Source organism: Nocardioides sp. JS614, assembly GCF_000015265.1.
GTDB lineage: Bacteria > Actinomycetota > Actinomycetes > Propionibacteriales > Nocardioidaceae > Nocardioides.
The window spans coordinates 227253-453705 of record NC_008699.1; the positions used below are offsets into that span (position 1 = coordinate 227253).

The window sequence follows — 226453 nt, forward strand, 5'->3', positions numbered from 1 at the left end:
GCTGTGCGATCGACGGCGAGACCGTCCAGGACGGGCGCACCAGCAAGCTGATCTTCTCGATCCCGCGCAGCATCGCCGCCCTGTCGCAGGTGCTCACCCTGCTGCCCGGCGACGTGGTCTTCACCGGCACCCCCGACGGCGTCGGGCTCGGCCGCTCCCCGCAGCGCTTCCTCCGCCCCGGCGAGACGCTGCGCACCTGGGTCGAGGGGATCGGCGAGATGGTGCACACCTTCCGCTGAGCGCTGCGCGGGCGCGAGGATCTCGACCAGCTCGAACACCAGTGCCTGCCGTCGGTCGAGCAGCGAGCGCAGCGAGCGTCGTCGAGACCCCGGCAGCCAAGGCAGGGCGCCGACCACCGACTCACGCCAGAATCAGCCGGCAACGAACAGCAGCGCTACGAATGCGGCCAGGGGGACGAGCATCAGCGCGAGGCCGAGACGCCCGCGGTTGCGCCCGGGCCCGGCGCGGGCGACCGCGTAGGTCAGCGGCGCGCCGAAGAACCCGAGCGGCAGCCAGACCAGGCCGAGGACCCGCACCCAGGTGGGCGGGTCGACGAGGTCGCTGAGGCTCAGCACGAAGATGAAGATCGTGGCGGCGAGGAAGAGCAGGCCGAGGCCGAGGGTCGCGGTCCCGGCGCGCGTGGAGACCGTGTCCAGGTCGGCTGATCGCGTGTCCATGGCGGGTCCCTCGTCTGTCCCGATCCCATCGTGACGCGCGCCGTCGTACGCGGGTAGAGGCGTTCGTCACCGGCGAGCCGGGGCGAACGGCGCGGCCGGGCCGCAGACGACCAGACCCCACGCGACCGGGCCACAGAAGACTGGGCCACAGAAGACTGGGCCACAGACGACGAAGGAAGGGAGCGCCGCTCCCTTCCACCATCAACGTATAACGCACCGAGGGGCTTGCGGCAAGGCCCCCGACCGGGCGCAGAATCTCCCGCCGTAGCCGAGCAGCCGACGGGGGAGCACGAGGCATGGAGCCAACGACCACCAGCGCGTTCGACCTTCCGGCGCACCTCGCCGCCAAGGCCGACCCGGGACTGATCGGCCGCGACGAACGGCACTTCGCGGCGATCGCGGAGAGCTTGAAGGTCACCATCGCCGAGCTGACGGACCGGCTCGACGCGGCCCGCCGGGCACCGGGCGGCAACGGCCAGGAGGCGTTGGAGCGCGACCAGGAGGTCCACCGGCTGACCGCCCGGCTCCGCGCCCTGCGCCGCTACGGCCTCGACCTCTGCCTCGGGCACGTCGTCGGCGCTGACGACGGCGAGCCGGCGTACGTCGGCCGGCTCGGCCTCACCGACACGGCGGGACGCCGGCTCCTGCTGGACTGGCGCTCGCCGGCGGCCGAGCCGTTCTTCGGCGCCACCCACGCCAACCCGATGGGCCTGGCGAGCCGGCGCCGGTACCGCTGGACCCGCGGCCGGGTCACCGACTACTGGGACGAGGTCTTCACCGCGGACGGCCTCGACGGCCACGCGGCGGCGCTGGACGACCAGTCGGCGTTCATCGCCAGCCTCGGCGCGACCCGCTCGCCGCGGATGCGCGACGTGCTCGGAACCATCCAGGCCGACCAGGACGCGATCATCCGCGCGAGCTCGCGCGGAGCGCTGGTCGTCGACGGTGGACCGGGCACGGGGAAGACCGTCGTCGCGCTGCACCGCACCGCCTACCTCCTGTACGCCGACCCGCGCCTGGGCCACCGCCGCGGCGGCGTGCTCTTCGTCGGGCCGCACCAGCCCTACCTCGCCTACGTCTCCGACGTGCTGCCCAGCCTCGGGGAGGAAGGGGTACAGACCGCGACCGTGGGCGACCTCGTGCCCGAGGGCGCCACCGCGCCGCCCGAGGCCGACCCGGCGGTCGCCCGGCTGAAGGCGTCGGCCCGGATGGTGGCGGCGATCGAGCCCGCCGTCCGGCTCTACGAGGAGCTGCCGACCGAGGGCATGGCGGTCGAGACGCCGTACGCCGACCTGTGGGTGAGCGTCGAGGACTGGGCCGAGGCGTTCGGTGCGGCGGACCCGGCGCTCCCGCACAACGAGGCCCGCGACGACGTGTGGCTGGCGCTGGTCGCGATCCTCCTCGACAAGGCCGACCCCGACGACGTGCCGGTCGACCGGCTCCGCCGTTCCCTGGCGCACCACGAGGGGCTGGTCAGCGCCTTCGACCGGGCGTGGACCGTGATCGACCCGTACGACCTGGTCGGTGACCTGTGGTCGGTGCCGGCGTACCTCCGCCGCTGCGCACCCTGGCTCGAGCCGGACGAGGTGCGGCTGCTGCAGCGCGCGGACGCCCAGGCATGGACGGTCTCCGACCTGCCCCTGCTCGACGCGGCCCGGCAGCAGCTCGGCGATCCCGGGGCGTCCCGGCGCCGACGCCGGCGGGAGGCGGCGCTCCAGGCGCAGGCGGAGGAGATGTCGCACGTGGTCGACCACCTGATCGCCACCGACGACTCCGAGATGCAGGTGATGTCCATGCTGCGCGTCGAGGACCTGCAGGGCGCGCTGGTCGACGAGGACGTCGTCCCGGCTGCGGACCCGGACCAGCTGGCCGGTCCGTTCGCGCACGTCGTCGTGGACGAGGCGCAGGAGCTGACCGATGCCGAGTGGCAGATGCTCCTGCTGCGCTGCCCCTCGCGCAGCCTCACCGTGGTCGGTGACCGGGCCCAGGCCCGGCACGGGTTCGCCGAGAGCTGGCAGGAGCGGCTCCAGCGGATCGGCCTCGACCGGGTCGAGGTCGCGGCGCTGAACCTCAACTACCGGACCCCCGCGGAGGTGATGGCCGAGGCCGAGCCGGTGATCCGGGCGGCGCTCCCTGACGCCAACGTGCCGACGTCGGTGCGCAGGTCCGGGATCCCGGTCCACCACGGGTCCGTGGCGGACCTGGAGGTGATCGTGGACGACTGGCTGGCCGAGCACGCCGAGGGGACCGTGTGCATCGTCGGCGACCACCCGCTCGCGCCCCGGCCCCGGGTCCGCTCGCTGGCCCCGGAGCTGGTGAAGGGCCTGGAGTTCGACCTCGTCGTCCTGGTCGACCCGGGCCGCTTCGGCGACGGCGTCGAGGGCGCGGTCGACCGCTACGTCGCGATGACCCGGGCGACCCAGCGGCTGGTGCTGCTCACGAGCCGGTGAGGCCGCCGGCCGTCGGTACGCCGCGGTCCCGGTGTCGGTGCCGGGGTCGGTCGGGTCCGGCCGCCGACGGCTCGGGCGGGTGCCGCTCGGCGCGCAGCAGCAGCACGAGGGCCACCAGCATCACGGCCGCCCACGCCCAGAGCATCCCGCCGAACGCGAGCTGGCCGACGTGGAACCCGATGAGACCGATCAGGCCGGCCTGCGTCCACCGGCCGCCGGACAGGACCAGCACCCCCGCGGCCGCCTCGAACCCGATCAGCAGGCCGATGAACACGCCCTGGTGGGGCAGCACCACCGACTCCCACGTGTCGCGCACGAACCCGAAGGGGGACGGGTCGGCGAAGTCGTCGTAGTAGCCGTTGTCCAGCGCCAGGTAGATCGCGTTCACGCCGAACGCGAGGAAGAGCAGGCCCAGGGCGCCCCGGGCCACGTACCGCGCTCGCCGGCTCGTGCGGGCGCGCAGGGCGGCGGCGAAGGTGGTCCCACCCAGCACCAGCCACATGATCTTCTCCATGGCAGCCTCCGCCGTCAGCGTGGCAGCGCACGCCGCGGCCCGGCAGAGGCGAAGGACACGGGACTCTTGCGTGGGCGGCGCGGGTCGTGTGCCCCAGCACGCGCCATGGCGCGTCCTCAGGCACACGACCCGGATCGGCGCCGAGGGATCAGAACAGGTCCCAGAAGTCCGGACGCCGCCGCATCTGGGCGGCGGGCTCCTCGAGGATCACCCGGCCCGAGCGCATCACGTAGGCGCGGTCCGCGATCTGCAGCGCCTGCTTGACGTTCTGCTCCAGCAGCAGGATGCCGAGTCCCGACGACGTGGCCAGCGCGCGCAGCCGGCCGAAGATCGCCTCCACGATCGACGGCGCGAGGCCGAGCGAGGGCTCGTCGAGCAGCAGCAGCCGGGGCTGGGCCATCAGCGCGATGCCGAGGCTGACCATCCGCTGCTGGCCGCCGGAGAGCTGGCCGGCCAGCTGCGAGCTGCGCTCGGACAGGAGCGGGAACGCCTCCTCGACCTCGCGCAGCCGCGCGGCGGAGTCGGCGTCCCGGGGTGCGTTGGCCGCACCGAGCAGCAGGTTGTCGCGGATCGAGAGGTCGGGGAACACGAAGCGCTCCGAGGGGACCAGCGCGACACCGGCGCGGACCAGACGGCGGACCGGCTGCCCGGTCAAGTCCTCCCCGGCGACCGAGACCTCGCCCGAGCGGGCCCGCAGCGCGCCGAGCACGGTGCGGATGGTCGTGGTCTTGCCCGCGCCGTTGTGGCCCATCAGCGCCACGATCTCGCCGGCACGGACCTCCAGGTCGACGCCGTACAGCACCTGCTTGGGGCCGTACGCCGCCGCCAGGTCGCGCACCCGCAGCAGCGGCGGCTCGGCGATCGTCCGCACGTCGCCGGCCTGGTGATCGGTCACGTCGCTGGTCACGTCGCTGGTCACGTCGCTGGTCACGTCATTGGTCACGTCATTGGGCACCGAAGTACGCCTCCGTGAGTCGGGCCGAGCTGGTCAGCTCGGCGATGGTCCCGGACGCGGTGATCTCACCGAGCTCCATGAAGTAGGTGTGGTCGGCGAGCTCGCGCACCACGTCCAGGTTGTGCTCCACCAGGCAGACCGTGCGGCCCTCGGCGCGCACGGCGTCGATCATCCGGAGCATCGTCTCGACCCAGGCCGAGTCGACCCCGGACGCCGGTTCGTCGAGCAGCAGCACCGGCGCCTCGGTCGCGAGCGCCCGGGCCAGCGAGACCAGCTTGGTCTGGCCGTAGGACAGCGCCTCGGTCGGCACGCCGGCCTGCTCGGCCATCCCCACGAACCCCAGCCACTCCAGGGCCCGCTCGGCGACGGCACGGTCGGCGCGGGAGACCGCGCGGCCGGGCACGAACAGCCGGCCCAGGTGCTCGCCGTGCTGGTCGGGCACCCCGAGCATCACGTTCTCCAGGCAGGTGAGCCGGCCCAGCAGCCGGACGTCCTGGTAGGTGCGCACCAGCCCGGCCCGCACGATCTCGTCGGGTCGCCGGCCCACCAGTTCCTGGCCGTCGAGCAGCACGCTGCCCCGGTCGGGGGCGATCGCCCCGGTCAGCAGGTTGAAGGCCGTGGTCTTGCCGGCGCCGTTGGGGCCGACCAGTGCGGTGATGGTCCCGCGGCGCAGCTCCAGGCTGAGGTTCCGGGCGGCCACGATGCCGCCGAAGCGCTTCTCGAGGCCCTCGGCGCGCAGCACGACCGGGTGCGCGTCCAGGCGCCGCACCACCGGCGCGCCGCGCTCCGCCACCAGCTCGACCGGGCCGCTCGCTGGTGGCGTGACGTGCCGGAACCGCTCGGCCAGCAGGCCCTGCGGCCGCAGGATCATCATCACGACGAGGAGGGCGCCGTACAGCACGATCTGCACGAGCGCGGCCTGGGAGCTCTGCATCGCCAGGGCCTCGCGCAGCGTCGGCTCGATGAGGGTGAGCACGCCCGCGGCGAGCACCGACCCGAACAGGTTGGCGCTGCCGCCGACGATCACCATCGCGAAGACCGACATGGCCAGCGGGAAGCCGAACGCCGAGGGGGTCGCGAGGCCGAGCCACCCGGAGTACAGGCCGCCCACCCAGCCGGCCATGCCCGCGGTGATCGCGAAGATGCCGACCTTGTAGGCGAAGGTGTTCTTGCCGAGCGACCGGGTCGCGTCGGAGTCCTCCCGGATGCCCTTGAGCACCCGGCCGTACGGCGACTCGCCGATCCGCCAGCAGACGGCGAAGGTGACCACGAGCGTGCCGAGCGCGGGCACCAGCCAGTCCCGCGGGCCGGTCATCTCGTGGCCGAGGATCGAGAGCCCGGTGACGTTGGTGATCCCCATGACGCCCCCGAGAGCGTCGAAGGTGGCGAAGATGCCGATCACCGCCAGCGAGAAGGCCAGCGTCATCAGGATGAGGAACTCCTCGGCCAGGCCGAGGGCGATCAGCCCGATGACGACGCCGACGGCGGCGGCGATCAGGGTCGCGGCGACCAGGGCGGTGACGAACGGCCAGTCCCGGGCGGTCGTCAGGTAGGCGATCGTGTAGCCACCGACGCCGGCGAACGCGGCGTGCGCGACCGACACCTGGCCGGCGTAGCCCACGAGCAGGTTCACCGACAGGGCGAGCGAGGCCAGGAGCACGGCCTGGACGAGGTAGTTGAGCCACATGGTCAGACCGCCTTCTCGAGCCGGGCGCGGGGCCGGGGGGACAGCAGCCGACCCCAACGGCCGCGACCGGACAGGGCCACCAGGTAGACGACGAGCACGGTGAACACCGCCGTCTGGGTCCACTGCACCGAGACCCACATCGACGACCACTGCTCGAGCAGCCCGAGGCCGAGTCCCACGGGGAGCGCGCGCAGCGGGCTGGTGCGGGTGCCGGCGAGGAAGGCGACCACGAAGCCGTAGATCACGACCTTGTCGCCCATCACCGGCTCGACGGTGTACAGCAGGCCGTACCAGAGCGCGCCGGCGCCGGAGAACAGCCCGGCGATCGCGAAGACGGTGAGGTTCACCCGGGTGACGCCGATGCCGAGGAGGCCGGCGAGCCCCGGGTTGCTCCGGACCGCGCGGATCGAGCGGCCGAGCGGGGTGAGCGCGAGGAACGCCGCGAGCGCGACGACCAGGCCGACGCAGGTGAGGACCTGGTAGAGCTCGAAGCTCGAGACCCGCACCGGGCCGTACTCCGAGATCGTCATCGCGGGGCCGTAGAACGGCACGCTGCTGGTGCCGGCGACCAGCTGCAGGGCGGCGATGCCGGCGGCGCTGACGCCGATCGAGGTGACCAGGACGGCGAGCATCGCGCGGTCCCCGGCACGCCGGGCGACCGGCTGGTAGACCAGCAGCTCGATCAGCACGCTGAGCACCACGGCGGCGGCGAGTCCGAGCAGCGCCGCCGGCCAGAACGACACGCCCTGGCGGTCCATCGCCAGGAACGCGGCGTACGGAGCGAACGTGTAGGTGAGCGTGTAGGCGAAGTGGAAGCGCGCCGTCACGCCCAGCACCAGCGCCAGCCCGGCGCCGAGGGCCGCGTAGAACGACCCGCGGACCAGGCCGTTCGCGGTGAGCTGCCAGAAGTCGGCGCTGATCAGGCTGTCCATCGGGTTCCTCGGTGGTCGGTACGACGGGAAGGGGGCGCGCCGCGGCCGGCGCGCCCCCGGGGCCGCTCAGTTCAGGGCGAAGCCGGCGGCGTTGACGTCGAAGGTCGCGAGCGTGGAGACCGCACCGTCCTGGTACTCGTAGACACCCATCGGCCGGCTGGCGACGCCGTGCGTCTTCAGGTCGATCGCGAGGGTTCCCGGGCCGTCGCCCTCGCCGGCTCCGTAGACGGACGCGAAGGTCGGGTCGGCCTCGAGCGCGGCCTTGAGCGCGGCGCTGTCGTTCGGGTCACCGCCGTCGGCGACCACGCGGCGCACCAGGTCCCAGAACATCAGGACCTCCTCGTAGGCGTTGGCCGCGTAGAAGTCCGGCTTCACGCCGTACGCCTTCTCGTAGGAGTCGACGAACAGCTCGGCGAGCGGGTTGGCCGGGTTCTCGGCGTCGAAGTAGTCCATGGCGAAGTGGAAGCCGTCGGAGTCCAGCACGCCCTTGGAGGCCTTGACCGCCTCCTCGGTGAACTCGATGCCCATCAGCAGTGAGTCGAGCCCGGCGGCCTTGGCCTGGGCGGCGAACGCACCCGGCGCTCCGCCACCGAAGGCGACGAGCAGCATGTCGGGCTGGTTCTCCTTGATCTTGCTGATCACGCTCGCGTAGTCCTGCGACGTCGGGGCGACGGTCTCCCACAACCCGTTGAACTGCAGGCCGGAGGCGTCGATCTTCGCGGTGATGTCGGCCTTGATCGGGTCGTTGAACGGGCCCAGGTCGACGCCCACCAGGCCGACGGTCGTCGCCTCGGGGTCGCTCTGCTTGAGCCACTCGAGCGCGCCGGGGACGGCGTCGGACGGGGCGACCTCGCGGGTGCCGAAGAAGTAGTCCACGCCCTGGGTGAAGACCTGGGCGCCGCCGACGCCGTCGAGGCTGAGGATCTGGTCCTTCGCGGTGTTCTCCAGCATCGCGCCGAGGCCGTCACCCATCGAGGTGATCTTGGCGGGCACGCCCGCGGCGGCGAGCTCCTCGGCGGCCTGCTTGGCGGCGACCGGGTCGGGACCCTTGATGTCCTTGGTGAGGACCTCGATGGTCGGGCCGCCGGCGGCCTTGACCTGCTCGACGGCCAGGTCGATCGCGTTCTTCATCGACTCGCCGTTGGCCGCCGAGGGGCCGGACAGGGTGAGCGCCGCGCCCATCTTCCAGGTGAGGTCGCCGCCGAGGTCGGTGCCCTCGGGGATGGCGAGCAGGTCGACCAGGTCGGCCGCCTGGGCCTGGGTCTCGGCGGCGCTGACCTCGGGCTTGTCCTCGCCGCAGGCCGACAGGCTCAGGGCCAGCGCGAGGGCCGCGCCGAGCGCGACGGACCGGCGTACGGACCTGCTGGTGGATCGGGCGCGGGGGCCGCGCCGGGTGCTGGGAAGGACCGACATCAGTTCTGCTCCATCTCACCGCGGTGCGGTGCTCGACAACGGGGTGCTCGACAACGGGTGACCCTCGTCCGTGTCCCGTATCGATCACTACGGAGAGATGGACTTTCCTGTAGTGATCACTACAGATAGGGTTGGCGCACGCTAACCCGGTTGTGGCCCTCGCCACAAGGGGTAGGAGCATTTGTTGTCATTGCGTTCCCCGGGCACGGGCCCGGTGGGAGAGGGTGGGTCCATGCCGAGGAAGACCACGCGCCGCCATCGCCAGGGTGACGAGTCGCGGCACCGGATCCTCGCGACCACCCTGGAGATCGCAGCCGAGCGCGGCTACGAGGGCACCACGGTCGGGCTGGTGACCGAGCGGACCGGCCTGCCGGCCAGCTCGGTCTACTGGCACTTCAAGAACAAGGACGAGCTGCTCGCCGAGACCCTCGAGTACTCCTACCGCCAGTGGCGCGAGGCGACCCCCACGTGGGAGGGCGTCGACGACGAGGGCGTGCCGGACCTGCGCGCGGAGGTGCGCCGGCGGCTGCGCGCGGCGAGCCGCGCGCTGCTGGAGTCCCCCGAGTTCTGGCGGCTCGGCCTGATGCTCGCCCTCGAGCGGCGGGCCAAGGAGCCGGCCGCTCGCGGCCGGTACGTCGAGGTGCGGCTCGAGACCGCCGCCGCGATCGCCCGCTGGTGGGCGTCGGTGCTGCCCGCCGAGCTGCGCGAGCGCGACGACGAGCTGCCCGACCGGCTCGCCCGCGTCCACCTCGCCCTGATGGACGGGTTCTTCGTGGGGCGGCGGGCCGACCCGCGCTGGGACGTCGGGGCGATGGTCGAGCTGATGGCCGAGGGCATGGCGGCGTACGTCGAGGGGGTCGCGCGATGACCGCGGCGGAGGGCCAGGACGGCTCCCGGCAGCGGATCGTCGCCGCGGCCGCGGAGATCGCGGCGGAGGCCGGCTACGAGGGCACCACGATCTCGAAGGTCGTCAAGCGCTCCGGCCTGCCGGTGAGCTCGGTCTACTGGTTCTTCAAGGACAAGGACGAGCTGATCGCCGAGGTCGTGCGCAGCAGCTTCGACACCTGGATCGGCGATCAGCCCACCTGGGACCCGCTGCCCAAGGGCGTCTCGGTGGGCGACGGGCTGCGGGCCGTGCTCGACAAGTCGGCGCTCAGCCTGGCCGCCGCGCCGGACTTCCTGCGGATCGGGCTGATGCTGACCCTCGAGCGGCGGGAGACCGAACCGGCCGCGCGCACACTGTTCCTGGACATCCGGATCGCCATCGAGGACGAGCTGACCCGGTGGTTCGCCGCCGCGATCGGCACCCGCAAGGTGCGGCGCGCCCCGGACCTGCCGCGCCGGCTGGCCCGGATGGTCATCGCCGGCACCGACGGCCTGTTCCTCGCCCACCAGATCCACGACGTCGCCGACACCCACGAGTACGTCGACATCCTCGTCACGATCGTCGAGTCGGCGATCGCCGCGGCCTGACCGGCCGCGCGCCGCGTCGGCCCGCGTGACGCCGAGGTGAGCCCTTGCACAGTCTGCAGTCGTGTGCGACAGTCGTCCCTGTAGTGATCGTTACAGAGAGGACGAGCCGATGAGCGACCCGAACCCGGCCCACTTCCGGCAGGTGCTGGGCCAGTACCCCACCGGTGTCGCGGTGGTGACCGCGCTCGACGAGTCCGGTGCCCCGCTCGGGATGACGGTCGGCTCCTTCACCTCGGTCTCGCTCGACCCGCCGCTCGTGGCGTTCCTGCCCGACCAGGGGTCCAGCTCGTGGCGCGCGCTGCGCGCCTCCGGCGACCGGTTCTGCGTCAACGTCCTCGGCGCCGACCAGGAGGACGTGTGCCGCGCGATCGCGGTCCGCAAGGTCGACAAGTTCGCGGGCATCCCGTGGCGGCCGTCGCCGGCCGGCAACCCGGTGATCGACGGCGCGGTCGCGTACCTCGACTGCACGACCGAGCAGGTCCACGACGCCGGCGACCACCACATCGTCGTCGGTCGGGTGCACCAGCTCGACCTGGTCGGCGGCGACCAGCCGTTGCTGTTCTTCCGCGGCGGTTATGGCTCGTTCACCCCGCTCTCGCTGGCCTCGGGCGACAGCGACCTGCTCGACCACCTGCGCCTCGTCGACCTGGCCCGGCCGCAGATGGACCGGCTCGCGGCCCGCTTCGACACCGAGGTCACCGCGATCGCGCTGGTGCGCGACGAGCTGGTGCTGGCGGCCGCGGCCGGCCGCACCCGGCTCGCCGTCGCGCCGACCCGGGTGGGGCAGCGGTTGCCGTTCATGCCGCCGCTGGGCAGCTGCTTCGCCGGTTGGGGCGACGACGCGGTCCGCGCCGCGTGGGTGGGCGGCCTCTCGGACCTGGTCGACCCCGACACCCGGGACGCCGTACGCGCGGTGCCCGGACTGGTGCGTCGCCGCGGCTACTCGATCGCACTCGGCCACGGCGACGGTGCCCGCCTCGAGACGCTGAGCACCCGCTTCCACGAGGGCGACGCCCAGGTCTCCAAGGCCGCCCTGCGCGAGGCGATCGCGCAGAGCGTCTCCGGCTACAACCCCGCGTCGTACGGCGCCGGGCCGGTCGAGCTCCGCTCGCTGAGCGCACCGGTGTTCGCCAACGACGGCCGGGTCGCGTTCACCCTCACGCTCTGGGGGCCGCCCGGCGCCATCGACGCCGCCGAGGTCGACCGCCACGTCGAGGAGCTGCTCGCCGCGACCGGCGCCGCGACGATCGCCATCGACGGCCGGGTCCCCCTCGACGCCGCCATCGCCTGACGTCTCGCCCCGGCAGCCGCGGGGGGTTTCCCCGGTTAACCGGGGAAACCGGAACCGTTGGGCCGAAACTTCGGGGCAGAAGTTCCAACTTCCCCGGTTAACCGGGGAAACCGTCACCGCCCGCCGCCGCGCACACCGACGGCCCGGGGGGACACCGATCGCCCCGGACGATTTCCCACCCGCGGGGGTCGCTCGCCGTACCATCGGCCGCGTGCAGGTACCGGCGCCGATCGAATACGAGCGGGCGACCAGTGTCGAGCACGCGATCGGGCTGCTGGCCCGGCTCGGGGACGAGGCGCGGCTGATCGCCGGCGGGCACAGCCTGCTGCCGATGATGAAGCTGCGGCTGGCCAACCCCGAGTACCTCGTCGACATCAACGACCTGCACGACGAGCTCAGCTACATCGACATCGGCCCGACCGGGGTGCGCATCGGTGCGCTGACCCGCCACCGCGAGCTGCTCGAGTCCGATGCCCTCGCCGAGGTGTGCCCGATCTTCCGGGACGCCGAGCGGGTGATCGCCGACCCGCCCGTCCGCAACCGCGGCACGCTCGGCGGTGCGCTGTGCCAGGCAGACCCGTCGGAGGACCTGTCCTCGGTGTGCACCACGCTCGACGCGAGCTGCGTGATCCGCGGCCGGGACGGCGAGCGGGTGGTGTCCATGGACGACTTCCACCTCGGGCCGTACGAGACCGTCGTCCGGCACGACGAGATGCTGATCGAGGTGCGCATCCCGGTCCGCCCGCACGGCAGCAGCGCCTATGCGAAGGTCGATCGCCGCGCCGGCGACTGGGCGGTCACCGCCGTCGGCGCGGCGCTCTGGCTCGACGAGCACGACTCGATCGCCGATGCCCGGGTCGGGCTGGCCGCGGTGGGGCCGAACACCACCGGCATCCCCGCGATCTCCGCGGCGCTGCGGGGCCGGGCGCCGAGCGAGGAGGCCTGGGCCGAGGCCGGGGCGATCGCGGCGGCCAGCTGCCGACCGGTCACCGACGGCCGCGGGAGCGCGGACTACAAGCGCCACCTGGCCGGGGAGCTCACCCGGCGTACGCTGCGCACGGCCTGGGAGCGGGTGGTCACGTGGAGGTGACCCTCACGGTGAACGGCGAGGTCGTCACCCGCGACGTGGAGGCGCGCCTGCTGCTCGTGCACTTCCTGCGCGACGACCTCGGCCTGACCGGTACGCACTGGGGCTGCGACACCAGTAACTGCGGCAGCTGCGTGGTCCTGTACGACGACGAGCCGGTCAAGTCGTGCACCGTGCTCACCGCGATGGCCGCCGGTCATGACGTCCGCACCGTCGAGGACCTCGAGCAGGACGGGGAGCTCGACCCGGTGCAGCAGGGCTTCATGGAGTGCCACGGCCTCCAGTGCGGCTTCTGCACCTCCGGGATGCTGATGTCCGCCCGGGCGCTGCTCGACCGCGACCCGGACCCGAGCGAGGAGGACATCCGGGAGGCGATCTCGGGACAGATCTGCCGGTGCACCGGCTACGCCTCGATCGTCCGCTCCGTGCGCTGGGCCGCCGACCACCCCGAGGGGAGGATCGAGGCATGACCGCGACCGTCCCGATCGGGCACGGCCGGATGCTCCGCAAGGAGGACCGGCGGTTCGTGCGCGGCCGCGGGAAGTACCTCGACGACATCGCGCTGCCGGGAATGCTGCACCTCGCCGTGCTGCGGTCGCCGGTCGCGCACGCGCGGATCCTCTCCATCGACACGCTCGCGGCCGAGGCGCACCCGAAGGTGAAGGCGGTCGTCACCGGCGCGCTGCTCGCCGAGCGCGGCCTCGCCTGGATGCCCACCCTCTCCGGCGACGTGCAGGCCGTGCTGGCCACCGACAAGGTCCGCTTCCAGGGCCAGGAGGTCGCGTTCGTCGTCGCCGAGGACCGCTACTCCGCGCGCGACGCCCTCGAGCTGATCGACGTCGAGTACGACGTGCTCCCGCCGGTCGTCGACGTGCGCCGCGCCCTCGACGCGGACGCCCCGCTCATCCGCGACGACGTGGCCGGCAAGACCGACAACCACTGCTTCGACTGGGAGACCGGTGACGCGGCGGCGACCGACGCGGTGTTCGACCGGGCCGAGGTCGTCGTCCGACAGGAGATCGTGTTCCCGCGGGTGCACCCGGCACCGCTGGAGACTTGCGGCGCGGTCGCCGACTACGACCGGGTCGAGCAGAAGCTCACCCTCTGGGCGACCACCCAGGCGCCGCACGCCCACCGGACGCTGTACTCCATGTTCGCGGGCCTCCCCGAGCACAAGATCCGGGTGATCTCGCCGGACATCGGCGGCGGCTTCGGCAACAAGGTGCCGATCTACCCCGGCTACGTCTGCGCGATCGTGGGCTCGATGGTCACCGGCCGGCCGGTGAAGTGGACCGAGGACCGCACCGAGAACCTCGTGGCGTCCGGGTTCGCCCGCGACTACGTGATGCAGGGCGAGATCGCCGCGACCCGCGACGGGCGGATCCTCGCGCTGCGCAGCCACGTGCTCGCCGACCACGGCGCCTTCAACGGGACCGCGGCGCCGCGGAAGTTCCCGGGCGGCTTCTTCGGCGTCTTCACCGGCAGCTACGACATCGAGGCGGCGTACTGCTCGATGACCGCGGTGCACACCAACAAGGCGCCCGGCGGGGTCGCCTATGCGTGCTCGTTCCGGATCGCCGAGGCCGTCTACCTGGTCGAGCGGATGGTCGACCTGCTCGCCGACGAGCTCGGCATCGACCCGGTCGAGCTGCGGCTGCGCAACTTCATCCGCAGCGACCAGTTCCCGTACACGTCGCGCACCGGCTGGGTCTACGACTCCGGCGACTACGCGACGACCATGCAGGAGGCGCTGCGGATCGCGGGGTACGACGAGCTCCGGGCCGAGCAGGCCGCGCGCCGCGCCGCCGGGGACGGGCAGAGCCTGATGGGGATCGGCGTCTCGTTCTTCACCGAGGCCGTCGGGGCCGGTCCGCGCAAGGACATGGACATGCTCGGCCTCGGCATGGCCGACGGGTGTGAGCTGCGGGTGCACCCGACCGGGTCGGCCGTGCTGCGGATCGCGGTGCAGACGCAGGGCCAGGGGCACGAGACGACCTTCGCCCAGCTGGTCGCCGAGGAGCTCGGCATCCACCCCGAGAACATCGACGTGGTGCACGGCGACACCGACAACACGCCTTACGGCCTGGGAACGTACGGGTCGCGGTCGACCCCGGTGTCCGGGGCGGCGGCGGTCATCGCGTCGCGGCGGGTACGCGAGAAGGCGCGGCTGATCGCGGCCGGGATGCTCGAGGTGGCCCCGGACGACCTCGAGTGGACCAAGGACGCGGCCGGGGGGCGGTTCGGCGTGCGGGGGGTCCCCGGCGCGAGCGTCACGATCGAGCAGGTCGCGATGCGCGCGCACGGCGCCGACGAGCTCCCCGAGGGTGTGGAGGGCGGGCTGGACGCGCAGGTGTCCTACAACCCCGACAACCTCACCTATCCCTACGGCGCCTACATCTGCGTCGTCGACATCGACCCCGGCACCGCCGTGGTCAAGGTGCGGCGGTTCGTCGCCGTCGACGACTGCGGGACCCGCATCAACGAGATGATCGTCGAGGGGCAGATCCACGGCGGTCTGACCGACGGGGTCGGCATGGCCCTGATGGAGTACATCGGGTACGACGAGCACGGCAACTGCCTCGGCGGCTCGCTCATGGACTACCTGATCCCCACGGCCAAGGAGGTGCCCGACTGGGAGACCGGCATGACCGTCACCCCCTCGCCGCACCACCCGATCGGCGCCAAGGGTGTCGGCGAGTCCGCCACCGTCGGCTCTCCGCCTGCGGTCGTCAACGCGGTGATCGACGCGCTCGCGCCGTACGGCGTGCGGCACGCCGACATGCCGCTCACCCCGTCCCGGGTCTGGGAGGCGATGCACGGCCGTGCCACGCCTCCTCAGTGACGCCACCGCGCTGGTGCTGGCGGCCGGCGGCTCGTCCCGCCTCGGCCGGCCCAAGCAGCTGCTGCCGCTCGGTGGCGCGACGCTGCTCGACGCGACCCTGTCCGCCGTCCGGCGGTGCGGGTTCGGCCAGGTGGTCCTCGCCCTCGGCGGCGCGGCCGACGAGGTCGCAGCCACCGTCGACCTCTCGGGCGTGGACGTCGTGCGGAACCCGGGGTTCGGCGCCGGCTGCTCCTCGTCGATCGCCGCCGCGCTCCCCGCCATCAGCGCGACGTCCGAGGGTCTCGTGCTGATGCTCGGCGACCAGCCCGAGGTCTCCCCGGCCGCGGTGGCCGCGGTGGCCGCGGTCGACGCGGACCTCGCGGTGTGCCGGTACGACAACGGGCTCGGCCATCCGTTCTGGCTGGGCCGCTCCCGCTTCGGCGAGCTGGCGAACCTGCACGGCGACAAGGCCGTGTGGAAGCTCGTGGACGCCGCGGGTGACGCGCTCGTGACCGTGCCGGTCGTCGGCGACGTACCGGCCGACGTCGACACCGAGGCGGACTACCGGGCGCTGCTGGCGAGGTGGGACCGGTGACCCCGACCCAGCTCCGGGCGTTCGCGACCGTCGTCCGCCTCGGGTCGGTCAAGGCCGCGGCCGCCGAGCTCGAGGTGTCGGAGGCGGCGGTGTCCCTGCACGTCGGGCAGCTGCGCAAGGAGCTCGGCGACCAGCTCTTCAACCGGACCGCGTCGGGCCTCGCGTTCACGCCCGGCGGGCTGCGGCTGGCCAGTCGCGCGGTGGAGCTGCTCGGCCTCCAGGACCGCACCGTGCTCGAGGTGCGGGAGGCCGGCGTCGGCCGCCGGATGCTGAGGCTCGGCACCACCTCGCTGTTCGCGGAGTACGCCGCCCCTGGGCTGATCGGCCTGTTCGCCGACCGCGCCCGCGACCTCGACGTCGAGCTCAGCGTCCATCGGGCGCGGGACTTCGAGCAGCTGCTGCTGACCCGCACGGTCGACGCGGTCGTCGGCCCGCGCCCGGCCACCGGCGACCCGGCGCTGATCAGCAAGCTCTTCCTCAACTACCAGGTCCTGGCCGTGGTCGGTCCCGAGCACCCCGTCACCCGCGGTCAGCCCGGCATCGCGATGCTCCGCGACCAGACCTGGCTGCTCGGACCCTCGGCCGCCGACGACGCCGGAGTGATCCCCGGACTGCTGCAGAGGATCGGCGTACCCGAGGAGCGGCAGCAGATCTTCCAGTCCCACGCCGCCGCGCTCGAGGAGGCCAAGCGCGGCCGCGGCATCACGCTCGCCGTGGCGTTCGCCGTCGCCCAGGACCTCGCCACCGGCGCCCTGGTCCGCGTCCCCGGTCGCCCGGTACAGGGCCAGGGCTCGTGGAACATCTCGATCCTCGGCGGCGAGCGGGCCACGCCGGCTGCGGAGGAGATGGCGCGCTTCGTCACGACCCCCCGGGCCACCCAGGCGATGCTCCGCGGCCGCGGTGTCACCCACGGCCGGTTCAAGCCCGCCGTGCACGTGACCCTCTGGAGCTGAGGAACGGGTCGTGTGCCTGAGCACGCGCCATGGCGCGTGCTCAGGCACACGACCCGACCTAAGCGAACCCTTGATCCGCGGTTGCCGCCCCCTGTGACGGGGAGCACAGTGACGCCACCACTCACCTCCAGGAGGCGGTCCGTGCCGGTCGAGTCCGATGGTCACAGCCGGGGCAACCCCCGGATGTACGAGCTCATCGAGAACGCACCACGGTCCACATCAGAGGGGCCGGGCAAGAGCCCCACCGTGTGGGCCTTCCCCGAGTTCGTCGAGTTCCTCAAGGTCGCCGGCCAGCCGGTGCAGGGGCCGTGGCCGCCGCACCAGCACCCGCGCCCGGATCCCACGGACGTCGAGTCGCTGCCGGTCGCGATCCCGGACCCGGCGGCGGAGCCGCGACACCGGACCGAAGGAGCCTGATGTACCCGTCCCGGTTCCGCTACGAGGCGCCGCGCTCGATCGACGAGGCGATCCAGCTCCTCCACGAGGGCGCCGGCGAGGCCAAGGTCCTCGCCGGAGGCCAGAGCCTGGTCCCGCTGATGAAGCTGCGGTTCGCCGCGCCCGAGCTCCTCGTCGACATCAACAACCTGCCCGGCCTCGACCACCTGGACGTCGCGGCCGACGGCGGCATCCGGGTCGGCGCGCTGTGCCGCCACCGTGACCTGGAGCGCTCGCTCGAGGTCGCGCGGGCGCAGCCGGTGATGGCCGCGGCCGCCCCGCTGATCGCCGACCCGATCGTCCGCACCCGCGGCACCCTGGTCGGCTCGCTGTGCCACGCGGATCCCCAGGGGGACTGGGCCGCCGTCGTCACGGCGCTCGGCGGCCACGTCGTCGCCCAGGGCCCGGGCGGCCGGCGGAGCATCCCGATCACCGACTTCGTGACCGGGCCGTTCCAGAACGTCCTCGAGTACGACGAGGTCGCGGTCGAGGCGGTCCTCCCGGCGCCACGTGCCCGGGTGGCCGGCGGCTTCCTCAAGCTCGAGCGCCGGGTCGGCGACTTCGCCACGGCGGGCACCGCGGTCGCGCTCGAGCTCGATGGCGACCGGGTCACCCGTGCCGGCATCGCCCTCACGGGCGTCGGCAGCCGCACCGTCGACGCCCGAGCGGCCGCGGAGGCGCTCGTCGGCCAGCCGCTCACGGCCGAGGCGATCGGCCGTGCGGCCGACCTCGCGGCCGAGGTGGCGCAGCCGACCTCCGACCACCGTGGCAGCGCGTCGTACAAGCGGCACGTGATCCACACCTTCGTCACCCGGATCCTGACCCGGGTCACCCAGACCAGCGAGGCTGCAGCATGACGAGCTTGTTCGAAGAAGTTCCCGCGGCCGCGGCCGAAGGCGTCCCGGTCCGTCGGATCACCGTCCGCGTCAACGGCACGCCGAGGACCGCCGACGTCGAGCCACGGCTGCTGCTCGCCCACCTGCTGCGCCAGGGCTTCAAGCTCACCGGCACCCACACCGGCTGCGACACCACGAACTGCGGCGCCTGCACCGTGCTGGTCGACGGGCTGCCGGTCAAGAGCTGCACGATGCTCGCCGTCCAGGCGGACGGCCACGAGGTGACCACGGTCGAGGGACTGGCCGGACCGAGCGAGCTGCACCCGCTGCAGGAGGGCTTCAAGGACGAGCACGGCCTGCAGTGCGGGTTCTGCACCCCGGGCATGATGCTCGCCGCCAAGGCGCTGCTCGCCGAGAACCCGGACCCGACCGAGGACGAGGTGCGGTTCGCGCTGTCCGGCAACCTGTGCCGCTGCACCGGCTACCAGAACATCGTGAAGTCGGTGCTGTGGGCGGCCAAGCAGATGAACGGCGCCTCGGCTGACGAGGGGAGCGCGGAGTGACCGCCACCGAGCCCGCACCGACCACCAGCCGGGCGCTGGACGAGATCAAGATCGGCGGGATGGGCGCGAGCCGCAGGCGCGTCGAGGACAACCGCTTCATCCGCGGCCGCGGCCACTACGTCGACGACGTGGTGCTGCCCGGGATGCTGCACATGGAGATCCTGCGCAGCCCGGTCGCGCACGCGAGGATCGTCTCGATCGACACCACCCGGGCGTGGAACATGCCCGGCGTACGCCTGGTGCTGACCGGCGAGATGATGGCGACCCGCAACCTGGCCTGGATGCCGACGCTGAGCTACGACACCCAGGCCGTGCTGGCCACCGACAAGGTGCGGTTCCAGGGCCAGGAGGTCGCCTGCGTCATCGCCGACGACCCCTACATCGCCAAGGACGCGTGCGAGGCCATCGAGGTCGAGTACGAGCAGCTGCCGGTGATCGTGAACCCGACCCAGGCGATGGCCCCCGACGCCCCGATCATCCGGGACGACAAGGAGGGCCAGGCCGACAACGTCATCTTCGACTGGGAGGTCGGCGACAAGGAGGGCACCGACCGCGCGTTCGCGGAGGCGGACCACGTCTCGACGATCCGGATGCACTACCCGCGCTCGCACCCCTCGCCGCTGGAGTGCTGCGGCTCGGTCGCGGACTTCGACCGCGCGACCGGCAAGCTCACGATCTACATGACCACGCAAGCGCCGCACATCGTGCGCGCCGCGGTCGCGCTGATCGCCGAGCTGCCCGAGCACATGATCCGGATCGTCTCGCCGGACCTCGGCGGCGGTTTCGGCAACAAGGTGCCGGTCTACCCGGGCTACGTGATGACGATCCTCGCGTCGATCCTGCTGGAGCGGCCGGTCAAGTGGATCGAGGACCGCAGCGGCAACCTGATCTCCACCGGGTTCGGCCGCGACGTCTACCTCGAGGGTGAGCTGGCGCTGCGCCGCGACGGCAAGATCCTGGCGGTGCGGATGCACACCGACTCCGACCACGGCGCGTTCTTCGGCGACGCCCAGCCGAGCAAGTTCAAGATCGGGCTGCTGCACTCGACGTTCTCCTGCTACGACATCCCGACCGCGCACCTGACCGCACGCGGCGTCTACACGAACAAGGCGCCGGGCGGCGTCGCGTACCGGTGCTCGTTCCGCGTCACCGAGGCGATGTTCTTCCAGGAGCGGATGATGCAGGCGGCTGCCGACGAGCTGGGCATCGACCAGGCGGAGTTCCGCCGGATGAACTTCGTCCGCGACGACGACTTCCCGCACCGCACGCCGTTCGGTTTCCTCACCGACTCCGGGCAGTACGCCAAGTGCCTCCAGGTCGGCCTCGACGCGATCGACTACGAGGGGTTCCGGCGCGAGCAGGCCGAGGCCGCGAAGCAGGGCCGGCTGCTCGGCATCGGCATCTCCTGCATGACCGAGCCGCTCGGCGCCGGCAACAGCCGCGAGTACGACATCCTCGGCATCAAGATGTTCGACTCCGCCGAGCTGCGGGTCCACATGACCGGCAAGGCGATCCTACGAACCGGCGCGAAGACCCAGGGCCAGGGACACGAGACCACGTGGGCGCAGATCGTCGCGCACGAGCTCGGCCTCCCCGCCGACGACGTCGTGGTCGAGGAGGGCGACACCGACACCGCGCCGTTCGGCATGGGCACCTACGCCTCGCGCAGCACCCCGGTCGCGGGCGCCGCGGTCGCGATGGTGGCGCGGAAGATCCGGGCCAAGGCCCGCAAGCTCGCCGCCCACCTGCTCGAGGTCTCCGAGGAGGACGTCGAGTGGGAGCTCGGCCGGTTCTACGTCCGGTCCGCGCCGGACCGCGGCGTGACGATCCAGGAGTGCGCGATGGCGGCGTACTCCAACATGCCCGACGGCCTCGAGCCCGGGCTGGAGGCCAACGCCTACTACGACCCGCCCAACCTGACCTGGCCGTTCGGCTGCTACATCGTCACCGTCGAGGTCGACCCGATGACCGGCGTGTGGGACGTGCTGCGCGTGGTGGCCGTCGACGACTGCGGCGTGCGCATCAACCCGATGATCGTCGAGGGCCAGATCATGGGCGGCCTGACCGAGGCCTACGCGATGTCGAGCATGCAGTTCATCACCTTCGACGCCGACGGCAACTGCATCGGGTCGAACTTCATGGACTACCTGCTCCCGACCGCGTGGGAGACCCCCGGCTACGAGCTGCACGAGGTCGTCACGCCCTGCCCGCACCACCCGATCGGTGCCAAGGGCATCGGCGAGTGCGCGACGGTCGGCGGCCCGGCGGCGTTCGTCAACGCCGTCATGGACGCACTCAAGCAGTACGGCGTGCGCAACGTCGACATGCCGCTGCTGCCCGACCGCGTCCACGAGGCGATCACCCAGCGCCACGACGTGTCCGGTGCCCCGCCGATCAGGACCGACGCATGAACGAGCCCGATCTCATCGCCGACCTGGGAGGCCAGGAGTACGCCGTCGCGACGGTGGTGTGGCGGCAGGCGCCGTCGTCCGGCCAGATCGGGTCGCGCGCGTACGTCACCGCCGACGGCCACGTCCACGGATGGATCGGCGGGGCCTGCGCCGAGCCGACCGTGATCCGCGAGGCGCAGCGGGTGATCCGCGATGGTGAGCCGAAGCTGCTCTACCTCGGCGCGAGCGAGGACCTGGTGCTGCCCGAGGGGATGACCGCGATCCCGATGTCCTGCCAGAGCGAGGGTGCCTTGCAGATCTACATCGAGCCCGTCCACCCGCCGGTGCACCTGGTCGTCGTGGGTCGCTCGCCGATGGCCCAGACCCTGGCGGCGCTGGCGCGCGCGCTCGGCTGGCGGACCGACCTCGTCGACGGTCCGGACTTCACCGGTGCCGACATCGACCAGCGCTCGGTGGTCGTGGTCGCGACCCAGGGGCACGGCGACGAGGACGTCGTGCGCCACGCCGCATCCGCGATGCCGGCGTACGTCGGCCTGGTCGCCTCGCGCAAGCGCGGCGACGCCGTGCTCGGCTACCTCGCGGAGCGCGGCGTCCCGCAACACCTGCTGGAGCGGGTGCGCACCCCGGTCGGCATCGACCTCGGCCGGACCAGCCACCAGGAGATCGCCGTGTCGATCCTGGCCGAGCTGGTGCAGGTCCGCGCGGCCGGCGGCATCTCCGCCGAGCCGGTGCGCCGGACGCTTCCGCTCCTGGAGACGCCCGAGGCGCTCGACCCGGTGTGTGGGATGACCGTGCCCGCGGACGACGCGCACTTCCCGGCCGAGGTCGACGGCACGACGTACCACTTCTGCTGCGTCGGCTGCCGCGACGCGTTCCTCGCGAAGGTGGAGGCCTGACATGCTGCTGAGCAACGACTTCGAGGTCGGTCAGCCGATCGACAAGGTGTGGGCGTTCTTCGGCGACGTGCCGCAGGTCGCCGCCTGCCTGCCCGGCGCCGAGCTCACCGAGGACCTCGGCGACGACACGTACGGCGGCGGCGTCGGCATCCGGATGGGGCCGGTCAAGCTCGAGTTCGACGGCAAGGCCAGGATCCTCGAGCGCGACGACGCCACCAAGCGGATGGTCATCGACGCCTCCGGCGCCGACACGAAGGGCCGCGGCCAGGCCTCGATGACGGTGACGGCCGCGCTGACGTCGGTGGGCCGGGGCACGAAGGTGCACCTCGAGCAGGACCTGCAGCTCTCCGGGGCCGCGGCGCAGTACGGCCGCGGCATGATCTCCGACGTCACGACCGTGCTCATGGGGCAGTTCGCGGCCAACGCCCAGCAGCGGATCGACGCGCTGGAGCGGGGGGAGACCGTGTCGGCGACGGCCAAGCCGGCGAGCGGCCTCGCGATCGGGCTCCAGGCCGCGCGGATGGCGCTGATGCGCGTGTTCCGGCGGTTCTTCCTGCCCTATCGACCGGCCGACCGACCCGAGCTGAGGAGCCGCTGATGCTGTGGTGGATCGGCAACATCGTCCTGCTGGTGGCCGTCGTACCGGTGCTCGTGGCGCTGCTCAACCGCGTGCTCGCGGCGCTCGAGCGGATCCGCGGCGCCGCCGACGACATCCTCGCCGGTGGTGGCGCGCTCGCCGCCGACCTCGAGGACGTCCCCGAGACGATGGCGACCACCGGCGCGACCGTCGAGGCGGTCTCGCAGGGCGCGGTCAGGTACGCCGGCTCCGTCGCCAAGCTGCTGGGTTGAGGGGTGGTCTGAGATGCCTGTCGTCGCTTGGGTGACCGTCGTGCTGGCGGTGCTGATCATCGCCGCCGCGGCGCTCGGCCTGATCCGCGTGATCGGACACCTGCGGGCGGTCGCGAAGACCCTCGACGGCGTGATCGCCGGCGTCGGCGTCGTCGCCGACCGGACCGCGACGGTCCCGGCCTCGGTCGAGGCCGTCAACGCCAGCCTCAAGCCGGTCCGCGACTTCTGCGAGGCGGTGTAGCCATGACGGTGATGGCCGAGACCGGATGGACGATCGGCTACACGGTCGGCATCGTCGTGGTGCTGGTGGTCGTGGCCCTGGTGGTGCCGATCCTGCTGCTCGCGCACAGGATCGGGAAGCAGGCCGCCGCGATCGACGCCTCGCTGCGGCAGTCGGTGACCAACACCGCCGGGCTGGCCGGGTTGAACACCACGATCGAGAGCGCGAACACGATCGTCGCGGGCCTGAACCGCGGCCGGAAGCGGCTGGGAGGCTGACGTGACAGTCCTGTTGACCGACACCCAGGAGAGCCTGTGGTGGGGCGCCGTGATCGGGGGCTTCGTCGTCGTCCTCGCGGTCGCGGCGCTGCTGACGATCCTGGTGCTCGAGGTGCGCACCATCGACACCCGGGTCGCGTCGGTGAAGGCGACGCTGCTCGAGGCCGAGACGAACACGAACGACACGGCGCTGATCGCCACGACCGCAGCCGGGGTCGACGCGGTGCTCGCCGAGGGGCTCGAGCACCACCTGTTCCTCGGCCGGGTCCTCGGAAAGGTGCGGATGTGACCACGCTCGTCGTTCTCTCCGTCGTCGACATCGCGCTGCTGATCGCCGGGCTGGCGTTCTACCTGTACGTCGTCGGCACCCAGCTGATGCGGATCGCGGTGAACCTCGAGGAGTGCGCGGAGATCGTGCACCGCATCGAGGCGAACGCCCAGCCGATCCTCGGCGGCCTCGAGCACATCAACCGCACCGGCGGCGTGGTCGCCGGCGCGCTGCCGCTGCTCTACGGGATGGCCGAGGGCATCGTCGCCGGCGCGACGTACCAGCCGCCGACGACCGCCCGCCCGCCCGCCGCACCCGCGTCGGGCCGCCGCCGTTCGCGGCTGCACGAGACCGTCGGCTACGAGCCGGTCGGGGGCTGACCGGGCACCCGCCCGCGGGCGGTGACCTGTCCACCTTCTGTCACGCGGATTCGGTGGAGGACTCACCGCCGGCCGGGGAGCGCCGGGTCGTGAGCGGACCGGTGGTCGGCGCCCGGTACGACCCGATCCACTCCTCGCGCCAGGTGGCGTCGAACTGGCGGTCGTTGCACTGCGGCCGGTAGACCGAGACCAGCTCCTCGGCGAGCTGGGTCCGGTGCCCGGCCTGCCCGCCCGGGATCTCGTAGGTCGCGACGTGCACGCCGAACCGCCCACCGGCGCGCTCCACCCAGCACGGCGCGGCCGGGTGGCGGAACGGGAACCCCTCGGCCGACAGGTCCTCGCTGTGGCCGACGTAGATGACGGCGTACTGCTCCCGGGCGGTGTCGGGGCGGTAGAGGATCGCGTACACCGCCGGGACCGCGGGCGGCGCCCAGCCGGCCAGCACCCGCGGGCCGTCGAACGGGTAGCCCGCGAGCGAGCCCAGCCTGATCACGACGGCATCACCCCAGGCTCCGGGCGAACGCCTCCAGGTCGGCCAGGCTACGGGCGGTCAGCACCTGGTCGACGTACGGCGTGGCGACGGCCATGCCGAGCGAGGCCGGCTCGGCGCCGTGCGGGTTGAGCCACACGACCCGGTGGCAGAGCCGGGACAGCCGCTGCATCGCCGACGCCAGCAGCGCCGGGTCGCCCCGGTCGAGGCCGTCGGAGCAGATCACCACGATGCCGCCGCGGCCGGTGCCGCGCCGGCCGAAGTCGCGCACGAACGCGTCGAGGGAGCCGCCGATGCGAGTGCCACCCTCCCAGTCGACGACGGCGCGGGCCGCGCGGTCGAGCGCCTGATCCGGCCGTCGGTGCTCGAGCTCGCGGGTGATCCGGGTGAGCCGGGTGCCGAAGCAGAACACCTCGACCTTGCTGGTCGCGCGCGAGGTGATGTGTGCGTACTGCAGCAGCGCCCGCGAGTAGTCGGCCATCGACCCGGACACGTCGAGCACCAGCACCAGCGGCCGCGGCCGCTTCCGTCGCTGCCGCCAGCGCAGCCTCGCGGGGTCACCGTGGGTGCGCATCGCCTCCCGGACGGTGCGGCGCAGGTCCGGTCGCGTCCCGGCCGATGCGGCAGCGGTCCGCCGCGAGCGGCGGCGGGGCGGGGTGAGCCGGACGGTGCGCATGATCCGGCGCAGCGCGGCCAGTTCCTCCGGTGTACAGGACGCGAACGCCTTGTGCTTGAGCGCGGACACGTCCGAGGCCATCAGCCCGAGGATCGCCTCCTCCTCCTGCCGCTCCTCGCCGTGCTGCTCGGTCTCCGGCACCTGTAGCGCGGTGCGCGCCTCCTCGCGCTGCTGGATCGTGAACGGCCGCGCCTCGTCGGGCTTCGGGGCGGGGTGGTCGAGGAAGTAGCGCAGGAACGTCTCGTGGTACGTCGGGATCTGCTCGCGCCGGGTCACCAGCGTCGCCCGACCGCCCCAGTAGAGGTCCATCAGGTCGGTCGGGTCGAGGGGCTCCATCGCCGCGCAGAACGTCACGCCGTCACCGGTTCCCACCGGCAGCCCGGCCGCCCGCAGCTCGCGAGCGAAGCCGACCAGCGTCTCGACGAACGCGTGCCCCGGGTCCGGTTCGGCCGACTCAGCCACCGGGAGCCAGCTCGTGCACGTGGGCCCGGACGACGTCGAGGTCGTCGTGCTCCTTCACGACCGCGCCGAGGGTGTCCTCGATAGTCTGCGGGTCCAGGTCGTCGGCGCCGACCACGTCGAGGGTGCGCACCCAGTCGATGGTCTCCGCGACGCCGGGCGGCTTGGCCAGGTCGAGCTGGCGCAGCCGCTGCACGGCGGTGACCACCTTGCGGGCCAGCGACTCGGCGACGCCGGGCACCCGCACCAGCACGATCTCGAGCTCCCGCTCGGCGTCGGGGTGGTCGACCCAGTGGTAGAGGCAGCGGCGCTTCAGCGCGTCGTGCAGCTCCCGGGTCCGGTTCGAGGTCAGTACGACGAGCGGTGGTCGCTCGGCCACGATCGTCCCGACCTCGGGGATGGTGATCTGGAAGTCGGACAGCAGCTCCAGCAGGAACGCCTCGAACTCGTCGTCCGCGCGGTCGACCTCGTCGACCAGGAGCACGGCCCGGTCGCCCGCACGCACGGCGTCCAGCAGCGGCCGCTCCAGCAGGAACTTCGGGCCGAACAGCGCGTCCACCGCGGCCTCGTCGTCGAGGCTGCGGTCGGACAGCGCCCGGATCTGCAGCAGCTGTCGTGCGTAGTCCCACTCGTAGAGCGCCTGGTTGGTGTCGATGCCCTCGTAGCACTGGAGCCGGATCAGACGCCGGCCGAGTACCCGGGACAGCGCCTTGGCGATCTCGGTCTTGCCGGTGCCGACCTCGCCCTCGAGCAGGAGGGGACGGTCGAGAGCGAGGGCGACGTAGGTCGCCGTGGAGAGCCCGCGGTCGGCGAGGTACCCATCGACGCGGAGTGCGTCGGTCAGCTCGGCGACGCCCCCCGGTCTACTCATGCACGTGATCGCTGCGCTCGCTCATGCGTCCCGGCCGAGCACCAGGTCGCGGATCGTCTCCCCGGTGCCGAGCTTGCCCTCGCGGGCGAGCAGGTCGCGCCAGGCCTCGTTCAGGTCGGTGCCGGGCTCGGCCATGCCGTCGAAGGTCATGCCGCGGGTGCGCTTGCAGACCTTCGCCGGGGCGGCGTGCTCGAGCTCGACGGCGGCCTCGGTCGCCTCGTCGGCGTCCCAGAGCGCCCGCAGGACCTCATTCGGCTCGGCCATGTCCTTCACTGTAGGTCGGCGCGCCGTCCTCGGCGAGGGCCGGTTAAGGGAAGGCTGAGGTGCGCGTCGACGCTGAGCGAGTGGTCAGGGGCGGGCGATCAGGCGCGGGCGGCCAGGCGCGGGCGGCCAGCGGCGGGTGGTCAGCGGCGGGCGGTCACGGTGCGACGGTGAGGGTGCCGGCGGTGCTGCGGTCCAGGGCGCGCGAGATCACCATCCGCTGGATCTGGTTGGTGCCCTCGAAGATCTGCATCACCTTCGCCTCGCGCATGTAGCGCTCGACCGGGAAGTCCCGGGTGTAGCCGTAGCCCCCGAGCACCTGGACGGCGTCGGTGGTCACCCGCATCGCGTTGTCGGTGGCGACCAGCTTGGCGACCGAGGCCTCGCGGCCGTACGGCAGCCCGGCGTCCTTGAGCCGCGCGGCGTGGAGGGTCGTGGCGCGGGCGGACTGCACGGCCGCCTCCATGTCGGCCAGCACGAACGCCAGGCCCTGGTGGTCGATGATCCGCCTGCCGAACGTCTCTCGCTCCTGGGCGTAGGCGACCGCGCGGTCGAGGGCACCTTGGGCGAGCCCGGTCGCGACGGCGGCGATGCCGAGCCGGCCCGCGTCCAGGCCGGCCAGCGCGATCTTGAGGCCGTCGCCCTCGCCGCCCAGGAGCCGCTCGGCCGGGATCCGCACGTCGTCGAAGCGCATCGTCGCGGTCGCCGACCCGGTCAGCCCCATCTTGTGCTCGGGCGGGTCGGCGGACAGGCCCGGGGTGTCGGCAGGCACCAGGAAGCAGGAGATGTCGCCGCGCTGGTCGCCGGTGCGCGCCATCACCTTGTAGAAGTCGGCGTGCCCTCCGTGGGTGGTCCAGGCCTTCGCGCCGTTGAGGACGTACTCATCGCCGTCGCGGCGGGCCCGGGTGCGCATCGCGGCCGGGTCGGATCCGGCGTGCGGCTCGGAGAGGCAATAGGCCCCGAGCAGCTCGCCGCCGAGCATCGCCGGCAGCCACTCGGCCTGCTGGGCCGCGGTGCCGGCGGTCGCGAGGCCGAAGCAGCTCAGGGCGTGCACGGAGATCCCGACGCCGATGCTCGCCCAGACCGCGCCGACCTCCTCGAGGACCTGCAGGTAGACCTCGTACGGCTGGCCGCCGCCACCGTGCTGCTCGGGGTAGGGGAGGCCGAGCAGGCCGGTCCGGCCCAGCATCGCGAAGACGTCGCGCGGGAAGGTCTCGGTGGCCTCGGCCTCGGCCGAGCGTGGTGCCAGCTCCTCGGCGGCGATCTGGCGGACGAGTGCGATCAGGTCGACGGCCTCGTCGGTGGGCAGCAGGCGCGATGCGGACATGAGTACCAAGGTACGCTGCCTGGTACTGATAGCGTCAACGCCGTGCCACCCCCGCGCCATCAGCTCCTCGACGAGCTGATCGAGCTGTTCCTCGCCGAGGGGTTCCTCGAGTTCGGCATCGGCGACCTGGCCGCGCGGCTGCGCTGCTCGCGCACGACGATCTACCGGGTCGCGGAGACCAAGGAGCAGGTCGTGCTCGCCGCCGTGCGCGGCTTCTTCCGCCGTGCCGCCGAGCGGATCGAGGCCCAGGTCGCCGCCGAGCCCGACCCGGGCGCGCGACTCGCCGTCTACCTGACCGCGGTCGCCGAGGAGCTGGCGCCGGCATCCGCGCGCTTCTACGCCGACCTCCAGGCCTATGCCCCGGCCGCGGAGATCTACGAGGCGAACACGCGGCTCGCCGCCGAGCGGGTCCAGGAGCTGGTCGGCGCCGGCGTCGCCGCCGGCGCGCTGCGCCGGGTCGACGCCTCCTTCGTCGGAGCCGCGGTCGCCCAGGTCATGAGCGCGATCCAGGGTGGCCGGATCGCGGCCGCGTCCGGCCTGCAGGACGCGGCGGCGTACCGCGCCCTCGCCGAGCTCGTCGTGCACGGTGTGGGCGGCTCCACTCCCTGATCCCACCCCCTGGGCACCTCCCTGAGCCGCGCGCCCGCCTGAGAGAGTGCGGCCATGAGTGATCTCCCCGAGTCCCTTGCCGGCACTACCGTGGCCGTCCTCGGCGGCACCGGCCCCCAGGGGCGCGGTCTCGCCCGGCGGTTCGCGGCGGCCGGGCTGCCCGTCGTGATCGGCAGCCGGAGCGCCGAGCGGGCCGCGGCCACCGCCGCGGACCTGGCCGCGGCCACCGGTGGCGACGTGACCGGCGCCGACAACGCGCACGCGGCCACGACCGGTGACCTCGTGGTGGTCGCCGTGCCGTGGGAGGGCCACGGCGAGCTGGTCGGCGGCCTGGCCACGGAGCTCGCGGGGAAGGTGGTCGTCGACTGCGTGAACCCCCTCGGCTTCGACAAGCAGGGTGCCTTCGCGCTGGCGGTCGAGGAGGGCTCCGCCGCGCAGCAGGCGCAGGCCCTGCTGCCCGAGAGCACCGTCGTCGGCGCGTTCCACAACGTGAGCGCGGTCAAGCTCGAGGACCCCGAGGTCGCCAGCGTCGACACGGACGTCCTGGTGCTCGGCGACGTGCGCGAGGCCACCGACCTGGTCCAGGACCTGTGCGCCACCATCCCGGGGGTGCGCGGGGTCTACGGCGGCCGGCTGCGCAACGCCCACCAGGTCGAGGCGCTGACCGCCAACCTGATCAGCGTGAATCGGCGGTACAAGTCCCACGCGGGGGTCCGGGTCACCGACCTCTGACTTCGATCTCAGTTGTGCGAAAGATCACCCGGTCCTGAACGATCCAGCCCGCAAGATTGTTCGACATAGTTTGGATCAACGGGTAATCTTGCTGTTACACGTTGCTTGGGAGCCGTTGACCGGACTCCCGGATCCACCTCACGTCGCGACCGCCGCACGTTCTCGTGCCGCGGTCGCGTCGTACGTCCGCGCGCGCTCGCGCTGAAAGCCAGAGAAAGCTGTGAACCTGACCCTCGCCACCCTCGTCGGCCTCGCCGGCACCCTCCTCGCCGCCGGCTACACCGTCCCGCAGTTCAGCAAGCTGCGTCGGATGGCCACCGCCGCCGGGGTGAGCGTCGCGGCGCTGGCGAGCTCGACGATCAGCGGGGTCGCCTGGACGGTCTTCGGCGTGCTCGAGCACGACATCTGGGTCGCGCTGCCCGCAGCCGTCGCCGTACCGGCGACCGTCGGCGCGCTGGTCCTCGCCTGGCTGCGCGGCGGGTCGCGCGAGCGGCTGTGGCTGCCCGCGGCGTGGCTGGCGACGGTCTCCCTGGCCGGTCTCGCGACGCTCTGGGTCGGGCCCACTCCTGCCACCGTCGTCCTCGGCTTCTCGGTGGCCCTGCTCGTCACGCCCGCCGCGCTGACCGCGTGGCGCAGTCGGGACGTCTCCGCGATCGCGGCCTCCGCGTGGGCGCTGATGATCCTGGACGCGCTGCTCGCCGGCGCGTACGGCCTCCTGGCCGGTGTCGACGCGAACCTGATCTACGCCGCCGTCGCCACGATCGGCTCGCTGGCGGTGCTGCTGCGCATCGCCGTCCCGGCGCACGTGCACGCCCGCCTGGTCCCGCTCCCCGCCCTGGCCGACGCCGAGGTCGAGGTCGTGCCCGAGGACCTCAGCCTGGTCGCCTGACCGCGATGACCGTTCGGTAGTCCCTGACGTTTGTGCGCCGTGAGAGCGTTCCCACGGCCCGCAAGCGTCAGGGACTACCGGCCTCAGTCCGAGCCGAAGAGGCCCTCGAGGACGGGGCGTACGTCGCCGCGGGAGTCGACCCAGCCGACGTCGGGCTCGAGCCGGCGCACCACGCGGGCCGGGTTGCCCGCGACCACCGCGAAGTCCTCGACCTCGCCGCGGACCACTGCGCCCGCGGCGACCACGGCGTTGCGACCGATCCGGGCGCCGGGCAGGATCACCGCGCCGTGGCCGATCCACGACCCCGAGCCGATCGAGACCGGTTGGTGCGCGCCGAACTGCTCACCGATCGGGCGGGTCGGGTCCTGGTAGCCGTGGCTGGCGTCGGTCACGAAGACGCTCTGCCCGAAGAACACCGACTCGCCGATCGTGATCGAGGAGTGCGCGGTGATGCTCACCCGGGCGCCGAGGCTCGATCGGTCCCCGATCACGAGGGCGCGGTCGGGAATGTTGGGATCGTCCGCGCCGTACCCGACCGAGAGCGTCGCCTGGCGGCCGACGAGCACGCCGGATCCGACGTGGATCGAGCGGCAGTTGAGCAGCGTGGCCGGTGGGAAGTCGATGCAGCTGCCGGCGCCGAAGCTGCCGAACGCGGCCGCGGCGTGGGTGCCGGGCACGATCTCGCCGGCTCGGTCCAGCCACCGCCAGACCGCGTGGACGCCGCGGTTGAGGACGCCGTGGCCGAGGGCGCGCGCGAGGGGGTTCACGGGCGAGACGCTAGTGGGTCCGCCCTCCGTTGGGCGGGCGTGTCAGAGTTCTGGCCATGAAGGCGGTCGTGCGCCGGGTCGCGCTGGAGGTCCTCGGCTGGGTGCTCGTCGTCGCGGGCATCGCGGCGCTGGTGCTCCCCGGCCCCGGCCTGTTGATGATCTTCGCCGGCCTGGTGATCCTCTCCCAGGAGTACGAGTGGGCCGAGCGGCGCGTGGAGCCGGTGAAGATCCGGGCGCTGCGCGGCGCCGCCGAGGGCGTGGAGAACTGGCGCCGGGTCACCTTCTCGACGGCGATCGCCGTCGGTCTGGTCGGGTGCGGGGCGGTCTGGATCTGGGGGCCGGAGGCGCCCGGGTGGTGGCCGGTGGCCGAGCGCTGGTGGCTGCCCGGCGGGGCGGCGACGGGCGTGACCCAGGTGGCTTCCGGGTTCATCGCGATCGGGCTGATCGTCTACAGCTACCGCAGGTTCAGGGTCCGGGGCGAGCCGGTGCCGGAACTGCCCGACGACGATGACGACGACAACGACGACAACGACAGCAGGGGCGCGGCCGAGCGGGACTGACTCTCGGCGGTGAGTCCCGGTCACGATCGTGCCGTCGGCGGCGGTGACCAGGTCGGCGGCCGCCAGGCCCGCGTCGGCCGCCGCGGTGCGGCGCTGCGCCAGGTCCGCCCCTGCGGCCGGGGCCGGTGCTGCGAGGGGAGCGTGGGGCCGGGGATCTGGGGTTCCATGACCTCGGCGGACGGCCGCGACCTGCGCCGCCGTCGGAACCGGCTGTGGGCTACCTGTGCGTCAGCCGGCCGGCGCCGCTGCGGGGAACGTGACCGTGAAGGTGGTCCCCACACCCAGGCGCGAGCGCACCCGCACCTCGCCTCCGTGCCGCTCGACGATGGTGGCCACGATCGCCAGGCCCAGCCCGGTGCCCGGCTCGCGCAGCGCGTCGGGGTTCGTCGTGCGGAAGAACGGGCGGAACAGCCCGACCTGGTCCTCCTCGGAGATCCCCAGCCCGTCGTCGGCGACCTCCAGCACCGCGGCGTCCCCACGGCGCTCCACCGTGACCGTGACGGTGCCGCCGGCGGGCGTGTACTTGACCGCGTTGCTGACCAGGTTCGTCAGCAACCGGTCGAGCTCGCCGGGATCGCCCGGCACCAGGTGCTCGCGGGGATTGTGCTGCAGGCGCAGGGACAGGCCCTTGGCCAGTGCCGGTGCGGTCAGCAGGTCGACGGTCGTGCGGGTCACCGCGTTCAGGTCGACCGGGACCTGTACCAGCGGGTGCTGCGGGTCGCTCACCCGCGCCAGGAGGAGCAGGTCGTCGACGACCTTCTGCATCCGGGTGGTGCCCCGGGTCATCGCCTCCTGGTAGTGCTGGGCGGTCTCGTCGAGGGAGAGGTCGCCAAGCAGCTCCAGGTTGCCGGAGATGACGGTGAGCGGGGTGCGCAGCTCGTGGGAGAGCGTGGCGATCAGCTGGCTCCGGTAGTCGTCGAGCTGCTGCAGCTCGCGCACCAGGCTGCGCTCGCGCTCGAGCGCGCGCACGGTCATCAGCGCGGCGCCGAGGTCGTACCCGATCTGCAGTGCCGACCCGATCTCGACGGTCGACCAGGGCGGGTCCTGGGCGCGCCGGGACAGCACGAGGAACCCGAGGCACTCGGTGCCGGCGCCGAGCGGGACGGCCATCGCGGAGGTCAGGCCGAGCTCGGCGATCTGGCGGCGCGCCTCCTCGAGAAGTGGCCCGGCGCCGGACTCCGCGGACAGCGACGGTTCGACACCCTCGGCGACGACCAGCACCTGCTGGGCCTCCCACAGCCGGGGTGCCAGCCCGTGCGCCAGGGCGATCATCCGGTCGGACAGGGAGACCACCTCACCCTCGCGGGTCCGGGCGTAGCCGACGCCGCCGCTGTCCGGGTCGAGGACCTGGAGCCACGAGCCAGCGGCGCCGAAGCCCTCCACGAGCGGCCGGTGGGTGTGGTCCAGCACCGCCTGCAGCGAGGCTTGGTCCGGCATCGAGGCGGACCGGATCAGCCGTCGCGCCGCCTCCGAGTGCGCGACCTGCTGCACCAGCTCCTCCCGCTCGAAGGCCGTCATCACCGCGCGCTCGGCCTGCGCGGCGTACCGCTCCAGGAGCCGCCGTTGGGCCGGGTCCGGTCGCCGGCCGGAGACCGGGCGGTCCACCGACATCGCGCCGACCAGCCGCCCGTCGTCGTCGGTGAGCAGCCCGACCAGGACGTCCATCGGGTGCCAGGCGTCCGGCACGTCGACCTGCCCGTCGGCGACCACCATCCAGTGACCCTCCAAGGTGGTGGCGTCGTAGTCCTCGGCGGCGAGGAAGTGGAAGCGGCCCCAGCTCTCCGCCCGGGCGAGCACCGGGTCGAGGACGGTGACCGGGTCCGGGGCCATCAGGTAGTCGCGGAACTCCTCGGGGCCGGTGTAGGCCATCGTGACCAGGTCGCCGTCGAGCACCACCGAGAGCGTCGCCACCTCGAAGCCGACCATCTCGGCGACCGACTCCACCATCAGCTGGAGCACCGCCCGGGCGGCGGAGTCCGACCACCCGGCCCGTGCGTCCTCGTGGTGCACCACCTCGGTGTCGACCACCGTCTCCGCCCTCCCGCCGAGCCGCGGGCCGGCCTCCCGCCGGGCCCGCTCCCCGAGTATGCCCTCCGCCGTCGGGCTGGTGGTCAATCGGCGATGGCCGCCGGCGCGCCGGTGCGCAGCAGGGTGGCGATGTAGATGACGATGGGGGTGGTTCCGGCGTTGCGGGCGTGGTGGACCTCGCCCTGCTCCTCGACCAGCCACCGGCCGGGGCGCACCTTGACGGTCTCGCCGGGGTCGATCGTGCGGACCAGGGTGGCGTCGTCGCCGGGGCCCTTCATCAGCCGGGCCTGGCCCGACTCGACCGTGTAGGTCAGCGTGCCCTCGGCGACGTAGCCGAGCTGGGCGCCGGGGTGGTGGTGCGCGGCGAGCCGGGCGCCCGGCATCACCACGACCTTGCTCAGCCCGAGCGTGCGGTGCGGCGCACCGGGCGGCGCGGTGACCTCGGCCAGGGGCTCACGGGTGACCACGACCGGGGCTGCGCGGTCTGCGTCGTCGGCGGCGGTGGCGGACACGGCGATGCCGGCCCCGAAGCCCGAGCAGACCAGCGCGAGGCCGCCGAGCGGGAGGAGGAGGCGCTTCATGTCCGGGAGCGTAGGGAGCGGACGCCGGCCGTCGCAGCCGATCCGTCGAACCCGGGGTCCCCTGATCAGGTCCCAGGGTCGGTCCCGGGGTGCTCCCCGATGTGCGGACCCGCGTGCTCGCCGCAGGGTGGACCCCATGATCCGTGCCCACGCACTCACCAAGCGCTTCGCCACCGAGAAGGGGCAGAGCCGGGTCGCCGTCGACGGGATCGACTTCGTCGTCGGGCCCGGCCGGGTGACCGGCTTCCTCGGCCCCAACGGCGCCGGCAAGTCCACGACGATGCGGATGATCCTCGGCCTCGACGCCCCGACCTCCGGGACGGTCAGCGTCAACGGGCACCGGTACGCCGCGGCCCCCGCCCCGCTTCGCGAGATCGGCGCCCTCCTCGACGCGCACGCCATCCACCCCGGGAGGTCGGCCCGCGACCACCTGAGGTGGATGGCGGCGTCCAACGGCATCCCCACCACCCGGGTCGGTGAGGTGCTCGAGCTGGTCGGCCTGGAGTCGGTCGCCGGCCAGCGGGCCGGGCGCTACTCGCTCGGCATGGGCCAACGACTCGGCATCGCCGCGGCCATGCTCGGCGACCCGCCCGTGGTCGTGCTCGACGAGCCCGTCAACGGCCTGGACCCCGAGGGCATCCGCTGGGTCCGCACGTTCGCCCGGCAGCTCGCCGACGAGGGCCGGACCGTGTTCATCTCCAGCCACCTGATGTCCGAGATGGCCCTGATGGCCGACCACCTGCTGGTGATCGGGCGCGGGTCGATCCTCGCCGACTGCTCGATGAGCGAGTTCATGACCGACCACGCCGCGTCGTACGTGCGGGTCAAGGCGCCCGCGCTCGGCGACGTCGCCGACCTGCTCGGTCGCCGCGGCCTCGAGGTCTCCCGGGTCGACGACGAGCTGCGCGTCGCCGGCCTGGACGCGCCGGCCGTCGGCGAGCTGGTGTTCGGGCACGGCCTGGTGCTGCACGAGCTGACCCTGGTGCGCTCCTCGCTCGAGGACGCCTTCATGGCCCTGACCGCCGACAGCGTGGAGTACCACGCCGCCCCCGAGCCCGCCCGGACCGGAGCCCTGCGATGACCGCGACCCTGACCGAGACCGGATCGCTCCTGGTGGCGGCGGATGCCCCGCGCCCGGGGTTCGTCGACGCGCTGCGCGCGGAGTGGGTCAAGCTGCGCACCGTCCGCTCGACCTGGTGGACGCTGGTGGCGACCTTCGTCCTGGGCGCCGGGCTGACGATCCTGATGTGCTGGGCCAACGCCGACTGGCTGGCCTCGGCCGAGGCCGACGAGTCGCCGGGCTCCTTCATCACCTGGGGGATGATGATCGCCCAGATCACGGCCGTCGTCCTAGGCGCCCTCGTCGTCACCACCGAGTACGGCACCGGCATGATCCGGTCTACCTTCGCCGCCGTACCGCATCGCGGGCGGGTGCTGGCCGCCAAGTCCCTCGTGCTCGTCGCCGTGCTGCTGGTCGTCGGGACCGGGACCGCGCTGGTCGGGTACCTCGGCGGCAACTACTTCCTCGACCGCGAGGGCATCGGGATGCCGCTCGAGGGCGACGTGCTCCGCTCGATGTACGGCTCCGGCCTCTACCTGGCCGGGATCGGCCTGTTCACCGTCGCCGTCGGCTTCCTGCTGCGGCACACCGCCGGCACCATCTCGGTGGTGCTGGCGCTGATGCTGATCCTCGGCAACATGGTCAACCTGGTGCCCGGCAGCTTCGGCGAGTGGCTGACCAAGCTGATGCCCGGCAACGCCGGCTCGGTGGTCGCCACCCCGGTCTCGTTCAACCCGAACCTGCTCGACGCCTGGACCGGCTTCGCGGTGTTCGGCCTGGAGATCGCGGTGCTCCTCGCCGCGGCGTACGTGGTGCTGCGCCGGCGCGACGCGTAGCTTCGCGAGCGGGTTCTCAGTTTCATCGGCCGGCCGATGAAACTCGACCCTGGACGATGAAGTTGCATCGTCCAGGCACGAGGTCTGTCGGCCGGCCGATGAAACTCGACACCGGCCCCGATCTGTCCCCGCCGCCGCATAGGGTCGCGGCGTGACCCTGCAGATCCACCGAGCCTCGCGCACCGACGTGCTCGCGGACGCGCTCGGGGACCTGCTGCGCACCCCGCTGGCCGACCCGTTCGCCGAGGAGGTCGTGGTCGTCCCGGCCAAGGGCGTGGAGCGGTGGCTGACCCAGCGGCTCAGCCACCGCCTCGGCGCCGGACCGCGCGGTGACGACGGGGTCTGCGCGGGGGTCCGGTTCCTCAATCCGCGGTCGCTGGTGTCGCTCCTGCTCGGGCGCGAGCGCGACGACCCGTGGGACCCCGAGCGGCTCGTCTGGCCGCTGCTCGCGACGATCGACGAGAGCCTCGGCGAGCGTGAGTTCGCGACGCTCGGGCGGCACCTCGGCCACGGCGTGGACGGCGCCGACGGCGAGCTGCGCCGCAACCGCCGCTACTCGGTGGCGTTGCGGCTGGCGCACCTGTTCGCGTCGTACGCACTGCAGCGGCCGTCGCTGGTGACCGCCTGGCGGGAGGGCCGCGACGGCGAGCACGGTGGCGAGCAGGGGCTGCCGCCCGACCTGGCCTGGCAGCCCGAGCTGTGGCGCCGGCTGATCGCCCAGGTCGACGCGCCCCCTCCCGATGTCCGGCACGCCCAGACGTGCGCGGCTCTGCAGGCGGGCGGCGACGGCCTGCCGCTGCCCGACCGGCTCTCGCTGTTCGGCCACACCCGGATCCCGGTGACCGAGGTCGCGCTGCTGAAGGCCCTGGGGGAGCACCGCGACGTGCACCTGTTCCTGCCCCAGCCCTCGCCGGTGCTCTGGGACGACCTGGCCGACCTCGGCGGACCCGGGGGCGTCGTGCCCCGGGCGGCCGACGACTCCGTCGAGCGGGTCGGACATCCGCTGCTCGCCTCCCTCGGCCGCGACGCGCGCGAGCTCCGGCGGCTGCTCGACGGCGTCTCGTCGGAAGAGGTGCGCCCACCTGCGGGGACCCCGACCGGATCGACCACCGACCCGGTGACCCTGCTCGGCTGGCTCCAGCACGACCTGCGCGCCAACCACGCCCCGTCGTACGACGAGCGCTCGACGCGCGAGCTCGACCCGGACGACCACAGCCTGCAGGTGCACGCCTGCCACGGCCCGGCTCGTCAGGTCGACGTGCTGCGCGAGGTGCTGGTCGGCCTGCTCGAGGACGACCCGACCCTCGAGCCGCGCGACGTCCTGGTGATGTGCCCCGACATCGAGACCTACGCGCCGCTGATCTCGGCCGGGTTCGGTCTCGCGACCACCGACGGGCACCCCGCCCACCGGCTGCGGGTGAAGCTCGCCGACCGCGCGCTCACCAGCACCAACCCCCTGCTCGCCGTCGCCGGGGACCTGCTCGACCTGGCCGGCGGCCGGGTCACCGCGTCCGACGTGCTCGACCTGGCGGGCACCGACCCGGTTCGCCGCCGGTTCGGGTTCACCGACGACGAGCTGGACCGGGTGTCGCGGTGGGTGGCCCGCGCCGGCGTCCGGTGGGGCCTCGACGAGGAGTCGCGCGCGGCGTTCCGGATGGAGCGGTTCCCCCACAACACCTGGCGCACCGGCCTCGACCGGATCCTGCTGGGCGTCGCCATGAGCGGCGACGACCACCACCACCTCGGCCGGGGGCTGCCGCTCGACGACGTCGCCAGCTCCGAGATCGACCTCGCGGGACGTCTCGCCGAGCTGGTCGCGCGGGTCGACCGCACCTTGACCGTGCTCGCCGGCGCGCGGACGGTCGCCGACTGGGCCACCGGCCTGCGCGACGGCGTCCGGTCGCTCGTCGACGTCGCGGCCGACGACGCCTGGCAGGTCCCGCAGTTCGAGCGCGAGCTCGGGCGCGCCGCCGCGTCGTCGCACGAGGGTGGGCTCGAGCTGCGGCTCGCCGACGTGCGCGCGATGCTCGAGTCGCGGCTGGCCGGGCGCCCGACCCGCGCCAACTTCCGCACCGGCAGCCTGACCGTCGCCACCATGGTGCCGATGCGCTCGGTGCCGCACCGCGTGGTCTGCCTGGTCGGCCTCGACGACGGGGTCTTCCCGCGCGCGGGTGCGGTCGACGGCGACGACGTGCTCGGGCGGCATCCGCTCACCGGCGAGCGCGACGTCCGCAGCGAGGACCGGCAGCTGCTCCTGGACGCTGTCCTCGCCGCGACCGAGCACCTCGTCATCACCTACTCCGGCGCCGACGAGCAGTCCGGGGCGAGCCTCCCGCCCGCCGTACCCCTCGGCGAGATCCTCGATGCCGCCGACCGCACCACCAACGCGCCGGTCCGCGACCGGGTCCTGACCCGCCACCCGCTCCAGCCCTACGACGCACGCAACTTCACCCGCGAGCGCCCGTTCAGCTTCGACACCGCCGCGCTGGCCGGCGCCCGGTCGGCCCGGGGCGTACGCCGCGAGCCGCCGCCGCTGCTCGACGGGCCGCTGCCACCACGGCTTGCCCTGGACGGGAGGGCCGCGGACGTGTCGCTGCAGGACCTGCGCGACTTCCTGGGTCACCCGGTCCGGGCCTTCCTGCGTGGGCGGCTGGACGTGGCGACGCCGTTCGAGCCCGACGACCTGGCCGATGCGATCCCGGTGTCGCTCGACAGCCTGGAGAAGTGGCAGATCGGTGACCGGCTGCTGCGGCAGCTGCTCGCCGGCCAGGACCCGGTCGCCGTGCTGACCGCCGAGCAGCTCGCCGGCACGCTGCCGCCGCGCGGGCTCGGCACCCTCGCGCTCCACGAGGTCGCGGAGGAGTGCCAGCGGCTGTGGTCGCGCACCGCCGACCTGCGCGACGGCGAGCGCCGGTCGGTCGACGTCGACGTCGACCTGCGTGACGGGCGGCGGCTCACCGGCACGGTGCCCGGCGTCTACGGAAGCCGGGTGGTCAGCCTCGGCTACTCCCGGCTCAACGCGCGGCAGCGGCTGCACGCGTGGGTCGACCTGCTCGCGCTGTCGGCGACCTACCCCGACCAGCACTGGACGGCCCACGCGGTCGGGAAGGACCGCGCGGGTCCGAAGCGCGCGCTGTGCGGACCGCTCGACCACCGCGCCGTCGGCTGGCTGCGCGACCTGGTCGACCTCCGCGACCGCGGCCTCTGCGCTCCGCTGCCGGTGCCGGTGAAGACCGGAGCCGCGTGGGCGGACGCCCACGCGCGCGAGCTGATGGGCCAGGACCACCCGCCGGTCGAGGCCGCGCGACGGGAGTGGGAGACCGACCCCCACAACCAGTTCGGCATCACCGGCGAGGACGCCGACCCCTACCACCAGCGCGTCTACGGCCCGGCTGCGCCCGTCGAGGCCCTGCTCGACGCCGGTCTCGGTGAGCACGCCTGGGCGATCTGGGAGCCGCTGCTGACCGGCGGCGAAAGGGTCGGCCCCCTGTGAACGCTGTGCGCCCCTTCGCCATCACCGACCCGCTGCCGGCCGGCACCGTGCTGCTCGAGGCGAGCGCCGGCACCGGCAAGACCTGGACCATCGGCGCCCTCCTCACGCGGTACGTCGCCGAAGGAGTCGCCCGGCTCGACCAGCTGCTCGTCGTGACGTTCGGCCGCGCGGCCAGCCAGGAACTGCGCGAGCGGGTGCGCGCGCAGCTGGTCGAGGCCGAGCGGGTGCTGGGCGACGACCCGGTGGCCGGCGACTCCGGTGACCCCGGTGACCCCGGTGACCCCGGTGACTCCGAACTCGTGACGCTGCTGCGCTCGTGGGGCGCCGACGAGCGGCGCCGCGGCCACCGCCGGGTCACCGAGGCGCTCGCCGGCTTCGACGCGGCAACCATCGCGACCACCCACCAGTTCTGCTCGATGGTGCTCGACTCCCTCGGCGTCGCAGGCGACACCGACTCCCGGGCGCGGCTGGTCGAGGACCTCGACGACCTGGTCAAGGAGACCGTCGACGACCTCTACCTCCGCGCGTTCGCCGACGCCGAGCCGGCGTTCACCCACGACGAGGCGATGGCCATCGCCCGGGCGGCGGTCGGCGACCCGCAGGCCCGCCTCGAACCCGCCGGCGCGGACCGCTCGACGATCGCGGGCCGCAAGGTGAGCTTCGCCGACGCCGTACGCACCGAGCTCGACCGCCGCAAGCGCCGGCTCGGCATCCTCTCCTACGACGACCTGCTCTCCCAGCTCGCCGACGCGCTCGCCCAGCCGGGGAGCGCCGCGGCCCAGCGGATGCGGGCGCGCTGGCGGATCGTGCTGGTCGACGAGTTCCAAGACACCGACCCGGTGCAGTGGGAGGTCCTCGACCGGGCCTTCAGCGGCCACGCCACGATGGTCCTGATCGGCGATCCGAAGCAGGCGATCTACGCGTTCCGCGGGGGCGACGTCACCACCTACCTGCGGGCCGCCGAGACCGCGCAGACCCGGCAGACGCTCGCGGTCAACCGACGCAGCGACGGCCCGCTGCTCGCCGCCGTCCAGACGCTCCTCGCCGGCGCGGAGCTCGGCGACGAGCGGATCGTCGTGCACGACGTGACCGCGCACCACGGCGAGTCCCGCCTCGCCGGTGCTCCGGTCCCGCATCCGTTCCGGCTGCGGGTGGTGCGCCGCGACACGTTCGGGCGCCGTGGGGGCAGCACGCTCACGGTCGGTCAGGTCCGCCCGCATGTCGCGAGAGACCTGGCGCTCGACGTACGCCGGCTGCTCGCGTCGGGCGCGACCTGGTGCGGGGAGCCGATCCGGCCGCGGGACGTCGCGGTGATCAGCTACCGCCACGCCGACCTCGCCACCGTCCGCGAGGCGCTGCTCGAGGTCGGGGTGCCGGCGGTGATCGCCGGCGGCGGCAGCGTGTTCGCGACCCCCGCGGCGATCGAGTGGCTCACGCTGCTGGAGGCGCTCGAGCAGCCGCACCGCAGCACCCGCGTGCGCTCGGCCGCGCTGACCTGCTTCTTCGGGCACACCGCCGTCGAGCTCGACGCCCGCGGGGACGACCTGACCGACGAGGTCGCCGACACGCTGCGCGGCTGGGTCGAGCTCTTCGCCGGCCGCGGCCTCGCCGCGGTGCTCGAGGCCGCGAACGTCGCGGGCCTGCCGGAGCGGGTGCTCGCGGAGATCGGCGGGGACCGGCGGCTGACCGACCTGCGCCACATCGGCGAGGCGCTGCACGAGGTCACCCTCGTCGCGCGGCACGGGCTGCCCTCGCTGCTCACCTGGCTGCGGGGGCAGGTCACCGAGGGCCGCGCGGGCCGCGGCGTCGAACGGACCCGCCGGCTCGACTCCGACGCGGCCGCCGTCCAGCTCGTCACCATCCACGCCAGCAAGGGGTTGGAGTACCCCGTCGTCTACGTTCCCGCCCTCGCCGACCGCTTCGTCCCGAAGCCGACCCGACCGCTGTTCCACGACGACGGCGGCACGCGCTGCCTCGACGTCGGCGGCGCGCGCTCGGACGACGGCTGGGCCGACCACTGCCGGCGCTGGGCCGACGAGGAAGCGGGCGAGTGGCTGCGGCTGCTCTACGTCGCGACCACCCGGGCCAAGTCGCAGGTGGTCGCCTGGTGGGCGCCGACCAAGAACGCCGTCGCCTCGCCGCTGCACCGGATGCTGATGCGCGACGGCGACGGGCCTGACGGTGAGATGTCGGCGAGCGTGCCCGCCGCGCCGGCCGTGCCGGACGACGACGCCGTGGTCACGCTGTTCTCGCGGTGGCGCGAACGTGGCGGGCCGAGCCCCGAAGCCGCGATCCACGCCGACCCGGGCGCGGACCCGCCACGGCCGGCGACCCCCGACCTCGCGGCGCGGACGTTCACCCGCACCATCGACACCGAGTGGCGGCGCGCGTCGTACTCCTCCCTCAGCAGGGTGGAGGTGGCCGCGCCGGCCGGCGCGGTGGTGAGCGAGCCGGAGATCACCGGCAAGGAGGACGAAGCGCTCGCTCCCGAGGCCGTCCCCGTGGCGCCGCTGCTCGCCAGCGACGTGCCGTCGCCGATGGCGGGGCTGCCGGTGGGCGCGACCTTCGGGTCGCTCGTGCACGCGGTGCTGGAGCACACCGACCCGGAGGCTGTCGACCTGCGTGCCGAGCTGCTCGGCCACATCGACGAGCAGCTCGGCTGGTGGCCGGTCGATCTCGACCGTGAGGAGCTGGCCGACGCGCTGGTGGCGGTCTGCGACTCCCCGCTGGGCCCGCTCGCCGCCGGCACCACGCTGCGGCAGGTCACTCTCGGCGACCGGCTGCGCGAGATGGAGTTCGAGCTCCCGCTCGGCGACGGCCTGCTCGGCGACCTCCGCCCGCTGCTGGAGCGGCACCTGCCGCCCGGTGACCCGGTCCGCGCGTACACCGCCCATCTCGACGGCCCGCTCGGCGAGCAGACCCTGCGCGGCTACCTCACCGGCTCCGTCGACGTCGTGCTCCGGCTGCGCTCGGAGGCGGGGCCGCGCTACCTGGTCGTCGACTACAAGACCAACTGGCTCGGACCCACCGACGAGCCGCTCACCGCGCACAGCTACGCGTCGGTCGCGCTCGACGCCGCGATGGGCCACTCCGACTACCCCCTGCAGGCGCTGCTGTACGTCGCCGTCCTGCACCGGTTCCTCCGCTGGCGCCAGCCCGGGTACGACCCCGAGCAGCACCTCGGCGGCGTCCTCTACCTCTACCTGCGCGGCATGTGCGGGCCGGACACGCCATCGGTCGACGGCGCGCCCTGCGGTGTGTTCGCGTGGCGGCCACCGGTCGCCCTGGTCGAGGAGCTCTCCGACCTGCTGGACGGCGGTGCCCGTGACTGAGCTGTTCGAGCCCGTCGACGAGCACGACTGGCGGATCGCCACCGGCGCCACCGGGCTGCTCGCCACCTTCAACGCGGCCGGGGTGCTGACCTCCAGCGACGTGCACGTCGCCACCCGGATCGGTGTCCTCGGCGGCGAGACCGACGAGCGGATGCTGCTGGCGGTCGCGCTGACCGTGCGGGCCGTCCGCCGCGGCTCGGTCTGCCTCGACCTCGCCGGCGTGGCCGCGACCGCCCCGGACCTGCCCTGGCCCGACGAGTGGCCGGTGGCCGGCTCGCCGCTCGTGCACGCCGGGGTGGTGCGCTGGGACCACGAGCTGCTCTACCTCGACCGCTACCACCGGCTCGAGCGGCAGGTCCACGACGACCTGGCCGCGCGCCTCGCGCTCGCACCGCCGGCGGTCGACGAGCAGCGGCTCGAAGCGGCGCTGGCGAGGCTCGGCGGCGGGCACTTCAGCGAGGAGCAGCGGGCGGCCGTGGTCGCGGCCGTGCGCCGGCGTACCACCATCCTGACCGGCGGCCCCGGCACCGGGAAGACCACGACGGTGGCGCGCCTGCTCGCGCTGCTCGCCGACCAGGCCGCCGGACGAGGGAGCAGGCTCTCGATCGCGCTGGCGGCGCCGACCGGCAAGGCCGCGACCCGGCTGCAGGAGGCCGTGGTCACCGAGCTCGCGGCGGTCGCGACGGCCTGGCCGGAGGCGCCGGCCCTGGTCGGACGACTCGACGGGCTGACCCTGCACCGGCTCCTCGGCTGGCGCCCGGACAACGCGACCCGGTTCCGCCACGATCGCGCCAACCGGCTCAAGTACGACGTGGTCGTGGTCGACGAGTCCTCGATGGTCGAGCTGACGATGATGGGCCGGTTGCTGGAGGCCCTGCGCCCGGACTCGCGACTGGTGCTGGTCGGCGACCCGCAGCAGCTCACCTCGGTCGGCGCGGGTGCGGTGCTGAGTGACCTGGTGGCCGGCTACGAGGGCCGGCCGGACTCGCCGGTCGCGGCGTTGAGCACCAACTTCCGCTCCGAGGAGGACATCAAGTCCCTGGCAGCGGCGCTGCGCTCCGGCGACGCCGACGAGGTGATCGCGGTGCTGCGCGCGCCGTCGGAGCAGGTCTCCTGGGTCGAGACCTCCGACGCGGCCGAGGTCGAGGCCGCGCTGCGCCCCGACTCGCTCGCGTCCGCCCGCGCGGTCTGGGCCGCGGCGCGCGACGAGGACGCCGAGCGCGCGCTGGCCGAGCTGGACCGCTACCGGCTCCTGTGCGCGCACCGCGAGGGGCTCTACGGCGTCCGCCGTTGGAACCACCTCGTCGAGCGCTGGCTCGCCGAGGACCCCGACGTGGAGATCTACGACGAGTGGTACGTCGGCCGTCCGCTGCTGGTCACCAGCAACGACTACGCCCTCGACGTCTACAACGGGGAGAGCGGGGTCGTCGTGCGGCAGGACCAGCGGCGGCGAGTGTTCGTGGCGGGGTCGGAACGGCTCAAGGAGTTCGCGCCCGGCCGTCTCGAGGCGGTCGAGACGATGCACGCGATGACGATCCACAAGAGCCAGGGCAGCCAGGCCGACCGGGTGAGCGTGCTGCTCCCTGACGAGGGGTCGCGGCTGCTCACCCTCGAGCTGTTCTACACGGCGATCACCCGGGCCCGGCACCACGTGCGCGTGGTCGGGTCGGAGGCCGCCGTGCGCGCCGCCGTCGACACCCGGGCGCAGCGGGCCACCGGTCTGCGGGCGCGTCTCGCGGACGGTTGACGTAACCCCCGCGCAACGTGAGCGGGTTAGTGTCGGGGCGGATTGGAGTTGTGATGCCCTACCTGCTGCGCGTGGAGCTGCCCGACGTCCCGGGATCGTTGGGTCGGCTCGCCACGGCCATCGGTGAGGCCGGTGGCGACATCGAGGCGATCGAGATCGTCGAGAAGCGGCACGGCGGCACGGCCGTCGACGACGTGTTCCTCGAGATGGATCCGGGCGCGATGCCGGACTCCGTGGTCTCGACCGTCAACGCCCTCGACGGCGTCCGGGTGCTGTGGGTCGGGCGGTATGCCGCGGGCGGCAACCTGTTCCTCGACCTCGAGGCCGTCGAGGAGCTGACGGAGGACCCCGAGCACGCCCTCGGGCGGCTGATCGACCGGCTCCCGGTGGTGTTCCGCGCCGACTGGGCCGCACGGGTCAGCAAGGCCGACGGCGTCGTCTACGCCACGGGCGCCGCGCCGAAGGAGCTCGCCTGGCAGCCGATCGAGCGCGCGGAGACGATCGGCTCCGCGGACGAGAACAACATCCACTGCGCCGCCCGGCTGAACAAGTCCGAGATCGTCGTCATCGGCCGACGCGGCGGCCCGGCCTTCCTCGACTCCGAGATCGCCCGCCTCGGCCACCTGACCGGCCTCGCCATGTCGATCGCCCGCGCCGCCCGCGCGGCCACCCCCTGAGCGACCCCATCGGCTGTAACGCCGTGTTACCCCTTCTTCCCGGGGTGCTGCAGCATGGTGGGAGGAAGGGGTAACACGGCGTTACAACGAGCCGCTGCGGACCAGCTACGGAACCGAGCGAATCTTGGTGACGAACACCGAGCCGAGGACGGCGACCAGGAACGCGACGGAGTACAGCACGCAATAGCCGACGGAGAAGCGGTCGCCGCCGGTCTCGGTCACCCCGCCTGCGGCCTCGACGACCAGCAGGATCACGGCGGCGATGAACGGCGCGAACACCTGGGGCAGCGCGTTGGCGATGTTGATGACGCCCAGGTCCTTGGCGCGGTCCTCGGCGCCGGGCAGCACCTGGGTGATCAGGGCGAAGTCGACCGAGGTGTAGATCCCGTAGCCGACGCCCATCAGCACCGCCGCCGCCACGGCGGCGGGCCAGGTCTGGCCGACCGCGAGCAGCAGCGAGGCGAGCGAGCCGACCACGCCGGACCAGATCACGAACACCTTGCGCTTGCCGGTCCGGTCGCTCCAGACGCCGAAGACGACCGTGGTCGCCATGATCACGGCCGCGTAGATCGCGGTCAGCAGGAACACCCGGTCGTCGGCCTCGTCCTTGTCGACGCCGATCACGTCCTGCAGGTAGTAGAGGAGGTAGAGCAGGCCGAGCGCGTTGCCGAGGTTGACCAGGAAGCGGGTGATCCAGGCCCACGCGAAGTCCGGGTGCCGGCGCGGCGAGACCCAGAAGGAACGCAGGAACCCGCCCCAGTCGAACGGCGGCGGCAGCTCGTCGGGGGCCAGCGGGACGTCGCGGGAGCCGACGCAGTACGGCAGCGTCAGCACGATCAGCACGCCGGCGGTGACGACGTACCCGGCCGCGATGCTGCCGGTCGCCGACGCGATGCCGGTTCCGCCCACCACGCCGACGGTCTGGGCGACCGCGAGGATTCCTCCGACCCGGCCGCGCTCGCCCACGGGGACCTGGTCGGGCACGGTCGCGGTGACCGCAGCCAGCATGGCATTGAGGGTCGCCTGCACGCCGCACCAGCCGATCGCCATCACGACGACGTTGTCGGCGACCGAGAGGAGCAGCAGCGACAGTGCCCCGCCGACGGCACCCCCCGCGATCCAGGGCAGCCGTCGGCCGGCCCTCAGGGTGGTGCGGTCGGAGAAGGCACCGAACACCGGGTTGCAGACCACCGAGACGAAGGCGCCGAGGCCGAGGACGACGGAGAGGACGACCTTCTTGTCGTCCGGGGCGATCGCCTCGGCCTGCTGGGCGAGCAGCACCTGGATCGGCCCGAAGAAGCCGGCCCAGAGCCCGATGCTGGCCAGCGTGATCGCGGCGATCCAACGGCCGGGCGGCTTCGTCGTCGGCTCAGCCAGCGCGGAACGCGGCGCCGGCGTGGTGGCGGTCACCTCCGCATGGTGCAGCACCCGCCCCGTCGCGGGACGGGAAATGGCTGGGAAACCCCGGCCGGGTCAGCCACCACGCATCACCCGATGGACGACGGGCAGCCGACCCCCGTGACGTCCCCGTCGGCGACCTCGCCGCGCGGTGTGTCCAGGCCGTACGCCGAGCAGTAGTAGAAGCTCAGCAGGTCGTCGCGGTGCAGCCGCACCGGCGACCAGACGCCGTCGCCGGCCGGCTCCAGGTAGCGGAAGGAGTCGGCCAGCAGCGCCGCGGTGTCGTCGCGGTGCTTGAGGTAGCGGTCCAGCCACCGTTGGACGTAGACGCTGGTGAGGTCCTGGCCGTAGCGGCTCGCCGGCAGCACCAGCGGGATGTCGGTGTACTCCAGGTGGGTGGAGGCGCGGGGTACGACGAGCATCGCGTCCACGCCGGCCGCGCGCCAGGCGTCGTACCCGGTCGCGCGCTCGCGCATCGGGTCCGGCCCGTCCGGGCTGGGTTGCGGGCTCAGCGAGCTGCCGCCGCTGAGGAACCACGGGGAGACCGTGAAGCCGTACTCCGACTGCACCGCCAGCGCCGGCACGACCGGCCGGTTGCCGGCCCCGTCCAACGCGCCGCTCGAGTCCGGCCCCGCGAGCTTGTCGAGCGCCACGACCGCGGCGACCCGGCGGTCGGTCCCCTGGACCTTCGAGACCGCCGCGGCACCCATCGAGTGACCGATGATCGCGATCCGCGTGGTCCGCCCGGGGGTCGCCGGGTGCGGGTCGGGGGAGCGGTCGAGGCTGCGCCGGAACGGGTTCGCGCGCGAGGTGATGAAGTCGAGCGCGGCCTCGGTGCCGACCACGAAGTTCGACAGCTGCTGGGAGGGCACGCCCGGGCAGCCGGACATCTCGCCGTCGTCGGGTGCCGCGAACGGGTTGCAGAAGGGCAGCCCGTCCACCGGAACCGGGGACTCCTGGTGGGGGAAGGTCTCGCTGGTGCCCTGGCCCTGGACGTCGTAGGTCAGCACGACGTAGCCGCGCTCGGCGAGGTCCTGCGCGAGCCACTCGTACATGCCCTCGGAGCCCTGCACCGAGCCCTCGGTGATGACCACGCCGGGGAACGGGCCGTGCAGGCGGCGGCCGGTGTAGGGGTCCCGCGCGCCGGGCAGCGGCTTCCAGACGTGGCCGCGCAGCTGGGCGCCGTACTCGTTGGTGAAGGTGACCGCCCGCGACACGCCGCGGGTGCCGTCCCAGCCGGCGCGCAGCGGGTTGCCGACGTTCCAGCCCGGGAACACGTTGCCGGGGGTGAGGGCCGGGCGCGTCGGCGATGCGACCTGCGTCAGCAGCTGGTCGACGCCGCGCTGGGTGGACGCGGCCACGAGGGCGGGAAGGTACGCCGGGTTCCGCAGCTGGCCGCCCTCGCCGTCGATCCGGCCGTAGGCGTCGGTGATGTTCTGCGCGTCGCGCTGGGTGTACGCCGGGTCGGTGGGCGCGGGGTCGGCCGCCGCCGGGGCGGCGAGCGCACCCGCGAGCAGCAGGGACAGGGTGGCGGTCAGCGCGCGCATGGCCGGTCAACGACCGACCCTGCGAGGGGGGTACGTCAGACGCGCTCGAGCAGGAAGACCGGGATCTCGCGGTCGGTCTTCTCCTGGTACTCGGCGTACGGCGCGTACTGCGCGACGGCGCGCTCCCACCACTCGGCGCGCTCGGCGCCCTCGGCGATCCGGGCGCGGTAGCTGTGCTTCTCGCTGCGGTCCTGCAGGTCGACCTCGGGGTGCGCGACGAAGTTGTGGTACCAGCTCGGGTGCTCGGGGGTGCCGCCCTTCGAGGCGATCGCGGCGTAGACGCCGTCCTTCTCCACCCGCATGACCGGGTTCTTGCGCAGCTTGCCTGACGTCGCGCCCCTCGAGGTGATGACCACGATCGGCCACTCGGGGTGGTCCATCAGGATGTTCGCGCGCTGCCCGTTGGAGGCCTCGAACTCCTCGACCTGGTCGCGGACCCATTGCTGGGGGTTGGGCTCGTACTCGCCGTCAAGTGTCATATCTGGTCAATGCCCAGTCGGCCTCGCGGCATTCCCCGGCGATAGCCTCGCCCGCATGAGCGCGATCGACGGGGTGTCGGAGATCTTCGACGCCGACGCCTGGGACGTCGTCCCCGGCTTCGAGGACCTGACCGACCTCACCTACCACCGGGCCCGGGAGCACGGCACCGTGCGGGTCGCCTTCGACCGACCCGACGTGCTGAACGCGTTCCGGCCGCACACGGTCGACGAGCTGCTGCGGGTGCTCGAGCACGCGCGCACGTCCAGCGACGTCGGCTGCGTCCTCCTGACCGGCAACGGACCGAGCGCGAAGAACGGGAAGTGGGCGTTCTGCACCGGCGGCGACCAGCGGATCCGCGGGCGCGCCGGCTATCAGTACGCGGAGGGCGAGACCGCCGAGACGGTCGACAAGGCCAAGCTGGGGAGGCTGCACATCCTCGAGGTGCAGCGGCTGATCCGATTCATGCCCAAGATCGTCATCTGCGTGGTGCCCGGCTGGACGGCGGGCGGTGGCCACAGCCTGCACGTGGTCTGCGACCTCACGCTCGCGAGTGCCGAGGAGGCCCGGTTCAAGCAGACCGACGCGGACGTCGGGTCGTTCGACGGCGGGTTCGGATCGGCGTACCTCGCCCGCCAGGTCGGCCAGAAGTTCGCCCGCGAGATCTTCTTCCTCGGCCAGGAGTACTCCGCCGAGGACGGCGTGCGGATGGGCACCGTCAACCGCGCGGTCCCGCACGCCGAGCTCGAGGCGACCGCGCTGGAGTGGGGCCGGATCGTCAACGGCAAGTCGCCGACGGCGCAGCGGATGCTCAAGTACTCCTTCAACGCCATCGACGACGGCCTGGTCGGTCAGCAGCTCTTCGCCGGCGAGACCACCCGCCTGGCGTACATGACCGACGAGGCCCAGGAGGGCCGCGACCAGTTCCTGGAGAAGCGCGACCCTGACTGGTCGCCGTTCCCCTGGTACTACTGATGCCGCGCGACCGGGGCAGGTCACCGACGCTGGTCGGACTCTGCGCGCCGAGCAGTTGCGGGCCGTGCCCGGTCGCATGCTCCGGGGTCAGGACGGACCACAGCCGGTGAGCAGGGCCGAGAGCCTCTACACGGCGCTCGTCCGACGGAACCCCGAGACCGAGCAGGAGATGCCTGCCCAGGTGCGGCGCAGCATCGCACCGAACGGGCTGCGCCAGGTGCTGGCCAACGCCCTGCAGTCCTCGGGCGACCAGCTGGTCAACGCCTCCACCGTGCTGCCCTGGCTGTTCGGAGCACTCGGCGTGCCGGCGGCGCTCACGGGTCTGCTGGTGCCGGTGCGGGAGTCCGGGTCGATGCTGCCGCAGGCTGCCCTCACGCCGCTGGTGCTGCGCGCGCGCTACCGCAAACGGATCTTCGTCGCCGGCGCGCTCGTCCAGGCCGTGGCCGTCGCCTCGATGGCCGCGATCGCCGCGCTCGGCAGCGGCCTCGCCGCGGGGCTGGTCATCGTCGCCAGCCTGGTGGTCTTCGCGCTCGGCCGCTGCCTGTGCTCGATCGCGTCGAAGGACGTGCAGGGCCGCACGATCCCGAAGGGTGAGCGCGGCCAGATCAACGGGCTGGCGACCACCGCCGCCGGACTGGTGGCGATCACCCTCGGCCTCGCCGTACGCCTCCTCGGTGGCGAGGACCTCTCCGCCGGTCAGCTCGCAGGCCTGCTCGCCGCGGGTGCCGGCCTCTGGGTCGCCGTCGCCGTCGTCTACACCGGCATCCGTGAGCCCGCGGACGATCCGGCCGGCGGCGCGCCCGCGCGGAGTCCCGCCGACGACGCCGACACCTGGTTCACCCGGTCCCTCCGGCTGCTGAAGGAGGACGAGCACTTCCGGGACTTCGTCGGGGTGCGCAGCCTGTTGCTGGTCTCCTCGCTCAGCCCGCCGTTCGTCGTGACCCTGTCCACCCAGGCCGGAGCCGGCGGCCTCGCCGGTCTCGGCGGGTTCATCGTCGCCTCCGGCGTTGCCGCGCTGATCGGTGGCCGCCTGTTCGGCCGCTTCGCCGACCGCTCGAGCAGGCGCTTGATGAGCACCGGCGCCGGCGTCGCCTCGGCCGTCGTCATCGCGACCGTCGTGGTGGTCGCGGTCCCCGGGTCCACCGGCGAGGGCCGGTCGGGCAACATCCTCTTCATCGGTGCGTACTTCCTGCTCACCCTGATGCACACCGGCGTGCGCGTCGGGCGGAAGACCTACGTCGTCGACATGGCCGAAGGGGACCGGCGCACCGAGTACGTCGCGGTCTCGAACTCGGCCATGGGCCTGATCCTGCTCGTCGTCGGCGGCGTCAGCTCCGCGCTGGCCATCGTCCACATCTCCTGGGCACTGCTGTTCCTCGCCGGCATGGGACTCGTCGGGGTGGTCGCCGGAGCGCGGCTTCCCGAGGTCGAACATCGCTGACCGACCGTTGGTCCAGACCGGCGGGCGATCCGCCGTGGGCGGCGTGCGTCCGGGCTACGGCCCCGAGCGATGCTGAGGGTGACGAGCGTGGGCCCTGCGCGGGAGGCGGGTCGCGGTCCGGGCGAGCCTGATCCAGGAGGCCTCCGCGTCGCCGTTCCGCCCCGCGGCGGACACCCCGCGGCGGATGCTCGGTGTGGTGATGTCGCGCAACGGGGTGATGGGCCGGTACGAGCGCACCCTTTTGACGGGTGGCCGCCGCGCGTCCCGGCCGGACGCGGTGGTGCTCGCGGCACGCGAACGACCTTCGGCCCTTCATGGGGGGACCTTCGTCGAGGTACCGTGCGTCGCGCCCGGGCGCGTCCGGACCATGGGACGCGCGCGTCGCACGTGACTGCGGTCACTGACAGGTTCGAGTCCGGCTGGTGAGGTGTCTCCGGCCGTCAGCGTCCTCAGGAGGTTTTGTGCGTATCGGTGTTCCGCGCGAGTCGCGAGCGGGTGAGACCCTCGTGGCCGCGACCGCCCAGACGGCGTCACGGCTGGTCAAGCTCGGCTACGACGTCGTCGTCGAGTCCGGCGCCGGGGGTCCGGCCAGCCAGCCCGACGAGGCGTATGCCGAGGCCGGCGTCACGGTGAGCAGCGCCGAGGAGGTGTGGTCCAGCGACGTCGTCGTCAAGATCAACGCTCCCACCGACGACGAGGTCGCGCGCCTGGGCCGCGGCGCCACGGTGGTGTCGCTGATGGCGCCGGCGCGCTCGCCCGAGCTCGTCGAGCGGCTCGCCGCCGCGGGCGTGACCGCGCTGGCGATGGACGCGGTGCCGCGGATCTCGCGGGCACAGTCGATGGACGTGCTCTCGTCGATGGCCAACGTCGCCGGCTACCGGGCGGTCGTCGAGGCCGCGCACGCCTTCGGCCGCCAGTTCACCGGCCAGGTCACCGCGGCCGGCAAGATCCCGCCGGCGCGGGTGTTCGTCGTCGGCGCCGGCGTCGCCGGGCTCGCGGCGATCGGCGCGGCTGGCTCGATGGGCGCGATCGTCCGCGCCTTCGACGTACGACCCGAGGTCGCCGAGCAGGTCGAGTCGATGGGGGCGGAGTTCGTCACCGTCGACATGCAGTCCGAGGTCAGCTCCGACGGCTACGCCAAGGAGATGACCGCGGAGCAGGAGAAGGCGACGGCCGTCATGTACGACGAGGAGGCGCGCGCGGCCGACATCGTCATCACCACCGCTCTGATCCCGGGGCGCCCGGCGCCGCGACTGATCGGCGAGGAGACGGTGGCCGGCATGCGCCCCGGCAGCGTGATCGTCGACATGGCCGCGGCCAACGGCGGCAACGTCGCGATGACGGTCGCGGACGAGGAGGTCGTCACCGACAACGGTGTCCGGATCCTCGGCTACACCGACCTCGCGGGCCGCCTGGCGGCGCAGACCTCCCAGCTCTACGGCACCAACGTCGTCAACCTGCTGACGCTGATGACGCCCGAGAAGGATGGTGCCCTCACCCTCGACCTCGACGACCCGGTCCAGCGCGGGCTGACGGTCGTGCGCGAGGGGGAGGTGCTCTGGCCGCCGCCGCCGGTGCAGGTGTCCGCCGCGCCCAAGGCTCCGGCGCCGACCGCACCGGCCGAGCCACCGCCGCCGAAGAAGAAGCGGCCGATGTGGCTGGTGTTCGCCGCGGCGTCCGTCCTGCTGTTCCTCGTGGCCACGACGGCCCCGGCCCCGCTGCCGGAGCACTTCTTCGTGCTCACGCTCGCGATCGTGATCGGCTACTACGTGATCGGCCACGTGCACCACGCGCTGCACACGCCCTTGATGAGCGTCACCAACGCGATCTCGGGGATCATCGTCGTCGGAGCGATGCTCCAGCTCGGGGTCGATGACGCCGCCGTACGCACCCTGTCCTTCGTCGCAGTGCTCCTGGCCAGCATCAACGTGTTCGGCGGCTTCGCCGTGACCCGCCGGATGCTCGGCATGTTCCGGAAGGCGGACCAGTGATGAGTGCCGTAAGCATCTCCGTCGGCGCCTACCTGGTCGCCTCGCTCCTGTTCATCCTCAGCCTCGCCGGCCTGTCGCGCCACGAGAGCGCCCGCAACGGCGTCAACTACGGCATCGCCGGGATGGCGTTGGCGCTGGCCGCCACCGTCGGCCTGCTCGTCCACGACACCGACGAGGCGCTTCCGCTGGTGCTCCTCGTCGTGGCCATGACGGTCGGGGCGGCCATCGGCCTGTGGCGGGCCCGGGTCGTCGCGATGACCGGCATGCCCGAGCTGATCGCGCTGCTGCACTCGTTCGTCGGTCTGGCCGCGGTCCTCGTGGGCTGGAACGGCTACCTGCACGATGAGGGGCTCACCGGCTCGTTGTTCCGGATCCACAGCGCCGAGGTCGTCATCGGCGTCTTCATCGGCGCCGTGACGTTCACCGGCTCGATCGTCGCGAACCTCAAGCTCTCGGCGCGCATGAAGTCGGCGCCGCTGATGCTGCCCGGGAAGAACGCGATCAACCTCGGCGCCCTGGCGGTCTTCGCGGCTCTCACCGTGTGGTTCACCGCCTCGCCGAACCTCGGCGTGCTGATCGCCGTGACCGCGGTCGCACTCGCCCTGGGCTGGCACCTGGTCGCCTCCATCGGCGGCGGCGACATGCCGGTCGTGGTGTCGATGCTGAACAGCTACTCGGGCTGGGCCGCGGCGGCGTCCGGGTTCCTGCTCGACAACAACCTGCTCATCGTGACCGGCGCGCTCGTCGGGTCGTCCGGTGCCTACCTGTCCTACATCATGTGCGAGGCGATGAACCGCTCGTTCATCTCGGTGATCGCGGGCGGCTTCGGCATCGAGGTCGCCGCGTCGGGGGACACCGACTACGGCGAGCACCACGAGATCTCGGCCGAGGAGGTCGCCGAGCTCCTTGCCGACGCCTCAAGCGTGATCATCACCCCCGGCTACGGCATGGCGGTCGCGCAGGCGCAGTACCCGGTCGCCGAGCTCACCAGCAAGCTGCGGGCCCGCGGCGTCGACGTCCGCTTCGGCATCCACCCCGTCGCCGGACGGCTCCCGGGGCACATGAACGTGCTGCTCGCCGAGGCCAAGGTGCCCTACGACGTCGTGCTGGAGATGGACGAGATCAACGACGACTTCCCGAGCACCGACGTCGTCCTGGTCATCGGCGCGAACGACACCGTCAACCCCGCCGCCCTGGAGGAGCCGGGCAGCCCGATCGCCGGCATGCCGGTGCTCCACGTGTGGGAGGCCAAGGACGTCATCGTCTTCAAGCGCTCGATGGCCGTGGGCTACGCCGGCGTGCAGAACCCGCTCTTCTTCCGCGACAACACCCACATGCTGTTCGGTGACGCCAAGGATCGGGTCGAGGACATCGTGCGGCAGCTCTCCGACATCCCCCAGCAGGTCTCGCGCTGACGCGGTCGGTGTGGCGGTCCCGGGATCGCCACACCGATCGGTGGGCGCGGAGTGTCAGTCCAGACCGGCGGCCGATCCGCGGTGGCGGGCGGGCTTCCCGGCTATGGTCCGGGCCATACTGAGGGTGACGATCGCGGCGGTGCTGGTGGCGACCTTCCCGGGCCTGGTCGGGGTGTCGTTGGCGGCGCAGGCGAGCGCGCCGCAGGCCGGCCGCGCGGCCCTGATCACCCTCGGGAGCGTGGCCGGTACGCCGAGCCTCGGGTGCGACACGGCGAGCTGCGCCGCCACCCAGGTGGCGGGCCCGACCGCGACGGTCGTCCCCGAGACCGGGACGCTGACCCGGCTCCAGGTGCGGCACGGCCCGATCGAGGGCGGTGGCCTGCTGACCACCACGGGCACCGTGCTGGTGCTGACGCGTTCCGGCTCGTCGTACACGCTGGTCCGCTCCACGGGCGTCACGTTCACCTCGACCGACAGCGGCGACACCACGAGCACCTTCGCGCTGAGCCTGCCGGTCACGGCAGGGGACCACGTCGCGCTGCAGGTCGACGGTGCCTTCGCCTGCTCGCGCCCAGCGTTCCTCGCCGTTGCCGGCACCGACGGATCCGGATGGCGGCGTACGGCGACCGCCTGCTGATCGGCGCCGGGTCCGACGGAGGCCGGCTCACCGTGTTCGAGAAGGTGGGGGACGGGCCGTTCCGGGTGTTGGCCCGCAGCAGGGCGGTCCACGACTTCGACGTCGCGTACAGCGGACGGGAGCCGGTCCTGGCCTGGTCCCGCGGCCGGCTGCGCCAGCTCAGCCTGGTCGTCGGCGGCCGGCTCGTGAACACCCGGACGCCGACCGAGGCGGTCGCGCTGGCGACCGACGGTCGGCTGGTGCACGTGGTGTTCTCGACGGTGGCACGGACGACGTGCGGCCCGGCCGGCTGCCTCCACAGCGGCGTCTACCACGTCGGCCTGCGCGGCCGGCGGGTCGCGATCAAGGCCAGCCTGGTCCAGGCCGGCTCCTCCTCGCCGTTCCGCCTCGCGGCCGACACCTCCGGCCGGACCTTGGGGGTGGTGGTCTCGCGCAACGGGGTGACCAGGCTGTACCAGCGCAGCTTCTGAGCCGCGGATCCGCTGGGCGTCCCCGGCGGACGCGGTTGGGTGATCCTGCGACGATGGGGCCATGGGGACCCCCGCTGACGACTGGTTCGGCCAGGCCTTCTCGAAGGCGTGGCGGGACAAGGCCGAGGAGATCGGGCGCTTCAACCTGGCCATCTTCGGCAAGACCGGTGTCGGGAAGAGCACCCTGGTCAACGCGATCTTCGGCAGCGAGATCGCGGCGACCGGGATCGGCGAGCCGGTCACCCGGGCCGAGCACCTGTACCTCCACCAGAGCGGCACCCTCGGCGTCCTCGACACCCGTGGGCTCGAGGTGGGACGCGACAACGACGCGCTGATCGCCGAGCTCAAGGACTACCTCCACGGCATGCGTCGCAGGCCCCTGGCCGACCAGCTGCACGTCGCCTGGTACTGCGTGCGCGCCGGCGACCGGCGCTTCGAGGCGACCGAGGCCGAGTTCGTCCGCGCCCTGCACGAGCTCGGGCTGCCGGTGATCCTGGTGCTCACCCAGGTCCCGCGCAGCATCGGGCCCGGCGGGGACGCGCGGGTGCACCCCGACGCCGAGGCGCTCGCGGCGAGCATCGCCGAGCTGCGGCTGCCGATCGTCGACGGGCTGATCCACTACACGATGGCCCTCGAGGACGACTTCACCGGCCAGGCGGCGTACGGCCTGCAGGAGCTCCTCGATGCCACCTTTCGCGGCGCGCCGGAAGGCGTCGCCCACGCCATCACCGCCGCCCAGCGGATCGACTTCGTCCGCAAGCGCGAGCGCGCCGAGAAGGCGATCAAGGCGGCGACCGGCGCCGCCACCACCGCCGGAGCCTCCCCCATCCCCTTCTCCGACGCGGCCATCCTGGTTCCGCTCCAGATCGGGATGATGGCCTCGATCGCCGTCACGTACGGCGTCCCCCTGGAGCGCTCCACCGCCGCGTCGCTGGCCGCCACCGCCGCCGCGACCACGGCCGGCCGGTCGCTGGTGACGAACCTGGTCAAGTTCGTGCCGGGTGCGGGCACCATGGTCGCCGCCCCGATCAGCGCGACCGTGGCCGGCACGTTCACCTACGCGATGGGCCAGGCCTGGCTCCGGGTGTGCGAGCGGCTCGCCCGCGGCGAGCTCGGGGTGGTCGGCGGCGCGCTGGACGGTGAGTCGGTGCGCAAGGTCTTCCTCGAGGAGTTCAAGACTCAGGCGGCCCGGCGCAGGGTCGGGCGCCGATGACGCGCAGGGACGCGACGGGGTGGTCGTGAGGATCGTCGTCCTGACCGGGGCCGGGATCTCCGCCGAGAGCGGGCTCCCGACGTTCCGTGACGCCGACGGACTCTGGCACGGCCACCGGGTCGAGGAGGTCGCGACGCCGGAGGCGTTCGAGCGCGTGCCCGCGCTCGTGCACCGGTTCTACGACGAGCGCCGCGCGGCCCTGGCCACCGTCCGGCCCAACGCCGCCCACGAGGCGCTCGCCCGGCTCGAGCAGGCGCTCGGGGACGACCTGCTCGTCGTCACCCAGAACATCGACGACCTCCACGAGCGGAGCGGCTCGCGCCAGGTCCTGCACATGCACGGCCGACTGCGCTCGGCGCTGTGCGGGTCCTGTGCCGGGCACTTCGACTGGGTCGGCGACCTGGGCGACGCGCCGCCGTGCCCGCGGTGCGGTCGGCGCGAGCTGCGTCCCGACGTCGTGTGGTTCGGCGAGGCCCCCTACGACATGGATCGGATCCTCGGCGCCGTCGGCCGGGCCGACCTGTTCGTGTCCGTCGGCACGTCCGGCGCGGTCTACCCGGCCGCGGGCTTCGTGCAGTACGCCGCCGGCCAGGGCGCCCGCACCCTCGAGCTCAACCTGGTCCCGAGCGAGGGCAGCCACCTCTTCGACGAGTCCCGCCACGGGCCGGCCTCCCGCCTCGTCCCCGAATGGGTGGCCGAGATCTTCGATACTCCCTGACGGTTGCGCGCCGTTCCGTGGGCCGGGACCGCGCAATCGTCAGGGACTACCACAGGCGGTCGGTGTGAGACGGCGCGGGTCGGAGTATCTCCGGGCCGTCACTTCTGCCACCGTGGTGCCACCAACACTCCAGGAGGAACGCGTGGCACGTATCGCAATGGCAGCCGTCGGGCTCGGGACGGCGGCCCTGCTCACCGCCTGCGGCGGCGGGGACGACTTCACCGACCAGTCGGCCGACGACATCGTCTCGGCGGCGAAGTCCGAGATGGGCGACCTGAAGGCCGTGAAGGTCTCCGGGTCCGTGACCAGTGACGGTCAGCAGATCGACATCGACCTGCAGTCCAGCTCCGAGGGCAGCTGCACCGGCACCATCGGTGTGGCCGGTGGCACGACCGAGCTGCTCGGCGTCGACGGCTCGACCTGGATGAAGCCCGACGAGGCGTTCTGGCGGGCCACCGCCGGCGACGCCGCCGACAGCGTGATCACCGCGGTGGGCGACAAGTGGGTGGTGATCCCGGCGGAGGACGACTCGTTCAACACCTTCTGCGACCTCGACGACCTGCTCGACCAGCTGCTCAAGGATGACGAGGAGGACGGCTCGACGTACTCGAAGAACGGCACCGAGGACGTCGACGGCGAGACGGCCGTGAAGGTCGACAACGAGGACCCGGAGGACGGCACGTCCACGGGCTACGTGCTCGTCGACGAGCCGCACTACCTGGTGAAGATCGAGAAGACCGACGGCGCCGACACCGGCAACATCACGTTCTCGGAGTTCGACGAGGAGTTCGACGTGGAGGCGCCCGGGGCCGACGAGGTCGTCGACCTCGACCAGCTCGGGGCCTGACGCTCGTCAGGGTCCGACCAGGGCTCCCGCGTGCGGGGGCAGCGACAGCCGGCCGGCGTCGAGCGTGAGGCCGGCGCCGGTCTGGAACAGCAGCGTCGCGGCGGCGGTCTCCACCGTCGCCGCGGCGTCGCCGAAGTTCACCGCGACCAGCAGGTCGCCGCGCCGCATCGTGAAGACCCGGGTGTGCTCGTCGGCCGTGCACCGCACCGAGCCGAACGACGGGTCCGTGAGCGCCTCGTGCTCGCGGCGCAGCCGCGCCAACCGGCGGTAGACGTCGAGCATCCGGGCGTGCCGGCCCCGGGTCGCCTCCGCCCAGTCGAGCTTCGAGCGCTCGAACGTTGCCGGGTCCTGGGGGTCGGGTACGACGGCGGGGTCCCAGCCCATCCGCTCGAACTCGGCGATCCGGCCCTCGGCGGTCGCCGTCCCGAGGTCGGGCTCGGGGTGGGAGGTGAAGAACTGGAACGGCGTCGAGGCCGCCCACTCCTCGCCCATGAACAGCATCGGCGTGAACGGTCCGCACAGGGTCAGCAGCGCGGCGCAGGCGAGCTGGTCGTCGTCGAGCACCTCGGTGATCCGGTCGCCCCGGGCGCGGTTGCCGATCTGGTCGTGGTTCTGGCTGCAGACCACCAGCCGCCAGGTCGGCATCGTGCGCAGGTCGACGGGGAAGCCGTGGTCGCGGCCGCGGAACGACGACCAGGTGCCGTCGTGGAAGAACCCGCGCTCGCAGACCTTCGCCAGCGCCGAGAGCGGCTCGAAGTCGGCGTAGTAGCCGGCGGTCTCGCCGGTCAGGGCGACGTGCACGGCGTGGTGGAAGTCGTCGCTCCACTGCGCGTCCAGGCCGTAGCCGCCGGCCTCGCGCGGGCGGACCAGCCGGGTGTCGTTGAGGTCGGACTCGGCGATCAGCGTCAACGGCCGCCGCTGGTGGGCGGACAGGGCCGCGACCTCGGCCGCCAGCTCCTCGAGCAGGTGCTGGTGGCCGGCGTCGTTGAGCGCGTGCACGGCATCGAGCCGCAGGCCGTCGACGTGGTAGTCCGCGAGCCACATCCGCACGTTGTCGAGGATGTAGCGCCGCACCTCGTCCGAGCCCGGGCCGTCGAGGTTCAAGAAGTCGCCCCAGGTGTTCGCCCCCTGCTTGAGGTACGGGCCGAGCTCCGGCAGGTAGTTCCCGGACGGACCGAGGTGGTTGTAGACCACGTCCTGGATGACGCCCAGCCCGGCCGCGTGGCAGCCGTCGACGAAGCGCTGGTAGCCCGCGGGCCCGCCGTACCCCTCGTGGACGGCGAACCAGCCGACGCCGTCATAGCCCCAGTTGTGGGTGCCGTTGAAGGCGTTGACCGGCATCAGCTCGACCAGGTCGACGCCGATCTCGCGCAGGTGAGGGAGCTTCTCGAGCGCGGCGTCGAAGGTGCCCTCGGGCGTGAACGTGCCGACGTGCAGCTCGTAGACCACCGAGCCGGCCAGCTGGCGGCCGGTCCAGGCCTGGTCCGTCCAGGGGTACGACGCGGGGTCGAAGGTCCGCGACAGCTGGTGGACCCCACCCGGCTGGCGGCGCGAGCGCGGATCGGGCCGCGGTGCCTCGCCGTCGTCCACGAGGTAGCCGTAGTCGAGCTCTGCGCCGGCAGGGACCGGCCCCGCGGGGGTCCACCAGTCGCCCTCGCCGCGGCGCATCGCGACGGTCTCGCCGGCGACGGCCAGGCGCAACCGGCGGGGCAGCGGCGCCCAGACGTCGAACGGTCCGTGGGTCATCGGATCAGTCCGCCCGCACCAGCATGGCCACCGGCAGCGCGGCGAGCAGATCGGCGAGGCGGCCCTCGGTGGACGACCCGGTGAGCACGTCGTGCCAGCGGCCGGCGGGCAGCTCCAGGACGGTGTCACCCCACCCGCCGCGCGCCGCGAGGCCCACCGGGAGGCGGGTGGCGACGCTGATCGCGCCGCCGCGGTCGAACGCCAGCACGTGGTCCGCCGCAGTCCCGGTCGCCGGCACGGCGGCGTACGTCGTGAACAGCTCCGGCCGGTCCCGGCGCAGCGTGAGTGCCGAGCAGGTGACGTGCAGCTTGTCGACGGCGTCGTCGGCGTCGGTCCCGGCCAGCACCGCCGCTCGGTGGTCGAAGTCGACGGGGCGGCGGTTGTCGGGGTCGACCAGCGAGGTCTCGAACAGCTCGCTGCCCTGGTAGACGTCGGGCACCCCGGGCATGGTGATCGCCACGAGCTTGGCGGCGAGGGAGTTCGACCGCCCCGGCGCGTCGATGCGCGCGGCGAGGTCGGCGAGCACCGCCCGCACGTCCGTGGAGTCGAAGGCGGCGTCGACGGCGGCGTGCACGGCCGCCTCGTACGTCGCGTCCGGCTCGGTCCACGTCGTGCGGTCACCGGCCTCGCGCATCGCCTTCTCCGCGTAGCCGTGCAGCCGGTCGCGCAGGTCCGGCAGGTGCTCGGGCGTCCAGGCGCCGAGGACGGCCTGCCACAGCAGCGACCCGAAGCCGGGGTCGGGCACCGGCGCGAGCGCGAGCAGCCGCTCCAGCGCAGCGGCCCAGGTGTCCGGCATCTCGGCGAGCGCCGTGATCCGGGCCCGGACGTCCTCGCCGCGCTTCGTGTCGTGCGTCGACAGCGTGTTCATCGTGTGCGGCCAGTCCCGCTGCCGCGCGGCCATCGCCTCGTGGAAGCCCGCGACCGTGACCGCGAAGACCGACGGGTCCCCGCCGACCTCGGTCAGCGACGTGAGCCGCGACCAGCGGTAGAACGCGCAGTCCTCGACGCCCTTGGCCATCACCATGCCGCTGGTCTGCTGGAAGCGCAGCGCGGGCGGGCTGGCGGCGTCGGTGAGCACGGGCTCGAGGGCGTCGTACGTCGCGGCCAGGTCGGGACGGGTGCGCCGCGCACGGGCGAACGCCTCGGCGAGATGGTCGCGCCCCTCGGGCAGGTAGGACCGGTAGACGGGGAAGCAGGTCAGCAGCTCGGCGACCGCGTCGCGGTACGGCGCGGGGTCCTCCGGCCCGATCTCGCGGACGATGCGGCGCACCTCCGACTGGAGGATCCCATCGGCGACGGCGCGCTTGGTGCCGTGGATCAGGTCGGGCCAGTCGACCGGCGCGCCACGCAGGCGGGCCTCGAGCCGGTCCAGCGGCGCCTGGCCCGTGGGGTCGGTGAGCACCCGGTCGACCAGCGCGAGCCCGTCGTACCCGGTGGTGCCCTGGGTCGCCCACGAGCGCGGCAGCTTCTCGCCGGGCTCGAGGATCTTCTCGACGAGCACGTACGCGCGGCCGGTGAGGTCGGCCAGGTCGTCGAGGTAGCCCTGGGGATCGCGCAGGCCGTCCGGGTGGTCGACCCGCAGGCCGTCGACGAGACCCTCGGCGAACCACCGGCGGATCTCGACGTGGGACTGCGCGAAGACCTCCGGCTCCTCGACGCGTACGCCCGCCAGCGTGTTGACCGCGAAGAACCGCCGGTAGTTCAGCTTGTCGTCGGCGTCGCGCCAAGACACCAGGCGGTAGTGCTGCTCCTCGTGCGCGGACGTGCCGGCCGCGAGCGGGAACCGGTGGTCGTGGTAGCGGACCTCTCCGTCCTCGACCCGGATCGAGCCCCCGTCGCCGTCGCCGACCACCGGGATCAGCACCTTGCCGTCCCCGGCGTCCCAGTCGACGTCGAAGGCGTCGGCGTGCTTCGAGGCGCGGCCGTGCTGGAGCAGGTCCCACCACCACGCGTTCTCGGCCGGGGTGGCGACGCCGACGTGGTTGGGCACGATGTCGACCAGGATCCCCATCCCGAGCCGGCGCGCCTCCGCGGAGAGTACGGCGAGCCCCTCGGCGCCGCCGCGCGCGGGGTCGACTCGGTCGAACGCGACGACGTCGTACCCGTGGTTGCTGCCCGGCTCGGAGGCGAGCAGCGGCGAGAGGTAGACCCAGTCGGCGCCCAGGGCGCGCAGGTACGGCAACCGGCGGGCCGCCTCGAACAGGTCGAACTCGGGCGTGATCTGCAGACGGTAGGTGCTGACCGGCGCGCGCATCGCCTCAGCCCCGGCGGGCCTGGGCGACCGACGCTGCCACCGAGTGGTCGACCTCGGCCTCCGGCTCGCGGTGCTCGCGGAGCACGATCAGGCTGCGCGACGCCATCGAGCAGGTCGACCCGGCGGCCAACGCGGTCTGGTCGTCCACCAGGCCGCCGGTGTCGACGACCACGTCCCAGGCGTCGGCGTACTCGTCCGGGGGGAGGGTCACCTCGGCCGGCCCGTCGGCGTTGAAGTAGAGCAGGAAGTGGTTGTCGACGATCGGCCCGCCGCGTTCGTCACGGCCGGCGATCCCGTGCCCGTTGAGGTACATGCCGAGGGCCTGTGCCCCTGCCCCGGAATCCGACTGGGTCCAGTCGTTGTCCTCCATCGGCCGGCCGTCGAGGTGCAGCCAGACGATGTCGTTGAGCCGGTCGCCGTCGCCCCCATCGGGGACCCGGACGGTGCCACCGGTGAAGAACCGCTTGCGCCGGAACGTGGGATGGGCGCGCCGCAGCCGGGACAGCGCCGCGGTGAACTCGACCAGCGGCTTGTCGGCCTCGTCCCAGTGCACCCAGCTCAGCTCGGAGTCCTGGGCGTAGGTGTTGTTGTTGCCCTGCTGGGTGCGGCCCATCTCGTCGCCGTGGAGCAGCATCGGCACGCCCTGGCTCAGCAGTAGCGTCGCGATGAAGTTGCGCTGCTCCCGGGCGCGGAACTCGAGGATCTCGGGGTCGTCGGTGGGGCCCTCGACACCGTGGTTCCACGAGCGGTTGTGGCTCTCGCCGTCGTTGTTGTCCTCGCCGTTCGCCTCGTTGTGCTTCTCGTCGTAGGAGACCAGGTCGCGCAGGGTGAAGCCGTCGTGGGCGGTGACGAAGTTGATGCTGGCCACCGGCCGGCGGCCGGAGTGCTCGTAGAGGTCGGCCGACCCGGCGAGCCGCGAGGCGAACTCGCCCAGCGACGGCTCGCCGCGCCAGAAGTCGCGGACGGTGTCGCGATACTTGCCGTTCCACTCCGTCCACTGCGGCGGGAAGCCGCCGACCTGGTAGCCGCCGGGGCCGATGTCCCACGGCTCGGCGATCAGCTTGACCTGGCTGACCACTGGGTCCTGCTGCACGAGCTCGAAGAACGTCGAGAGCCGGTCGACGTCGTAGAACTCGCGAGCCAACGTCGAGGCGAGGTCGAAGCGGAAGCCGTCGACGTGCATCTCGGTGACCCAGTACCGCAGCGAGTCCATCAGCAGCTGCAGCGAGTGCGGGTGCCGCACGTTGAGGCTGTTGCCGGTGCCGGTGTAGTCCATGTAGTAGCGCTGGTCGTCCTCGACCAGCCGGTAGTACGCCGCGTTGTCGATGCCCTTGAAGCTCAGCGTGGGGCCGAGGTGGTTGCCCTCCGCGGTGTGGTTGTAGACCACGTCGAGGATCACCTCGATGCCCGCGGCGTGCATCGCCTTGACCATCGACTTGAACTCCTGCACCTGCTGGCCGGGCTGCCCGGTGGCGGCATAGTCGGCGTGCGGAGCGAAGAAGCCCAGGGTGTTGTAGCCCCAGTAGTTGCGCAGGCCCTTGTCCAGCAGCGTGCTGTCCTGGATGAACTGGTGCACCGGCATCAGCTCGATCGCGGTCACGCCGAGCTTGGTCAGGTGCTCGGTGATCGCCGGGTGCCCGAGGGCGGCGTACGTCCCCCGCAGCTCCTCGGGGATGTCGGGGTGGAGCTGCGTGAGGCCCTTGACGTGTGCCTCGTAGATGATCGACTCGTTGTAGTCGTAGTCGAGCCGGCGGTCGCCCTCCCAGTCGAAGAAGGGGTTGATCACGACCCCGTGGGTCATGTGCGGGGCGGAGTCCTCGTCGTTGCGCGCGTCGCTGTCCTCGGGGTCGCCGAAGTTGTAGGAGAACAGGCTCTGGTCCCAGTCGATCTCACCGCTGGTGGCCTTGGCGTACGGGTCGAGCAGCAGCTTGTTCGGGTTGCAGCGCTGTCCGTTCTCCGGGTCCCAGGGCCCGTGTACCCGGTAGCCGTAGCGCTGGCCCGGCTGTACGGCGGGCAGGTAGCAGTGCCACACGTAGGCGTCGACCTCGGTGAGCTCGACGCGGGTCTCCCGGTATCCCTCCGAGCCCTCTGCGTCGAAGAGGCACAGCTCGACGCGGTCGGCGACCTCGCTGAAGAGGGCGAAGTTCGTCCCGCTCCCGTCGAACGTCGCCCCGAGCGGGTACGCCCGTCCCGGCCAGACCTGCACGGCACCCTCCACCTGCTCCTCCGGCTGTCCCACCCCAGCGGCGGTTGGAACGATCAAAGCACACCCCTCGGTCTGGTCCGTCAACCCGAGGAGCGCCGTACCCACTGTGCCGCGTGCCCAACCCGGCGACCAGCCCCGCGAGTGCCGGCGCCGGGAATGTCGGCGACCGGGTGGGCGTTGCTTTCCGACGTGGCCTTGTCGGACGTCTCCCGCGCGAGCGTGGGCCTGCGTTCGGAGCGCGGGCCGGTGCTGCTGGCGGTCATGCTCAGCAACGGGCTGGTCGCGATCGACTCGACCATCCTCGCGACCGCCGTGCCCGCGGTGGTCACCGACCTCGGTGGGTTCACCCAGTTCCCGTGGTTGTTCTCGGTCTACCTGCTCGCGCAGGCAGTGTCCGTGCCGATCTACGCCAAGCTGGCCGATCTCTACGGGCGCAAGCCGATGCTGCTGCTCGGCATCGGGCTGTTCGTCCTCGGCTCGCTGCTGTGCGGCCTGGCCTGGGGGATGGGCGCGCTGATCGCGTTCCGGGCCCTGCAGGGCCTGGGGGCGGGTGCCGTGCAGCCGATCGGCCTGACCGTGGTCGGCGACATCTACTCGATCCAGGAGCGCGCGAAGGTCCAGGGCTACCTGGCGAGCGTCTGGGCGATCTCCGCGATCGTCGGGCCGACCCTCGGCGGCGCCTTCTCCGACTACCTGTCGTGGCGCTGGATCTTCTTCGTGAACCTGCCGCTGGGCGTCGCGGCGGCCTGGATGTTCTGGCGCCGCTTCGACGAGCGCGTCGAGCGCCGCCGGCACCGGATCGACCACGCCGGCGCCGTGCTGCTGGCGGGTGGTGGGTTGTTGCTGATGCTCGCGCTGCTCGAGGGCGGAGTGCGCTGGCCGTGGTCGTCGGTCACCAGCGTGGCGCTCTTCTCGGGGGCTGCCGTCCTGCTGGTCGGCTTCGTCCTGGTCGAGCGGCGGGCCGCGGAGCCGATCCTGCCGCTGTGGGTGTTCCGGCACCGGGTGCTCGGCTCGGCGATGTCGGCCTCGCTGATTGTCGGCGTGCTCGTGATGGGCCTCGCGTCGTACGTCCCGCTCTACGCCCAGGCCGTGCTCGGCCACGGCGCCGTCGTCGCCGGGTTCGCGCTCGCCGGGATGACACTCGGGTGGCCGCTCGCCTCCTCGAGCGCCGGCCGGCTCTTCCTCACGATCGGTCCCCGCTCCACGATGATGCTCGGCGGTGCGACCACCGCCGCCGGCGCCGCGCTGCTTCTGACGGTGGGGGCGGACAGCTCGTTCCTCCACCTCGCGGTCCCCTGCTTCGTCATGGGCCTGGGTTTCGGCCTGGTGGCCAGCCCGGCCGTGATCGCCGCGCAGTCGGCGGTGACCTGGCAGGACCGCGGCGTCGCGACCGGCTCGACCATGTTCGCCCGTTCCATGGGCAGCGCGATCGGGGTCGCGGTCTTCGGTGCGGTCGCCAACGGCGTGGTCGCCTCCCGGCTCGGCAGCCGGGCCGGCAGCCTCGAGCTCGTCACGCCCCGGGTGCTGGAGCCGGCGATCGGCGCCGTGTTCCTGACCTCCGCGGTCGTCGCGCTCTCACTGGTCGCGATCTCGGCGGTGATGACGCGGCGGATCGCCGAGCCGGTTACCGACTAGTAGCAACCGTCGTAGGATGCCCGCCATGAAGCGCAGCATCTACGACGACGACCACGAGGCGTTCCGCGACTCGGTGCGCGAGTTCCTCGAGCGGTCGGTCATCCCCCAGGTCGAGCAGCACGCCGCCGACAAGGCGATCCCGCGGGACTTCTGGACCGAGGCCGGCAGGCAGGGCTTCCTGGGCCTGGAGATCCCGGAGGAGTACGGCGGGGCCGAGGCCGGCGACTACCGCTTCAACGCGGTGCTCCTCGAGGAGCTGAACAAGGTGAACGCCGCGCTCGGCTCGTGCGTCGGCATCCACGCCGACATCACCGCGCCCTACCTCGTCGAGCTCGGCACCGACGAGCAGAAGCAGCGCTGGCTGCCGGGCGTGGCTGCGGGTGAGGTCCTGCTGGCCATCGGGATGACCGAGCCGTCCGGCGGCTCCGACCTCGCCGCGCTGAAGACCACGGCCGTCAAGGACGGCGACTCCTGGGTGATCAACGGCTCCAAGACGTTCATCACCAACGGCTACTCCGCCGACCTCGTGCTCGTCGCGGCGCGCACGTCGCCGGAGAAGAAGGCCCGCGGCATCACCCTGTTCGCCGTCGAGTCCACGGCACCCGGCTACAGCCGAGGCCGCAAGCTCGACAAGATCGGCCAGGACGAGTCCGACACCGCCGAGCTGTTCTTCGAGAACGTCCGCGTCACCGACGCCGAGATCGTCGGCGAGCTCGACGGTGGCTTCATCCACATGATGCAGAAGCTGCCGCAGGAGCGGCTCGGCTGTGCGATCTCCAACGTCGCGCACGCCAAGCAGATCCTCCTCGAGACGCTGCAGTACGCCAAGGACCGCAAGGCGTTCGGCCAGGGCATCGGCTCCTTCCAGTACAACAAGTTCCTGCTCGCCGAGCTGTTCACCCGGATCGAGGTGACCGAGGCGTTCATCGACCAGTGCGTGGTGGCGCACGCGGCGGGCGAGCTCACCCCCATCGATGCAGCCAAGGCGAAGTGGTGGAGCTCGCAGGTGCAGAACGAGGTGCTCGACCACTGTGTGCAGCTGCACGGCGGCTACGGCTACATGAACGAATACCGCGTCGCGCGGGCCTGGCGGGACGCCCGGGTCTCGAAGATCTGGGCCGGCTCCAACGAGATCATGAAGGAGCTGATCGGCCGCGACCTGGGGCTGTGAGGGCCGTCCGACCGACGAGTGAGCCGAGGCAACCCTTGCTTGCGAGGGCCTCGGGCGCAGCGTTGGATTGACGCCATGACCACGAGCGAGATCGAGGTCCCGGCCGGGCCGCATGAGAGCGAGCCCCACATCCGGGGCTTCAACAACCGGCTGAACTGGCTGCGCGCCGCGGTCCTCGGTGCCAACGACGGCATCGTCTCGACGGCCGGCATCGTGATCGGTGCCATCGGCGCGACGAGCGACCGCAACGCGATCGTGATCGCGGGCGTCGCGGGGCTCGCCGCGGGCGCGATGAGCATGGCGGCCGGCGAGTACGTCTCGGTCAGCACCCAGCGTGACTCCGAGCTCGCTCTGCTCGAGAAGGAGCGGCGCGAGCTGCTCGAGGAGCCTGAGGAGGAGCTGGCCGAGCTCGCCGGGCTGTACGCCGCGAAGGGCCTCCCGGACGACCTGGCGCTCGAGGTCGCGACCGTGCTGACCGCCCAGGACGCGCTGGCCGCGCACGCGGAGGTCGAGCTCGGCATCGACCCGGACGACATCGCCAGCCCCCTGCACGCGGCCTGGGCCTCGATGCTCGCCTTCACGATCGGCGCGCTGCTGCCGCTGCTGTCGATCACCCTGGCGTCCGCCGAGACCCGCGTGCCGCTCACGGTCGGCGTCGTGGTGCTGGCCCTGGCGATCACCGGGTGGGCCAGCGCCCGCCTCGGGTACAGCAGCCCGGCGCGGGCCGTGGCCCGCAACGTCGCGGGCGGCCTGTTCGCGATGGCCGTCACCTTCGCCATCGGCTCGGCGCTCGGCACCCAGATCTGACCGCGTCCGGCGTCTCGCCTTCGGCGCCCACGGGGCTGACCGTCCGACGGCGTGGCCGCGTCTGGCGCGTCGCCTTCGGCGCCACGCCGGCCGCGGGATCGCCCACGGGGTTGACCGTCCGACAATGTGGTTGCGGTCGGCGCTTGGCTGCGGACCGATGCTTGCGGACCCGATGCCTGTAGAGGGGCCGACTAGGTTGAGCGGGTGCGGATGTTCGTGGCGCTGGTGCCGCCGGCCGAGGCGGTCGAGCACCTGGACGCGTTCCTCGAGCCGCGGCGCTCGGCTGCGGCGTTCCGGTGGGCCGGTGTCGAGCAGCTGCACGTGACTGTGGCGTTCCTGGCCGAGGTCGAGGAGCGCCGGCTCGAGGACCTGGTCGAGCGGCTCGGGCGCGCGGCGGCCCGCCGGTCCGCGTTCGACACCGCGATCACGGGTGGCGGCGCGTTCCCGAACGTGGGGCGGGCCCGGGTGCTCTGGGCGGGCCTCGCGCTCGATGAGCACGGCCGCACCCAGCTCGACCGACTCGCCACCGGCTGTCGGACCGCCGCCAACCGGGCCGGCGTCCCGGTCGACGGGCAGCGCTTCCGGCCGCACCTCACCGTCGCCAGGATCGCGCACCCCACGGAGGCGACCAGCTGGGTCCGGCTCCTCGACGGGTACGCCGGACCCGCATGGCGGGCCGACCGGGTCGAGCTGGTGGCGTCGTACCTCGGCGAGGGCCCGCGCGGGCGGCCGCGCTACGAGACGGTCGCCGAGCTGGAGCTCGCCGGGTAGCCGGCGTCAGGCCGTCTCGGGGGTGGCGCCCAGCTTGCGCAGCGCCTCCCGCAGGGCGGCGTCGGGCCGCTCTCCGCCGTCGCGGAGCTGAGCGAGCACGTCCGGTGGGAGCTCGTCGAGGCCGCGTACCTCCTCGTGCAGGCGCTCCATCGTCGCGTCGAGGGCGTACGCCGTCTCCGCGGCGTCGTGCAGCCGCTCGAGCAGCTCGGCGGGGACCTCGCGGCGGTACTTGTAGTAGATCTTGTGCTCGAGGCTGGCCCAGAAGTCCATCGCGATCGTGCGGAACTGCACCTCGACGAGCACGGGAACCGGCCCCTCCGAGAGGAAGACCGGCACCTCGACCAGCGCGTGCAGGCTGCGGTAGCCGTTGGGCTTGGGCGTGGCGATGTAGTCGCGCACCTCGACCGTCGAGACGTCCTCCTGCTCCACGAGCATGTCGAAGACCCGGTAGACGTCGGAGACGAAGCTGCAGACGACCCGGACCCCGGCGATGTCGGTGACCGTCGCTCGGATCTGGTCGAACGACGGCCGCTCGTCGAGGACCAGGCCCTTGCGGAGCATCTTCTCCACGAGGCTCTCGGGCGACTTCAGGCGCGAGGACACCGACTCGATCGGGTTGTAGTCGCGCAGGTGCGTGAACTCGTCGCGCAGGATGGTCAGCTTCGTGACGATCTCGTCCATGCCGAACCGGTGCTCGAGCATGAACCGCCGGAGGTCCTCGCCGCCCTGGCCGCTCCCCGCCTCGGTCACGTGTCCAGCGTACGGACGTGCGTCGGGCGCCGTTCAACGGCCCTGGCCGCCGGAACCGGTGCCGTCCTGGGCATCCCACGGACGTTCCTGGCGGCTCGGGTGGCCGCCGTCACCCGGGACGTCGGGACGCGCGGGTCGTTGGACGGGCATGACTGACGACGACGAGCGCCTCGGCCGCCCCGACGGGCACCGGTACGACGCCCCCGAGTCCGAGGAGACCCGCGCCGGCAAGGAGTGGGTCTACGCCGTGCTCGGGGTCCTGGTCCTCGTGCTGCTGATCCTGATCGCAACCGGCAAGGTGCAGATCTTCCCCAGCTAGCGCTGCGGGGCGGCGCGGGGTTGGTTTCCCCGGTTAACCGGGGATACCGGAACTGTTGGGCCGAAACTTCGGGCCAACAGTTCCAACTTCCCCGGTTAACCGGGGAAACCGCCCGGGCGTCAGCCGACGATGCCGTAGAGCCGGTCGCCGGCGTCTCCGAGACCGGGGACGATGTAGCCCTTCTCGTTGAGCCGCTCGTCCATCGCCGCAGTGACGATCGTGACCGGGACGTCGAGGCCGTCGAGCTCCTGCTCCAGGCGGGCGCAGCCCTCGGGCGCGGCGAGCAGGCAGATCGCGGTGATGTGGTCGGCGCCGCGGTCGGTGAGGAAGCGGATCGCCGCGGCGAGGGTGCCGCCGGTGGCGAGCATCGGGTCCAGGACGTAGCACTGGCGCCCGGAGAGGTCCTCGGGCAGGCGCTCGGCGTACGTCGATGCCTGCAGCGTCTCCTCGTTGCGGATCATCCCGAGGAAGCCGACCTCCGCGGTGGGCAGCAGCCGCATCATCCCGTCCAGCATCCCCAGTCCCGCCCGGAGGATCGGCACCACGAGCGGCCGCGGCTTGGCCAGCTGGACGCCGGTGGTCGGGGAGACCGGGGTGACCACGTCGATGGGCTCGACCCGGACGTCGCGGGTGGCCTCGTAGGCCAGCAGCGTGACCAGCTCGTCGGCGAGCCGTCGGAACGTCGGCGAGTCGGTCTCCTCGTTCCGCAGGTGGGTCAGCTTGTGGGCGACGAGGGGGTGGTCGACGACGTGCGTACGCATGCTCCAGACCCTAGTGGAGCCAGGCCGGTGACAGGCCGAAAGGGGGTTGGCCGCACCCGTCTGGTCTGACACCCTGGAGAGCGACGGACTGGACGCAACGGTGCGGACGGAGGTAGGACATGGCCGACCAGGTCGACGGGATCGACTTCGCCCTCGCCGCCTACCGGGAGGGCGGCGCCTGGACCGTCCAGGAGCTCGCCCACGACGTCCTCGAGGACATCGACACCCTCTCCGCCGCGCTGCGCCGCTTCCCCGGGGACGGGGGAGCGGTCGGGATGGTCGCGATCGAGGAGGACTTCTTCGTCGTGGTCCGCGTCGCGGGGCCGACCACCCGGGTCCTGCTCTCCGACATCACCGCCGCCGACGAGTGGGAGCTGGCCAGCTCCGCCGTCGAGTTCCTCGGCCTGCCGCTGCCCGAGGACGAGGACGACCCGGTCCCCGCGGGCGACCTGGACCTGCTCGGCGACCTCGGCATGCACGCCATGGACATGGGCGTCCTGCTCGACGACATCGATCTCTACCCCGACGAGATGCTCTCCGACGTCGCGCGGCGGCTGGGCTTCGGCAAGCTGTTCGACGACGCCGTCGGCCTCACCTCCGCGTGACCACCGGCCACTGGGACGGCCCGATGCGGACCGCCCTCGACGAGGCACGCGCCGCCCTGGCGTCCGGAGACGTGCCGATCGGCGCGGTGGTGCTGGACCCGGACGGTACGCCGGTGGCGCGCGGTCGCAACGTGCGCGAGGCCGACCACGACCCCACCGGGCATGCCGAGGTGGTGGCGCTCCGCGCGGCCGCGCGCGCCCGGGGCGAGTGGCGGCTCGAGGGGCACACCCTCGTCGTCACCCTCGAGCCGTGCACCATGTGCGCCGGCGCCGCCGTGCTGAGCCGGGTCGAGCGGATCGTGTTCGGCGCCTGGGACCCCAAGGCCGGAGCCGTCGGCAGCCTCTGGGACGTGGTCCGCGACCGCCGCCTCAACCACCGGCCCGAGGTCATCAGCGGCGTGCTCGCCGAGGAGTCGGCCGGGCTCCTCGAGGACTTCTTCCTCACTCAGCGCTGAGTCCGGCGCCGCGGGGGGCACTGCGGTCATGATCTGACCTGATGCACTCCTACCGTGGCGCCATGGACTACAAGATCGAGCTCATCCCCCTCGCCGTTCGCGACGTCGACCGGTCGATCGCCTTCTACGGCGACTCCCTCGGTTGGAGCGTCGACCACGATCAGACCGTCTCGCCGACGCTGCGGTTCGTGCAGGTGACGCCACCCGGCTCGGCCTGCTCGATCTGCTTCGGCGTCGGGCTCGAGATGATGCCGGCCGGTTCGTCGCAGTTCATCCAGGTCGTGGTCGCCGACGCGGACGCCGCCCTCGCCGAGCTGCGGGAGCGCGGTGTCGGGTGCGAGGGGGTCGACGACCAGCCGTGGGGGCGCTTCGTGTACTTCCAGGACCCCGACGGCAACCGGTGGGCGCTCCAGCAGGTCGTCCGGCCGTCCTGACCTCGCGGAGGCGTTCGGTCGAGCCGGTCAGTCGCCGCTCGGCTCCTCGTCGCCGGCGTGCTCGGTGCCGGGCGCGCCCTCCTCGGCGGTCTCCGGCGGACCTTCGGTGCGGGTCTCGGGCTCCTCGGTCGCGGACATGATGGCGGCGATCTCCTGCCGGTCCCGCGCCGACGGGAACCCCCACCCGGGGTCGTAGCCGTACACCTCGTCGAGGAGCCGGCCGTCGGAGAGGTTGTCGAGGATCTCGACGTCGTGGGGGCCGATCAGCCCCGGGTGCTCGACCCCGCAGGTCTCGGCGACCTTGAGCAGGTCGCGCCGCAGGGTGCGCACGTAGTTGGCGACGCGTCCGGACTTCTCGACCGGGTCGAGGCCGTGGGCCAACCACGGGTTCTGGGTCGCGACGCCGGTCGGGCACTCGCCGGTATGGCACTTCTGCGCCTGGATGCACCCGACGGCGAGCATCGCCTCACGGGCCACGTTGACCAGGTCGGCGCCCAGGGCGAAGGCGACGACCGCGTTGTCGGGCAGCCCGAGCTTGCCGGAGCCGATGAAGGTCACGTCCTCGTGGAGGCCGCGCCGGGCGAACTCGGCGTACACGCGCGCGAACCCGAGCCGGAACGGCAGTGACACCGCGTCGGTGAAGATCAGCGGGGAGGCTCCGGTCCCGCCCTCGCCGCCGTCGATCGTGACGAAGTCGACGCCGCGCTGGCCCTTGGCCATCTCCTCGGTGAGGTCTCGCCAGAACCCGAGGTCGCCCACCGCCGACTTGATCCCGACCGGCAGCCCGGTCTCGTCCGCGAGCAGCTCGACGAAGTCGAGCAGCGAGTCCACGTCGTCGAACTCCGCGTGCCGCGACGGGCTCAGGCAGTCGAGACCGGCCGGGACCCCGCGCGTCGCGGCGATCTCCGCCGACACCTTGGCGGCCGGCAGGACGCCGCCGAGCCCGGGTTTGGCGCCCTGGCTGAGCTTGATCTCCAGGGCCCGGACCGGCGCCGACTCCACGAGGTCCTTGAGCCGCGGCAGGCTGAACCTGCCGTCGTCGTCGCGGCAGCCGAAGTACGCCGTACCGATCTGGAAGACCAGGTCGGCGCCCTGGCGGTGGTACGGCGACACCGCGCCCTCGCCGGTGTTGTGCAGGCACCCGGCCTCGGCCGCGCCCCGGTTGATCGCTTCGACGGCGTTGCCCGACAGCGACCCGAAGCTCATGCCCGACACGTTGACGACCGACGCCGGCCGGAACGCCCGCCGGCGCCCGCGCGGGCCGCCGAGGATCTTCGCCGAGGGCAGCCGAGCCTCCTGACCGACCGCGCCGTGGGTCGGGTAGGAGCGCCCGAACGTGCGGTGATGGACGATCACGTTGCCGGAGCTGTGCTCGAGGTCGTTGTCGGTGCCGAACCCGAAGTAGTTGTTCTGCAGCTTCGCCGAGGCGTAGACCCAGCGCCGCTGGTCCCGGCTGAAGGGCCGCTCCTCGTCGTTGCTCGCGACGATGTACTGCCGCAGCTCCGGTCCGAGCGCCTCCAGCCAGTACCGCGCGTGCCCGACCACCGGGAAGTTGCGCAGGATGGCGTGGCGTCGTTGCAGCAGGTCGTGGGCGGCGACCGCCCCGAGAGCAGCAGCGGGGAGCGCGGCGAGCGTCGTCTTCCTCATGTCGGGGCAGTACCCAACCGGCAGCGGGCGAGTCGGGACCTCGGGAGCCGCTTCGGCGATGATGTCGGGGTGAAACGTCAGCTCCCACGTCGACGCGACCTGGCTCCTCTGGTGCGGTTCCGTACCCCGGTGCTCTCCCCTCGCGGCCGCCGGCTCCGGGACGCGCTCACCATCGAGGACCTGCGCCGGGCGGCTCGCCGGCGCACGCCCCGGGCGGCGTTCGACTACACCGACGGCGCCGCCGACGACGAGATTTCGCTGGCGCGGGCGCGGCAGGCGTTCCGCGACGTGCAGTTCAATCCGGGGGTGCTCCGCGACGTCTCGTCGGTGGACACCTCCCGGGAGGTGCTGGGGGCTCGCGCGTCCCTCCCGTTCGGGATCGCGCCGACCGGGTTCACGCGGTTGATGCACACGGAGGGCGAGGTGGCCGGGGCAACAGCGGCAGCGGCGGCCGGCATCCCGTTCGCGCTCTCGACGATGGGGACGACCTCGATCGAGGACGTCGCCGCGGCAGCACCGAGCGGTCGCCACTGGTTCCAGCTGTACATGTGGAAGGACCGCGACCGCTCGATGGCACTGGTCGAGCGGGCGGCGCGAGCCGGGTTCGACGCCCTCCTCGTCACGGTCGACGTCCCGGTCGCGGGGGCCCGGCTGCGCGATGTCCGCAACGGGATGACGATCCCGCCGACCCTGACGCCTCGGACGGTGCTCGACGCAATTCCCCGGATGCGGTGGTGGTTCGATCTGCTCACCACCGAGCCCCTCGCGTTCGCGACGCTCGACTCCTGGTCCGGCACCGTCGCAGAACTGCTCGACACGATGTTCGACCCGACGGTGACGTTCGAGGACCTCGCCTGGATCAAGGAGCAGTGGCCCGGTCGGCTCGTGGTGAAGGGCATCCAGACGGTCGACGACGCGAGACGGGTCGCCGACCTCGGCGCCGACGCAGTCCTGTTGTCGAACCATGGCGGCCGACAGCTCGACCGTGCACCGATCCCGTTCCGCCTGCTGCCCGAGGTCGTCGCAGCGGTCGGACAGGATGTCGAGGTCCACCTCGACACCGGGATCATGTCGGGGCAGGACATCGTCGCGGCCCTCGCACACGGAGCCAGGTTCACCCTGGTCGGACGCGCCTATCTCTACGGGCTCATGGCCGGTGGCCGCGATGGCGTCGACCGCGCGGTCGAGATCCTCCGCAGCCAGGTGGAGCGGACCATGCGACTCCTCGGTGTTCGCTCGCTCGGCGATCTCGAGCCAGGTCATGTGACCCAGCTCGACCGGCTGGAGCCGCGCCGCCGATAACCCCGAGTTGTGGTACGTCGTTGCGCCGGGCGTGAATCGGTACGCCGCTGCCCTGGTCGTCGCCCTCTCCGCGCTGGTCGCACCGCCCGCCCATGCCGCATCCGCCCATGCCACGTCCGCCGCGCAGGAGGCCTGGTCTCCCCGCCCGGAGATCTACCCGGCGACCGTGACCCGCACCGACCTGGCGGTCCCGATGTCCGACGGCGTGGTCCTCCGCGGCGACCTGGTCCTGCCCGCCGGCGCCGACGGGCGGGCGGTCCGCGGCCGCTTCCCGGTGATCGTGACGATCACGGCCTACAACAAGACCGCGCTCTCGTCCGGGGGCGGGGTGGCGGGCGCGCCGCCGGCGTACCTGGTCCAGCGCGGGTACGCGCAGCTGACCGTCGACGCCCGCGGCACCGGCAGCTCCGAAGGGCAGTGGTCGGCGTTCGGGGCCCGGGAGAACGAGGACTCCGCCGAGGTCGTCGAGTGGGCACACTCGCGCAAGCGCCCCTGGAGTGACGGCCGGGTCGGGATGAGCGGCCCGATCACCGCGCGGCTGTACACCTCAAGCGTGAGCGGGGACGGGATGCTGTCGGTCTCGGTCTCCGACGTCGCGCCCGATGGCACCGTCAGCCGGCTGAGCTGAGCCGAGGCCGGGTCGTGTGCCCCACAACGCGCTATGGCGCGTTCTCAGGCACACGACCCGACGCGCCGCCCGCGCGCCCGATCGATTTCGTCGCCGCCGACGCGCTCCGGTACTCTCTGCGGCGGTGGCGTGTCCGAGCGGCCTAAGGAGAACGCCTCGAAAGCGTTTGTGGGTGCAAGCCCACCGAGGGTTCAAATCCCTCCGCCACCGCCAGCTGGATCGATCACGTCGCAGCCCCCGTCGAGCGGACGCTCAGCGGGGGCTCCGACGTTCGGGGCCCGGAGCGGGGCCGCCGGTCTGGTATGCATGGCTGTCCGCCACCGAGTCGCCGCTGAGGTGCTTGTCGTATGACCAGGATCCCCCTCGAGGAAGCGCCACGCATCCCCATCAACGTGGCGATCGCCGGCGTCCAGAAGGCGGGCACGAGCTCGCTCTTCGACCTGCTGCGCAAGCACCCCGAGGTATGCGCCGGGCCCCGCAAGGAGTGGCACTTCTTCGACGACGAGAAGCGGTCGTGGGCGGACCCGGACTACAGCGACTACTGGGCGCCGGGCCGCACCGACCGGCAGCGGATCGCGATCGACGGCACGCCGGCCTACACGTTCTGGCCGCACGCGATGGAGCGGATGCACGCCTACCGTCCGGACATGCGGCTGATCGTCAGCCTCCGGGACCCGATCGAGCGGGCGTTCTCGCACTGGGCGATGTACTACGGGAAGCTGCCGGCCTTCCCGAGCTTCAGTCAGCTGGCCCAGGGCCCGCGCCGCGAGGGTCTGCTCGAGCGGATCCCGGAGGGCTGGAACCACCTCCGGATGCGGCGGTGGTCGATGATCCCCCGCGGCCTGTACGGCGCGCAGGTCGCGCGCGGGCTGGAGCTGTTCTCGCGCGAGCAGTGGCTGTTCCTGGACTTCCACCGGTTCGTCGGCGAGCACCGCGAGACCCTGGACCGGGTGACCTCCTTCCTCGGCCTGGATCCCTACCCCAAGGAGCCGCGCCTGCGCGTGATCCAGTCGACCCGTCAGGACCTGGTGGCTGCCGCGCCGACGGCCGCAGACGTCAGCCGACTCGTCGAGGTGTACGCCGACGACCTCGACCTGCTGACCCGGCTGACGGGGCTCGACGTGAGCGACTGGCCGACCCGGCGGGTCCGCGACGGGCTGCTCGACCCGGCGGATCTCGCCGATCGACTGGGTCGGAAGGCCGGCCTGCTGGGCTGAGTGGCATTCCGGGGTCCGGGGTCCGCTGGCCACTCCCGGTCCGGGTCCGCTGGTGACCTTGGCCTCTTGCCGGTCCGGCGACCGGGTGCGTCGATGGTGTCCTGGGACGGCGACGCCGTCGCCGCCCTCGACCGCGCCGGACGAGGAGGAGCGATGCACACCAAGACCTGGTCGGTGGAGATCTTCATCGGGGAGCACGACGGTCAGACCCGCGCCGAGGCACGGCTCGCCACCGAGCCGTCGGCCACCCGGCTGACCGGATGGGGGATCGCGCGGCTCAACCCCGCCGACCCCGAGGTGCCGGAGATCGGCGACGAGCTCGCGACCGCGCGGGCCCTGGCCGATCTGGCTCACCAGCTGCTCGAGACCGCGGCGGTCGACATCGGCGCGGTGACCAGCAAGCCGGTGCACCTGACCCACTGAGCTCTGGGAACCTGTCGCCCCGACCGCTCACGCAGCGGTCGGGACGACGCCCGCCCGTTCGGCTGCTCTCAGCCGCCCTCGCCCTTGTGGTGGAGGTGGTGGACCTCGGCGTCCGGCCCGGGATAGGTGAGGGACTCGTGGCCGTTGTCGGCCCAGCGGACGACGTACGGTGGCGCTCCGTCGGGACCGCGGACCTCGACGATCTCGCCGTCGCGGAGTGGCTCACCGACGTGGGTGCCGTGGATGACGAGGTGGTCGCCCTTGGTCGCGTGCATGGTGGCTCCTTCCCTGGTGCTCCTCTGGCCGCCTCAGCGCGGAGGGAAGGTCGCCCGGTGTGGGGGCGGCGCCCGGCGCACTGCACGACGGGTCGGTCCTGGTCCGACGCTAGGAGTGTCACTCCGAAACCGAGCAGAGGCGAGGGGCCCGCGGCCTCCGAGACCTTCGCCCCTGACCGTTGGCAGTCCCGGTCAGTCCCTGCCAGGCGCGTGCACGAAGTGCTGGATCCAGGCGTCCGGTCCGGGATAGGTCAACGAGACGTGGCCGTCGTCGGTCCAGCGGACCAGGTACGGCGGCGCGCCCTGGTCGCCGTGAACCGCGATGATCTCGCCGTCGCGCAAGGGCTCGCCGGCGCGGATGCCCTGGACGAGCAGCCGGTCACCCTTGATCGCGTACATGGTCAGGTCCCCCTCGTCGTCGGTCCTCCGCAGACGCTAGGGGCCGGCGCGCGGCCGCGGGCAGGGCCGGCCGCCCCCGGTATTCGAGACCTTTGCCCCTGCACCCAGGGCCGGGTGCCGGGGTGTGATGAGGGCACGGTGAGAGGAGCCGGACTGGATTCGGGCCGCGGGAACCGGGCGCAAGTCCGGGCACCGGCCCCGACCGTCGCCGTGTCAAACGGCATTAGCTCCTCTCACCGCTTTCCTGCGCGGGTGGCCGGCCGTCCCGGTCCTGTACGCCGGAAGCGTGGTGTCCTGGTGCGCCGCCGGACCCGGTGACGGAACCGCCGCGCCCCGCCGGCCGTCCCTTCCCCATGCGACCCGCGCTCCTGGCCCTGCTCGCCGCTCTGCTGGCGTTGGCGGTCGCGCCGTACCCGCAGCCGTCGGCCGCCGCGTCCTGCGTGGCGCCTTACCTCGTCGAGGACGGGCAGCTCGTCCTGCAGCGGGGGGTGCGCACCGAGGTCGAGGGGGAGGCGTTCGTGGACGGCTGCCGCGACACGATGAGCTGCTCGGCCGGGCCCGGGTGCGAGGACTGCCACTACAACGACCCTGAGCCCGTGCCGTACGACGACGTCGTGCTGCGGCTGCGCCAGGGCGGGCACACCTGGGTGCTCGGCAGCGCCGACGCCGACCGTGCCGAGGACGGCCTGGCCGGACGGGTGAGCTGGCAGGTCGACCTGCCAGCCGGCGTACGCCCCGGGCCGGCGAGGCTGCTCGCCGACCACGCCCACCCCGTGGTGGTGCGGATCCGCTGAGCTGCGGGGGGTGTGGAATGGCCCCCATGGTCTGCTTCGAGTTCGAGGGCAAACAACCCACCGTCCACCCCGAGGCGTTCGTCGCGCCGACCGCCACCCTGATCGGCGACGTGACCGTCGAGCGCGGTGCGAGCGTCTGGTACGGCGCGGTCCTGCGCGCCGACATCTGCACCATCGTGGTCCGCGAGGGCGCGAACGTGCAGGACAACTCGGTGCTCCACGCGGCGCCCGGCGAGACGCTGGTGATCGGCCGGGACGCGACGATCGGTCACGGCTGCGTCGTGCACTGCCGCGAGGTGGGCGAGCAGGCGCTGGTCGGCAACGGCTCGACGCTCCTCGACCGCGCGGTCGTCGGGCCGCGGACGCTGGTCGCGGCCGGGTCGGTCGTCACCCCCGGCACCGAGCTGCCCGGCGGGATGGTCGCCGCCGGTGTGCCGGCCCGGCCCACGAAGCCGATCGAGGGGACGTCCTCGGAGTTCTGGGTCGAGCAGAACCCGCCGTACTACCGCGAGCTCGCGCAGCGGCACCTCGCCGGCGTCGCGGTGGTGGAGCCCGAGCCGGTCGTGCGGGAGGTCGAGTCGTGAGCGTCCGGGTCGAGGTCGACGGGCCGGTGACGACGGTCGTGCTCGACCGGCCCGAGACCCGCAACGCGGTCGACGGCCCCACGGCTGCGGCGCTGGCCGCGGCGTTCCGGGCCTTCGACGAGGACGACACGCAGAGCGTGGCGGTGCTGCACGGCGAGGGCGGCACCTTCTGCGCCGGCGCCGACCTCAAGTCGATCGGCACCGAGCGCGGCAACCAGGTCGCCGAGCCCATCGACGCCGCCGACGGGCCGATGGGTCCGACGCGGATGCGGCTGAGCAAGCCGGTGATCGCGGCGATCGAGGGGTACGCCGTCGCGGGCGGGCTGGAGCTGGCGCTGTGGTGCGACCTGCGGGTCGCCGCGGACGACGCGGTCCTCGGGGTCTTCTGCCGGCGGTGGGGCGTGCCCCTCGTCGACGGCGGCACGGTGCGGCTGCCCCGGCTGATCGGCACCAGCCGGGCGCTGGACCTGATCCTCACCGGTCGGGCTGTCGGCGCCGAGGAGGCCGAGCGGATCGGCCTGGTCAACCGGGTCGTCCCGGCCGGCCGGGCGCGCGCGGAGGCCGAGGCGCTGGCGCGCTCGCTCGCCGTCCTCCCCCAGGAGTGCCTGCGGCAGGACCGGCTGTCCGTGCTCGACCAGGAGGGCCGGACCGAGGCTGAGGCGCTCGCCGGCGAGCTGCGGCACGGGCTGGTCTCCCTGGCGGCCGACGCCCTCGGCGGGGCCGCCCGGTTCGCCGCCGGCGAGGGGCGTCACGGCCGCTTCTGAGTGACTCCCGGCGGGAGGTCCTCGAGGCACACCGCGACCAGCTCGGCAGCGCTGTCGCTGTCCTGGTGGACCTCCCAACCGCGGTCGAAGGACACGAGCAGGAGATCGCCGCTCCCGGTGCGGATCAGCGCCGAGGACGGGATCGTCTCGGTTCCGAAGCCGCGGGTCGAGCAGTGGTGGCGGTCGATCGCCTCGCGCGCCGGGTCGGCGGACGCACCCTCCGGGGACTCCTGCGTCCCGGTGCCGAGCGCCTCCATCCGGGTGACCAGGGCGACGGCGAGCATCACACCCAGCAGCCCGCCGACGAGCAGACCGCTCAGGGCGCGGCTGGTCAGCTGGAGACGACCAGTGGTCCGCTCGTTCATCCGCTCTCCTCCGGCGCGCCGGAACGGAGACCCCGCTGGCCCCACTTCCCGTGCGAGTTCCATCTGCCGGTGACCAAACCTGCGCCGGCGTAGTACTGGGGCCCGCGTCGTGCGGGTCACGCCCGAGTGCGGCTCACCGGGGTCTTGGTTCGCGGGCCTTCGTCGGCTCCCGGTCCTCGGGCGCCCGGTCGAGGCAGACCGCGACGAGGCTCGCGGCGCCCCGCCGGGTGTAGACCGCCCAGCCCTCGTCGAACGACACGTGCCGGAACCGGCCGGTCGCGGTGCGGATGACGGCCGAGGCCGGGGCGGCGTCGGCGAACCCGCTGGTCGAGCAGTCGTGCTTCGCGAGGATCCGGGCCACGGGGCTGGGCAGGTCCGCGACCTCGCCGACCCGGTGCCCGGCGTACCCGGCGCCGGCCTGGGTGACCGGGGTGGAGAGCCCCGCGACCACGGTCGCGGCGACCACGGTCAGCTTGACGGCGCCGAGCGCCAGCCGCGTGCGACGGGGGATCCGGTGCGGCACGGGTCCTCCTTCGGCCACGGGTGGGTGACGGGCGGGGACGGGCAGGGCCCACCGGCGCGGCGCCCCCACTCGGCGGCTGCGCTTCCTTGGACCTGTCAACGACCGAACGCCTCGAGAGGTGACGGACCGGATGGGCGAGGATAGGCGGCATGCCGCAGCCGAATCCGTGGTTCGCCACGCCCGCCGACGCCGCCGCCCGCCTCGCGGGCGCCGGCTACCTCGCCGACCCGGCGACCGCGACGACCACCTACCTCGCCGGGGCACTCGAGAAGCCCCTGCTCGTCGAGGGGCCCGCCGGCGTCGGGAAGACCGAGCTCGCCAAGGCCGTCGCAGGGGTGACCGGGTCGGAGCTGGTGCGGCTGCAGTGCTACGAGGGGCTGGACGAGGCGCGCGCGCTGTACGAGTGGAACTACAAGAAGCAGCTGCTCTCCATCCAGGCGGCGGCCGCCATCTCGTCCACGACCGCAACCCTGACCTCAGCCCGAGACCTCCTGAACCACGAGATCTTCAGCGAGGAGTTCCTGCTGACCCGGCCGCTGCTGACGGCGATCCGTCGCGAGGAGCCGACCGTGTTGCTGATCGACGAGGTCGACAAGACCGACGTCGAGGTGGAGGGGCTGCTGCTCGAGGTGCTCTCGGACTTCCAGGTCACCATCCCCGAGCTGGGCACGGTGCGCGCCGTCCGGCGCCCGTTCGTCGTGCTGACCTCCAACGCCACCCGCGAGCTGTCCGAGGCGGTCAAGCGGCGCTGCCTCTACCTGCACCTCGACTACCCGGACGCCGAGCGGGAGCGGGAGATCGTCGGCTCCCAGGTCCCCGACCTCGACGGGCGGATCGCGGCCCAGCTCGTCGCGATGATCGGCCGGCTGCGCGACCTGGACCTCAAGAAGGCGCCGTCGATCGCCGAGTCCGTCGACTGGGCGCGCACCCTGGTCGCCCTGGAGATCGGCGACCTGGACGACAAGGTGGTCGACGACACCCTGGGCGTGGTGCTCAAGCACGCCTCCGACCAGGAGCGTGCCGTCAAGGAGCTGCGGCTCCGGAAGTGAGCACCCGACGATGAGCCTGGTCGACCGCCACATCGCGTTCCTGGAGTCCCTGCGGGGCGCCGGGATGTCGGTCTCGCTCGCCGAGGACCTCGACGCGCTGCGGGCACTGCGGGCGCTGGACTGGGACGACCGGGCGACGGTGCGAGCCGGGTACGCCGCCACACTGGTCAAGAAGCAGTCGCAGCGACCGACCTTCGACGCGCTCTTCGACGTCTACTTCCCGCGGATGGTCGGCGCCGGCGCGGCCGCGGGCGACCTCGAGGACCCCGACACCGGGGTCCGCGACAACGCCGACGCGCTGGCCCGGTTCCGCGAGCAGCTCGCCGAGGCGATGGCGACCGGAGACCGGCAGGCGATGGTGGCGCTCGCCGCCGAGATGGTCGCCCGGTTCGGCGCGATGCCGGGTCGAGGCCCGGGGCTGTCCTCGTGGTCGGCCTACACCGCGCTGCAGCGCGTCGCACCGGGCGAGCTGGTCGACCGGATCGTGCAGGCGCTGTTGGCCGAGGGCCTGAGCGAGGACGAGGCCCGGCGAGAGGCCGGGCGCCGGCTCGGGTCGTTCACGACGCTGGTCGAGGGGGACGCCCGGCGCCGGATCGCCGAGGAGAAGGGTCCCGAGCACGTCGCGAACGTCGCGGTCCGGCCGACCATCGACCGGCTCGACTTCACGGCGGCCCGCAAGGCCGACCTCGAGGAGATGCGGCGCGAGATCTACCCCCTCGCCCGGCGGCTGGCCACCCGCCTGACCCAGGAGCACCACGCCCGGAGACGCGGTCCGCTGGACTTCCGGCGCACCATGCGCGCGGCCATGTCCACCGGCGGCGTCCCGCTCGTCACCCACCACCGGCCCAAGCGCCCGCACCGCACCGAGCTGGTCGTGCTCTGCGACGTGAGCGGGTCGGTCGCGAACTTCGCGCAGTTCACCCTGCTCCTCGTCTACGCCCTGCAGGACCAGTTCGGATCGGTCCGCGCGTTCACGTTCATCGACCACGTCCACGAGGTCACCGGGCACTTCAAGCCGGGCGCGGACCCGGCCGAAGTGATGGCGGACCTGGCCGCGAGCACCGCGCACGCGGCGTTGTGGGGCCGCACCAACTACGGGCGCGCGTTCGCGAAGTTCGAGGAGCAGCACGCCGACGCGCTCGGCCCGAAGTCCGCGCTCCTGATCCTCGGGGACGCGCGCTCGAACTACAGCGACCTGCACCTCGACGTGCTGAAGCGGCTCGCCGGGTCCGCGCGGCACTCGTGGTGGCTCAACCCCGAGCACCGCCGGCACTGGGACACCGGCGACTCCGCGGCGACCAGGTACGGCGCGGTGGTGCCGATGGTGGAGTGCCGGAACCTGACGCAGCTGGGTGAGTTCGTGCACGACATCCTGTGACGGTTGCGCGCCTCAGGGTTGTCGAACGATCTGGAAGACGTGGCTCGTGACGATGGCCGCGGGCCCACCCGCTCCGCCCGCGTCGCCGAGGAAGCCGTGGGCGTGCAGGCTCGCGAGCTGCTCCTGCACCGACGGGTCGGTGGCGTCGTCGACGGCCGCGGCCCCGGCGAGGTAGTGGCCGTAGCCGTGGGCGTCCACGATGCCCGTCGGGTCGTCCTCGAACGTGACGGTGGTCTGCTCGACCGTGTCCGGGTTGGGCGCGCCGTCGCCAGCCGGCACGAGGTCACCGTGATGCTCGAGCGAGAGCACGTGGCTGCCGGCCGGGAACCCGTCGACCTGGGCCGTGGGGGCACCGGCGGTGACCACGTTCGTCACGTTGAAGCCGCTGTCGTGACCGAGGATCGCCGCCGCCTCCATGCCGCCCAGCGAGTGCCCGACGAGCAGCACCGGGTCGTGCGGCCCGATGCCGGCCTGCGCCATCGCCTGGAGGATCCCCTGCTGGTAGATGGTCTGGTGTCCGGCGTCGGAGTGCAGGTCGGTCCCGCCGTCGCGGATGTCGCCGTCCTGGGTCCAGGGCAGGGTGGTGAGGTCGTCGGTCCCGGGCAGGTAGACGATGTGCCGTACCCCGTCGGTGCCGGCGTCCAGCGTCTGGATCTCGATGGTGCCGTTGAGCGGGGAGTCGGGCTCGGGCGAGAGCCCGGCCACCGCCGCGAGGTGGGCGACCAGCCCCTCGAGGTCGGTCGGCTGGCTCGGGTCGGTGCACACCTGCGGGTGCACCTCGGACACCCCGGCGTGGCCCTCGGGCCCGTAGAGCAGTGCCAGCAGGCCGGCGCCGGCCTCGGTGTCGGGGGCGAGCAGAGGTACGCCGAGCAGGCCGCCCGGAGCGAGCGGGGTGACGCCGTCCCAGAGACCCTCGAGCAGGCCGCCGCCGCCGTTCGCGGCGTGCTGCACCACGCCCGGGTGGTCCACCACCCACTGCTCGAGCCGGTCCTCCAGCTCGCGGCGGACCGCCGGGGGCACCAGCGGCAGCGTGGCGGCGAGCACGGGCACCAGTGCCGGCGCGGTCGCCCCCAGGGTGAAGCCGACGGTCCGGCCCACCGCCCGGTCGAGCTCGTCGACGGCGGTGCGCACCAGCGCGTCGGTCGCCTCGAGCGCGGTGACGACGGCGCGCACCGCCAGCGCGTCGGCCTCCCAGCCGAGGGATTCGACCAGGACCCCGTCGGGGCCGGTCGTCGCGGCCAGGACCGCGGCCTCGGCCTCGGCGAACGTCAGCGGCGCGAGCACCGCGGACTCGGCGAGGTCGGGGTTCGTCATCGTCTCGGCCCCCAGCGCCGCCCAGCCGCGCAGCCGGCTGCCGGCCTCGTCGTACGCGTCGGCCAGCGCGCGGACGGCGGCGTACGTGGCGGCCAGGCCCGTCGAGCCGCCGGTGACCGAGGTGATGTCGGCGCTCACGGTCGTGCTCCCGCCGGCTGGTGGCGGAGCGTTGCCGGGGCGGTCATCAGCCGAGCCCCGGCAGGTCGACGTCGAGCCAGTCGCGGCTGCCGGGCAGGGGTGGGACGAAGCGGTGCAGCACGCCGTCGAGCGCGTCGGGGACCAGCCGGTCCTTGAGCCCCGAGAGCAGGCCGCGCACCTTCCGCTCGATCGCGGCGATCAGGTCCTTGACGCGATCCACCTCCCGCGCGTGCCGGTCGAGCGCGTCGGCCGCGTCCTCGTGCAGGGCGGCGGTGCGGGCGAGCGCGGCCACCCGGTCCCGGGCGTGGCCGCGCATGGCCTCGGCGGCGAGGCCCTCCCACGGCACCTGCTCGGCGCGCGCGAGCAGCCGCGCGGCCTCGGCCCGGATCTCGTCGGCGCGCTCGCGCAGCCGGGCGGCGAGCGCCCGGATGGTTCCGGTGTCTCCGTACATCTGCTCCCCCTCGAAGTGGTGCCTGGTCGAGGGGAGCCTTGCCGGACGGGCGCTGTGGAGAAACCTCAGCGGTCGAGCACTGTGGACAGCCGCTCGAGGGCCAGCTCGATGTCGGCGCCGGGGCCAGCGAAGCTGAGCCGGACGAAGCGCGGCCCGACGACGGTGTCGAAGTCGACGCCCGGTGCGACGGCCACGCCGGTCCGGGCGAGCAGGTCGCGGGCGAAGCGCATCGTGTCGTCGGTGAGGTGGCCGACGTCGGCATAGACGTAGAAGGCGCCGTCGGCGGGGGCGAGCTCGGTGATGCCGAGCTTCGGCAGGCCGTCGAGCAGGATCCGGCGGTTCTCGGCGTACCGCGCGACGTGGCCGTCGAGCTCGGCGTACGACGCGTCGTCGAACGCGGCCAGGCAGGCGCGTTGGGCGATCACCGGCGGGCAGATCGTGAAGTTGCCGGTCAGCACGTCCACGGCACGGCGGAGCCGGTCGGGTGCGAGCATCCAGCCGATCCGCCAGCCGGTCATCGAGAAGTACTTCGAGAAGCTGGAGAACACGACGGCCTCGCGGCTGGTCTCCCAGGCGCTGCGGGCCAACGGCTCCGCACCGGAGAGCGGCGCGTACTCGATCCCGTGGTAGATCTCGTCGCTGATCAGCTGGATGCCGCGCTCCTCGCAGTACGCCGCAAGCGCGGCCAGCTCGCTCGGGAGCAGCATGGTGCCCGTGGGGTTGGCGGGGCTCGCGACGACCAGGCCCCGGATGTCGGCCAGGCCGTCGAGCTGCTCCACCGTGGGCTGGAACCGGGTCTCCGGGCCGGTCGGGATCTCCACGACCTCGCAGCCGAGCGCGGTCAGCACGTTGCGGTAGCAGGGGTAGCCGGGCCGCGCCATCGCCACCCGGTCGCCCACCTCGAACGCCGCGAGGAACGCCAGCAGGAAGCCGCCGCTGCTCCCGGTGGTCACGACGACGTGGTCGGGGTCGACCTCGATGCCGTGGGCGCGCCGGTGGTGCCCGGCGATCGCCTCGCGCAGCTCCCGGATCCCGGCCGCCGGCGTGTAGCCCAGTGGGTCACCGGAGTCGAGGAGCCGCTTCGCCTCCTCGCGCACCGGCGCCGGCGCCCCGGTCATCGGCTGACCGGCGAGCAGGTTCAGCACGTCGCCGTGGGTGCGCTGCCGCTCCGCCGACGCCGCCAGCAGGTCCATCACGTGGAACGGCGGCACGTTGGCCCGGCTGGCCACCTGGAAGCGGTCGGTCATGGGGTGACTGTAGGTGGTGGTCGGTTTCCCCGGTGGGCCGGGGAAACCGGAACTGTTGGGCCGAAACTTCGGGCCAGAAGTTCCGACTTCCCCGGTGAACCGGGGAAACCGCCGCGCCCGCGCTCCGGCCCGAGCCGACGCTCCTCGAGCTGCGCCGCTATCCGCTGCCCGTGCTCGCTGCGCTCGCACTGGCAGCGGCGGCTCGCCCGCTCCGGCGGCCGAAGAACGACCCCTCACCGAGCTGGGTGCCCGAGCAGTAGCCCTTGCCGTCCTGGGCGATGTTGGACGCGCAGGCGCCGGCGGCGTAGAGGCCGGGGATCACCGAGCCGTCGGGGCGCTCGACCTCGCCGTCCACGCTCACCCGCAGCCCACCCAGGGTGAAGCCGGCGTACATCGCGTGGCCCAGCCGCAGGTCGAAGACCGCCCACGGGCCGGCGCCCTGCGGCGCCAGCCACTCGGGCGCCTTGTGGAAGTCGGCGTCCTCCCCGGCCTCGGCGAGCTCGTTGTAGCGCTCCAGCGTCTTGGCGACCGACCCGGCCGGCAGCTCGAGCGCGTCCTCGAGCTCGGAGATCGTCTCGAAGCCGTCGATCAGCGGCACCAGCGGGAACTTCGGGTACTCCACGTGCTCGCTGTCGACGATGAGGTACGCCGTGGAGTCGGGCTGCTCCATCACGAACTGCGAGGTGCGCGAGTGGTAGGAGTCCTCGGCGCAGAACCGCTCGCCGAGCTTGTTCACGAGGAAGCCGGTGACCAGCGCCGACGGTGGGTAGAACGGCGCGGTGATGAACGGCTCGTCCATGTGCTTGAGCTCCGCGCCGGCCGACGCGCCGAGCCGGATGCCGAGGCCGTCGTCGTACGTCGACCCCAGCGTGAACGGCTTCTCCGCCAGCCGCGGGGTGTGCGCGGCGACCATGTCCGGGTTCATCACGAAGCCGCCGGCCGCGATCACGACCCCGGCGGCGGCGACGTACCCGGTCTCCTCGAAGGACCTCCAGGCCAGCCCGCGGACGGTGCCGGACCCGTCGGCGACCAGGTTGGTCGCGCCGGTCTCGTAGCGGACCTCGACGCCCGCCTCCTCGACCCGCTCGTGCAGCAGGTCCATCACCATCCTGGTGCCCTCGGTGTCCCCGGGCACCGGCACCTTGTGGCCGCGCGGCGCCGGCCGCGCCTGCTCCCGGTAGGGCCACACCTTCTCGTTGCCCGTGTACATCAGCCCCTCGGTCCCCGGCTGGATCACCGCCTTCTCGGGGTAGTAGGTGCGCTCGAACTCGAAGCCCAGCGCCTCGAGCCAGTCGAAGTGCTCGACCGAGCCCTCGCAGTAGGCGCGGATCTTGTCGTGCTCGGGCTCCTTCGAGACGGCGACGAGGTACTTGTACATCTCCTCGGGGGTGTCATCGTGTCCGGTCGCCACCTGCACGGCCGTCCCGCCGCCGAGGTAGAAGTGGCCGCCGGACAGGCTGGAGGTGCCGCCGTGCACCGCCGCGCGCTCCAGGAGCAGCACCCGCGCCCCCGCACGCGCGGCCTCGAGCGCGGCGCAGCCACCGGCGATGCCGAACCCGACGACCACGACGTCGTACGACGGCGCGTCGGCCAGCAGCTCGGCCGGGAGGACGGCGGGGATGTCGGTGCCTCTGCCCATGGCACAAATCTAGAACAAGTTCCAATTCCGTGCGATCCTGTCCGACGTGCTGACCCTGATCGACGCCGACGGCCAGGAGCACCAGCTCGCCGGCGGCCTCGACGACGAGGCCGCACTGGCCGCGGCCCTGGGGTGGGAGCTGGAGCCGGAGGGGCTGTGCCGGGGCGGCACCTGCGTGCCGCTGCGGGGCCGGTCCGTGCTGGCCGCACTGGCCGGCGCACTGGGGCTCCTGGTCGCGCGTGACGGGAACGTGCTCGCCCTCGCTCCGTCGGCGGCGACCCGTCGCCAGCAGCTGGCCGGCGGCATCGCGCCGCCGCTGACCCTTGCGCGACGTGGACGGCGCCGAGCTGTCCTTCGACGCCTGGTCCGGGCACAAGCGGGTGCTGGTCGTCTGGGCGTCCTGGTGCGGCTGTCGGTACGAGCTCGGCGGGTGGCAGCGCCTCCAGGCCGAGCTGGCCGACGCCGGTCTCCGGCTGTTCTCGGTCGCGCTGGACGCGGACCCCGAGGACGCGCGACCCTGGATCGAGGCCGCGGCCCCGACGTACCCGGTCGGGGTCGACACCGCCCACGTCACCGCCGAGCGGTACGGCATCACGAACGTCCCGTCGGTGGTGTGGGTGGACGAGCGGGACCGGATCGTGAAGCCGCCGACGATCGCGCCCGGGGATGACCGGTTCGTGGAGTTCACCCGGATCGAGAGTGCCCGCCACCACGACCTGCTGCGCGCCTGGGTGCGGGAGGGCGTGCTGCCCGAGCCGGCCGAGTCCGCCCCCGAACGGAGCGACGCCGAGCAGCTCGCGCTCGCGCACCGGCGGATCGCGGCCCACCACCAGCGGTCCGGGCGCACCGGCGCGGCGCAGGCCCAGCTCGCCCGCGCCCAGGAGCTGGCGCCCTGGGACTGGACGGTGCGCCGTGGGGGCATCGCGATGACGGGCGGTGACCCCTTCCTCGGCCCGGAGTTCACCGCCTTCTGGGAGGTGTGGGACGCCGCCGGGCGCCCCGGCTACACACCCACCGGCTGACGCGCCTGGCAGGCGGGGGTGGGCGCACCGATAGACTGCGGTCCCGCCCCGCGACGAGGCCGAGGTGATCCGTGTCGTTCGACGTCCACGATCTCGACACGTTCATCCTCGTGGGCTCGGCGGTCACGCTCCTGGCGATCCTGGCCGTCCGGGTCTCCACCGGCGCCGGACTGCCCAGCCTGCTGATCTACCTGCTCATGGGTGCCGCACTGGGCGAGTCGGGCGTCGGCATCCAGTTCGAGAACTACGAGGTCGCGCACGCGGTCGGCTTCGCCGCGCTGGCGATGATCCTCGCCGAGGGTGGCCTGACCACGAACTGGCCCGAGATGCGCGGCTGCATCCGGCTCGGCGTCTCGCTGGCGACGCTCGGCGTCGCGGTGTCGGTCACCGTGGTCGCCGTCGGCGCGCACTACCTGCTCGGCATGCCGTGGCAGCTGGCGGTCCTGCTCGGGGCGGTCACGTCGCCGACCGACGCGGCGGCGGTGTTCTCGGTGCTCCGGGTGGTGCCGCTGCCCAAGCGGCTGACCGGGACGCTCGAGGCCGAGTCGGGTCTCAACGACGCACCCACCGTCGTCCTGGTCACGCTGATCTCGAGCGGGGCGGTCGAGGACAACGGCGCGCTCGCCATGGTCGGCATCGTCGGCTACGAGCTCGCGATCGGGGTCGCGCTCGGCCTGGCCGCCGGGTACGGCGGCGCCTGGGTGATGCGCCGGGCCGCGCTGCCCTCCTCCGGCCTCTACCCGCTCGCGGTGATGACCCTCGCCTTCCTGGGGTACGGCGCCGCCGCGTTCGTGCACGGGTCCGGCTTCGCCGCGGTGTACGTCGCGGCCCTGGTCCTCGGCAACTCCGAGCTCCCCCACCGGGCGGCGACCCGGTCCTTCGCCGAGGGGCTGGCCTGGCTGTCCCAGATCGGCCTGTTCGTCACCCTGGGCCTGCTGCTCTCGCCGGGGCGGATCAGCCTCTCGACCGTGGGCCTGGCGATCGTCGCCGGCCTGGTCCTCACCTTCGTCGCGCGGCCGCTGTCGGTGCTGGCCAGTGCGGTCGTGCAGCCACTGCCGTGGCGCGAGCTCTCGTTCGTGTCCTGGGCCGGTCTGCGCGGGGCGGTGCCGATCGTGCTCACGACGATCCCGCTCGCCGAGGGCGTCGACGATGCGGAGCGGCTCTTCGACCTGGTCTTCGTGATGGTCGTGCTCTACACGGTGCTGACCGGGCCGACGCTGCCACTCGTCGCCCGGGTCCTGCGGGTCGCCCGGCGCTCCGAGCCGCGCGGGCTCGAGGTCGAGGCCGCGCCCCTGGAGCGGATCGCGGCCGACCTGCTGCAGGTCTCGATCGCGCCCGGATCGCGGATGCACGGCGTCGAGGTCGGCGAGCTCCGGCTGCCGCGCGGTGCCTCGGTGTCGATGGTGATCCGGGACGGCAACACGCTGGTGCCCGAGCGGCGTACCGTCCTCCGGCAGGGCGACGACCTCCTGGTGGTGACTCCTCGCAAGCTGCGTTGGCAGACCGAGGAGCGACTGCGCCAGGTCAGTGCGCGCGGCCGGCTCGCCCAGTGGCTGGTCGAGAAGCCCGCCCGCCGGCCCCAGCCCTGAGCATCGGGGGGCCTGGGCGCCCCTCAGCCGACCGGCGGGCTGCAGATCGTGGCGTCGTCCTCGGCCTGCACCGAGCGGCGGCCCTCGACCAGGTCCTGGAAGCCGTCGCCGACCACGATCGAGATGCCGGCGCCGGGGCCGTCGCGGCGTTCGATCTCGACGTCCGGGCCGAGTCGGCTCGCCACGAGCTGGACGGCCGGGTTCGTCGGGTCGAGGGTCCAGATCTGGACCACCTCGACCCGGGCGCTGACGTTGCCGCTGTTGCCCTCGGCGAACCCGTCGTCGGTGAGCAGCTGCATGGTGCGCCCGGCCAGGCCCTCCCGGGTGCCGGCGTTGTAGACGCTGACGGTGACGTCCTGGGCGAACACCTTGGTGCCGGCCGCGACCGTGCGGTCCACGCAGATCGGCGTGTCGACCTTGGCCGGGAGCGGGTCCGTGGCCGCGGACCAGCCCCAGAGGGCGGCCACCACGAGGAGCAGGCCGAGCGCCGAGATCGTGATCGCCGACCGCGCGCCCTGGGGCATCAGTCCTCCAGGGTGTGGACCCGGGCGTGCAGGACGTTGCGCTGCTGGAGGGCGGCGCGCAGCGCGCGGTGCAGCCCGTCCTCGAGGTAGAGGTCGCCGCGCCACTCGACCACGTGGGCGAACAGGTCGCCGTAGAACGTGGAGTCCTCGTCGAGGAGGGCCGCGAGCTGGAGGGTGTCCTTGGTGGTGACGAGCTGGTCCAGGCGGACCTGTCGCGGCGGGACCGCCGCCCACGCGCGGGACGAGAGCCCGTGGTCGGGGTAGGGCCTCCCGTCGCCGACGCGCTTGAAGATCACGCCGCGACTATAACGAGGCGGACCCGGGCGCCCGCCGTGCCGTCAGGCCGACCAGCGGACCGCGTCGTCGAAGTAGTCGGCCAGCGCGTGGACGCCACGCAGGTCGCGGCGCTCCTCCATCAGGGTGGTGAGCCGCTGGGCGTGCCGGAGCCGCAGCCGGGTGCGCTGGTCCCGGTCCCGGTCGTGGTCCGGTTCGAGGTCCCGGTCGGGCGTGCTGGGGTGATCCATCTCGGCCTCCGTCGATCGTCGGTCGCTCGGGGTGTGAGCGACTTCGGTACCCAGGGTGCCGAAGTGGGATGCCGGGAAGGTTGCCGGTGTGTGACGGGTGGGTCAACGGGTGGCTTACCAAGCAGCCGAAACTGGAATACGTTCTAGTTTCGTGGACGACATCGACCAGATCTGTCAGCTCAAGTACCGCTACCTGCGCACCCTGGACACCAAGCGCTGGGACGAGTTCGCGGACTGCTTCCTGCCCGCGGCCACCGGCGACTACGACGGCCTGGTCTTCGCCGACCGCGCGGCCCTGGTCGCGTACCTGCGAGAGCACCTCGGCGAGGGGCTGCTCACCCTGCACCAGGCCCACCACCCCGAGATCGCCGTCGACGGCGACACCGCCACCGGCCGGTGGTACCTCCAGGACAAGGTGATCGTCCCTGCGTTCAAGTTCATGCTCGAGGGCGCCGCGTTCTACGAGGACCGCTACGCCCGGACGCCCGACGGCTGGCGGGTCGCCCACACCGGCTACCGCCGTACCTTCGAGATGACCTACGACCTCGCCGACCTGCCCGGCCTGAAGATCAACGGCCCCGGCGAGCACACCCACGTGTGAGGGAGCCGGGTTTCATCGGCCGGCCGATGAAACCCGACCCTGGACGACAAAGCTTCATCGTCCAGGCACGAGTTCTGTCGGCCGGCCGATGAACCTCGCAACGGCGCGGCGGACCGAGGTCACAGGCTCGGCTCGCACCACGCCAGCTGCACGACCTCGGCACCGCGGTCGCGGGTGACCAGGCGGCCGCGGCCGGGCGGGGCGGGCTGCGGCTTGTGGGTGCCGAGGAGGGGCCCCTCGTCGGGGCTGCCGGAGAGCAGCAGGCCGGGCATCGCGAGGTCGCGCAGCGACTGGATCACCGGCTCGTAGAGCGCCCGCGACGCGCCGCCGGAGCGCCGGGCCACCACCAGGTGCAGGCCGAGGTCGCGGGCCTGGGGCAGCAGCGGCTGCAGCGCCTGCACCGGCGAGCCCTGCTGGGTGGCGACCAGGTCGTAGTCGTCGACGAGCACGAACACCTCCGCGCCCGTCCACCAGGAGCGGTTGCGGAGCTGGTCGGGGGTGACGTCCGGGCCGGGGATGCGGGACTCGAGGTAGGACGCGAGGTCCTGGAGCGCCGGCTGCGCCAGGCGGGCGGAGGTGAGGTAGTCGACGAGGTACTCCTCGGGCACCTCGCCGAGCAGCGAGCGCCGGTAGTCGACGACGACCAGCTGGGCCTGCTGGGGTGTGCGCGTCCGCATCACCTCGCGCGCGTAGGCGCGCAGGAGCGCGCTCTTGCCGGACCGGCCGTCGCCGAACACCAGCAGGTGCGGCTCGGCGTCCCCGTCCAGGGCCACCGGGCCGAGGTCGGACTCGGTGACGCCGAGGAGCAGGCGGCGGTCCTCGGCGGCGGGCCGCGCCAGGGTGCGTACGTCGTCCAGGCCGATCCGCTCCGGCAGCAGCCGCAGCTTGGGGCCGGTCGGTCCGGCCCAGGCCGCGGCGACCCGCTTGACCAGGTGGTCCACCCCGTCGCCGAGGGCCTCCACGTCGGCGGAGCCGTCGACGCGGGGCAGCGCGGCGAGGAAGTGCAGCCGGCTCGCCGTCAGGCCCCGGCCGGGCCGACCCGCCGGCACGAGCGCGGCGACCTTGCGGTCGATCTCGGAGTCCATCGGGTCGCCGAGGCGCAGCTCGAGACGGGTCCCGAACAGGTCGCGCACGGCCGCCCGGAAGTCCGCCCACCGGGCCGCGCCGACCAGCAGGTGCAGGCCGAAGGTGAGGCCACGGGTGGCGAGCTGCTGGAGCTCGAGCTCGAGGTCGTCGAAGTCGGCACGCAGGGTGCTCCAGCCGTCGACCACGAGGAACACGTCGCCGTATCCGTCGTCGGCGCGGCCGGCGGCCCGGCGCGAGCGGTAGGTCTCGATGGAGTCGATGCCGTGGGCCCGGAAGTAGGCCTCGCGGCGGTCGACGACCCCGCGCACCTCCGCGACGATGCGGCGGACCACGTCCGGCTCCGAGCGGGTCCCGACGCCGGCGACGTGCGGCAGGTCGGCGTACGGCGTGAACGTCCCGCCGCCGAAGTCGAGGACGAAGAACTGCGACTCCTGGGGCGTGGTGGTGAGCGAGATGCTCGCGACCATCGTGCGCAGCAGCGTGCTCTTGCCGCTGCGCGGGCCGCCGACCACCGCCGCGTGGCCGCCCGAGCCGCCCAGGTCGACGGTGAAGGTGTCGCGGCGCTGCTCGCGGGGCCGGTCGGCGGTCCCGAGCGGCACGATCAGGCCGCCGAGCTGGCGCCAGTGCGCGGAGACCAGGCCGTGGCGGGGGTCCTCGGTGAGGTCCGGCATCAGGTCGTCGAGGGTGTCGGGGACGTCCAGGGGTGGGAGCCAGACCTGGTGTGCTGCGGGGCCGTGCCCGACCATCCGGCGTACGGCGAGGTCGAGCAGCGACTCCTGGTCGCCCGGCTGCTCGACGGCGACCGGCTCGGGCTCGGGATCGGCCACGTCGAGGGCCTGCACCTCGGCGATCGTGAACGGCAGGATGCCGCGCAGGTGCCCGCCCTCGTCGCGGCGCACCCGCACCCGGCCCGACGGCGGGCCGGAGACGTAGGCCGCCTTGAAGCGCAGCATCGTGGCCGGGTCCGGCTTGAGGTAGCCGAGCCCCGGGTCGGCCGGCAGCTCGTAGGCATCCGGCACGCCGAGGACGGTGCGGGACTCGCCGGCGCTGAAGGTGCGCAGCCCGATCCGGTAGGAGAGGTGCGACTCCAGCCCGCGCAGCCGGCCCTCCTCGAGGCGCTGCGACGCGAGCAGCAGGTGCAGGCCCAGGGAGCGGCCGAGCCGGCCGATCGCGACGAACAGGTCGATGAACTCCGGCTTCGCCGAGAGCATCTCGGAGAACTCGTCGACGACGATGAACAGCGACGGCAGCGGGACCAGGTCCTCGCCGGCGACCCGGGCCCGCTCGTAGTCGCGGACGGAGGCGTAGTTGCCGGCCTCCCGCAGCAGCTCCTGGCGGCGGACCATCTCCCCGGACAGGGCGTCCTGCATCCGGTCGACCAGGGTCAGCTCCTGGGCGAGGTTGGTGATCACCGCCGAGACGTGCGGCAGGTCCGCCATGCCCGCGAACGTCGCACCGCCCTTGAAGTCGACGAGCACCATGTTGAGCTGCTCGGGGGAGTGGGTGAGCGCGAGGCCGAGCACCAGGGTGCGCAGGAACTCCGACTTGCCGGAGCCGGTGGCGCCGATCACGAGACCGTGGGGACCCATGCCCTGCTGGGCCGACTCCTTGATGTCCAGGTGCACGACCGAGCCGCCCTCGCCGAGCCCGATCGGGACCCGCAGCCGGTCGCGGGCCGGTCGCGGCCGCCAGGCGGTCGCGGGGTCGAGCGTGTGGACGTCGCCGAGCGCCAGCAGCTCGAGGTAGTCGGCCGTCCCGGCGATCTCGCCGGTGCCCGGCTCGACGCCGCCGGCGGCGATCGTGTGCAGCGGCGTGAGCCGTCGCGCCAGTGCCTCCGCGGTCGCGATGCTGCACTGGTCGGCCCTGGCGCGGATCGGCTGCTCCCGCAGCCGCAGCGCGAGCACCGGGTGGCGGCCGTCGTCGGCGGGCTCCGCGGTGAGCTGGAGGCGCAGCCGGGTGGCGTCCTCGAGGTCGTCCCAGCGCGCGGGCAGGTCGAGCAGCGTCACGCCGTGCAGGCCGTCGGGAGGTACGACGTGGTTGCCGGGCGGGAGCTCGCCGTCGTCGACGACGAGCAGCAGGTGTGGCGTCGCGGGTCGCTCGTCGGCGCCGAAGCGCGGCCGCTCGCCGAGGTCCGCCGGCAGCAGTGCCGCCAGGTCGGCGAGCGAGGTGGACACCATCCGCATCGGGCCGACGGCGTCGGACAGCCGCCCGCTCTGGGCGTGCGGCAGCCACTTGAGCCAGTCCCAGCGCGCCAGGTGCTGCTCGGAGGTCAGCACCGCTACGGCCAGCTGGTCGGGGGAGTGGAAGACGGTGGCGGAGCAGATCAGGGACCGGGCCAGGGAGCGGGCCGGCTCCTCCGGGCCGCACACCTCGATCCGGTCGAAGGCCCGCAGGTCGATCGAGGCGGGCAGGTCGGGCTGCAGCCGGTGGACGACCAGCAGCCGGTGCAGCGCCGAGGCCGCGGCCGGGTCGACCTGGTCGATCGGCGTGCTCTCCGGCGGCACCAGCTCGAGGGACAGTGGCTGGGCGCACACGCCGTACCGCACGTGCAGGAAGGTCGGGTCGGACGTCGTGTGCTCCCAGACCCGCGACCGCTCGTCGGCGAGCGCCGGCAGCGCGGACGGGTCGGGGTGCTGCCAGGTGAGGGCCCGGCGCTGCTGGTCGGCCGCCTCCCGGGCGACCTTGCGGACGTTCGCGAGGTAGCGCAGGTACTCCGTGCGCGATCCGCTGACCTGCTGCGTGCGCTGCTTCCGCTGCCGGTCCAGCTGGACCACGATGAAGCCGAGGGTCGCGAACAGGAACATGCCCGCGGCGAGGAAGCCCCGGCCGCCGCTGGCGCGGCCCATCGTGGCGACCAGCACGATGGAGCCCAGGCTGCCGAGCATCGGGATCGCGTTCATCAGCACGCCGCTCGCGCCCTCGTTGGGCTCGATCCGCGGTGGCGGCTGCAGCACCACCTGGCCGGTCGGCAGCTCCGGCGCGTCCAGACGTGTGCCGCGCAGCGTCGTGCTCACTCCGGCCCCCTGTCTTCGGGCCGCTCGGTCGGCGAACGGCGTCGGGAGGGGCATACCCGCGCCGGGCGGGGTTGACGCCTCGCAATCGGGGGGAAGGTGACGTCGTGGCCGGCACGCACGCACCCGCGGACATCCTCGCGCTCTCGGTCCACGGCCCGGTCGGCGTCCTCGACCTGGTCGTGCCGGGCACCGCGACGGCCGCGGACGTCGCCGAGGAGTACGCCGTCCGCGCCGGCCTCGACGCCGCCCCGGTGCTGCGAAGCCGACTGGGCCACGGCCTCGAGCCGGCGACCACGCTCGCCCGCGCCGGGGTCGTCACCGGCGACCTGCTCGTCGCCGACCCGAGCGCGCCAGGCGTCCCCGCCGACCGAGCGGCCGAGCCGGTGGCGGGCGGCCGGCATGCGGCCCGGAGCGGACCGGCCGCCGACGGTTCCCCGCGGCCGCGCCCAGACACCCTGCCGATGCTGGGGCTCGCGGTGGCCGCGGCCGCGGCTGGGCTGGCCGGCTGGTGCGCCGCCACCGCGCCGGGCGGCGCCCTTCGGGCGACGGCCATCGGACTCCTGCTGGTGGCGGCGGTGCTCGGGGTGCTCCCGATCGGCCGGCGCGCCGCCCACCGGGTCGTCGCGGCCCCGGCCTTCGGTGCGGCCGCCGCGTTCGCGATGGCGTGGGACCCGCACGGCGTGCGGCTCCCCATGGTGCTCGGCGTCACCGGCCTCGCGGCCGCCCTGGTCGCGGCGGTCGGGCGGGCGCTCGCGGCCCGACCGGGTGAGGCGCTCCGGGTATGGGTGCTCGCGGGCGTCGCCGGGTTCGTCGGCACCGGCCTCGCCTCGCTCGGCGGAGCGCCGCCCCGGCTGGTGTGGTCGCTGGTCCTGCTCGGGGCGCTGCTCGCCGCGCGGTTCGTCCCGGCCGTCGCGGTCGACGTGCCCGACCAGTACCTCATCGATCTCGACCGCCTCGCGGTCACCGCGTGGTCCGCCCGCGAGCAGCCGAGCGGCCGTCGCGGGCGCACCGTCGTACCCCTCGACGCGGTCGACGCCGTCGCGGCCCGCGGGACCCGGATCGTCACGGCCGCCAGCGCCGCGGTGCTCGCGGCGGTCCTGCTGTCCGCCCCGCTGCTGCTGGCCGCCGCGACGCTGCCGATCGACCGGGTCGGGGCGCGGGTGCTGGTCGGTTGCGCGGGGGCCGGACTCCTCCTCGCCGCCCGCAGCTACCGTCACGCGGCCGCCCGGGCGCTGCTGCGGATCGCCGGCCTGGCCTGTGGAACGGTGCTGGCGACGGCCCTGCTGGGCGCTGCCGGTCGGGCCGGCTGGTGGCTCGCCGGCCTCGCGGTCCTCACCGCCGCGGCGCTCGTCGTCGCGGCCGTGGCGGTCGGCCGGGGTTGGCGCTCCGCGTGGTGGTCGCGCCGGGCCGAGGTGGCCGAGGGGCTGGCCGGCGCGACGGCGGTCGGCGCCCTGGTCGTGGCGTCCGGATGGTTCCGCCAGCTCTGGGAGCTGGCGAGCCTGTGGAAACTCGGAGCCTGAGGTTTAGGCCACATCGGGCGGGGGCAATCGACCCGTGTCCGGCTCGGGCCGACACCGGGCGGGATCGCCACCACACAGCGATTCTCGAGCGGCTTCCTGCCGCCACGGGGGAAGGAGTTGGCGACATGTCGCAAGCACCGGAGATGGGACAGGGGGAGCGCACGCTCACCCGCGCCGCGGGCCTCGTGGCCGACGCCAAGGCGGACTTCGACGGCCTGAGCAAGAGCCTCGAGCAGCAGATCCTCGCCCAGCAGGGCAAGTGGGTCGGCGCCGGCGGCTCGGCGTTCTTCACGCTGCACCAGGCCTGGACCGACCGGCAGCGCATCATCACCAACGCGCTCAACGAGTTCGAGGCGTCGTTGACCTCGACCGAGCGGGACAACATGAGCACCGACGAGACCCAGTCGTCGAGCTACCACCGCGTCGCCGGCCGGCTCGGCTGAGCGCGCACCTCGGGCACCCAGGAGTGAATGAGATGACTCTCGACGGACTTCGCGTCAACCATGCCGGTCTCGACACCGTCGCCGACGACCTCGGCCAGGCGGTCAAGCGGATCGACGACCGGCTCAACCGGCTCGAGTCGGAGCTCGCCCCGCTGCGCAGCGACTGGAGCGGTAGCGCCCAGCAGGCCTACACCGCGGCCAAGGCCAAGTGGGACGGCGCCATGCAGGAGATGAAGGGGCTGCTCCAGGAGACCAGCAGCACCGTGGTGCAGTCGAACGCCGAGTACCGCGCGGCCGACCAGCGCGGCGCGGCCTCCTTCGACATCTGAGCCTCGGGCGAACCTGCACACCAGGGGTCGGCGCGAACGGCGTCGACCCCTTTCGCCGGAGCGCGCGCCCGGGTCCCGGCCCGAGATCGAGCCGGCACCGAGCTGAGAGGTACCGACAGGAGGTGGATCGATGACCCAGGCGACCGCCGGCAGGTCCGGCCTGGTCCGGGTGACGGTCGCCTCCGGCGCCCGCCGCGTGGACCTCGTCCTGCCGGGCGCAGTGCCGGTCGCCGAGCTGGTTCCCGAGCTGGCCCGCAGCGTCGGCCTGCTCGACCCGGCCACGGTCTACGCCGGCTACCGTCTCGTGACCGCTGAGGGGCGCCGGCTCGCGGGCGACGCCGGCCTGGTGATCCAGGGCGTCGAGGACGGCGGCCTGCTGACGGTCGCGGCCGGTGTCGACGACGAGCCGCCCCGCGTCTACGACGACGTCGTCGAGGCGATGACCGACGTGGTCGAGCACGACCTGCGGCCCTGGGAGCCGGCGTCGGGACGCCGTACCGCCCTCGTGGCCGCCGGCCTGCTGATGGCGCTGGGCGCGGTGGCGCTGCTGATCCAGCGCGGCTCGCTGCTCGCCGGCGCCACGGCGGTCGTGGTCGCGGTCACCCTGACGGCCGCAGCGGTCGTGCTCTCCCGTGCGCAGCGCGAGGCCGAGGCCGGGGTCGCGGTCGCCTGGATGGCGACCGGGTACGCCGCGGTCGCCGGGCTGCTGCTGGTGACCGAGGACGACCCGTTCTTCGGGCTGCCCGTCGCGGCCGCAGGAGGGGCCGTTCTGCTCACCGGGCTGGCCGGCCTCGTCGGCCTCGGCGCGGGCCGCGCCCTGGCGATCCCGCCCGTGGTGGTCGGCGCGGTCTTCCTCGCGACCGGGCTGGTGATGCGGGCCGCCGAGTTCGACCCCGCGGCCGTGCTCACGTCGACGCTGGTCCTGGTGGTGCTCGCCGGGAGCGTGCTCCCGTGGCTGGCCCTGGCGGTGACCGGCACGTCGGTCGACCCGATGTACACGGTCGCGGACGTCACCGCCGAGCCACGGCCGATCGACCCGGCCCGGGTCGCCGCGGACGCCCGCGTCGCCCACGAGATCCTGGTCGCCGTCTCGGCGACCGTCGGTCTCCTGCTCGTCGTGGTGGCGCCACTGGCGGTCTCGCTGGGCGTCGCCGGGACGGTCCTCGCGGTGCTGTGCTGCCTGGTCGTGATGCTGCGGACCCGCCAGTACCGCACCGGCTCGGAGGTCCTGGTCGGCCTGGTGTCCGGGGTGGTCGGGCTGCTCGCGGTGGCGGCCTCGATGCTGTGGCTGCACCCCGACTGGCGCCCCACGGCCGCGGTCGTGCTCGCCGCGACCGGGGCGGCGCTCCTCGCGCTGACCATGCTGCCCGCGCCGCCGTCGGTGCGCCGTGGGCGCCTCGGCGACCTCGCCGAGACCGTCGCGCTGCTGGGCCTGCTGCCGCTGCTCGTCCTCGCGACGGGCCTGTTCGACGCCATCCGGTCCTGAGGCCACGACCGTGGCCACCAAGAAGGATCTCGTCGAGGCGTACTCGTTCAGCCGGCGCCGGCTCGTCACGGCGTTCGTCTCCGGAGCGCCGGGCGGCCGCGAGGTCGAGCCGAGCCGCCCGGGGCGCACCATCATCGGCGGCCTGGCGCTCGCCGTGCTGCTGGCGGCCGGTGCCGCGATCGCGGGCGTCCTCTCCCCGCGGACGCCGGACGACTGGGCCAGCAACGGGCTGATCGTCTCCAAGGAGACCGGCCAGGCGTACGTCGTCCTCCCGGCCGCGGACGGCTCGGCGCCCGAGCCGGACGCGCCGGTCGAGCTGCGCCCGGTCATCAACATCACCTCGGCCAGGCTGATCCTCGGGGCCGACGTCGAGCCGATGCTGATCTCCCAGGACACCATCGACGACCAGCGGGTCGGTGACGACATCGGCATCCTGGGCGCGCCCGCCAGCCTGCCCGCGCCCGGCCTGCTGGTGGAGACGGGCTGGACCGCCTGCACGGCCGACGACCGGGGGATGCGGGTCCGGGTGGCCGTCGACCCCGACGTGCTGCCCGCGCCGGACGCCGCCCAGGTCGTCGAGGTCGGCGGCTCCTTCTACCTGGTCGCCTCCGCGCAGGTCGGCGGTGACGCGGCGGCGGCGTACGCGCTCCGGCTCCCGGGCGGGGACACCGTCGACAACCTGCTCGGCGCCCTGGACCTGCCGGCGCGGGTGTTCGCGCCGACCGTGCCGCGCGGGTGGCTCGACCTGTTCCCGGCGGGCGCCGCGCTCGGCTGGGAGAGTTTCGGGCTGGCCGGCGTGGGCGGGCGACCGGACGGCTGGGACGCGGCCCAGGTGCCGGGCCGCGCCCGGGTGGGCGACGTCCTCCGGGACGCCACCGGCGACGCCGTGGTGCTGACCGCGGACGGGCCGGCCGAGCTCGACCCCTTCGCGCTCGCCGTCTACAGCAACACCCCCATCCCCGGCGGTGGCACCCCGCGGGTGCTCCCGGTCGACCGGTTCCCCGACCTGGCCAGGACCCGCCTGCCCGGCCCGGACCGGCACTGGCCGACCACGACGGTCGAGCCCACGGAGACCGACCCCTGCGCGGTGCTGACCACGGCAGGCGAGGAGCCGGCGGTCGTGCAGCTCGCGCAGCGCCCGGGACCTGGCTACGACGCACGCGACGTCGTGCCCGGCCACGCCGACGTGACCGTCGACCCGGGCCGGGGCGCCTACGTGCGGTCCGCGAGCCCGGAGGGCGCCCGCGCCCCGCAGCCCGTGGCGATCGATGCCAAGGGACGGGCCAACCCGCTCGACGGCGACGAGACCGCAGGCCTGCTCGGCTACGCCGACTTCCCCGCACCGGTGGTCCCGGACACCTGGGTGAAGCTGTTCGGCGCCGGCGTACCGCTCTCGCAGAACCTCGCGCTCTGCCCGCCCGCCGCGGCCGGCGCCCAGGACGGCCCGTCGTGCGCGTGACCGCGGCCGCCGTCGGCACGGCCGTCGTGGTCGCGGTGCTCGGCTCCGCCCCGGCCGCCCCGGCCGCCCCGGCCGCCGCGGCCGCGGTTCCACCGTCGTGCGCGGACTTCCAGCCCGAGATGCCGGTGGAGCAGTACGACGGGGCCAGCGAGCCGCTGCGGCTGCTCGGGGTCGAGAAGGCACAGCACGTGCTCGCCGGACCGGGCCGTCCGGGAGCAGGGGTCGCCGTGGCCGTCCTGGACTCGGGGGTGCGTCGCGGCCCGGGAATGGACGTGGTCGCCGGCCCGAACCTCGCCGGGCTCGACGAGCTCGTCGACTGGCACGGGACCGCCGTCGCGGGGATCATCGCGGGCGCACCCCTGCCGGACGGCTCGCCGGTCGGGATCGCCCCAGGAGCCCGGATCGTCGACGTCCGCGTCTACGACAGCCGCGACCCCCAGTCGGACCGTGGCGAGCAGCCGGTCACTCCGGCGTCGGTCGCCGCGGGCCTGGACTGGGTGGCGCGGTTCGCCCGGGACCGGGGCATCGGCGTCGCCAACGTCTCCGCCGCCGTCCCTGCCTCACCAGCGCTGGCGGCGGCAGTGCGGCGGGCCTGGCGGGCCGGCGTGGTGGTGGTCGCCGCCACCGGCAACCGGCCCGAGGAGGGCGGCTTCTTGTTCCCGGAGCTCGGCGGCGAGGAGCGGCGGCCGGGGGAGGACGCCGCCGGCGAGGTCTTCCCCGCCGGCTATCCGCACGTGGTCGGTGTCAACGCCACCCGGACCGGCGAGCCCAGCGGCAGCCCGGTGACGGACTTCGTCCTGCCCAGCTCCGACACCGACGTCGCGGCGCCGACGTACGGCGCCCTCTCGGTGGCCGTCAACGGCGCGACCTGCGTGATCCCCGAGGTCGCGACGTCGTGGTCGGCCGCCGAGGTCAGCGGGGTGCTCGCGCTGCTGCGCTCGCACTACCCTCGCGACCGGCCCGCGCAGGCGGTGGCCCGGCTGCTCAACACCGCCAACGGCACCACCGCGGCGCCCACCCGGCTCACCGGGGTCGGCGTCGTCCAGCCCTACCAGGCACTGACCCGGCCCCTCGAGCCGCGGCCCGACGGCGCGGTCGAGCTCACCACGGTGGAGCACGACGCGGTGCGCGCGGCCGCACCCGAGCGGCCCGCGGACCTGCTCGCCGACACCCGTCGCGACGTGGTGTGGTGGGGCCTGATCGGTGCCGGTGGCCTCGTCGTCGCGCTGGTGCTGCGCCCCGTCCTCGCCCGGCGCAGAACCTAGCTGCAGCTCACGACCTATCAGCCGGTAGTGCGCTACGCCCGGTAGGACAGCGTCGTCATCATCCCGCTCTCCGCGTGGTAGATGTTGTGGCAGTGCGCCGCCCACTGACCCGGGTTGTCGGCGTCGAGGTCGACCTCGAGGGCTTCCATCGGGCGCACGATCACGGTGTCCTTGCGGGCGCCGCCCGTGGCGAGGGCGAACGTGTGGCCGTGGACGTGCATGGGATGGAACATCATCGACCGGTTCACGAACCGCAGGCGGACGCGTTCGCCCTCGGCCACCGGTAGCGGCTCGTCGTCGGGGAACATCCGCCCGTTGATCGACCACCGGTAGCTCGCCATGGTGCCGGCCAGGACCAGGTCGTGGCGTCGGTCGACCGCCCGGTCCGGCAGCCGGACGGACTCGGTCGGAGTCAGGTCGGCTCCGAGCAGCGCCGGCTGGCCGCGGTGCCGGGCCCACGCGTCGGGCCCCGGGGTGGTGCCGGCGCCCGTCCGCACGACCGCCAGGCCGCCGCCGTTCTTCCCCTCCGCGACCGCGACCAGCGCGAAGACGCCGTCGCCGAGGGTCACCGTGACGTCGAAGCGCTCACCCATGCCGATCAGCAGCGCGTCGGTGGACACCGGCGTGACGGGGAAGCCGTCACTGTGGGTGACGGTCAGGCGGTGCCCACCGACGGCCACCCGGAAGGCCGTGTCCGAGCCCGCGTTCACGACTCGGATCCGGACCTTCTGGCCCGGTCGACCCCGCAGGGTGGCCGGGTCGTCCGCGGTGCGCCCGTTGACCAGGTACAGCGGGTAGCGCACGTCCCCGCTACCACCGAGCAGCCGGGACTGCATGCCCCCGCCGCCCCCCATCATCGAGCCGTGGTCCATGCCGGCCATCGACCCGTGCCCGCCGCCCCCGCCTGCGCGCAGGCTCTCGAGCACCTGGTCCGGGGTGCGACCGGTGCCGTCGACCCAGTCGTCGAGGACGACGACCCACTCCTGGTCGGCATCCTCCTCGTCGGGGCCGTCGACCAGGAGGACGCCGTACAGGCCGCGGTCGAGCTGGACGCCCGAGTGCGGGTGGTAGAAGTAGGTGCCGGGGTCCGGGACCGTGAACTCGTACCGGAACGTCGCGGCGGCGCCGATCGGGTCCTGGGTGACCCCGGGGACGCCGTCCATGTCGTTGCGCAGCGCGATGCCGTGCCAGTGGACGCTGGTGTCGACGGGCAGCTGGTTGTCGACCTCGACGCGCAGCAGGTCCCCCGCCCGGGCGCGGAGCAGCGGACCCGGGACCGCGTCGCCGTACGCCCAGGTATCGACCGCTCGCCCGCCCAGGTCGAGCGTCACCGGGCGGGGCGTGAGCCGTGCCGTCACCAGCTGGCCGCCGGCTCGACGGCGGGCGTCCTCGGCGGCCGTCACGGCCGGCGCGGTGGGACCGACGGCGGTACCGCCGGACCGGCTGCACGAGGCGAGTCCGGCGAGTGCCGTCGCTCCGCCCAGCGCGGCGGTCCCGCGCAAGAGGGCGCGGCGGGTGATCGGGGGAATGTCGCTCCTCGGGCTCGCCGGCTCCGTGGCCCGGCTCAGTGCGAGCTCCGATCCGGACGATGGCCGTAGCGCCCGGCTGCACGCAGCACCGCGCTGCGCGCGTGGTACTCGTCCTCGTCGATCTCGCCGCGGGCGAACCGCTCGTCGAGGATCTGGGTCGGGTCGCGCTGGTCCGGCGCCCACTCGCCGCCGCTGCGCGTGCCGCGGAACAGTGCGATCACCGCGAACACCACCAGGGCCCAGAAGCCGACCATGAAGACCGTCATCAGCACCCAGCCGCCCCAGCCCGTGCCGCCGTGGTACCAGCCCATCATCGCCCTCAGCTCCTTCGCAGACGTGGTCTCGACCCGTTGTCCGATCTCCACTGTCGGACGCGAACCCCGGGTTCGCCATCGTGGTCAGGTCAAGGTTTGCTGAAGATGCCGCTCGGGCCGGAGCGAGCGCCGCGCTCCGGCCCGCGGGCTGGCACCATGGCGACATGGGCGATCAGGGCACCCCAGGGACGCCGGGCGGTCCGGGCCGCCTGCTGCGCGCGGAGGAGCCCACCGGGCCCATGTCGGGTCGGCGCGCCCTGGTGGTCGAGGACGAGCCGGAGCTGGCACGGCTGGTCGGCAGCTACCTCGAGCGCGACGGGTTCGCGGTCACGATCGTCCACGACGGTCTCGAGGCGGTGGCGCGCTCGCGCGAGGTCGACCCGGACGTGGTGGTCCTCGACCTGGGTCTGCCGGGCCTCGACGGTGTGGAGGTGTGCCGCCGCCTGCGGACGTTCTCCGATGGGTACGTCGTGATGCTCACCGCCCGCAGCGACGAGGTCGACACGCTGATCGGTCTGTCGGTCGGCGCCGACGACTACCTGACGAAGCCGTTCAGCCCGCGGGAGCTGGTCGCTCGCGTCCAGGCGATGCTCCGGCGTCCGCGGCCGCTCGGCCACATGGATGCCGACGCCGGGGAGGCCCTCTCGTTCGGGGACCTGACCATCGAGCTGGCCGGGCGCGACGTGTGGCTCGAGGACCGCGCGGTCCCGCTCACCCGCACCGAGTTCGACCTGCTTGCGACCCTGGCCCAGCGGCCGGGCATGGCCTTCAGCCGTCGCCAGCTGATCGACGCGGTCTGGGGACCCGCTTGGGTCGGCGACGAGCACCTCGTCGACGTCCACGTCGGCCACCTGCGGCACAAGCTCGGCGACTCCGCGGCCGAGGGCAGGTACGTCCGGACGGTCCGGGGAATCGGCTACCGGATGGGGCGGGGGGCATGACCCGGCCGCGGTTCGCAGCGCGGCTGCTCGTCGCCCAGGCCCTGGTGCTGCTGGCCGGGGCGCTCACCACCTGGCTGGTGGCGTCGGTGGTCGGCCCCGGCATCTTCCACGACCACCTCGAGCAGGCCGGGGTGGCGCACACCGCGTCGGAGACCGAGCACGTCGAGGACGCCTTCGCGTCCGCGCTGCTCATCTCGATCGCCCTCGCCCTGGTCGCCTCGGTGCTGGCCGCCCTGGCCGTCTCCTGGTACTTCAGCCGGCGGGTGCAACGCTCGATCGGCAACGTGGCTGACGCCGCCGCGCAGATCGCTGCCGGGGAGTACGGCGCCCGGGTGCGCGATCCCGGCCTGGGCGGGGAGTTCTCCACGCTCGCCACCTCCTACAACCGGCTGGCGTCGCGGCTGGAAGCCACCGAGACGACCCGGCGGCGGATGCTGGCCGACCTGGCGCACGAGATGCGTACGCCGCTGGCCACGATCGAGGCGCACCTCGAAGCGGTGGAGGACGGGGTCCGCCCCCTCGATGCCGACACCCTCGCCGTCATCGGATCGGCCACCAGCCGGATGCGCCGGTTGGCCGAGGACGTCGCCGCCGTGTCGACCGCGGAGGAGGGCAGCCTGCAGATCGAGAAGCGGCGGGTCGCAGCACTGGACCTGGCACGGACCGCGGCCGACCTCGTGCAGGACCGGTTCGACGCCAAGGGCGTCCGGCTGCACCGCGAACTCGAGGACGCCGGCCGGCTCGAGGTCGACCCCGAGCGGATCGGCCAGGTCCTCGGCAACCTCCTCGACAACGCACTGCGGCACACCCCGACCGGCGGAGCCGTGAGGCTGTCCTGCCGCCGCATCGACTCCTGGGTCGAGTACCAGGTCGCCGACACCGGCGAGGGCGTGACCGCCGAACACCTGCCGCACCTCTTCGACCGCTTCTACCGCGCCGACGCCGCTCGCGACCGCGCGCACGGCGGCTCCGGCATCGGCCTCGCGATCGCCAAGGCGCTGGTCGAGGGGCACGGCGGGGGGATCTTCGCGACCAGCGAGGGTCGGGGCCGCGGCGCCACCTTCACCGTGCGGCTGCCGGACCGGTAGCCGCACTCCCGCCGTCGAGCCGGTTGTGGCATATACCCCCCGGGGTATAGTGCGAAATCGTGGTGCGCCTGCACCGCGACAGCTCACGTCGACCCGGAGGTGTCCGATGGCCACGTCGGCCCAGCACGAGCACGAGCACGAGCACCAGCACGAGCACCAGCACGGGGCGCCGCACGGCGCCGGGACCACCACGGCGGTGCTGGAGGTCTCGGGCGTCCACTGGGCGAGCAGCAAGAGCGTCGCCGAGGCGGTCCTGTCGCGGCAGCCCGGCGTGCTCTCGGTCGAGGCCAACCCGGTCGCGCAGACCGCCACGGTGACCTACGACCCGCGGCGCACCGATCTGGTCCGGCTGCGGGACTGGGTGCGTGAGTGCGGGTACCACTGCGCGGGTCGCTCAGTCCCGCGACACGTCTGCGACCCGATGGCCGAGCCGGTCCCCACCGAAGGACACGAAGGACACGAAGGACACGACGGGCACCGGCCCGAGCACGACGCGATGACGCACGACGCGACGACGCAAGGCGGACACGCACACGGGGGACACGCACACGGGGGACACGCAGGGATGTCCATGGCCGACATGGCCCGGGACATGCGCAACCGCTTCCTGGTCGCGCTCGTGCTCTCGGTGCCGATCGCGCTGTACTCGCCGATGGGACGCGACATGCTCGGGTTCGATGCGGCCACGCCGTTCGGGCTCCGCGACGACGTGCTCGCGCTGGTGCTGTCCCTGCCGGTCGTCCTCTACTCCGCCTGGATCTTCTTCGACGGCGCCTGGCGCGCGCTGCGGGCGCGCACGCTCGACATGATGGTCCTGGTCGCGGTCGCCGTGGGTGCCGGCTGGCTCTACTCGCTCGGCGTGACGCTCACCGGCGGCGGCGAGGTGTTCTACGAGGCGGCCACGATGCTCACCACCTTCGTGCTCCTCGGCCACTGGTTCGAGATGCGGGCCCGCGGCGGTGCCAACGACGCCATCCGCACCCTCCTCGACCTGGCTCCGCCGGTGGCCGAGGTGCTCCGCGACGGCGAGGTCGTCACGGTGCCCACCGCCGAGGTCGTGATCGGCGACCTCCTCCTGGTCCGTCCGGGCAGCAGGATCGCCACCGACGGCCTGGTCGAGGAGGGCGAGTCCGAGGTCGACGAGTCGATGGTGACCGGCGAGTCGATGCCCGTCGCGAAGGGGCCCGGCGACGCGGTCATCGGCGCCACCGTCAACACCACCGGCACGCTGCGGGTCCGGGCGACCAAGGTCGGCGCGGACACCGCCCTCGCCCACATCGTCGCCCTGGTGCAGGAGGCGCAGAACTCCAAGGCGCCCGGCCAGAAGCTGGCCGACCGCGCCGCCTACTGGCTCGTGCTGGTCGCCCTGGTCGCCGGGGTCGGCACCTTCCTCACCTGGCTGGCTGTCGGGCGACCGGTCGACGAGGCCCTGCTCTTCGCGATCACCGTCGTGGTGATCACCTGCCCCGACGCGCTCGGGCTGGCGACACCGACGGCGATCATGGTCGGGTCGGGCCTGGGGGCCAAGCGCGGCATCCTGTTCAAGAACGCGACCGCGATCGAGTCCGCCGCGCGCCTCGACACCGTGGTCATGGACAAGACCGGGACGCTGACCCGGGGTGAGCCGGAGGTCACCGAGGTCGTCCTCGCCCCGGGCGTCGACGAGCACCGGCTCCTGGCGCTGGTCGGCGCGGTCGAGCGGGAGTCGGAGCACCCACTGGCGCGGGCCGTCGTCGAGCACGCCGACCACGCCGGCGTACCGAGGCTCCGGGCGACCGGTTTCGCCAACGTCGCCGGGCACGGCGCCGTCGCGGAGGTCGACGGCCACCGGGTGGTGGTCGGCAACCGGAGGCTGATGGACCGCGAGGGCGTCGCCCTCGATGTCCTGGCCGAGCAGCGGGAGACGATCGCGAGCGGCGGGCGCACCGCGATCCTCGTGGCGATCGACGGTGCGGCCAGCGCGGTCGTCGGGCTGGCGGACGCGGTCCGCCCGACCTCGGCCGCGGCGGTCGCGGCACTGCATGAGGCCGGAGTACAGGTCGTGATGCTCACCGGCGACAACGAGGCGACCGCCCGGCGGATCGCCGACCAGCTGGGGATCGACGACGTGATCGCGGAGGTGCTGCCCGAGGACAAGGCGGCCCAGGTCGTGGCGCTGCAGCGCCAGGGCCGTCGGGTCGCTCACGTGGGGGACGGCGTCAACGACGCTCCCGCGCTGGCGGCCGCCGACGTCGGGATCGCGATCGGTGCCGGCACCGACGTGGCGATCGAGACGGCCGACGTCGTGCTGATGCGCTCGGACCCGCTCGACGTCCCGACCGCCCTGACCATCGGCCGGGGCACCCGCCGCAAGGAGCTGCAGTCCCTGGGCTGGGCGATCGGCTACAACGCGATCGCGCTGCCCGTCGCGGCCGGCGTGTTCGAGCCGGCGTTGGGGCTGACGCTGCGGCCCGAGGTCGCCGCGATGACGATGTCGGGCTCCAGCATCCTGGTCGCCGTGAACGCACTGCTCCTCAAGCGGCTGCGGCTCCCCGAGGTGGGGCGCCGGCATGAGCATGTCTAGGGTCGGACATCTGTGATCCCGCACCCCGCCCGCTCCCGGAGAGGCTCCCCCATGGGCAAGACCCTGACCGCCCTGGTCGCCGCGCTCGCGACGATGCTCGTCCTCAGCTCCTGCGGTGGCGGGGAGAACGGCGACGGCGAGCCGGCCGCCCACACCGCGGCCGACGGCCAGCGGTTCAACGACGCCGACGTCGCCTTCGCGACCGACATGGTCCAGCACCACGCCCAGGCCCTGGCGATGGTCGACCAGACCATGGGCCGCGACCTGGGCCCGCGGGTCGAGCGGCTCGCCGAGAGCATCCGGGCCGCCCAGGGGCCGGAGATCGAGACCATGACCGGATGGCTGACCGACTGGGACCAACCGATCCCCGAGACCGTGCGCGACCACGCCAACGCGCACGGCGGTCACGTCGAGACGGACCCGGACATGCCCGGGATGATGTCGCCGGAGCAGATGGCCGAGCTCGAGGCGGCCCCTGACGCCGAGTTCGCGCAGCTGTTCTTGACGATGATGATCGACCACCACGAGGGTGCCGTCGAGATGGCCCGGGCCGAGCAGCGCGACGGCCTGCACCCGGACGCCGTCGCCCTCGCCGAGCAGATCGAGTCCGCGCAGAACCGCGAGATCGCGACCATGCAGCGGATGCTGTCCTGAGCGGATCGGCGCGGCCCTACCGGTGGCGGGCCGGCCGCCGCTCGTCCGGGTCGTCGTCCCCGAGCTTCGCCCGGGGACGACGACAGCTCAGATCCTGGCGTCCATGTCCTGGTAGCCGGAGTCCTCGCGGGTGCCGCCCATCCCGTCGCCGACCTCCTTGTAGTCATGGATCCAGGACACCGAACGGACCCACTTGACCATCTTGTAGCCGTGCATGGACTCGGTGCGCAGCCGCAGCGGGGCGCCGTACATCTCGGGCAGCGGCGCACCGTTCATGCCCCAGGCGAGGATCGTCTCGTCCTCCATCGCCATCGCCTTGGTGAGCACGGTGTAGTAGGGCTCCACCGGCCGTCCGTCGTGCATGTGCTGGGCGGTCCCGAAGGACTCGATCATCACGTAGTCGGCGCCTTCGAGCGGCTCGACCTGGGCGAGCACCTCACGCAGCGGGATACCCGACCACTTCGCGATGCCGGTCCAGCCCTGCATGCAGGTGTGCATGGTGATCTGGTCCTGGGCCGCGATCTCCCTGAGCTCGTCGAGCGAGAAGGACCGCGGTTCCCGGACCAGGCCGCCGACCTCGAGCCGGAAGTCGCGGAAGCCGCCGTCGCGCAGCGCGAGCCACTCCGGCGACTGGCTCAGGTCCGGCGGCCGGGTGTTGACCCAGTGGAACGGCGAGATGTCGTCCTCGGTGAACACCTGCCGGGCCCGCTGCCGCGAGGTCATCGGGTTCAGCACGAGCTTCTTGATCGGCGCCTGCAGGCCGTAGAGCACCCGCTGGCTCTTCCGCACGTCGATCAGCGAGACGTACGACGCCGCGATCCACAGCGCGACCACCACGACGACCCCGACGATCACCCGGGTGACGGCCTGGCCGACCAGGGCGGCGTCGTACTCCTCGCCCATCATCATGTGCACGAGGTTGTGCTCGCGGTGCACCAGGAGCACGAGCGCGACGTGCATGACCGCGAACACCACGAAGAACGCCATGCCGAGGAAGTGCAGCGAGCGCGCGGCCTGGCGGCCGCCGAAGAGCTTCGGGTACCACGGGTAGCGGCCCACGACCGCCGGCGACATCACCGGACCGGTGACGATCATCAGCGGCGCCAGCACGAACACCACGAACGTGTACATCAGCTGCTGCAGGGCGTCGTACGGCTGGAAGTGCTCGATCGAGGGGACCCCGAATCCGGCGTAGATCTTCAGCGAGTCCCAGGCCTCCGGGAACACGCTCCACGAGGTCGGGATCAGTCGTCGCCACTGGCCGGTGCCGAACAGCAGCACCACGTAGATGAGCCCGTTGAGCACCCACAGGGTGGTGATCAACCCGTGCCAGGCGCGACCGATGCCGATCTTGGCCCGGCCCGGGAGACTGATCAGCGGGTGCAGGTCGCGCTGGTCATCACGTGCGGTGAAGGCCCCGATCTCCGAGGGAACCTTGTCCTTGGTGAACTTCAGCCACTCGGTGTCCGGCCCGCAGTCGTTGCGCCAGTAGAGCCGCGGGTGCGAGGCGAGGATCTCCCAGCCGGACCGGACCAGCAGACCCAGGAACAAGAAGTTGACCAGGTGGGTCACCTGCAGCCACCACGGGAAGCCGAGCTCCGTCGAGGACGTGGCGGCCTGCAGAATCGGGTGCATCATCATGCGCTCCGTTTCTCCGGTGCGGCCCGGACGCCGCGGGTGCGAAGGGGCATCCCGACCATAGCGACATCGAGCGTCGGTCGGACCTGGCCGGGCGACCCGGAAGTGTGAGTTGCGCCGCCTCCCAGACCCGCATCAGCTCGCGGGCCTCGTTGACGTGCCGGGCGCCGGCCCGGAAGGCCCTCGACCGGATCGCTCGCCCGACGACGAACGGCGCCGCTCTGGGAGCGGCGCCGTCCGGGTGGCGGAGGATAGGGGATTCGAACCCCTGAGGGCTATTAACCCAACCCGCTTTCCAAGCGAGCGCCATAGGCCACTAGGCGAATCCTCCGCCGAGGAGAGTACCGGGCGGCCGTCGAGGGAGCGAATCCGCCCGATGCGGACAGCCGGGGTACGACGGGGGTGTGCGGAGCCGTCTTGGTGCCGTCTCGCGGCCTCACCTAGACTCGTCGCCAACCCCCCGCGTGGCGGCACCTCACCGAATCCCCCAGGGCCGGAAGGCAGCAAGGGCAAGTGGGCTCTGCCGGGTGCGCGGGGGGCCTTCTCATGTCCCGGTGCCGGCGCTCGCGCTGGCACCGAGCAGGACGGAGGTCGCGGATCGAGCTCGGAGGGGTCTCCCTGCCCTCGCTGCCGCTCGCCACTCGACCAACGATCGGCGTATCGAGGCCCAGCCGCCCATCGGAGCGTCCCGCCCCGCGGCGGCCACCCACGCCGCTACCGGCTGTCGGACCCGGTGGTTAGGGTTCATGCGTGGAGTCACCCCTCGCGCTGTACCGCCGCTACCGGCCCGAGACCTTCGCGGAGGTCATCGGGCAGGCCCACGTGACGGAGCCGCTGCGGGTGGCGCTGGCCAACAACCGGGTCAACCACGCCTACCTGTTCTCCGGACCGCGCGGCTGCGGGAAGACCACCTCGGCGCGGATCCTCGCCCGAGCCCTGAACTGCGACCAGGCACCGGTGGCCGACCCCTGCGGCGAGTGCGAGAGCTGCCGCGACCTGGCCCGCGGCGGTCCGGGCTCGATCGACGTCATCGAGATCGACGCCGCCTCGCACGGTGGCGTCGACGACGCGCGGGACCTGCGGGAGAAGGCGTTCTTCGCGCCGGTGCGCAGCAAGTACAAGGTCTACATCATCGACGAGGCCCACATGGTCACCACGCAGGGCTTCAACGCCCTGCTCAAGCTCGTCGAGGAGCCGCCGCCGCACCTGCGCTTCATCTTCGCGACCACCGAGCCGGACAAGGTGCTGCCGACGATCCGCTCGCGCACCCACCACTACCCGTTCCGGCTGATCCCGCCGCGGCTGCTCTCGTCGTACCTCTCCGAGCTGTGTGCCAAGGAGGGCGTGGCCATCGATCCTGCCGCGCTCCCGCTGGTCGTGCGGGCCGGTGGCGGATCGGCGCGCGACACCCTGTCGGTGCTCGACCAGCTGCTCGGTGGCGCCGGTCCCGCCGGCGTGACCCACGAGCTGGCAGCCGGCCTGCTCGGCTACACGCCCGACACGCTGCTCGACGAGGTCGTCGACGCGTTCGCGGCCGGTGACGGTGCGGCCGTGTTCCGCGTGGTCGACAAGGTCGTCGAGACCGGCCAGGACCCGCGCCGGTTCACCGAGGACCTGCTGCGCCGGCTGCGCGACCTGGTGATCGTCGCGGCGGTGCCCGACGCGCCCGCGACCGGGCTGATCGACGTCTCGGAGGACCAGGGCGAGCGGCTGGTGGCCCAGGCCGCCCGCTTCGGCGCCGCCGAGCTGAGCCGGGCCGCCGACATCGCCGCGACCGGGCTGACCGAGATGCGCGGCGCCACGGCGCCCCGCCTGCTGCTCGAGCTGCTCTGCGCCCGGATCCTGCTGCCGGGGGCCGACCACGCCACGGACGGGGTGCTGGCGCGGCTCGACCGGCTCGAGAAGCGGTTGACGATCACCGGCGTCCCGACCCCGACCGCCGCCGCGCCCGCGCCCCCCGCCCAGGACCGGCCGACCCCGCCGCCCGCACGCCCGGCCGCGCCGGACCCGGCGGCCGAGCGGCCCGACCCCGTGGCCGCGCCGCCGCCGGCTGCCCCGCCCGCGCCGCAAGCGCCTCCTGTCTCCGCGCCCACGGCTGAGCCGGAGCCGGCCGCCGAGCCGCCCATGGCCGAGCCGCCCGTCGCCGAGCAGACATCGGCCGAACCGGCCGAGCCGCCACCGGCGAGCGCTCCCGCGGGAGCCGCGGGTGGGTTGACGCTGGTCGACGTACGCCGGCTCTGGCCCGACATCGTCGACGCCACGAAGCTGCGCCGGCGGGTCGCCTGGATGCACCTCACCCAGAACTGCCAGGTCGTGGGGGTCGACGGCCAGACCCTGACCCTCGGGTTCACCAACGCGGGTGCGCGGGACTCCTTCGTCAACGGCGGCTGCGACGAGGTGCTGCGCCAGGCCGCCATCGACGTGGTCGGTGCCGACTGGCGGATCGAGACGATCATCGACCCCGGCGCGCGTGCGGATGTCCCGGTCGTGACCACCCCGGCGGTTCCCGCCGCGGACCCGGCGCCCGCGCCGGAGGCCGGCCCGCCGGCCGAGGAGGCCCCGCAGCCACGGCGCACGAGCGACCCCGAGTCGATCGCGGCCGCTCGGGAGGCGATCCAGCAGACCCGCGCCGGTGACGAGCCCCGGCCCGAGGGGCCGGACTGGGCGGCCGCCGACGCCGACGCCCACCCCGACGACCTCGACGCCGACCAGCAGGGCATGAGCACCGCCGAGCTGCTCCAGCGCGAGCTCGGCGCGCAGATGATCGAGGAGATCCGCCACCAGTGAGCCCGTACTGCCCGTGCCGACCCGTGACGACCCAGCGACCACCAGAGGTGAACCCATGAGCCAGAACCCCTTCGAAGCCCTTGGTGGCGGAGGGTTCGACATGAACGCCCTGCTGCAGCAGGCCCAGCAGATGCAGGAGCAGCTGCAGAGTGCCCAGGAGCGCCTCACCGAGACCGTCGTGGACGGCACCGTGGCCGGTGGCGCGGTGACCGTGAAGGTCAACGGCGTCGGCGAGCTGGTCGGTGTGGAGATCAGGGCCGGCGGCTTCGACGGCAGCGACCCCGACGACCTGTCCGACCTCGGTGACATGATCATCGCGGCCTACCGGGACGCCAAGGCCCAGGCCGACGCGCTCGCGGGCGAGGCCCTCGGCCCGCTGGCCGGCGGCGCCGAGGGGCTGCCCGGCATGCCGGGCCAGCTGGGGTTCTAGGTTGTACGAGGGCGTCGTCCAGGACCTGATCGACGAGCTCGGTCGGCTGCCGGGCGTCGGTCCCAAGGGCGCGCAGCGGATCGCGTTCCACCTGTTGCAGGCCGACCCCGCCGACGTACGCCGCCTCGCCGATGTGCTGCTCGAGGTGAAGGCGAAGGTCAAGTTCTGCAGCATCTGCTTCAACGTCTCCCAGGACGACCAGTGCCGGATCTGCCGCGACCCGCGGCGCGACCCGTCGGTGCTGTGCGTGGTCGAGGAGTACAAGGACGTGGTCGCCATCGAGCGGACCCGTGAGTTCCGCGGCCGCTACCACGTGCTCGGCGGGGCCATCTCGCCGATCGACGGGGTCGGACCGGAGCAGCTGCGGATCCGGGAGCTGATGGTGCGGCTGGCCGACGGCACGATCACCGAGGTGATCCTGGCGACCGACCCCAACCTCGAGGGGGAGGCGACTGCGACCTACCTCACCCGGATGCTCAAGCCCCTGGAGTTGCGCGTGACGCGGCTTGCGAGTGGACTGCCAGTAGGCGGTGATCTGGAGTACGCCGACGAGGTGACCCTGGGCCGCGCGTTCGCAGGAAGGCGATCAGCAGATGACTGAGACCACGATCGACCACGAGACCGAGGAGTTCGCCCAGCAGATCGCCGACCAGGTCGAGAGCTTCCTGATCGCGTTGCAGGCCATCGCCCGCGAGGCCGACGGCGGCCGGGCGATCTCGCTGCTGCTGCTGGAGATCAGCCAGGTGCTGCTCGCGGGCGCCCGGCTGGGCGCGCAGCGCGACTTCAAGCCCGAGGGCGAGTACCAGCCCGACGTCGGGCCGGAGCCCGATCTCGACGAGATGCGGCTGCGGCTGGCGTCGATGCTCGACAGCGTCGACACCTACAGCTTCGTGTTCGACCCCTACGTCCCCGACGTGGTGGAGAGCCAGCTCTCCGACGACCTGACCAGCATCGCCACCGACCTCGAGAACGGGCTGCGCCACTACCGGCTCGGCAACGTCGACGAGGCGCTGTGGTGGTGGCAGTTCTCGTACGTCGCCTCCTGGGGCAACCTCGCGGGCGCCGCTCTCAACGCGCTGTTGTCGATCGTGGCGCACGACCGCCTGGACGCCGAGTTCACCGGCGAGGACGAGCAGCTCGCGCTCGCCGATGAGATGTTGGAGGGTGGCGAGCCCACCGCTCGGTAGACTCGACGGCTGGCAGCACACCGAGCCAGCAGTCGAGCAGTAGGGACCAACCGTGGGCATTGTCGTCCAGAAGTACGGCGGATCGTCGGTCGCGGACGCCGCCGGCATCAAGCGGGTGGCCCAGCGGATCGTCAACACCCGCAAGGCCGGCCACGACGTCGTCGTGGTCGTCTCGGCCATGGGAGACGAGACCGACAACCTGCGCGATCTCGCCGAGCAGGTGACGCCGCTGCCGCCGCCGCGGGAGCTGGACATGCTGCTGACCGCCGGCGAGCGGATCTCGATGGCGCTGGTCGCGATGGCCATCGCCGCGCTCGGGCACGAGGCGAAGTCGTTCACCGGCTCGCAGGCGGGCGTGATCACCGACTCCGCCCACGGCAAGGCGAAGATCATCGACATCACGCCGGGCCGGATCGAGAAGGCCCTCAAGGACGGCGCCATCGCGATCGTCGCCGGCTTCCAGGGCGTCTCCCAGGACACCAAGGACGTCACCACGCTCGGCCGCGGCGCCTCGGACACGACCGCGGTCGCGCTCGCCGCCGCGCTCGGTGCCGAGGTCTGCGAGATCTACAGCGACGTCGACGGCGTCTTCACCGCGGACCCCCGGATCGTGCCCGCGGCCCGCAAGCTCGCCCGGGTCTCGACCGAGGAGATGCTGGAGATGGCGGCCTCGGGCGCCAAGATCCTGCACCTGCGGTGCGTCGAGTACGCCCGCCGTTACGACATGCCGATCCATGTGCGCTCCTCCTTCAGCCAGAAGGAAGGCACCTGGGTCATCCCGGACAGCAAGGCAGGAGAGGACGAGATGGAGCAGGCGATCATCGCCGGCGTCGCCCACGACCGGAGCGAGGCCAAGATCACCGTGGTCGGCGTGCCGGACAAGGTCGGCGAGGCGGCCCGGATCTTCGAGGCGCTGGCCGCGACCGAGGTCAACCTCGACATGGTCGTCCAGAACGTCTCCGCGGCGGCCACCGGCCTGACCGACATCTCCTTCACGCTGCCGCGCGCGGACGGGCAGAGCGCGATGGGCGCCCTGGCGCGGATCCAGGACGAGGTCGGCTACGACAAGCTGCTCTACGACGACCAGATCGGCAAGGTCTCGCTGATCGGGGCGGGCATGCGCTCCCACCCCGGCATCACCGCGCGCTTCTTCGCCTCACTCGCCGCGGCGGGCGTCAACATCGAGATGATCTCCACCTCCGAGATCCGGATCTCGGTGATCGTCGACGAGGCCCAGGTCGACGAGGCGGTGCGCGCCACGCACACCGCGTTCGACCTCGACGCCGAAGAGGTCGAGGCGGTCGTGTACGGCGGGACCGGTCGATGAGCGCCCGCCGCATCGACGTCGGCGTCGTTGGTGCTACCGGACAGCACCCCCCGCGGAGTTCCTCGCTCCTCCGCTGCGCTCCCCCGCGAACAACTCCGCGGGGACCCCGTGCCCACGAGGAGTCGTCATGCTGAACATCGGTGTCGTTGGTGCTACCGGGCAGGTCGGCGTCGCGATGCGCCAGATCCTCGAGGAGCGGGGCTTCCCGGTCGGCGACGTGCGCTTCTTCGCCTCCGCGCGCTCAGCCGGCACCGTGCTGCCGTTCGCCGGCCGCGAGGTGGTCGTCGAGGACGCCGCCACCGCCGACCCGAGCGGCCTCGATGTCGCCCTGTTCTCGGCCGGCGCCACCACGTCGCGCAATCTCGCGCCGAAGTTCGTCGACGCCGGCGTGATCGTCGTCGACAACTCCAGCGCGTTCCGCAAGGACCCCGACATCCCGCTCGTGGTCGCCGAGGTGAACCCGGACGCCGCCCGGCCCGTGCTCGAGGCCGGACACGGCATCATCGCGAACCCGAACTGCACCACGATGGCGTTCATGCCGGTCCTCAAGCCGCTGCACGACGAGGCGGAGCTGGTGCGACTGATCGCCTCGTCGTACCAGGCCGTGTCCGGCTCCGGCGTCGCCGGCGTCGAGGAGCTCGCGACCCAGGTCGCCGCCGCGGGCGACAAGGCGAGGGAGCTGGCGTACGACGGGGAGGCGGTGACGTTCCCCGAACCGCAGAAGTACGCGCGGACCATCGCCTACAACGTGCTGCCGATGGCCGGCTCGATCGTCGACGACGGGCTGCACGAGACCGACGAGGAGCAGAAGCTCCGCAACGAGTCCCGCAAGATCCTCGGCATCCCCGACCTGCGGGTCTCCGGGACCTGTGTCCGGGTGCCCGTGTTCACCGGCCACTCGCTGTCGCTGAACGTCGAGTTCGCGCGGCCGCTCTCCGTGGACCGGGCGCTCGAGCTGCTCGCCGGCGCCCCGGGCGTCGAGGTCACCGACATCCCGAACCCGCTCCAGGCGGCCGGCAAGGACCCCTCGTACGTCGGCCGGGTCCGCCAGGACGGCGAGCACGGGCTCGCGCTGTTCGTCGCCAACGACAACCTGCGCAAGGGCGCCGCGCTGAACACCGTGCAGATCGCGGAGCTCCTCGTCGCTCGTTGAGGCTGCGGGGTTGGGCTGCCAGGTCCGGCCCAGGTGGGCAGGTCGGCCGCTCAGCCGACGTCGGATCAGCCCGCGGCCGGGCCGGTGAACGTGCGGGTCACCCAATGGGCGAGGGTGAACGTGGCGGCGCTGATCAGCGGGATCACCACGACCATCGGGCGGTCCATCAGCGAGTCGACCAGGAACACCAGCGCGAGCACCGAGGTGAGCCCGACCGCGAGGAAGCTGGTGCTGCCGGGCTCGGGCACCCGCGCCAGGCGCAGCAGCAGCGCGCCGAGGATCACCATCACCACGAGGATCACGATCAACAGCCCATAGCCGGCGTCGCCACACGAGGACGTGCCCTGGACGCTCTCGCACAGCCGTAGCGAGGCCCAGGTGAGGCCGACGATCCCGAGGCCGACGACCACGCCGGTGAGGACCACCACCGGCAGCCCGCCGGGTCGGCGCACCTTCGGCTCCCGCTCGGGCTCGGGCTCGGCCGCCGGCTCGGCCGCGCGCACGGGCGCGGCCACGGTGCGTGGCGCGGTCTCCTCGACGAGCGGCCGCGTCCCTTCTCGGGCCTGCCCGGCCTGCTGCCCGGCGTGCAGCTCGGCCTGCTGCCCGGCGTGCGGCTCGGGCTGCGGCTCGGGCGCCTCCTGGGTACGCCGGCGGCGCCGCCAGCCCAGCCGGGGCAGCTCGAGCGACGGCTGGTCCCTGTCGGTGTGCTGGTCGGCGTCCTGCTCGGGCTCCCCATCGGCCATGACCGGCAGTGTGCCACGACTGGGCTACGACCGGACGGGTCCGAAGATGCAGCCGGCCCGGATCCGCGCAGCGGATCCGGGCCGGCCCCTGGTCGGGCTGACAGGATTTGAACCTGCGGCCTCCTCGTCCCGAACGAGGCGCGCTACCAAGCTGCGCCACAGCCCGATCGCGGATCCGGACGGCGTCCGGGCCACGAGCAGGGCAACCATACCCGAGCGTGACGGACCCCTCGAAATCGGCCTCCCGCCCTGGACCAGGCGGGCCCGTCAGTCGCGGGCGACCAGGGTCAGCAGCGTGGCCTCGGGCCGGCACGCGACCCGGATCCGGGCGTACGGGCTGGTGCCCAGCCCGGCCGACACGTGAAGCCACGCCGAGCCGGGGTCGCCGGGAGCGGAGGAGGCCGGGTGGCGGTGCAGACCCTTGACCCGCTCGGGCTCCAGGTCGCAGTTCGTGGTCAGCGCGCCGATGCCGGGCAGGCAGACCTGGCCCCCGTGGGTGTGCCCGGCGAGGATCGCGTCGTACCCGTCTGCGGCGAACCGGTCCAGGACCCGCAGGTACGGCGCGTGCGCGACGCCCAGCCGCAGGTCGGCGTCCGGGTCGGCCGGACCGGCGACCAGATCCAGGCGGTCATAGCCCAGGTGCGGGTCGTCGACACCGGCGAAGCCGATCCGCAGTCCCCGGACCTCGAGCGTGGTGCGGGCGTTGGACAGGTCCAGCCAGCCCCGGTCGGTCAGCTGCTCCCGCAGGTCGCGCCAGGGCAGCTGGGCGCTGTCGGTGTGCCGGGTGCCGTCGTCGGGGAGCAGGTAGCGCAGCGGGTTGCGCAGGGTCGGCGAGAAGTAGTCGTTGGAGCCGAGCACGAACACGCCCGGAACGTCCACGAGCGGGCCGAGCGAGTCGAGCACCACCGGCACCGACGCATGGTGGGACAGGTTGTCGCCGGTGTTCACCACCAGGTCCGGGTCCAGGTCCGCCAGCCCCCGCAGCCACGCCTGCTTGCGGGTCTGGCCCGGCGTCATGTGGATGTCGCTCAGGTGGAGGACGCGCAGGTCCGGGCTGCCCGGAGGCAGCACGGGCACGGTCACCCGCCGCAGGGTGTAGGCACGAGCCTCGGCGAGCGCGTACGCCGTGAGCCCCCCGCCGAGGAGGGATCCGGCAAGGGAGAGGCTGCGGATCAGGCCGAGGGCGGTCACCTGCGCAAGGCTACGGGCACGCGGCACAATGGCGGTCATGAGCGAGCGGAGCAAGCGTTTCGTCCACCACCGCGCGGCCTGTGCCTGCGCGCACGCAGCGTTGCGAGCACGCGCATGAGCGCGCTCAAGGAGCGTCTGCGCGCCGACCTGACCGCCTCGATGAAGGCCCGCGACGAGGTGCGCTCCTCGACGCTGCGGATGGTGCTCACCGCGATCACCAACGCCGAGGTGGCCGGCAAGGAGCACCGCGAGCTCTCCGACGACGACATCATCGGCGTGCTGTCCACCGAGGCGAAGAAGCGGCGCGAGGCCGCGGCTGCGTTCGGCGAGGGCGGGCGCGAGGAGATGGCCGCGAAGGAGACCGCCGAGGCGGCCGTCATCGCCGACTACCTGCCCGCCCAGCTCAGCGAGCAGGAGATCGCCGACCTGGTGACCTCCGCGATCGCCCAGACCGGAGCGGCCGGGGAGGGCATGAGGGCGATGGGCAAGGTCATGGGCATGATCCAGCCCCAGGTCAAGGGCCGCGCCGACGGTGGTGTCGTGGCCGCGGAGGTACGCCGCCAGCTCGGCGCGTCCTGACCCGCGCCCGCCCCGGCGGCCTGACCGCGTCAGCGGCCGCGGCCACCGCCGTTGCCGTGCCCGTTTCCGCCGCCGTGCCCGTTGCCACCGCCGTTGCCGGGGCCACCGCCACCGCCACCGCCACCGCCCTGTCCCGGGGGCGGGGGCGGTGCCACGCCGGTGGACTCGTACACGGTGACGACCGAGCCCTCGGGGGCCGAGGAGCCCTCCGCGGGCGCGGTGTAGGCGACCGTCCCGGCCGGGTTCCCGGACGCGGCGGTGCCGCCCTCGATCGCGTTGAAGCCGGCAGCCTTCAGGGTGCTGATGGCCTGGTCGACCGACATGCCCGAGGTGGTCGGGACCGTGGTCATCACACCCTGCACCTGGGTCGCCGAGGGGGCCACGAAGTCCTCGTAGTCGAGCTTGTCGTCGACGACGTGCATCGCCTGGGCCCACATCGGCCCGGCGAAACCGGAGCCGGAGACGGAGTAGATGTAGTTGCCGCCGATCACCTGGCCGGCGAGCGCCATCGGTCGCTGGCCCTGCTTGGTCGCGCCGGCGATCATCGCCGCGGTCGAGATCTGGGGGGTGTAGCCGACGAACCACACGGACTTCCCGTCCTGGGTGGTTCCGGTCTTGCCGGCCGAGGGCACGCTCAGGCCGGTGCCGCCGATGTCGTAGCCGAAGCCGCCGGGCTCCTGGACGCCGCGCAGCACGTCGTTGATCGCGTCGGCGGTCGCCTGCGGGAGCGCCTGAGTGCAGTGCGAGGGGTACTCCTGGATGACGGTGCCGTTGGAGTCCTCGATCGCGGTCACCGGTCGCGAGTCGCAGTGCACGCCGCGGCCACCGAAGGTGGCATAGGCCTCGGCCATCTCCAGGGGGCTGGCGTTGGCGATGCCGAGCGTGAACGTCGGCACCCGCTCGGCGCCGTACCCGTGCTCGTCGCCCTTGGGGTCGGTGAGCTCGACGCCGAGCGCCTTCGCGATCTGGAACGGTTCGCACACCCCAGTGACCCGCTCGAGCATCGCGTAGAAGGTGTTCACCGACTCGCGGGTGCCGCGGTAGACGTCCATCGACCCCGACGTGGTGGAGCTGGCCACCTTCCACTCGCCGACGAAGCCGGGCTGTCCCTCGCAGTTGGCGAACTCGTCCTGCGGCAGCGTCATCTCCTGCGGCGCGTTGAACGTGGTGCTCAGGGGGACGCCCTGGTTGACGGCGGCGGCCAGCACGAACGGCTTGAACGTCGAGCCGGCCTGGAAGCCGGCGGAGTCGCCGTACCTCGTCGGCACCGTGTAGTTGAGGAACGTCTCGCCGGCCGCCTCGCTGCGACCCATCGGCCGCGACTGCGCCAGCGCCTTGACGTCGCCGGTGCCGGGCTCGACCATCGCCAGCGCGCCGACCGCCTGGTCGCCCTTGTCGACGTGGTCCCGCACGGCGGTGTCGGCGGCCTGCTGGTCGCGCATGTCGACGGTGGTCCGGATGGTCAGGCCGCCGGTCTTGAGCAGCTGCTTGCGCTCGGCGACGGTCTCCCCGAGCTCGGGGTCGTGGAGCAGCCAGTTGGTCGCGTAGTCGCAGAAGAACGGGGCCCGCGAGTAGAGGCAGCCGTTCTTGGCAGGAACGACGTGCAGGCCCAGCTTCAGGTCCTTGGTGCGGTCCGCCTTCTGCCGGCTGATCACGTTGAGCTCGGCCATCCGGTCCAGGACCACGTTGCGCCGCTCGAGCGCGCGGTCGGGGGAGTTGGTCGGGTCGTAGCCGGTGGGGTTCTTCACCAGGCCGGCCAGCATCGCCGACTGACGGAGGTCCAGGTTCTTCGCGTTGACGTTGAAGTAGTGGCGCGCGGCGGACTGGATGCCGTAGGTGCCGTCGCCGAAGTAGGCGATGTTGAGGTAGCGCTCGAGGATCCAGTCCTTGGAGTACTTCTGCTCGAACGCGATCGCGTAGCGCAGCTCCCGCAGCTTGCGCGCGTAGGTGTCGTCGGTGGCCTCCTGACGCTCGGCCTTGGTCTTGGCCTGGGTCAGCAGCGTCATCTTCACCATCTGCTGGGTGATCGACGAGCCACCTTGCACGACGCCGTTGCTGGCCTGGTTGGTGATCAGGGCCCGGAGGGTGCCCTTGAGGTCGAGGGCGCCGTGCTCGTAGAAGCGGTAGTCCTCGATCGCGACGATCGCCTTGACCATCGTGCGCGAGATCTGGCCGAGCGAGACGTTGACCCGGTTCTCGTCGTACAGGGTGGCGATCACGTCGCCGTCGGCGTCGACCAGCCTGGTCTTCTGCGGCAACGGGTCGGTCTGCAGCTCGGCGGGCAGGTTGTCCATCGCCTCGGAGACCTGGCGTGCGCCGACGCCGAGGACCCCGGCGAACGGGATGGCGAGCCCGGCCACCACGACGCCCATCACCGCGGCGACGACCAGCATCACGGCCAGGTGGGAGGCGACCCGGGAGGCGGGCAGGCGTTCGTCGCGCGGCACGGGCATGCCGACCAGGGTACGTGAGCACGCGCACCCGAACCCAGTCGTAGCACGAGATGACTAGTTAGTTCGGACTATGCGGAGTGGGCCGGATGTGTCTGCCCTCCGCCTGATTTGTTCCTTAACTTCTTTACTGAGGGGATTCATCCCGGGTAGGCGTCATGGGGACGCCGCCTATCTCGGACTGATGTGGGGACATCATCATGTGGGTTGAGGATTGGGCGCCCATGGCCGCGTGCCGTGAGTCGCAACCGGACCAGCTGTTCGTGCGTGGGGCGGAGCAGAACAAGGCCAAGCAGCTGTGCGCGGGCTGTCCCGTGCGCACCGAGTGCCTGGCCGAGGCGCTGGACAACCAGATCGAGTGGGGCGTCTGGGGGGGCATGACCGAGCGCGAGCGCCGAGCGCTCCTGCGGCGCCGGCCGAACGCATCCTGGCGTGCGGTGCTCGAGGCGGCCCGCGAGCAGGGCACGCCGGCCATCGGCAGCAAGCCGGTCGCCAGGCCCGTCGGCGTCTAGCGGGGCCGCGTCAGCGGACCTGCCGATGGTGGTCGAGCGAGCCGCGCGACCGAGCCTGCGAGCTAGCGACCGGCGTGTCGAGACCGAGCAGCTCAGCTGACACCTGAGACCCGGTGGCCGCGCGGCTACCCGCTCCGCGCGAGCAGCTCTCCGACCCGACGCAGCCCGTCGAGGTCGTGGACGTCGCCGGCGAGCGCCGGCACCACCGCCGTGGGCACCTGCGGGTGGGCGGCGGCGAAGCGGTCGCGCAGCAGCGCCTCGCGCTCGACGATCCGGGTCTGGTCGGCGTGCAGGCACAGCAGCCCGGCGGTCAGTGAGTCCGGGTCCTGCTTGCGCAGCCGCTCCGAGGCGGCCATTGCCTCGTCCGCCGACAGGGACCCGGGTGGCACCGGCGTCGCGCGGTTGACGATCAGCCCGGCCAGCGGCATGTCGTCCTCGCTGAGCCGCTCGACGAAGTACGCCGCCTCGCGCAACGCGTCCGGCTCGGGCGCGGCCACCACCAGGAACGCCGTGCCGTCGGCCTGCAGGAGCTCGAACGTCTTCTGGGCCCGGACCCGGAACCCGCCGAACAGGGTGTCGAACGCGGCGACGAAGGTCTGCATGTCGCGCAGCACCTGAGTGCCCAGGATCCGGTTGAGGGCGTTCGTGATCAGCCCGAGCCCGGCGGTCATCATCCGGGCCGGGCCGCGAGCCGGTGTCAGCAGCAGCCGGATGAAGCGCCCGTCGAGGAAGCTCGACAGCCGCTCGGGCGCGTCGAGGAAGTCGAGCGCCGAACGCGAGGGCGGGGTGTCGACGACGATGAGGTCGTAGGTGCCGTCGCGCCGGGCGTCGGCGTGGAGCTGGCCGAGCTTCTCCATCGCCATGTACTCCTGGGTCCCCGCGAACGAGCTCGAGAGTGCGATGTAGAAGGGGTTGTCCAGGATCAGGCGCGCCTTCTCGGGGTTGGCCTGGCTCTCGACCACCTCGTCGAAGGTGCGCTTCATGTCCAGCATCATCGCGTCGAGGCCGCCGCCCTTGCGGTTGCCCTTCGCGTTCGTCCGCAACCCGGTGACCGGCCGAGGTGTGTTGTCGAGCTGCTCGATGCCCATCGACTGCGCCAGCCGCCGGGCGGGGTCGATCGTCAGCACGACCACGCGGCGGCCGCGCTCCGCGGCGCGCAGCGCGAGCGCCGCCGACGCCGTCGTCTTCCCGACGCCGCCCGAGCCGCAGCACACGATGATCCCGGTGCCGCGGTCGTCGAGAAGGGCGTCGACGTCGAGGGCGGGCGCCGCGGTCGGGGCGGTCGCGAGCGGGCCGACCCGGGTGCGGGTGCGGGTCTTGCGGGCGGTGCTCACGCCAGCCCCTGGTTCTTCAGGTCGGCGGCCAGCTCGTACAGGCCGCCGAGGTCGACGCCGCTGGTCAGCCGCGGCAGCTCGTACGTCGGCAACCCGAAGGAGTCGACGACCGCGCGCTGCGCGTCCTCCAGGGCCCGCCGCTCGGCGTGGTCGCGGACCTCGGCGATCAGCCCCTCCACCAGCGCGGTCCCCCCGGTCACGCCGGCCTGGTCCAGGTCGGCCTCGATCCGCGCGGTGTCGAGGCGGCCGGCGACGGCGGCCTCGAGGTCCGCGGGCGTGATGTCCCGGGGCCGCACCTGGTTGACGATGACCGCGCCGACCGGCAACCGGGCGGCACGCAGCTCGGAGATCCCGTCGGCGGTCTCCTGCACAGGCATCTCCTCGAGGACCGTGACGAGATGAACCAGCGTCCGTGGTGACCGGAACAACGTCATCACGGTGTCGGCCTGGCCCTTGATCGGCCCGACCTTGGCAAGCCCGGCCAGCTCCTCGTTCACGTTGAGGAACTGGGTGATCCGCCCGGTCGGCGGGGCGTCCAGCACGACGGCGTCGTACCGGGTGGCGTTGCGGTTGCGGCTGTTGCGCTGCACCGCCTCGAAGACCTTCCCGGTGAGCAGTACGTCGCGGACGCCCGGAGCGATCGTGGTCGCGAACTCGATGACGCCGAAGCGGTCGAGTGCGCGACCCGCGCGGCCGAGCTTGTAGTACATCGCGAGGTACTCCAGCAGCGCGGACTCCGCGTCGATGTGCAGCGCGTGCACGACGCCGGGTGGTCGGCCGTCGTGGTGCAGCCCGGTCGCGATCCGACGCTCCTCGTAGGGCAGCGGGTCGACGTCGAACATCCGGGCGATCCCCTGCCGCCCCTCGACCTCGCACAGCAGCACCTGCTGGCCCTGGGAGGCCAGGCCCAGTGCGAGTGCTGCGGCGACCGTCGACTTGCCGGTGCCGCCCTTGCCGGTCACCACGTGCAGCCGTACGCGCGACCAGTCGGGGGTGGTCGTCGGCGTGGTCGTCGGCGGAGCCATGGGGCTGAGCCTAGATGAGACGCAGGGGGCCCTAGGATCGACGAGACCCGGGTCACAGCTGGTCCCGGGGGAGGAGGAGTTGGCGTGGACAAGGTGGTGGCGTCGGCGACAGCCGCGGTGGCGGACATCCCGGACGGGGTGACGCTGTCCGTCGGTGGGTTCGGGTTGTGCGGGATCCCCTCGGTGCTGATCCAGGCGGTGCTCGACCGCGGCACCCAGGACCTGGAGGTGGTCTCGAACAACGCCGGCGTGGACGGGTGGGGCCTGGGCCTGCTCCTCGGCGCCGGGCGGCTGCGGCGGGTGGTGGCGTCGTACGTCGGGGAGAACAAGGAGTTCGCCCGCCAGTACCTCTCCGGCGAGCTGGAGGTGGAGCTGACCCCGCAGGGCACGCTCGCGGAGCGGATGCGTGCCGGCGGGTCGGGGATCCCGGCGTTCTTCACCGCGACCGGCGTGGGCACCCAGGTGGCCGAGGGCGGGCTGCCGTGGCGCTACGACGCCGAGGGGGCGGTGGTGAAGTCCTCGCCGGCCAAGCAGACCCAGGTCTTCGAGACCGCGGAGGGGCCCAAGGAGTTCGTGCTCGAGCACGCGATCGTCGCGGACTTCGGCCTGGTGCGGGCCTGGAAGGGCGACCGCCACGGCAACCTGGTGTTCCGCGACTCGGCTCGCAACTTCAACCCGTTGGCGGCGATGTGCGGGCGGGTCACGATCGCGGAGGTCGAGCACCTGGTCGAGCCGGGTGAGCTCGACCCCAACCAGGTGCACACCCCGGGGGTGTTCGTGCAGCGGGTGGTGGAGCTGACCCCGGAGCAGGCCGCGGACAAGCGGATCGAGAAGAAGACGGTGAGGGCACGCGGATGAGCTGGAGTCGTGAGGAGATGGCGGCGCGGGCGGCCTCGGAGCTCTCCGACGGGTCGTACGTGAACCTCGGGATCGGGCTGCCGACGATGGTGCCCAACTACGTCGGCGACGACGTGGAGCTGGTCCTGCAGAGCGAGAACGGCATCCTCGGCGTGGGCGCCTATCCGTTCGACGGCGAGGAGGACCCGGACCTGATCAACGCGGGCAAGGAGACGGTCACCCTGCGCCGGGGGGCGTCGTTCTTCGACTCCGCCACCAGCTTCGGGATGATCCGGGGCGGGAAGATCGACGCCGCGATCCTGGGCGCGATGCAGGTCTCGAAGGCCGGGGACATCGCGAACTGGATGATCCCCGGAAAGATGGTCAAGGGCATGGGCGGCGCGATGGACCTGGTCCACGGCGCGAAGCGGGTGATCGTGCTGATGGAGCACGTCGCGAAGGACGGCTCCTACAAGATCGTCGAGGAGTGCTCGCTGCCCTACACCGGCAAGGGCGTGGTCCAGCGGATCATCACCGACCTCGCCGTCATCGACGTGACTCGTGAGGGTTTGGAGCTGGTCGAGCTCGCCCCGGGGGTCAGCCTCGACGAGGTGCGCGAGAAGACCGAGCCCGAGCTGGTCGCGGCGAACGTCGAGTCGTGACTTCTGGCGGTCGAGTCGGGCGAACCGACCGACGGAAACCCCGATTCGACGGGTAGCACTCCCGATTCATCGGCCGGCCGCCCCGGTTCCACGCTCTAGGCGATCGAGCTGAGCCCCTCGCGGACGCGGGCGGCGGGCATCGTCCGGCGGGCGGCGTACCGGGCGGCGACGGCGCTGGTGTAGGCGAGCCGGCGCCGAGCCGCGACACCGTCGGGGTTCGGGTGCGGCGCGGCCAGGTGCGGCTCGAAGGCCTCGGCGAGGGCGTCGCGCAGGAGCACCAGTGCTTCGGCGCGCAGCTGCGAGATCCGAGACTCGCTGACCCCGAGCTCGGCGGCCAGCTCGGCCATCGGCCGCTGCGCGACGAAGTAGCCGCGCACCACGTGGCGCAGCCGCTCGGGAAGCTCCTCGATCGCGGCCGCGAGGTACTGCGCGCGCTCGGCGTGCAGCGCCTCCTCCTCGGGGCCGGGGTCGCGACCGGCCAGGCTCTCGACGAACCCCGCGTTCGGGCCCGCGTCGAGCGGCAGCACCACGGCCCGGGCCACCTCGGAGTCGGCCTTGCCGATCTCCTCCGGGGTGATCCCCAGGGCCTCGGCGACCGCGGCGTCGTCGGGGAACTGACCCAAGGTCGCGGCCAGGCGGGCCCGTGCCGCCTCGATCTCCCGGGCACGGCGGCGCACCGAGCGCGAGGCCCAGTCCACCGAGCGCAGCTCGTCGACCAGCGCGCCGCGGATCCGAGTGGAGGCGTAGCCGGCGAACGGCACCCCGCGCTCGGGGTCGAAGGCGCGGGCGGCCTGGACGAGCGCGAGGAGGCCTGCGGAGTGCAGGTCGTTGCGGTCCATGTACGACGGCACCCGCGCCATGGTCTCGCGCACCAGGTGCGCCACCAGCGGCACGTGCTGGACGGCGAGCTGGTCGCGCTCCGCGATTGTCATGGGGGTCGAACGGCCCGAGTTCACGGGAGTAGTGACTCATATCCGGACCGGTCATGACGCCAAACCCGGGGGATTAGCCCGCGAGACCACCCACCCGGTCGACATCGTTTTCGTGACCGTGCCGAGCGGGCCATGCCGGGCCCGCCCGAGCGGACTACGGTGCGGACGTCACGCGACTACGGGTCGGGTCATCCGGAATAGCCCGGACGGGCCACCCGGCAAAGTTTTACCTTCATATCGGACGAAATCGGTGTTGTTTTTTTGCCCGAACGTGCCCGTTTATGCCTCACTTGTCGGGTGACGATCAACGCCCCTGGACCCGCCCCGACCGTCGACCCGGCCCGGCTCGCCGCCCATCATCTGCCGCTGGTGGCCCATCTGGTGTACGACACGCTGAGGCGGGTGCCGGCAGCCGTCGATCGTCACGACCTGCTCGCCGTCGGGGTCGACGCCCTCCTGGCTGCGGCGCGCGAGCCCACGGTGGAGCGCCCCTTCGCCGAGCACGCCTCGGTCCGGATCCGCGCCGCCCTCGTCGAGGAGCTGCGCGCGATCGACTGGGCGGCGCGGGCGGAGCACCCCCGCCACGCGGCCTCGGCCCGGGCCCGGCTCCTCGCCGCCCTCGCCGACCTGCCCGACGCCGGGGCGGCCGCGCGCGTGCTGGACGTCGACCACGATCCGGCCGAGGCCGAGGAGGGGAGCCCCGCGGTCGTGGGCGGCACCACGCGTCCCGCCCACCCTGATCGGCGCGACGAGCGCCGGGAGTACGTCGAGGCCGCCCTGGACGAGCTCCCCGAACGACTCCGGCTCGTCGTGCGCGGCTACTTCGTCGAGCAGCGGCCGATGGCCGCGGTGGCTGCCCAGGTCGGCGCCAGCGAGGCGCGGGCGGTCCAGCTCCTGGTCGAAGGGCTGGGACTGCTGCGCGATGCGCTGGCGCTGGCCTTCGGGCCCTCCGCCGACGCGGGTCCCGTCACGAGCACCCGGGCAGCGTCGTACGCCCGCACCGTCGCCGCCCGCTACGCCGCCCGCCCCGTGCGCGCGCCCCGGGAGGAGCAGCGGACCTCCGCCTGATCGCGCCCGCGGGCGATCCGGCCCGCGCCTGCGGTCGAGGGCCGGATCGCGGGTCCCGCACTAGCGCCGTCGGCCCGGCGGCGCTCGGGTTTGGGTGATCTGCGGGCACAGGTCTAGGCGGCCTCAAGGTCGTCGTCGGGAGCGCCGAAGCCCGAGATGACAACGGCGTGAGCCGCCATCGCCTTCCCCAGGAGAGCAGCGCACCATGACCGATCCGGAGGTCAACGAGCCCGACACGCCCACCGCGGCCACCAGCGGGCCCGGCCCGCGACCCGGATCCGCCGAGGCGGACCGGCTGGCCGTGGAGCACGTACCGCTGGTGACGCACGTGGTGTACGAGACACTCGCGCGAGTGCCGTCGTACGTCGACCGCAACGACCTGCGCTCGGCCGGCCTCCTGGCCCTGGTGGCCGCCGCGCGGTCCTTCGACCCCGAGCGCGGGGTCCCGTTCGCCCGTTATGCCATGCCGCGGATCCGGGGCGCGATGGTCGACGAGCTGCGCTCGGTGGACTGGGCCTCGCGCTCGGTGCGCCGCCGGGCCCGGGAGATCGAGGAGGCGCGGGCCCGCCTGGCCGCGACGCTCGGCGAGTTCCCCGACGACGAGGCGGTCGCGGCCGCGCTCGGGATGACCCTCGACGAGGTCAACCGGGTCGACTCGGAGGCTGCCCGGGGGACCGTCCTGCCCCTCGACGCCGGCGCCCAGCAGGGGCTGGCCGAGATCCTGCCGGTCCGCGAGGCGGGCCCGGAGGAGCGGGCCGTGCACCTCGAGCGGGTGCGCTACCTCGCCGACGCCGTCGAGGAGCTCCCGGAGCGGATGCGCCTCGTGGTGCGCGGCTACTTCCTCGAGGAGCGCCCGATGGCCGAGCTGGCCGCCGAGCTCGGCGTCACCGAGTCGCGGGTCTCGCAGGTCCGCGCCGAGGCGCTCGCGCTGCTGCGCGACGCACTGGGTGAGGCCTTCGACCCGCACCTGCCCAAGCCCCACCCCAATCCTGCGGGCGTGGCCGCCCGGCGCCGGCTCGCCTACACCAGCGCCGTCGCGGCGCGGTACGCCGCCCGTCGCACGATGCCGGCCCGCCGCCCGCACCGCGGGCTCGAGTCCACCGCCTGAGCCGCCTCGACCACCAGCCGCCCGGCCCGACCCTCGCCGATGCCCGGGTCCTGCCGGTCGCGTCCGTCCCCGGGTGGCCACGTCCAACGCCCCGAGTAGGGTGCCGGACATGACCAAGTGGGAGTACCTGACCGCCCCGATCCTGACGCACGCGGCGAAGCAGATCCTGGACAACTTCGGCGCCGACGGGTGGGAGCTGGTGCAGGTCGCTCCCGGCCCGAACCCGGAGAACCTCGTCGGCTTCTTCAAGCGGCCGCTCGCATGACGTCCCCGGAGGAGCGGCTCGCCGAGCTCGGCCTGGCGGTGCCGGACGTGGCCAAGCCGGTGGCGGTGTACGTGCCCGCCGTGGTGTCCGGCGACCTGGTGTTCACCTCCGGGCAGCTGCCGATGCGCGACGGTGAGCTGATGGTGACCGGCAAGGTCGGCGGCGAGGTGAGCCCCGAGGAGGCGGCCCTGTGCGCGCAGCAGTGTGCGCTGAACGCGATCGCGGCGGTGAAGTCGATGGTGGGCGACCTCGACCGGGTCGCCCAGGTCGTCAAGGTCGTCGCCTTCGTCGCGTCGACCCCCGACTTCACGGGCCAGCCACAGGTCGCCAACGGCGCCTCGGAGCTGTTCGGGAAGGTGTTCGGCGACAGGGGCGCGCACGCCCGCTCCGCCGTCGGCGTGCCGGTGCTGCCGCTGGATGCGCCCGTCGAGGTCGAGATCGTGGTGCGGGTGGCCTCGTGAGACCGGCGCCGTGAGGATCCCGATCCCGCCGATCCCGCTCCCGGAGCAGATCGTCGAGCTCGCCCGCGAGTACGACGACGGCAGGCGCGACCCGGCCGAGCCCCGGGACGCGGCCACCGTGATCCTGGTCCGCCCCTCCGACCACGGTCCGGCGGTGTACTACCTGCGCCGGCACACCACGATGGAGTTCGCCGGGGGCATGTGCGTGTACCCCGGCGGTGGGGTGGACCCCCGCGACTTCGACACGACCGTCGCCTGGGCCGGTCCCGCGCCTGCCGAGTGGGCCGAGCGCCTGGGCTGCGACGAGGAGATGGCGCGCGCGCTGGTGTGCGCGGCGGTGCGCGAGACCTTCGAGGAGTCCGGCGTCCTGCTGGCCGGGCCGTCCGCCGATGAGGTCGTCGCCGACACCACGGGCGAGGACTGGGAGGCCGACCGGCACGCCCTGGAGTCGCGGGAGCTCGCGATGACCGCGTTCCTCTCCGCACGGGGCCTGGTGCTGCGCACCGACCTGCTCGGTGTCTGGGGCGGCTGGCTGACCCCCGCCTTCGAGCCGAAGCGCTACCGCACCTGGTTCTTCGTCGCGCTGCTGCCCGAGGGGCAGCGGACCCGGGACGTCTCGACCGAGTCCGAGTCAGTGACCTGGCTGCCGGCAGCCGACGCGGTGGCCCAGGCCGAGCGCGGCGAGATGCTGATGATGCCGCCGACGTATCTCACCTCGCTCGAGGTCGCGCAGCTCGCCACCCCGGACGAGGTGATCGTGGCGGCGCACGGCCGGGTGGTGGAGATGCACACCCCCGTCGTCGAGCCGCTCGACGGCGAGGGCTGGACGCTGTCCGTGCCGGCCCACCACCGCTCGATCCTGGCCGCGCACCGCGGCGCCTGACGTGGCGCCCGACGCGGCCTGGGCCGGCGGCGCCTTCGGGGCGCGGGGTAGGTGCGTGCTCGCCGCCAACCCCGGCCCGATGACCCTCGACGGGACCAACACCTGGGTGCTGCGGGAACCCGGGGCGCGCCGCTCGGTCGTCGTGGACCCGGGCCCGGCCCTCCCCGCCCACCTCGACGCGATCGCGGCGGAGGCCGGCGAGGTCGGCGTGGTCCTGCTGACCCACCACCACGCGGACCATGCCGAGGCGGCACGGGCGTTCGCCGAGCGGGTGGGGTGCGGCGTCCGGGCCCTGGACCCGGCGTACCGCCTCGGCGCCGAGGGGCTCGGCGACGGAGACGTCGTCGCCGTCGACGGCCTGGAGATCCGGGTGGTCGGCACGCCGGGGCACACCGCCGACTCGCTGTCCTTCCTGCTGCCCGCGGAGGGGGCGGTGCTCACGGGAGACACCGTGCTCGGCCGCGGAACCACCGTCGTCGCGCACCCCGACGGCCAGCTGGGCGCCTACCTCGGCTCGCTCGACCGGCTGCACGCGCTCGCCGAGGCGCACGAGGTCGCGTCGATCTGGCCCGGCCACGGCCCGGTCATCGTCAACGCGCTCGGCGCCCTGGACCACTACCTCGCCCACCGCCAGGAGCGGCTCGAGCAGGTGCGCGCCGCGGTGGAGACGCTGCAGGCCGCGCACCGTCCCGAGGGGATCGCGGCCGAGGAGCTGCCCCGCAGGGTGGTCGAGATCGTCTACGCCGACGTCGACCCGGTGCTCTGGGGTGCCGCCGAGCTGTCCGTGCGGGCGCAGCTGGCCTACCTGGCCGAGCCGCGCTGACGGCGTGGCCGCCAGGGTCGGTTTCCCCGGTTCACCGGGGATGTTGGAACTTCTGGCCCGAAGTTTCGGCCCAACAGTTCCGGTTTCCCCGGTTCACCGGGGAAACCGACCCGGGCCCTACCGGGCGCGGCGGCCCAGGCGCTCGACGTCCATGATCACGACCGAGCGGGGCTCGAGGCGCAGCCAGCCGCGGGAGGCGAAGTCGGCGAGCGCCTTGTTGACGGTCTCACGCGAGGCGCCGACCAGCTGGGCCAGCTCCTCCTGGGTGAGGTCGTGGTGGACGTGGACGCCGTCGTCGGCACTGCGGCCGAACCGGTCGGCGAGGTCGAGCAGCGCCTTGGCGACCCGGCCGGGGACGTCGGAGAACACCAGGTCGGCGACCACGTCGTTGGCCTTGCGCAGCCGGCCGGCGAGCTGGGTGAGCAGGCCACGGGCCACCACCGGGCGCCCCTCGAGCCAGCGCAGCAGGTCCTCGTGGGACAGCGACGCGAAGGTCGCGTCGGTGACGGCGGTGACGGTGGCCGAGCGCGGGCCAGGGTCGAAGAGCGAGAGCTCGCCGAACATCTGGCCGGGGCCGAGGATCGCCAGGAGGTTCTCGCGGCCGTCGGAGGAGGTGCGGCCGAGCTTCACCTTGCCGTCGAGCACGATGTAGAGCTTGTCGCCCGAGTCGCCCTCGTGGAACAGCACGTCGCCGCGGCGCAGCTTGCTCTCCGTCATCGACGCGCGCAGCGCGGTGGCGGCCTCGTCGTCGAGCGCGCTGAAGAGCGGCGCCTGACGGAGTACGTCGTTGTCCACGGGATCCTCCTCGTGAGATGGCCCGCAGCACACGGGTTCCGCATTGATCCTATCCAGTGGAAAAGGTCACAGGAACAACCGTCCGGCGTATGTCGGGGTGCGCTGTCCGGTCACCGACCACCGGGTGGTCGGTGCCTCGCCGTACCCTTGGGCCCGTGCCCGCAGTCCCCGAGTCCCGCACCGGTCTGGTCCGGCGCGCCCGCAAGATCGACCGGCTGCTCGCGGAGACCTACCCCGATGCCAGGTGCGAGCTGGACTTCGACAACCCCTTCGAGCTGCTCGTCGTCACCGTGCTGTCGGCGCAGACCACCGACAAGCGGGTCAACGCGGTGCGGCCCACCCTGTTCGCGGCCTACCCCGACGCGAGGACGATGGCCGGCGCGGACCGCGCGACGCTCGAGGGCATCGTGGGGCCGTTGGGCTTCTTCCGTGCCAAGACCGAGTCGCTGCTCAAGCTGAGCGCCGCGCTGGTCGAGCGCCACGGCGGCGAGGTGCCGCCCCGGCTCGACGACCTGGTGCAACTGCCCGGCGTCGGGCGCAAGACCGCGAACGTCGTGCTCGGCAACGCCTTCGGCATCCCCGGCATCACCGTCGACACCCACTTCGGTCGGCTGTCCCGCCGGTTCGCCTGGACGGAGGAGACCGACCCGGTCAAGGTCGAGCACGCCGTCGGCGCCCTGTTCGAGAAGCGCGACTGGACGATGCTCAGCCACCACCTGATCTGGCACGGTCGGCGGATCTGCCACGCCCGCAACCCCGCCTGTGGGGCGTGCCCGGTCGCGCGCTGGTGCCCGGCGTACGGCGAGGGGCCGACCGACCCGGCCGCCGCGGCGAAGCTGGTGAAGACCGAGGGCAGGGCATGAGGCGACTCCTCCCGGCCGTGCTCGCCGCGGCCGTGCTGGTGCTGGGCGCGTGCGGCTCCGCGGACCTGCCGAAACCACCCGGCCAGGCCAAGGTCGACGTCGACACCCCCGAGCTGCGCGCGATCCGCGCGGACGCCGGCATCGAGCCGTGCCGGCAGGCCGCGGGCGCGGCGGTCGACGGCGGCCTGCCCGACGTGACGCTGCCCTGCCTCGGCGGCGGTCCCGACGTCGACCTGGCCGGGCTCCGTGGTCCGGTCGTGGTGAACCTGTGGGCCTCGTGGTGCGGCCCGTGCCGCAAGGAGCTGCCGATCTACCAGCAGTTCCACGAGCGGTACGGCGACCGGGTCGGCGTCGTCGGCATCGACTACAACGACGTCCAGCCGAAGGCCGCGCTCGAGCTCGCCCGCGACACCGGCGTCACCTACCCGCTGCTCGCCGACCCCGGATCCACCCTCGAGGGCACCGAGTCGTTCCCGACCATCCCCGGCCTGCCCTGGGTCGTCCTGGTCGACGCCGACGGCAAGGTCGTGCACAAGCAGGCGATCGAGATCACCAGCGTCGACCAGCTCGTCGGCCTGGTCGACGAGCACCTCGGGACCGACCTGTGATCCCCGACTGGCTGGTGCCGGTCCGCGACGGCGCGGCCGCCATCTCGGCCGACCAGCTCACCAGGTTCACCCCTCCGGCGGGTGGAGACGCCCGGCGTGGAGCGGTGCTGATGCTGTTCGGCGCGGGCGAGCAGGGCGGCGAGCTGCTGCTCACCGAGCGGGCCCACGACATGCGCTCCCACCCCGGTCAGGTCTCCTTCCCGGGTGGCGCGCTCGACCCGGGCGAGACCCCCGTCGAGGCCGCGCTCCGCGAGGCCGAGGAGGAGGTCGGGGTGGACCCGGCCTCGGTCGAGGTGTTCGGCCGGCTGCCCGAGCTGTGGCTACCGCCGAGCAACTTCGCGGTCACCCCGGTTCTCGGCTGGTGGCGCGAGCCCGGCGACGTGAGCATCGTCAGCCAGGCCGAGGTGCACGCGATCCACCACGTCCCGATCAGCGAGCTGCTCGACCCCGAGCACCGGATCACCGTCCGCCACCCCCGGGGCGGCTACCAGAGCCCGGGCTTCCTGATCGGCCCCGACCACGACGTCGTCCTCTGGGGCTTCACGGGCGGGATCATCGCCCGCCTCTTCGACTTCCTCGGCTGGACCCGGCCGTGGGACGAGTCGCGCCTGCGCGACCTGCCGTCGTACATGCTGCAGGCTGACCCACGACGCGGTCGGCTCCTCGACATCGAGGACGACCAGGACGACGACCAGGACGAGGAGGAGGACGGGTGAACCTGCTCGACTGGCTCCTGGTCGTGCTCGTGCTCGCCTACGCGCTCTCCGGCTACTGGCAGGGCTTCATCACCGGTGCCTTCGCGACCGGGGGGCTGCTGCTCGGCGGACTGTTCGGCGTGTGGCTGGCCCCGGTCGCACTGGGTGACGCCAACCCCTCCCTGATGGTCTCCCTGGGCGCGCTGTTCATCGTGATCCTGTCCGCGTCGCTGGGGCAGGCCGTGCTCCAGTTCGCCGGCGCCCGGATCCGCGAGCGGATCACCTGGCAGCCGGCCCGCGCCCTCGACGCGGTCGGCGGCGCCATGCTCAGCGCCGTGGCGGTCCTCGTGGTCGCCTGGGCGCTCGGCGTCGCGATCTCGGGGTCTCGGATCGGCGGCGTCACCCCGCTGGTGCGGGGCTCGACCGTGCTCTCCCACGTCGACGAGGTGATGCCCGCCAGCGCCGACGGCGCGCTGCAGGCGTTCAACGACGTCGTCGGCACCAGCTTCTTTCCCCGCTACCTCGAGCCGTTCGCGCCCGAGCGGATCGTCGAGGTCGGACCCGGCCCCAAGCGGCTGCTCAACGACCCCGACGTCGAGCGCGCCGGGTCGAGCGTCCTCAAGATCCGCGGCACCAACGAGTGTGGCCGGGGTGTCGAGGGGTCCGGGTTCCTGTACGCCGGCAACCGGCTGATGACCAACGCCCACGTCGTCGCCGGGATCGACGACCCCGAGGTCATCGTCGGCGACGAGTCGGTCCCGGCGGACGTCGTCTACTACAACCCCGACATCGACGTGGCGGTGCTCTCCTTCGACAGCGGGGACCTGCCGGCTCTGCGCTTCGACCGCGACGCCGGCGCGCCCGACGGTGTCGCGATCCTGGGCTACCCGCAGGACGGGCCCTACCACGTGGAGCCCGCCCGGATCCGCTCCGAGCAGCGGCTCCGCTCACCCAACATCTACGGCGACGGCGCGGTGATCCGTGAGGTCTACTCCCTGCGCGGGCGGATCCTGCCGGGCAACTCCGGCGGGCCGATCGTGTCCTCGGCCGGCGACGTCGTCGGCGTGGTGTTCGCCGCCTCGGTCACCGACCACGAAACCGGCTACGCGCTGACCGCCGGACAGGTCTCCGCCGCCGCGGCCGCCGGCCTGACCAGCTCGAGCCAGGTGTCGACCGGCGGTTGTGCTGGGTGAGCGGAGCCGGGTCAGCGGCTGCGGACGGGGGGAACCGGCCTGCAAGTTTCATCGGCCGGCCGACAGAGCTCGTGGCTGGACGATGAAGCTTCATCGTCCAGCGTCGAGTTTCATCGGTCGGCCGATGAAACTGGCCCGCCGCGCCGCGCCGCGGCATCCGCTCAGCTGCGACCCTTGAGCGCCTTGGGGATCTCGCGGCCCTGCTCGATCGCCCGCTCCGGGGCGCGGACCTGCTTGACCTTGCGGATGCCGACGAACACCATCAGGCCCGCGAGCAGCAGGTAGAAGCCGAAGACGATGAGGAACGCCCAGTGCAGGGCGAGGCCGTCGCCGTTCCAGTTGATGAAGTACGCGATGGCGACCGACAGCATGATGACCGCGAGGACCGCGATGAAGCCGGCAGCCGCGAAGAGGCCGATCCCGATGCCGCCGGCCTGCACGCTGACCTTCAGCTCGGACTTGGCCAGCTGGATCTCCTTCTGGATCAGCGTGGAGATGTCCCGGCTGGCGTCGTGGACCAGACGACCGATGGTCGGATCGCCCTCATCCGGAGGTGCAGCCTGGACCTGGTTGCTCGCCATGTCGCTCACCCTACAGAACCCTCACCCCTCGTCGGCGTCGCGCTGGTAGACGTCGGGGACCCCGTCCGCGTCGGCGTCCTGCTCCTCGATCTCGACCAGCCGCCGGTAGGCGCGGTTGCGCATCCGCAGCACCCCTGTCGCGAGGGCCGTGGCGGCCAGCGAGCCGACGAGCACGCCCACCTTCACGTGATCGTCCCGGGGGGTGCCGCTGCCGAACGCGAGCTCGCCGATCAGCAGCGAGACGGTGAAGCCGATGCCGGCGAGCATCGCCAGGCCGACCACGTCGACCCAGCTCAGCTGGTCGTCGAGGTCGGCGCGGGTGAAGGTCGCGAGCAACCACGTGGAGCCGGCGATCCCGACGGTCTTGCCGACGACCAGGCCGGTGACGACGCCGAGCGCGACCGGGTCGGAGAGCGCGTCCACGAGCCCGTCGAACCCCCCGACGGTGACCCCGGCGGCGAAGAACGCGAACACGGGTACGGCGAGGCCGGCCGAGAGCGGCCGGACCAGGTGCTCGAGGTGCTCGGCGAGCCCGGGCCCCTCCTGGCCGTCCGAGCGCAGCACCGGGACGGCGAAGCCGAGCAGCACCCCGGCGACGGTCGCGTGCACGCCCGACTCGTGCACCAGGACCCAGGCGGTGGCGGCCAGGGGGATCAGCAGCCAGCCGCGGTGGATCCGTCGCTGCACCAGCAGCGCGAAGACCAGGAGGGGGACGGCGGCGGCCGCGAGGTAGCCCAGGTGCAGCTCGTCGGTGTAGAAGAGCGCGATGATCGTGATGGCCAACAGGTCGTCGACGACCGCCAGGGTCAGCAGGAACGTCCGCAGGCCCGTGGGCAGGTGGGTGCTGATCACCGCGAGGATGGCGACGGCGAACGCGATGTCGGTCGCCGTGGGGATCGCCCAGCCCTGCAGCGCCCCGTCCCCGCCGAGGTTCCACAGCACGTAGACGAGCGCGGGCACCGCCATCCCGCCCATGGCGGCGACCACGGGCAGCGCCGCCCGGCGCGGGTCCCGGAGGTCGCCGGCCACGAACTCCCGCTTGAGCTCCAGGCCGGCCACGAAGAAGAAGATCGCCAGCAGGCCGTCGGCCGCCCAGGCGCCCAGGGTGAGGTCGAGGTGCCACGCCTGCGGACCGACCCGCAGGTCGCGGAGGTCGGCGTACGACGCCGACCAGGGGGTGTTCGCCCACACGATCGCCACCGTGGCGGCGGCGATCAGCAGCAGGCCGCCGGTGGTCTCCGCGCGGAGGATGTCGGCGACCCGGGAGCTCTCGAGGAACGACCCTCGCGAGAACAGGCGGGGGCGGGTCGGGCGGCGGCCGGTCACAGGGCTCCTCGGGGTCGGCGGTCCACATGCCGACCAGACTTCCCGGCTCACCGCTGCCCACCCTACGCGTCGACCCCCACCCGGCCCGCCGGGCGGGCGTCGACGCAGCTACGACTTGCCCGAGGTCACTCCTCGGACTTGCCGGAGCCGAGGCCCTGCGCGATCAGGTCCATCACGGAGGAGTCGGCGAGCGTGGTGACGTCGCCGACCTCGCGGTGCTCGGCGACGTCGCGCAGCAGCCGCCGCATGATCTTGCCGGAGCGGGTCTTGGGCAGCTCGGGGACGATCATGATCTGCCGCGGCGTCGCGATCGGCCCGATCTCCTTGCGGACGTGCTGGCGCAGCTCGGCGACGATGTCGTCGCCACCGTCGCTCGCCCCAGGATCCGATGCAGACTCGCGGAGGATCACGAACGCGCAGACCGCCTGGCCGGTGTCCTCGTCCTTGGCGCCGACCACGGCGGCCTCGGCGACCTTCGGGTGGGAGACGAGCGCGGACTCGATCTCGGTGGTGGAGAGGCGGTGCCCCGAGACGTTCATGACGTCGTCGACCCGGCCGAGGACCCAGATGTCGCCGTCGTCGTCCTTCTTGGCCCCGTCGCCGGCGAAGTAGTAGCCCTGCTTGGCGAAGCGGGACCAGTAGGTGTCCCGGTAGCGCTGGTCGTCGCCCCAGATCGTGCGCAGCATGGCCGGCCAGGGCGCGGTGAGCACCAGGTAGCCGCCCGAGCCGTTGGGGACCGGGTCGCCCTCGTCGTTGACGACCTCCGCCGAGACGCCCGGGATCGGCGTCATCGCGGAGCCGGGCTTGCCGGCGGTGACGCCGGGCAGCGGGCTGATCATGATGGCGCCGGTCTCGGTCTGCCACCAGGTGTCGACCACCGGGGTGCGGTCGTCGCCGATCACGTGGCGGTACCAGATGTACGCCTCGGGGTTGATCGGCTCGCCGACGGACCCGAGGATCCGCAGGGACGACATGTCGAAGCCGTCGGGGATCTCGCGGCCCTGCTTCATGAACGAGCGGATCGCGGTGGGCGCGGTGTAGAAGATGCTGACCTGGTAGTCCTGGATGATCTTCCACCAGCGGCCGCGCTCCGGGCTGTCCGGTGTGCCCTCGTACATCACCTGGGTGGCGCCGTTGGCCAGCGGCCCGTAGACGAGGTAGGAGTGGCCGGTGACCCAGCCGATGTCGGCCGAGCACCAGTAGACGTCGGTGTCGGGCTTGAGGTCGAAGACCGCCCAGTGGGTGTACGCCGAGCCGACCAGGTAGCCGCCGGTCGTGTGCAGGATGCCCTTCGGCTTGCCGGTGGTGCCCGAGGTGTACATGACGTAGAGCGGGTGCTCGGCGTCGAAGAACTCCGGCGTGTGCTCGCTCGAGGCGCCGCCGACCGCGTCGTGCCACCACAGGTCGACGGCATCGTCCCAGGCGACGTCCTGGCCGGTGCGGCGTACGACGAGCACCTTCTCGACCGTGTGCCCGCGGGCCGCGGTCTTCGCGCGGGCCTCATCGACGGCCGGCTTGAGGGCGGAGGCCGAGCCGCGGCGGTAGCCGCCGTCGGAGGTGACCACGACCTTGGCCTGGCAGTCCTCGAGCCGCGAGGCCAGCGCGTCGGCCGAGAACCCGCCGAAGACCACGGTGTGCGGGGCGCCGATCCGGGCACAGGCGAGCATCGCGACCACGGCCTCGGGGATCATCGGCAGGTAGATCGCGACCCGGTCGCCGGTGCGGACGCCCAGGTCGGTCAGCGCGTTCGCCGCCCGGCAGACCTCGTCCTGCAGCTCGGCGTAGGTGATGTCACGCGTGTCGTCGAGGGGCTCCCCGACCCAGTGCAGCGCGACCTTGTCGCCGCGGCCCGCCGCGACGTGCCGGTCGACGCAGTTGTACGCCGCGTTGAGCCGCCCGCCCACGAACCACTTGGCGAACGGCGGGTCGTCCCAGTCCAGCACCCGGTCCCACCGCTGGTCCCAGTCCAGGCGCTCGGCCTGCTCGGCCCAGAACGCCTGCGGGTCGGCCGCGGCGCGGTCGTAGGCGTCCGCCTGGAGGTTCGCCTTCGCGGCGATCTCCGCCGGCGGCTCGAAACGGCGCTCCTCCTTGAGGAGGTTGGACAGGGTCTCGTCGCTCACATCTGCTCCTGGGGGTCGGGCGTGGATCGGAACGGTGCTGTGTGACTGTGGTACGAGCCACACTAGGACGTGGCCGGGTGCCCGGCGACCGCGGCCGCCGGGCACCCGCCCGCGAAGGGTGATGCAGGTGGGTCAGTGCCGGACGGCCTGCTCGGCGCCCGCGCCGGTGAAGGCCCGGACCTCGAGCTCGGTGAACCGCGCGGCGCTCTCCGGCTCCTGGGAGGTGACGGTGCCGAGCCACCCGAAGAAGAAGCCGAGCGGGATCGAGATGATGCCGGGGTTGCTGAGCGGGAAGTACGACCAGTCCTGACCGGTGAACAGCGCCGTCTCCGAGCCGGACACGACCGGCGAGAAGAACACCAGGCCCACGCTGGCGATCAGGCCGCCGTAGATCGCCCAGGTGGCACCGCGGGTGTTGAAGCGGCGCCAGAACAGGTTGTAGATCAGCGAGGGCAGGTTCGCCGAGGCGGCGACCGCGAAGGCCAGCGCCACGAGGAACGCGATGTTGAGCTTCTGCGCCGGGATGGCCAGCGCGATCGCGATGCCACCGATCACGAACGCCGAGAGCCGGGCCACCCGTACCTCGTCGCGCTCGGTCGCCGCACCCTTCTTGAAGACCGTCGCGTAGAGGTCGTGGGCCACGGACGACGCCGAGGTGAGCGTCAGGCCCGCGACGACCGCCAGGATCGTCGCGAACGCGACGGCGGAGATCAGCGCCAGCAGGACCGCGCCGCCCGTGGTCCCGTCGCCACCGCCGACGGCTTCGGCGAGCAGTGGTGAGGCGAGGTTGCCGCCGGACGCCGCCACCTTGCTCCCGGCACCGGTGTCGAGCAGCGCCGCGGCACCGAAGCCGAGCGCGAGCGTCATCAGGTAGAACGCGCCGATCAGCCCGATCGCCCACAACACCGAGGTGCGCGCCGCCTTGGCGCTCGGCACGGTGTAGAAGCGGATCAGGATGTGCGGCAGGCCCGCCGTACCGAGCACCAGCGCGAGGCCGAGGCTGAGGAAGTCGATCTTCGCGGTCGTGTCGATCCCGTACTTCAGTCCCGGCTGGAGGAAGGCGTCGCCCTTGCCGGTGTTGGCCGCAGCCGCGCCGAGCAGGTCGGAGATGTTGAAGTTGAACTTCGCCAGCACCAGGATCGTGATCAAGATGGTGCCGCCCATCAGCAGCACCGCCTTGACGATCTGCACCCAGGTGGTGCCCTTCATGCCGCCGACGGTGACGTAGAAGATCATCAGCACGCCGACCCCGATGATCGTGGCGTTCTTGGCTGCCTCGGAGTCCGCGCCGAGGAGCAGTGCGACCAGGGCCCCCGCGCCGACCATCTGGGCGAGCAGGTAGAAGATCGAGACCACCACGGTCGAGGTGGACGCCGCGGTCCGGACCGGGCGCTGCCGCATCCGGTAGGCCAGCTGGTCGGCCATCGTGTAGCGGCCGGAGTTGCGCAGCAGCTCGGCGACCAGCAGCAGGGCGACCAGCCAGGCCACCAGGAAGCCGATCGAGTAGAGGAACCCGTCGTACCCGTACAGCGCGATGGCGCCCGAGATGCCGAGGAACGACGCCGCCGACATGTAGTCGCCGGAGATCGCCATGCCGTTCTGGAAGCCACTGAAGGAACGGCCGGCGGCGTAGAAGTCCGCGGTGCCCTTGTTCTGTCGGCTCGCCCAGAACGTGATGGCGATGGTGATCAGGACGACCCCGATGAACAGGATCGCGGTCAGGGTGTCGGAGCTCATCGGGCACCTCCGCCGGGCCGGTCGTTGTACTTCTTCTCGAGGGCCCGCGCGATCGGGTCGACGTTGCGGTTCATGTAGCGCGCGTAGAGCCAGGCGATCGCGAACGTGGTCAGGAACTGCAGCAGCCCGAACACCAGGGCCAGGTTGATGTTGCCGCTGAGCTTGGTGTCCATGAAGCCCGTGGCCCAGTTGCTCATGACGACGTAGAGCAGGTACCAGGCGAGGAAGGCGATGGTCGCCGGGAACGCGAAGCCGCGATAGAGCGACCGCAGCCGGTTGAACTCCGGCGACGCGTGCAGCTCGTCGTAGACAGGATCGTGCCGATGCGCTTGGCCGGCGGTCTGATCGAGGTCGGACACTGTGGGGCACCCTTCTCCGTGAGGGATGTGATCGCCGTCACGGTAGGAGTGCCTTCCCTGGGTCGGTGAAGGGGTGCGTGGCAGGTGCGCGGTCAACGGGACGGGCGCATCGGTGAGCGGTCGGTCCGGCGCGACGAGCGGTCGGGGCGGACGCCGACCGTCCGTTGGCGGGGGGCGCGGTGTGAGGTCGTGAGGACAAGTTGACCTTGCCGGTACGGCGGCCTGGGCGACGCGAAACCTGCGCTGCCGAGACTGACCGGCATGGCCCTCACTTCCTTGCACACCGACGCCGCCGAGGCGTCCCCCATCCGCCGCCGGACCGGCCGCTGGATCGACGACTGGCGCCCGGAGGACCCGGACTTCTGGGCGAACGGCGGCCAGCAGGTCGCCCGTCGCAACCTGGTCTGGTCGGTCTTCGCCGAGCACCTCGGATTCTCCGTGTGGCTGATCTGGAGCGTCAGCTCGGCGTTCCTGCTCGCCCAGGGCTTCACGTTCACCCCGCAGCAGCTGTTCCTCCTCGTCGCGATTCCCAACCTGGTCGGCTCGCTGCTGCGCGTCCCCTACACCCTCGCCGTGCCGCGGTTCGGCGGCCGCAACTGGACCATGGTGAGCGCCGGCCTGCTGCTGGTCCCGACGCTCGGCTTCGCCTACGCGGTGACCGATCCGAGCACGCCGTACTGGGTCTTCTGCCTGATCGCGGCGTCCGCCGGCTTCGGCGGCGGGAACTTCGCGAGCTCGATGGCGAACATCAACTTCTTCTACCCGACCGCCAAGAAGGGGGCCGCCCTCGGCCTCAACGCCGCCGGCGGGAACCTCGGCGTCTCGCTGATCCAGTTCTTCCTGCCGCTGATCGTCGGTGGCGCGGCGATCTTCGGCCTGGCCAAGGCCAGCCCCGGCGGCATCCACCTCGAGCGGGCCGCCTGGGTGTACGCCGGTCTCGCGATCGTGGCCACGGCGGCGGCCTACTTCTTCATGGACAACCTCGGGACCGCCAGGTCCTCGGCCAGGGAGCAGCTCGGCGTCCTCAAACACAAGCAGACCTGGGTGATGTCGTTCCTCTACATCGGCACGTTCGGCTCGTTCATCGGCTACTCCGCCGCGATGCCGCTGCTGATCAAGCTCAACTTCTGGGTGCCCGAGCCGGCCCCGCTCGGCACCGGCATCTACTTCGCCTACTTCGCCTTCCTCGGCGCGCTGGTCGGCTCGATCACCCGCCCGCTCGGTGGCTGGCTGGCCGACAGGTACGGCGGCGCCAGGGTCACCCTCGGCGCCTTCACCGGGATCATCCTCAGCACCCTCGGCGTGCTGTGGACGCTGCTGCAGCTGACCCCGAACCCTGCCGCGGACCCGGCGATCGCCGCCGACAACAAGTCCTGGTTCCCGTACTTCCTCGGGTTCTTCCTGCTCGTCTTCGCTGCCACCGGCATCGGCAACGGCTCGACGTACAAGATGATCCCCGCGATCTTCCGGACCGAGGCCGAGCGGGCGACCGCCGTGGGCACCGAGGAGCGCACCGCCGCGCTCCTCGCCGCCACCAAGCGGGCCTCGGCCGCGATCGGCATCATCGGCGCGGTCGGCGCCATCGGCGGGTTTCTGATCCCGATCACGTTCAGCTCGCCGTGGGTGAGCGACCCGATGGAGGCCACCAAGACCGCGTTCGTCATCTTCACGGTCTTCTACCTGGCCTGCGCGGCCACCACCTGGGTGGTCTACCTGCGCAGGCCCGCCGAGCACAAGGCGCACCTCAGCTACGCCGGCGCCGGGATCTGATGACCCAGACCCACTGCCCCTACTGCTCGCTCCAGTGCGGCATGCGCCTCGAGGGTGGCCGCCGGCTGGAGGTGCGGCCGTGGCCGGAGTTCCCCGTCAACGAGGGCGCGCTGTGTCGCAAGGGCTGGACGGCGGCCGGCCTGCGCGGCCACCGCGAGCGGCTCACGACGCCGCTGATCCGGGACCGGGCCACGGGTGAGCTCCGCGCGGCCGGCTGGGACGAGGCACTCGACCTGGTCGCCAGCCGGCTGTGCGGCCTGCGCGACGAGCACGGCCCGGACTCCGTCGCGGTGTTCGGGGGCGGCGGGTTGACCAACGAGAAGGCCTACCAGCTGGGCAAGCTGGCCCGGGTCGCGCTCGGCACCAGCCAGGTCGACTACAACGGCCGGTGGTGCATGTCGTCGGCGGCCTCGGCCGGCAATCGGGCTCTCGGGATCGACCGCGGCCTGCCGTTCCCGCTCGCGGACGTCGAGCACACCGACGTGCTGGTGCTCGTGGGATCCAACCTCGCGGAGACCATGCCCCCCGCCGCGCGCCACCTCGACCGGCTCCGCGAGAACGGCGGCCGCGTGGTCGTCGTCGACCCCCGGCGTACCCCCACCGCCGAGCGCGCCGACCTGTTCCTCCAGCCGGTCCCGGGCACCGACCTGCCGCTCGCGCTCGGCCTGCTGCACCTGCTCGACGCTGCGGGTGCGGTCGCCGAGGAGTACGTCGCCGCGCGGACGACCGGCTGGGAGGAGGTCCGCCGCTCGCTCGCCGGATGGTGGCCCGAGCGGGTCGAACGGGTCGCCGGCGTCCAGGCGTCGCAACTGCGGGAGTGCGCGGACCTGCTGGCCGGTGCCGAGCGGGTGATGGTCCTGACCGCCCGCGGCGCCGAGCAGCACGCCCAGGGCACCGACACCGTGCTCGCCTGGATCGACCTGGCGCTGGCGCTCGGCATGCCCGGCAAGCAGTACGCCGGCTACGGCTGCCTCACCGGGCAGGGCAACGGACAGGGCGGCCGGGAGCACGGGCAGAAGGCCGACCAGCTGCCGGGCTACCGGATGATCGACGACCCCTTGGCGCGCGACCACGTGGCCGAGGTCTGGGGAGTCTCCACGGACTCGCTGCCCGGGCCGGGCCGCTCGGCGTACGAGCTGCTCGACTCCCTCGGCACCGGCGGCGGTCCGCGGGCCTTGCTGGTGGTCGGCAGCAACATCGTGGTCTCGGCCCCGAACGCCACCCACGTGGCGTCCCGGCTCGCCGCGCTCGACCTGCTCGTGGTGGCCGACCTCGTGCTGAGCGAGACCGCGGCGCAGGCCGACGTCGTCCTGCCGGTCGCGCAGTGGGCGGAGGAGACCGGCACGATGACCAACCTCGAAGGGCGGGTGATCCTGCGTGAGCGGGCCGTCGCCCCGCCCGAGGGGGTGCGCACCGACCTCGAGGTGATCGCCGGTCTCGCCGAGCGGCTCGGCTCGCCGGTGCCGTTCGCCGTCGATCCCGAGGAGGTCTTCGCCGAGCTCGGCCGGGCCTCGAGCGGCGGGCGCGCCGACTACTCCGGCATCGGCTACGACCGGATCCGCGACGAGCACGGGGTGTTCTGGCCGTGCCCGTCGCCCGACCACCCGGGGACCCCGCGGCTGTTCGCCGAGTCCTTCCCCACGGCCGACGGCCGCGCCCGCTTCGTCGCGGTCGAGCACCGCGGTCCGGCCGAGCCGACCGACCCGTCGTACCCGATCCACCTGACGACCGGCCGGGTGCTCGCGCAGTACCAGTCCGGCGCGCAGACCCGGCGGGTCCGCGAGCTGCCCGACGAGGGCCCGTTCGTCGAGATGCACCCGATGCTCGCGGCGCGGATCGGCGCGCACGACGGCCAGCAGGTGGTCGTCACCACGCGCCGCGGCGAGCTCAGGGTGCCCGCGCGGGTGACGGCCACGATCCGTCCGGACACCGTGTTCGTGCCCTTCCACTGGGTCGGCGCCAACCGGCTCACCCACGACGCCCTCGACCCGGCCAGCCGGATGCCGGAGTTCAAGGTGTGCGCCGCGGCGGTGCGCGCATGAGCCGCGCACCGGCCGGCGGTGGGTCAGCAACCGTTGGGGGCGCTCATTCGGTTACCTGCTCACCGCTGGCCGGGGGTGGCGGGGGTGGGCGGTGTGTCCGCAACCGTTGGGGGCGCTCATTCGGTTGCCTGCTCACCGCTGGGCGGGGGGCGGCCGGATGAGGGTCGTCGTCGTCGGAGCCGGGATGGCCGCCGCCCGCCTCGCCGACGGTCTCCACGACCACGACGTGACCCTGCTCGGGGACGAGCCGCACCCGCCGTACAACCGGATCCTGCTCTCCGCCGTCCTGGAGGGCACCCATGATCCGACCGCGATCGCGATGCCGCTGCGCGGCGATGTCGACCTGCGGCTCGGGACCCGCGTCGTGGAGATCCACCGCGAGGACCGCGACGTCGAGCTCGCCGACCGGTCCCGGGTGCCCTACGACCGGCTGGTGCTCGCCACCGGCAGCATCCCGACGCTCCCGCCGATCCGCGGGCTGGTGCGGATGGACGGCCGGCTCGACGAGCGCGTGCACGCGTTCCGCAGCCTGGAGGACTGCCGGCGGCTCGACGTGGCGGTCCCGGCGGCGCACCGGGCGGTCGTCGTCGGCGGCGGGCTGCTGGGCCTGCAGGTCGCGCGGGCGCTCGCGGTCCGCGGCGTCGCCACCGAGGTCGTCGAGGGCGGTGACCACCTGCTGCGCAGCCAGGTCGGCCCGCGGGCCGGGGCGATCCTGGCTCGCGACCTCGGCCGGCTGGGCACCCGCGTCTACACCGGCGCCAGGGCCGTCCGGCTGACCGACGAGGGTCTGCGGCTCGACAACGGATACACGCTGGCGACCGACCTCGTGGTGCTCACCGCCGGCGGCCGCCCCTCGACCGCGCTGGCCCGGCGGGCCGGGCTGGAGGTCCGCCGCGGCATCGTGGTCGACGAGCGGCTGCGCACCAGCGACCACCGCATCCACGCGATCGGCGACTGCGCCCAGCACGGGACACAGGTGACCGGATTCGTGCCGCCGGCGTGGGAGCAGGCCGGGCTGCTGGCACGGCAGCTGCGCGGCGAGGACGTGACGTACGCCGGCAGCCGCAGCGTCGCCCGGCTGCGGGCGACCGGGCTCGAGGTCGCCGTGCTCGGCGAGCCCGAGCGCGCCGAGGGCCAGGTGGTCGAGGTCGCCAACCCGGTCACCGGGACCCACCGCAAGCTCGTGGTCCGCGACGGCGTGATCGTCGCCGCGACCCTGGTCGGCGACCTCTCCCGGATCGGCCTGATCACCCAGCACTACGACCGCGGCACGGTCCTCGGCGCCAGCGAGCCCGGCGACCTGCTGATCGGCGATCGTCCGGCCGCCCAGGTCGACCTCCCCGACGACGCGGAGGTCTGCGCGTGCGCGGGCGTGAGCGCCGGGGCGATCCGCGCCTGCGCCTCGCTCGCGGACGCGCGCGAGACCACCCGCGCCACCACGGGCTGCGGGGGCTGTGCCGCCGCGGTCCGCCAGCTGCTCGCAGCCCGTCTGTCGCCAGGCCCGTCCCTGGGCACCACCCTGGAAGGAACCCCCCGATGAGCCCGAAGCACCGCAGGACCCTCCTGGTCGCCGGCCACGGCATGGTCGGCCACCGGTTCGTGCAGGCCGCGATCGAGCGCGGCCTCACCGAGACCCACGACATCGTCGTGGTCGGCGAGGAGCGCCGCCCGGCGTACGACCGGGTCGCGCTCACCTCGTTCTTCGAGGTCGGCGCCGACGAGCTGTCGTTCCTGCCGAGCGGGGAGTACGACGACCCGCGGGTGCGGCTGCTCCTCGGGACCAGTGTGGACGGGTTCGACCCGGCGACGCGCACCGTGGTGCTCTCCGACGGACAGGAGATCGCCTACGACGAGCTGGTGCTCGCCACCGGGGCGATGCCGTTCGTGCCGCCCGTGCCCGGCCACGATCTGGAGGGCTGCTTCGTCTACCGCACGATCGAGGACCTCGAGGCGATCCGCGCGGCGGCCGCGACCGCCGAGGTCGGCGCGGTCGTCGGCGGCGGGCTGCTCGGGCTCGAGGCTGCCAACGCACTGGCCCAGCTCGGCCTGGTGACCCACGTCGTGGAGATGGCACCCCGGCTGATGGCGGTGCAGGTCGACGAAGCCGGCGGCGCCACGCTCGCGCGGCACATCGAGCGGCTCGGGCTCACCGTGCACACCGGCGCGACGACCCAGCGGATCCTCGGGGCGGACCGGGTCGAGGGCCTGGCGCTGGCCGGCGAGGAGCCGATCCCGGCCGACCTCGTGGTGTTCTCGGCCGGCATCCGCCCGCGCGATCAGCTGGCCCGCGACGCGGGCCTCGACGTCGCCGAGCGCGGCGGCGTGCTCGTCGACGAGCGCTGCCGCACCTCCGACCCGCACGTGTGGGCGATCGGCGAGTGTGCCGCGCCGGGCGGCCGGATGTACGGCCTGGTCGCCCCCGGGTACGCCATGGCCGAGGTCGTGGTCGACGCGCTGCTCGGCGGCTCCGGGGCGTTCACCGGCGCCGACCTGTCCACCAAGCTGAAGCTGCTCGGCGTCGACGTCGCGTCCTTCGGGGACGCGTTCGCCGCGACCGAGGGGGCGCTGGAGCTCGTGTACGCCGACGCCGTCACGGGCGTCTACAAGAAGCTGGTGCTCTCCGCGGACGGCCGGCAGCTGCTCGGCGGGATCCTGGTGGGCGACGCGTCGGCGTACGGCGTGCTGCGCCCGATGGTCGCCTCCGGCATCGCGCTCCCCGACAACCCCGAGGACCTGATCCTCCCGACGGGACGGGGCGTCCTCGAGATCGGGCTGCCCGACGAGGCGCAGGTCTGCTCGTGCAACGACGTCACCAAGGGCGACATCCTCGCCGCGGCCGCGGCGGGGACGAGTACCCGCGCCGGCGCGACCTGCGGCTCCTGCAAGGCCCAGACCAAGAGGATCATCGAGGACTACTACGCCAGCCAGGGCAAGGTCGTCGACCGGAGCCTGTGCGAGCACTTCGCGCTCACGCGGCAGGAGCTGTTCGATGTCGTGGCCGTGCACGGCTACACCCGCTTCGACGACATCGTCGCGGGGCACGGCCGCGGCCGGGGCTGCGACATCTGCAAGCCCGCGATCGCCTCGATCCTCGCCTCCCAGCTCAACGGGCACGTCCTGGACGGCCCGAACCGGACCCTTCAGGACACCAACGACGCCTACCTCGCCAACATCCAGCGCAACGGCACCTACTCCGTGGTCCCCCGCATCCCCGGCGGCGAGATCACGCCCGAGAAGCTGATCGTGATCGGCGAGGTCGCCCAGGAGTTCGGCCTGTACACCAAGATCACCGGGGGCCAGCGGATCGACCTCTTCGGCGCCAGGATGGAGCAGCTGCCCGCGATCTGGAGGCGGCTGGTCGACTCCGGCTTCGAGTCCGGGCACGCCTACGGAAAGTCGCTGCGCACGGTGAAGTCCTGCGTCGGCTCCACCTGGTGCCGCTACGGCGTGCAGGACTCCGTGCAGCTGGCCATCGACCTCGAGCTGCGCTACCGCGGCCTGCGCTCGCCGCACAAGCTCAAGGGCGGCGTGAGCGGCTGCGCGCGTGAGTGCGCCGAGGCGCGGGCCAAGGACTTCGGGGTGATCGCGACCGAGAAGGGCTGGAACCTGTACGTCGGGGGCAACGGCGGCGCCACCCCCGCGCACGCCCGGCTGCTCGCCGGCGACCTCGACCGCGAGACCCTGGTCCGCTACCTCGACCGGTTCCTCATGTACTACGTCCGCACCGCCGACCGCCTGCAGCGGACCGCGTCGTGGATCGACTCGATCGACGGCGGCCTGGACCGGGTGCGGGAGATCGTCGTGGACGACGCGCTCGGCCTCGGCTCGGAACTCGAGGCCGCGATGGCCCGGCACGTGGCCGGCTACTTCGACGAATGGCGGGCCACCCTCGACGACCCCGCGAAGCTGGCCCGGTTCGTCTCCTTCGTCAACGCCCCGGGCACCCCGGATCCCCACATCACGTTCCGGTCCGAGCGCGACCAGGCGGTGCCGGAGGAGTCCTCGGGGCCGGTCGACCTCGGCGCCACGATCCCGGTGGGAGCGCCGCGGTGAGCACGTCGACCGGGCCCGCCGCGGGGGCGACGTACACGACCGTCTGCGGGCTCGACCAGATCGAGGTCGAGGGCGGCGTCGTGGCGCTCGTCGACGGCGTCGCGGTCGCAATCTTCCGGACACACGACGGAAACGTCTACGCGATCTCCAACTACGACCCTGTCTCCAGGGCGTCGGTGCTCGCCCGCGGAATCGTCGGCACACGTGGCGACGTCCCCGTGGTCGCCTCGCCGATGCACAAGCAGGCCTACGACCTGCGCACCGGGCAGTGCCTCGACGACGCGGCGGTCCGGGTCCCGACGTACGACGTCCGGGTGATCGACGGCACCGTGCACGTCGGCGGTCCCCGACCGGAGCACCAGGACAGCACGTGACCGACAGCCTCCCCCTCGCCGGCTTCCGGATCGGCGTGACCGCCGCCCGGAAGGTCGACGAGCAGGTCACCCTGCTCGAGCGCCGCGGTGCGACGGTGGAGTGGGCCCCGGCGCTGTCGCTGGACCCGAACCGGGTCGACGACGCGGCGCTGCGGGCGGCCACGGAGGAGGTGCTCGCCGCGCCGGTGGACATGATCCTGGCGACCACAGGCATCGGGATGCGGACCTGGTTCGACGCGGCGGAGCGCTGGGGGCTGCTGCCCCGGCTGCTGCGTGCCCTGGGCTCCGCGGAGATCCTGGCCCGCGGGCCGAAGAGCGTCGGCGCGCTGCGGGCCCGCGGGCTGCGCGAGCTGTGGGCGCCGGAGTCGGAGTGCTTCGAGGATGTGCTCGAGCACCTGCGTGGTCGCTCGCTCGCGGGCCTGCGGATCGTCGTGCAGGAGCACGGCCAGTCGCTGTCGATGGTCGCGCACGCGCTGCGCCGGCAGGGCGCCGAGGTCACCACGGTCACCGTCTACCGGGTGGTGTCCGCCGAGGACCCGGGGCCGATGTTCGCGCTGGTCGACCTGGTCGCCGACCGTTCGCTGGACGCGGTCACGTTCACCTCTGCGCCGGCCGTCGCGGCCCTGATGGACGCCGCAGGCTCGACCGGTCGGCGCGACGAGCTGGTCTCGGCGTTCCAGGCGGACGTGGTCGCCGCCTGCGTGGGGCCGGTGACCGCGGCGGCCTTCGAGATGTGGGGGGTGCCGACGATCTTCCCGGAGCGCTCGCGGCTCGGCGCGATGGTCAAGCAGCTGGAGACCGAGCTGCCCGTGCGGCGCTCGGGGCTGGCGATCGGACTCGTCGGCGGCCACCGGCTGCTGCTGCACGGCGAGGACGTGCTGCTCGACGGTGCCGAGGTGCGCCTCTCCCCCGCCCCTGCCGCGGTCCTCCAGGCACTGGTCGCCAACCCCGGCAACGTGGTCCCCCGCCGGGCGCTGCTGGCGATGCTGCCCTCCGGCACGGCCGGGTCCGAGCACGCCGTCGAGATGGCGGTCGCCCGGCTGCGCGCGGCCCTCGGCACTCGCACCGTCCAGACCGTCGTCAAGCGCGGCTACCGGCTGGCCGTCGCCTCCTGAGCCCGGCCGCCCCGCGCTACCTGGGTCAGCTGCGGTCCAGGCCGAGCGTCTCGGGGGTGTGCAGGCGCACCAGGAACCGGCCGGCGTGGGTGGGGATCCGGTGGGCGGTCGCCAGCGACACGACGACCATCGTGGTCAGCGCGAGGGGGAAGGTCCAGGCGGCGGGTTGGCCCATGAGCGCGTCGGCCCAGCCCGAGGGACGGGACGTGGCGAGCGTCCACGCGATGGCGACGCCGCTGCCGACGCCGCCGGCCAGCAGCCCCGCCAACGCACCGGCGGGGGTGAGCCGGCGCCACCAGATCCCGAGCAGCAGCAGCGGGCAGAACGTCGAAGCGGCCATCGCGAAGGCCAACCCGACCGCCCGGGCGACGCCGAGGTTCGGCGCCGCGAGCGCCACCACGCACGGCACGGTGACCGCGACGACCGCCCCCACCCGGAACGCCGCGACTCCGCCGAGCCGCCGGCCGGCCCACGGGCGGCCGGTCACGTCCTGGCTGAGCACGCCGGACACCGCGATCGACAGTCCGGAGGACGTGGAGAGGAACGCGGCGAACGCGCCCGCGGTCACCAGCCCGGTGAGCACCTCCCCGGCCGGCCCGTCGAGCATGATCCGGGGGAGCTCGAGCACCAGCGCGTCCGAGCGCCCGGACTCGGCGAGCGAGGGCGCGTAGACCCGCCCGAGGGCGCCGTACAGCGGCGGCAGCAGGTAGAACACGCCGAGCAGCGCCAGCACGACGAGCGTCGTACGGCGGGCCGCGCGACCGTCGGGGTTGGTGTAGAAGCGGACGACCACGTGCGGCAGCCCCATGGTGCCCAGGAACGTCGCGATGATCAGCGAGTAGGTCACGTAGAGGCCCTGGTTGCCGCCCGCCGCCAGGGGCACCGACCACCCGTCGGAGCCCGCCCGCAGCGGAGCGGAGTCGCCGGCCCAGACGACCAGCAGCACCGCCCCCGGGACCAGGAGAGCGGTGAGCTTGAGCCAGTACTGGAAGGCCTGGACGAACGTGATGCTGCGCATCCCGCCCGAGGTGACGTTCGCCAACACGACCAGGCCGACGATCACCGGCCCGACCCAGGTGGGGGCCCCGAGGGTCGAGCGCAGCGTGATGCCGGCGCCCTGGAACTGCGGCAACAGGTAGAGCCAGCCGACGGCGACGACGAGCAGCGAGCAGACCGCGCGCACCGAGCGCGACCCGAGCCGCGCCTCGGCGAAGTCCGGCAGCGTGTACGCACCCGAGCGGCGCAGCGGCGCGGCGACCAGCACCAGCAGCACGAGGTAGCCGGCGGTCCAGCCGACGGGGTACCACAGCATGTCGGCGCCGAAGGTCAGCACCAGCCCGGCGACGCCGAGGAAGGAGGCGGCCGAGAGGTACTCGCCGCCGATCGCACTCGCGTTCAGCCGCGGCCGGACCGTGCGCGAGGCCACGAAGAAGTCGCTCGTCGTACGGGAGAACCGCAGCCCCCAGGTGCCGATGACCAGCGTCGCGATCGTCACCACCGCCACCGCGACGATGCCAGGGGCGGCGTCCAGCCCGGTGCTCACCCCTCCACCTCCGAGACCAGCTCGGCGAAGTCGCGCTCGTTGCGCTCGGCCCGCCGGACGTAGACCCAGCCGAGGAGCAGCAGCGTCGGGTAGGCGAGCACCCCGAGCAGCACCCACGCGAGCGGCGCCCCGAGCACCTCCACCTCGCCCAGTCGCGGGAACAGGTGGAAGGCCAGCGGCAGCAGCCCCAGGGTCAGCCCGAGCACCGTGAGCACACCGACGGCGAGCCGGAGCTGCTCACGCAGCAGCGAGCCCATGTACATCCCGCCCAGCAGGGTCTCGTCGTCGATGTCGGCCGTGCGGGCGGCGGGGGTACGGCGGCGCGGCGGGCCGGTCACCCGGACCCGTTCGGGCGCTGCCCCCGGCTCGCTCACGGCCCGGTCCGGTACTGGAGCAGCAGCTCGCGCAGCTCCCGGGTGTGCCGTCGGCTGACGCCGAGCTCGACCGGCGGCTCGCCGACGACGACCGCGCAGCGGCCCGCGTCCATCCGCACCTCGCGCACGTGGGCGAGCGAGACCAGCAGGGACCGGTGGATCCGCACGAAGCCGGCACCCGCCCACTCCTCCTCCAGGGCGGCGAGCGGGGTGCGCACCAGGTGGGAGCCGTCGCCGGTGTGCAGCCGCGCGTAGTCGCCGTGCGCCTCCACGTGGGTGATGTCGGAGCGGTTCAGGAAGCGGGTGACGCCGCCGCGCTCCACCGCGACCCGCATGTCGTCGCCGTTCGCCGCCCGGTCGGTGCCGGCCACCACCCGGCGGACCGCCTCGGCCAGCCGGTCGGCGCGCACCGGCTTGAGCACGTAGTCGACGGCGTGCACATCGAAGGCCTCCACGGCGTGGGCCTCGTGGGCGGTGACGAACACGATGCCGGGTGGGGTGCGGAACCGGCTGAGCACCTGCGCGAGCTCGAGGCCGGTCAGCCCCGGCATCTGGATGTCGAGGAACACCACGTCCACGTCGAGGTCGCGCAGGATCCGGAGCCCCTCGGTCGCCGAGTCGGTGGTCAGCACCTCGCGGACGCGGTCGTCGCGCTCGAGCAGGTAGCGCAGCTCGTCGAGCGCGGGCCGCTCGTCGTCGACGACGAGCGCCCGGAGCCGCGGGACGGGAGCCGCCGGCGCGCTCACGCGTGCACCCCGGGAGCGAACTTCGGCACCCTGACCACGACCTTGGTGCCCGCGCCCGGTGCGGTCTCCACCGCGAGGCCGAAGTCGTCGCCGAAGGCGTTGCGGAGCCGGCCGTCGACGTTGCCCAGGCCGGTGGAGTCGAGGGCGGCGTCGCCCGCGAGGGCGCGCCGTACGACGTCGGGGTCCTCGCCCGTGCCGTCGTCCTCCACCTCGATCACGCACTCCTGGCCCTGGTCGCGGGCGACGATCCGGATGTGACCGCCGCGCTCCGCCGTCTCGAGGCCGTGCCGGACGGCGTTCTCGACGAGCGGCTGGATGCAGAGGAAGGGTACGGCGACCGGGAGCACCTCGGGCGCGATGCGCAGCGTCACCTGGAGCCGGTCGCCGAACCGGGCCTGCTCCAGCAGCAGGTAGCGCTCCACCGAGCGCAGCTCCTCGGCGAGCGTCGTGTACTCGCCGTGCCGGCGGAACGAGTAGCGGGTGAAGTCCGCGAACTCCAGGAGCAGGTCCCGGGCCCGGTCGGGGTCGGTGCGCACGAAGCTCGCGATGGCGCCCAGCGAGTTGTAGATGAAGTGTGGGCTGATCTGGGCCCGCAGGGCACGGACCTCGGCCTCCATCAGCCGGTTCCGGGACGCGTCGAGCTCGGCGAGCTCGAGCTGCGAGCTGACCCACTGGGCGACCTCGTCGGCCGCCCGGGCCAGGCCCGCGGTCGCATAGGCAGGGAAGACCTGCAGCGTGCCGATCACCCGCTCCTCGACGACGAGCGGGCTGACGATCGCGGAGCGGACCGGACAGCCGGACACATCACACGGCAGCTCCTCGCGGTCGAACATCCGGGTGCGCCCGCGCTCGACCGTCGCGACCGCGAGCCCCGGACACTGCTCCTCGTGGTGCTGCCCGGTGCCGTGCCAGGCGAGCGTCGTGGCGGTATCGGTGAGCGCGAGGGCCGGGCCGCCGAGCAGGTCGTGCAGGTGGCGGATGCTGCGCTCGGCGCTGGTGCGGGTCAGCCCCTCCCGCAGCGCCGGCGAGGCGAGCGAGGCCGTGTGCAGCGTGCGGAACGTGGCCCGGTCGGCCTCCGTCCCGAGATGCCGGCGACGCCACGGGCGAGTCATGGCCGACATGGTGTCAGCGTTCGTCGTGGAGCAGAACCCGCCCGTCCCGGGGCTGCGGCGGCCGGTGCGAGTCCGGGTGCCGCTCGGCGAACTCCGCGAGCTGGCCCGCCGACCACGTGATCGGCTCGGCGAGCACGGACCAGGCCACGCCCTCGGTGCACGGCGGCGTCGTCAGCGAGCCGTCGTAGCGGAATGCCCGCCGGTCCGCCGGCAGCACCCGCACCGGGTCGACCGGAGCATCCGCGGCGACGGGCTCGGCACCCGCCGCCGGCACCTGGTCGAGCAGCGCCGCCACCACCGGGTTGGCGCTGCCCTCCTGGACGAGCACCGCGACCACGGCCAGCCGGCCGTCGGTGCCCTCGTGGACGAGGTGGACCTCGGCGGCGTACGACGCGCCGGCGACCAGGTGCTCGCTGGGGCTGTGGAAGTGGAGCTGGCGCAGCTCGAACGTCTCGCAGTCGAGCTCGAGCGAGCCTGCCCCCTCGACGCTCGCCTGGACCGTGTGGCCGTTGTCGACCACGGTGGCCGGCGCCGGCCGGTAGGCGAACCCGAGGTCGGGGAGATCCCGGCTCGTGGCACCGGCGAGGTCGACCGGTGACTGCTCGCGCCCGGTCGCGCAGGCCTCCTCCCACGCCTCGACGTCGTCGTAGCTCCAGTGCTCGGCGCGGCCGGCCTCGCTGCCGTGGTCGCCGGGCTCGGTGCGGGTCCCGTCGCCGTCCCCGGAACAGGAGCCCGCGGCCAGCGCCACGCACAGGACGACCAGGAGCCGAACGCGTCGGTTCGGGCGCGCGGCGTTCATGCGCGGACGCTACTGACCGAGCGCCTCCCGTCAGCGGAAGTCGATGAGCAGCATCTCGGTGTCGGAGCCGTCGGTCACGGGCGCCTCGGCCGCCGGGCCGGCGCCGGGGTCCTCCGTCACGGCACCCGCGACGAGGGCGCTGCGGAAGCAGCGGGCGACGTACGGCAGCTGCATGCCGTCCATCCCGCGGCCGTAGTCGTCGTAGAAGGCGACGACCTCGGCGAGCTTGTCGGCCCGCGCCGTCTCGTCGAGGGTCGCGACGTTCGATCGGGACAGCACGAGGTCCCGGATCGAGTCACGATCCACGAGCTGCCAGTGGCGGAAGGACTCGGTCTCGAGTGCTTCGAAGAGGGTGCTGTTCTCCAGCGGCCCCTCGGAGCGCGACTGCTCCTGGCTGCCGATGATCCGGCCGAGCCTGCGCACCCAGGGGATCCGCTCGTCGCGGGCGTTCCACACGACGGCGAGACGCCCGCCGGGCTTGAGGACCCGGGCGATCTCGGGCAGTGCGCGCTCGTGGTCGAACCAGTGGAAGGCCTGTGCGGCCACCACGACGTCGTACGACGCGTCCGGCGCCGGGATGTCCTCGGCCGCGGCGACGGAGGTGCGGACCTCGGGCAGCCGCTCGCGGAGGACGGCCAGCATCTGCTCGTCGGGGTCGGTGGCGTGCACGTCGTGGCCGAGCGACACGAGCACCTCGGTCAGCTTGCCGGTCCCGGCGCCCAGCTCGAGCACGGTGGTCGGCTGGTCGCCCACGGCCCAGGCGGCGGCCGCGCGCGGGTAGGTCGGCCGGCCGCGGTCGTAGGCGGCGGCGACGTCCCCGAACGAGAGCGCGGGCGAGGTGGCGGGCTGGTCGCTCATCGAGGCCACGCTACCTGCTGGATACGGTGATCCACGTGACCACAGACCCCTTGTCCCGCTTGGCTTCCCTCGAGGGTGTCCCGTCGGCGTACGCCGCCGCCCGCGACGGCATCGACGTGATGCTGCGCGACCGCGGGCTGCGGCGGACCTCCCCGGAGACAACGACCGAGAGCCTGCTTCGCGGTGCGCACGCCAGCGCGGTGCTCGAGGGATCGACCTCGACCCTGGCCCAGGTCCGCGCCGGAGCGTCCGACGAGGTGGCCGCCGACGCCCTGCGGGTCTCGACCGAGCTGTTGGGCCTGGCCCCCGCGCTGTCCCGCACCCCGCTGCAGGCGCTGGCCCGGATCCACACGCTCGCCTCGGCGGGCCAGCCCGAGGAGTCCCGCGGCCGGCCGCGGGACGCGGAGGCGGCCGAGCGGCTGCGCGGGGTCGGGGAGCTCCTGGTCGCCCACACCGCGGCGCCCGCGCTCGTGCTCGCCGCCGTCGTGCACGCCGAGCTCGCCACGGCCGCGCCGTTCGCCTCGCACAACGGCATCGTGGCGCGGGCGACCGAGCGGCTGGTGCTGGTCGCGCGGGGCGTGGACGAGAAGTCGCTGGTGGTCCCCGAGGCCGGGCACCTGGCGCTGCGGGCGGCGTACGAGTCGAACCTGCGCGGCTATGCGACCGGCCGGACCGCGGGCGTGCACTCCTGGCTGCTCTATGCCGCCGAGGCGTACGCCGCCGGCGCCGAGGCGAGCCCCCTGCGGCTGGCCGCGGAGTAGGACCGCTCCGTCCTCCCGATGGTTGCGGTGCGAGCGCAGCGAGCCCCGGAACCACCGGTCCGCTGCCTGGGCGGAGGAGACCCGTTCTCTGACTGGGTCTCGAGGCGCGCGGTCGCGACCTCCTGCGTCGGTCGCGGGCGCTCCTCGACCTCCTCGGACGACGCGGACCGCTCCTGCGTCGCGGTCCACTGTCCTCGGACATGCGAACGGCACCCGGCGTTCGAGGTGATTGGTCCGGGTGCCGTCGCTGACACGTGAATCCGATGGCTACCAGGCGTGCAACATCCGACTGCTGCCGCGGGAAGGTCCCGGCCGGCCAGCGCCCTGTAGGAAGGGTAGATCGCCGCGTGGGTACCCGGATCACGTGCTGCCCTGTTGAGTTCTGACTCCGTGTCTACGCCTCATCCGGCGCACGTTCAAGGACCTTCGAGGGTTGACTTCCGTGGCGCGATCAGGGCCGGCCGGCGACACGCCGAGCGGTGGGATCGGGGGGTCAGGCGCTGGGCCGTCGCTTGCGCGAGTTGGCCCACAGCACCCCGCCGACGGCCACCACGCCGCCCACCGCGAGGGCGGCCAGGGTGGGCTTCGCCGGCGGCAGCGGGACCCGGGTGCGCAGCGCCACCGGCTTGGTGAACACCAGCACCGGCCAGCCGCGCTCGGCCGCGATCCGGCGCAGCTCCTTGTCCGGGTTGACTGCGTGGGCGTGGCCCACCGCCTCGAGCATCGGCACGTCCGTCACCGAGTCGCTGTAGCCGTAGCTGCTCGCGAGGTCGTAGCCCTCCGCGGCGGCCAGGTCCTCGATGGCGCGGGCCTTCTCGTCCGCGTACGCGTAGTACTCGATGCCCCCGGTGTAGCGGCCCTCCGCGATCTCCATCCGGGTCGCGATCACCCGGTCCGCGCCGAGCATCGCGGCGATCGGCTCGACCACCTCGGCACCGGAGGCCGAGACGACGACCACGTCGCGCCCGGCCAGGCGGTGCTCCTCGATCAGGCTGACCGCCTCGTCGTACACCAGCGGGTCGACGATGTTGTGCAGGGTGTCCGCGACGATCTCCCGGACGGTCGCGACGTCCCACCCGGCGCACAGCTGCGACATGAACTGCCGCATCTTCTCCATCTGGTCGTGGTCCGCGCCGCCGACCAGGTAGACGAACTGGGCGTACGCCGAGCGCAGCACGGCGCGCCGCGAGATCAGCCCGCCCGCTTGGAACGGCTTGCTGAACGCCAACGTGCTCGACTTGGCGATGATCGTCTTGTCGAGATCGAAGAAGGCCGCGGTGGACCGGGTCGCCATGGCGCCATCGTAGGCGGGCGCAGTCCACTCGCCGTCCACAGGCACCGTGTCGAACCGCCTTGTCCACAAGGGCTTCCGGCCCGGGTGCCGTCGTCCGCCGCCGCGGGAACCATCGGCCCATGACCGCTCCGCTGTTGATCACCCGTGACCAGTCCCTGCTCGACGAGCTGCTCCGTCTCGCGGCGGCGGCCGGCGTCACGCCGGACGTCGCCTCCGACGGCGGGGCGGCGCTGCGCGGCTGGGCGCGGGCGCCGGTCGTGCTGCTCGGTGCGGACATGGCCGAGGACCTGGCCCGGATCTCGCCGCCGCGCCGACCTCGGGTGTACGTCGTGTCCTGGGCGGCCGTGCCGGACGAGATGTTCCGGGTGGCGGTCGCGGTGGGCGCGGAGAGCGTCGCCCAGGTGGCCCGGTCGGAGGGCTGGCTCACCGAGCTGCTGACCGACCTCGGCGAGGCGGCTCCGGCCGAGGGACTGGTGGTCGGCGTGGTCGGCGGCAGCGGGGGCGCCGGCGCCACGACGTTCGCCTGCGCGCTCGGGCAGGTGGGCGCCCGACGCGGGCGGGCCGTGGTCATCGACGCGGACCCGCTCGGTCCGGGCATCGACCGGGTCCTGGGCCTCGAGGACCGCCACGGCGTGCGGTGGGACGGCCTGTGCCAGACGACCGGTCGGCTGAGTGCGCGGGCCCTGCGTGAGGCGCTGCCTCGCCGGGAGCAGCTCGGGGTCCTCACCTGGCATGCCGGCGAGCCGGCCGCCCTCCAGGCGTTCGCCGTACGGGAGGTGCTCTCCGCCGCCCGGCGCGGCCACGACCTGGTCGTGGTCGACCTGCCTCGCACCGCCGGGCCGCTGGTCGACGAGGTGGTCGCGCGCTGCGACCGGCTCCTCGTGGTCGTGGTGCCGACCGTCGCCGGCGTCGCGTCCGCCGTGCGCACCTGCGCCCGGCACCCGGACCCGACCGGGGTCCGGCTGGTGCTGCGCGGCGCCGGCATCGACCCGCGGGCCGTGTCCCGGGCGACCGGCATCTCCGTGCTCACGACGATGCCCGACCAGCGCGGCCTCGGCGAGGCCCTCGACCTCGGTCTCGGGCCGGTGCGCAGCCGGCGCGCGGCCCTGGGCCGCGCGGCGACCGAGGTGCTCGACCAGCTCGTCCTGCTGCGCGCGGCGGCATGAGCGAGGTGGCCGCGGTCCCGCTCGCCGACCTCGAGGCGGTCCGGGACCGCTTGGCCCGCAGTCCGGGGGACCTCACCCCGCACCGGGTGGCGCAGGCGCTGCGCGAGAGCGGCCGTCCGGTGGGCGACGCCGCGGTGCTGGCGACGTACGAGGCGCTGCGCCGCGACGTCGTGGGCGCCGGCCCGCTCGAGCCGCTGCTGCGCACGCCGTACGTCACCGACGTGCTGGTCAACGGGGCCGACCACGTCTACCTCGACCGCGGCTCGGGCCTCGAGCTCACCGACGTCCGGTTCCCCGACGAGGAGGCGGTGCGGCGGCTCGCCCAGCGACTCGCGGCGCTCGGCGGTCGCCGGCTCGACGATGCCACGCCGTACGTCGACCTCCGCCTGCCGGACGGCACCCGCCTGCACGCCGTGCTCGCCCCGCTCGCCCGGCCGGGGACGCTGGTCTCGCTGCGGGTGCCGCGGCCGCGGACCTTCACCCTCGACGAGCTGGTCGGCCTCGGCACGCTCACCGCCGGCACCGCCCGCCTGCTGCGCGCGATCGTCGAGGCGCGGCTGGCGTTCCTCGTCAGCGGCGGCACCGGCTCCGGCAAGACCGCCCTGCTGGCGGCGCTGCTCTCCCGGGTCGAGCCGGAGGAGCGGATCGTGCTGGTCGAGGACGCCAGCGAGCTGCGCCCGGACCACCCGCACGTGGTCGCCCTCGAAGGACGGCCCGCGAACCTCGAGGGCGCCGGCGCGGTGGAGGTCCGCACCTTGGTGCGCCAGGCGCTGCGGATGCGGCCCGACCGGCTGGTGGTCGGTGAGGTGCGGGGTGGTGAGGTGGTCGACCTGCTCGCTGCCCTCAACACCGGGCACGAGGGCGGGTGCGGCACCCTCCACGCCAACTCCGCGGTCGACGTCCCGGCCCGGGTCGAGGCGCTCGCACTCGCGGCCGGCCTGGGCCGGGAGGCGGCGCACAGCCAGCTGGCGTCCGCGGTCCACGTCGTGCTCCACCTCGCTCGGGGCCCGGACGGGGTGCGCCGGCTGCGCCAGATCGCCGTCCCCCGGCGCGGCCCGGACGGGCTCGTCTCGATGGTGCCCGCCCTCGAGGTCGGCGACGACGGGATCGTCCGGCCGGGGCCGGGGGCCGACGAGCTCGCGGCCCGGATCGGCCGATGACCGCGGTCGCGGTCGGTGCCGCGGCGCTCGCGATGCTGCTGCTGGTCCGGCCACCGGCCCGTCCCGCGGCATCGGGGGCGGCGGTCGTGGAGCGCCGCTGGGTGCCGGTGGCCGTGCTCGTGGCCGGGGTCGTGGCCGCGCTCGCGATGCCGCGCCTCGGTGGCCTCGCCCTCGTGCTCAGCGGGACCGCGACGGGTGCCGCCGGGCTCTGGCGGCGCCGGCGCCGGCGTCGGGCCGCCGAGCGGGTGGCCGCGCAGGTGCTGGACACCTGCGAGCTGCTGGCCGGCGAGCTCACCGCCGGGCGGCCGCCCGGCGAGGCACTGCAGCGGGCAGCCGCGTCCTGGCCGCCGCTGGCCCGGGTCGCCGAGGCGTTCCGGGTGGGAGCAGACGTGCCGTCCGCCCTGCGCGTCCTGGCCGCCGACCTCGAGGGCGCGCGGGACCTGCGCGTCGTCGCGGCGGCCTGGCAGGTCGCCCACCGGACCGGACAGGGTCTCGCCTCGGCCGTCGAGCGGGTGGCGGAGTCGTTGCGTGCCGGTGCCGCGACCCGGCGGATGGTCACCGGGGAGCTCGGCTCGGCCCGCGCCACCGCCCGCCTGGTCGCGGGACTGCCGGTGCTCGCCCTCGCCATGGGGTCGGGCGCCGGTGGCGACCCCTGGGGCTTCCTGCTCGGCCATCCCGCTGGTCTCCTGTGCCTTGCCGGCGGGTTGGCCTTCGGACTGGCCGGCCTGTGGTGGATCGAGGCGATCGCCGCCGCGGCCGAGGAGTCGTGGTGAGCGCGCTGCCGGCGTTGCTTCCGGTGCTCGCGGCGGCCATGGCGGCGGCGCTCCTGCTCCCTCCTCGCCCGACCCTGCCCGGCGCACGGTCCCCGAGCGACCACGCGCCGTCCCCCGGGTGGCTGCACCGGCACCGACTGCTGTGGAGTGGGCTGGCCGGCACCGGCGCCCTGGTTCTCGTCGGCGGTCCGGCCGGCCCGCCGGCCGCCCTGGTCGCGGCGGTGGCCGCCTGGACGGTGATCGGGCGCGCCGAGCCGCCCGACGTACGACGCCGCCGCGAGGCGGTGCGCCGGGACCTGCCGCACGTCGTGGACCTGTTCGCCGCCACCCTGCGCGGCGGCGCCGCTCCCGCCGACGGGATCGCACTGGTCTGCACCGCCCTCCCCGGCCCGGCCGCCGACCGGCTCGCGGGGGTCGCGGCCCGGCTCGCGCTCGGGCTGGACCCGGGCCAGGTCTGGTCGGCACTCGCCGACGACCCCCATCTCGGCCGCCTCGGCCGCACCCTCGCCCGCGCGCACTCCTCGGGGGCGCCGGTGGTGGCCGCGGTCGAGCGGCTCGCCGACGACCTCGCCCGGTCCGCTCGCGCCGAGACCGAGGAGCGGGCCCGGGCGGTCGGCGTGAAGGCCGCCCTGCCCCTCGGCCTGTGCCTGTTGCCGGCGTTCGTGCTGATCGGCATCGTCCCGCTCGTGGTCGCCCTCCTCGCGAGCCTCGACATCTGAGCCGTCCGGCCCTGGTTCGTCGGGCCCGGACCGGGTCGGCGGTGGCCTGGCAACCGTTGCTGGTGGGCAGTCGGTTGCCTGCACACCGCTGGCCGTGGTGGGCCGATCCCGGCGGCGGCAGCGCCGAGGACGAGACCGGGTGCCTCCTGGGGCCGCACGTCCGGGCCCGGTCACCGTCCACCGGGCGACTTGCGACGGCGCCGTCCCCAGCCGGCGCCCGGCGGCCGGCACGCGGTGTCGAGATCCCGCAGGGTCGAGTGCGACGGCCGCACCGGGCGGCCGAGAACGGAGACCCCGATGTCCTTGCAGCACCCCGCCCCGCACCCCGCTCCCCACGCCGGCCCCCACCTGGTCCCTTCCCCTGCGCGGCTGTCCCGTCCTGCTCGACGAGCCGGCCGGCGGCGCGACCAGCGCGGCATCACGACCGCCGAGTACGCCGTCGGCACGGCGGCCGGCGCCGGCCTTGCCGGGCTGCTCTACAAGCTGCTCACCGGCGGGTTCGGCGACCAGCTCCTCAAGACCCTGTTCGACCACGTGCTCGGGCTGCTGGGCATCGGATGACCGGGCGCGGGAGCGGCCGTCGCCGCGAGCGCGGGGCCGCGACGGCCGAGCTCGCGATGGCGCTGCCGCTCCTGGTCGCGATCACCCTCGGCCTGGTGTGGCTGCTCGCCGTGGGTGCCGCGCAGGTCCGCGCGGTCGACGCGGCCCGCGAGACGGCCCGGGCGGTCGCCCGCGGCGACAGCGTGACCGCTGCGGTGGCGCGGGGCCAGCGGGTCGCCCCACCGGGCAGCAGGGTGAGCGTCCACGACGACGGCGGCCAGGTGACCGCCGTCGTCGTGGGCCGGGTCGACGGTCCAGGTGGGCTGTTCGGGCGGCTGCCCGGGGTCGCGGTCTCGGCGCAGGCGGTCGCCGCCGCGGAGGAGTCGTCGCCGTGAAGGCAACGGCCGCGGCGCACCGCACTCGGGACGCCCGGGGCTCGGCCAGCCTGTTCGCGGTGTCCTGCCTGGCGGTGCTGCTCCTGCTCGGATCCGCCCTCGGGGTGGTCGCCGCGATGGTGCGCGCCCACCGGATGGCCCAGTCGGCCGCCGACCTGGCGGCGCTCTCTGCGGCCACGGCGCTCGGCCGGGGCAACGACCCGTGCCGGGCCGGAGCGGCCGTGGCGGTGGCCAACGGCGCCCGGCTGGTCGCGTGCACGGTCGCGGGCGATGACGCGCTCGTCCGGGTCGAGGTCACCGGCCCCCGCTGGCTCGGTCAGACCGCGGACCTGGCGGCCGAGGCCAGGGCCGGACCCGGCTGACCGGGCCGGAGGGTTCCTGCGGGCCGGGCCTACCGGTCGTCGCCGGGGCGATCGCGCTCCCGCTCGTCCTCGCGGCGCTCGGCCTCCCGCTCGTCGAGCTTCTCCGACAGCTCGTTGAGCCGCTTGCTCTCGCGCCGGTGCCGGATGCTGCGCTTGGTCCCCCACTTCGTGAGCCCGAAGCCCCAGAGGATCGCCACCCCGGCGGCGAGCCCGACGAAGAACAGCGTGACCGCGCCGATGTCGGCGCCGAGGAGCTCGACGCCGGAGCCCTCGGCGGTGCCGAGCGCCGCGACGATCGCCACCGCGCCCAGCGCGATGAGGAGGATGCCGAGGATCACCATGCGGGCGAGACTAGGCCTCGCCGAGGAGTACGTCGAGGAGTGCGGCGGCGCCCGCCTTGTCGAGCGGGTTGTTCTGGTTGCCACACTTGGGCGACTGGATGCACGACGGGCAGCCGTCCTCGCAGGTGCACGAGCGGATCGTGTCCCGGGTCGCCGTCAGCCACTCCCGGGCCGCTCGGAATCCGCGCTCGGCGAATCCCGCGCCACCGGGGTGCCCGTCGTAGACGAACACCGTCAGTCGCCCGGTGTCGGGGTGCACCGCCGTCGACACTCCGCCGATGTCCCACCGGTCGCAGGTCGCGAAGAGCGGCAGCAGACCGATCGAGCAGTGCTCGGCGGCGTGCGCGGCACCCGGCAGGTCACGGCCGGAGAGGCCCGCCTCGGTCACGGCGTGGTCGGGCACCGTCCACCACACGGCCGCCGTGCGCAACGAGCGCTCGGGCAGGTCGAGCGGCTCCTCGCCGAGCACGTCGCCGCCGGGTTGGCGCCGCTTGAGGAAGGACACCACCTGGTGGGTGACGTCGACCTCGCCGAAGGACAGCCGGCAGTCACCCCAGGCGGTGTGCTCACGCTCGCGCACGACCGAGATCTCGGTGACCTCGCGGGCGGTCGTGGAGTAGTCGGGCTGGGCGCGTTGGATCACCGCCACGCGGTCCTCGAGGTCGAGCGAGCACACCAACCAGGTCTCGCCGCGGTGCACGTACACCGCGCCGGGGTGGGCGGTGCCGTGGGCGCTCGAGGCGTCGACCGTGCCGATCACGCGGCCCGTCTCCGCCTCGACGAGCTGGACGGGAGCGCCGCCGGTCGACCGGATGTCGGCGAGGTCGCTGGCCCGGCGCCGGTCGGTCCAGAACCAGCCGCGCGGGCGGCGGCGCAGCAGCCCGCCCTCGGTCAGCGCGTCGACGACCTCGCGCGCGGTCGGACCGAACAGCGGCAGGTCGGCCTCGGTGAGCGGTGCCTCGTGTGCGGCCGCGCACAGGTGCGGACCGAGGACGTAGGGATTGGACGGGTCGAACACGGTCGCCTCGACCGGGCGGCCCAGCAGCGCCTCGGGGTGGGTGACGAGGTAGGTGTCGAGCGGGTCGTCGCGGGCGACGAGGACGGCGAGGGCGTCCTGGGCGCCCCGCCCGGCCCGGCCGACCTGCTGCCACAGGGCGGCGCGGGTGCCGGGGAAGCCGGCCATCACCACGGCGTCGAGGCCGCTGATGTCGATGCCGAGCTCGAGGGCGTTGGTCGCGGCGAGCCCGGTGATCTCGCCGCGACGCAGCGAGTCCTCGATCGCCCGACGCTCCTCGGGCAGGTAGCCGCCGCGGTAGGACGCCACCCGGCCTGCGAGCACCGGGTCGACGTCGGTGAGCAGCTCGGCGGCGGTCATCGCGACCTGCTCGGCACCGCGGCGGGAGCGGATGAACGCGAGCGTGCGCACGTCCTCGGCCACCAGGTCGGCGAGCAGGTCGGCGGTCTCGGAGGAGGCGGCCCGGCGCACGGGCGCGCCGTTCTCGCCGGTGAAGGAGGTGAAGGGCGGCTCCCACAGCAGCAGTGACACCCGGCCGCGCGGAGAGTGGTCGGCGGTGACCGCCTGCACGTCGAGGCCGGTGAGCCGCCGGGCGGCGGCCTCGGGCTCCGCGACGGTGGCGGAGGCCAGCACGAAGGTCGGGCTCGCGCCGTACGTCGCGCACACCCGCCGCAGCCGTCGGAGCACGTGGGCGACGTGAGCGCCGAAGACCCCGCGGTAGTGGTGGCACTCGTCGACGACGACGTACTGCAGGGCGCCGAGGAACCCCGCCCAGCGGGAGTGCCCGGGCAGCAGGGAGCGGTGCAGCATGTCGGGGTTGGTGAGGACGTACTCGCCGTGGTCGCGGGCCCAGTCGCGCTGCTCGCGTGAGCTGTCGCCGTCATGGGTGGTGACCCGCAGGTCGAGCCCGAGCCCGCTCAGCCCGGCCAGCTGGTCCTGGGCGAGCGCCTTGGTCGGTGCGAGGTACAGCACGGTGGCCCCGCGCTGGCCGCGCGGCCCCCGGGAGCCGCGGAGGGTCGAGAGCGCGGGGAGCTGGTAGGCCAGGCTCTTGCCGGAGGCGGTGCCGGTCGCGAGCACGACATGCTGGCCGGCGTGCGCCGCCTCGGCGGCCACGACCTGGTGCTGCCAGGGGCGCGCGACCCCGCGCGCCGCGAACGCCGCGACCACGTCCGGGTCCGCCCAGGCGGGCCAGTCCGCGTGGCGCGCCGCCCGCGCCGGGAGCACCTCCAGGTGGCACAGCCGGTCCTCGCGGCCCGGCGCGGCCACGAGCCGCTCGACCACGTCGCGGAGGTCACCGGCGGTGCGCGCCTGCGAACCGAGGACCGCTCTCACCCCACCATCCTCTCCGACGCCACCGACAGCGCGGCACCACCTCGCTCCGGGCTGGTCCGGGGCTGGCCCGGCGCTGGTCCGGGGCTGGCCGGCGTACCCTGTGCAGTCCTCGCTCCCCCGTGTCCTGTGGCCAGTTTGTGCGCGGGGAGGCGCGGGCGTGGTTTCATTGTGCAGGCCGGATGTCGGGTTCGCCGCCGCGACAGATCGGCAACCGAACAAGCCGCACCGGGAGAACTAGGTGGACCTGACTCTGACGACGCGCGACGCCGGTGGGAAGACCATCGTTGCCGTCGGGGGCGAGATCGACGTCTACACCGCCCCCAAGCTGCGCGACAAGATCACCGAGCTGGTGGCCGCGGGTGTCTACGACATCGTCGTGGACATGGAGGAGGTCGAGTTCCTCGACTCCACCGGCCTGGGCGTCCTGGTCGGCGGCCTGAAGAAGGTCCGCGCCCACGACGGCTCGCTCCAGCTGGTGTGCACCCAGGACCGGCTCCTCAAGATCTTCCGCATCACCGGCCTCGCCAAGGTCTTCGTCATCCACGACTCCGCCGACGCCGCCCTCGCCGGCAGCTGACCTCCCCGGGCGGTCTCTGCTCGTCTCCTCGGAAGCGCGGACGTCCGCGGTCCCGAGCGTTTCGGGCCCTTGGGCCCGTCGCCTCGGGACCAGAGGGGTCTAGGGTCGTCGCGAACCCATCCCGTGCGGCGTACGAGCGCGCCTCCAGCTGTGTACCGGGTCACATGTGCGTACCCGCCCGCAGCCCGTGCGTAGACTCCGCGTCGTCCGTGAGACCTGAATCACTCTCCCAGGAGGAAACACATGACGGGGATCGTTCCCGCTGTCGTGGAAGTCTCCGGGGGCAATCTCGTCCTGGTCATCGTCGTCGCACTGATCGCGCTTGGCGCGCTCGCGATGGCAGCGATGTTCCGCCAGGAAGTGCTTGCCGCCGGTGAGGGCACCGACAACATGAAGAACATCGCGCAGGCGGTGCAAGAGGGCGCGAACGCCTACTTGCAGCGGCAGTTCCGCACGTTGGCGATCTTCGCCGTCGTCGCGTTCTTCCTGCTGCTCGCGCTGCCCGCCGACGACGCCATGGTCCGGATCTTCCGGTCCGTGTTCTTCCTGGTCGGAGCGGGCTTCTCGGCCACCGTCGGCTACCTCGGCATGTCGCTCGCGGTGAAGGCGAACCTCCGGGTGGCTGCGGCCGCGCAGACCCAGGGCCGCGACCCGGCCATGAACATCGGCTTCCGGACCGGCGCCACCGTCGGCATGCTGACCGTCGGCCTCGGCCTGCTCGGCGCCAGCGTCGTGGTGATCCTGTTCCAGGAGGACGCCCCGCACGTGCTGGAGGGCTTCGGCTTCGGTGCGGCGCTGCTCGCGATGTTCATGCGTGTCGGCGGCGGCATCTTCACCAAGGCCGCCGACGTCGGCGCCGACCTGGTCGGCAAGGTCGAGAACAACATCCCCGAGGACGACCCGCGCAATGCCGCGACGATCGCGGACAACGTCGGCGACAACGTCGGCGACTGCGCGGGCATGGCTGCCGACCTGTTCGAGTCCTACGCCGTGACCCTGGTCGCGGCGCTGATCCTGGGCTCCCAGGCCTTCGGCGACAAGGGCCTGGTGTTCCCGCTGCTGATCCCCGCGATCGGTGCCCTGACCGCCGTCGTCGGGGTGTACCTCTGCAAGCCGCGGGCCGGCGAGAACGGCCTGACCACGATCAACCGGGCGTTCTACATCTCCGCCGCGATCGGCGCGGTCGCGAGCATCATCCTGGCCCTGGTCTACCTGCCGGGCGACTTCGCCGACCTGACGAACTCCACGGTCGACGCCGACGCCAGCCCGCGTGTCGTCGCCGCCCTGGCCGTGCTCATCGGCATCGTGCTCGCCGCCGCGATCCTCGGCCTCACCGGCTACTTCACCGGCACCGACCACCGGCCGGTCAAGGACGTCGGCAAGACCTCGCTCACGGGCGCGGCGACCGTGATCCTGTCCGGCCTGTCGGTCGGCTTCGAGTCGGCCGTCTACACGACCCTGGTCATCGGCGCGGCGGTCTTCGGCGCGTTCCTGGTCGGTGCCGGCTCGATCCCGGTCGCGCTGTTCGCGGTCGCGCTGGCCGGCTGCGGCCTGCTGACCACCGTCGGCGTGATCGTCGCGATGGACACCTTCGGCCCGGTCTCCGACAACGCCCAGGGCATCGCGGAGATGTCCGGCGACGTCGACGAGCACGGCGCGCAGATCCTGACCGAGCTCGACGCGGTCGGCAACACCACGAAGGCGATCACCAAGGGCATCGCGATCGCGACGGCGGTGCTCGCCGCGAGCGCGCTGTTCGGCTCCTACACGAACGCCCTCCAGGACGCCATCGACGAGGTCACCCTCACCGAGGAGCCCGGCGCGCTCACCAGCCTGGCGTTCTCGTTCAACGCGTCCTACCCGAACATCCTGGTCGGCATGCTGCTCGGTGCGGCCGTGGTGTTCCTGTTCTCCGGGCTCGCGATCAACGCGGTCGGCCGCGCTGCCGGCGCGGTGGTCTACGAGGTGCGCCGCCAGTTCCGGGAGATCCCCGGGATCATGGAGGGCACCGGCCGCCCGGAGTACGGCCGTGTGGTCGACATCGTGACCCGCGACTCGCTGCGTGAGCTGGCCACCCCGGGCCTGCTCGCGATCCTGGCACCGATCGCCGTCGGCTTCGGCCTCGGCGTCGGTCCGCTGGCCGGCTTCCTGGCCGGTGCGATCGCCACCGGCACGCTGATGGCGGTGTTCCTGGCCAACTCCGGTGGCGCCTGGGACAACGCGAAGAAGCTGGTCGAGGACGGCAACCACGGCGGCAAGGGCTCGGACGCGCACGCCGCGACGGTCATCGGCGACACCGTCGGCGACCCGTTCAAGGACACCGCCGGCCCGGCGATCAACCCGCTGCTCAAGGTGATGAACCTGGTCTCGCTGCTGATCGTCGCCGCCATCGTGAAGCTGTCGATCGGCGAGGACGCGAACACCCCGCTGCGGATCGTGATCGCCCTGGCGGCGTTCGCGGGCATCGTCGCCGCGGTGTACGTCTCCAAGCGGCGCCCGGTCCACATCGAGGGCGACGACGACGGTACGACGGCTCCCCCGCCGCCTCCGCCGCCGGTCGAGGCCGTGCCGCCGACGGAGCCCGCTCCGACCCAGCAGTTCGAGGCGCCCCAGCAGCACTAGCCTCGCAGCCCTGAAATGACGTCGACCCGCCCGAAGCCTTCGGGCGGGTCGACGTCGTCTCGGGCTACTTCTTGACGGTCAGCTTCACCACCTTGGACCTGGCGCCGGAGATCGTGGCGGTTCCGGCGTACACGGCCTTCAGCTTGTGCACGCCCGGCTTGAGCCGAGGCAGCCGCACGGTCGCCTTCCCCTTCTTCCCGGACACGAACTTGAGCTTCGAGACGACCTTCCTGCCGTCCAGGACCTTCACCCGACCGGTCGGCGAGGTGACCCCGGCGACCTTCAGGACCAGGGCGAGCACCCCGCGCTGGCTCTTGGCGATCGTCTTCGTCGCGAGGGTGGCCCGCAGCACGGCGGCGCGCTTGGCGACCGCGACCTTCGAGGTGGTGAACGTGCCGGGCTGGTAGCCCGCGCGGGCCGCGGTGATGGTCACCGTGAGGCTCCGGCCGAAGTCGGCCGTGTCGATCTGGTAGGTCTGGGCGACGGCTCCCGCAATGGCGACGCCGTTGCGCTTCCACTGGTAGCCGAACAGGGGTGTGTCGCCGGTCCCCCATGCGCCCGGGTCTGCGGTCAGCAGCCGGCCGACCTTCGCGGTGCCGCTGACTGCGGGCTGCCTGGTCCAGGTGATCGGATCGCCGATCAGTGCGGTCTTGCTGTCGCTCGTCACGACCCCATTGGTGAACCCGTCCTTCGTCCCGGTGGCCTTGGCCGAGATGGCGGAGTCGAGGTCGTCCGGCACGAGCTTGTAGCTGGTTGCCGTGGCGCCGTTGATAGGCACGCCGTCCCGCAGCCATTGGTAGGTCGTCGTGACGCCGTCCTGGTTCCACTGGGTGCCGGAGACGGACAGGACCTTCCCGATTCTCGCGGTCCCGGAAACGGTGGGCGCCGCGGTCGCAGACAGGGACTCCTCACCGATGGCGGAGATCGGCAGGATGTTGGTGACGGTCGACAGCACGGGCAGGCCCGCCAACGTGCTCGTCACACCCACCGAGATCTCGTGCCCAACGTCCTCCAGGCTCGGCGCGTACGTGCCTCCCGTCTCCCCCGGGATGGGCACGCCGTCGCGCAGCCACTGGTACGTGGTCTCGACCCCAGGCACGCTGAACACCGGCGCAAGGACGGTCAGGAGCTCACCGACCACAGGTGTCCCGGTCAGCTCCGGCGGCGTCAACAGATCTGGGAGCCCGCCGTCCGGCGCGAGGATCGTGATGGACGGGGTCGGGATTCCGCCGAGAAGCGGCACGTCTACCAGTGCGCTGATCTGGTGCCCGATGTCGGTGACATCGGGGACGTACGAGGCGCCGGTCGCCCCTGCGATCGGGCTCCCGTCGCGCAGCCACTGCACAGGAAGCAGCGTCGTCAGGCCGTCGATCAGCACGGTGAGCGGCTGTCCGGCGACGCCCGAGCCGGAAAGCGTCGGCTCACCTGCCCGTTGGGCACTGGACGAGGACGGCGGTTCACCTCCCTGGGACGGGGCCGCGACCGCGACGCTGGGTCCGCTCATGACCAGTGCGGCGACGACGGACGCGCCGAGGGCGCGAGTGATTCTGTGCATCGAGCCAGTCCCCTCCCCAGTCGGCCCTCCCTCCCGAAGGGCCGCCGTGGTCGGAATGTAAAGGGACCAAGGTCCCGAGGACCACGGTTCGCGGTGGATGCTGGCCGATCGGCCAGCCGGTCTAGCCCATTCGGGCTAGGTCGTCCTGGGGTGCACCCACCGGGAGTCCGCATAGGCTCTGGGGGTGACCGCCTCTTCCGTCTCGGAGCTCCCCTCGCGACTGCGGGCGGCTCTGGTGATGGCCGGGTTCACCTACGACGCCGTCGCCGAGGCCCTCGGCCCCGAGGCCCACGCCGCTCTGGGGCGCAACGAGACGACGCCCGGGCTGCGGCGTACCGGGGGCGGCTGGCCGCTGGAGACGCTGATCCGGTTGTTCCTCCTCCAGGCACCCGTCGAGCTGGCCGCCGCCCAGCGCGCCCTGCCCGGCCTCTTGGACCGGTTGGTGGCCGAGGGACTCCTCGAGCAGACCGTCGGAGAGGTCGCTGCCCGGCTCGACGTCCGGCCGTACGCCACCGACGACGAGCACCTGTGGGTCGTCAGCGACCTGACGCCCGGCCTGGACGGTGGCAGCAGCCGGGTCGGGCCGCAGCACGTCCTGGGCATCAGTGCGGCGTCGACCTCGCTCGCCCAGCTCACCCTGCGCGAACCGGTCGGCCGGGCGCTCGACCTCGGCACCGGCTGCGGGGTGCAGGCACTGCACCTCGCGCGACACTGCAGCGAGGTCGTGGCGACCGACGTCAACCAGCGCGCCCTGCGGATCGCCCGCTTCAACCTCGACCTCAACGCCGTCACCACACCGGTCGACGTGCGCGCCGGGTCGTTCTTCGAGCCGGTCGCCGACGATACCTTCGACCTGATCGTCACGAACCCGCCGTTCGTGATCTCGCCGGCGACCGGCGAGCGCCTGGTCTACCGGGACTCCGGACTCCCCGGCGACCGGGTCGTCGAGGACATCGTGCGGCAGGCGGCGGCCCACCTGAACGAGGGTGGCTGGTGCCAGGTGCTCGGGAACTGGGTGGTGCCCGATGGCGGCGCCTGGGAGCAGCGGATCGAGGGTTGGGTCCCCGAGGGCTGTGATGCGTTCGTCGTGCAGCGTGAGCTGGTCGACCCGGCGGCGTACGTCGAGCTGTGGCTCAAGGACGCCGGCCTGCACGGGTCGGCCGACTACCTGGTCCGCTACGACACCTGGCTGTCCTGGTTCGAGGAGCAGGGCATCGAGGCGATCGGCTTCGGCTGGATCAACCTGCGGCGCAGTGGTGGCGGCGCTCGCGAGCTGCTCACCTGGCCGTACGACGTCGAGCAGCCGATCGCCCCCGCGATCCGGGACTGGGCGCGCGCGAGCGACGCCGTCGTGGACCTCGGGTCCCACCTGCGACTGCGGACCGACGTCGTCCAGGAGACCAGTGGCCCGCCCGGCGCGGCCGACCCGGAGACGGTGGTGCTGCGCCAGCAGCGCGGGCTGCGTCGCGCGCGCCAGGTGGACACCGTGGAGGCGGCGCTCGCCGGCGCGTGCGACGGCGAGCTGAGCGTGGGGCAGATCCTGGACGCGATCGCCCGGCTGCTGGACCTCGACCCCGCCCAGACGATCGAGACGTACCTGCCTGCCGCGCGGTCGCTGGTCGCCGAGGGCTTCCTGCTGGCCTGATCCCGATGGCCCGCGGCTCACGCCGCGGCGGCCGCGGCGCGGGCCCGGTCGCGGATCCGGAGCAGCCGAGAGCGGGTGACGCCCAGCAGCAGGTCGCACCGGCCCAGGACCAGCAGGTCCGGCACGCCGGCCGGCCGCGACCAGTGGCCCACGGGCTGGTTGCGGAACCCGAGCAGCGCGGTGCGGACCGTGCCGCCGTACCCCGATGCCGGCGAGCGCAGCGCCAACGCCTCCTGCACCACGCCCACCCGCATCCCACCGGCCGGGCTGAACAGGCCGTTGGCCTTGCCGACCGCCCAGCAGATCCCGCCGGCCACGTGCGCGGCACTGGCCGCCCGGGTGACCACGTCCGGATCCTCGGCCCACAGCGCGAGCAGCGCGTGGCGGAAGGCGTAGGACGTCTCCGCGTCGAAGCACCGCTCCGCGACCGCGTCCAGGAGGTCGGCGGTCGCCTCGACCCGCTCGCGGTCGGTGCGATCGGGGTACTCGGTGGGCAGGTCGATCCGGTCGTCGCCCAGCGGCTCGTCGGTGAGCCCGTCGACGGCAGCGCGGCCGCCGCACACGCCCGCGAGCCACTGCGCCACCCGCTCGTGCGGGGCCGGCGGGGGCGGCTGGGGAGGCAGCGCCTCCCGGTCGTGACGCAGGGCGACCGGCTCCCACTCGGTGCCGATCGCCGGCTCGCGCCAGGTGTCGACCAGGCGGCCGTCGACGAAGACCAGGTGGGTGACCCGGTCGGGTGCTGCCGGCGGGGCGTAGGACCACCGGTCGTCGTCGTCGTAGGGGTACATCGAAGCCTCCGTTCAGGGGATGGGCCGACCACGCTGGCACGGCCCACCCCCGATCCGGCCCCGTCGTCCACAGGGTCCCTGCGCGGGTCGGCTCAGCGCACCTCGCCGGCGATCTGCAGGTCCTGCTTCCCCTCCTCGCTGGCGAGGGTCGCGTCCACCTCCAGGCGCAGCACCGGCGTCGGGTCGCAGGACGCCTCGAGCACCCGCACGGTGCCGCTGCCGCCCGAGCTGCTCGCAGCCTCGTTGCCGTCGGGGCCGCCCTCGGTGTCCGCGACGAACAGCGTGATGGGGTAGCTGTCGGAGTCGCCCGGTCCCCAGACCGGCATCTCGAAGGTGCGGTCCTGACGCAGCTTGGCGAGGACACCCTCGAAGTAGACGAACGGCCGGCGCACCATGGCGTCGTTGCCCTCCTCGGAGCCGGTGATCTCCATCGGGCTGTACATCCAGATGCGACCGGTGGCGCCGATCGTGTCGCCGCCCGCCGACTGCGGTGGGTCGCACGTCACGGCGACGTCGGAGAAGGCGTACGTCGAGCCGTCGGGCCGGGTCATCACCAGGGTGCTCACGGGACCCTGCGGCTGGTCGACGGCCACGGTGTCGCCGGGGCCGTCGTCACCCGACGTGGCCGCCACGACCCCGCCCCCCGCGGCCATCACGGCCACCAGGCTCCCGGCCACCACGCCCACGCGACGCCGCCGCCGGCGTACGCCCACGCGGCGCTGCACGCGCGCGGTGACGTCCAACGGCGGGGCCAGCGCATCGCCCAGGCGCGCGTAGCCCTCCTTGATCTGCTGCTCGGTCATCGCTTCAGTCCTCTCGTGTCGCCGCGGCGCGCAGCGGGCCGTGCTCGCGTGCGTGTTCTCGGAGCCGCTCGGTCCCGCGGGACAGCTGGCTCTTGACGGTGCCTTCCGAGCAGCCCATCCGCTGGGCGATGCCGCGCACGTCGAGGTCCTCGACGTAGCGCAGCGCCAACGCGGTGCGCTGCCGCGGCGACAGCGTCGCGAGCGCCTCGACCAGCCACGCGTCGGTCTGGCCCACCACCTCGACCGGCGCCTCCTCCCGCGGCGTCCCCAGGAGCGGGAGCTCGCGGCGAAGCCGCCGGATCCGGTCGATGTTGAGGCGCACCATCACCGTCCGTGCGTACGCCGCCGGCTCCTCGATCCGGGTCCGGCCCCACCGCTCGCCGATCCGCGCGAGTGTCTCCTGGGTCAGGTCCCAGGCGTCGTGCGGGTTGGCCGTCAGGGCGTGGGCCAGGCCCAGCAGCGGCCCGCTCTGCACCGCCGCGAAGTCCGCGAAGTCGGGGTGCGACGGGGCGTCCGTCGTGGCTTCCATCCAGGTCCTCCCGAGGGTCGTCGGCTGCTCGCCTACTGTTCCTTGACGGGGGGCCGGAGCGAAACGTTGACGGATGCTCGGGAATGGGTGCCGCCCGGCACGCGCTACCGTGTCCAGCCGCACGTCCTTTCGGGAGACCAGGACCCGTCCAGCAGGAGAGAGAAGAGCAGTGGCCCACAAGTTGGTCATCGTCGAGTCGCCGGCGAAGGCCCGCACGATCGGCGGGTACCTCGGCCAGGGGTACGTCGTCGAGTCCTCCATCGGCCACATCCGCGACCTCCCGCAGAGCGCCGCCGACACCCCCGCGAAGATCAAGGACAAGCCGTGGGGCCGGCTCGCGGTCGACGTCGACAACGGCTTCGAGCCGTACTACGTGGTGCCCCGTGACAAGAAGTCGCACATCGCCAAGCTGAAGACCCTCCTCAAGGAGGCGGACGAGCTCTACCTCGCCACCGATGAGGACCGCGAGGGCGAGGCGATCGCCTGGCACCTGCTCGACGAGCTCAAGCCCAAGGACATCCCCGTCAAGCGGATGGTCTTCCACGAGATCACCAAGCCGGCGATCATCGCCGCCGCGGAGCACCCGCGCGAGCTCGACATGGACCTGGTGGAGGCCCAGGAGGCGCGTCGCATCCTCGACCGGCTCTACGGCTACGAGGTCAGCCCGGTGCTCTGGAAGAAGGTCATGTCCGGCCTCTCCGCGGGCCGGGTGCAGTCCGTCGCGACCCGCCTGGTCGTGGACCGCGAGCGGGAGCGGATGGCGTTCCGCGTCGCGTCGTACTGGGACCTCGAGGGCACCTTCGACGCCGGGGCGACCAAGGAGCCCCGGATGTTCCCGGCCAAGGTCCACTCCGTCGACGGCAGCCGGGTCGCCGGTGGCTCCGACTTCGGCCCGGACGGCCTGCTCAAGGCCAAGAAGGGCGAGCGCGTCCACCTGGACCGCGCCGCTGCCGAGGCGCTGGTCGCGGCACTCGCCGAGACGACGTACGACGTCCGCTCGGTCGAGGCCAAGCCGTACCGGCGCTCGCCGTACGCCCCGTTCCGCACCACCACGCTGCAGCAGGAGGCCAGCCGCAAGCTCGGCATGAGCGCGTCGGTGACGATGTCGGTCGCGCAGCGGCTCTACGAGAACGGCTTCATCACCTACATGCGCACCGACTCGACCACGCTCTCGGGCGGCGCGGTCGAGGCGGCTCGCGCGCAGGTGCGTGAGCTGTACGGCGCGGAGTACCTGCCCGACACGCCGCGGACCTACACGAGCAAGGTGAAGAACGCCCAGGAGGCGCACGAGGCGATCCGCCCGGCCGGCGACTCGTTCCGCACGCCGGCGCAGACCGGCCTGACCGGTGACCAGTTCCGCCTCTACGAGCTGATCTGGATGCGCACCGTCGCCTCGCAGATGAAGGACGCGACCGGCCAGTCCGTCTCGGTCCGGATCGGCGGCGTGGCCGCCGACGGCCGCGACGTCGTGTTCGCCGCGTCCGGCCGGGTGATCACCTTCCACGGGTTCCTGAAGGCGTACGTCGAGGGCACCGAGGGCGGCAAGCGCAGCGACGACGACCAGGTGCCGCTGCCCGACCTCCACGAGGGTGACGCCGTCTCGGCCGCCTCGCTGGCCGCCAACGGCCACGAGACCAAACCGCCGGCGCGCTACACCGAGGCGACGCTGATCAAGGAGCTCGAGGACCGCGAGATCGGCCGGCCGTCGACGTACGCCTCGATCATCGGCACCATCCTCAACCGCGGCTACGTCTACAAGAAGGGCACCGCGCTGGTGCCCGCGTGGCTCGCGTTCTCGGTGACCCGGCTGCTCGAGGAGCACTTCCCGCGGCAGGTCTCCTACGAGTTCACCGCGGGCATGGAGGACGTCCTCGACGAGATCGCGGGCGGCCGCAAGGACCTGAAGTCCGAGCTGAGCGAGTTCTACTACGGCTCGGACAGCGTGGTCGGGCTCAAGCCGCTGGTCGACGGGCTGGGCGAGATCGACGCGCGCGAGCTCGCGACGTTCCCGATCGGGGGAGCGGACGCCGGCATCAACCTCCGGGTCGGCCGCTACGGTCCCTACCTGGAGGGCCCCGACGACGACGGGACGGCGTACGCCCGGCGGGCCAACGTGCCCGACGACCTCCCGCCCGACGAGCTCACGCTCGACAAGGCCAAGGAGCTGCTGGCGAACCCGGCCGGCGAGGAGATCCGGCTGGGCGTGCACCCCGACACCGGGCTCGAGGTGGTCGCGAAGAACGGCCGGTTCGGCCCGTACGTGACCGAGGTGCTCCCAGAGGACGCCGCGCAGGGTCGGAAGAAGGGGGCGGCCAAGCCGCGCACCGGCTCGCTGTTCAAGTCGATGTCGCTGGACACGGTCACGCTCGCGGACGCGGTCAAGCTGCTCTCCCTGCCCCGCGTGGTCGGCGTGGCCGAGGACGGCGAGGAGGTCACCGCCCAGAACGGCCGCTACGGGCCGTACCTGAAGAAGGGCACCGACTCCCGGTCGCTGGCCTCCGAGGACCAGCTGCTGACGATCACCCTCGACGAGGCGCTGCGGATCTACGCCCAGCCCAAGCAGCGGGGCCGGGCCGCGGCCGCCGCGCCGCTCAAGGAGCTCGGCAACGACCCGGTCTCGGGCCAGCCCGTGGTCGTGAAGGCCGGCCGGTTCGGCGAGTACGTCACCGACGGCGAGTACAACGCCACCCTCCGCAAGGAGGACTCCGTCGAGTCGATCACCATCGAGCGCGCCGCGGAGCTGCTGGCGGAGCGCCGGGCCAAGGGCCCGGCGAAGAAGGCGGCCAAGAGGGGTGCGAAGAAGGCGCCGGCCAAGAAGGCGGCGGCCAAGAAGACCGCTACCAAGAAGGCGGCCACGAAGAAGGCGACCGCCAAGAAGGCGACGTAGCCCGTGGCCCCGGAGGGCCTGAGCCGCCCGGCGGATCGGGCCGCGTAGCCTTCGACCATGCCGGCCCACCGCGACAAGCGCCATCCCACGATGGCCGACGTGGCGGCCCGGGCCGGGGTCTCCCACCAGACGGTGTCACGGGTGATCAACAACGCGCCGAGCGTCCGGCCGGAGACGGCAGCCCGGGTGGTCCAGGCGATCAGCGACCTCGGCTACCGCCCCAACCGCTCGGCGCGGCTCCTCGCCTCGCGGCACTCCCGGCTGATCGGCGTCGCGACCTGGGGCACCAGCCACCACGGGCCGCAGCAGGTGCTGCTCGCGCTGGACGCGGCCGCCCGCCGCGCCGACTACCGGACCGCCGTCAGCACCCTGCACGCGCTGACCGAGCAGGACACCCGGGACGGCGTCGAGGAGCTGCTCCAGCTCGGGGTCGAGGCGGTGGTGCTGATCATCCCGCACGAGTCGATGCTGCGGTTCGCGACCGAGGCCGACCTCGGGGTGCCGACCGTGGTCGTCGAGGGGGACCTCTCGCGGATGCCACTGACCGTCGGGGTCGACAACGTCCAGGGCGGCAGCCTCGCGACCCGGCACCTGCTCGAGCTGGGCCACCGCACCGTCGTGCACGTCGCCGGCCCGCCGGGCTGGGCCGAGGCGGCCGCCCGCGTCGACGGGTGGCGGCTGGAGCTCGAGACCTGGGGCCGGGTGGTGCCGCCCCTGCGGTGGGGCGGCGACTGGAGTGCCCGCAGCGGGTACGACGCCGGCGTCTCCCTGGCGCGCGATCCCGAGGTCACCGCGGTGTTCGCCGCGAACGACCAGATGGCGATGGGGGTGATCGCCGCGTTGAGGGAGGCCGGCCGCCGGGTGCCCGACGACATCTCGGTCGTCGGGTTCGACGACCTGCCGGAGTCGGCGTACCTCGATCCGCCGCTGACCTCGGTGCACCAGGACTTCGGGGAGCTGGGGCGCCGCGCCATGGGGCTCCTCGAGCGGGTGCTGGCCGGCGAGAAGAAGCCGACCGCCGACCTGGTGCCGACCTCGCTGGTCGTCCGGGCGTCCACCTCGTCGCCGCGGGTGCCCGCGAACTGACCCCCGGCGAGGCGCTCCTGGTCGGGATCGGCCCCCGGGCCCCCGGTCGTCGTCGTTTGGTCACCAACCGCAATCCGGGAGCGCTCCCACTCGTCGTTGGTGACCAAACCGCAGCCCAGGACCGCTGCGGCGGGCGGCCGTGGGGCGCCGTGATCGTGGCGTGATCTGACCTACGTCCCGGTGCGCGAGACCTTTCGTCCCCAACTTCGGCGCGACCCCTTGACGCGGTGGATGTGAGCGCTCACACTCATGTGAACGCTCACAATTATGACGGTCGTCACAGGAGGTTCAGCGTGGTCGCAGGGGTGGTCGCAGGGGCGGTCGCAGCCGGTTCCCGGCCCGAGCTCGTGGTCGGCGTGGACTTCGGCACCCTCTCCGGTCGCGCCGTGGTCGTCCGGGTCGAGGACGGCGCCGAGCTCGGCTCGGCCACGCACGAGTACCCCCACGGCGTCCTGGACCGCGAGCTCCCCGACGGCACCCCGCTCGGCCCGGACTGGGCGCTGCAGGTGCCGGCCGACTACGTCGACGTGCTGCGGGTGGCCGTCCCGGCCGCGCTCGCGGCGGCGGGCGCCGACGCCGCCCAGGTGATCGCGATCGGCACCGACTTCACCGCCTGCACGATGGTGCCGACGACCGCGGACGGCACGCCGCTCAACGAGGTCGAGGGCTTCGCCTCCGAGCCGCACGCCTACGTCAAGCTCTGGAAGCACCACGCGGCACAGCCGCAGGCGGACCGGATCAACGCCCTCGCCGCCAAGAGGGGCGAGGCCTGGCTGCCGCGGTACGGCGGCCTGATCTCCTCGGAGTGGGAGTTCGCCAAGGGTCTGCAGCTGCTCGAGGAGAGCCCGGAGACCTACCGGGCCACCGCGCACTGGGTCGAGGCGGCCGACTGGATCGTGTGGCAGCTGTGCGGCGAGTACGTCCGCAACGCCTGCACCGCCGGCTACAAGGGCATCTTCCAGGACGGCACCTACCCGACCCGCGAGTTCCTGGCCGAGCTGCACCCCGACTTCGAGGGCTTCGTCGAGGACCTGCTCCAGCCGGTCACCGGCCAGCTCGGCCGACCGGCCGGCCGGCTCACCGAGGAGGCCGCCGCCTGGACCGGGCTGCCGGCCGGCATCGTGGTCGCGGTCGGCAACGTCGACGCCCATGTCACCGCCCCCGCCGCGCAGTCGACCGAGTCCGGCCAGATGCTCGCCATCATGGGCACCTCGACGTGCCACATCATGAACGGCGCGGTGCTCCGCGAGGTCCCCGGGATGTGCGGGGTGGTCGACGGCGGCATCACTCAGGGCCTGTGGGGCTACGAGGCCGGGCAGTCCGGCGTCGGCGACATCTTCAACTGGTTCGTCACCAACGCGGTGCCGGCGGCGTACGCCGAGGAGGCCGCCGCCCGCGGGGTCGACGTGCACGAGCTGCTCACCGAGAAGGCCGCCGCCCAGGCGGTCGGCGAGCACGGCCTGGTGGCCCTCGACTGGCACAGCGGGAACCGTTCGGTCCTCGTCGACCACGAGCTCAGCGGCCTCGTGCTCGGCCTCACCCTGACCACCCGGCCCGAGGACGTGTACCGGGCGCTGATCGAGGCGACCGCATTCGGCACCCGCACGATCGTGGAGACCTTCGGCGCCTCGGGCGTGCCGGTCACCGAGTTCGTCGCTGCGGGTGGCCTGCTCAAGAACCAGTTCCTGATGCAGGTCTACGCCGACGTGCTGGGCATGCCGATCTCGGTGATCACCTCCGAGCAGGGCCCGGCGCTCGGCTCGGCGATCCACGCCGCGGTCGCCGCCGGCGCCTACCCCGACGTCCACGCCGCCTCGGCGGCCATGGGCGGCGTCGAGCGCGGCGCCTACCAGCCCGACCCGGTCCGCGCCGCGGCGTACGACGCCCTCTACGCCGAGTACCGCGCCCTCCACGATCACTTCGGTCGCGGCGGCACCGAGGTGATGCGCCGACTCCGCTCGATCCGCCGCGCCACCCACACCGGAGCCCAGGCATGAACGCCGTCGTCAGCGCCGAGTCCCGCGAGGCGGTACGCCGGCTGCAGGCGGAGGTCGCCGCGCTGCACGCCGAGCTGACCCGCAACCGGCTGGTCGTGTGGACCGCCGGCAACGTGTCCGCGCGGGTGCCGGGCACCGACCTGTTCGTGATCAAGCCGTCGGGGGTCTCCTACGACGAGCTGGACGCCGACACGATGGTCGTCTGCGACCTCGACGGCACCCTGGTCGAGGGGGCGCGACAGCCGAGCTCCGACACCGCCGCCCACGCCTACGTCTACCGCCACCTGCCCGAGGTCGGCGGGGTCGTGCACACCCACTCGACGTACGCGACCGCGTGGGCCGCCCGCGGCGAGCCGATCCCGTGCGTGCTCACGATGGCGGCCGACGAGTTCGGCGGCGAGATCCCGATCGGGCCGTTCGCGCTGATCGGGGACGACTCGATCGGCCGCGGGATCGTCGAGACGCTGCGCGAGAGCCGCTCGCGCGCCGTACTCATGCAGAACCACGGCCCGTTCACCGTCGGGCCCGATGCCCGGTCCGCCGTCAAGGCGGCCGTGATGGTCGAGGACGTCGCTCGCACGGTGCACGTCGCCCGCCAGCTCGGTGCGCCGCTCCCGATCGCCCAGGAGCACGTCGACGCCCTCTACGACCGCTACCAGAACGTGTACGGCCAGACCCAGCAGACCCAGCAACAGACCGGAGGAGTCGCGTGACCCACCACCCCGACGAGCTCGAGATCTGGTTCCTCACCGGGAGCCAGCACCTGTACGGGCCCGAGGTCATCGACCAGGTCGCCGAGCACGCCGCCCGGATCGTGGCCGCGCTCGACGCGTCGCCGCACCTGCCGGTGCGCGTCGTGTCCAAGCCGGTGCTCACCGAGACCGACTCGATCCGCCGCGCGCTCCTGGACGCCACCGCCACGGACTCCTGCGTCGGCGTGATCGCGTGGATGCACACCTTCAGCCCCGCGAAGATGTGGATCACCGGTCTCGACGCCCTCCGCAAGCCGCTGCTGCACCTGCACACGCAGGCGAACCAGGCACTGCCGTGGGCCGAGATCGACATGGACTTCATGAACCTCAACCAGGCCGCCCACGGCGACCGGGAGTTCGCGTCCGTGCAGACCCGGATGGGCGTGGCCCGCAAGACCGTCACCGGGCACGTCGAGGACCCCGAGGTCGCGCGCCGGATCGGCCTGTGGGCGCGGGCCGCCCTGGGCCGCCATGCGCTGGCCGGGATGCGGCTGGCCCGCTTCGGCGACAACATGCGCAACGTCGCGGTGACCGAGGGCGACAAGGTCGAGGCCGAGCGCCGCTTCGGCGTCTCGGTCAACACCTGGGGCGTCAACGACCTGGTCGCCGTCGTCGACGAGGTCGCCGACGCCGACGTCGACAAGCTCTGCGAGGAGTACGCCGACAGCTACGACGTCGCCGCCGAGCTGCTGCCCTCCGGGGAGCGCCACGAGTCCCTGCGGTACGGCGCCCGGATCGAGCTCGGCCTCCGGTCGTTCCTCACCGAGGGCGGGTTCACGGCGTTCACCAGCAACTTCGAGGACCTCGGGGGGCTCCGGCAGCTCCCGGGCCTGGCCGTGCAGCGGCTGATGGCCGACGGCTACGGCTTCGGCGGCGAGGGCGACTGGAAGACCTCGGTCCTCCTGCGCACCCTCAAGGTCGTCGCCGACGGCCTGCCCGGCGGGACGTCCTTCATGGAGGACTACACGTACCACCTGGTCCCGGGCGAGGAGCGGATCCTCGGCGCGCACATGCTCGAGGTCTGCCCGAGCATCGCCGAGGGACGCCCGAGCCTGGAGATCCACCCGCTCTCCATCGGCGGGCGCGAGGACCCGGTGCGGCTCGTCTTCGACGCCGCGCCCGGCCCGGCGGTGCTCCTCGGCCTCGCCGACCTCGGCGAGCGGTTCCGTTTCGTGGGCAACGAGGTGGAGGTCGTCGCGCCGACCGAGCCGCTGCCCAACCTGCCGGTCGCCCGCGCTGTCTGGCGACCGGCCCCCGACCTCCGCACCTCGACCGAGGCCTGGCTGATGGCCGGCGGACCGCACCACACGGTGCTGTCCACCGCGCTCGGCGCCGAACACCTCGACGACCTCGCGGAGATGACCGGCACGGAGCTCGTGCTGGTCGACGCCGACACGACGATCCGCGGCCTGGCCAAGGAGCTGCGGTGGAGTGCGGCGTACCACCGACTGGCGCAGGGACTGTGATGCGTCCCGCGGCCGGAGCAGGGTGTGGGACGGACCTGCGCCCCCAGGTAGTGATATGGAGAAGGTGCATGCGCAAGCTACTCACCACGATCGTCGCAGGCAGCCTTGCGCTGACGCTCGCCGCGTGCGGAGGCGACGACGACTCGAAGGGCGAAGAAGGCTCCGGCGGCGGGGGCACCATCGGTGTCGCGATGCCGACCAAGTCCTCGGAGCGCTGGATCGCCGACGGCAACAACATCAAGAAGCAGCTGGAGGACGCGGGCTACTCCGTGGACCTGCAGTACGCCGAGGACGACATCCCGACCCAGGTCTCGCAGGTCGAGAACATGGTCACCAAGGGCGTCGACATGCTGGTCATCGCCGCGATCGACGGCACCGCGCTCGGCGAGGTGCTCGACACCGCCGCGAGCCAGGACATCGACATCATCTCGTACGACCGTCTGATCCGGGACTCGGAGGCGGTCAGCTACTACACGACGTTCGACAACTTCCAGGTCGGCGTGATCCAGGCCCAGTCGCTGGTCGACGGGCTCGCGGCCAAGGGTGACGGCCCCTACAACGTCGAGCTGTTCGCGGGCTCGCCCGACGACAACAACGCGACGTTCTTCTGGAACGGCGCCATGTCGATCCTGCAGCCGATGCTCGACTCCGGCGAGATCGTGGTCCCCTCCGGCCAGACCGACTTCGACCAGGCCGCGATCCTGCGTTGGGACCCCGCCACGGCGCAGAAGCGCATGGAGGACATCCTCACCAAGACCTACGCGTCCAAGACGGTCGACGGGGTTCTCTCGCCGTACGACGGCCTCTCGCTCGGCATCATCGCCGCGCTCCAGGGCAACGGCTACGGCGGCGGCGGCAAGGAGCTGCCGGTCGTGACCGGCCAGGACGCCGAGGTGCAGTCGGTCAAGTCGATCATGGCCGGGGAGCAGTACTCGACCGTGTTCAAGGACACCCGCGACCTCGCCGAGGTCACCGTCGACATGATCAAGGCGCTGAGCGCGGGCGACGAGCCCGAGGTCAACGACACCGAGACCTACGACAACGGCGTGAAGGTCGTTCCGTCCTACCTGCTCGACCCGGTCCTCGTGACCAAGGACAACGTGCAGACCGCGCTCGTCGACACCGGGTACTACACCGCGGACGAGCTGAAGTGATCCCCCCGTGGGCGGGCCCGGTGATCCTGGGCCCGCCCACGGGCTACCAACCCTGAGTGACCGAGGAGGTGACCCATGGCCCAGCCGATCCTGGAGATGCGCTCCATCACCAAGCGCTTCCCCGGCGTGCTGGCGCTGTCGGACGTCAACCTCGCCGTCGAGCGTGGCGAGATCCACGCCATCTGCGGTGAGAACGGCGCCGGCAAGTCGACGCTGATGAAGGTGCTGAGCGGGGTCCACCCGCACGGGACCTACGAGGGCGAGATCGTCTACGAGGGGCAGCCGGTCGAGTTCTCGAACATCCGGCAGAGCGAGGCGGCCGGCATCGTCATCATCCACCAGGAGCTGGCGCTGATCCCCGAGCTCTCGATCGCCGAGAACATCTTCCTCGGCAACGAGACCGCGACCCGGGGCGTCATCAACTGGGACGAGGCGAACAGCCGGGCGATCGAGCTGATGGCTCGCGTCGGTCTCCGCGAGAACCCCCTGACCGCGGTCAAGAACCTCGGCATCGGCAAGCAGCAGCTGGTCGAGATCGCCAAGGCGCTGAGCAAGGAGGTGCGGCTCCTCATCCTCGACGAGCCGACCGCCGCGCTCAACGACGAGGACTCCAACCACCTGCTCGACCTGCTCAAGGGCCTGCAGGGCAAGGGCATCACCTCGATCATGATCAGCCACAAGCTGAACGAGATCGCCCGGATCTCCGACTCGATCACGATCCTGCGCGACGGCAAGACCATCGAGACGCTGAACGTGGGTGCCGGTGGCGTCGACGAGGACCGGATCATCCGCGGGATGGTCGGCCGCAGCCTGGAGCACCGGTTCCCGGACCACACGCCGCAGATCGGCGGCGTGCTGCTCGAGGTGCGGGACTGGACCGTCATGCACCCGCTGGACCACAGCCGGGTCGTCATCGACAAGGCGAGCCTCTCGGTCCGGCGTGGTGAGATCGTCGGGATCGCGGGCCTGATGGGCGCCGGCCGCACCGAGCTGGCCCGCAGCCTCTTCGGCCGCTCCTACGGCAGCAAGCACCACGGGACCGTGCACCTCGACGGCAAGGAGCTGCGGCTCAAGACGGTGCACGACGCGATCAGGGCCGGCATCGCCTACGTCAGCGAGGACCGCAAGGGCCTCGGGCTCAATCTCCTCGACGACGTCAAGACCTCGATCTCCTCGGCCGGCCTCGACCAGCTGCGCAAGGGCCTGACGGTCGACGAGCGCGAGGAGGTGCTGGTCGCCGAGCGCTACCGGCGCAGCTTCGGGATCAAGGCGCCCTCGGTGACCACCGGGGTGCGCCAGCTCTCCGGCGGCAACCAGCAGAAGGTCGTCCTGGGCAAGTGGCTCTACACCGAGCCCCAGCTGCTGATCCTCGACGAGCCCACGCGTGGCATCGACGTCGGCGCCAAGTTCGAGATCTACGGGATCATCCAGACCCTCGCTCGCGAGGGCAAGGGCGTGCTGGTGATCTCCTCGGAGCTGCCCGAGCTGCTCGGCCTGTGCGACCGGATCTACACGCTCGCGGAGGGCGTGATCACCCACGAGTTCGTGCGTGGGGGCGCCACCCAGGAGTCCCTCATGCGTTACATGACAGCGGATGCGAGATAACTGATGAGCACCTTGACCACCACCCTGCGCGGGAACATCCGCCAGTACGGGATGATCATCGCCCTCGCGGCGATCGTGATCCTGTTCCAGTTCACGACCGACGGCGTGCTGCTCAAGCCGCTGAACGTGTCCAACCTGGTCGTCCAGAACGCCCACATCCTGATCCTGGCCATCGGCATGGTGATCGTGATCGTGGCCCGCCACATCGACCTGTCGGTGGGGTCGGTCGCCGCGTTCGTCGGTGCCGTCGGGGCGATCTTGATGACCAAGTACGACGTGCCCTGGCTGCTGGCGGTGATCCTCTGCCTCGCGCTGGGTGCCCTGATCGGAGCCTGGCACGGCTTCTGGGTGGCGTACGTCGGCATCCCCGCGTTCATCGTGACCCTCGCGAGCATGCTGCTCTTCCGCGGGCTCACGCTCGTCGTGCTCGAGGGCGCGACCGTCGGCGGCCTGCCCGAGGGCTTCAAGAAGATCGGCAACGGGTTCCTCCCCGAGATCGGTCCCGACACCGACCTGCACAACCTGACCCTGCTCCTCGGTCTGCTCGTCGTCGCCCTGCTGGTCTTCTTCGACTTCCGCAAGCGCACCGCCGCGAAGCGCTACAACTTCGAGGTCCTGCCCATCCCGCTGTTCGCGCTCAAGCAGATCGTGCTCGGCGCGGTCATCATGGAGTTCAGCTACCTGCTCGCCGACGCCCGCGGGCTGCCGATCGTCGGCCTGATCCTGTTCACGCTGATCGGCGTCTACACGTTCATCATGTCCCGCACGATCTTCGGCCGGCACGTCTACGCGATCGGCGGCAACGTCGACGCGGCGACGATGTCGGGCGTCAACACCAAGCGGGTCGACTTCCTCGTGATGACGAACATGGGCCTGCTCGCCGGGCTCGCGGGCCTGGTCACCACCGCTCGACTCACCGCGGCGAACCCGAAGGCCGGCGTGAACTTCGAGCTCGACGCGATCGCCGCGTCGTTCATCGGTGGCGCAGCAGTCACCGGCGGTGTGGGCACCGTGATCGGCGCCATCATCGGTGGTCTGGTCATGGGTGTCCTCAACAACGGCATGTCGCTGAACGGCGTCTCCATCGACTGGCAGCAGGCGATCAAGGGCCTGGTGCTCCTCGGCGCCGTCGCGTTCGACGTCTGGAACAAGAAGCGCACCGCAGGAAGTGGCGGGGCCGGTGCCGAGGCCGAGGCCACTCCGCCGCCACCGGACGAGCTGGTCGAGGAGATCCGGAACCTCGAGGCGGACGCCGGGCCACCCGGCCACGGCTCAGGGGCCGGCGTCCGCTGATCGCCCCCACAGACCGGTGCTGATCGGCAGTCCCCGTCGAGCCGCCGTCCGGTTGGCGTGCCGGAGGTTGACGACACCGCTCGGCTCCACCTCCAGGCCGGCGGTCTCGTCACACACGCCGAGGCCTGACCCGAGACGCACCGAACCCGAGACCCGAGCCCGCCCCATTCCTGACCGGAGGCGGCCTCGGGTCTCGGTGTCGTCCCGCCCGGCGGCGACCGTGGCGCGCGACAAAAGACGTCGCGGTTGGTGACCAAACCGCATGATCTGGGCGTCGGGGCGTGTCGTTTGGTGACCAAACGACGCAGGGTCGCGGCGGCGGGATCCGGCGGGGCCGGTCAGGGGCCGGCCAGGACTGTGGACCCGCGGTGGAAACCGTCGGCGGCGCACCGTAGGTTCCTCGCGTGAGCACTGGACCCGCCGCGGCGCGACCCGGGGTGTACGCCGACACCGGCGTCTTCGTGTGTCTCGAGGGTGGCGAGGGGTCCGGGAAGTCCACCCAGTCCGGACTGCTGCGCGACTGGCTCGAGACGCAGGGATTCGAGGTGCTGCTCACCTTCGAGCCCGGCGATACCGAGGTGGGACGCAAGCTGCGCGCCATCGTGCTCAGCCCGGAGACCGGTGCGATCTCCGACCGCACCGAGGCGCTGCTCTACGCCGCGGACAAGGCCGAGCACGTCGACACCGTCGTCCAGCCCGCCCTGGACCGTGGCGCGGTCGTCATCACCGACCGCTACGTCGCCTCGATGCTCGCCTACCAGGGCGCGGGCCGGGCCCTCGACGTCGGCGAGGTCGAGCAGGTCGCCCGATGGGCGACGCACGACCTACGTCCGCACCTGACCGTGGTACTCGACCTCGAGCCCGAGCACGGCCTGGGCCGGTTCGAGGAGCGGGACCGGATCGAGGGGGAGTCCGTGGAGTTCCACCGCCGCGTGCGGGAAGGCTTCTTGGGGATGGCGGCAGCAGATCCGGACCACTACCTGGTGCTCGACGCCCGGGGCGACCGCGAGGAGATCGCCGGCCGGGTCCGCGACCGCGTCGCCCCCCTGCTCGACCGGGCGGCCCGGCGATGACCGTCTGGGACGGCCTCGTCGGGCAGCATCGGCCGAGCGAGGCGCTGCGCGCGGCCGCCCACGGGCAGGGCATGAGCCACGCCTTCCTCTTCACCGGCCCGCCCGGCTCGGGTCGGTCCAACGCGGCCGTCGCCTTCGCGGCGGCGCTGCAGTGCGAACGCCCCGAGGACCGCGGGTGCGGCGAGTGCCACGAGTGCCACACGGTGCTGACCGGCAGCCACGCCGACGTGGCGGTGATCCGCACCGAGAAGCTCTCCATCGGGGTCGACGAGATGCGCGACCTGGTGCGCCGCTCGGCCCTCGCCCCGGTCGGCCGGCGCTGGCAGATCATGATCGTCGAGGACGCCGACCGGCTCACCGAGCGGGCGTGGAACGCGCTGCTCAAGGCGATCGAGGAGCCCGCGGACCGCACCGTGTGGATGCTGTGCGCTCCCACGGTCGAGGACGTGCTGCCCACGGTCCGGTCGCGCTGCCGGCTGGTCACGCTCACGACCCCGACGACCGACGACGTCGCCTCGTTCCTGGTCCGTGCGGACGGGGTCGACGCCGCGGTGGCGTCGTACGCCGCCCGCGCGAGCCAGGGCCACATCGGCCGCGCCCGGGCGCTGGCCCGCGACGAGGCGACCCGCAACCGGCGCCGCGAGGTGGTCGCGCTGCCCGCCCGGCTGGTCTCGCTGCGCGCCTGCATGGAGGCCGCCACCAGCCTCGCCGAGGTCGCCAAGCAGGAGGCCGAGCTGGTGACCGGCGAGCTGGACGCGCGCGAGAAGGCCGACCTGGACGCGGCGTACGGCGTGGTCGAGCGCGGCCGCCGCCCGCGGGAGTACGCACCCGCGCTGCGCGACCTCGAGAAGGACCAGAAGACCCGCGCCAAGCGGCGCTACCTCGACGTCGTCGACCGGGGCCTGATGGACCTGGTGTCGGTCTACCGCGACGCGATCGCGGTCGCGACCGGCGCCGCCGGCCTCCTGGTCAACGAGGAGATCCGCGGCGACGTCGAGCTGCTCGCCCGGGTGTCGACCCCCGAGGTCAACCTGCGCCGGATCGCGGCGATCTTCGAGGCCCGCGAGCAGATGCTGGAGTTCAACGTGCAGCCGATGCTGGCGCTGGAGTCGATGATGGTCGCGCTCGTCGCGCCGGAGGTGCGCACCGGGTGAGGCGGCTGCTGGTCGTCCTGGTGGTGGTCGCGCTGGTGGTCGGCGTCGGCGGTGTCGCCGTGCTCGTCGCCCTCGGCCCCGGCGACCCGAGTGACCCCGGCTCCGCGCCGCGCACCGACGTCCCGACCACCGTCCCCGAGCCTGCGGCCACCCAGCCGCCCTCGCCGGGGCTGACGCCGTTCTACTCCCAGGCCCTCGCGTGGTCGGTGTGCCCCGACGACGATGCGCTGTGCGCGACCCTCACGGTGCCGCTGGACTACCGCCGACCGCGCGGGAAGACCATCGAGCTGGCCCTCCTCAAGGTGCCCGCCGAGGACCCGGGACGGCGGATCGGGTCGCTCGTGGTCAACCCCGGCGGGCCGGGCGCACCCGGCACCGACTACGCCGCGAGCGCGAACACGGTGTTCCGCCAGCCCCTGCTCGACGTCTACGACATCGTCGGCTTCGACCCGCGCGGCACCGGCGACAGCGCGCCGATCGACTGCCTCACCGACGACCAGCTCGACGACTACATCGCGACCGACCCCGACCCCGACACACCAGCCGAGGTCGCCAGCTACGAGGGCTGGGTCCAAGCCTTCGGCGAGGGCTGCGCGGAGCGGTCCGGACGGCTCGCGGCCCACGTCACGACCATCGAGGCCGCCCGCGACATGGACGTCCTCCGCGCGGCGCTCGGCGAGTCCACGATGACCTACTTCGGTGCGTCCTACGGCACCAAGCTGGGGGCGACGTACGCCGATCTGTTCCCCGACAAGGTGGGCCGACTGGTGCTCGACGGGGCGGTCGACCTCTCGATCGGCTCGCGCGAGCTCAGCCTGGAGCAGGCCGCGGGCTTCGAGACCGCGCTGCGGGCCTACGTCGCCAACTGCGTCGAGCAGACCGACGGCTGCTTCCTCGGCGACACGGTGGACGCGGGACTGCAGCGGATCCGGGACTTCATCGACGCCGTCGACGCGCACCCGCTGCGCGGCAGTGGGGATCGCCTGCTCGACGTCGGCAACGCCTTCTACGGCATCGTGCTGCCGCTCTACAGCCGCGAGTATTGGACCATCCTGAGCCAGGCGCTGCGCCTCGGCTTCCAGGGGGACGGCTCGGCGCTGCTCCAGCTCGCCGACCTGTACAACTCGCGGGGCCCCGACGGCTACCGGGACAACGCGTCCGAGGCGATCTACGCGATCAACTGCCTCGACGACCCCTACGCCATCCCGCCGGAGCAGGTGCCGGCGAACCTCCCGGACTTCGAGGCCGCGTCGCCCACCTTCGGCAGCGTGTTCGCCTGGGGCCTGACCACCTGCGGCGGCATCCAGGTCCACTCGACCGAGAAGCCGCGGACCGTGCGGGCGGCCGGCGCCGCCCCGATCGTCGTCATCGGCACGACCCGCGACCCGGCGACGCCGTACGACTGGGCGGTGCACCTGGCCCAGCAGCTCGACTCGGGCGTGCTGGTCAGCCGCGACGGCGACGGGCACACCGGCTACAACTCCGGCAACGACTGCGTCGACGAGGCGGTCGAGGCCTACCTGATCGACGGCACCGTCCCGGAGGACGGGCTCAGCTGCTGAGGGTCGCGCCCCGCGCAGCGGCGGCCGGCCGATCTGTTGTAACGCCCGTTTACCCGCTCCTCCCACCGTGTTGCAACATGGTCGGGAGTCGGGGTAACACGGCGTTACAGTACGGCGGCGCCGCTCACCCCAGCAGCGCGTGCACCTCGTCGGCGGTGGCCTCGCCCGAGCGGACCGCGCCCTCCATGTAGCCGTTCCAGACCGGCGAGCACTCCGCGCCGGCCCAGTGCAGCCGCCCGACCGGCTCGCGCAGGGCGTGGCCGAACCCGGTCCACACGCCCGGAGCGAAGTGGGCGCCGTAGCAGCCGCGGGTGAACTCCTCGGCCATCCAGTCGCGCTCGACGTACTCCAGCGGCTCGGCGGCCCGGGGACCGAAGTAGCGCACGAAGCAGTCGACGACCGCAGCCCGCCTCTCCTCAGGGGTACGGCGGGCCCACTCCCGGCCGTCGGCGGCCTCGATGAACCCCATCAGGATGCCACGGTCGTAGCCGGGCGGGGTGTTGTCGAAGGTGACCTTCACCGGGCCGAGGTCCGAGCCGGCCTGCCCGTTGAGCCCGTCCTCGCGCCAGAACGGCGTCGGGTAGACGGCGTAGACCTTGAAGACGCTGCCGGCCGGCACCTTCTGGGTCAGCTGGTCGCGCCAGCTGGGCAGCGGCGGGTCGTACTCCAGCCGGCCGGCGAGCGCCGGCGGGAGCGTGATGATCACCCGGTCCGCGTCGTACGACGTGCCGTCACGGGTCACGACCCGGACCCCGGCCGCGTCCTGGACGACCGACCGGACCGGCTGGCCGAGCCGGACGTCGAGACCCTCCGCCAGGCGCTGGCTGATCCGCCACGAGCCGCCGTCGATCCGGTCCTGCTGCGCGCCCCGGTCCACAGCCATCAGCGTGTCCATGTCGGTGCCGGAGTGCGTGTAGAACAGCGCGTGCAGCAGCGAGAGGTCCGAGAGGTCGGCGGAGAAGACCGCCTCGCAGTAGAGCTCGAAGTAGGCGCGGCCCTGCGGGGTGCGCAGGTTGCGCTGCACCCAGGTGCGGAAGGTCTGCCCGTCGAGGGCCGCGGCGCGCTCGGTGTCCCAGGGTCGGTCGAGGTCGACCCGGCGGGCCAGCCGGGCGAAGCGCAGCGTGCCCTGCGCGAGGTCGGCGATCGCGAACGGGTTGAGCCGCGGCACCGCGCCCTTGCGACCGGCGAGCCGGCCGTGTCGCCCGCACAGCGAGAAGACGATGTCGCCGTCGTTGTACGTCGGGATCGTCGCCAAGCCGAGCTCCGCGATGAGCTCGTACATCCGGTCCTGGGTGGGCCCGACCCACTGGCCACCGAGCTCGATCCACTGCCCGTCGCTGAGCGCCCCGGCCTCGGTACGCCCGCCGACCCGGTCCCGCGCCTCGACCACGACGACGGACCGGCCCGCCGCCTGCAGGCGCCGGGCGGCCGCCAGCCCGGACAGCCCGGCGCCCACCACCACGACGTCGCTCACCGACCCACCGCCTTCAGCTCGAAGCCCGCCCACCGCCGGCGCACCCACGCCGGCCGGGTGTCACCGGTCCCCGCCTCCGCCGCAGCGGTCCACTTCTCCCGCAGCACCTCGGCCTCGGCGAGCGCGGTCGCGGTCGGGACGGGGTGCGCGACCCAACGCCGCTGCGTCTCGTCGCGCTCGGCGGCGAGCCGGGCCTCCACGCCGGTCCAGTCGCACAGCGCGGTCCGGTGCAGCCGCTCGTGGCGCCACCACAGCGACCGGTCGTCCCGCCGGTTGTCGACGCCCGCGGTCGGGTACGCCGTCTCCGCGAGCGGCTGGTCGACGCGCAACGGCACGAACAGCGAGAGCGCCGGGTCGGCCGTCCCGGTCGCCCAGTGCAGGCCGGACCCGAGGTCGCTGACCCATGAGGACACGGTCTGGCTGGACGCGAGCAGGCCGCCCGCGTGCATGTTCGGGCCGACCATGGACCCGTTGAGCAGCGACCATCGCGGGCCGCCGTCGGTGCCGTTGTCGCGCAGGATCGAGATCGCGTCGAGGACGCCCTCCGCGCCGCCCGCCCGCCGCTCGGTGAGCGACCGGCGCCCTGCACAGCCGGCGACCCGGCCGCGCAGCCGGTCGGCGTACCGCTCCGCGAACCCGGCGATCGTGAGCCCGTTGCTGATGCTGCGGGCGCCGGTGACGTCCTCGCTGGCCCAGTGACGGCCGGCGGTCTCGAGGACGATCGCGCCGTCCCGGTCCGCGACCAGGAAGCTGTTGTGATAGGTGAACCGGCGGTGCTCCGCGCTGCACGCGCCGCCCTGGCCGTGCTCCTCGAGCAGCGCGACGATCACCTCGACGGCCTCGCGGGCCGACGCGGCGCGCTCGAGCGCCAGCCGCAGCAGGTCCATGCCGAGCAGCCCGGGCTCCAGGCTGGTCCGCTGCTTGGTGAACACCGCCTCGTTGCCGATCGCCACGCCGTGCTCGTTGGCGCCCATCTCGGCTCCCCACATCCACCACGGCCGCGAGACGACAGTCGCGTGGGTGCAGGCGACCTGGGGGAGGTCGACGTACGTCGTGCGGGACCGGGCACCGGCCTCGTGCGTCGCTGCGGGGGTCCATTCCCACAGCTGGGCCTCGTTGGGGTCGCGGTCGGAGTTCTTCGCCAGCACCATGCCCGAGTCGGTCCGGAAGACGATGGTGTCGCACACGCGTCGCAGCGTAGGGGCGCCCGGCCCGGCGGGACAGCCCCCAGGCTCCGCCGCCGCGGCCCGTTATCGCGAGGTCAGCATCTTCCCGAGGCCGGCGACCCCGGAGCCCAACAGCTCCAACCAGCTGAACGCGTCGTCCCAGAGGGTGATCCGGCCGTCCTGCACGGTGAACGTGCCGCGGACCCGGAACGACGTCTCCCAGCCGGAGTAGCGGAGCACGTCGGTGCGGTCGGTGAGCACCGTGCCGTTGTCGGGTTCCCCGGTGGCGGCGACGTGGTGCCAGCGGACCTCGAAGCCGACGCCGCGGCGCTCCATGTCGCCGATCATCTGGCGCACGCGCTCGCCGCGGAAGGTCGGCATCGCGGTGTTGCGCCACTCCACGTCGGCGTCCAGGAGCGCGAGGGCCGCCTCGCTCTCCGCCCGGGAGAGGTGCTCGAGGAAGGCACGGACGGTCTGCTCGGGGGTCATGCTCCGACGGTAGCCCGCGCCGCGCGAGCCGTCACCGGCTCGGCGATCGCCTGGATCCGTGCGGTGGCGAGGTCGATCATCAACCGGGCGGCGGGGGAGAGGATGGCGCCGGTGCGGTGGACCACGGCGAAGGTGTCGTACTGCCGCGGCCGCAGCGCCACCCAGCCCGCCTCCGGCGCCAGGCGGGGGAGCAGCTGGAGCGCGGCGCCCTTCGGGACCACCGAGTCGGCGTACCCCATCCCCACCAGCTCCACGGCCGTCTCGATGTCCTCGACCTCGATCCGGGTGGCGGGATTGTGCCCGGTCTCGTGGAGCATCTGCCGCAGCGTGGCGCGGGTCGAGTCGACGGCGCGGTACGTCGTCTCCGACATCACCAGGGACGCCTGGGAGAGCCGGTGGGGGGTGACGGGCGTGGCCAGGCGGGTGGGGTCGGCGCTGATGTACACGAGCTCCTCGCGCGCCACCGGGGTGACCGTCATCCCCTCGCTCTGGATGCCTGAGACCGCGAGCATCGCGGCCTCCAGGCGGCCGCGGCGCAGGTCCTCCGCGACCTCGGTGGAGTTCTGGCCGACCAGCTCGACGCGCACGCCCGGGTAGCGCGAGAGCACGTCGCCGATCAGCCCCGCTCCGGCGTACAACCGCGCGATCCCGAACATGCCGAAGCGGATCGTGCCGGTCTCGAGCGACTTCACGCTCTGCACGGCCTGCGCCGCCTCGTCGACCGTCGCGAGCACCTTCTCGGCGTGCGGCCGAAGCGTGTCGGCGACCGTCGTGGGGACCACGCCCCGGCCGACCCGGCGGAAGAGCTGCACGCCGAGCGTCTTCTCCAGGGCCCGGATCTGCTCGGAGACCGACGGCTGGGCGTAGCCGAGCTCCTCGGCCGCCGCCGTCAGCGAGCCGTGCTCGTAGGTCGCGAGGAAGCACGTGAGCTGATGTAACGAAAGCATAGGAATATCCTAGGGATGATGAAGGATACCTAGGCTACCCCTATGTGTAGTGCGCGGCGAGAATGGCGGTGTTCCCGCTCGCCCGCGCCTCGGAGGAGGTCCCTCGATGTTCGATCACCACTGCACCGCCTGCGACCAGCGCAAGCTGATCTTCCCGAGCCAGGTCACGGGTCTGGCCAACACCGACCACGGCATCGTCGTCACCTTCACCTGCTGGTGCGGGGCCGAGCAGACGATGCTCACCGGTCGCCGCGCCGCCCGGGCCCCGAAGGCCACGCTCGCCGCCTGAACCCGGCCACGCCTCGCCTGTCCACGCCGTCGGCGACGCCTCTGATCGCCGTACGCCGAGGACCCCCCACGCCGGTCCGGTGCCGTTTTCGTGCACCGGAGCGGCGTCCGTATACTTCTCCGGGTTGTCCGGCCCGGGTACGTCTCGCCGGGCAGCGCGCCGCCTTAGCTCAGTCGGTAGAGCGTCTCACTCGTAATGAGAAGGTCGTCGGTTCGATTCCGACAGGCGGCTCCACGACAGGCGGCTCCAACAGCGACTCCAACGAGGGCCCTGGCCGGCGGCGATGCTGGCCAGGGCCCGACTTCACTCCGAGTGAGGCCCGCGACTCGCGAACTCGCGACGAACGCCAGGTTCAGACCCTCGCGCTTCGTTCCCGCACGGCTCAACGCGACGGCGACTGGGGCGCACCGTTGTCATGGAACGTCGCCGCGCGGGGGACTGCGGGTTGCCCGACCACCGGTTGTGACTTGAAATGTTGTGCAACATCTTGTGCAACCTCGCCGTCTCATCGATAGTGGAAGAGAAGTGAGAGTCGGCGACATGCGGAAGGGGGAGCCATGGAGAAGCAGTCGTTCGGGCTGATCAGCGCCTCCGGAGGCAAGGGCGGCAGGGAAGGCAAGGCCGCGCGTTCTGGAGCCAAGAGCGGCAGGTCTACGACCACGGTCGACAAGTCCGCCCAGTTCCGTCTGCGCTCCGCCACCAAGGGCGAGCGGCGCGTGTCATCGAGTGCACTTCGCCGCGACACCCGACCGACGCTGGACCTCCTCCAAGACACCGACGCAGTCGCGGTCACGCACTACAACGAGGTCGAAGGCTATCTGGTCGCGCCCGACCGTTATCTCGGGCTGGTCGCCCGCGTCGAGGAGGCAGATGAGCGCGAGAGCGAACTCGCCTCGACCATGACCGTGCTGCTCGCCGCTGCGCGCACCGGCGTTGCGGTCCCGTCAGAGATGCTCGAACGAGTCATGCCCCGCGTCGATGTGGCTGAGCGGTGGCGCGAAATCGCCGAGTTCGCGGCCACATTCCCGACCCGGATCACTGCCGGTGAGCACGGCGAACCCATCACGCGTGCACACCTCTCGCACGTGGGCGGACCGATCGAAGAGTTCGGTTCGGATGACGACCTCAACCTCGGCTGACCGAGGCTGAGGCACCCGTGGCGGAGGAAACGCAGGGCAGCGCCAGCGATGCCTGGTACCCGGCGCCTGCGGGCTATTGGGTTCCAGCGGAGGAGGCGGACCGGCCCGACGTCTGGCCACACCGTTTCGGCGACCTCTTCCGCGCTCCGCCGAGCGACGCCAACGGCACGCCCTTGACGACAAGCGACGGGCGACCGTGGGACGCGGTCATGGTCTACTCGCCCAGTTGCGAGGTCATCTCGAAGGCGAAGCAGAGCGACAGCGTCGAGGTCGTGCGGGTCGTCCGTCTCGACACCCAAGACCCGAAAGCCGCCGCCGCGATCATCGGTGGCTGGCAGGAACGACAGGGCCGGATCGGAGTCGCGTACGCACACACGGTGTTTCTCGCCGCCGTCGCCGGCCACCCCACTCACGACTATCCGATGTTCGCCCACCTCAAGTCCACCGTGCGCGTCGCCCTCGGCGATCTACGTGCGGCAGGGCGCATCGCGGCGTTGACCCACGACGCTCGGATCGCCGTGATCCGACGCGACCTGTACTACCGGTACCGATGGTTGGTTCCCATCGAGGAGGTGAAGGCCGCCGAGATCGACCGGATCTCCAACGATCCGCACTTCACGCCGCCGCGCCCCGGGTGGGCACCCGACGCCTCGGAAGAGAACGCCGAGACGCACGGCTGAAGGCCGGCCGCCACCTGGCATCCGGCCGGCGGGGCCCGGATCGTTGCCGCCTGCCGCGCGGGAGACCACGCCTTACGAGGTCGTCGGTTCGATTCCGACAGGGGCTCCCCGTGGAAGCGCCGCTCACCGGCGGACCCGCCGCTCGAGAGGCGCCCTTCCCGTTCCTGGGGCCGCCGCCTCCCGCGCGCCGCTCGCGACACCTGTGGCAGGTTTGTCGTATCGCCGTGATGCCGTTCGTGGTGAGGGTGACGGCGGTCGCGAGGACCGCCGGACCTGAGGAGGAGTCATGACGCACTACCTGTTGAGCGTGCACGGACCGGCCGAGCGCAACGAGTTCGGCAACTACGACTCCCGTGAGGAGATGGAGGAGGCGTTCGCCGCGACCGGCGCCTTCAACGACAAGCTCCACGCCGAGGGCTACTGGGTCTTCGCCGGTGGGCTCGAAGCAGCATCGACGGCGACCGTGGTCGACGGCCAGGGGGAGACGCCGCTGATCACCGACGGGCCCTACCTCGAGACGAAGGAGCTCATCGGCGGCTTCTGGATCATCGACGCCCCCGATCTCGACGTCGCGCTCGACCTGGCGGCCCAGGGGTCGAAGGCGTGCCGCGGCAAGGTCGAGGTCCGTCCGTTCGAGGGCCTGGCCTGACGAGGCGCCGGGCTGCGCCGTACCCGCGCACGACGTCGGAACCGCCCCCGCCTTCGTGTGTCGGGTTGCCTGAACACGATTCTGTTACTCATCGGTTGCAGGGCGGGCGGACACTGTAACGTTCGCCTTGTAGATGGCTCGGTCCCTGGCGACAGTCGGCGCCCGGCTCGACGTGCCACGCCGAGGAGGCGTCATGCGCAAGATCCTGCCCGCTCTGCTCATCGTGGTGGGCACCTTCTTCCTGGTGGTGGCGATCGTCGCCCTCACCTGGGTGCCCGGACAGGTCGAGCGGACGCCGCTCGACACCGACAACGTCACCGACCTGTCCGGCACGGCCGGCGTGTTCTCCGGCGGAGACGCCCTCGACGAGGGGCCGGTCAAGGCGTGGAGCACCAATGCCGTCGACTCCGAGGCGTCCGACGACGACAACGTGGTGTTCAACACCTCGCTGTGCCTGGTGCACGACGAGGGCGGCATCGACGGCTGCGTCGACGCGGACGACCCCCAGGGCCGGCTGATCAGCGCCGAAACGACCCTGTTCGTCACCGATCGGCACACCGCGATGACGGTGGACAACGACGGGTACCTGCCCGAGACCGCCCCGCAGCTCGAGGGCCTGCAGAACAAGTGGCCGTTCGACGCCCAGAAGAAGGCCTACCCGGTCTGGGACGACATCATCGCCGGCACCGTCGAGGCGGAGTACCTGGGCGAGGACGAGATCGACGGCCTGAAGGTCTACAAGTACGAGTACCACGCCACCGCCGATTCGGTCGTGGTGGCCGGCGACATCACCGGCACGTACGACGCGACGTACACGTTCTACATCGAGCCGCGGACCGGTTCGATCATCAAGCAGGTCGTCCACCAGGAGCGGGTCGCCGACAACGGGACGCCGCTGCTGGAGCTCGACCTGGCATTCACCGACGAGCAGGTCCAGAAGAACGTCGACGACGCCAACGAAGCGATCTCGACGCTGCGCCTGCTCGAGGACATCGTCCCGATCGTCGGACTCGCCGCCGGGATCCCCCTCATCCTGCTCGGGCTGGCGCTGCTGCTCCTCGCCCGCCGCCGGCGCACGGCGGCTCCCGCGGACCAGCCGAAGGCCACGGCCGGGGCCTGACCTCGCCGGTCGCCTGCCGTCGGCGGACGGGCGGCGCGGACTACGTGCGCGGAACCTCAGCGTCCAGTGTTGAAGATCGTGTTCAGTCGGGCGACCTCGGCGGCCGGGAGATAGCGGGCTCCGCCTATCTGGCGCAGTAGGAACGTCACCTGCGCGGTGTACTCGAGCCGTTCCATGGCGAGGTACGCCTGCTCCAGGTCCGTGCCCCAGGTGAGGGCGCCGTGGTGCTCCAGCAGGCAGGCACGGTGCGACAGGACGAACGGCTCGATGGAGTCCGGCACGGCGTCCGTGGACGGCGTGGCGTAGGACGCCAGGGGGACCTCGGGCATCGCCACGACGGTCTCGGGCATCATCGGTCCGTAGAGCCCTTCGCCCTTGATCGCCCACACGGTCGAGTACATCGGGTGGGCATGGACGACCGCGTGCACCTGCGGGTCCACGGCGTAGACCCGCAGGTGCATCCGGATCTCCGAGGACGGCCGGACGTCGCCGCCCCCGAGGAGCTGCCCGGTGCCGTCGACGACGGGCAGGTCCTCGGGCCGCAGCGTGCCCTTGCTCACTCCTGTCGGTGTGCACAGGAAGCTGTCGGGGTCGACGCGCACGGAGATGTTGCCGTCGTTGGCGGCAACCATCCCGCGCTGCCAGAGCCGCCGTCCCACCTCGCAGACGGCCGCGCGGGCGTCGGCCTCGGACACGTGCACCTCGGATCAGTCCTCCGCGCCGTGGGAGAGGTCACGGTAGAGCTCGGCCGCCTTCTCGGGCGACCACTCGTCGTGGACGACGGAGCGCACGGCCTGGAGCATGGCGTGGGGGTCTCGACGCTGGAAGATGTTGCGACCCATGTCCACCCCGGCCGCGCCTTCGTCGACCGCCTTGCGCGCCATGTTCAAGGCGTCGAGCACGGGCAGCTTCTTGCCACCGGCCATGATGATCGGTACCGGGCACGCAGCGGTGACCTGTGCGAAGTCCTCGCAGTAGTACGTCTTGACGAGCTGGGCGCCGAGCTCCGCGATGATCCGGGTGGCGAGGCCGAGGTAGCGCGCGTCTCGCACCATGTCCCGGCCGACCGCGGTCACGCCGAGGACGGGGACGCCCGCCCCCAGCCCAGCGTCGACGAGCTGGGTCAGGTTGTGGATGGATTGGGTCTCGTGGTCGCTGCCGATGAACACCTGGACCGCCACGGCCGCGGCATCCATGCGCACGGCGTCGGTGATGTCCATCGCGATGCGCTCGTCGGACAGGTCGTTGAGGATGGAGGGGCCGCCGGACGCCCGGACGACGAGAGCGTTGTCGCAGCTGGCCGGGATGACCGAGCGGATGATGCCTCGCGTGGCCATGAGCGCGTCCGCGTACGGCGCGAGCGGCACGATGTTCAGGTCGACACGCTCGAGCCCGCTGGTGGGACCTTGGAAGTACCCGTGGTCGAAGGCGAGCATGACGGTGCGTCCGTCGGCGCCGAAGATGCGCGAGAGGCGGTGGCGCATGCCGAAGTCGAGCTGGCTGGCGCCCTTGATGTGGAATCCCTCCACCTGCTGGGGGCGGTCGAGGCCGAAGTCCTTGGCGGCGAGGTTGCCCTCGAGGTCAGCCATGGTTGAGTCCTTTCGTTGGCTTTCGTTGTCAGAGTGCTGGCGTCTCCGGCACGTGCGGAGCCGGTTGCCCCGGTGTCCAGGGCAGGTTCACGGTGTCGCCGGGACTGGCCGGCGACTTGACGAAGACCATGCGGAACGGCGCGTCGGTCTCGTTGACGAAGTAGTGCATCTCGCCGGGGGAGCAGCGGTACACGTCGCCGACACCGAGGAGGTAGCGCCGCTCGCAGCCGACCCACAGCGTCGCGGACCCCTCCAGCACGATGAACGACTCGTCGCAGAAGTGATGGATGTGGTTGGTCATGTCGTCGCCGGGCCGCAGCCGCAGGACTCCGATCTCGCTGGACGGGTCCCGGATGACGTAGGCCGGCCCGTGGTCGCCGAAGCGGTACTCGAGATCGTTGGTGGATCCGGATTTCATGTGTCCTCGCTCATGTGTGCGGTGGGCGGTGGCCGGTTCAGATGACCCGCTCGTTGCCGCCGTCGATGGGAATCTGGGCGCCGGTCGTGGCGGCGAAGGCGGGACCCGCCAGGGTGACGGCCAGGTCCCCGACCGCCTTGCTCGTGACCTCCGTGGAGAGGAGATTGCGACGCTTGTACTGCTCGACCGTCATGCCGTAGTGCTCGGCTCGCGCCTCGAGCAGCTCCGGTGTCCACAGGCCCGTGTCGAACACGGCGTCGGGGTGGATCATGTTGACGCGGATGCCATGGGGGGCCCACTCGAGGGCCGCGACCCGGGTCAGCTGGGTCACCGCTGCCTTGGACGCGGAGTAGGCCGCGGCGCCAGGGCCCGGGGCGGCGACGTTCTTCGACGCGATCAGCACGACGCGGCCGTAAGGGGTGCCTGCGGCGAGGAACGGGTGGATCTGTCCGTAGAGGTCCGCGACCGCGTCGACGTTCACCGCCATCGCCCGGCGCCAGGCCTGCATCGACATCTCGCCGAGGTTGGCGCTGGTGGGGAAGATGCCCGCCGCGACGACGAGGATGTCCACCCCACCGAAGGCCTCCACCCCGCGCTGGATGGCCTCGGTCACCGCAGCGGAGTCGGTGACGTCGACGGCGAGCCCGAGCCACTCCGGTGAGGAGATCGCGTCGCGTACCGATGGGCTGACGTCCCAGCCCACCACGCTGGCGCCCGACTCCAGCAGGCTGACCGCGCACGCGTGCCCGATGCCCGAGGCCGCGCCGGTCACGACCGCCACCTGGCCGGAGAGCGGGCGATGGCTGTCCTTGCGGGAGAGCTTCGCCTGCTGCAGCGACCAGTACTCGAGGTCGAAGACGTGCTCCTCCTCGACCGGCCGGTAGCCGCCGAGGGCCTCGGCCAGCTCGATCGCGCCGAGGGTGTGCCGGTAGATGTCCGCGGTTCGCGCCGCCTCGCCTGCCGTTCGTCCCGCGGTGAGCATGCCGAGGGTGCGATCGAGCACCACCCGGGGCGCCCCATCGAGCCGCAGCAGGGTGCGGCCGCGGCGCGTGGCGTGCCGGGTGAAGTAGTCGTCCTCGGCCCGGACGAAGGCGTCCAGATCGGTGCCGATCATCGGGCTGTGCTTGGTCCAGATGACGTGGTCGGGGGTGAGCGGCCCGCGCTGAGCGGCCGCGAGCAGGCGGTCGTCCCCGACGAAGGACGCAACCTCGTTGTCGCGGTGGGAGGTGACCACCATCGGGTGCCCGGCGGCCCGGCTCAGGGACTGCCGCAGCCGGGCCACGGCCAGCGGGTCTGCAGGCGGCAGGGGCGCAGCCGGCTGCGACTGGCCGCGCGTCGAGGATGCGCGCAGGAGGCCGGCCACGTCCGTGACCAGATCGACGTGGTGCTGGTACGCCTCGTCCGGCGTGGAGCCGACGGTGAACAGGCCGTGCCCCAGCACGACGACGCCCTGGGTGTGGTTGCCGCCCTCCCGGCTCCAGGCGGCCGCGCAGGCGGCCACCAGGTCTGGTCCCGGCATGGCGTAGTCCACCAGGATCACGCGATCCCCGAAGAGGTCGGCGAGCCGCTCGCGGCCATCGGGTGTGTTGGCGACCGCGAGCAACGCGTCGGCGTGTGAGTGGATGACGGCCGGTCGGGGCAGCAGCGCGTGCAGCAGGGTCTCCACCGAGGGATCCGGTGCCGCCGCGTCGAGCAGCGCACAGCGCAGCTCGTTGATGAGCAGGTCGTCGGGAACGACGACGGGCGGCAGGATCTCGCGCAGGCGTGCCAGCCGGAGCGGTGCGAAGCCGGCCGCGTCGATCGAGGCGAGGTCGTGTCCGCTCGCCTTGACGAAGAGGGTGTCCACGGTCGACCCGGTCAGGTCGGTGGTCGTGGCCTTCAGGCTCGTGTTCCCGCCGCCGTGAAGGACGAGCGCGGGGTCGGCACCCAGGAGCCGGGACACCCTGACGAGATCGGTCAGAGCGGCCGACGCCGCCGGGGACATCGCGAATGGCACACCGGACAACTTCCCACACCTGCTTCCAAGTTGTAAGACAACCTAGAGATGAGTTGCCAGGTCGTCAAGTGGAGACGCCATGATCGCCCGGCCCGTGACGCACCTGCGGCACGCCACCGGCCCGGCGCGGGGGCCGCGCTCGCGTCAGCGGTGGTTGCGGAAGATCGTGAAGGAGTAGCGGCCCTCGATGAAGTAGGTGCGCGAGTAGAGGATCAACCGGTCGTCACCGGCGTAGTGCAGCTGGTTCAGCAGCACGAAGAGATCGTGGGCCTTCGCCTCATCGCCCCACCCCACGTGGTCGGAGTGCACCGCATGCACCTCCGCGACCCCGTGGTCGGGCTCGATCCGGAGCACACCGCGCAGGAATGCGAACAGGGACCCCTCCAGCGTCTGGATGTCGAATCCGTCCGGGAGCAGCGTTGCGGGGAGGAGGTCGTAGGAGTACGCGACCACCTCGCCGTCGGCCAGGAGCTTGCGTCGCAGCTCGAGGACCTCGGTATCACCCGATACCCCCATGAATGCGGCCTCTTCGGGAAGCACCGGTCGCAGCAGCCGGGTCGCGTACACCATGCCCGGGACCTTCCCGGTGGCGCGGATCGAGTCCGTGATCGAGTCCATTCCCTCCAGCCCGGCGCGGACCGCCGGCTGCTCGACCACGAACGTCCCGACGCCGTGCTGGGTCTGCACCAGCCCCAGCGCCTCGAGCTCGCGCAACGCGGCGCGGACGGTCGGGCGTGACACGCCGAAGTTCTCGCTGAGCTGGGCCTCGGTAGGCAGTCTCGAACCAGGGCCGTAGGTCCCCGCGGACAGGTCGCCGCGGAGGTCCTCGGCGATGCGAGACGCCAGTGTGTTGCGGGTCCTCATCTTGCTTCTCCATTCACCCCGCGTGTCGCCACGCCGACCCTAGCGGGCGGCGTCGGCCGTGTGTTCACTCGAATCCGTTGACAACTGCCTAAGTCATATCTACTCTCCCAAGCAGTTGTAAAACAACCGGCAGTATATCGGGAGGCGAACCACATGGTCCTGGCATTGCAATGGCAGGAGGACGCGCAGACGATCCGGCTGCTCGACCAGACCCTTCTGCCCGTCGAGGAGCGCTACCTGGACGTCGACACCGTCGACGCCCTGGTCGCCGCGATCCAGAGCCTGGCGGTCCGGGGAGCGCCTGCGCTCGGGGCCGTGGGTGCGCTCGGTGTGGTCGTCGCCATGCGGCAGGCCGAGCGCGAGGGCTGGGATGACGAGCGGCTGCAGGTCGAGGTCGACCGGATCCGACTGGCACGTCCGACGGCCGTGAACCTCGCCTGGGGCGTGGACCAGGTCCGCGCCGCGATGCCGTCGGGGCCGGAGACGGTGCTGAAGATGGCCAAGGCCGTCGTGGAGGAGGACGAGGCGGCCAACCGGACCCTCTCCCGGCTCGGTGCCGACTGGATCCTGGGTCGCACCGGCAGGGAACGCGTGCGCGTCGTCACGCACTGCAACACCGGCGCGCTGGCCACCTCGGCCTGGGGGACCGCCTACGGGATCATCCACGAGCTCCACGACCGTGGCGCCTTGGAGGTCGTGTACGTCGACGAGACCCGCCCGCTGCTCCAAGGTGCCCGGCTGACCAGCTGGGAGCTGACGCGGGACGAGATCCCGCATCTGCTCGAGGTGGACGGCGCGGCGTCGAGCACGATCGTGCGCGGCCTCGTGGACGTCGCGATCATCGGCGCGGACCGGATCACCGCCAACGGCGACACTGCGAACAAGGTCGGCTCGCTGGCCCTGGCCCTGGCCTGCCAACGAGCCGGGATCCCGTTCGTGGTCGCGGCGCCGAGCTCCACTGTCGACCTGGCGACGGCCCATGGCGACGACATCGCGATCGAGGAGCGGGACGCCGCGGAGGTGCTCAGTCTCGGGGGCCACCCGACGGCGTTGCCGTCGACCCGGGTCTACAACCCCGCCTTCGACGTGACTCCGCACGACCTGATCAGCGCGATCGTGACGGACCGGGGGGTGGTCGAGCCGGCCGCCCGTCCCGCCCCGAACCTGCTCGCATCGGTGGCGAGCTGACACATGAGGCAGACCGGAGCCCCGGCTGCACCTACGAGAGGAACCCCATGAGGATGAACAAACTCATCGTGGCCGGTGTCGCCGCGGTGTCTGCCTTGAGCCTCGCTGCCTGTAGCCAGGGAAGCGGCGCCACCACTGCGGAGCCGAAGGCCCAGGACTCCGCCTCCGTGCAGGCGGCGAGCGGGGACGCACCTGCGCCGTTCGACCAGGCCGGGGTCCGCGTGGCCATCGTGCAGAACAGCGGCCAGGGTGACTACTTCCAGCAGTACCTGAACGGCACGAAGCAGCAGGCGGCAGCGCTCGGGATCGACCTGAGCGTGTACGACGCCCAGGGCGACAACGCCACGCAGGCGACCCAGCTCGATCAGGCCATCTCATCCGGCGTGCAGGGCATCATCGTGCGCCACGGCTTCCCCGACACGCTCTGCCCGGGCGTCAACAAGGCGATCGACCAGGGCATCAAGGTCGTCATCTACGACGTCGAGATCCAGAAGTGCGCGCCGCAGGCCGTGCAGACCCAGCAGTCCGACAACAAGATGGCGAGCCTCGTGCTGGACAAGATGGCCGAGGACATCGGCACCGGCAAGCCGGTCGGCTACGTCAACGTCGCCGGTATCGCGCCGCTGGACCGCCGGGACCTCGTGTGGCAGGACTACCTGGCCACGAACGACTGGACCCAGAAGTTCAAGACCGGCAAGTTCACGAACTCCACGGCCACGGACACCGCGCCGATGGTGGACAGCGTCTTGAAGTCCAACCCGGACGTGGTCGCCGTCTACGCGCCGTACGACGAGCTCACCAAGGCGACCCTCTCCGCGCTGAAGCAGAATCCGAGCCTGCAGGGCAAGGTCAAGGTCTACGGCGCCGACATCTCCACGGCCGACATCGAGCTCATGACCAACCCGGACAGCCCGTGGGTGGCGACCGGCGCGACGGACCCCAACGCCATCGGTGCTGCGGTGGTCCGCACGCTCGCACTCCACATGGCCGGCGAGCTGGACGGGCTCAACGTCGAGTTCCCGCCGATCCTGGTCACGCAGGACTTCCTGCGGTCGGAGGGGATCAAGAACATGGATGATCTGCGTGCAGCGGAGCCGGCGCTGAACATCGCCGACGTGTCGTCCGCCGACTGGATCCCGGCCGTCACGTTCTGACCGTCCGCCGGAGCGGGGCTCGGTCCCCCGCTCCGGCGAACCGAGAGGACATCGAGGATGCTCAGCAACCCTTCACCCGACGAGCCGCTGCCAGCCCTGAGACTGCACGACATCGCCATGTCGTTCGGGACCAACGCCGTGCTCAAGGGCGTCACCATGGCGCTGTACCCGGGAACGGTCACCGCGCTCCTGGGCGCCAACGGGGCCGGGAAGTCGACACTCATCAAGATCCTCGCCGGCGTCTACAGCGGCAACGGTGGAACGATCGAGGTCGCGGGCGAGCCGGTCGTCTTGGACTCGCCGCTCGCAGCCGCCCAGCACGGCATCCAGACCGTGCACCAGCACATCGGGGCAAGCATCATTCCCGGCCTCAGCGTGGCGGAGAACCTGGTCTTCGAGGAGATCGTCCAGGGCCAGATCCCCGCGGTCAGGTCGCACGCGAAACTGCTCCCCAGGGCGCGCGAGATCGCTGCGACCCTCGACCTCGGATGGTCCGACGCGACCCTGCGCAGCGACGTCTTCGAGCTCGGCATCGCCGACGGGCAGCTGTTGCTGCTGGCGCGGGCGCTGGTCCATCGGCCCAAGGTCTTGATCCTCGACGAGCCGACGTCGACGTTGTCGCAGGCTGAGGCGGACCGTCTCTTCGACGTCATCAAGCGTCTGTGCCGGGAGGGCGTCGCCATCCTCTACGTCTCCCACCACCTCGACGAGATCCGGTCCCTCGCCGACCAGCTGGTCGTGCTGCGGGACGGTCGCATCCACGACGTGCAGCGCCAGCCGTTCGACATGGCTCAGGCGATCCGCTCCATGCTGGGCAAGCAGGTCGCCCTGGATGCCGAGACCCTCGTCGAGAGGCGCGGCACGGCCGCGGCCCTCGAGCTTCGCGGCGTCCAGCTGTTGCGCCGCTCCCGACAGTTCGATCTCGACATCCGTTACGGCGAGGTGACCGGCGTCGTCGGTCTCATCGGCGCAGGAAAGTCCGAGCTCGCCCGCGGGATCTTCGGAGCCGACAAGTTCCGAGCGGGCACGGTCAGGTTCGACGCGAAGGCCTACCGTCCACGCCAGCCAGCAGACGCCGTCGGCCAGGGCATCTACCTGGTGCCCGAGGATCGTGCGTCCGAGGCGATCCTGCCGGGCTGGTCGATCGCATGGACCACGACGCTTCCCTTCGTCGCGAGGCTGTCCCGGGCCGGGATCTTGAACCTGCCACGGGAGCGATCCTCCGCGCGCTCGGTCATCGACGCCTTCGGTGTCGTGTCCACGGGCGCCGACCAGCCGGTCGACGCCCTCTCCGGCGGGAACCAGCAGAAGGTCGTGGTCGGGCGCTGGCTGAACCAGTCGCCCCGCGTCATCCTCCTCGACGAGCCTTTCCGAGGAGTCGACATCGGCGCCCGGCGCGACATCTGCCGGAAGGCGCGGGAGGCCTCCGAAGGGGGCTCCTGCGTGGTCGTCTTCTCCAGCGACGTCGACGAGATCCGCGAGGTCGCCGACCGGATCATCGTGCTCGTGGAGGGCGACGTCCGCCTGGATTCCTATACCTCGGAAGTTGACAGTGAGGCCATCGTGAAGAGCATGTCGGAGGTGGCATGATGCCGCAGATCGAATCCAGCGTCCTCCCGACAGAGGCTACGGGAAGCAGCAGAGTGATGCGGCCGGAGGACGATGTCTTGAGTACCGGCACCCGCGTACGTGACGCCGTGGTCAAGTACGGCTTCATCGCCGTGACCGTCGGGCTGTTCGCCTACTTCGCGCTGTCCGAACCGTCGTTCCGGACGTCGGGCGCCCTCTTCTCGATGCTGAAGTTCGCGTCGGTCACCGCGATCCTCGGACTCGGGATGACGTTCGTGATGGCGGTCGGCGGGATGGATCTGTCCATCGGCTCGACCGCCGGCCTGTCGGTGCAGATGGCCGCCATGACGATGGTGTTCTACAACCTCAACGGGGGCGCAGCGGTCGTCGTGGTGCTGCTCGCCGGGGTCGCGGTCGGCCTGCTCAACGCGGTGCTGATCGTCCTCTGCAAGATCCCGGACCTCCTCGCAACCCTCGGCGTGATGTTCGTGATCCAGGGGAGCAAGCTGATCCCGGTCGACGGACAGTCGGTGGCCTCCGGGATGGTGCTCCCCGACGGCACACCGGCGCCGGGCAAGTTCACGGAGTCGTTCCTGCGGATCGACGGGGGCACACTCGGCCCGGTGCCGTACCCGGTGATCATGATGCTGGTACTGACGACCGTCTCGTGGTTCATCCTGGCGCGCACCAAGTGGGGCCGCATCTTCTACGCGATCGGCGCCAACCCCGAGGCCTCACGACTGGCCGGTGTCCGGGTCGGGCTGTACCGCGGTCTCGCCTACGTGCTGTGCAGCGTCTTCGCTTCGATCGGCGGGCTGATCCTCGTCTCGCGCATCGGCCAGGGCGACGTGAACGCCGGCGCGTCTTCGCTGCTGGAGGCGGTCGCGGTGGCCCTGGTCGGGACTTCGGTGCTCGGCATGGGCAAGCCCAACGCCTGGGGAACCCTCCTCGGTGCGCTGCTCATCGGCATCGTGCTGACCGGCCTGACCATGAAGGGCTTCCAGTACTACTACCAGGACACCGCGAAGGGCCTCGTCCTGATCGTCGCCCTGTTGTTCTCGTTCACGATCTCGCGACGCAAGGTGCGCTACACCCCGGCCACCTAGCGCCCGAACCAGCGCCGAACCAACGCCGTCCGTCTCAGGAGAATGATGATGTCCGACTACGAGTTCCTCACCGTGGACACGGTGGCGTCCTACATCGAGTCCCGGCCGGTCCTCGCCAGCCGTGTCGATACCGTCGCCCTCGCGAGCGTCGAGGAGATCGGCGACGGCAACCTCAACCTGGTGTTCCTCGTCAAGGACCGGCACGGACGCGGCCTGTGCCTGAAACAGGCGCTGCCCTACGTCCGGATGACCGGTGAGGCGTGGCCGATGACGCCGGACCGAGCCCGCCACGAGGTCGAGTCGCTCCGAGCCCACCACGCCCTGATCCCCGACCATGTGGTGGAGGTCTTCGACTACCACCCCGAGCGGTACATCATCGCGATGGAGGACCTCAGCGACCACCGGGTGTGGCGAGGCGCGCTCAACGAGGGCCTGAGGCACGACGGAGCGGCCGAGGCGATGGGGGCCTACGTCGGCGCCGTCGCCTTCGGCACCTCCGCCTTCGGTCTCGAGCGTCACGCGCTCGCGGACGCCGTGAGCGCCTCGGTGAACCCGGCCCTGTGCACGATCACCGAGGACCTCGTGTTCACCGAGCCGCTCGTCGACGCCGGCCGCAACTCCGTACTCCCGGCCAACGAGAAGGATGCTGCGGAGCTCGCCGCCGACGACGCCATGGTCCGGGCGATGGGCCGCGCCAAGTGGCTGTTCATGACCCAGGCGGAGGCCCTGATCCATGGCGACCTCCACACCGGGTCGGTCATGGTCCGTGCCGTCGACGGCTCGTCGCGCTGCGACTCCGTCAAGGCCTTCGACTCGGAGTTCGCCTTCTACGGGCCGGTCGCCTTCGACCTGGGCGCGCTCTGGGGGAACTACGCCATCGCGGCGGCGCGTGCCCTCGCCCTTGGCCAGGACGAGCGGGCCGCATGGGCACTCGGGCTCGTCCAGCAGACCTGGGATGGCTTCGAGGGGGAGTTCCGCCGTCGGTGGCCGTCGCGCCTGGACGCCCGGGTATGGCGCGACGACACACTGCAGGACCTGCTCCGTGAGTGGGAGAACGAGGCCTGGCTGTTCGCGGCGGCGAAGATGTCGCGCCGGATCGTGGGTGCCGCGAAGACCGCCGACATCGAGACCCTGCCCGAGGAGCTCCGCGAAGGCGCCGCGCGTGGTGTCCTCCGGGCGGCACGCACGCTCGTCCGGCACTCGACCAGCGAGAACGGTCCGCGCGTCGTGGCCGGCCGGGTCGGCGAGGTGCTGGCCGAGCACTGCACGCGGTGACCCAGAGCGACACCACGGCAGGATGCCCGTCGGCCGCCGGCTGCTGGTCGGTCCCGGACGGGCAGCACGGGCCCGCGGCTACCCGGCCCGCCGGCTGATCCGCGCGACGACCTTGCCGTCACGGATCCAGGCGAGCACCACGCGGTGCGTGCCTCGGCCGACCACGCCGTCGAGGGTGAAGGCCGCGCTGCCGTGGGCGGTGACCACCGTCTGTGCGGCCAGCCGCCTCCCGTCGACGATCAGGACGACCCGTTCGTCGCCGTCCGTCGGGCACCCGGACGCGCTCGCCGAGGCCTCGGTCGGGCACCGGTCGTCCCGGTCGAGGATGCCGTCGGCGTCGGTGTCGGGGCAGCCGCTGCTGGCGCTGGGCCCGGGCCGGGTCGGGCACCGGTCGGCGACGTCCGGCACCCGGTCGCGGTCGTGGTCGGCCCGCACCGTGGTCAGTCGGGCGGTCAGCGTGTAGGTCGTCGGCTCGACGACCTCCTGCGGGTCGACGGTGATCGACAGGTCCCGGCGGGCCCACGGGACGGTGACGGTGATGCGGCCGTCCTGCTCCGCCACCTGCTGCCCCGAGCCGCCGTTGACGGAGAGGCCGAAGATCGTGGAGCCGGTCCAGCTCAGGGTGACCTCGGCGGTCGCCTGTTTCGCGATCGGCAGGTCGAAGTAGTCGCGGCTGTCGACGGCGCTGACCAGGCCGACGCCGAGCGTGCTGTCGGTGGGCAGGACGCTGGCGCCGCCCTCCGGGGTCAGCTCGACCCGTGCGGTCCGCACCGTCCGGGCGACCGGCGCGTCGCGGGTCTCGGCGCCCATCGGCGGCGCGGCCAGGCGCAGCCCGGCGCCGTCCGGAGCGGCGTCCGTGGTCGCGATCCAGTCGTTGCCGCGCGCGTGCAGGCCGGTGATGGCGTTGACCGTGTACGGCGCCTCGATCTGCTGGTCGGCCAGGTAGTCGCGGCGGATGTGGAAGGTGACGGTGTTGTCGTCGTAGTTCCAGGTCGCGCTGCCCCCGGGCAGGTAGTAGCCGGTGCCGTTGTCCATCACCTGCGGGGTGCCGGACGTGTCCCCGGTGCAGATGAAGGAGTCGAAGCGGCGCCCCGAGACGAGCAGGCTGTACGCCGTGGCCGACCCGCCCTGAGCGACCGGCCACACCTGGGTGACCGACATCGTCGCGTCCACCGTCCTGCGCGTCACCGACACCTGGACGCCGGTCAGGTCCGTGACCGGGGTGGGCGAGTCGGACGTGGCGTCGGTCGCCCGCGCGCTGCGCTGGGTCGGCGTCTTGCCGAGGGGCTCGTTGGTGGCGTCACCGCGCACGTGCACGTGGCCGTTGGTGACCTGCAGGGAGGAGGTCCGCAGCACCGGACGTGTCGTGGCGACGGGCTTCGGGCTCCAGCTGCCGTAGCTGAGCGGGACGGGACCGAGCTCGGGCTGCGGGCAGTCCGCAGGGTCCCCGGTCGAGGAGGCGTAGAGGTGGTCGTCGGGGTGCTGCACCTGGAACGAGTTGAACCCGTCGCCCCGGACGTCGTTGGGGGCGAGGTGGTCGTGCCGGTCCACCGCCCCGTCTCCGTTGACGTCGAGGTACCGGCTCATCCGCAGCGCGAAGCCCTCGACGTCGAGGGTGGAGACGCACTTGGCGACGCCCGGCGGGTCGGTGCTGTAGGCCATGATGTCGTTGGTCGGCGTCGGGCCCCAGGGGCCGTCGGCGCCGTCGCCCACGTGGCCCAGGGTGAGGCAGTGGCCGAACTCGTGGGCCACCAGGTCGAAGAGGCCGAAGAAGTCGGACGCGCCGGGCACCGGGTCCACCGCGCCGTTGACGGCGAAGCAGACGTTGCCGCCGACGCCGCCGCAGTCCTCGACGTACACACCGCCCTTCTCGCGGCCGTGCTGCTCGAACCCCGGCTTGTCCGTCCACGTGCCGAAGTCCAGCGGGGAGGGCACGGCGGCGCACGGAGCGCCCTCGCCGTCAATGATCCCGAGCTCGCCGGCGAACGACACCGGGTCGATCCCGATGCCGACCCCGCCGGCCGGGTTGCTGACGATCACGACGATCTCGGGATCGACCAGGGCGAGGGGCTGCTGCAGCGCTCCGGTGGGGTCGACCACGACCTGGTGGGTGCGGACGTTCATGTCGAACCCGTCCTTCAGCCAGGGCAGGTCCATCTGGTCGGCGAGATGGTGCAGGCCGCCTTCCCACATCATCACGGCCTGCTCGGCGACCCGCATGTCACGCTCGGCCGCGGGGGAGACCGGCACCAGCACGTCGACATCGACCTTCGGGGAGTCGAGGGCGTTCAGGCCCACCTTCATGTGGTAGCAGAGGTTGTCGGGGTTGAGCGGGTCGCGGTCGACCACGCAGCCTGCGGGCAGCTGACCGTCACCCCAGCTCGGACGGACGAACTCGCTCGACGGGCTGCTGGCCGCCGGCGCGCCCATCCCCACCAGGGCGAGGGCGAGCAGCAGGAGAAGGACGAGGGAGCTCTTGCGATCCATGCCCGGGAAACGACGCAATCGGGGTGAGGCTAGGGCTTGGCTGGACTGCCGGCGGACCGGTGCCTCGGCTACGGCCAGCCCTGCTCGAGCAGCGGCGTCACGGTGACCTCGTTCAGCACCGGCGCCCCGGGGTGGGTCGCCATCCAGACAATCAGGTCGGCGACCGTGTCCGGAGCGAGGGACTCCCGCACCGACGCCGGTGCCGGCTGCTCGGCCGTCCGGCGCGCGGCCGGGTCGAAGACACCCCACGAGGTCGCCATCGCACCCGGGTACAGGCAGCACACCCGCACGCCGTGCTCACGGCCCTCGGCCGCGAGCGACTGGGTCAGGCCGGTGAGCGCGAACTTCGTCGAGCAGTACGCCGAGGCGCCGGCCCAACCCCGCCGGCCGGCCACCGACGAGACGTTGACGACCAGCCCGCCGCCGCGCGACGCCATCGAGCCCATGAGCGAACGAGCCAGGAGGAACGGCGCGGTCAGGTTCACCGCCAGCACCCGGTCCCATGCCTCCCGAGACAGTGTCGAAGCCGGCCCGGGGCTGTCGGTGGCGGCGGCGTTGACGAGCACGTCGACACCGCCGAGCTGGTCCACGGCGCGGCGGGCGGCGTCCTCCACCGCATCGCCCTCGGCGAGGTCGACCGCAAGCTCGAGGGCCTGCGCCCCGGCGCCGCGTACGGCTGTCGCGACCTCGCTCAGCGCCTCGGCGTCGCGACCGGCCAGGGCCACGTCGTACCCGGCGCGGGCCAGGGCACGGGCGGTCGCCCTCCCGAGGCCGCTGGACGCGCCGGTCACGAACGCCACGAGCCGTTCCGTCATGAGTCGACGGTAGCCCGGCACCCCCGCCGGTGCGGTCCGGCGTCCGACGTCCGCCGGGACCCGGGGAGCCCTACCCAGCGAGGCACCCGCGCGGCGTAGGTCGAGTAGTCCCCGGGGAACCGCTCGCGCAACGCGGCCTCCTCGGCGGCGATCTGGCCGCGGTCGATCGCGACCACGAACGCCGCGGCCGGCAGGAGTGCCGCCCACCGCCCGCGCAGGAGGGCGTGGGCGACCAGGACCCCGGCCATCCCGACGTACATCGGGTTGCGCGAGACCGCGTTGGCGCCGGTGGTGACCAGGTCCGTCGCGGTGCCGGGCTCGAGCGGGTTGACGGTCGTCCCGGTCCGCCGGAACTGCTCGACCGCCGCGACGAGCAGGCCGGCCGAAGCGGCTCCCACCAGGCCGGCCGCCGCGGTGCGTGCCGGGCGAGCCGGACGCGGGCCACCCAGCAGCCGCTGGGCGAGGGCGGCGGCCGTGGCGAGGGCGGCCGGCGGCGGCGGGGTCTTCACGATGCGGACCTCACGAGGATCAGGCGAACAGGGCGTCGCCGTACTTCAGCACGACGGCCAGCACCAGCACCAGGATCCAGGCGACGACCAGCACGAGGTCGAGGTTCGAGCGGACCATGGCGACCAGGCCGGCTTGGACCCGGCGGGGCAGGTACAGGTTGGCGTCGCGGATGTTCACGTAGGTCATCTCGAAGAAGACCAGGGTCGTCGCGAGCGTCACCAGCAGGCACCACGGGCAGAGCGCCCCGATGTCGAACATGGCCTCGTAGAAGAGCCAGTAGGCGAACGCGAGGCCGACCGTGTAGACGGCCTGCGCGGCCAGCATGAACCAGCGCGGGAACCGGATTCCGGCCAGGCTGGCGACGGCCAGGGTGATCACCACCGGTTCGGTGACCAGGCCGAGGAAGGCGTTGGGGAACCCGAGCAGCGAGGACTGCCAGGAGTTGGCCACGGTGCCGCAGCTGATGACGGCGTTGATGTTGCAGCCGAGGTCGGCGTTCGGGTCCTCGGCCAGGCGCAGGGCGTCGATCGAGAGGACGAAGGAGGCCACCAGGCTCGCGACCGAGGCCACCAGCATCGTCACCCAGACGGTGGCGCGGCTGTGCCGCAGCCGGTGCAGGCGCGAGCCCTCGGCCAGCTCCTCGTCGGTGCCCAGCCCGCCGGTGGACCGCTTGTCGGTGCCCGGCGCGTGGGTCACTGGCTGCCCGCGGCGGACTCGATCGCCTCGGTCAGCGGGCCGACCGTGTACACGTCGCCCTGGAACTGCTCGCCGTCGATGACGACGGTCGGGGTGCCCTGGATGCCGGAGTCGAACGCCTTCTGCGTCACCGAGGCGGTCCAGGGCTCGTAGGTGCCCTCGCCGAACTGCTCGACGACGTCGTCGGGCACGCCGGCATCCCGGGCGATCGCGGCGATCTGGTCGTTGCTGAGGCCCTCGGTGCCCTCGGCCGGCTGGTTCTCGTAGAGCGCACTGTGGAAGGCCCAGGCCCGGTCCGGCGCACCGTGGACCACGGTCGCGAACGCGTTGGCGGCGCGGGTGGAGTACCGGGTGCCGCGCGACTGCTCGTCGAGGAAGGAGATCGGGCGCAGCTCGATCCGCGCGGTGCCGTCGGCGACCAGCCGGTCGAGCTCGCCACTGTTGGCCGCTTCGAAGGCGCCACAGGCGGGGCACATGTAGTCGTAGTAGATCTCGACCGTGACCGGTGCGTCGTCCTGGCCGACCGCGAACGACCCGGAGGGCTCGATGTTCGCCGGCGCCACCAGCGGCCCGGAGGCTGCGGGTGCGCTGTCGTCGTCGCCGGTCACCGTGCGCACGACCGCGAAGACGATGGCTGCGACCAGGCCGAGGATCACGACGGCGCCGACCGCGGTCACGAGCCGGCGGCGACGCGCCTGCTGCTCCTCGACGATGCGCTGCTGCTCGCGCATCTGCTGGGTCCTGATCCGTCCCTGCTTGCTCATCCGCGACTTCCTGTGGTCGTTTTTGGGCAGGCCCGGTCTGTGGTCGTGGCCTGCCGTCGACACTAATCGGAACGGGACGGATCCCCGAGGGTCGAGCGTGGATCCGGGACCTTCGGCTCTAGAGATCGGGACGATCGGCTCAGCGAGTCGGCACCGGGAGGCGAGGTTCTGGAGCCCGCCCCCGGCCACCCACCTGTGGGTGACCAGGGGCAAGGCCGGTCAGGGGTGGCGCTCACGAGGACGCTCACGAGGGCGCGCCGGGGACGATGCCCGGGCCGTACCCGCCGTCCCTGTCCCCGCCGAAGGGAGGGTCGGGGAGGTCGCCGGGCAGCGGCCCGCGCCGCCACTGCTGCCCGACCTCGGTCGGGCCTTGCTGCTCGTCGACCGATGCGCGGCCGACCAGGAAGCCACCGAGGCCGACGAGGACCACCAGTGCCGACAGCCCGGCCGCGAGGTAGCCCTCCGGGCCGGGTCGGCGGACCAGGGTCCGCCACCGGCTCGCCCGGTCCGGGACGGCCCGGTCGGCGCCGGACGGGTCGGCGGCCCGGTCCGGGGCGGTCGGCTCCGTCCGGTCTCCGCTCGGGGCCCTGTCGGCCGGGGTCTGCTCGGTCACTAGGTCCTCCTGGTTGCGATGAGCCCAGCGTCGGCGCGGGAGGTGGGGCGCAGGTGTGTGCTTCCTGTGCTGGTCCTGTGGATGTGCGGGCTCGGGAGTTCGGGCCTCCGGCCGGACGCTGAGGTGGCAGCATCACGCCATGCGGAGAGCGAGGAGAGCGGCCACGGCGAGTCTCGTCCTCGCGGCGGTGCTCGCCGGTGCCCGGCTCGGCACGACCGGCGCCTCCGCGGCCGGCCCGGGCGACCCGGCTGGCTTCACGCTCCGCCCCAGTGTGAACCAGCTCTACGTGCTCTCGGCGACACCGGGCGAGCAGCTCGAGCTCGTCGGGGCCGACGGGGCCACCGTCGCGGCGGGGACCGTCGACGCGGCCGGCAGCCTCGCGTGGCGCGAGCTGGCCGCCGGCGGCTACGCCGTACGGCCCGCGGCCGATCCCGGCGCGCAGTCCGATCCGGTCACGGTGGGCGACTTCGACGACCCGGCACCGCCGCAGTCCTTCTACGACGCGCAGACCCTGGCGCCCGGCTTCGGGTACGTCACCACCCGCGACGGCACCACGCTCTCGGCGAACGTCGTGCTCCCGCCCGGCCCGGGACCGTTCCCGACCGTGGTCGAGTACTCCGGCTACGACCCCAGCAACCCTGCCAACACGACCATGGCCCAGCTGTTCAACACACTCGGCTACGCCTACGTGGGCGTGAACATGCGCGGCACCGGCTGCTCCGGTGGCAGCTTCTTGCACTTCGAGCCGATCCAGAGCCTGGACGGCTACGACGTGATCGAGGCCGTCGCCGCGCAGCCCTGGGCGAAGTTCCACCGGGTCGGGATGGTGGGCATCTCCTACCCGGGCATCTCCCAGCTCTACGTCGCGCGGACCCGCCCGCCGCACCTCTCGGCGATCACGCCGCTGTCGGTCATCGACGACACCTACCGCGGCACGCTCTACCCCGGCGGCATCCTCAACACCGGCTTCGCCGTCCCCTGGGCGACCGAGCGGGCCAGCCAGGCGGCGCCGTACGGCCAGGGCTGGGAGCGCCCCCGGGTCGACGCCGGGGACAGCGTGTGCGAGGCGAACCAGGCGCTGCGGCTGCAGAACCCCGACCCACTCCAGCTGATCGAGGACAACCCCTACTACTCCGCGAAGGTGGGCGATCCGATCTCGCCGAGCCTGTTCGTGCATCGCATCGACGTCCCGGTCTTCATCGCGGGCGCCTGGCAGGACGAGCAGACCGGCGGCCACTTCCCGGCGCTGCTCGACGACTTCGCGTCCGCCCCGCACGTGTACGCGTCGATGGCCAACGGCTCGCACACGGAGTCGCTCAGCCTCGGCGTCTTCGGGCGGTACGCCGACTTCCTCGACCTCTACGTCGCCCGCCGGGTGCCGACCGCTGCCAAGACGTTCGTGGCCCCGATCCTGGCGCAGTCGCTCACCGGCGTCGCCGGCCTGTCGCTTCCGCCCGGGCCCGACTACACGGGCCTGACCTACCGGCAGGCGCTGCGCAGCTACCAGTCCGCCGACCCGGTCCGGATCCTCTTCGAGGAGGGAGCCGCGGCCGGCCAGCCCTCCGGTGCGCCGCTGCCCCGGTTCGTGCGGACCTTCCCGTCCTGGCCGATCCCGAGCGCCGCGCCGACCGCGTGGTACCTCACCTCGACCGGTCGCCTGCGCGCGACGCCTTCCTCGACCCGGCCCGCCGCGGCGACCCCGCGCAGCTACCGCGCGGACCCGACCGCGCTCCCGGAGACGACGTACTCGGGCTCGAGCTCCGGGATCTGGGCGGCGCACCCCGACTACGACTGGCGGCAGATTCCTGACGGCACCGGGCTCGGCTGGCTCAGCGCGCCCCTGCGCACGGACGTGGTGGCGATCGGCACCGGCTCGGTCGACCTGTGGGTCCGCACCCCGGCCCTCGACACGGACCTGGAGGTGACCCTCAGCGAGGTGCGGCCGAACGGCCGCGAGGTCTACGTGCAGTCCGGGTGGCTGCGGGCCAGCCACCGCGCGCTCGACACCGCCCGCTCCACGCCCGTCTCGCCGGTGCACACCGACCTCGAGGCGGACGTCCGCCCGCTGCCGGCCGGTCGGTACACCAAGCTGCGGATCGAGCTGTTCCCGTTCGCCCAGGCCTTCCGTGCGGGGTCCCGGCTGCGGCTGACCGTGGACGCCCCCGGCGGCGCCCGGCCGCTGTGGGCCTTCGACACCATCGCCGACGGCGAGCGGGTCTCCGTCGCCGCCGACGCGGTACGGCGCTCCCGCCTGGTGCTGTCCGTGGTCCCGGGCGTGCGGGTGCCGGCGACGGCCCCGGCATGCGCGTCGTTGCGCAGCCAGCCTTGCCGCAGCTTCCCCGGCTGACCCCTCGCCCCGGCCGCGCCCCGACGGCAGCCCGATCCGAGGCCGGGTACGGACCGCGCGGAGGCGTGTCTCTACGCTGCCGCGCATGAGCTCGGTACTGGTGCCGCCGCCGCACACGCGGCTGGAGGACCTGCTGAGCCTGGTCACGGGCGTCTACGTCGTCTCCCTCGGCCTGAGCTTCCTCCAGGCCTCAGGGGCGGTCACGGGCGGCACCGCCGGTCTCGCCCTGCTGCTCTCCTATGCGACCCCGATCGGGTTCGGCGTGCTGTTCGTGCTGATCAACCTGCCCGCGTTCGCGGTGGCCGCGTGGAAGAAGGGCTGGCCGTTCACGGTGAAGTCGCTCGCCTGCGTCGTCGGGGTGTCGTTCGCGACCCGGCTGCAGGCGGAGGTGCTGGACCTGCCCGACCTCGACAAGCTCTACGGGGTGGTCGCGGGCAACCTGCTGGCCGGCGTGGGCCTGCTGATCCTGTTCCGGCACGGGGCGAGCCTGGGCGGCTTCAACATCATCGCGCTGCTCATGCAGGAGAAGCTCGGCCTCCGGGCCGGCTACGTGCAGATGGTCCTCGACGTGATGGTCGTGCTCGGGTCCGCGTTCGTCGTCGACCCGGGCATCGTGGTGCTCTCGGCGCTCGGCGCCGTCGTGCTCAACATCGTGCTGGCCTTCAACCACCGGCCGGGCCGGTACATGGGCCTCTGACGTCGATTCGGGACTTCTGGGCGTCGGGTCCGGAGAATCTTCCCGACTCGACCGGCGGTTCACCCGAGTCAGCGCGGGGCGAACGCCGCCATCCAGGCATCCGCCTCGGGGGTCGACATCTGGAACCGCCCCGGCCTCTCCGACCGCGACCGGCGGCTGATCCTGATCGGCCTGCTCGCGGGGCAGGGCGCCGCCGACGTGCTGGGCATCCAGGTGCCCGCGGCGTACGCCAACGGCGAGCTCGACGACGACGCGCTGCGCGAGATCGTGATCTTCGTGTGCCACTACGCCGGCTGGCCCCAGGGCGCCCGGCTCAACTCGATCGTCGAGGAGACCATCGCGCAGGCCGGCCGGGACCGAGGCTGAGCCCGCCGGAGAGCGTGACCGAAGTCACGTCGCCTCGTTGTGGAGGAGAGCGCCCATGCTCGTCCGCACCGAGGAGCCCTCATGGCCCTGTACCCCAGCCTCCTGCCCTACCTGGTCGCCTTCGTCGCCTTCGGCGTCGTGGCCGCGCTGGTCGCCCTCACCGTGCTGGTGCGGGTCGTCGCGGCGCTGCGGCGTACGCCGGATCCGGGCGTCGTGATCGTGCCGGCCCCACGCGCCGAGGGCACTGCGGCCCCCGCGGCCGACAGCCACCACGCCCGCACCTGACCGCGCGGCCGGGACGCGGCCCGCGCCTCGACCTGGCCCCGGGTCCGGGCCCGGCCCAGGTCCCAGTCGGGCCCGAGCGGACCTCCAGTGACCCCCAAGCGGTGCGCGGGACGGTAGGTGCACCGAGGCAGACCGCCTCGGGCCCGCCGAGTCCCAGGAGCACCGTCATGATCGATCTCTCCGCCCTCGAGCCCTTCGCCATCGCGTTCCTCGTGGTCGGCGTCGTGGCCGCCGTCGTCGCCGCCGCCACGCTGGTCGCGGTCGTCGCCGAGGTACGCCGCGTCGCCCGCCCCGCGCTCGCCGTCGTCACGGCCGAGCCGGCTGCGACCGCCGGCCGCGCCGCCTGAGCCGCGTGCACCGGACCGGTGTCGCGTCAGTCCGACGAGCGGCGGGCGGCTCGCCGGTCGGAGTGGACCGTGGTCATCACGTAGTCCTTCTCCGGCCCGGTCGCCCGCCACTCGACCGACCACCCCTCCGGGCCGACCTCGATCAGCCCGTCGTAGTGGTCCGCGCCGCACGGATGCCCGACCCGGTGGCCCACCGACCACGGGTGGAACGGGCGCCCGTCGGAGAACGTCACCTCCCACGTCTCGCCGGCCCGCTCGACGTACAGCGTCCGGCTCACCGGGACCGAGCGGCCGGCCCAGGTCATCGTCCCCTCCTCGCTCCACCGCACCCGGTCGGGCGACTCCACCGCCAGGGTGGTGACGCCGACCACGTCTCGCCGCTCGCCGGTCAGGTGGTCGTCGACCACCCGGGTGAGCGTCCAGGTGCCCAACAGATCGGTCGGGAGCGGCTCGGTTCCCATGACCGATGACGGTAGCCAACCGCCGCTGTGCGAGGGTGCTCCGGTGCCGCCCCGTACGCGTGTCAAGCGCCCGCCCCGCCCCGCCATGCCGGTCCCCGAGGGGGCCCGCGAGGTGTTCACGGACGGCGCCTGCTCCGGCAACCCGGGCCCCGGCGGCTGGGCCTGGGCCCTGGACACCGCCGTCTACGCCTCTGGCCGCGAAGCGCCCTCGACCAACCAGCGGATGGAGATCCGAGCGGCGCTGGAGGCGGTGCGGTCCCTCGACGGGCCGCTGCTGGTGGTGAGCGACTCGACGTACGTCGTCCACTGCTTCCGCGACCTGTGGTGGCAGGGCTGGCTGGACCGGGACTGGGTGAGCTCGGCCCGCAAGCCGGTCGCCAACCGGGACCTCTGGGAGCCGCTGGTCGGCCTGGTCCAGGACCGTGGTGACGTCGCGTTCGCCTGGGTGAAAGGCCACTCGGGCCACGTCATGAACGACTTCGTGGACCGGCTCGCCGTCGCGGCGACACGGGCGTGACCTCCGAGGCTGAAGTGGCTCACGGGGCTAGCGTGAGGGCCAGCCGCACAACCGCCAGACCGAGTCGAGGGGAAGCCGCGTGGTCCGACGGGTCCGTCTCGGGCGCCGCGATGCGTCCCGGCGCGCCCGCAGGTGGGCGGGCCCGCCGCCGCTGCTGCTCGTCGCCACGCTGATCGGCTTCCTGGTCGCGCCGCTGGTCGGTCACCAGCCCGAGCCGCCGCCGGCGGCGCGGATCGCGGCCCACGTCACCGCCCCGGGCGCCCGCGACTCGGTGCTCACGGCGTCGCCCACGCACCCGCGGGCGGTCGCCGACCGGCCGCCGCGCCAGCGGGTCCTGAGTGCCGCGCCCTCCCGTGCCGGGCACGCCGCGGGCGCGGGCCTGCGGCCGGTGCGGCTCAAACGCGTGCACATCGGCGTCGCGAGCATGAACATGTACCGCAAGCTGAGCCCGGCGCAGGCCGCACACGACGCCCGCCGGCTGACCCGCCGGCCCGGCCTGGACGTGGTGGGCTGGCAGGAGGCCGACCGGTTCGGCCGGGTGCTCCACTCGCTGCCGGGCTGGGACACCAAGACCTTCCCGTTCGGCCGCCGCAACTCCGAGATCGCGGTCTCCTGGCGGCGCTCGGAGTTCGCGCTGGTCTCGGCTCGCCAGCGTCAGGTCGCGCAGGGTGTGAGCTGGCGGGACGGCCGCTACCCGTTCGGCAACCGGATGGTCGGCGTGGTCACCCTCCGGCACCGCGACACCGGCCGGCTGCTGACCGTGGTCGACGCGCACCTGCCGCAGGCCATCGAGGACCTGTCGCGCCCCGGGCGGTGGACGCCGACGATCAACGCCTACCGGGCCCGCAACCAGCTGGCCCGGATCGCGACGACCTGGCGCTCCGCCCCCGGCCGGTGGGTGGTCGGGACCGGCGACTACAACTTCGACGCGCGCGCCGACGCGCGGCACCGGCCCCGGGGCGGCCCGCGCCGGGCCCTGGCCGACACCGCGGTGTCGTCGTACCAGGCGCTGGGCGCCGACGTGGCGCCGACGTTCCCCTCGAACGGGCGCCGGATCGACTACGTGTACGTCGACCGCGCGGCCTACCGGGCCGAGCAGATGCGGTTCACGGGCCAGTGGGTGGTCGGCGGCTTCGCGAGCGACCACAACGCGCTGGTGACCCGGCTCGTGCTCAGCTGACCGCCACCCGGGGGCCGACCCGGGCCTGGGCCCAGCGCACCAGCGGCGCCAGGTGCGCAGCGGCGGCGCGCCCGTCGTCGGTGAGGGAGTACTCCACGTGCGGCGGCACCACCGGCAGCGCGGTACGCCGTACCAGCCCGTCGGCCTCGAGCACCTGGAGGGTCTGGATCAACATCTTCTCGCTGACCCCGGCGATCTCGCGCTTGAGCTCGCTCCAGCGCAGCGTCCGGTCGTCGAGCGTGAGCAGCACGAGCACGCCCCACTTGCTGGTCACGTGCTCGACGAGCAGGCGGGTGTCGGGGCAGTCGGTGTCGAGCTGGAGGTCGCGGACGAACGGCACGACACCGAACCTTACCCGAAGGTGGGTACCCCACTTCAAAGTCAGTACTGGTTGCTGGGAAGGTGTCGGAGTCCGCGGTGGTTCAGGGGAACGACACCAGCACCCACCTTGGAAGGCCAGACCATGTCGATCGTCATCACCGGAGCCACCGGCCACCTCGGCCGCCTCGTCGTCGAGGCGCTGCTCGCGCGGGGAGCGGAGGGGATCGTGGCCACCGGCCGGTCCGTCGAGCGGCTCGCCGACCTCGCCGACCGGGGCGTGCGGGTCGAGCGACTCGACTTCGACGACGTCCCCGAGTCCGTGGACTGGCTGGGCGCGGGCGACGTGCTGCTGCTGGTCTCCGGCAGCGAGGTGGGGCAGCGGCTCCCGCAGCACCGCGCGGTCGTCGACCTCGCGGTCCGCGCCGGCGTACGCCGGATCGCGTACACGAGCGCGCCCGCTGCCGACGACACCACGCTCGCCGTCGCGCCCGAGCACGCGGCCACCGAGGCGATGATCCGCGAGAGCGGGCTGCCGTTCACGTTCCTGCGCAACGGCTGGTACACCGAGAACTACCTGCCCACCTTCGCGCAGGCGCGGGAGAGCGGGCTGGTCATCGGGAGCGCTGGTGAGGGCCGCGTGGCGAGCGCGCCGCGCTCGGACTTCGCCGAGGCCGCGGCGGTCGTGCTCACCACCGACGGCCACGAGGGCGCGGTCTACGAGCTCTTCGGCGACGCCGCCTGGACCTACGGCGAGCTCGCGGCGACCTTCGCGGACGTGCTCGGCCGCGAGGTGACCTACCGCTCGCTCACCCCGGAGGCGCATCGGGAGGCCCTGCTGGCCGCCGGTCTCGACGAGGGGACCGCCGGCTTCGTGGTCGCCCTCGACCAGGACATCGCCGCCGGGCTGCTCGGCCTCTCGACCGGGCACCTCGCGAAGCTGCTCGGCCGGCCCACGGTGCCGCTGCGCGACACGGTCAGCACCTGGGCCGCCCAGGACTGAGCTGCCCAGGACTGAGCTGCCCAGGACTGAGCTGCTCGGGGCTGAGTCGCTCGGGGCTGAGTCGCTCGGGGTGGAGCCGCCCGATCACGACGTTGCCGTCGACGTCCGCGGCCGACGCGACGGTGACGTCGAGGCCCGCCGCGACGACGTGGGCGGCGGCCAGGTCGCGCTGGGCGGCGCTCGTCTCCACGAGCACCCGGCCACCGGGGGCGAGCCACGGCCGCGCCCCGGCGATCACCCGCCGGGCGACCTCGAGACCGTCCGCGCCGCCGTCGAGCGCCACCCGGTGCTCGTGGTCGCGCGCCTCGGGCGGCATCGTCGCGATGGCGCCGGTCGGGACGTACGGCGCGTTTGCGACCACGACCGCCACCCGCCCGCGCAGCTCGCCCGGCAGCGCGTCGTACAGGTCGCCCTCGTGGACCCGGTCGGGCGGCAGGTTCCGTCGGGCGCAGCGCACCGCGGCCGGGTCGATGTCCGCTGCGTGCACCTCGGCGCCCGGGACCGCCGCGAGCAGTGCCACGCCGATGGCGCCGGTGCCGCAGCACAGGTCGACGGCGAGGT

216 protein-coding genes, 4 tRNA genes, 1 other RNA gene and 1 pseudogene (2 of these 222 only partly in view) are annotated in these 226453 nt (G+C 72.8%); 139 read left to right on the forward strand and 83 right to left on the reverse strand.

Annotation, left to right across the window (positions count from 1 at the left end; all coding sequences use genetic code 11):
- Positions 1 to 239 carry the 3' portion of a fumarylacetoacetate hydrolase family protein gene (locus tag NOCA_RS02465; RefSeq protein WP_011753707.1) on the forward strand. 616 nt of this gene lie to the left of the window's left edge, so the window shows 239 of its 855 coding nt (coding positions 617-855); its start codon lies off the left edge, out of view; its stop codon occupies positions 237 to 239.
- Positions 240 to 371: 132 nt separating this feature from the next.
- Here NOCA_RS02465 and NOCA_RS02470 read toward each other — a convergent pair whose 3' ends face one another.
- A complete protein-coding gene (locus NOCA_RS02470; RefSeq protein WP_011753708.1) occupies positions 372 to 677 on the reverse strand; it encodes a hypothetical protein in 306 nt (101 codons plus the stop codon).
- A gap of 296 nt (positions 678 to 973) precedes the next feature.
- Here NOCA_RS02470 and helR point away from each other — a divergent pair, with 296 nt between their 5' ends.
- On the forward strand, positions 974 to 3127 hold the full coding sequence (gene helR / locus NOCA_RS02475) for an RNA polymerase recycling motor ATPase HelR (RefSeq protein ID WP_011753709.1): 2154 nt from the start codon (positions 974 to 976) through the stop codon (positions 3125 to 3127).
- Here helR and NOCA_RS25410 read toward each other — a convergent pair.
- The 5 genes from NOCA_RS25410 to NOCA_RS02500 form a co-directional block, all read right to left on the reverse strand.
- On the reverse strand, positions 3114 to 3641 hold the full coding sequence (locus NOCA_RS25410; protein WP_011753710.1) for a hypothetical protein: 528 nt from the start codon (positions 3639 to 3641) through the stop codon (positions 3114 to 3116). The genes helR and NOCA_RS25410 overlap by 14 nt on opposite strands.
- Positions 3642 to 3789: 148 nt before the next feature.
- A complete protein-coding gene (locus NOCA_RS02485; RefSeq protein ID WP_197687617.1) occupies positions 3790 to 4596 on the reverse strand; it encodes an ABC transporter ATP-binding protein in 807 nt (268 codons plus the stop codon).
- Entirely contained in the window at positions 4586 to 6283 is a 1698-nt protein-coding gene (locus NOCA_RS02490) for a branched-chain amino acid ABC transporter ATP-binding protein/permease (RefSeq protein WP_011753712.1), read from the reverse strand. Before NOCA_RS02490 ends, NOCA_RS02485 begins: the two co-directional genes overlap by 11 nt.
- A 2-nt stretch (positions 6284 to 6285) precedes the next feature.
- On the reverse strand, positions 6286 to 7215 hold the full coding sequence (locus tag NOCA_RS02495; protein WP_011753713.1) for a branched-chain amino acid ABC transporter permease: 930 nt from the start codon (positions 7213 to 7215) through the stop codon (positions 6286 to 6288).
- Positions 7216 to 7281: 66 nt separating this feature from the next.
- Positions 7282 to 8628, reverse strand: coding sequence for an ABC transporter substrate-binding protein (locus NOCA_RS02500; RefSeq protein ID WP_011753714.1), 1347 nt, complete (start codon positions 8626 to 8628; stop codon positions 7282 to 7284).
- 232 nt (positions 8629 to 8860) lie between these two features.
- Between NOCA_RS02500 and NOCA_RS02505 the strand changes: the two genes are divergently transcribed.
- The 19 genes from NOCA_RS02505 (at position 8861) to NOCA_RS02595 (ending at position 23984) form a co-directional block, all read left to right on the forward strand.
- A complete protein-coding gene (locus tag NOCA_RS02505; protein ID WP_011753715.1) occupies positions 8861 to 9496 on the forward strand; it encodes a TetR/AcrR family transcriptional regulator in 636 nt (211 codons plus the stop codon).
- Entirely contained in the window at positions 9493 to 10101 is a 609-nt protein-coding gene (locus NOCA_RS02510; protein ID WP_011753716.1) for a TetR/AcrR family transcriptional regulator, read from the forward strand. The genes NOCA_RS02505 and NOCA_RS02510 overlap by 4 nt, the downstream gene beginning before the upstream one ends.
- A gap of 109 nt (positions 10102 to 10210) precedes the next feature.
- Positions 10211 to 11392, forward strand: a complete 1182-nt coding sequence (locus NOCA_RS02515) for a flavin reductase (RefSeq protein WP_011753717.1) — start codon at positions 10211 to 10213, stop codon at positions 11390 to 11392.
- A gap of 211 nt (positions 11393 to 11603) precedes the next feature.
- Complete coding sequence (locus NOCA_RS02520) at positions 11604 to 12482, forward strand: FAD binding domain-containing protein (RefSeq protein ID WP_011753718.1); 879 nt, start codon at positions 11604 to 11606, stop codon at positions 12480 to 12482.
- Positions 12473 to 12949: a (2Fe-2S)-binding protein gene (locus NOCA_RS02525; protein WP_011753719.1), complete on the forward strand. Its 477-nt coding sequence runs from the start codon at positions 12473 to 12475 to the stop codon at positions 12947 to 12949. The genes NOCA_RS02520 and NOCA_RS02525 overlap by 10 nt, the downstream gene beginning before the upstream one ends.
- Positions 12946 to 15321: an aerobic carbon-monoxide dehydrogenase large subunit gene (locus NOCA_RS02530; protein WP_011753720.1), complete on the forward strand. Its 2376-nt coding sequence runs from the start codon at positions 12946 to 12948 to the stop codon at positions 15319 to 15321. Before NOCA_RS02525 ends, NOCA_RS02530 begins: the two co-directional genes overlap by 4 nt.
- The gene (locus NOCA_RS02535) at positions 15302 to 15895 is read left to right on the forward strand and encodes a nucleotidyltransferase family protein (protein WP_011753721.1); all 594 of its coding nucleotides are present in this window, start codon (positions 15302 to 15304) and stop codon (positions 15893 to 15895) included. Before NOCA_RS02530 ends, NOCA_RS02535 begins: the two co-directional genes overlap by 20 nt.
- On the forward strand, positions 15892 to 16848 hold the full coding sequence (locus tag NOCA_RS02540) for a LysR family transcriptional regulator (RefSeq protein WP_011753722.1): 957 nt from the start codon (positions 15892 to 15894) through the stop codon (positions 16846 to 16848). Before NOCA_RS02535 ends, NOCA_RS02540 begins: the two co-directional genes overlap by 4 nt.
- Positions 16849 to 16989: 141 nt before the next feature.
- Positions 16990 to 17265 carry a hypothetical protein gene (locus NOCA_RS02545; RefSeq protein WP_041546064.1) on the forward strand — a complete coding sequence of 92 codons (276 nt, stop codon included), beginning with the start codon at positions 16990 to 16992 and terminating at the stop codon, positions 17263 to 17265.
- Entirely contained in the window at positions 17265 to 18140 is an 876-nt protein-coding gene (locus tag NOCA_RS02550; protein ID WP_011753724.1) for an FAD binding domain-containing protein, read from the forward strand. The genes NOCA_RS02545 and NOCA_RS02550 overlap by 1 nt, the downstream gene beginning before the upstream one ends.
- Entirely contained in the window at positions 18137 to 18682 is a 546-nt protein-coding gene (locus NOCA_RS02555) for a (2Fe-2S)-binding protein (RefSeq protein ID WP_011753725.1), read from the forward strand. Before NOCA_RS02550 ends, NOCA_RS02555 begins: the two co-directional genes overlap by 4 nt.
- Positions 18679 to 21093, forward strand: a complete 2415-nt coding sequence (locus tag NOCA_RS02560) for an aerobic carbon-monoxide dehydrogenase large subunit (protein WP_011753726.1) — start codon at positions 18679 to 18681, stop codon at positions 21091 to 21093. Before NOCA_RS02555 ends, NOCA_RS02560 begins: the two co-directional genes overlap by 4 nt.
- Positions 21090 to 21989 carry an XdhC family protein gene (locus NOCA_RS02565; protein ID WP_011753727.1) on the forward strand — a complete coding sequence of 300 codons (900 nt, stop codon included), beginning with the start codon at positions 21090 to 21092 and terminating at the stop codon, positions 21987 to 21989. The genes NOCA_RS02560 and NOCA_RS02565 overlap by 4 nt, the downstream gene beginning before the upstream one ends.
- Position 21990: 1 nt before the next feature.
- Positions 21991 to 22587, forward strand: coding sequence for an SRPBCC family protein (locus NOCA_RS02570; protein ID WP_011753728.1), 597 nt, complete (start codon positions 21991 to 21993; stop codon positions 22585 to 22587).
- Positions 22587 to 22838: a hypothetical protein gene (locus NOCA_RS02575; RefSeq protein WP_011753729.1), complete on the forward strand. Its 252-nt coding sequence runs from the start codon at positions 22587 to 22589 to the stop codon at positions 22836 to 22838. The genes NOCA_RS02570 and NOCA_RS02575 overlap by 1 nt, the downstream gene beginning before the upstream one ends.
- 13 nt (positions 22839 to 22851) lie before the next feature.
- The gene (locus tag NOCA_RS27360; protein ID WP_041546065.1) at positions 22852 to 23079 is read left to right on the forward strand and encodes a hypothetical protein; all 228 of its coding nucleotides are present in this window, start codon (positions 22852 to 22854) and stop codon (positions 23077 to 23079) included.
- Between the two features lie 2 nt (positions 23080 to 23081).
- The gene (locus NOCA_RS02585) at positions 23082 to 23336 is read left to right on the forward strand and encodes a hypothetical protein (protein ID WP_011753730.1); all 255 of its coding nucleotides are present in this window, start codon (positions 23082 to 23084) and stop codon (positions 23334 to 23336) included.
- A gap of 1 nt (position 23337) precedes the next feature.
- A complete protein-coding gene (locus NOCA_RS02590) occupies positions 23338 to 23625 on the forward strand; it encodes a hypothetical protein (RefSeq protein ID WP_011753731.1) in 288 nt (95 codons plus the stop codon).
- A complete protein-coding gene (locus NOCA_RS02595; protein WP_011753732.1) occupies positions 23622 to 23984 on the forward strand; it encodes a hypothetical protein in 363 nt (120 codons plus the stop codon). The genes NOCA_RS02590 and NOCA_RS02595 overlap by 4 nt, the downstream gene beginning before the upstream one ends.
- A 40-nt stretch (positions 23985 to 24024) precedes the next feature.
- On the opposite strand, the gene NOCA_RS02600 is transcribed toward NOCA_RS02595, so the two are convergent.
- From NOCA_RS02600 to NOCA_RS02620, 5 genes are all read right to left on the reverse strand, one after another.
- On the reverse strand, positions 24025 to 24477 hold the full coding sequence (locus NOCA_RS02600) for a hypothetical protein (RefSeq protein ID WP_011753733.1): 453 nt from the start codon (positions 24475 to 24477) through the stop codon (positions 24025 to 24027).
- A gap of 7 nt (positions 24478 to 24484) precedes the next feature.
- The gene (locus tag NOCA_RS02605) at positions 24485 to 25612 is read right to left on the reverse strand and encodes a vWA domain-containing protein (protein WP_011753734.1); all 1128 of its coding nucleotides are present in this window, start codon (positions 25610 to 25612) and stop codon (positions 24485 to 24487) included.
- On the reverse strand, positions 25605 to 26480 hold the full coding sequence (locus tag NOCA_RS02610; RefSeq protein WP_011753735.1) for an AAA family ATPase: 876 nt from the start codon (positions 26478 to 26480) through the stop codon (positions 25605 to 25607). Before NOCA_RS02610 ends, NOCA_RS02605 begins: the two co-directional genes overlap by 8 nt.
- A gap of 21 nt (positions 26481 to 26501) precedes the next feature.
- Positions 26502 to 26744 (reverse strand): hypothetical protein, encoded by a 243-nt coding sequence (locus NOCA_RS02615; protein ID WP_011753736.1) that lies wholly within the window; start codon positions 26742 to 26744, stop codon positions 26502 to 26504.
- A 154-nt stretch (positions 26745 to 26898) separates the two neighbouring features.
- Positions 26899 to 28068, reverse strand: coding sequence for an acyl-CoA dehydrogenase family protein (locus NOCA_RS02620; protein WP_011753737.1), 1170 nt, complete (start codon positions 28066 to 28068; stop codon positions 26899 to 26901).
- Positions 28069 to 28110: 42 nt separating this feature from the next.
- On the opposite strand from NOCA_RS02620, the gene NOCA_RS02625 reads away from it, so the two are divergent.
- From NOCA_RS02625 to NOCA_RS02635, 3 genes are all read left to right on the forward strand, one after another.
- Positions 28111 to 28677, forward strand: coding sequence for a TetR/AcrR family transcriptional regulator (locus NOCA_RS02625; protein WP_011753738.1), 567 nt, complete (start codon positions 28111 to 28113; stop codon positions 28675 to 28677).
- A 54-nt stretch (positions 28678 to 28731) separates the two neighbouring features.
- A complete protein-coding gene (npdG, locus tag NOCA_RS02630) occupies positions 28732 to 29409 on the forward strand; it encodes an NADPH-dependent F420 reductase (protein WP_011753739.1) in 678 nt (225 codons plus the stop codon).
- A 220-nt stretch (positions 29410 to 29629) separates the two neighbouring features.
- Positions 29630 to 30298: a hypothetical protein gene (locus NOCA_RS02635; RefSeq protein WP_011753740.1), complete on the forward strand. Its 669-nt coding sequence runs from the start codon at positions 29630 to 29632 to the stop codon at positions 30296 to 30298.
- Positions 30299 to 30381: 83 nt separating this feature from the next.
- Here the strand turns inward: NOCA_RS02635 and NOCA_RS02640 are convergent, their stop codons facing one another.
- Complete coding sequence (locus NOCA_RS02640; RefSeq protein WP_011753741.1) at positions 30382 to 31065, reverse strand: acyltransferase; 684 nt, start codon at positions 31063 to 31065, stop codon at positions 30382 to 30384.
- Between the two features lie 56 nt (positions 31066 to 31121).
- Here NOCA_RS02640 and NOCA_RS02645 point away from each other — a divergent pair, with 56 nt between their 5' ends.
- The gene (locus NOCA_RS02645) at positions 31122 to 31625 is read left to right on the forward strand and encodes a PGPGW domain-containing protein (protein ID WP_011753742.1); all 504 of its coding nucleotides are present in this window, start codon (positions 31122 to 31124) and stop codon (positions 31623 to 31625) included.
- Between the two features lie 228 nt (positions 31626 to 31853).
- On the opposite strand, the gene NOCA_RS25415 is transcribed toward NOCA_RS02645, so the two are convergent.
- On the reverse strand, positions 31854 to 33653 hold the full coding sequence (locus NOCA_RS25415) for a sensor histidine kinase (protein ID WP_049774188.1): 1800 nt from the start codon (positions 33651 to 33653) through the stop codon (positions 31854 to 31856).
- Positions 33654 to 33736: 83 nt separating this feature from the next.
- Complete coding sequence (locus NOCA_RS25420; protein ID WP_011753744.1) at positions 33737 to 34234, reverse strand: cupin domain-containing protein; 498 nt, start codon at positions 34232 to 34234, stop codon at positions 33737 to 33739.
- 136 nt (positions 34235 to 34370) lie between these two features.
- Here NOCA_RS25420 and NOCA_RS02660 point away from each other — a divergent pair, with 136 nt between their 5' ends.
- From NOCA_RS02660 to NOCA_RS02685, 6 genes are all read left to right on the forward strand, one after another.
- Positions 34371 to 35315: an ABC transporter ATP-binding protein gene (locus tag NOCA_RS02660; protein ID WP_011753745.1), complete on the forward strand. Its 945-nt coding sequence runs from the start codon at positions 34371 to 34373 to the stop codon at positions 35313 to 35315.
- Positions 35312 to 36130, forward strand: a complete 819-nt coding sequence (locus NOCA_RS02665) for an ABC transporter permease subunit (protein ID WP_011753746.1) — start codon at positions 35312 to 35314, stop codon at positions 36128 to 36130. The genes NOCA_RS02660 and NOCA_RS02665 overlap by 4 nt, the downstream gene beginning before the upstream one ends.
- Before the next feature lie 151 nt (positions 36131 to 36281).
- A complete protein-coding gene (gene recC / locus NOCA_RS02670; protein ID WP_011753747.1) occupies positions 36282 to 39623 on the forward strand; it encodes an exodeoxyribonuclease V subunit gamma in 3342 nt (1113 codons plus the stop codon).
- A complete protein-coding gene (locus NOCA_RS02675; RefSeq protein ID WP_011753748.1) occupies positions 39620 to 42955 on the forward strand; it encodes a UvrD-helicase domain-containing protein in 3336 nt (1111 codons plus the stop codon). Before recC ends, NOCA_RS02675 begins: the two co-directional genes overlap by 4 nt.
- The gene (recD, locus tag NOCA_RS02680) at positions 42948 to 44702 is read left to right on the forward strand and encodes an exodeoxyribonuclease V subunit alpha (protein WP_011753749.1); all 1755 of its coding nucleotides are present in this window, start codon (positions 42948 to 42950) and stop codon (positions 44700 to 44702) included. The genes NOCA_RS02675 and recD overlap by 8 nt, the downstream gene beginning before the upstream one ends.
- A gap of 53 nt (positions 44703 to 44755) precedes the next feature.
- Positions 44756 to 45379, forward strand: a complete 624-nt coding sequence (locus tag NOCA_RS02685) for an ACT domain-containing protein (RefSeq protein ID WP_011753750.1) — start codon at positions 44756 to 44758, stop codon at positions 45377 to 45379.
- A gap of 105 nt (positions 45380 to 45484) precedes the next feature.
- On the opposite strand, the gene NOCA_RS02690 is transcribed toward NOCA_RS02685, so the two are convergent.
- The 3 genes from NOCA_RS02690 to NOCA_RS02700 all read right to left on the reverse strand — a co-directional run bounded on the left by NOCA_RS02690 (position 45485) and on the right by NOCA_RS02700 (position 48803).
- A complete protein-coding gene (locus NOCA_RS02690) occupies positions 45485 to 46789 on the reverse strand; it encodes an MFS transporter (protein ID WP_041547027.1) in 1305 nt (434 codons plus the stop codon).
- A 77-nt stretch (positions 46790 to 46866) separates the two neighbouring features.
- Positions 46867 to 48324: an alpha/beta hydrolase gene (locus tag NOCA_RS02695; RefSeq protein WP_011753752.1), complete on the reverse strand. Its 1458-nt coding sequence runs from the start codon at positions 48322 to 48324 to the stop codon at positions 46867 to 46869.
- 35 nt (positions 48325 to 48359) lie between these two features.
- Positions 48360 to 48803 (reverse strand): nitroreductase family deazaflavin-dependent oxidoreductase, encoded by a 444-nt coding sequence (locus NOCA_RS02700; protein WP_011753753.1) that lies wholly within the window; start codon positions 48801 to 48803, stop codon positions 48360 to 48362.
- Between the two features lie 55 nt (positions 48804 to 48858).
- Here NOCA_RS02700 and NOCA_RS02705 point away from each other — a divergent pair, with 55 nt between their 5' ends.
- The 9 genes from NOCA_RS02705 (at position 48859) to NOCA_RS02745 (ending at position 58508) form a co-directional block, all read left to right on the forward strand.
- A complete protein-coding gene (locus NOCA_RS02705) occupies positions 48859 to 49776 on the forward strand; it encodes a 1,4-dihydroxy-2-naphthoyl-CoA synthase (protein ID WP_011753754.1) in 918 nt (305 codons plus the stop codon).
- A 106-nt stretch (positions 49777 to 49882) separates the two neighbouring features.
- Positions 49883 to 51217 carry a hypothetical protein gene (locus NOCA_RS02710; protein WP_041546072.1) on the forward strand — a complete coding sequence of 445 codons (1335 nt, stop codon included), beginning with the start codon at positions 49883 to 49885 and terminating at the stop codon, positions 51215 to 51217.
- Positions 51218 to 51678: 461 nt separating this feature from the next.
- The gene (locus NOCA_RS02715; RefSeq protein WP_041546075.1) at positions 51679 to 53208 is read left to right on the forward strand and encodes a Re/Si-specific NAD(P)(+) transhydrogenase subunit alpha; all 1530 of its coding nucleotides are present in this window, start codon (positions 51679 to 51681) and stop codon (positions 53206 to 53208) included.
- The gene (gene pntB / locus NOCA_RS02720) at positions 53208 to 54623 is read left to right on the forward strand and encodes a Re/Si-specific NAD(P)(+) transhydrogenase subunit beta (protein WP_011753757.1); all 1416 of its coding nucleotides are present in this window, start codon (positions 53208 to 53210) and stop codon (positions 54621 to 54623) included. The genes NOCA_RS02715 and pntB overlap by 1 nt, the downstream gene beginning before the upstream one ends.
- Positions 54624 to 54747: 124 nt before the next feature.
- The gene (locus NOCA_RS02725) at positions 54748 to 55260 is read left to right on the forward strand and encodes a hypothetical protein (protein ID WP_041546077.1); all 513 of its coding nucleotides are present in this window, start codon (positions 54748 to 54750) and stop codon (positions 55258 to 55260) included.
- Positions 55233 to 55730, forward strand: a complete 498-nt coding sequence (locus tag NOCA_RS02730; protein ID WP_011753759.1) for a hypothetical protein — start codon at positions 55233 to 55235, stop codon at positions 55728 to 55730. The genes NOCA_RS02725 and NOCA_RS02730 overlap by 28 nt, the downstream gene beginning before the upstream one ends.
- 61 nt (positions 55731 to 55791) lie before the next feature.
- Positions 55792 to 56943 carry a GTPase family protein gene (locus NOCA_RS02735; RefSeq protein ID WP_011753760.1) on the forward strand — a complete coding sequence of 384 codons (1152 nt, stop codon included), beginning with the start codon at positions 55792 to 55794 and terminating at the stop codon, positions 56941 to 56943.
- Positions 56944 to 56968: 25 nt separating this feature from the next.
- The gene (locus tag NOCA_RS02740; protein ID WP_238383405.1) at positions 56969 to 57661 is read left to right on the forward strand and encodes an NAD-dependent deacylase; all 693 of its coding nucleotides are present in this window, start codon (positions 56969 to 56971) and stop codon (positions 57659 to 57661) included.
- A gap of 142 nt (positions 57662 to 57803) precedes the next feature.
- Positions 57804 to 58508: a hypothetical protein gene (locus NOCA_RS02745; RefSeq protein WP_011753762.1), complete on the forward strand. Its 705-nt coding sequence runs from the start codon at positions 57804 to 57806 to the stop codon at positions 58506 to 58508.
- 6 nt (positions 58509 to 58514) lie between these two features.
- Here NOCA_RS02745 and treZ read toward each other — a convergent pair whose 3' ends face one another.
- Genes treZ through glgX form a run of 3 tightly spaced genes read right to left on the reverse strand, consistent with a single transcriptional unit; the run spans position 58515 to position 64714 of the window.
- Positions 58515 to 60254: a malto-oligosyltrehalose trehalohydrolase gene (treZ, locus tag NOCA_RS02750; protein WP_011753763.1), complete on the reverse strand. Its 1740-nt coding sequence runs from the start codon at positions 60252 to 60254 to the stop codon at positions 58515 to 58517.
- A 4-nt stretch (positions 60255 to 60258) separates the two neighbouring features.
- Positions 60259 to 62508 carry a malto-oligosyltrehalose synthase gene (gene treY, locus NOCA_RS02755; protein ID WP_011753764.1) on the reverse strand — a complete coding sequence of 750 codons (2250 nt, stop codon included), beginning with the start codon at positions 62506 to 62508 and terminating at the stop codon, positions 60259 to 60261.
- Between the two features lie 4 nt (positions 62509 to 62512).
- On the reverse strand, positions 62513 to 64714 hold the full coding sequence (gene glgX / locus NOCA_RS02760) for a glycogen debranching protein GlgX (protein WP_011753765.1): 2202 nt from the start codon (positions 64712 to 64714) through the stop codon (positions 62513 to 62515).
- Between the two features lie 189 nt (positions 64715 to 64903).
- Between glgX and NOCA_RS02765 the strand changes: the two genes are divergently transcribed.
- The 4 genes from NOCA_RS02765 (at position 64904) to thpR (ending at position 69098) form a co-directional block, all read left to right on the forward strand.
- Complete coding sequence (locus NOCA_RS02765) at positions 64904 to 66349, forward strand: MDR family MFS transporter (protein WP_238383406.1); 1446 nt, start codon at positions 64904 to 64906, stop codon at positions 66347 to 66349.
- A 25-nt stretch (positions 66350 to 66374) separates the two neighbouring features.
- Complete coding sequence (locus tag NOCA_RS02770; protein WP_011753767.1) at positions 66375 to 67520, forward strand: acyl-CoA dehydrogenase family protein; 1146 nt, start codon at positions 66375 to 66377, stop codon at positions 67518 to 67520.
- Between the two features lie 75 nt (positions 67521 to 67595).
- A complete protein-coding gene (locus NOCA_RS02775) occupies positions 67596 to 68327 on the forward strand; it encodes a VIT1/CCC1 transporter family protein (protein ID WP_011753768.1) in 732 nt (243 codons plus the stop codon).
- 210 nt (positions 68328 to 68537) lie between these two features.
- Positions 68538 to 69098 (forward strand): RNA 2',3'-cyclic phosphodiesterase, encoded by a 561-nt coding sequence (gene thpR / locus NOCA_RS02780; RefSeq protein WP_238383530.1) that lies wholly within the window; start codon positions 68538 to 68540, stop codon positions 69096 to 69098.
- A gap of 6 nt (positions 69099 to 69104) precedes the next feature.
- Here thpR and NOCA_RS02785 read toward each other — a convergent pair whose 3' ends face one another.
- Positions 69105 to 69848 carry a GTP pyrophosphokinase gene (locus NOCA_RS02785; RefSeq protein ID WP_011753770.1) on the reverse strand — a complete coding sequence of 248 codons (744 nt, stop codon included), beginning with the start codon at positions 69846 to 69848 and terminating at the stop codon, positions 69105 to 69107.
- Positions 69849 to 69996: 148 nt separating this feature from the next.
- On the opposite strand from NOCA_RS02785, the gene NOCA_RS27365 reads away from it, so the two are divergent.
- Positions 69997 to 70167: a hypothetical protein gene (locus NOCA_RS27365; protein ID WP_158305619.1), complete on the forward strand. Its 171-nt coding sequence runs from the start codon at positions 69997 to 69999 to the stop codon at positions 70165 to 70167.
- Positions 70168 to 70286: 119 nt separating this feature from the next.
- On the opposite strand, the gene upp is transcribed toward NOCA_RS27365, so the two are convergent.
- The gene (upp, locus tag NOCA_RS02790) at positions 70287 to 70928 is read right to left on the reverse strand and encodes a uracil phosphoribosyltransferase (protein ID WP_011753771.1); all 642 of its coding nucleotides are present in this window, start codon (positions 70926 to 70928) and stop codon (positions 70287 to 70289) included.
- Positions 70929 to 71047: 119 nt separating this feature from the next.
- Between upp and NOCA_RS02795 the strand changes: the two genes are divergently transcribed.
- The 3 genes from NOCA_RS02795 to NOCA_RS02805 all read left to right on the forward strand — a co-directional run bounded on the left by NOCA_RS02795 (position 71048) and on the right by NOCA_RS02805 (position 72422).
- Complete coding sequence (locus NOCA_RS02795) at positions 71048 to 71533, forward strand: tRNA adenosine deaminase-associated protein (RefSeq protein ID WP_011753772.1); 486 nt, start codon at positions 71048 to 71050, stop codon at positions 71531 to 71533.
- Between the two features lie 23 nt (positions 71534 to 71556).
- Complete coding sequence (locus NOCA_RS02800) at positions 71557 to 71988, forward strand: nucleoside deaminase (protein ID WP_011753773.1); 432 nt, start codon at positions 71557 to 71559, stop codon at positions 71986 to 71988.
- 62 nt (positions 71989 to 72050) lie between these two features.
- Complete coding sequence (locus tag NOCA_RS02805; RefSeq protein ID WP_041547030.1) at positions 72051 to 72422, forward strand: VOC family protein; 372 nt, start codon at positions 72051 to 72053, stop codon at positions 72420 to 72422.
- A 27-nt stretch (positions 72423 to 72449) separates the two neighbouring features.
- Here the strand turns inward: NOCA_RS02805 and NOCA_RS02810 are convergent, their stop codons facing one another.
- The gene (locus NOCA_RS02810) at positions 72450 to 74069 is read right to left on the reverse strand and encodes an FMN-binding glutamate synthase family protein (protein ID WP_011753775.1); all 1620 of its coding nucleotides are present in this window, start codon (positions 74067 to 74069) and stop codon (positions 72450 to 72452) included.
- Between the two features lie 111 nt (positions 74070 to 74180).
- On the opposite strand from NOCA_RS02810, the gene NOCA_RS02815 reads away from it, so the two are divergent.
- The 5 genes from NOCA_RS02815 to NOCA_RS02835 all read left to right on the forward strand — a co-directional run bounded on the left by NOCA_RS02815 (position 74181) and on the right by NOCA_RS02835 (position 77639).
- Positions 74181 to 75371 carry an alpha-hydroxy acid oxidase gene (locus tag NOCA_RS02815; RefSeq protein ID WP_274378269.1) on the forward strand — a complete coding sequence of 397 codons (1191 nt, stop codon included), beginning with the start codon at positions 74181 to 74183 and terminating at the stop codon, positions 75369 to 75371.
- Between the two features lie 31 nt (positions 75372 to 75402).
- The gene (locus NOCA_RS02820; protein WP_011753777.1) at positions 75403 to 75999 is read left to right on the forward strand and encodes a CocE/NonD family hydrolase; all 597 of its coding nucleotides are present in this window, start codon (positions 75403 to 75405) and stop codon (positions 75997 to 75999) included.
- A gap of 123 nt (positions 76000 to 76122) precedes the next feature.
- Positions 76123 to 76212 (forward strand) — tRNA-Ser (locus NOCA_RS02825).
- Between the two features lie 134 nt (positions 76213 to 76346).
- Positions 76347 to 77216, forward strand: coding sequence for a sulfotransferase family protein (locus NOCA_RS25425; protein WP_011753778.1), 870 nt, complete (start codon positions 76347 to 76349; stop codon positions 77214 to 77216).
- A 93-nt stretch (positions 77217 to 77309) separates the two neighbouring features.
- A complete protein-coding gene (locus tag NOCA_RS02835) occupies positions 77310 to 77639 on the forward strand; it encodes a DUF1876 domain-containing protein (RefSeq protein WP_011753779.1) in 330 nt (109 codons plus the stop codon).
- Between the two features lie 68 nt (positions 77640 to 77707).
- Here the strand turns inward: NOCA_RS02835 and NOCA_RS02840 are convergent, their stop codons facing one another.
- A complete protein-coding gene (locus NOCA_RS02840) occupies positions 77708 to 77914 on the reverse strand; it encodes a DUF1918 domain-containing protein (RefSeq protein ID WP_011753780.1) in 207 nt (68 codons plus the stop codon).
- Between the two features lie 192 nt (positions 77915 to 78106).
- Positions 78107 to 78313, reverse strand: a complete 207-nt coding sequence (locus tag NOCA_RS02845; RefSeq protein ID WP_011753781.1) for a DUF1918 domain-containing protein — start codon at positions 78311 to 78313, stop codon at positions 78107 to 78109.
- A 353-nt stretch (positions 78314 to 78666) separates the two neighbouring features.
- Between NOCA_RS02845 and NOCA_RS02850 the strand changes: the two genes are divergently transcribed.
- From NOCA_RS02850 to NOCA_RS02860, 3 genes are read left to right on the forward strand one after another with little or no spacing between them, the layout of a single operon-like run.
- Positions 78667 to 79107 carry a hypothetical protein gene (locus tag NOCA_RS02850; protein ID WP_011753782.1) on the forward strand — a complete coding sequence of 147 codons (441 nt, stop codon included), beginning with the start codon at positions 78667 to 78669 and terminating at the stop codon, positions 79105 to 79107.
- 17 nt (positions 79108 to 79124) lie between these two features.
- Positions 79125 to 79691 (forward strand): gamma carbonic anhydrase family protein, encoded by a 567-nt coding sequence (locus NOCA_RS02855; RefSeq protein ID WP_011753783.1) that lies wholly within the window; start codon positions 79125 to 79127, stop codon positions 79689 to 79691.
- Positions 79688 to 80455, forward strand: coding sequence for a crotonase/enoyl-CoA hydratase family protein (locus tag NOCA_RS02860; RefSeq protein WP_011753784.1), 768 nt, complete (start codon positions 79688 to 79690; stop codon positions 80453 to 80455). Before NOCA_RS02855 ends, NOCA_RS02860 begins: the two co-directional genes overlap by 4 nt.
- On the opposite strand, the gene NOCA_RS02865 is transcribed toward NOCA_RS02860, so the two are convergent.
- Both NOCA_RS02865 and NOCA_RS02870 read right to left on the reverse strand, forming a co-directional pair.
- Positions 80440 to 80820, reverse strand: a complete 381-nt coding sequence (locus tag NOCA_RS02865) for a hypothetical protein (RefSeq protein WP_011753785.1) — start codon at positions 80818 to 80820, stop codon at positions 80440 to 80442. The two genes, NOCA_RS02860 and NOCA_RS02865, sit on opposite strands and share 16 nt — an antisense overlap.
- 133 nt (positions 80821 to 80953) lie before the next feature.
- On the reverse strand, positions 80954 to 81343 hold the full coding sequence (locus NOCA_RS02870; protein WP_011753786.1) for a hypothetical protein: 390 nt from the start codon (positions 81341 to 81343) through the stop codon (positions 80954 to 80956).
- Between the two features lie 149 nt (positions 81344 to 81492).
- Between NOCA_RS02870 and NOCA_RS02875 the strand changes: the two genes are divergently transcribed.
- Positions 81493 to 82392, forward strand: coding sequence for an AAA family ATPase (locus tag NOCA_RS02875; protein WP_011753787.1), 900 nt, complete (start codon positions 81493 to 81495; stop codon positions 82390 to 82392).
- A gap of 10 nt (positions 82393 to 82402) precedes the next feature.
- A complete protein-coding gene (locus NOCA_RS02880) occupies positions 82403 to 83770 on the forward strand; it encodes a vWA domain-containing protein (protein ID WP_011753788.1) in 1368 nt (455 codons plus the stop codon).
- A gap of 12 nt (positions 83771 to 83782) precedes the next feature.
- Here the strand turns inward: NOCA_RS02880 and NOCA_RS02885 are convergent, their stop codons facing one another.
- The 4 genes from NOCA_RS02885 to NOCA_RS02900 form a co-directional block, all read right to left on the reverse strand.
- On the reverse strand, positions 83783 to 85222 hold the full coding sequence (locus NOCA_RS02885) for a hypothetical protein (protein WP_011753789.1): 1440 nt from the start codon (positions 85220 to 85222) through the stop codon (positions 83783 to 83785).
- A gap of 46 nt (positions 85223 to 85268) precedes the next feature.
- Complete coding sequence (locus NOCA_RS02890; RefSeq protein WP_011753790.1) at positions 85269 to 85673, reverse strand: hypothetical protein; 405 nt, start codon at positions 85671 to 85673, stop codon at positions 85269 to 85271.
- Between the two features lie 65 nt (positions 85674 to 85738).
- Positions 85739 to 86920, reverse strand: coding sequence for a pyridoxal phosphate-dependent aminotransferase (locus NOCA_RS02895; RefSeq protein WP_011753791.1), 1182 nt, complete (start codon positions 86918 to 86920; stop codon positions 85739 to 85741).
- A gap of 157 nt (positions 86921 to 87077) precedes the next feature.
- Complete coding sequence (locus tag NOCA_RS02900) at positions 87078 to 88559, reverse strand: FAD-binding protein (protein WP_011753792.1); 1482 nt, start codon at positions 88557 to 88559, stop codon at positions 87078 to 87080.
- Between the two features lie 46 nt (positions 88560 to 88605).
- Between NOCA_RS02900 and NOCA_RS02905 the strand changes: the two are divergent.
- Positions 88606 to 89581, forward strand: a pseudogene (locus NOCA_RS02905) (redoxin domain-containing protein).
- Positions 89582 to 89652: 71 nt separating this feature from the next.
- Positions 89653 to 91170: a potassium/proton antiporter gene (locus NOCA_RS02910; RefSeq protein ID WP_011753794.1), complete on the forward strand. Its 1518-nt coding sequence runs from the start codon at positions 89653 to 89655 to the stop codon at positions 91168 to 91170.
- A 23-nt stretch (positions 91171 to 91193) separates the two neighbouring features.
- On the opposite strand, the gene NOCA_RS02915 is transcribed toward NOCA_RS02910, so the two are convergent.
- Genes NOCA_RS02915 through NOCA_RS02925 form a run of 3 tightly spaced genes read right to left on the reverse strand, consistent with a single transcriptional unit; the run spans position 91194 to position 92218 of the window.
- Positions 91194 to 91694, reverse strand: coding sequence for a LytR C-terminal domain-containing protein (locus NOCA_RS02915; protein ID WP_011753795.1), 501 nt, complete (start codon positions 91692 to 91694; stop codon positions 91194 to 91196).
- Positions 91694 to 91990, reverse strand: a complete 297-nt coding sequence (locus NOCA_RS02920) for a type II toxin-antitoxin system VapB family antitoxin (RefSeq protein ID WP_011753796.1) — start codon at positions 91988 to 91990, stop codon at positions 91694 to 91696. Before NOCA_RS02920 ends, NOCA_RS02915 begins: the two co-directional genes overlap by 1 nt.
- A 42-nt stretch (positions 91991 to 92032) precedes the next feature.
- The gene (locus NOCA_RS02925) at positions 92033 to 92218 is read right to left on the reverse strand and encodes a hypothetical protein (RefSeq protein WP_011753797.1); all 186 of its coding nucleotides are present in this window, start codon (positions 92216 to 92218) and stop codon (positions 92033 to 92035) included.
- 151 nt (positions 92219 to 92369) lie between these two features.
- Here NOCA_RS02925 and NOCA_RS02930 point away from each other — a divergent pair, with 151 nt between their 5' ends.
- Positions 92370 to 92819, forward strand: coding sequence for a nuclear transport factor 2 family protein (locus tag NOCA_RS02930; RefSeq protein WP_041546085.1), 450 nt, complete (start codon positions 92370 to 92372; stop codon positions 92817 to 92819).
- A 119-nt stretch (positions 92820 to 92938) separates the two neighbouring features.
- On the opposite strand, the gene NOCA_RS02935 is transcribed toward NOCA_RS02930, so the two are convergent.
- Positions 92939 to 96919: a type VII secretion protein EccC gene (locus NOCA_RS02935; RefSeq protein ID WP_011753799.1), complete on the reverse strand. Its 3981-nt coding sequence runs from the start codon at positions 96917 to 96919 to the stop codon at positions 92939 to 92941.
- Between the two features lie 104 nt (positions 96920 to 97023).
- Here NOCA_RS02935 and NOCA_RS02940 point away from each other — a divergent pair, with 104 nt between their 5' ends.
- The 6 genes from NOCA_RS02940 to NOCA_RS02965 all read left to right on the forward strand — a co-directional run bounded on the left by NOCA_RS02940 (position 97024) and on the right by NOCA_RS02965 (position 103421).
- Positions 97024 to 98439, forward strand: a complete 1416-nt coding sequence (locus NOCA_RS02940) for a hypothetical protein (protein ID WP_011753800.1) — start codon at positions 97024 to 97026, stop codon at positions 98437 to 98439.
- A gap of 125 nt (positions 98440 to 98564) precedes the next feature.
- The gene (locus tag NOCA_RS02945; RefSeq protein ID WP_011753801.1) at positions 98565 to 98882 is read left to right on the forward strand and encodes a WXG100 family type VII secretion target; all 318 of its coding nucleotides are present in this window, start codon (positions 98565 to 98567) and stop codon (positions 98880 to 98882) included.
- Between the two features lie 32 nt (positions 98883 to 98914).
- The gene (locus tag NOCA_RS02950) at positions 98915 to 99211 is read left to right on the forward strand and encodes a WXG100 family type VII secretion target (RefSeq protein WP_011753802.1); all 297 of its coding nucleotides are present in this window, start codon (positions 98915 to 98917) and stop codon (positions 99209 to 99211) included.
- Positions 99212 to 99341: 130 nt separating this feature from the next.
- The gene (gene eccD, locus NOCA_RS02955) at positions 99342 to 100697 is read left to right on the forward strand and encodes a type VII secretion integral membrane protein EccD (protein WP_011753803.1); all 1356 of its coding nucleotides are present in this window, start codon (positions 99342 to 99344) and stop codon (positions 100695 to 100697) included.
- Positions 100698 to 100707: 10 nt separating this feature from the next.
- Entirely contained in the window at positions 100708 to 102156 is a 1449-nt protein-coding gene (locus NOCA_RS02960) for a type VII secretion protein EccB (protein WP_011753804.1), read from the forward strand.
- Entirely contained in the window at positions 102147 to 103421 is a 1275-nt protein-coding gene (locus NOCA_RS02965) for a S8 family serine peptidase (RefSeq protein ID WP_011753805.1), read from the forward strand. The genes NOCA_RS02960 and NOCA_RS02965 overlap by 10 nt, the downstream gene beginning before the upstream one ends.
- 32 nt (positions 103422 to 103453) lie before the next feature.
- On the opposite strand, the gene NOCA_RS02970 is transcribed toward NOCA_RS02965, so the two are convergent.
- Both NOCA_RS02970 and NOCA_RS02975 read right to left on the reverse strand, forming a co-directional pair.
- The gene (locus tag NOCA_RS02970; RefSeq protein WP_041547034.1) at positions 103454 to 104950 is read right to left on the reverse strand and encodes a multicopper oxidase family protein; all 1497 of its coding nucleotides are present in this window, start codon (positions 104948 to 104950) and stop codon (positions 103454 to 103456) included.
- 35 nt (positions 104951 to 104985) lie between these two features.
- Positions 104986 to 105315 (reverse strand): SHOCT domain-containing protein, encoded by a 330-nt coding sequence (locus NOCA_RS02975; protein ID WP_197687616.1) that lies wholly within the window; start codon positions 105313 to 105315, stop codon positions 104986 to 104988.
- Positions 105316 to 105503: 188 nt separating this feature from the next.
- Between NOCA_RS02975 and NOCA_RS02980 the strand changes: the two genes are divergently transcribed.
- From NOCA_RS02980 to NOCA_RS02995, 4 genes are all read left to right on the forward strand, one after another.
- The gene (locus NOCA_RS02980; protein ID WP_011753807.1) at positions 105504 to 106205 is read left to right on the forward strand and encodes a response regulator transcription factor; all 702 of its coding nucleotides are present in this window, start codon (positions 105504 to 105506) and stop codon (positions 106203 to 106205) included.
- Positions 106202 to 107293 (forward strand): sensor histidine kinase, encoded by a 1092-nt coding sequence (locus NOCA_RS02985; protein WP_011753808.1) that lies wholly within the window; start codon positions 106202 to 106204, stop codon positions 107291 to 107293. Before NOCA_RS02980 ends, NOCA_RS02985 begins: the two co-directional genes overlap by 4 nt.
- A gap of 106 nt (positions 107294 to 107399) precedes the next feature.
- Entirely contained in the window at positions 107400 to 109856 is a 2457-nt protein-coding gene (locus NOCA_RS02990; RefSeq protein WP_011753809.1) for a heavy metal translocating P-type ATPase, read from the forward strand.
- Between the two features lie 51 nt (positions 109857 to 109907).
- Positions 109908 to 110510 (forward strand): DUF305 domain-containing protein, encoded by a 603-nt coding sequence (locus NOCA_RS02995; RefSeq protein WP_041546089.1) that lies wholly within the window; start codon positions 109908 to 109910, stop codon positions 110508 to 110510.
- An 87-nt stretch (positions 110511 to 110597) separates the two neighbouring features.
- Here the strand turns inward: NOCA_RS02995 and NOCA_RS03000 are convergent, their stop codons facing one another.
- Positions 110598 to 112148 carry a molybdopterin-dependent oxidoreductase gene (locus tag NOCA_RS03000; RefSeq protein ID WP_202944654.1) on the reverse strand — a complete coding sequence of 517 codons (1551 nt, stop codon included), beginning with the start codon at positions 112146 to 112148 and terminating at the stop codon, positions 110598 to 110600.
- A 242-nt stretch (positions 112149 to 112390) separates the two neighbouring features.
- Positions 112391 to 112479 (reverse strand) — tRNA-Ser (locus tag NOCA_RS03005).
- Positions 112480 to 112601: 122 nt separating this feature from the next.
- Between NOCA_RS03005 and ffs the strand changes: the two genes are divergently transcribed.
- The 7 genes from ffs (at position 112602) to NOCA_RS03035 (ending at position 119032) form a co-directional block, all read left to right on the forward strand.
- An RNA gene (gene ffs, locus NOCA_RS26340) (signal recognition particle sRNA small type) lies at positions 112602 to 112693 on the forward strand.
- A gap of 205 nt (positions 112694 to 112898) precedes the next feature.
- Entirely contained in the window at positions 112899 to 114935 is a 2037-nt protein-coding gene (locus tag NOCA_RS03010) for a DNA polymerase III subunit gamma and tau (protein WP_011753812.1), read from the forward strand.
- A gap of 55 nt (positions 114936 to 114990) precedes the next feature.
- Entirely contained in the window at positions 114991 to 115365 is a 375-nt protein-coding gene (locus NOCA_RS03015; RefSeq protein ID WP_011753813.1) for a YbaB/EbfC family nucleoid-associated protein, read from the forward strand.
- A 1-nt stretch (position 115366) separates the two neighbouring features.
- Complete coding sequence (gene recR, locus NOCA_RS03020; protein ID WP_011753814.1) at positions 115367 to 115966, forward strand: recombination mediator RecR; 600 nt, start codon at positions 115367 to 115369, stop codon at positions 115964 to 115966.
- Entirely contained in the window at positions 115959 to 116552 is a 594-nt protein-coding gene (locus tag NOCA_RS03025) for a DUF5063 domain-containing protein (protein WP_011753815.1), read from the forward strand. Before recR ends, NOCA_RS03025 begins: the two co-directional genes overlap by 8 nt.
- 52 nt (positions 116553 to 116604) lie before the next feature.
- On the forward strand, positions 116605 to 117879 hold the full coding sequence (locus NOCA_RS03030; protein ID WP_011753816.1) for an aspartate kinase: 1275 nt from the start codon (positions 116605 to 116607) through the stop codon (positions 117877 to 117879).
- A gap of 127 nt (positions 117880 to 118006) precedes the next feature.
- The gene (locus NOCA_RS03035; protein ID WP_011753817.1) at positions 118007 to 119032 is read left to right on the forward strand and encodes an aspartate-semialdehyde dehydrogenase; all 1026 of its coding nucleotides are present in this window, start codon (positions 118007 to 118009) and stop codon (positions 119030 to 119032) included.
- 65 nt (positions 119033 to 119097) lie between these two features.
- Here the strand turns inward: NOCA_RS03035 and NOCA_RS03040 are convergent, their stop codons facing one another.
- The 3 genes from NOCA_RS03040 to NOCA_RS03050 form a co-directional block, all read right to left on the reverse strand.
- A complete protein-coding gene (locus NOCA_RS03040; protein ID WP_011753818.1) occupies positions 119098 to 119775 on the reverse strand; it encodes a hypothetical protein in 678 nt (225 codons plus the stop codon).
- An 89-nt stretch (positions 119776 to 119864) separates the two neighbouring features.
- Positions 119865 to 119941 (reverse strand) — tRNA-Pro (locus NOCA_RS03045).
- Between the two features lie 101 nt (positions 119942 to 120042).
- Positions 120043 to 121005 carry a metallophosphoesterase gene (locus NOCA_RS03050; RefSeq protein WP_011753819.1) on the reverse strand — a complete coding sequence of 321 codons (963 nt, stop codon included), beginning with the start codon at positions 121003 to 121005 and terminating at the stop codon, positions 120043 to 120045.
- Positions 121006 to 121080: 75 nt separating this feature from the next.
- Between NOCA_RS03050 and NOCA_RS03055 the strand changes: the two genes are divergently transcribed.
- Positions 121081 to 121545, forward strand: coding sequence for a GatB/YqeY domain-containing protein (locus NOCA_RS03055; RefSeq protein ID WP_011753820.1), 465 nt, complete (start codon positions 121081 to 121083; stop codon positions 121543 to 121545).
- Between the two features lie 29 nt (positions 121546 to 121574).
- Here the strand turns inward: NOCA_RS03055 and NOCA_RS03060 are convergent, their stop codons facing one another.
- The gene (locus NOCA_RS03060) at positions 121575 to 123998 is read right to left on the reverse strand and encodes a penicillin-binding protein (RefSeq protein WP_011753821.1); all 2424 of its coding nucleotides are present in this window, start codon (positions 123996 to 123998) and stop codon (positions 121575 to 121577) included.
- A 197-nt stretch (positions 123999 to 124195) separates the two neighbouring features.
- On the opposite strand from NOCA_RS03060, the gene NOCA_RS03065 reads away from it, so the two are divergent.
- Positions 124196 to 124507 carry a WhiB family transcriptional regulator gene (locus tag NOCA_RS03065; protein WP_011753822.1) on the forward strand — a complete coding sequence of 104 codons (312 nt, stop codon included), beginning with the start codon at positions 124196 to 124198 and terminating at the stop codon, positions 124505 to 124507.
- 125 nt (positions 124508 to 124632) lie between these two features.
- Here the strand turns inward: NOCA_RS03065 and NOCA_RS27890 are convergent, their stop codons facing one another.
- Together NOCA_RS27890 and NOCA_RS27895 are read right to left on the reverse strand one after the other, a co-directional pair.
- Positions 124633 to 125841: an ArsA family ATPase gene (locus NOCA_RS27890; protein WP_011753823.1), complete on the reverse strand. Its 1209-nt coding sequence runs from the start codon at positions 125839 to 125841 to the stop codon at positions 124633 to 124635.
- Positions 125838 to 126866: an ArsA-related P-loop ATPase gene (locus NOCA_RS27895; RefSeq protein WP_011753824.1), complete on the reverse strand. Its 1029-nt coding sequence runs from the start codon at positions 126864 to 126866 to the stop codon at positions 125838 to 125840. Before NOCA_RS27895 ends, NOCA_RS27890 begins: the two co-directional genes overlap by 4 nt.
- An 84-nt stretch (positions 126867 to 126950) precedes the next feature.
- Between NOCA_RS27895 and NOCA_RS03080 the strand changes: the two genes are divergently transcribed.
- Positions 126951 to 127724, forward strand: a complete 774-nt coding sequence (locus NOCA_RS03080; protein WP_011753825.1) for a CoA transferase subunit A — start codon at positions 126951 to 126953, stop codon at positions 127722 to 127724.
- The gene (locus NOCA_RS03085) at positions 127721 to 128365 is read left to right on the forward strand and encodes a CoA transferase subunit B (RefSeq protein WP_011753826.1); all 645 of its coding nucleotides are present in this window, start codon (positions 127721 to 127723) and stop codon (positions 128363 to 128365) included. The genes NOCA_RS03080 and NOCA_RS03085 overlap by 4 nt, the downstream gene beginning before the upstream one ends.
- Before the next feature lie 95 nt (positions 128366 to 128460).
- On the opposite strand, the gene NOCA_RS03090 is transcribed toward NOCA_RS03085, so the two are convergent.
- Entirely contained in the window at positions 128461 to 129297 is an 837-nt protein-coding gene (locus NOCA_RS03090; protein WP_011753827.1) for a sigma-70 family RNA polymerase sigma factor, read from the reverse strand.
- 297 nt (positions 129298 to 129594) lie between these two features.
- Between NOCA_RS03090 and NOCA_RS03095 the strand changes: the two genes are divergently transcribed.
- The 6 genes from NOCA_RS03095 to NOCA_RS03115 all read left to right on the forward strand — a co-directional run bounded on the left by NOCA_RS03095 (position 129595) and on the right by NOCA_RS03115 (position 133905).
- Positions 129595 to 130365, forward strand: coding sequence for a sigma-70 family RNA polymerase sigma factor (locus NOCA_RS03095; protein WP_049774190.1), 771 nt, complete (start codon positions 129595 to 129597; stop codon positions 130363 to 130365).
- A 205-nt stretch (positions 130366 to 130570) separates the two neighbouring features.
- Positions 130571 to 131473, forward strand: coding sequence for a sigma-70 family RNA polymerase sigma factor (locus NOCA_RS03100; protein ID WP_011753829.1), 903 nt, complete (start codon positions 130571 to 130573; stop codon positions 131471 to 131473).
- Between the two features lie 109 nt (positions 131474 to 131582).
- Positions 131583 to 131738 carry a hypothetical protein gene (locus NOCA_RS27775; protein WP_011753830.1) on the forward strand — a complete coding sequence of 52 codons (156 nt, stop codon included), beginning with the start codon at positions 131583 to 131585 and terminating at the stop codon, positions 131736 to 131738.
- A complete protein-coding gene (locus NOCA_RS03105) occupies positions 131735 to 132199 on the forward strand; it encodes a RidA family protein (RefSeq protein ID WP_011753831.1) in 465 nt (154 codons plus the stop codon). The genes NOCA_RS27775 and NOCA_RS03105 overlap by 4 nt, the downstream gene beginning before the upstream one ends.
- A 10-nt stretch (positions 132200 to 132209) precedes the next feature.
- Positions 132210 to 133082, forward strand: coding sequence for an NUDIX hydrolase (locus NOCA_RS03110; RefSeq protein ID WP_011753832.1), 873 nt, complete (start codon positions 132210 to 132212; stop codon positions 133080 to 133082).
- A 55-nt stretch (positions 133083 to 133137) separates the two neighbouring features.
- Positions 133138 to 133905, forward strand: a complete 768-nt coding sequence (locus NOCA_RS03115) for an MBL fold metallo-hydrolase (protein ID WP_011753833.1) — start codon at positions 133138 to 133140, stop codon at positions 133903 to 133905.
- Between the two features lie 117 nt (positions 133906 to 134022).
- On the opposite strand, the gene NOCA_RS03120 is transcribed toward NOCA_RS03115, so the two are convergent.
- Entirely contained in the window at positions 134023 to 134700 is a 678-nt protein-coding gene (locus NOCA_RS03120) for a Crp/Fnr family transcriptional regulator (protein ID WP_011753834.1), read from the reverse strand.
- 131 nt (positions 134701 to 134831) lie between these two features.
- Here NOCA_RS03120 and nth point away from each other — a divergent pair, with 131 nt between their 5' ends.
- The 4 genes from nth to NOCA_RS03140 are packed head-to-tail and all read left to right on the forward strand — an operon-like array spanning position 134832 to position 138059.
- Positions 134832 to 135563 (forward strand): endonuclease III, encoded by a 732-nt coding sequence (gene nth, locus NOCA_RS03125; RefSeq protein WP_011753835.1) that lies wholly within the window; start codon positions 134832 to 134834, stop codon positions 135561 to 135563.
- Complete coding sequence (locus NOCA_RS03130; protein WP_011753836.1) at positions 135560 to 136171, forward strand: TlpA family protein disulfide reductase; 612 nt, start codon at positions 135560 to 135562, stop codon at positions 136169 to 136171. Before nth ends, NOCA_RS03130 begins: the two co-directional genes overlap by 4 nt.
- A complete protein-coding gene (locus tag NOCA_RS03135) occupies positions 136168 to 136887 on the forward strand; it encodes an NUDIX hydrolase (RefSeq protein WP_011753837.1) in 720 nt (239 codons plus the stop codon). The genes NOCA_RS03130 and NOCA_RS03135 overlap by 4 nt, the downstream gene beginning before the upstream one ends.
- On the forward strand, positions 136884 to 138059 hold the full coding sequence (locus tag NOCA_RS03140; RefSeq protein ID WP_011753838.1) for a MarP family serine protease: 1176 nt from the start codon (positions 136884 to 136886) through the stop codon (positions 138057 to 138059). The genes NOCA_RS03135 and NOCA_RS03140 overlap by 4 nt, the downstream gene beginning before the upstream one ends.
- Positions 138060 to 138220: 161 nt before the next feature.
- Here NOCA_RS03140 and NOCA_RS03145 read toward each other — a convergent pair whose 3' ends face one another.
- The 5 genes from NOCA_RS03145 to NOCA_RS03165 form a co-directional block, all read right to left on the reverse strand.
- A complete protein-coding gene (locus NOCA_RS03145; protein ID WP_011753839.1) occupies positions 138221 to 138640 on the reverse strand; it encodes a phage holin family protein in 420 nt (139 codons plus the stop codon).
- Between the two features lie 21 nt (positions 138641 to 138661).
- Positions 138662 to 139966, reverse strand: coding sequence for a Na+/H+ antiporter NhaA (gene nhaA, locus NOCA_RS03150; RefSeq protein ID WP_011753840.1), 1305 nt, complete (start codon positions 139964 to 139966; stop codon positions 138662 to 138664).
- A 125-nt stretch (positions 139967 to 140091) separates the two neighbouring features.
- Positions 140092 to 142086 (reverse strand): acetate--CoA ligase, encoded by a 1995-nt coding sequence (gene acs, locus NOCA_RS03155; protein WP_011753841.1) that lies wholly within the window; start codon positions 142084 to 142086, stop codon positions 140092 to 140094.
- Between the two features lie 132 nt (positions 142087 to 142218).
- Positions 142219 to 143823, reverse strand: coding sequence for a solute symporter family protein (locus tag NOCA_RS03160; RefSeq protein ID WP_011753842.1), 1605 nt, complete (start codon positions 143821 to 143823; stop codon positions 142219 to 142221).
- Positions 143820 to 144182: a DUF485 domain-containing protein gene (locus NOCA_RS03165; protein WP_011753843.1), complete on the reverse strand. Its 363-nt coding sequence runs from the start codon at positions 144180 to 144182 to the stop codon at positions 143820 to 143822. Before NOCA_RS03165 ends, NOCA_RS03160 begins: the two co-directional genes overlap by 4 nt.
- A gap of 261 nt (positions 144183 to 144443) precedes the next feature.
- Between NOCA_RS03165 and NOCA_RS03170 the strand changes: the two genes are divergently transcribed.
- From NOCA_RS03170 to NOCA_RS03195, 6 genes are all read left to right on the forward strand, one after another.
- The gene (locus tag NOCA_RS03170; RefSeq protein ID WP_011753844.1) at positions 144444 to 145952 is read left to right on the forward strand and encodes an MFS transporter; all 1509 of its coding nucleotides are present in this window, start codon (positions 144444 to 144446) and stop codon (positions 145950 to 145952) included.
- Positions 145952 to 147994 carry a molybdopterin oxidoreductase family protein gene (locus NOCA_RS03175; protein WP_011753845.1) on the forward strand — a complete coding sequence of 681 codons (2043 nt, stop codon included), beginning with the start codon at positions 145952 to 145954 and terminating at the stop codon, positions 147992 to 147994. Before NOCA_RS03170 ends, NOCA_RS03175 begins: the two co-directional genes overlap by 1 nt.
- 157 nt (positions 147995 to 148151) lie before the next feature.
- On the forward strand, positions 148152 to 149534 hold the full coding sequence (locus NOCA_RS03180) for an FAD-dependent oxidoreductase (RefSeq protein WP_011753846.1): 1383 nt from the start codon (positions 148152 to 148154) through the stop codon (positions 149532 to 149534).
- Complete coding sequence (nirB, locus tag NOCA_RS03185; RefSeq protein WP_011753847.1) at positions 149531 to 152047, forward strand: nitrite reductase large subunit NirB; 2517 nt, start codon at positions 149531 to 149533, stop codon at positions 152045 to 152047. The genes NOCA_RS03180 and nirB overlap by 4 nt, the downstream gene beginning before the upstream one ends.
- Positions 152044 to 152421, forward strand: coding sequence for a nitrite reductase small subunit NirD (gene nirD / locus NOCA_RS03190; protein WP_011753848.1), 378 nt, complete (start codon positions 152044 to 152046; stop codon positions 152419 to 152421). Before nirB ends, nirD begins: the two co-directional genes overlap by 4 nt.
- Positions 152418 to 153536, forward strand: a complete 1119-nt coding sequence (locus tag NOCA_RS03195) for a uroporphyrinogen-III synthase (RefSeq protein WP_011753849.1) — start codon at positions 152418 to 152420, stop codon at positions 153534 to 153536. The genes nirD and NOCA_RS03195 overlap by 4 nt, the downstream gene beginning before the upstream one ends.
- 25 nt (positions 153537 to 153561) lie before the next feature.
- Here NOCA_RS03195 and NOCA_RS03200 read toward each other — a convergent pair whose 3' ends face one another.
- Genes NOCA_RS03200 through NOCA_RS25430 form a run of 6 tightly spaced genes read right to left on the reverse strand, consistent with a single transcriptional unit; the run spans position 153562 to position 158968 of the window.
- Entirely contained in the window at positions 153562 to 155079 is a 1518-nt protein-coding gene (locus NOCA_RS03200) for a sodium/solute symporter (RefSeq protein ID WP_011753850.1), read from the reverse strand.
- Positions 155076 to 155453: a hypothetical protein gene (locus NOCA_RS03205; protein WP_011753851.1), complete on the reverse strand. Its 378-nt coding sequence runs from the start codon at positions 155451 to 155453 to the stop codon at positions 155076 to 155078. Before NOCA_RS03205 ends, NOCA_RS03200 begins: the two co-directional genes overlap by 4 nt.
- Positions 155450 to 156199 carry a LytR/AlgR family response regulator transcription factor gene (locus tag NOCA_RS03210; protein ID WP_011753852.1) on the reverse strand — a complete coding sequence of 250 codons (750 nt, stop codon included), beginning with the start codon at positions 156197 to 156199 and terminating at the stop codon, positions 155450 to 155452. Before NOCA_RS03210 ends, NOCA_RS03205 begins: the two co-directional genes overlap by 4 nt.
- A complete protein-coding gene (locus tag NOCA_RS03215; protein ID WP_011753853.1) occupies positions 156196 to 157320 on the reverse strand; it encodes a sensor histidine kinase in 1125 nt (374 codons plus the stop codon). Before NOCA_RS03215 ends, NOCA_RS03210 begins: the two co-directional genes overlap by 4 nt.
- A gap of 4 nt (positions 157321 to 157324) precedes the next feature.
- Positions 157325 to 158110: a carbonic anhydrase gene (locus tag NOCA_RS03220; RefSeq protein ID WP_011753854.1), complete on the reverse strand. Its 786-nt coding sequence runs from the start codon at positions 158108 to 158110 to the stop codon at positions 157325 to 157327.
- A gap of 30 nt (positions 158111 to 158140) precedes the next feature.
- Positions 158141 to 158968, reverse strand: a complete 828-nt coding sequence (locus NOCA_RS25430; protein ID WP_011753855.1) for a class I SAM-dependent methyltransferase — start codon at positions 158966 to 158968, stop codon at positions 158141 to 158143.
- 35 nt (positions 158969 to 159003) lie between these two features.
- Here NOCA_RS25430 and NOCA_RS03230 point away from each other — a divergent pair, with 35 nt between their 5' ends.
- A complete protein-coding gene (locus NOCA_RS03230; RefSeq protein ID WP_049774525.1) occupies positions 159004 to 159729 on the forward strand; it encodes a hypothetical protein in 726 nt (241 codons plus the stop codon).
- A 493-nt stretch (positions 159730 to 160222) separates the two neighbouring features.
- Here the strand turns inward: NOCA_RS03230 and NOCA_RS03235 are convergent, their stop codons facing one another.
- Positions 160223 to 161023: an HAD family hydrolase gene (locus NOCA_RS03235; RefSeq protein WP_041546100.1), complete on the reverse strand. Its 801-nt coding sequence runs from the start codon at positions 161021 to 161023 to the stop codon at positions 160223 to 160225.
- A gap of 119 nt (positions 161024 to 161142) precedes the next feature.
- On the opposite strand from NOCA_RS03235, the gene ssd reads away from it, so the two are divergent.
- The 7 genes from ssd to NOCA_RS03270 all read left to right on the forward strand — a co-directional run bounded on the left by ssd (position 161143) and on the right by NOCA_RS03270 (position 166138).
- A complete protein-coding gene (gene ssd / locus NOCA_RS03240; protein WP_011753857.1) occupies positions 161143 to 162189 on the forward strand; it encodes a septum site-determining protein Ssd in 1047 nt (348 codons plus the stop codon).
- Positions 162186 to 163349, forward strand: a complete 1164-nt coding sequence (locus NOCA_RS03245; protein ID WP_011753858.1) for a TadA family conjugal transfer-associated ATPase — start codon at positions 162186 to 162188, stop codon at positions 163347 to 163349. The genes ssd and NOCA_RS03245 overlap by 4 nt, the downstream gene beginning before the upstream one ends.
- On the forward strand, positions 163346 to 164122 hold the full coding sequence (locus tag NOCA_RS03250) for a type II secretion system F family protein (protein ID WP_011753859.1): 777 nt from the start codon (positions 163346 to 163348) through the stop codon (positions 164120 to 164122). Before NOCA_RS03245 ends, NOCA_RS03250 begins: the two co-directional genes overlap by 4 nt.
- Positions 164119 to 164841 (forward strand): type II secretion system F family protein, encoded by a 723-nt coding sequence (locus NOCA_RS03255; RefSeq protein ID WP_011753860.1) that lies wholly within the window; start codon positions 164119 to 164121, stop codon positions 164839 to 164841. Before NOCA_RS03250 ends, NOCA_RS03255 begins: the two co-directional genes overlap by 4 nt.
- Before the next feature lie 297 nt (positions 164842 to 165138).
- Positions 165139 to 165402, forward strand: coding sequence for a DUF4244 domain-containing protein (locus tag NOCA_RS03260; RefSeq protein ID WP_083768048.1), 264 nt, complete (start codon positions 165139 to 165141; stop codon positions 165400 to 165402).
- Entirely contained in the window at positions 165399 to 165776 is a 378-nt protein-coding gene (locus NOCA_RS03265) for a TadE family protein (protein WP_011753861.1), read from the forward strand. Before NOCA_RS03260 ends, NOCA_RS03265 begins: the two co-directional genes overlap by 4 nt.
- The gene (locus NOCA_RS03270) at positions 165773 to 166138 is read left to right on the forward strand and encodes an Rv3654c family TadE-like protein (protein ID WP_011753862.1); all 366 of its coding nucleotides are present in this window, start codon (positions 165773 to 165775) and stop codon (positions 166136 to 166138) included. The genes NOCA_RS03265 and NOCA_RS03270 overlap by 4 nt, the downstream gene beginning before the upstream one ends.
- Positions 166139 to 166167: 29 nt before the next feature.
- Here NOCA_RS03270 and NOCA_RS03275 read toward each other — a convergent pair whose 3' ends face one another.
- A complete protein-coding gene (locus NOCA_RS03275; RefSeq protein WP_011753863.1) occupies positions 166168 to 166479 on the reverse strand; it encodes a hypothetical protein in 312 nt (103 codons plus the stop codon).
- Between the two features lie 10 nt (positions 166480 to 166489).
- Entirely contained in the window at positions 166490 to 168826 is a 2337-nt protein-coding gene (locus NOCA_RS03280) for a DEAD/DEAH box helicase (RefSeq protein ID WP_011753864.1), read from the reverse strand.
- Between the two features lie 238 nt (positions 168827 to 169064).
- On the opposite strand from NOCA_RS03280, the gene NOCA_RS03285 reads away from it, so the two are divergent.
- Together NOCA_RS03285 and NOCA_RS03290 are read left to right on the forward strand one after the other, a co-directional pair.
- Positions 169065 to 169403 carry an STAS domain-containing protein gene (locus tag NOCA_RS03285; protein WP_011753865.1) on the forward strand — a complete coding sequence of 113 codons (339 nt, stop codon included), beginning with the start codon at positions 169065 to 169067 and terminating at the stop codon, positions 169401 to 169403.
- 243 nt (positions 169404 to 169646) lie between these two features.
- On the forward strand, positions 169647 to 172025 hold the full coding sequence (locus NOCA_RS03290) for a sodium-translocating pyrophosphatase (RefSeq protein ID WP_011753866.1): 2379 nt from the start codon (positions 169647 to 169649) through the stop codon (positions 172023 to 172025).
- Positions 172026 to 172089: 64 nt separating this feature from the next.
- Here the strand turns inward: NOCA_RS03290 and NOCA_RS03295 are convergent, their stop codons facing one another.
- Positions 172090 to 173580, reverse strand: coding sequence for an Ig-like domain repeat protein (locus NOCA_RS03295; RefSeq protein WP_011753867.1), 1491 nt, complete (start codon positions 173578 to 173580; stop codon positions 172090 to 172092).
- Positions 173581 to 173764: 184 nt separating this feature from the next.
- Here NOCA_RS03295 and NOCA_RS03300 point away from each other — a divergent pair, with 184 nt between their 5' ends.
- A complete protein-coding gene (locus tag NOCA_RS03300) occupies positions 173765 to 175225 on the forward strand; it encodes a DUF7059 domain-containing protein (protein ID WP_011753868.1) in 1461 nt (486 codons plus the stop codon).
- Positions 175226 to 175242: 17 nt separating this feature from the next.
- Here NOCA_RS03300 and NOCA_RS03305 read toward each other — a convergent pair whose 3' ends face one another.
- The 3 genes from NOCA_RS03305 to NOCA_RS03315 all read right to left on the reverse strand — a co-directional run bounded on the left by NOCA_RS03305 (position 175243) and on the right by NOCA_RS03315 (position 177345).
- The gene (locus tag NOCA_RS03305; RefSeq protein ID WP_011753869.1) at positions 175243 to 176013 is read right to left on the reverse strand and encodes a hypothetical protein; all 771 of its coding nucleotides are present in this window, start codon (positions 176011 to 176013) and stop codon (positions 175243 to 175245) included.
- A gap of 92 nt (positions 176014 to 176105) precedes the next feature.
- A complete protein-coding gene (locus NOCA_RS03310; RefSeq protein WP_011753870.1) occupies positions 176106 to 176816 on the reverse strand; it encodes a hypothetical protein in 711 nt (236 codons plus the stop codon).
- Positions 176817 to 176820: 4 nt separating this feature from the next.
- Positions 176821 to 177345, reverse strand: coding sequence for an RNA polymerase sigma factor (locus NOCA_RS03315; RefSeq protein WP_011753871.1), 525 nt, complete (start codon positions 177343 to 177345; stop codon positions 176821 to 176823).
- A 169-nt stretch (positions 177346 to 177514) separates the two neighbouring features.
- Here NOCA_RS03315 and topA point away from each other — a divergent pair, with 169 nt between their 5' ends.
- From topA to NOCA_RS03370, 11 genes are all read left to right on the forward strand, one after another.
- Positions 177515 to 180232, forward strand: coding sequence for a type I DNA topoisomerase (topA, locus tag NOCA_RS03320; RefSeq protein ID WP_011753872.1), 2718 nt, complete (start codon positions 177515 to 177517; stop codon positions 180230 to 180232).
- 57 nt (positions 180233 to 180289) lie between these two features.
- A complete protein-coding gene (locus NOCA_RS03325; protein WP_011753873.1) occupies positions 180290 to 181318 on the forward strand; it encodes a LacI family DNA-binding transcriptional regulator in 1029 nt (342 codons plus the stop codon).
- 293 nt (positions 181319 to 181611) lie between these two features.
- On the forward strand, positions 181612 to 183315 hold the full coding sequence (gene araB, locus NOCA_RS03330; protein ID WP_011753874.1) for a ribulokinase: 1704 nt from the start codon (positions 181612 to 181614) through the stop codon (positions 183313 to 183315).
- Positions 183312 to 184028: an L-ribulose-5-phosphate 4-epimerase gene (locus NOCA_RS03335; protein ID WP_011753875.1), complete on the forward strand. Its 717-nt coding sequence runs from the start codon at positions 183312 to 183314 to the stop codon at positions 184026 to 184028. Before araB ends, NOCA_RS03335 begins: the two co-directional genes overlap by 4 nt.
- Positions 184025 to 185533, forward strand: coding sequence for an L-arabinose isomerase (araA, locus tag NOCA_RS03340; protein WP_011753876.1), 1509 nt, complete (start codon positions 184025 to 184027; stop codon positions 185531 to 185533). The genes NOCA_RS03335 and araA overlap by 4 nt, the downstream gene beginning before the upstream one ends.
- Positions 185534 to 185601: 68 nt before the next feature.
- Positions 185602 to 186687: a multiple monosaccharide ABC transporter substrate-binding protein gene (chvE, locus tag NOCA_RS03345; protein WP_011753877.1), complete on the forward strand. Its 1086-nt coding sequence runs from the start codon at positions 185602 to 185604 to the stop codon at positions 186685 to 186687.
- Positions 186688 to 186762: 75 nt separating this feature from the next.
- Positions 186763 to 188292: a multiple monosaccharide ABC transporter ATP-binding protein gene (mmsA, locus tag NOCA_RS03350; RefSeq protein ID WP_011753878.1), complete on the forward strand. Its 1530-nt coding sequence runs from the start codon at positions 186763 to 186765 to the stop codon at positions 188290 to 188292.
- Between the two features lie 3 nt (positions 188293 to 188295).
- The gene (gene mmsB / locus NOCA_RS03355) at positions 188296 to 189585 is read left to right on the forward strand and encodes a multiple monosaccharide ABC transporter permease (protein ID WP_011753879.1); all 1290 of its coding nucleotides are present in this window, start codon (positions 188296 to 188298) and stop codon (positions 189583 to 189585) included.
- A 404-nt stretch (positions 189586 to 189989) separates the two neighbouring features.
- Complete coding sequence (gene tmk, locus NOCA_RS03360) at positions 189990 to 190658, forward strand: dTMP kinase (RefSeq protein WP_011753880.1); 669 nt, start codon at positions 189990 to 189992, stop codon at positions 190656 to 190658.
- Positions 190655 to 191812 carry a DNA polymerase III subunit delta' gene (locus tag NOCA_RS03365; protein WP_011753881.1) on the forward strand — a complete coding sequence of 386 codons (1158 nt, stop codon included), beginning with the start codon at positions 190655 to 190657 and terminating at the stop codon, positions 191810 to 191812. Before tmk ends, NOCA_RS03365 begins: the two co-directional genes overlap by 4 nt.
- Positions 191809 to 193374: an alpha/beta hydrolase gene (locus NOCA_RS03370; RefSeq protein WP_011753882.1), complete on the forward strand. Its 1566-nt coding sequence runs from the start codon at positions 191809 to 191811 to the stop codon at positions 193372 to 193374. The genes NOCA_RS03365 and NOCA_RS03370 overlap by 4 nt, the downstream gene beginning before the upstream one ends.
- A 124-nt stretch (positions 193375 to 193498) precedes the next feature.
- Here the strand turns inward: NOCA_RS03370 and NOCA_RS03375 are convergent, their stop codons facing one another.
- The 4 genes from NOCA_RS03375 to NOCA_RS03390 all read right to left on the reverse strand — a co-directional run bounded on the left by NOCA_RS03375 (position 193499) and on the right by NOCA_RS03390 (position 197450).
- Positions 193499 to 194848 carry a flavin monoamine oxidase family protein gene (locus tag NOCA_RS03375; protein ID WP_011753883.1) on the reverse strand — a complete coding sequence of 450 codons (1350 nt, stop codon included), beginning with the start codon at positions 194846 to 194848 and terminating at the stop codon, positions 193499 to 193501.
- Positions 194845 to 196035: a carcinine hydrolase/isopenicillin-N N-acyltransferase family protein gene (locus tag NOCA_RS03380; RefSeq protein ID WP_011753884.1), complete on the reverse strand. Its 1191-nt coding sequence runs from the start codon at positions 196033 to 196035 to the stop codon at positions 194845 to 194847. Before NOCA_RS03380 ends, NOCA_RS03375 begins: the two co-directional genes overlap by 4 nt.
- A 63-nt stretch (positions 196036 to 196098) precedes the next feature.
- A complete protein-coding gene (locus NOCA_RS03385) occupies positions 196099 to 196503 on the reverse strand; it encodes a limonene-1,2-epoxide hydrolase family protein (protein WP_011753885.1) in 405 nt (134 codons plus the stop codon).
- Entirely contained in the window at positions 196500 to 197450 is a 951-nt protein-coding gene (locus tag NOCA_RS03390) for a LysR family transcriptional regulator (protein ID WP_011753886.1), read from the reverse strand. Before NOCA_RS03390 ends, NOCA_RS03385 begins: the two co-directional genes overlap by 4 nt.
- Positions 197451 to 197556: 106 nt before the next feature.
- On the opposite strand from NOCA_RS03390, the gene NOCA_RS03395 reads away from it, so the two are divergent.
- From NOCA_RS03395 to NOCA_RS03420, 6 genes are all read left to right on the forward strand, one after another.
- Positions 197557 to 197739, forward strand: a complete 183-nt coding sequence (locus NOCA_RS03395; protein WP_011753887.1) for a hypothetical protein — start codon at positions 197557 to 197559, stop codon at positions 197737 to 197739.
- Between the two features lie 158 nt (positions 197740 to 197897).
- A tRNA-Thr gene (locus tag NOCA_RS03400) sits at positions 197898 to 197973 on the forward strand.
- Positions 197974 to 198296: 323 nt separating this feature from the next.
- Positions 198297 to 198878: a hypothetical protein gene (locus NOCA_RS03405; RefSeq protein WP_011753888.1), complete on the forward strand. Its 582-nt coding sequence runs from the start codon at positions 198297 to 198299 to the stop codon at positions 198876 to 198878.
- Between the two features lie 17 nt (positions 198879 to 198895).
- On the forward strand, positions 198896 to 199558 hold the full coding sequence (locus tag NOCA_RS03410) for a hypothetical protein (RefSeq protein ID WP_011753889.1): 663 nt from the start codon (positions 198896 to 198898) through the stop codon (positions 199556 to 199558).
- 286 nt (positions 199559 to 199844) lie between these two features.
- A complete protein-coding gene (locus NOCA_RS03415; RefSeq protein ID WP_011753890.1) occupies positions 199845 to 200207 on the forward strand; it encodes a YciI family protein in 363 nt (120 codons plus the stop codon).
- A 193-nt stretch (positions 200208 to 200400) separates the two neighbouring features.
- The gene (locus NOCA_RS03420; RefSeq protein ID WP_011753891.1) at positions 200401 to 201327 is read left to right on the forward strand and encodes a DUF3068 domain-containing protein; all 927 of its coding nucleotides are present in this window, start codon (positions 200401 to 200403) and stop codon (positions 201325 to 201327) included.
- Positions 201328 to 201383: 56 nt separating this feature from the next.
- Here the strand turns inward: NOCA_RS03420 and NOCA_RS03425 are convergent, their stop codons facing one another.
- The 5 genes from NOCA_RS03425 to NOCA_RS03445 all read right to left on the reverse strand — a co-directional run bounded on the left by NOCA_RS03425 (position 201384) and on the right by NOCA_RS03445 (position 206194).
- Entirely contained in the window at positions 201384 to 202022 is a 639-nt protein-coding gene (locus tag NOCA_RS03425; RefSeq protein WP_197687626.1) for a class II aldolase/adducin family protein, read from the reverse strand.
- A gap of 12 nt (positions 202023 to 202034) precedes the next feature.
- The gene (gene lsrF / locus NOCA_RS03430; RefSeq protein ID WP_011753893.1) at positions 202035 to 202916 is read right to left on the reverse strand and encodes a 3-hydroxy-5-phosphonooxypentane-2,4-dione thiolase; all 882 of its coding nucleotides are present in this window, start codon (positions 202914 to 202916) and stop codon (positions 202035 to 202037) included.
- 28 nt (positions 202917 to 202944) lie between these two features.
- Positions 202945 to 203334 (reverse strand): cupin domain-containing protein, encoded by a 390-nt coding sequence (locus NOCA_RS03435; protein ID WP_011753894.1) that lies wholly within the window; start codon positions 203332 to 203334, stop codon positions 202945 to 202947.
- A 37-nt stretch (positions 203335 to 203371) separates the two neighbouring features.
- Positions 203372 to 205330 (reverse strand): bifunctional aldolase/short-chain dehydrogenase, encoded by a 1959-nt coding sequence (locus NOCA_RS03440; protein ID WP_011753895.1) that lies wholly within the window; start codon positions 205328 to 205330, stop codon positions 203372 to 203374.
- Positions 205331 to 205474: 144 nt separating this feature from the next.
- On the reverse strand, positions 205475 to 206194 hold the full coding sequence (locus NOCA_RS03445; protein WP_011753896.1) for a GntR family transcriptional regulator: 720 nt from the start codon (positions 206192 to 206194) through the stop codon (positions 205475 to 205477).
- A gap of 153 nt (positions 206195 to 206347) precedes the next feature.
- Here NOCA_RS03445 and mtnA point away from each other — a divergent pair, with 153 nt between their 5' ends.
- The 5 genes from mtnA (at position 206348) to mtnK (ending at position 212486) form a co-directional block, all read left to right on the forward strand.
- A complete protein-coding gene (gene mtnA / locus NOCA_RS03450) occupies positions 206348 to 207382 on the forward strand; it encodes an S-methyl-5-thioribose-1-phosphate isomerase (protein ID WP_011753897.1) in 1035 nt (344 codons plus the stop codon).
- Between the two features lie 47 nt (positions 207383 to 207429).
- The gene (locus NOCA_RS03455; protein ID WP_011753898.1) at positions 207430 to 208536 is read left to right on the forward strand and encodes a substrate-binding domain-containing protein; all 1107 of its coding nucleotides are present in this window, start codon (positions 207430 to 207432) and stop codon (positions 208534 to 208536) included.
- 57 nt (positions 208537 to 208593) lie between these two features.
- Positions 208594 to 210126: a sugar ABC transporter ATP-binding protein gene (locus NOCA_RS03460; protein ID WP_011753899.1), complete on the forward strand. Its 1533-nt coding sequence runs from the start codon at positions 208594 to 208596 to the stop codon at positions 210124 to 210126.
- Between the two features lie 77 nt (positions 210127 to 210203).
- Positions 210204 to 211211: an ABC transporter permease gene (locus tag NOCA_RS03465; RefSeq protein ID WP_197687628.1), complete on the forward strand. Its 1008-nt coding sequence runs from the start codon at positions 210204 to 210206 to the stop codon at positions 211209 to 211211.
- A gap of 48 nt (positions 211212 to 211259) precedes the next feature.
- On the forward strand, positions 211260 to 212486 hold the full coding sequence (gene mtnK, locus NOCA_RS03470) for an S-methyl-5-thioribose kinase (RefSeq protein WP_158305620.1): 1227 nt from the start codon (positions 211260 to 211262) through the stop codon (positions 212484 to 212486).
- Between the two features lie 78 nt (positions 212487 to 212564).
- Here the strand turns inward: mtnK and NOCA_RS03475 are convergent, their stop codons facing one another.
- The 6 genes from NOCA_RS03475 to NOCA_RS03500 all read right to left on the reverse strand — a co-directional run bounded on the left by NOCA_RS03475 (position 212565) and on the right by NOCA_RS03500 (position 218371).
- Positions 212565 to 214973 (reverse strand): thrombospondin type 3 repeat-containing protein, encoded by a 2409-nt coding sequence (locus NOCA_RS03475; protein WP_011753902.1) that lies wholly within the window; start codon positions 214971 to 214973, stop codon positions 212565 to 212567.
- A 68-nt stretch (positions 214974 to 215041) separates the two neighbouring features.
- The gene (locus tag NOCA_RS03480) at positions 215042 to 215788 is read right to left on the reverse strand and encodes an SDR family oxidoreductase (RefSeq protein WP_011753903.1); all 747 of its coding nucleotides are present in this window, start codon (positions 215786 to 215788) and stop codon (positions 215042 to 215044) included.
- The gene (locus tag NOCA_RS03485) at positions 215785 to 216297 is read right to left on the reverse strand and encodes a methyltransferase family protein (RefSeq protein ID WP_011753904.1); all 513 of its coding nucleotides are present in this window, start codon (positions 216295 to 216297) and stop codon (positions 215785 to 215787) included. The genes NOCA_RS03480 and NOCA_RS03485 overlap by 4 nt, the downstream gene beginning before the upstream one ends.
- A gap of 19 nt (positions 216298 to 216316) precedes the next feature.
- On the reverse strand, positions 216317 to 216994 hold the full coding sequence (locus NOCA_RS03490; protein ID WP_011753905.1) for a vitamin K epoxide reductase family protein: 678 nt from the start codon (positions 216992 to 216994) through the stop codon (positions 216317 to 216319).
- Entirely contained in the window at positions 216991 to 217758 is a 768-nt protein-coding gene (locus NOCA_RS03495) for a DsbA family protein (RefSeq protein WP_140403783.1), read from the reverse strand. The genes NOCA_RS03490 and NOCA_RS03495 overlap by 4 nt, the downstream gene beginning before the upstream one ends.
- Positions 217759 to 218002: 244 nt before the next feature.
- Positions 218003 to 218371 (reverse strand): hypothetical protein, encoded by a 369-nt coding sequence (locus NOCA_RS03500; protein WP_011753907.1) that lies wholly within the window; start codon positions 218369 to 218371, stop codon positions 218003 to 218005.
- A 139-nt stretch (positions 218372 to 218510) separates the two neighbouring features.
- Here NOCA_RS03500 and NOCA_RS03505 point away from each other — a divergent pair, with 139 nt between their 5' ends.
- The 5 genes from NOCA_RS03505 (at position 218511) to NOCA_RS03525 (ending at position 222413) form a co-directional block, all read left to right on the forward strand.
- Positions 218511 to 220718, forward strand: coding sequence for a CocE/NonD family hydrolase (locus NOCA_RS03505; RefSeq protein ID WP_140403784.1), 2208 nt, complete (start codon positions 218511 to 218513; stop codon positions 220716 to 220718).
- 85 nt (positions 220719 to 220803) lie between these two features.
- The gene (locus tag NOCA_RS03510) at positions 220804 to 221415 is read left to right on the forward strand and encodes a YitT family protein (protein WP_011753909.1); all 612 of its coding nucleotides are present in this window, start codon (positions 220804 to 220806) and stop codon (positions 221413 to 221415) included.
- A 117-nt stretch (positions 221416 to 221532) separates the two neighbouring features.
- Complete coding sequence (locus NOCA_RS28115; protein ID WP_274378280.1) at positions 221533 to 221781, forward strand: carboxymuconolactone decarboxylase family protein; 249 nt, start codon at positions 221533 to 221535, stop codon at positions 221779 to 221781.
- A gap of 81 nt (positions 221782 to 221862) precedes the next feature.
- Positions 221863 to 222066 (forward strand): hypothetical protein, encoded by a 204-nt coding sequence (locus NOCA_RS03520; RefSeq protein ID WP_041546109.1) that lies wholly within the window; start codon positions 221863 to 221865, stop codon positions 222064 to 222066.
- Between the two features lie 167 nt (positions 222067 to 222233).
- Complete coding sequence (locus tag NOCA_RS03525) at positions 222234 to 222413, forward strand: hypothetical protein (protein WP_041546110.1); 180 nt, start codon at positions 222234 to 222236, stop codon at positions 222411 to 222413.
- A gap of 26 nt (positions 222414 to 222439) precedes the next feature.
- On the opposite strand, the gene NOCA_RS03530 is transcribed toward NOCA_RS03525, so the two are convergent.
- Positions 222440 to 222874 (reverse strand): DUF6314 family protein, encoded by a 435-nt coding sequence (locus NOCA_RS03530; protein WP_011753910.1) that lies wholly within the window; start codon positions 222872 to 222874, stop codon positions 222440 to 222442.
- 43 nt (positions 222875 to 222917) lie between these two features.
- Here NOCA_RS03530 and NOCA_RS03535 point away from each other — a divergent pair, with 43 nt between their 5' ends.
- Both NOCA_RS03535 and NOCA_RS03540 read left to right on the forward strand, forming a co-directional pair.
- A complete protein-coding gene (locus tag NOCA_RS03535; RefSeq protein WP_238383409.1) occupies positions 222918 to 223391 on the forward strand; it encodes a ribonuclease H family protein in 474 nt (157 codons plus the stop codon).
- A 79-nt stretch (positions 223392 to 223470) separates the two neighbouring features.
- The gene (locus NOCA_RS03540) at positions 223471 to 224571 is read left to right on the forward strand and encodes an endonuclease/exonuclease/phosphatase (RefSeq protein WP_011753912.1); all 1101 of its coding nucleotides are present in this window, start codon (positions 223471 to 223473) and stop codon (positions 224569 to 224571) included.
- On the opposite strand, the gene NOCA_RS03545 is transcribed toward NOCA_RS03540, so the two are convergent.
- Positions 224564 to 224911 (reverse strand): winged helix-turn-helix transcriptional regulator, encoded by a 348-nt coding sequence (locus NOCA_RS03545; protein ID WP_011753913.1) that lies wholly within the window; start codon positions 224909 to 224911, stop codon positions 224564 to 224566. The genes NOCA_RS03540 and NOCA_RS03545 overlap by 8 nt on opposite strands.
- A 123-nt stretch (positions 224912 to 225034) precedes the next feature.
- Between NOCA_RS03545 and NOCA_RS03550 the strand changes: the two genes are divergently transcribed.
- Entirely contained in the window at positions 225035 to 225892 is an 858-nt protein-coding gene (locus tag NOCA_RS03550; RefSeq protein ID WP_011753914.1) for an SDR family oxidoreductase, read from the forward strand.
- Here the strand turns inward: NOCA_RS03550 and NOCA_RS03555 are convergent.
- Positions 225867 to 226453, reverse strand: partial view of a putative protein N(5)-glutamine methyltransferase gene (locus tag NOCA_RS03555; protein ID WP_041547063.1) — the 3' portion only. 280 nt of this gene lie beyond the right edge of the window; 587 of the gene's 867 nt are visible here — the last part of the coding sequence; the start codon falls outside the window, past its right edge; the stop codon is at positions 225867 to 225869. The two genes, NOCA_RS03550 and NOCA_RS03555, sit on opposite strands and share 26 nt — an antisense overlap.

Bases quoted from the DNA above. Each gene is read 5' to 3' on its own strand.
- NOCA_RS02855 (WP_011753783.1), top strand. From the start codon at position 79,125: ATGGCCCCCATGGTCTGCTTCGAGTTCGAGGGCAAACAACCCACCGTC.
- NOCA_RS03390 (WP_011753886.1), bottom strand. From the start codon at position 197,450: ATGCTTTCGTTACATCAGCTCACGTGCTTCCTCGCGACCTACGAGCAC.
- NOCA_RS02980 (WP_011753807.1), top strand. From the start codon at position 105,504: ATGTCGGGTCGGCGCGCCCTGGTGGTCGAGGACGAGCCGGAGCTGGCA.
- NOCA_RS02925 (WP_011753797.1), bottom strand. From the start codon at position 92,218: ATGGATCACCCCAGCACGCCCGACCGGGACCTCGAACCGGACCACGAC.
- NOCA_RS03305 (WP_011753869.1), bottom strand. From the start codon at position 176,013: ATGTACCCCTACGACGACGACGACCGGTGGTCCTACGCCCCGCCGGCA.
- NOCA_RS03310 (WP_011753870.1), bottom strand. From the start codon at position 176,816: ATGACCGAGCAGCAGATCAAGGAGGGCTACGCGCGCCTGGGCGATGCG.
- NOCA_RS25420 (WP_011753744.1), bottom strand. From the start codon at position 34,234: ATGAAGCGCCTCCTCCTCCCGCTCGGCGGCCTCGCGCTGGTCTGCTCG.
- NOCA_RS03445 (WP_011753896.1), bottom strand. From the start codon at position 206,194: ATGAGGACCCGCAACACACTGGCGTCTCGCATCGCCGAGGACCTCCGC.
- NOCA_RS02620 (WP_011753737.1), bottom strand. From the start codon at position 28,068: ATGTCCGCATCGCGCCTGCTGCCCACCGACGAGGCCGTCGACCTGATC.
- NOCA_RS03505 (WP_140403784.1), top strand. From the start codon at position 218,511: ATGCGGAGAGCGAGGAGAGCGGCCACGGCGAGTCTCGTCCTCGCGGCG.
- NOCA_RS03510 (WP_011753909.1), top strand. From the start codon at position 220,804: ATGAGCTCGGTACTGGTGCCGCCGCCGCACACGCGGCTGGAGGACCTG.
- NOCA_RS02585 (WP_011753730.1), top strand. From the start codon at position 23,082: ATGACGGTGATGGCCGAGACCGGATGGACGATCGGCTACACGGTCGGC.
- NOCA_RS03530 (WP_011753910.1), bottom strand. From the start codon at position 222,874: ATGGGAACCGAGCCGCTCCCGACCGATCTGTTGGGCACCTGGACGCTC.
- NOCA_RS03435 (WP_011753894.1), bottom strand. From the start codon at position 203,334: ATGAAATCCGGATCCACCAACGATCTCGAGTACCGCTTCGGCGACCAC.
- NOCA_RS02875 (WP_011753787.1), top strand. From the start codon at position 81,493: ATGCCGCAGCCGAATCCGTGGTTCGCCACGCCCGCCGACGCCGCCGCC.
- ssd (WP_011753857.1), top strand. From the start codon at position 161,143: ATGACCGCTCCGCTGTTGATCACCCGTGACCAGTCCCTGCTCGACGAG.
- NOCA_RS02795 (WP_011753772.1), top strand. From the start codon at position 71,048: ATGGCCGACCAGGTCGACGGGATCGACTTCGCCCTCGCCGCCTACCGG.
- NOCA_RS03090 (WP_011753827.1), bottom strand. From the start codon at position 129,297: ATGACAATCGCGGAGCGCGACCAGCTCGCCGTCCAGCACGTGCCGCTG.
- NOCA_RS02805 (WP_041547030.1), top strand. From the start codon at position 72,051: ATGGACTACAAGATCGAGCTCATCCCCCTCGCCGTTCGCGACGTCGAC.
- NOCA_RS03025 (WP_011753815.1), top strand. From the start codon at position 115,959: ATGACTGAGACCACGATCGACCACGAGACCGAGGAGTTCGCCCAGCAG.
- NOCA_RS02575 (WP_011753729.1), top strand. From the start codon at position 22,587: ATGCTGTGGTGGATCGGCAACATCGTCCTGCTGGTGGCCGTCGTACCG.
- NOCA_RS02570 (WP_011753728.1), top strand. From the start codon at position 21,991: ATGCTGCTGAGCAACGACTTCGAGGTCGGTCAGCCGATCGACAAGGTG.
- NOCA_RS02470 (WP_011753708.1), bottom strand. From the start codon at position 677: ATGGACACGCGATCAGCCGACCTGGACACGGTCTCCACGCGCGCCGGG.
- NOCA_RS02730 (WP_011753759.1), top strand. From the start codon at position 55,233: ATGGCGGCGTACGGCGACCGCCTGCTGATCGGCGCCGGGTCCGACGGA.
- NOCA_RS02800 (WP_011753773.1), top strand. From the start codon at position 71,557: ATGCGGACCGCCCTCGACGAGGCACGCGCCGCCCTGGCGTCCGGAGAC.
- NOCA_RS03480 (WP_011753903.1), bottom strand. From the start codon at position 215,788: ATGACGGAACGGCTCGTGGCGTTCGTGACCGGCGCGTCCAGCGGCCTC.
- mtnK (WP_158305620.1), top strand. From the start codon at position 211,260: ATGTCCGACTACGAGTTCCTCACCGTGGACACGGTGGCGTCCTACATC.
- NOCA_RS02610 (WP_011753735.1), bottom strand. From the start codon at position 26,480: ATGAGTAGACCGGGGGGCGTCGCCGAGCTGACCGACGCACTCCGCGTC.
- NOCA_RS03275 (WP_011753863.1), bottom strand. From the start codon at position 166,479: ATGGTGATCCTCGGCATCCTCCTCATCGCGCTGGGCGCGGTGGCGATC.
- NOCA_RS02895 (WP_011753791.1), bottom strand. From the start codon at position 86,920: ATGACCGACCGCTTCCAGGTGGCCAGCCGGGCCAACGTGCCGCCGTTC.
- NOCA_RS02845 (WP_011753781.1), bottom strand. From the start codon at position 78,313: ATGTACGCGATCAAGGGTGACCGGCTGCTCGTCCAGGGCATCCGCGCC.
- NOCA_RS02840 (WP_011753780.1), bottom strand. From the start codon at position 77,914: ATGCACGCGACCAAGGGCGACCACCTCGTCATCCACGGCACCCACGTC.
- NOCA_RS02530 (WP_011753720.1), top strand. From the start codon at position 12,946: ATGACCGCGACCGTCCCGATCGGGCACGGCCGGATGCTCCGCAAGGAG.
- eccD (WP_011753803.1), top strand. From the start codon at position 99,342: ATGACCCAGGCGACCGCCGGCAGGTCCGGCCTGGTCCGGGTGACGGTC.
- NOCA_RS03035 (WP_011753817.1), top strand. From the start codon at position 118,007: ATGCTGAACATCGGTGTCGTTGGTGCTACCGGGCAGGTCGGCGTCGCG.
- NOCA_RS03475 (WP_011753902.1), bottom strand. From the start codon at position 214,973: ATGGATCGCAAGAGCTCCCTCGTCCTTCTCCTGCTGCTCGCCCTCGCC.
- NOCA_RS03395 (WP_011753887.1), top strand. From the start codon at position 197,557: ATGTTCGATCACCACTGCACCGCCTGCGACCAGCGCAAGCTGATCTTC.
- mtnA (WP_011753897.1), top strand. From the start codon at position 206,348: ATGGTCCTGGCATTGCAATGGCAGGAGGACGCGCAGACGATCCGGCTG.
- NOCA_RS02770 (WP_011753767.1), top strand. From the start codon at position 66,375: ATGAAGCGCAGCATCTACGACGACGACCACGAGGCGTTCCGCGACTCG.
- NOCA_RS27360 (WP_041546065.1), top strand. From the start codon at position 22,852: ATGCCTGTCGTCGCTTGGGTGACCGTCGTGCTGGCGGTGCTGATCATC.
- NOCA_RS27775 (WP_011753830.1), top strand. From the start codon at position 131,583: ATGACCAAGTGGGAGTACCTGACCGCCCCGATCCTGACGCACGCGGCG.
- NOCA_RS03455 (WP_011753898.1), top strand. From the start codon at position 207,430: ATGAGGATGAACAAACTCATCGTGGCCGGTGTCGCCGCGGTGTCTGCC.
- NOCA_RS03215 (WP_011753853.1), bottom strand. From the start codon at position 157,320: ATGTCGGCCATGACTCGCCCGTGGCGTCGCCGGCATCTCGGGACGGAG.
- NOCA_RS03000 (WP_202944654.1), bottom strand. From the start codon at position 112,148: ATGATGCACCCGATTCTGCAGGCCGCCACGTCCTCGACGGAGCTCGGC.
- NOCA_RS02495 (WP_011753713.1), bottom strand. From the start codon at position 7,215: ATGGACAGCCTGATCAGCGCCGACTTCTGGCAGCTCACCGCGAACGGC.
- nirB (WP_011753847.1), top strand. From the start codon at position 149,531: ATGAGCCCGAAGCACCGCAGGACCCTCCTGGTCGCCGGCCACGGCATG.
- NOCA_RS02950 (WP_011753802.1), top strand. From the start codon at position 98,915: ATGACTCTCGACGGACTTCGCGTCAACCATGCCGGTCTCGACACCGTC.
- NOCA_RS03015 (WP_011753813.1), top strand. From the start codon at position 114,991: ATGAGCCAGAACCCCTTCGAAGCCCTTGGTGGCGGAGGGTTCGACATG.
- thpR (WP_238383530.1), top strand. From the start codon at position 68,538: ATGTTCGTGGCGCTGGTGCCGCCGGCCGAGGCGGTCGAGCACCTGGAC.
- NOCA_RS03315 (WP_011753871.1), bottom strand. From the start codon at position 177,345: ATGGAAGCCACGACGGACGCCCCGTCGCACCCCGACTTCGCGGACTTC.
- NOCA_RS02565 (WP_011753727.1), top strand. From the start codon at position 21,090: ATGAACGAGCCCGATCTCATCGCCGACCTGGGAGGCCAGGAGTACGCC.
- treY (WP_011753764.1), bottom strand. From the start codon at position 62,508: ATGCGCGCGCCGGTCAGCACCTACCGTCTGCAGATCACGCCCGAGTTC.
- NOCA_RS03145 (WP_011753839.1), bottom strand. From the start codon at position 138,640: ATGGCGAGCAACCAGGTCCAGGCTGCACCTCCGGATGAGGGCGATCCG.
- NOCA_RS02775 (WP_011753768.1), top strand. From the start codon at position 67,596: ATGACCACGAGCGAGATCGAGGTCCCGGCCGGGCCGCATGAGAGCGAG.
- NOCA_RS02685 (WP_011753750.1), top strand. From the start codon at position 44,756: ATGCCCTACCTGCTGCGCGTGGAGCTGCCCGACGTCCCGGGATCGTTG.
- NOCA_RS03065 (WP_011753822.1), top strand. From the start codon at position 124,196: ATGTGGGTTGAGGATTGGGCGCCCATGGCCGCGTGCCGTGAGTCGCAA.
- NOCA_RS25410 (WP_011753710.1), bottom strand. From the start codon at position 3,641: ATGGAGAAGATCATGTGGCTGGTGCTGGGTGGGACCACCTTCGCCGCC.
- NOCA_RS03290 (WP_011753866.1), top strand. From the start codon at position 169,647: ATGACGGGGATCGTTCCCGCTGTCGTGGAAGTCTCCGGGGGCAATCTC.
- lsrF (WP_011753893.1), bottom strand. From the start codon at position 202,916: ATGGCTGACCTCGAGGGCAACCTCGCCGCCAAGGACTTCGGCCTCGAC.
- NOCA_RS02615 (WP_011753736.1), bottom strand. From the start codon at position 26,744: ATGGCCGAGCCGAATGAGGTCCTGCGGGCGCTCTGGGACGCCGACGAG.
- NOCA_RS03260 (WP_083768048.1), top strand. From the start codon at position 165,139: ATGTCCTTGCAGCACCCCGCCCCGCACCCCGCTCCCCACGCCGGCCCC.
- NOCA_RS03335 (WP_011753875.1), top strand. From the start codon at position 183,312: ATGAACGCCGTCGTCAGCGCCGAGTCCCGCGAGGCGGTACGCCGGCTG.
- NOCA_RS02995 (WP_041546089.1), top strand. From the start codon at position 109,908: ATGGGCAAGACCCTGACCGCCCTGGTCGCCGCGCTCGCGACGATGCTC.
- NOCA_RS03175 (WP_011753845.1), top strand. From the start codon at position 145,952: ATGACCCAGACCCACTGCCCCTACTGCTCGCTCCAGTGCGGCATGCGC.
- NOCA_RS03550 (WP_011753914.1), top strand. From the start codon at position 225,035: ATGTCGATCGTCATCACCGGAGCCACCGGCCACCTCGGCCGCCTCGTC.
- NOCA_RS03495 (WP_140403783.1), bottom strand. From the start codon at position 217,758: ATGAGCAAGCAGGGACGGATCAGGACCCAGCAGATGCGCGAGCAGCAG.
- NOCA_RS03420 (WP_011753891.1), top strand. From the start codon at position 200,401: ATGCGCAAGATCCTGCCCGCTCTGCTCATCGTGGTGGGCACCTTCTTC.
- NOCA_RS25430 (WP_011753855.1), bottom strand. From the start codon at position 158,968: ATGAGCGACCAGCCCGCCACCTCGCCCGCGCTCTCGTTCGGGGACGTC.
- NOCA_RS03520 (WP_041546109.1), top strand. From the start codon at position 221,863: ATGGCCCTGTACCCCAGCCTCCTGCCCTACCTGGTCGCCTTCGTCGCC.
- NOCA_RS03295 (WP_011753867.1), bottom strand. From the start codon at position 173,580: ATGCACAGAATCACTCGCGCCCTCGGCGCGTCCGTCGTCGCCGCACTG.
- NOCA_RS02515 (WP_011753717.1), top strand. From the start codon at position 10,211: ATGAGCGACCCGAACCCGGCCCACTTCCGGCAGGTGCTGGGCCAGTAC.
- NOCA_RS02705 (WP_011753754.1), top strand. From the start codon at position 48,859: ATGAGCGCGATCGACGGGGTGTCGGAGATCTTCGACGCCGACGCCTGG.
- NOCA_RS02665 (WP_011753746.1), top strand. From the start codon at position 35,312: ATGACCGCGACCCTGACCGAGACCGGATCGCTCCTGGTGGCGGCGGAT.
- NOCA_RS27365 (WP_158305619.1), top strand. From the start codon at position 69,997: ATGACTGACGACGACGAGCGCCTCGGCCGCCCCGACGGGCACCGGTAC.
- NOCA_RS03235 (WP_041546100.1), bottom strand. From the start codon at position 161,023: ATGGCGACCCGGTCCACCGCGGCCTTCTTCGATCTCGACAAGACGATC.
- NOCA_RS02510 (WP_011753716.1), top strand. From the start codon at position 9,493: ATGACCGCGGCGGAGGGCCAGGACGGCTCCCGGCAGCGGATCGTCGCC.
- NOCA_RS27895 (WP_011753824.1), bottom strand. From the start codon at position 126,866: ATGGCTCCGCCGACGACCACGCCGACGACCACCCCCGACTGGTCGCGC.
- NOCA_RS02550 (WP_011753724.1), top strand. From the start codon at position 17,265: ATGTACCCGTCCCGGTTCCGCTACGAGGCGCCGCGCTCGATCGACGAG.
- NOCA_RS03180 (WP_011753846.1), top strand. From the start codon at position 148,152: ATGAGGGTCGTCGTCGTCGGAGCCGGGATGGCCGCCGCCCGCCTCGCC.
- NOCA_RS02990 (WP_011753809.1), top strand. From the start codon at position 107,400: ATGGCCACGTCGGCCCAGCACGAGCACGAGCACGAGCACCAGCACGAG.
- NOCA_RS03220 (WP_011753854.1), bottom strand. From the start codon at position 158,110: ATGAACGCCGCGCGCCCGAACCGACGCGTTCGGCTCCTGGTCGTCCTG.
- NOCA_RS02555 (WP_011753725.1), top strand. From the start codon at position 18,137: ATGACGAGCTTGTTCGAAGAAGTTCCCGCGGCCGCGGCCGAAGGCGTC.
- NOCA_RS25425 (WP_011753778.1), top strand. From the start codon at position 76,347: ATGACCAGGATCCCCCTCGAGGAAGCGCCACGCATCCCCATCAACGTG.
- NOCA_RS02985 (WP_011753808.1), top strand. From the start codon at position 106,202: ATGACCCGGCCGCGGTTCGCAGCGCGGCTGCTCGTCGCCCAGGCCCTG.
- NOCA_RS03525 (WP_041546110.1), top strand. From the start codon at position 222,234: ATGATCGATCTCTCCGCCCTCGAGCCCTTCGCCATCGCGTTCCTCGTG.
- helR (WP_011753709.1), top strand. From the start codon at position 974: ATGGAGCCAACGACCACCAGCGCGTTCGACCTTCCGGCGCACCTCGCC.
- NOCA_RS02880 (WP_011753788.1), top strand. From the start codon at position 82,403: ATGAGCCTGGTCGACCGCCACATCGCGTTCCTGGAGTCCCTGCGGGGC.
- NOCA_RS03130 (WP_011753836.1), top strand. From the start codon at position 135,560: ATGAGGCGACTCCTCCCGGCCGTGCTCGCCGCGGCCGTGCTGGTGCTG.
- NOCA_RS02945 (WP_011753801.1), top strand. From the start codon at position 98,565: ATGTCGCAAGCACCGGAGATGGGACAGGGGGAGCGCACGCTCACCCGC.
- NOCA_RS03245 (WP_011753858.1), top strand. From the start codon at position 162,186: ATGAGCGAGGTGGCCGCGGTCCCGCTCGCCGACCTCGAGGCGGTCCGG.
- NOCA_RS02890 (WP_011753790.1), bottom strand. From the start codon at position 85,673: ATGTACGGAGACACCGGAACCATCCGGGCGCTCGCCGCCCGGCTGCGC.
- NOCA_RS02865 (WP_011753785.1), bottom strand. From the start codon at position 80,820: ATGAACGAGCGGACCACTGGTCGTCTCCAGCTGACCAGCCGCGCCCTG.
- NOCA_RS03460 (WP_011753899.1), top strand. From the start codon at position 208,594: ATGCTCAGCAACCCTTCACCCGACGAGCCGCTGCCAGCCCTGAGACTG.
- chvE (WP_011753877.1), top strand. From the start codon at position 185,602: ATGCGCAAGCTACTCACCACGATCGTCGCAGGCAGCCTTGCGCTGACG.
- NOCA_RS02850 (WP_011753782.1), top strand. From the start codon at position 78,667: ATGCGACCCGCGCTCCTGGCCCTGCTCGCCGCTCTGCTGGCGTTGGCG.
- NOCA_RS02835 (WP_011753779.1), top strand. From the start codon at position 77,310: ATGGTGTCCTGGGACGGCGACGCCGTCGCCGCCCTCGACCGCGCCGGA.
- NOCA_RS02645 (WP_011753742.1), top strand. From the start codon at position 31,122: ATGAAGGCGGTCGTGCGCCGGGTCGCGCTGGAGGTCCTCGGCTGGGTG.
- NOCA_RS02500 (WP_011753714.1), bottom strand. From the start codon at position 8,628: ATGTCGGTCCTTCCCAGCACCCGGCGCGGCCCCCGCGCCCGATCCACC.
- pntB (WP_011753757.1), top strand. From the start codon at position 53,208: ATGAGTGCCGTAAGCATCTCCGTCGGCGCCTACCTGGTCGCCTCGCTC.
- upp (WP_011753771.1), bottom strand. From the start codon at position 70,928: ATGCGTACGCACGTCGTCGACCACCCCCTCGTCGCCCACAAGCTGACC.
- NOCA_RS02490 (WP_011753712.1), bottom strand. From the start codon at position 6,283: ATGTGGCTCAACTACCTCGTCCAGGCCGTGCTCCTGGCCTCGCTCGCC.
- treZ (WP_011753763.1), bottom strand. From the start codon at position 60,254: ATGACCCACGGACCGTTCGACGTCTGGGCGCCGCTGCCCCGCCGGTTG.
- NOCA_RS03265 (WP_011753861.1), top strand. From the start codon at position 165,399: ATGACCGGGCGCGGGAGCGGCCGTCGCCGCGAGCGCGGGGCCGCGACG.
- NOCA_RS02700 (WP_011753753.1), bottom strand. From the start codon at position 48,803: ATGACACTTGACGGCGAGTACGAGCCCAACCCCCAGCAATGGGTCCGC.
- NOCA_RS02810 (WP_011753775.1), bottom strand. From the start codon at position 74,069: ATGAGGAAGACGACGCTCGCCGCGCTCCCCGCTGCTGCTCTCGGGGCG.
- NOCA_RS03060 (WP_011753821.1), bottom strand. From the start codon at position 123,998: ATGCCCGTGCCGCGCGACGAACGCCTGCCCGCCTCCCGGGTCGCCTCC.
- npdG (WP_011753739.1), top strand. From the start codon at position 28,732: ATGAGTGATCTCCCCGAGTCCCTTGCCGGCACTACCGTGGCCGTCCTC.
- NOCA_RS03085 (WP_011753826.1), top strand. From the start codon at position 127,721: ATGAGCTGGAGTCGTGAGGAGATGGCGGCGCGGGCGGCCTCGGAGCTC.
- NOCA_RS03385 (WP_011753885.1), bottom strand. From the start codon at position 196,503: ATGACCCCCGAGCAGACCGTCCGTGCCTTCCTCGAGCACCTCTCCCGG.
- NOCA_RS03050 (WP_011753819.1), bottom strand. From the start codon at position 121,005: ATGACCGCCATTGTGCCGCGTGCCCGTAGCCTTGCGCAGGTGACCGCC.
- NOCA_RS02505 (WP_011753715.1), top strand. From the start codon at position 8,861: ATGCCGAGGAAGACCACGCGCCGCCATCGCCAGGGTGACGAGTCGCGG.
- NOCA_RS02695 (WP_011753752.1), bottom strand. From the start codon at position 48,324: ATGCGCGCGCTGACCGCCACCCTGTCCCTGCTGCTCGCGGGTGCGCTC.
- NOCA_RS03325 (WP_011753873.1), top strand. From the start codon at position 180,290: ATGCCGGCCCACCGCGACAAGCGCCATCCCACGATGGCCGACGTGGCG.
- NOCA_RS03405 (WP_011753888.1), top strand. From the start codon at position 198,297: ATGGAGAAGCAGTCGTTCGGGCTGATCAGCGCCTCCGGAGGCAAGGGC.
- mmsB (WP_011753879.1), top strand. From the start codon at position 188,296: ATGAGCACCTTGACCACCACCCTGCGCGGGAACATCCGCCAGTACGGG.
- NOCA_RS03040 (WP_011753818.1), bottom strand. From the start codon at position 119,775: ATGGCCGATGGGGAGCCCGAGCAGGACGCCGACCAGCACACCGACAGG.
- NOCA_RS03365 (WP_011753881.1), top strand. From the start codon at position 190,655: ATGACCGTCTGGGACGGCCTCGTCGGGCAGCATCGGCCGAGCGAGGCG.
- NOCA_RS03055 (WP_011753820.1), top strand. From the start codon at position 121,081: ATGAGCGCGCTCAAGGAGCGTCTGCGCGCCGACCTGACCGCCTCGATG.
- NOCA_RS02660 (WP_011753745.1), top strand. From the start codon at position 34,371: ATGATCCGTGCCCACGCACTCACCAAGCGCTTCGCCACCGAGAAGGGG.
- NOCA_RS03105 (WP_011753831.1), top strand. From the start codon at position 131,735: ATGACGTCCCCGGAGGAGCGGCTCGCCGAGCTCGGCCTGGCGGTGCCG.
- NOCA_RS03415 (WP_011753890.1), top strand. From the start codon at position 199,845: ATGACGCACTACCTGTTGAGCGTGCACGGACCGGCCGAGCGCAACGAG.
- NOCA_RS02915 (WP_011753795.1), bottom strand. From the start codon at position 91,694: ATGCCCCAGGGCGCGCGGTCGGCGATCACGATCTCGGCGCTCGGCCTG.
- NOCA_RS02735 (WP_011753760.1), top strand. From the start codon at position 55,792: ATGGGGACCCCCGCTGACGACTGGTTCGGCCAGGCCTTCTCGAAGGCG.
- NOCA_RS03160 (WP_011753842.1), bottom strand. From the start codon at position 143,823: ATGAGCTCCGACACCCTGACCGCGATCCTGTTCATCGGGGTCGTCCTG.
- NOCA_RS02900 (WP_011753792.1), bottom strand. From the start codon at position 88,559: ATGGGCAGAGGCACCGACATCCCCGCCGTCCTCCCGGCCGAGCTGCTG.
- mmsA (WP_011753878.1), top strand. From the start codon at position 186,763: ATGGCCCAGCCGATCCTGGAGATGCGCTCCATCACCAAGCGCTTCCCC.
- NOCA_RS03250 (WP_011753859.1), top strand. From the start codon at position 163,346: ATGACCGCGGTCGCGGTCGGTGCCGCGGCGCTCGCGATGCTGCTGCTG.
- NOCA_RS03170 (WP_011753844.1), top strand. From the start codon at position 144,444: ATGGCCCTCACTTCCTTGCACACCGACGCCGCCGAGGCGTCCCCCATC.
- NOCA_RS03100 (WP_011753829.1), top strand. From the start codon at position 130,571: ATGACCGATCCGGAGGTCAACGAGCCCGACACGCCCACCGCGGCCACC.